Source organism: Streptomyces sp. C1-1, assembly GCF_050214755.1.
In the GTDB taxonomy this organism is placed as follows: domain Bacteria; phylum Actinomycetota; class Actinomycetes; order Streptomycetales; family Streptomycetaceae; genus Streptomyces.
Genome location: NZ_CP189826.1, coordinates 9,807,687 through 10,035,703 on the forward strand (window position 1 = coordinate 9,807,687; position 228,017 = coordinate 10,035,703).

The window sequence follows — 228,017 nt, forward strand, 5'->3', positions numbered from 1 at the left end:
GATCTGCTGGGTCGTGACCTCATCGACGCCGTGCTCGGCGAACAGCTCACTGGCGGCAGCGACAATGCGGTCGAGCTTTTCCTGCTTGTTCCGCTCGCGCCGTCCGATCGACTGGGAGGCGACAGACATGGGCGGTGTCCTCCAGGAGTAAATTCTGACTGCACTCGGTTGTGATGGCAGTCATTACCGCGTGGGCTCCAATGTGGCTCCGCTCATTCTTCCATGGCCGGGCGAGGAGTCATTGCTCCATCCGTGCATCGCCGCGCACTTCACCTCCCCTTGGAAAGAAGGAATCAATACCCTCTCTCGACGGATCTGTCGTCCTTGTCACCGGCGCCAATGGCGGCATCGGCACCCAACTTCGTCCACGACGCCCTGGCACGGGGCGCCGCCAAGGTGTACGCCACCGCCCGTTCCCCCCGCGCCTGGGACGATGAACGCATCGTCCCCCTGACCCTTGACGTCACCGACCGCGCGTCGATCGCCGCGGCCGTCGGCGCCGCGGCGGATGTCACCGTGCTCGTCAACAACGCGGGCGCCATCCCGCCGAGCGCGAGCCTGCTGGACGTCACCGAGGCGGACATCCGGGCGAACATGGAGACGAACTTCTTCGGGCCGGTCTTCCTCGCCCGCGCCTTCGCACCGGTCCTCGCCGCCAAGAAGGGGTCGATCCTCATCGACGTGCACTCCGTTGCCAGCTGGTATGCCTTCGGCGGCGCCTACAGCGCGTCCAAGGCCGCACTGTGGTCGGCCACCAACTCGCTGCGCATCGAGTTCGCACCCATGGGCGTCCACGTGACGGGTGTGCACATGGGCTACGTCGACACCGATATGGCCGCGCACGCCGACGGACCCAAGATGCTGCCGACGCAGCTGGTGACGACGGTCTACGACGCCGTCGAGGCCGGAGAATACGAGGTCCTGGCCGACGAGTTGACCCAGAGGGTCAAGGCGGCTCTGAGCGGCCCGGTCGAGGCGCTTTACCCGGACCTGCACAGCACGGACGCCTGAGCTTGTTCTTCGGTCCCGACGTGATCTCTTCACGTTGGGACCCCGTGATCCATGGCGTTCGAACAGTTGGCCGGCCGGTGTCGAGAAGGGATGCACCGTCGCGGCCGTCGAGCGGCGGATGACATCGGCGGTCGATCCGGCAGCAGCCTGATCAGCAGCGGGGCACCACCGTGGGGACAGACCATCGCGGCTGTCGGGCCACGGGCTCGGGCGGTGCCAGGCATCGCGAGGTCGGCTCGGTCGGTCTCGGTGAAGTCTTGGTCAGGCCATGCTCGGCGCGCACTCGTCCGCGCATCATCCGGTGTAGTTCGTCCACTGCCAGGGCACTTCCCCCGCCGCCACTCGCAGCGGTGTCGGCGGGTACAGGCTGCGCCACTGGGTGGTGAGTCCTGGCCAATCGGCCCGTGCCCGGAGAGGGCGCCGACGCGTTCGAATTCGCCCGCGATGCTGGTACGCCGGTCGACCACGGTGCCGAAGACGTCGGAAATCAGGTGGGCCCCGCGGCGAAAGAGGACGGGCGCGGTGTCCGCTGCGTTCGCTCCAGGGCAGGAACGTCTGCGTGCGCAGTTCCGTCAGCACTCCGGTGCCGGCGAGCGCGGGTGCGAGCTGCTCGTTGACGAACTTCCGGAAGGCGCCGGCGCCGACCCCGTCTCTGCGGCGCAGGTAGATCAGAGCGCGGGCACCGATCGTCTGTCCGGGGCCTGCGACGTCGTACCAGCGGGATGAGCGCGGTGGGCCGGCGTAGAGCAGGGTGCGGCGGAACACGTTGATCTCGTCGGCGTAGGCCAGCTTCGTCTGCTTGCGCCCTTTCAGAGGTGCAAGCGCCGTTTGGAAGGTGACTTCCGCGACGCCGTCGATCTTCCGGTCGGCGGGGATCGCGGTCTGGATCCCGTCGGTGGCCGGCCACCGGCCCGGGTTGTGCTCGGCGAGGTGGAGCTGCCGGTACTCCTCCAGGCCCGGGGTGGCGGCGATGATCCCTGAGTGCGGGCCCTTCCAGTGGTCCATGCCGGTCTGGCGGGGCTGGTCGGTGCGCACCCACAGCAGGATCGAGGAGGACAGAGGCTTCTTCACTTCCAGGGGTACGCCGGCCGGTGACGTGCTCATGGTGTTGCCCTTCTCTTCCTGGTCAGGCGTTGGTCATCGGGCCAGGAACTCGACCGCTACGGGGGCGAACTCCTGGTGGTACTGGAAGATGCCGCCGTGCCCGGAGTCGGGGTAGATGATCACCTCGCTGTCCTTGATGCGCCGGTGCAGATCCTCCGACAGGACCGACGGCACCATGCGGTCGTTGTCGCCGTTGGCGATCAGGGTGGGCTGCGTGATCGACGACAGGTCGTCGGGGGCGGAGCGCCCCCACTTCTTGATCGCCTTCAGCTGTGTCTGGAACGCCTTGACCTTGATCTCCGCGTCGCGGTCGACAGCGCGCTCCTTGAGCCGGTTGACGAACGCGCGCCCGGCGGCCTTGCCGGTGGCGTTGCGGTTGAAGAACAGGAACTCCTTGGGATCCGAGCGGGTCAAGGTGGCGCGCAGGATGTCCCAGTAGGTGGTTCGGGCGACCTTGTCGATGTCCTTGCCGCCCTTGGGCCCGGTGCCGGTGAGGACCAGCTTGCGGACGAGTTCGGGGTGCTTCACCACCAAGGCCTGGGCGACCATGCCGCCGAGGGAGAAGGAGAATACGTCGATCTTGTCGTACCCGAGCGCCTTGATGAAGGTGTAGGCGTCGTCGGCCATCGCCTCGACACTGTCCGGCACCTGGCCGGTGGACGCCCCGACACCGCGGTTGTCGAAGGCGATGACGTGACGGCCCTTCGCGACGGGGTCGATGATGCGGGGGTCCCAGTTGTCCAGGGTCGCGGCGAGGTGGACGAAGAAGACGACGGGGATACCGCCCTTCGGGCCCAGCTCGCGGTAGGCGTAGGTGACGCCACCGGTACTGACGGTGCGGGCCGGGGCCTTCGCGTAGGAGGTGATGACGGCTTCGTTCGGGGTGTTGGTGCTGCTCATGACGGATTCTCCTTGCGTGTTCTGTGTCGCTGTGTGTTTCGTGTCGCCCGTCGCGGTCGCGGCGGGTCAGCTGTTGCTGATGACGGCCTTGCCGCGAATGCCACCCTGAGACAGGGACTGCAGCGCCTGGGGGGTCTGGTCGAAGCCGACCACCTTTCCCACGACCGGGCGCACCACGCCCTGGTCGATCAGGGTGGTGATCTGGCGGAGCTGGTCGCCGCTGGCGCGCATGAGCAGGAACTCGTACGTCACGCCGAGCTTCTTGGCCTGCCTGCGGATCTTGCCGCTCAGGGCTGCGACCGCCAGGCGCAGCAGCGGGTTCAGGCCGGCCTCGCGGGCGAACGCGGGGTCCGGCGGACCGGCGATCCCGATGGCTCTGCCGCCGGGCTTGAGCACCCGCAGGGACTTCTCGAGAGTCTCCCCACCGAGGCTGTCCAACACCAGGTCGTAGCCGGTCAGGAGCTGCTCGAAGTCCTGGGTGCGGTAATCGATCACCGTGTCCGCGCCGAGCGCGCGAACGAAGTCCGCGTTGGAACCGCTGGCGGTCGTGGCGACGCTCGCACCGAGGTGCGAGGCGAGCTGGATCGCGATCGAACCGACCCCGCCGGCGCCGGCGTGGATGAGAACCTTCTGCCCGGGCCGCACCTTCCCGCGCTCCACCAGCGCCTGCCACGCCGTGAGCGCCGCCAGCGGCAGTGAGCCCGCCTCTTCCATGCTGATCGAGGCGGGCTTGAGCGCCAGGTCGCCCTCCGCGACGGCGATGCGCTCGGCGAAGGTGCCGATGCGGTCCTGGTCGGGCCGGGCGTAGACCTCGTCTCCTGGCTTGAAGCCGCGAACCGCTCTCCCGACGCCGATGACGGTGCCCGCGACGTCGTTGCCAAGGATCAGGGGCAGCTTGTAGGGCAGGATCTGCTTGAACTCACCGGCTCGGATCTTCTCATCCAGCGGGTTCAGCCCGGCGGCCTCCACCCGCACAAGCACGTCGTGCTCCCCCACGGTGGGCTCGGGGACGTCCGCCTCCTGCAGCGGCTCCTTGTACTTGGTGACGACGAACCCTCTCATGGGACGTCTCTCCTTGCCTTCATCCTTTTTGTCCAAGTTCGAGACCAGATCGGCCAATTCAGCGCGCTTCCGAGGTCTCGCCTCACTCGGCCAATCCGAGTAAACTCAATTATGAGTACACTCAGAATTATTGTCAAGGGAGACCCCATGGGACGCGGCCACATGCCGATCGGGCGCCGCGAGCGGGCCAAACAGGCCAAGCGCGAGCGCATCATGACCGCAGCCCGCGAACTGTTCGCCGAACACGGCGTCAGCGGGCTCACGACACAGCAGATCGCCCACCGGGCCGACGTCGCGATCGGCACTCTTTACCTGTACGCGTCCACGAAGGCCGAGTTGCTGATCATGGTGCAGAACGAGAAGTTCGCCGCCGCCATCGATTCCGGCCTCGCCGCCGCGAACGCCGCCGTCGGCCAGGGCGTACTGGAGCCGGTCATCGCTCTCATCCGTCCCGTGGTGGAGTGCGTGAGGGAGCACATCGAGAACGGCCGCACATACCTGCACGAACTCGTCTTCGGCGACCCGGCCGAGCCCTACCGGCAAGCGGGCCTGGCCCTTGCCGGCCGCCTCGAGGACGGCATCGCCGGCCTGCTCACCCGCGACGAGTACATCGATGCCGACGACGCGGCGACGCTGGCGCGGGTGATCACCGCGATCATCCACATCAGCACCACCGCCACCGCGTACCTGCACCGCAGCGACGAAGCCGTCCTCGCCGACATCCGCGACCAGATCCACGCCACGCTGGCACCCCACCACCGCGCGGCATGACCACTCGCTCCACGAGCCAACCATCGAACCCCCTGGAAAGGGGGCACGACATGAGCGCGCACTACGACGTCATCGTCCTCGGTGCCGGCTTGAGCGGGTACGTCGCCGCGATCCGCGTCGCGCAACTCAGTAAGAACATCCAGTCCGGCAGTCCGGCAGTCCGGCAGTGCGGACAACGGACAGCCGCAAACCCTGTCCATAACTTCCGCTCCACTCGTCAACCGGTCGATGCCGTTGGCCAAGAGGCGGTGTGATTACCATGCCGGTCATGTCTGTTGAACTCCCAAGCAGCGGCCGCCCGGCCCGTGAAGTTGCAGCGGTAGACGGCCGGTTGGCCGACCCTGAATGGCTGGTGCACGGGGACCCGGAGCTGGTTCTCGCAGGCCTGGACGACGCTGCCGGGCCAGAGGAGATACTCGCGGCTGCCGTGTACCGGACATCGGGACATGTGCATCGTGACGCCGATGCTGGGGTGCGGCGGCAGGTACTGGCGCTGGACGCCGCCCGGTACGGCAACCGGGAGCTGGCGAGGAACATCGCCCAGGTCGCAGTCGACCAAGAGATGGATGACCCCTGGGTCGTGCAATGGGCGACCGGCGGCAACTTGGACTCCCGGCTGCGGTACGCGTTGCCGGTGCCGGCCAAGGTCAGCGTGCTGGCGACCGTGGCTGTGGAGGGCCGTGGTCTCGCTGTCGCCGGTTGCGAGGACGGCACCCTGCATGTGTGGGACGTGGCCACGGGCAGCCGAGTCGGCAAAGCTGTGTCCGATCGGACCAGCGCCGTAGATGCACTGGCGACCGCGGTGTTGGACGGTCGTCCCGTCGCTGTGACCGCAGGCTTCGACCACGCTATTCGGGTATGGGACCTGGCGCGGGGAGAACTGGTCGGGGCCTGCTCCGCCGACGATGACTCCCGGGTGAAATTGCTGGCCGCGGGACTGATCGAGGGGCGGCCGGTCGTGGTCGGCGCCTGCGTCGACGACGTGGTGAGAGTGTGGGATCTGGCCACTCTCTCCCAGCACAGTGAGCCGTTGACCATACACACCGGCTTTGTGTCCGCTCTGGCGACGGCGGTGTTGGACGGCCGTCCCGTCGCAGTCACCAGCCACTCCAGAGAACTTGGGGCGACGGACCTGATCACGGGTGAGGAATCCGTCCGAGTGTGGGACCTGACCACGGGACGGGAGCTCGGCGCCCCGGGCGACCTTCCCGCGTTCGGGGACCCGGCGTACGACCGGACGGTGGACGGCGACGGGGAGGCAGGGCGCTGCGTCAGTCTGGACCTCAACGCCAGGGCGCACCTTCTGGTGACGGATCCGGCGTCCGAGTGCCCGCTGGCCGTCAGCGCCAACGCCTACGAGGTGCACGTCTGGAATCTGGTCACACGCGAGCAGGTCGGTGACCCCGTCGCGGCCACGTTCGTGCAGGCGGCGGCCCTGAGGGTGCTCCGCGACCGCCCCGCCGCCCTCGTCGCGTACGACCATGGGCCGGTCGCGGTGTGGGATCTGTCCACCCTCCAGACGTTGCAGCCCTCGCTGACGGGCCACGAGGCGGTTGTGCGGGGAGTGTCGACGGTGCTGGTGAACAGTCGCCAGCTCGCGGTCACCGGCGGCGACGACAGATCGGTCCGGGTCTGGGATCTCGACGGTGAGAGGAAGAAGGGTGGCTGGCTGACCTGTCATGCCGGCTCCGTGAGAGGCGTCACCACGGCCCTCGTGGACGGCACTTGCGTCATCGTCACGGGCGGCTCGGACACGAGAGTGCGGCTTTGGGACCTCGACGGCAAGGGACAGCTCGGTGAGCCCCTGGCCGGGCACACCACTGCCGTCGATCTCCTGACGGCGGCGACGGTGGACGGACGCCCCACCCTCCTCACGCGCGACGACTGGCACAAGACGGTGCGGATATGGGACCTGACCACCCGGGAAGAGCTGCATGGACAGTCGACCAGCGAGTACCTCAGTCCCTCCATCGAGTTCTTCGCGTCCGTCGAGGGCCACTTCGTCGGCGTGACCGAGGAAGGCCGCGTCTGGGACCTGATCGCGAGCCGATGGATCGGAGTGCAGCCACGGCAACGAGGCGCCCTGGCCCTGGAGCCCCTCGAAGGCCGCAACGTCATCCTCACCAGCTTCAGGGCAGAAGGAGTCCACCTCTGGGACCTGGCCACGGGCGAACTGCTGGCACCGCCGCTGACGGGAGACGCCGGTGAGGTGCGTACGGGTGCCATCGGCACGCTGGACGGTCGTCCTGTCGTCGTCGCCGGCGTCGACCGATCCGTGTGGATGTGGGACGCAGGCACGGGGCAGCAGATCGGTGCGTACGCCTTCCCGTCCCGCGTCAGGGGCCTGACGGTGGCACCCGACGGGCGGCTGGTGGTCTGTTTCGGCGCGGACATAGCGGTCCTGACCCCTCACCGCTGACGCCGCGACGGCTTTCCGCCGCCTTACCTGGCAGATCATGCGAGCGGAACGCGCAGGTCGGGGTCCTGGAAAGATCTGTCAACAGCCCCCACCGTCAACCATGTTCACCAGCGGGCCGCCGGCGCCCTCGAACGGGAAGACCGGCGGACGAGCCTGGCCAGGCACGCGGCCAGGCACTTGGTCGGTCGCGCGGCGGCCTGACCGCCAAGTGGGCTGTCCCGGATGGGGGAGTGGTTGACGTGCTCCCTGGCCTGAAGGCCAGGGACTCCGGCCGGGGCCGGCTGCCCCTTCCGTGGGCTTCCTGCTTCACCGCGCTGTGTCGGGACTTTCGGCCGGGTCTTACTGGCCCTAACAAAGCCTTTGGACGTGCCGGTGGGTGATCAGGCAGACAGCGAGTCCGAGGAAGGCCTCGTGGATGTCGTCGCGTCGTTCCCAGCGGATCCGCAGGCGGCGGAAGCCATGCAGCCAGGCGATGGTGCGCTCGACCACCCACCGGAAGGTGCCCAGGCCGGTGCCGTGCGGCTGGCCACGTTCGGCGATCGCGGGCCGGATGCCGCGTTGCCGCAGGAGCCGGCGGTACTTGTCGTGGTCGTAGCCGCGGTCGGCGAAGAGCATGTCGGGCCGCCGACGCGGCCGGCCGACGACTCCGGCCACGGCCGGGATCTTGTCCAACAGCGGCAGGAGTTGGGTGACATCGTTACGGTTGCCGCCGGTCAGCGACACCGCGAGCGGGATGCCCTGGCCGTCGGTGATGATGTGGTGTTTGCTGCCCGGGCGTGCGCGGTCGACCGGGCTGGGTCCGCTTTTGGGCCCCTGCGTGCGGCCCGGACGTGGGAGGAGTCGATCACCGCCCGGGACCAGTCCAGCTGGTTCTTCGAGCGCAGCTTGTTCAGCAGGAGATGGTGCAGCTGGTCCCAGACGCCGGCCTCGTTCCAGGCCGCAAGCCGGCGCCAGCAGGTCATGCCCGAGCCGAAGCCGAGCTCCTGGGGGAGGTACTCCCACTGGATGCCGGTGTGCAGGACGAACAGGATGCCGCACAGGGCCTGCCGGTCGGGCACCCGCGGTCGGCCTTCCACCTGCTTCGGCGGCGGCTCGGGCAGCAACGGCTCGATGAGCGACCACAGTTCGTCCGACACGATCCACGGCCGCGACTGACGCTTCCCCATGACCACATCAACGACCGATCAAGCCGACAGTCACATGATCAAACCGCTTTTGTTAGAGGCAGTTAGCGCCGCATTGAGGGGGCAACCCTTCGGCATCGTCATCGGTCCGTCGGGGCCGCTCCCTCGCTTCCGTTCAGCTCAACCGGGCTCCGGCGGCGGCCAGTCGGGCGTACCAGTCGCGCATCAGCGCCGCCGCGCCACCGTTGAGCAACTGGTCCACGGCGCCACCGGCCGTGACCGGTCCCGGTGCTCCGTGTCCGGTGTCCTCCAGGGCCCGCTGCTGTTCGGCGCTCGGCGCGGGAGACAAGGAGGCGCCCCGCCCGACGAAGGCGTAGTGCCGTGCGCCGACGGTCAGCACGAGGGTGCCGAAGCGGGTGAGGCGGCCGGTGACCGCGCGTGGGTCGGCCTGCAGAACGGTGCCGAGGGAGCGGTCCCGCACCTGCAGGCCATCGGGGCGCAGGGTAACCAGCACGGGCTCAGAGCGGGCGCCGTTCCACACGCTGCGCCGCCAGTGGACGATCCCCGAGTGTCCGGTGTCTGTGCTCATGCCACAGATCATGGCATTGGACACGGCGCTCGCTTCGGTGGGCCCGGCCGGGGCGAGTTCCGCGGCCGAATGGCCCGGAGGTTTCATGGGAGGCGGAGCGTACTTCGGCCCCTGGCCCCTGCCCTCGGGCGACCCTGCCCGTGCGCGGCGCGGGACGCGGGGTGACCTCGCCTCCGCCGCGGTGGACGTAGCCGACCGGGCCGGCCGGTCAGAGCCGGCCGTTGTGGAGCGGGAAGCGGGTCGGTTCGCGGACGCCGGCCCGCTTCAGGTCCTCGACCGTCGCATCCATGGCCCTCAGACGCGAGTGCAGCGCTTCGGCCTCGGCGCTGCCCGGCCGGGCTCGCAGCGCGAGATGGGCCACCGGGTGATGCCCGTGGTCGTGCCCGCCCCCAGGTCCGCTCCAGGGCGGATGGAAGCTCCAGGGCACCTGCCCTTGCACGTCGTTGGCGGCCATCCAGTCGTCGATCCTGGCGTCCACCCACCCGTGGATCTTCCAGAAGAGCGGGTTCACGTGGGACGAGTAGGTGTCGCCGAGCCAGTTGTAGGCGGAGTCGTCCCACTTGGGGTCGACGTTGAACTCGTCCCCGCCAGGCCGGTATTCGGGCATCTGTGCCGACCAGCGCATGTGCAGGGCGTTGTGGATGAAGAACTCGACGGCGGCGCCGAGGCGGCCCAGCGTGATCTGCCGCAGTACCGCCGGGTCGGTGACCTGCGTCTCCACTGCGTGGATCTGGTCGTACGCCTCCGGCGACTTGACGTCATGGAGACCCTGGGTGCCTTTGGGGTCGCCCGGCAGCTCGTACGCCGGCGGGACCGGGAAGTCGTGGTCGTCCGGCGTCGGTATCGTCACCCACCCCTGCACACGCGGGTACTGAGGATCGCCCACCTCGGCCAGGATGCCGTTGACCTCGGTGATCATCTGCCGGTGCATGTACAGGAAGTCCTCGCCCGACTTGTTGTCGAGTTCCACTGGCCTGTTCCCGGTGGCCGGATCTGTCGGTCCGAGGGACGGTCGGGGCGGCACCCAGCCGTGGTCGCTGAAGACTTTCTTTTCCCCCGCGGTCAGATCTGCCCACGAGTCTCGAGTCCTGTGCCACAGCATGTGGTGCAGGCGCATGGTGCGATCGGCCATCGCGTCCATGACGGGCTTGGGAAAGGCGTTCATGTGCGCTCGACCTTCCTGGACTCCTGAAGTCGGAGAGGATGCCTGCGCGGCGGCACGGCCACGGGAAGGCCGGGTACGGCAGCGCGGCACGGGAGGCGCGTAGAGCACGGCGGCACGCGGGATCCGCGTACCGCCACACAGTGCGCCGCAGGCTCGACGGCGGGGGCGCTCGATGCCGACAGAACTCATAGGTACGCCCGCGCTCGATAGGCCTTTGAGGAATGGCGGTACGAGCTTGTCTGAGCCTCTGTTTCTACTGTGCTGCACAGCACCTGTTCACGCATCTGGGCGGGGCACCGTGTCGTTGGTGCGCGCGGGTTCGGCGCCACAGTCGATGACGGGGCCGTTTTGACGGCCAGAGAGGCACTGAGCCGAGGTCGACGGCCCCTGCGCACTGCTGCGCGACGTCACCGTCGCACGGTGCGCCACGAGGAGGAGGCGCTCTATGAACCCGCCACGTTCACCGCGGTCGACCACGCCGCGCTCGCTGGGGACTGGTCCTGGTTCGAGAAGGTGGTGACGCTGGCCCTGGCCGACGGCCCCGGCGGACCGATCGACCACTACCTGGCCTACCTCCACCCCTGGGGCACCGATCCCGGGACCATCACCTGCCCGCTGCTCCTGCTCCACGGCGGCCAGGACCGCATCGCACCGAGCACCCACGCCCGCTGGCTCGCCGACCGTATTTTCCTCGTCGACACGACGCGGACACCGAACTGGGCACTCCCCACACTCACTTCGGGAGACTCACATGAACGACATCATCGCCAGGCGCCTGACGGGACTGGCCAACCACTTCGGTTGCTCAGACCTTCCTTCCTCCAACTGCGTGGCTGGCGACCTTGCGGACGCCTTACGGCGACTGTGTGCCGTCCTCGCCACAAGAGGCTTCGACCTCTGCCGGCGCCACCCCGCCGCCCGCAAACAGCGGAAGTGCGCCCCCACCGCCTGCCTTCCGCGATCGGTGACGACGAGGTGCACCTCACCGCCGGCCCTGTGTGGCGCGACCATGGCCGAGGGCCCGCGCGAGTTCGCCGACCGGTGCCAGGATGTGTCCGTCATCGCCCGCGCACCACCAAACGGCCGCACCATGCCGCTCCGAGGCGTGGACGCCGAGGTCATGGCCGGGGCACACCGGCCAGACCTGCCAGGTCCTTTCGAGCAGGCTCTCCTGGATCAGCCTCGCCAGGCTGGCCAGTGCCACGGTCGGGTCGTCGCACATGGTCGGCAGGATGGGGCCGCCCCAGTTGAGCCGTTCGCCGTCGGCAAGGCGGATGCCGGCTCCCACCGGGAACCAGTCATGCAGGATCTCGATCTCCGGCTCGCCCTCGATCCCGCGCAGGCGCAGGTCGCGGGCAACGATCCGCAGCGCAGCGCGCAACGTCTCCGATCGCTCCGGGGCGAGGTCGAAGCCGGGGTCGAAGCCCACGTCGTCCAGGATGCGCCGGGCCCGGTCAGCCATCTCCTCCGGCGACATCTCGGCCGGGTTGAGTTCGACGACGTCCAGGACGGCGTCGCTGCAAGGGAGCCAGTCGAGCAGGTCGCAGGCGAGGGCGACGAGGTCCTGGGGGTCGAGGTCGCCCGTACGGAGACCTAGGTAGACCCTTTGCTGCAACTGTTCAGTATCCGCTTCGCACTCACCCTTGCCACTGCTCACTGGCCAAGTATCCCGGCACGGCGCGGTTGGAATCGTTCCGGGTCCGGTCCGGAGTCCGTACCGGACCCGGAACGGCTCAGAAAGGGCGGTGGTTCATCGCCATCACGCTTGCTGCGACGGCCGACAGGGATGCTCCAACGCCGTGGTTTGCCGAGATCTGGCGACTGGCCGCAGGGAGCGAGGACTTGGCCGCCATGCAGGCTCTGGCAAGCCAGTTTCGGCAGGAGATGGAGGTCTGAGTTGCAGGAGACGTGACCGCCGTGGGTAGGTGTTGGGCCATCACCGACTGCTGCTGACCGGCCGGCGCACCGCCGGGCAGACGTCGGCTTTGTTGGCAGCAGTTCAGGCGATCGACAGCAACATGTTCGTCTCGGCGAACGCGAGCGCGATCCCGACGATGAGGAACAGTCCTTGCACCGTGGCGGTGATCGGCATCCGCAGACTTGCGTGGACGAACGTCGAGAGTGCCAGGGCGGCGGGAATCATCCAGGCGAGCGCGAGCCCCGAGAACGAGACTCCGTGATGAGGTCGTTGAGCTCCCGACAAGCCGTCGCCCATGTTTCCCATGCCGCCCAGGGCCATGATCAGGCCGATACCGGCCAGTGCGAGGGCATCGGCCACCGCCAGCAGTAGCGCGACCACGATGTCCGTCAGCCGGGAGGGCGGGGCCGACCTGGCGGAGGTTTTGTCCTCGCCGTATCTCCGGCGATTGCCGGTCTTCTTCCGAATTCCATCGAATCGGGCCACTGCTCGACTACACCACGGAGGGTGTCATTCCGTCATTGCCGGTACGTAACGAACCGGACCCTGAACGGGCGAGTATCGGTATCCGGCGGATATGACCTCATACCGCCGAGTCTGACGACCTCGCCTGTGAGGGTGGCGTGGAGACGGTATAGTTCAGCCGTCAACTGCCAGCGTGCGCGGGCCAGTTCTTTTCCCTGTCACCATTGTGAATTCCGCCGCCGCACAGTCGATAGCCGCATCTCACTTTCCCCGCGCGGGCAACTGCCGTCATTTCCGCCTCTCAGTACCTCTCTCAGTACCTCTCACCGAAAGCCTCTTGTCCGTGGCCATCAACGTGCACGAGGACCGGCCTGCCGGTCGGCACGCCGCCGTTCCACCCGGCAGTCACTTTCGGCGAATCTATGCTCCGCGTGCGAGTGATGCGCTGGCGTTCTCCATGTCGACGTACGCGATGCCGCTGCTGGTCCTGACCATCACCAGTTCCGCCTCGTTGACGGGGCTGGCGTTCGCGCTGGAATGGGCGCCGCGGATCGGGGCGTTCGTGCTGGCGGGCAACGTGGTGGACCGCCGCGGCGCGGCCATCGTGTGTTTCCTCGCATCCCTCGGTCGGGCCACGGTGGTGGCGGCGTCGGCGATCGCCCTGATGATGCTTCCACGGGGCACGACTGAGACGGCCGTCATTCTGGTGCTGGCGGCCGTGACCGGGACCCTCTCCCAGTTCGGGTTCGTCGCCAACGAGGCCGTGGGCGCGGTTGTCACCCGGCGCGGGGAAACACGGCCGCACGGGATACAGGCGGTCCTCGTCGGCATCGACCAGTCGGCCACGGTCATCGGTCCGCTGCTCGCCGGCTTCCTGCTCCTGGTCGGCCCCGGGTGGATGCTCGGCTGTCTGAGCGCGGTGTCCCTGTTCGCCGCCGTACTCGGACTGCAGACCCCGCCGACACCGCTGCGTGCCGCGTCCCCGGATGCGGCGGGGAGGGCCGGCGGGCTGCGGGCGGGCCTGCGCACGCTGCTGCGACTGCCAGCGCTGGGCTGGCTAGTGGGTGGTCTGGCCTGCTCGAACCTTGCCCTCGGGCTGTTGCAGTCCGCCAGCCCGGTCATCGTCGTGGAAACCTTCGGCCGTTCCTCCGCCAGCGTCGGCACCATGTGGTCCGCCGCCGCGGTGGCGACCCTGCTGGCGGTCACCTGCTGCCGTCTGGCGCTGAGCTGGCTCGACCTCTGGGCAGTGGGCGTCGTGTCCGCGACGCTCGCTTCCGCAGCCTGCCTTGGCCTACCGCTGGCGCCGTCCTACGTCTCCTACACGATCCTGGTCGCACTCTTCATGGCGGGCGACGGTGGCCTTACGGTCGTGCTGCGTACCGTGCGCTCGATGATCATCCCGTCGACGGGACTCGGCGCCACGCTCTCGCTGACCATGCTGATCCTGTTGCTGCCCTTCCCCCTGGCCGGTGTCCTCGTCGCCCTCACCCCGGCCGAGCATCTGGGCAGGGTGCTGCTGGTCTGCGCCGTCCTCCAGGCTGTCGCTCTGGCCGTCACCTTCATCAGACTCCGCCGTGCGCCGGCCCTGCGCCTGATCGCCGAACGACGATGAACACCGCCGGCGCCAGCGGCGCGCGCGTTGCCGAGGCCGGAAACGGTACGTGCGTTGTCCGTCGACAGAGGTTCGCCGCGTGCCCGACGCGGCCACTTCAGCAGCGGCGGGCACCCGAGTTTGATCGTGGGCTGGGCTGCTGATGGGCCGGCCGGGGGCCGGTGCTGGTTGGTGGGTGTGCTTGCGCGTTGACGCTTCCCACGGCGGACTACCGCATGTACTCGCCGGCGTCGGCTCCGAGGACGTTCAGCAGAGCCAGGGCCTCGGCGCCGGGGGATCCCGGTGGTGCGGTGTAGAGCACGAGGTACTGGTCGCGGTCGGGCAGGGTGAGAGTGTCGCAGTCGACGGTGACCTCACCGACGACCGGGTGGCGGAAGCTCTTGGTCAGCACCTGCGCGGCCTGTACGTCGTGCCGTTCCCAGAGCCGGGCGAAGTCGGGGCTGCCGGTGCGGAGTTCGTCGACGAGGCCGGTCACCTCGGGATCGTTCGGGTAGCGGGCGAGAGTGGCGCGGAGCTGCATGACCACGTGGTGCCGGAACTCGGCGGCGTCGGAGATCCCGTACAGCGGCGCATCCGCGCGCTGCGGCCCGAGGAAGGCACGGCGCGCGAGATTGCGGTCTCTGGGGGCGAGCGGTGCGAAGTCCTCCATGAGCGCGGCCGCGAGGTCGTTCCACGCGAGGACCTCGAAGGCGGTGGATATCACGAAGGCGGCAGTCTGCGGGAGCCGCTCAAGGAGCGCGAGGATGCTCGGGCGGACGTCGCGCCGATGCAGATGGACACGCGCCGGCACAGTGCCCGCGAGCACATGGAGGTGGTCTGACTCGGTGTCGGTGAGCCGCAGCGCGCCCGCGATTCCGGCAAGGACCTCGGCCGACGGTCGTGGCGCCCGGCCCTGCTCGAGCCGGACGTAGTACTCCGTGGAGATGTGCGCGAGGACCGCGACCTCCTCGCGGCGCAGACCGGGGGTGCGGCGTCGCGGTCCGGCCGGGAGGCCGACGTCCTGCGGGCGGAGCCGCTCACGTCGGCTGCGGAGAAACGCACCGAGTTCCTGCTTGTCCATACCCCGAGTCTGCCCGCTGCGCGGCGGCGGATCCTGGTACAGCCTGTTCCTGTATCCGGCCGGCGGCCGACCGGACGCTGGGTGTCATGACGAACACCACGCACACCACACCCAGCGCACCCATTGGCCTGCTCACCGGCAAGGTCGTGCTCATCACCGGCGCGAGCCGCGGCATCGGAGCGGCCGCGGGCCGGCTCTTCGCCGCCGAGGGCGCCGCCGTTGTGCTCGCCGCCCGCGGCACCGACGCCCTGGAGCGCATCGTGAAGGAGATCCGCGCCCAGGGCGGCGTCGCCGACGCTGTCACCCTGGACCTCGCCGACTCCGCGAGCATCCGCGCCGCGGTCGACCGCGTCGAGGAACTGCACGGACGGCTCGACGGCGCCTTCAACAACGGCGCGGTGATCCAGCAGCCAGGCCCGCTCGACACCACCAGCGACGAGGACATCGAGGCGCAGTTCGCCGTGAACTTCCGCTCGCACTGGACCGCCATGACCGCCGAGGCCGCGCTCATGCGCCGCACCGGCGGCGGCGCGATCGTCAACACGTCCAGCATCGGCAGCCGCCGCGCCAACCCCGCCCTGCCGGCCTACGGCGCCATGAAGCGCGCGCTCAACAGCATCACCGAGACCGCGGCCGTGACGTGGGGCCCGGAGGGCATCCGCGTCAACGGCATCACCCCCGGCGGCACGGCCACGGAGATGATCGACGCGTGGGAGGCGGTGTCCCCGGGCATCGTCGAGGCCAACAACGCGGCGACTCCGCTCGGTCGCATGGCCGAGCCCCGGGAGGTCGCCGAGGTCGCCGCGTGGCTGCTCAGTGACCGCGCCTCGATGGTGACCGGCGCGATCGTCCCGGTCGACGGCGGCGCCGGCGCCTGACCGGGACTGGCTCGGCCCGTTTCAGCGACGGCAGGCAGTCTGCTCGTCAGCCGGAGGTGGTGGCGGCCGAGCGGCCCGGTCCTCGCCCCCGGTGACCTGGCCTGGCCGCCTCGCCGGTCACCCAGCGGCAGCCCGCCGCGCGCCCGCGGGGCAGCTCGTGCCAGGACAGCGCCCTCCACGACGACGTGAAGCCGTCTTCCAGGACGTAGCGGCCCAGTACACCGACCAGATGCCCGATGAGCGCGCCGTCGAGCCGGACGGTGTGCATCGCCCAGCGGCTCCAGTCGAGCGGTATCCGCCACCGCGCTGCTCAGAGACGGCGCCCGGGCTTTCCGAGGCCTTGTTCGACCCGGTCTCAGCCGGCTGTCAGCGTTCTTCCCCGGGCCCCATGAGCCGGCTGACGGCACCGAGAACGAGGCACGATTCCCGCACCGCTCGCGGACGCGGTCGTGGACGGTCGAGGCATGCGTCAGCCGGCCCGAAGCCCGACCGCCAGCGTCAGTTCAAGGACCCGCTGCGGCGATGCGAGGTCCGGAAACAGCTCCCGCAGCTGTGACATCCGGTACCGGACTGTCTGGGGATGGACGAACAACTCCGCCGCCACCTCGTCCCGCCTGCCCTGGTGCAGCAGCCACGCCCGCAATGTCTCCTCCAGCCGCCGTGCGGTCGCGACGGGCAGGGTCCGCAGCGGTGCGAGGGCTCGGGTACGCAGGTCTTTGAACGCGTCCGCGTCGGCGCTCAGCACCAGTTCGGGCAGGTGGTCCTCGGTGTCGCGAATATCAGAGGAGAGGGAGCGCGCGCGTACGGCTCGTGCGTACGAGGCGGACGCACGAGTCCACGGCCGGGCCGGGCCGACCACGGCGGTGCGTTCCGTCAGCTGCCGCATGAGATGGGACCGGTCGGCATCAGGGACGAGCAGCACACCGGTGGCGTCCGGCAGATCGTCGAGGACGAGGGTGCTCGGGTCGAGTGCGCGGTAGGCGGGCCTGGCCTGGGCGGCGGGCAGCAGGACCGCGGTCAGCGAGACCGGGGGCTGCCACCCGGCCCGTTGAGCAGAGACAAGCAGCACGTCCGGGGTCGCGCCGGCGAGGACGTCGCGGGCCAGCTGTTCCAGGTGGCGCTCGTGGGCCCGGCCCCGGGCGGCCAGTTCGTCGGCGTGGCCCGCGGCGCTCGCGGCGGAGAGCTCGTCGATGTAGGCGAAGGTCAGCTCGGCGAACTTGGCGACCTCGGCGGCCGGCAGACCTGCGGGTACGGCACCCGCTGCCAGGCATCGCCAGGCCACGCGGGCGCCGACGCGGTAGGCGCTGAGCAGGGCGTCCATCGAACGGCCGTCGCGGACCTCGCCGCGGCCCAGCTCGTAGGCCGCGTCGCCGCCGTCGCCGCCTGTGGCGTTCCCGCTCGCGAGGTCCAGGTAGTGTCCCAGGGCGGTGCGGACGGCTCGGCGGATGGTGGCGCCCATGTGGCCCGTAAGGGCGTTGGCGTAGGGAGGGACCTCGTCGATGATCGCCTGGACCACCTCGTCGGCGGTGGTCTTCAGCGCGGCCCGAAGTGCGGTGACCGTCGTCTCATCCAGGGTCAGTTCGCTGGCCCTCTGGATTGCATGGCTCACGTTTTTATTCCCTGCGAACAATTCGGCCGACCAGGTTTACGTCCTTCGGTCAGGACTTTACCCCGTGAGGCACAGCAAGCTGGAGTCATGACGAGTACAGCCCTCCGCAGCAGGGCGTGGAAACTGCTGGAGATGGTCACGACGCCGCTGCTGCCGTCGGACTACCTCGACCTGGTCAGCCCGCTGCGTGCGGGTGCTGACCTGCGGGGGCGCATCGAGGCCGTGCACCCCGAGACGGGTGACGCCGCGACCATCGTGATCAGGCCGGGACGCGGCTGGCGCGGCCACACGGCCGGTCAGTACGTGCGGATCGGGGTCGACGTCGACGGGGTGCGCCTGTGGCGTGCCTACTCCGTCACCTCGCCGACAGACCGCCAGGACGGCCGCGTCACGATCACCGTGAAGGCGATCCCGGACGGCAAGGTCAGCAATCACTTGGTCCGCAGGGTGAAACCGGGCACGCTGATCCAGCTCGACCAGGCGACCGGCGACTTCGTGCTGCCGCAGGCCAAGCCCGCCAAGGTGCTCTATCTGACGGCCGGCAGCGGCATCACGCCCGTGATGGGCATGCTGCGCGACACCGAGTTCGACGACGTCGTCATGGTCCACTCCGCGCCACAGCCGCACGACGTGATCTTCCGCAACGAACTGCACGGCCTGGTCGCGGACAAGAAGCTGCGCCTGACCGAGCTGCACACCGACACGGACGGCATGCTCGACATCGCCCGCCTCGACGAGCTCGTGCCCGACTGGGCCGAGCGCGAGACCTGGGCCTGCGGGCCCGCGGGCCTGCTCGACGCCGCAGAGAAGCACTGGAGCGAGCACGGCGTCCCAGAGCGCCTGCACACCGAACGTTTCCGCCCCAGCGTCGTCGCCACCGGCGACGGCGGCGAGGTCACCTTCAGCGCCACCGGCAAGACCGTCGACGCCGACGGCGCCACGCCGTTGCTGGACGTCGGCGAGGAGGCCGGCGTGCTCATGCCCTCCGGGTGCCGTATGGGCATCTGCTTCGGCTGCGTCACGCCGCTCAAGGCGGGTGCCGTCCGCGACCTGCGCACCGGCGAGGTCACCGAGGCCGAGCCGGGCGTCCTCATCCAGACCTGCGTGTCCGCCGCGGCGGGCCCCTGCGACATCGAACGGTAGGAGCATCTTGACCGCCATCGACCCCACCGCCCACCTGACCGCAGAGCAGATCGAGGAGCTCGGCCGCGAGCTGGACGCGATCCGCGACGAGGTGATCGCCAGCCGGGGCGAGAAAGACGCCGCCTACATCCGCAAGGTCATCTCGGCGCAGCGCAAGCTCGAGCTGGTCAGCAGGGGCGTGCTGCTGTTCTCGATCTTCCCGCCCGCGTGGCTGATCGGCACCGCCGGTCTGTCCGTGGCGAAGATCATGGACAACATGGAGATCGGCCACAACATCCTGCACGGCCAGTGGGACTGGATGCGAGACCCGAAGATCCACTCCACCACCTGGGAATGGGATCACGTCTCGCCGGCCGACCAGTGGAAGCACTCCCACAACGAGCTGCACCACACGTACACCAACGTGATCGGCAAGGACAACGACCTCGGCTACGGCATCATGCGCGTCGACGAGGACCAGAAGTGGCACCCCTTCCACCTCGGCCAGCCGCTGTGGAACTTCATCAACGCCTGCTTCTTCGAGTACGGCATCGCCGCCTACGACCTGGAGCTCGGCAAGAACCTGCACAAGCGCCGCCGCAAGAACCCGGAGTTCCGCGCGCGGGCCAAGGCCGTGGGCCGCAAGATCCGTAAGCAGGTGCTCAAGGACTACGTGATCCACCCGCTGCTGTCGGGCCCGTCGTTCCTCTCCACACTCGCCGCCACGTTCACCGCGAACCTGGTCCGCAACATCTGGTCCCACTCGGTGATCATGTGCGGGCACTTCCCCGAGGGCGTGCAGGTCTTCGAGCGCCGGTCCATCAACGGCGAGACCCGTGGCCAGTGGTACCTGCGCCAGATGATGGGCTCGGCGAACATCAGCGGCAGCAAGGCCATGCACTTCATGACCGGCAACCTCTCGCACCAGATCGAGCACCACCTGTTCCCGGACCTGCCGAGCAACCGGTACGCCGAGGTCGCGGTGAAGGTGCGCGCACTGTTCGAGAAGTACGAGCTGGAGTACGTCACCGGGCCGCTGCCCAAGCAGGTGTTCTCCGCGTGGCACAAGGTCTTCCGGCTCTCGCTGCCGAACAAGAAGCCCGTGGTCCAGACGCCGGACCGCGAGCAGGAGCTCATCGCGGCCTGATTCCCGGCGTCGGTTCAGATCTCTCGGCCGCACCCTTTTGAGGACGGCCGTGGTGGTGGGGGCGCGGGCCAAGCAGTCAGCAGGTATCGCTCGACGGGTTCGGAGTCGGTGCCGTCGGGGTTGGTGCCGCGGCCGTGTGCGTGGACGCGCAGGCGGTACCAGCCCGGGCCCCCGGTGGCCAGGTTGGGCAGTTCCTCGGCGGGGCCGAGGTCGAGGGACTCCACCAGCAGCTGGCCGGACGGGCAGTGAACGCTGGTCTCGACGATCTCTTCCCAGATGGTGGTGTCGCCGACTGGGGGAGGCGTGTCGAGTGGTTCGGCCGTTACCTGGACGTCGCCGGTGTGGATGCCGGTGAGGATGATGGCGCCGTGCGACATGGGCGCGGCCAGCCCGTTGGACCAGTCGGCGGTGTCGACGGGGATGTCTCCGCCGTCCAGGACGCCGAAGGTGCCCTCCGCGACGAACAGTTGCGCGGCGTTCATGCGCAGTGCCCCTCTCCCGGGAAGTCCCGTGGCAGTCGGGGCTGTGATGGTGCGTGAGAGGCGGATCTGGAAGGGGTCGCCGTCCAGCATGCGCTGGCTCAAGAAGAGCTGAGCTGGCCGTCCGCCCCGCTCAACACCCCTTAGACGAAAACCTCTCCCGGGCCTTTCGGCTACGAGCGGTTTGTGACTCCTGCCAGCGGTGGGTGCGCGGCGAGGCCGGCACGCCGTAGGCCCGCCCCCGCATCGCCCCCAACTCTGACGTGCACTCGCGGCGCGCTGCACAGCCGACGGGGACATCATCTGGCAGCAGAAGATTGTGGGAAGTCCCCAAGAAAGAACGGGCAGTTGAGTCGTGTCCGACCGGAGGCCACTTGTGCGTCCCGCTTTAGTCTGAGCAGTCAGTTTCCATTTGTTCACTGAATGGAGGGTCTCGATGAGGGAACCTGAACGCGCTTCTGGGCGGGTACGCCGTACCGCGGGCAAGGCGGGGAAGGTCGCGCTGGCCGCGGCACTCGGCACGTTCGTCCGCTGGGCTGTCACGTGGCTCCTCGGCCGCCTCGGCTGAGTCGACGGCCCCCGAGCCCGACGGCTCCGAAAGCCGGCACCGCATTCTCCGGCGTCGAACACCTTGAGCGACCCCCGAATGGCTCAGTGATGCTGCGCCATAGAAGGCGAGGGCGCGTGGCTGGTGTGACCGTGGTGGAAGACATGGGCGTGCACACGGAGGCGAGGAGGCGCGATGCCGGAGGGACTGGTCGCGGGCGGCACGGCGGACGCTGCCACGAGCGACGGGGCTGACCTGCCACCGGACCGTTCCCGGAGCGACTTCGAGCGGCTGAGCGCTGTGGCCGACGCGGTCCTCTACGAGGGCTACCTCCTCTACCCCTACCGCCGGTCGTCGGCCAAGAACCGTGTCCGGTGGCAGTTCGGAGTGCTCTTCCCCCGTGACTGGGTGGAGGCGGACGGTCCCGTCGTCCCGGGTGTCTCCGGATCCACGGACTCCTGGTTCCAGCAGACCGACTGCCTGCTGCGCGTCCGACGGCCCGGAGCAGTCGTGCGGGTCAGGGTGCGGTATCTGCAGACGCAGCACAAGCAGGTGGAGGAGGCCGTGCGGGACGGCGGCCACCGTGCGGTCGCGTCGCTGCGGACGGACGACGGCGTGGCCCATCTGACCTTCGAGGAGGCGGTGCCGCGCGAGGTCGACCTCGTCGTCCCTTTGGATGACCTCCTGGCGGGTGAACGCACCGTCCTGGCGGGAGCGCCTGGCGGGACGGACGTCGAGCCTCTGCCCCGAGGCGTCGGACGGGTGGTCCGGCGTCGCCAGGAGGTACAGGCGCAGACCACGCTCGGCGCCGAACGGCTCTCGGACGACGTCTGCCGGCTCCGGGTACGCACCGTGAACACCGGGCCCGCGCCCGATCCGCGGATCCCTCGTGACGAGGCGCTGCGCCGCGCGCTCATCGCCACGCACACCCTTGTCGCCGGCGACGAGGGTGTGGAGTTCGTCTCGCTGATCGATCCGCCCGCATCGCTGCGCGAACACGCCCGCGCCTGCCGGAACGAGTTCACCTTCCCCGTCCTGGGAGGTGAACCGACCGCAGAGGGCACCGGCACCGGCGCGACCGGCGGCCTCCTTCTCTCCGCGCCGATCATCCTTCCCGACCATCCGCAGGTGGCACCCGAGAGCCCGGGGGACCTGCACGACGCCGCGGAGATCGACGAGATCCTCACGCTGCGCACGATGCTGCTGACGGACGAGGAGAAGCGCGAGGCGCGCGCCACCGACCCGCGGGCCGCCGCGATCCTCGACCGGGTCGACACCATGCCCCCGGAGGTCTTCGCGCGGCTGCACGGCGCCGTCCGCTCGTTGAAGCCGGTCACCCCCGCTGCGGAACCGGCCGTCCTTGCCGCCGGGGCGACCACCCCTGCCACCGGACCGTTCACCGTCGCCGCCGAACCACGCACACCAGCCGACGGACCACGCACACCAGACGCCGAGCGACCCGCCTGGTGGCAGGAGGGGGCGGACGCAGGTCTGTCCCCGACCACCGACACCGTGCTGGTCGACGGCGTACCCCTCGGGGGAGGCAGCCGCGTACGGCTGCGCCCGCGGGGCCGGGGGGCCGACGCCCAGGACATGTTCCTGGTCGGACGGACCGCCCGGGTGGCCGCCGTCTTCCATGACGTGGACGGCAGCACGCATCTCGCCGTCACCCTCGACGACGACCCCGCGTCCGAACTGCACACCTGGTACGGCCGCTTCCACTACTTCCGGCCCGACGAACTCGAACCTCTGGAGCCGACCGACTCCGACACCCCCCACAGCGGAGGCCGATGACATGGCGACGCACAGCGACACCACCGACGTCAGCGACGAACCCAGCCGCGGCGAGGACCGACAGGGCTTCGACGAGATCCACATCCTCTGGATCTCCGAGGGCATGAGCTGCGACGGCGACACCGTCTCCCTGACGGCCGCCGACCAGCCCTCCATCGAGGACCTGGTACTCGGCCTGATCCCGGGCCTGCCGAAGGTGAACCTGGTCAACAAGGTGCTCTCCCCGAGCCTGGGCGGCGAGGACTTCCTCGCCCCCTACCGGGCGGCGGCACGCGGCGACCTGGGCCCCTTCATCCTCGTCATCGAGGGCTCGATCCCCAACCAGAACATCATCGAAGGCGACGGCTACTGGACGTCCTTCGGCAACGACCCGGAGACCGGCGAGCCGCAGACCCTGAACTGGTGGATCGACCAACTCGCCCCCAGGGCCTGGGCGGTGGTGGCCGCCGGCACCTGCGCCACCTTCGGCGGCATCCATGCGATGGCCGGCAACCCGACCGGCTGCATGGGCCTCGCGGACTACCTCGGCTGGGACTACAGGTCGCAGGGCGGACTGCCCGTGGTGAACGTGCCCGGCTGCCCGATCCAGCCCGAGAACTTCATGGAGACCCTGATCTGGGTCCTCTACCACGCGGCCGGCTCCGCTCCGCCACCCCCGCTGGACCACATGCTGCGCCCGCAGTGGCTGTTCGGGAAGACGGTCCACGAGGGCTGTGACCGCGGCTCGTACTACGAGCAGGCCACCTTCGCCGAGGACTACAACTCACCCAAGTGCCTGGTCAAGACGGGCTGTTGGGGCCCGGTGGTCAACTGCAACGTGCCCAAGCGCGGCTGGATGGCCGGCATCGGCGGCTGCCCGAACGTCGGCGGCATCTGCATCGGCTGCACGATGCCCGGCTTCCCCGACGCCTTCATGCCGTTCATGGACGAGCCGCCCGGCGGCACGCTGTCGTCGCTCGCCATCAAGCCGTACGGCGCCGTCATCCGCCGCCTGCGCGGCTTCACCAACGAACTCGTCAACCACGAGCCCAGATGGCGCCACAACAAGCAGAAGCTCACCAGCGGTTACGACCCCCGCTGGCGGCCCTGACCCCCCGAAGCGCACCCCCCCCACCACAGACCTACGGAACACCGACAGCGAGGGCAGCAACAACGATGACCACAACCGAGGCCCGGCCCAAGGGGCGCAAGGCGCCTGAGATCGTGGACATGTCCTGGGATCCGATCACCCGGATCATCGGCAACCTGGGCATCTACACGAAGATCGACTTCGCCAACCGGGAAGTCGTGGAATGCCACAGCACCTCATCACTCTTCCGCGGTTACTCGGTGTTCATGAAGGGCAAGGACCCGAGGGACGCGGGCTTCATCACCTCACGCATCTGCGGCATCTGCGGCGACAACCACACGACCTGCTCCGACTACGCCCAGCAGATGGCCTACGGCGTCAAGCCCCCGCGGCTGGCCGAGCACATCGTCAACCTCGGTGAAGCGGCCGAGTACATGTTCGACCACACGATCTTCCAGGACAACCTGGTGTTCGTGGACTTCTGCGAGGCGATGGTCAAGGCCACCAACCCCGGCGTGCTGGCCCGCGCCGAACGCACCGACGCCCCCCGCGGGGACATCCACGGCTACCGCAGCATCGCCGACATCATGAAGGCCTTCAACCCCTTCGAGGGCGAGGTCTACAAGGAAGCGCTGAAGGTCAGCCGGGTCACCCGCGAGATGTTCTGCCTGATGGAGGGGCGGCACGTCCACCCCTCCACGCTGTACCCCGGCGGCGTCGGCACGCTGCCGCAGCCGACCGTCTTCACCGACTACCTCAGCCGGCTGATGCGGGTCATCGACTTCGTCAAGAAGGCCGTCGCCATGAACGACGACGTCTTCGACTTCTTCTACGAGGCACTGCCCGGCTACGAGCAGGTCGGCAACCGCCGCATCCTGCTCGGCTGTTGGGGTGCCTGGCAGAACCCGGACGTCGTCGACTACCGCTACGAGAACATGAACACCTGGGGCAAGGCGATGTACGTCACCCCGGGCATCGTCGTCGACGGCGAACTGGTCACCAACAACCTCGTCGACATCAACCTCGGCCTGCGCATCATGCTGGGCAGCTCCTACTACGAGGACTGGGTCAACGAGCAGCCGTTCGTCACCCACGACCCGCTCGGCAACCCTGTCGACATGCGCCACCCGTGGAACCAGACGACCGTCCCGGTGCCGCAGAAGCGCGACTTCGACGAGAAGTACAGCTGGGTGATGAGCCCGCGCTGGCTCGACAAGCGCACCGGGGACCACCTCGCCCTGGACACCGGCGGCGGCCCGCTGGCCCGGCTGTGGTCCACCGCGCTGAGCGGCCTGGTCGACACCCCGTACATCAAGGCCACCGGCCACAGCGTGCGCATCTCGCTGCCCAAGGGCGAGTCGCTGCCGGAGACGACCCTGGAGTGGCGCATCCCCAAGTGGAGCAACACCATCGAGCGGGACCGCGCCCGGCCGTACTTCGTCGCCTACGCGGCCGCCATGGCCCTGCAGTTCCTCGAAGAGGCGATGGGCCTGGTGCGGGCCGGCGACACCAAGGTGTTCGAGAACTTCGAGGTGCCGGACGAGGCGATCGGCTGCGGCTTCCACGAGGCCGTACGCGGAGTCCTCTCCCACCACCTGGTGATCAAGGACAAGAAGATCGCCAACTACCACCCGTACCCGCCCACCCCGTGGAACGCCAGCCCCCGCGACAAGTTCGGCACCCCCGGCCCGTACGAGGACGCCGTCCAGGGGCAGCCCATCTTCGAGGAGAACGGGCCGGACGACTTCAAGGGCGTCGACATCATGCGCACCGTGCGCAGCTTCGACCCCTGTCTGCCGTGCGGTGTCCACATGTACGTCGGCAAGGGCAAGACGCTGACGACCCTGCACTCGCCGACGTACGGGGCGAACCATGGCTGAGGCGCAGGCCGCTGCCGAGCGACTCGCGGACCCCGACGTCGAGGCCCGGCTTGCCCGGCTCGACCAGCTGCTGGAAGGGATCGAGTCCGCGCCCGGCCCCACCACCCGCTCCGCGGTCGACGCCGTACGCCTGCTGACCGAGGTCTACGGTGAGGCGCTGGCCCGCGTCATGGACCACGCGGACGGGCAGCTGGCCGAACGCCTCGCCGACGACGAGCTGCTCGGGCATCTGCTGGTGCTGCACGCCATCCATCCCGAGCCCGTCGACCGCCGGGCGGCCCGAGCGGTCGAACGGCTGCGGCCCGCTGTACGCGAACGCGGCGGCGACGTGGAGTGGGCGGGCGTGGAGGGAGAGGTGGGCCGGGTCCGGCTGACCGCCGCCGGCGGCGGTTGCGGTTCCGGGTGCGGCGGCGGGGGCGGCACGACCGACGTCACCGCCGCGGTCCGGGAGGCGGTGCTCGCCGTGGCGCCGGAGCTGTCCGCGGTGGAACCAGAGCAGGTCACGCCCTCGGCGTTCGTCCCCCTGACCACGCTCACGCACCGGGGCGCGCGGTGACCACGGACGGAGCCCTGGCCCGCCTCATTCGCACCTCGGCCGACGCCGGCGCGACGGCCGAGGGTGAGAAGTGCGATCTGTGCGCCGCGCCGGTGCCCGACGAGCACGCCCACCTGTACGCCACGGCAGAGCGGGAGGTGCGCTGCGCCTGCGGCCCCTGCTCGGTGCTGTTCGCCGACGGCGGTGGGGGCGAGGGGCGCTACCGGCTCGTTCCTCGCAGGCGGATCCGGCTCCCCAAGGTGGACACTGAGGTTCTGGGCGTGCCCGTCGGCCTGGTCTTCTTCGTGCCCCGGGCAGACGGCACGGTGACCGCCGAGGGCCCGAGCCCGGCCGGGGCCATGCGATGGGAGGTCGACGCGGGGGCCTGGCAACGGATGGTCGCGGCGTGTCCGCAGCTCGCCTCCGTGGAACCCGATGTGGAGGCCCTGCTCGTGAACACCGTTCACGGCCTCGACCACCACTGGATCGTGCCGGTGGACGACTGCTACCGGATGGTCGCCGTCGTACGCCGGGAATGGCGTGGCCTGTCCGGTGGCGGCCGGGTCTGGCCGGCCGTCGAGCGGTTCTTCGAGGACCTCACCGAGCAGTCATGAGCCGCGCACTCCGCGCGGGACGCGGAGGCGAGGAAGGAGAGCACCCATGGGGAACATCAGGGTCGGCCGACCCCAGGCCAAGCCCGACTCGACCGGGCACGTACCCGGCGTCCGTCAGGGCAACACAGGGCCGTACGAGCACCAGACCGGCCACCACCGGGACGGCACCGCCGACGCGCGCCGCTCCACCGGTATCCATTGGAAGCGGCACGACGCTCTCCTCGACGTCATGCCGAACATCCCTCCGGCATGACGAAGAGCAGGGAGCCGTTGCGATGAAGGTCCAACGAACAAGGAAATCCGCTGCCGCCGGGAAGACCGGGCAACGGATGCTGATGGCCGAGTGCGCACTGGCGGGCGCCGTCGCACTGGCGCTGGTCGTCCACGAGTTCCCGAGCCTGCGGCGTGAGCTGCGGATCTGGCGGATGGCCGGTGGCCTGCGCGCCGGCCACCGCTACCCGTGAGCCGGCCGTGCACGAGTTGTCGATCGCGACCGCGATCATCGAGCGGGCCGACGAGCTCGCCCGGGCGGACGGGACGCGGACCGTCTCGGCGGTGACCGTGCGCGTGGGCGAGCTGGCGGGAGTCGTGCCCGACGCGCTCGACTTCGCCTTCGAGGTGGCCCGCGACGGCACCCCCCTCGCCGCGGCCCGCCTCGTCGTCGAGCAGGTCCCCGCGCAGGCCTACTGCGGTCCGTGCGCCGAGGAGTTCGCGGTGGGCATGCCCCCGTTCTTCTGGTGCCCGCGCTGCGACCAGCCCTCCAGCGAGCTGCGCAGCGGCCGGGAACTGGAGATCATCGGCGTCGACTGACACGCATCGGGCCCCGCTGGGGCGACGGGCTCCGGCGGGGCCTGATGCGTGCGGATCAGCAGATGCGCGGCAGCTGCTCACCCAGTGGCAGGTCCACCACCCGGGTGCCGCCCAGGCCCGTCGAGACGACGACCATGCCCGGATGCTCGGCGACGCATTCCCCGATCAGCGTGGAGCCGGCGCCCTGCGGGTGGGCGCGCATCGCTGCGAGGACCTCGTCCGCCGCCGTGGGCGGCACGAAGGCGACGAGCCGGCCCTCGTTGGCGACGTAGAGGGGGTCGAGGCCCAGGAAGCCGCAGGCGTTGGCGACGGCGTCCGGCACCGGGATCGCCCGCTCCCGCAGCCGGACGCCGGTGCCCGAGGCGCGGGCGATCTCGTTGAGGGACGCGGCCAGACCACCGCGAGTGGGGTCGCGCAGGACGTGGACGTCCGGCGTGACGTTCAGCATCGCCGCGACCAGGTCCGCGAGCGGCGCGGTGTCGCTGGCGATCTCCACGCCGAACTCCAGTCCCTCCCGCACGCTCATGATCGCCACGCCGTGCAGGCCGATCGGGCCACTGACGATGACGGCGTCACCGGGCCGCGCCCGCTGGGGCCGGATGTCCACCCCGTCGGGGACGAGACCCACCCCTGCGGTGGTGACGTACACGCCGTCGCCGTGCCCGGACTCCACCACCTTGGTGTCGCCCGTGGCCACGACGACCCCCGCCGCTTCGGCCGCCGCGCCCACGGCGCGCGCGATCCGTTCGACGACACTCAGTTCCACGCCCTCTTCCAGTACGAAGGCGGCGGACAGGTAGGCGGGCCTGGCGCCGCTCATCGCGAGGTCGTTGACGGTCCCGTTGACCGCGAGGTCGCCCAGGCAGCCGCCCGGGAAGAACAACGGGCGGACCACATAGCCGTCGGTGGAGAACGCCAGCCGGGCACCGCCCAGTTCGAGAACGGCGGAGTCGGCGAGCCCGGCGAGGGTGGGGTTGCCGTAGGCCGGGATGAAGACCTGCTCCATCAGCTCGGCGGACAGGGCGCCGCCTCCGCCGTGCCCCATCACCACGACGGACTGGTCGCGAAGGGGCGCGGGGCAGGTCCAGTTCGCGGGGTCGACGGTCGTCTCGGCGAGTTCAGGCAACGGGGTTCATCTCCTCGCGCGCGGCGCCGGTACCCGGCGCCGCCGGGTCGTTCATCCTGCGGTACAGGTAGTAGGCCGCGCAGGCACCCTCGCTGGAGACCATGGTCGCGCCGAGCGGGGTGCGCGGGGTGCAGGTGGTGCCGAACGCGGCGCACTCGGTCGGCTTGATCAGCCCCTGGAGCACCTCGCCGGCGCGGCACTCGGCGGGCTCCTCGGTGCGGATGCCGCTCACGTCGAAGCGGTGCTCGGCGTCGTACCCGCGAAACGCCTCGGTCAGCCGCCAGCCACTCCGGGGGATGGGCCCGATGCCGCGCCAGTTGCGGTCGGTGACCTCGAACACCTCCTCGATCATGCCCACGGCGGCCGGGTTGCCGTCCTCGCGTACGGCCCGCGGGTACGCGTTCTCCACCCGGTGCTCACCGCGCTCCAGTTGGCGCACGGCCCGGCGGATGCCCTCCAGGATGTCCAGCGGCTCGAAGCCGGTCACCACCAGCGGTACACGGAAACGCTCGGCGAGCGCGGGGTACTCGGCCGTACCCATCACGCTGCACACGTGCCCGGCGGCGAGGAAGCCCTGCACACGGCAGGACGGGGCCGTCATGATGGCCTCGATCGCGGGAGGGACCCGCACATGGGACACGAGCAGGCTGAAGTTGGTCAGGCCCAGACGGCGGGCCTGGTGCACGGCCATCGCGTTGGCGGGGGCGGTGGTCTCGAAGCCGATGGCGAAGAACACCACTTCACGGTCCGGATTGCGGCGGGCCAGCTCCAGCGCGTCGAGCGGCGAGTACACCACCCGTACGTCGCCGCCCTCGCCCTTGACCCGGAACAGGTCACGGTCGGTGCCCGGGACGCGGAGCATGTCACCGAAGGAGCAGAAGATCACCCCGGGACGGGAGGCGATCTCCAGTGCCTTGTCGATGACGTCCAGCGGGGTGACGCAGACCGGGCAGCCGGGACCGTGGATCAACTCGACCTGCTCGGGCAGCAGTTGGTCGATGCCGTGCCGGATGATGGAGTGTGTCTGTCCGCCGCACACCTCCATCAGGGCCCACGGCCGGGTGGCGGTGGCGTGGATCTCGCTCAGCAGCCGCCGCGCCAGTTCGGGATCGTTGAACTCGTCGATGTACTTCACCGGGCCTCGCTCTCTCGGGGGTCCTCGGTCACGGCGGCGACTCCCGCGTCCCGCGCCGCCTGCTCCCAGGCGTCGCCGAACTCCTCCTCCAGCAGACCCAGTTCCTCGAAGAGCTGCAAAGAGGCCAGCGCGGACTCCTCGTCCAGGCGCTGGAGTGCGAAGCCGACGTGCACGATGACGTACTCACCGACCCGCACCTCGGGGACGTACGACAGGCACGCCTGTTTCTGCACTCCGCCGAAGTCGATCAATCCGGTGAGTGGATCGGCGCTGTTGTTGATCGATACGACCTTGCCGGGCACTGCCAGACACATTGGGTCACTCCTTCTGTCGTTCGTGTGCCGCGACCACCAGCTGGCCCAGGGCCAACCCGCCGTCGTTCGGCGGGACTTCGCCGTGCCGGAGGACCGTGAAGCCGTCACTGGCCAGCAGTTGCGTGCACTCCTGCTCCAGCAGCGCGTTGGCGAAGACCCCGCCGCTGAGGGCGACGGTGGTCAGGCCGGTTGCCTGCCGTGCGTGGCGGCAGGTCTCCATGACGGCGCGTGCGACGCCGCGGTGGAAGCGCGCGGCGATCACCTCGGCCGGGGTGCCGCGCCGGAGGTCGGCCACCAGTGCCGCCAGTACGGGCGCCGGATCGCATCCCAGAGGGCTGGTGCCGAAGGCGTACGCCGCGCCGTCGGCGCCCCAGGCCTCACCGGCCGCCGCCTCCAACTCCAGGGCGGCCTGGGCCTCGTAGCCCGCGCGCTGGCACACGCCCGCGAGGGACGACACGGCGTCGAAGAGCCGTCCCATGCTGGAGGTCGCCACGCAGGCCAGCCCGCGCGTCAACTGCCTTTCCAGGAACGACAGTTCCTCGCGTGTGCAGGCCGCGACGCTGGGCAGGTCCGCGTCCCACGGCAGACCGGCGGCCCACAGCCGGGCCAGCGCCAGACGGCACGGGTTGGCGACGCCCGCGTCACCGCCGGGCAGCGGGGCGGGGGCCAGTTGCGCGAAGCGCCGGTAGCCGGTGTAGTCGGCGATCAGGACTTCGCCGCCCCAGACGGTACCGTCGTCGCCGTATCCGGTGCCGTCGAACGCGACGCCGATCACGGGCGTGGCTCCGTCGAGGCCGTGCCCGGCCATCGCCGAGGCGATGTGCGCGTGGTGGTGCTGGACGAACAGGGGAGTGGTCCGGGGCAGTTGGAGAGCCCGCTGCCGTGCCCACCGGCTCGAGTGGTACCCCGGGTGTCGATCGGCGGCGACGAGTTCTGGGGTGACGCCGGTCAGCCGCCGCAGGTGCCCCTCCGCCTGGCGCGCCGCCTCCAGAGTGCTCAGGTCGCCCATGTCGCCGATGTGCGGGCCGAACCAGGCCAGGTCGCCCTCGCCGACACAGAGAGCGTTCTTGAGGTCGCCGCCCACCGCGAGCGCGGGCCGCAGCGCGATCTGCAGGCGCACCGGACGGGGCACGTACCCCCGGGAACGGCGCAGCACCTGCTCGGTGCCGTCCGGGCGCACGCGCAGCAGGGAGTCGTCGCACGGAGAGGCGATGGCACGGTCGTGGGCCAGCCATGCGTCGGCCAGTCCGGCCAGCCGGGCCAGCGCCTCGGCGTCGTCCGTCACGATCGGTTCCCCCGAGCGGTTGCCGCTCGTCATGACCAGCACCCGCGGGCTCGGCGGATCGCCGGGCAGCCCCAACAGCAGGGTGTGCACAGGGGTGTACGGCAGCATCACACCGAGGTGCGGGCTGCCCGGGCACACACCCGCAGCGAGGTCCGACGGGCGGCGGCGCAGCAGCACGATGGGGCGCCGTGGGCCGGTGAGCACGGTGCGCTCGGCGTCGGAGACGTCGGCGATCCGCCGCACGGCGACGAGGTCCGCGCACATCACCGCGAACGGCTTGCCGCCCCGCGCCTTGCGGACGCGCAGTTCGTCGACGGCCCGGGCGTCGGTGGCGTCGCACGCCAGGTGGTAGCCGCCGAGACCTTTCACGGCGACGATCCGTCCGGCGGCCAGCAGCGCCCGCGCCGCCGCCAGGGCGTCGGCGTCCCGGGCAGGGCGGATGCCGCTGCCGGGCGCGGGCACCAGGCGCAGCCGGGGACCGCAGTCGGGACACGCGACGGGCTGGGCGTGGAAGCGGCGGTCGCCGGGATCGCCGTACTCCCGCGCGCAGGCGGTACACATGGGAAAGTCGGTCATGGTCGTGACCGCGCGGTCGTACGGCATCCCGGTGGCGATGGTGAAGCGCGGCCCGCAGTGGGTGCACGTGACAAAGGGGTGCCGGTGGCGGCGGTCGGCCGGGTCGGCCAGCTCGCGCAGGCAGTCGGCGCAGGTCGCGGTGTCGGGCGGGAGCTGGGTGCGTCCGGGGGACTGCTCGGTGGAACGGATCATGAAGGCGTCGCGACTGCCCGTGGCGGGCACGTCCTCGACGCCGATGCCGGTGACGGCGGCCAGCGGCGGCGGCTCGGCGGCCAGCCGGTCGCAGAACCGCGCGACGCCCTCCGGCGCGCCTTCCACCTCGATGAGCACGCCGAACGCCGTGTTGCTCACGAACCCGCCGAGCGTGAGGTCGGTGGCCAGGCGATGCACATAAGGGCGGAAACCGACGCCCTGCACCGTGCCGCTCACGGTGACCCGGCGGCGCACCGCCTGTGCGGCGGGCGCCGTCACGAGCTGCGGCCGGCCGCGAGGCCGGAGTCCTGCCGCACGTGTCCGTGGACGTGGCCATGGGGGTGCGGCGCGAGCGGCGGCCGGTGCACAGGGGCCCCGTCCCGCACGGCGAGGATGCGCTCCAGGACGGTGTCGACACCGTCGCCGGTGCGGGCACACGACCGTACGATCTCCACTCCTGGATTGACCCGTCGCACATGAGCGTCGAAGGCCGCAGCGTCGAAGCCGGCGGGCTCGGCCAGATCGGTCTTGGTGAGCACCACAAGATGGGCGGAGCCGAAGGCGGTGGGGTATTTCAAGGGCTTGTCCTCGCCTTCCGTCACCGCCATGAGCACGATCCGCAGGTTCTCGCCGAGGTCGTAGGAGGCGGGGCAGACGAGGTTGCCGACGTTCTCGACGAAGAGCAGCGCGGTGTCCTCGGGCAGCCAGTTTTCCACGTGGCCGCGCAGCTGCCGGGCCTCCAGATGGCACAGTCCGTCGGTCAGCAGCTGTTTCACCGGTGCTCCCGAACGGGCGAGCCGGTGGGCGTCGTTCTCCGTCGCCAGGTCGGCGGTGAGCGCGGCCACCGGGATCTCGCGCTCCACCGCGCGGGCCAGCACCCTGCCGAGCAGCTCCGTCTTGCCGCTGCCCGGGCTGGACAGCAGGTTGACGACACTCACTCCGCGCCGGGCCAGGTCGGCGCGGAGGCTCGCGGCGAGGCCGTCGTTCTTGGCCAGAACGGCCTGGGTGACGTCCACGGAATCGCACATGGCGCAGCTCCTCGCGGTGGGCTCGACTCTGGGTCCGGGTACATCGGACAAAGCGGTCTGTGGCTACTGATCCTCGACGCCGCCGGCCACTGTGCGGGCGAGCCCGGCCGCGGACGGGGCCGCGGATTCCTCCGGGCGGCTCAACGGGGGCGTCGCCCCGGGGTCGGCGAGCAGCTCGGGGACCATCACGTGCAGGGCCTCGACGGCCCGGCCGACCGCGGCCCGCATCGAAGTGCTGAGACCGGGGACGATGTCCTCGTCGTCGCGTGGCCGCAGGTGGGGTTCGCAGGCGAGGACGAGGACCCGCGGCAGCGGTCCGTCGCCCAGGTGGGCGGCCAGGGCCAGGACCTTCGCCGGGTCCATGCCGTGGGCCTCGGGCGGGGCCGCGCCCGAGCCGCCGTCGGGGAGGTCGGGCTCGATCAGCGACAGGGTGCCGGGTCGGTGGCCCCGCTCGGCGGCGTCCACCAGCACCGCGACGTCGTAGCCGTCGAGCAGTTCGTATGCGAGGTCCAGGCCGCGGATGCCGAAGTCGCGCACCCGGACCTCGGCAGGCAGCGGGCGCTGCTCCAGGGCGCGGATGACCTCGGGGCCGAAGGCGTCGTCCGCGAGGAAGATGTTGCCGACGCCCGCCACCAGCAGCCGCGCACCGGAGCGGATCACCGGGCACCCCCGCTCAGCGGCCGGACGCAAGTGCCCGGCTGCTTGCGGACGAAGGCCGACCGCAGGGCGTGGTACGGAGCCTGCGGGTCGAAGAAGATGGCGCGCATGCGGGCGAGTTCCGCCCGGCGGTAGTCCGCGAGCGGTCGTTCCCGTTCGTCCGCCTGCCGCGCCGAAGCCTTCGCGGCGATCCGCCGCGTGAGGTCCGGGGCGGCGGCGAGAAGGGCGGCCCTGCGCTCGGTCTCGGCGGCGAATGCCTGCGCCGCGACCGGTACGAGGTGGTCCACCAGACCGATGCGCGCGGCGGTGGCGGCGCTCATCGGCAGCGCCTCGGTTGTCAGCCGCTGGGCCGAGTCCGCTCCGACGCGGCGCGGCAACGTGTACGTCCAGAACTCGGAGCCGTACAGACCCATCCGCCGGTAGTGCGGGTTGAGGACGGCGCCCGCGCGGCACCACACCTCGTCGGCGGCCAGGGCGAGCATGAGGCCGCCTGCCGCCGCGTTGCCGCCGAGCGCCGCGACCACCAGCCGGTCGGTGGTGCGCAACACCGCTTCGACCAGGTCGTCCATGGCGTTGAGATTCGCCCAGGACTCGCCGGCCGGGTCGGCGGCCGCCTCGATGACGTTCAGGTGGATGCCGTTGGAGAAGAAGTCGCGCGCTCCGCCGAGGACCAGCACCGAGGTGGGGCGGGCGAGCGCGTGCCGGTAGGCGGCGAGCAGCCTGCGGCACTGGTCGGTGCTCATCGCCCCGCCCGGGAAGGAGAACGTCAGGAAGCCGATGTCTCCGTGCTGCCGGTACCGGATGTCGGTCCAGGTGTTCCGGCCGGGGGGCAACTCCAGCGGAGCCGTGACCTCAGGCAGCCACGCCTTCTTCCGCGCCTGCGCTGTGAAGCCGGACGGAGCGGGGAAGGAGGCGAGCACCGAGGCCGCCGGGCGGCGGAACGGAGCCGGGTCGCCCGAGGACTTGCGGGGCCGCAGCTCCGGAATCCACACGGCGCCGTCGCGGGTGGCCCGGCACACCGCCCCGGCGCGCGTCGCGAGCAACTCCCCGGCGCGTCCACGTAGTTCGTCCTCGGGATGCCCACCGTGCAGGAACACCTCCCGGCCGAGGAGTTCGTCCAGGACACCCGGCTGCGAGTCGGCCCCGCGGAGCTTGCGCAGTACCGTCCCGGTGTCGTCGTTCTCCCAGTCGATCCTTCGCCGCTCCTGGCGGAAGAAGTCGCGCCACACCACGCGGATGGCGGGATCGCTCTGGGGCTGTGGCTTGAACGATCCGTCGGCGTACCGGCGTACCGCCAGCCGAACGGCGGCCGATGCCGCGTCGGAGGTCTCGTTGCGGTACAGGTCGCTCTTGCCCACCGGCGGCACCGGGAAGGACTCGGTCGCCCACACGTCCCCTGCGTCCATCGCCGCCTCGGCCTGGAGCACAGTCACTCCCCACTGGAGCGCGTCCTGGGCGACGGCCCAGTCCAGGGAGGAAGGGCCGCGGTCGCCGGGTGGCCCCGGGTGCACGATGAGGCAGGTGTATGTCTGCCAGACGTCCTCAGGCAGCGCCGACTTCAGCATCGGGGCGATGATCAGATCCGGGGGTGCCTCGTGTACGGCGGCCCGGATCGCTTCGGCGCCGTGCGAGGCGAGAACGACGTCCACCCGGTGCCCTTCGTCCGACAGTTCCGCGTACACACGCTGGGACAGGCTGTTGAACGCACTGGCGACGAGCAAGATGTCCATGACATGGCATATTTGCCGCTTGTCGCGGAAGCGAGAAGCATCACGGCGGCGTTTCGTCGCACTCCGTCAGATCCCTTCCTCCATCCGGAGGCGCAGGTCGGCAACGAGCCGTGCTCGCCCTGGCCGAGCCCAGGAAGGTCACCATGACTGCGGAGTCCTTGCGAGGCGGCGAAGGCCGTGGCCGGGGCCGGTCATCACACGCTGGCCGAGGGATCGTCCGCACCATCGCCGACCCCTACCAGCAGGTCCGGGCGCTGACCCTCATGGCAGAGGTAGTGGGCCTGCCGCGGGCGGCTCATTTGTTGGGCGAGGCCTTCGTCCGGGGGCGTGGCTGACGCCTCTACAGGAGCTGGCGAAGACCTGTCCGCGTGAAATGGTCCGGCTCGCTCGGGACGTGTTTGACAGCCCTTCGCGGCATACGCAGTAGATACGGAGCCTTTCCAATCTCGGACCCATGTGATGCGAAGGGCGAGGACGGCCTGTACGAGGCCGGTGTACATCGATCAATCCTCGTGGGGACGCCACAGCCAGCGCAGAAGCGTCCGGGAAGCAGGACCCCGCCGTGGTTGGGGCCGCGTCCGCCGTCCCCCAGGACAAGGCGGAAGTCGTATCCCGCTTCAGCGAGAGCGGCTGCCACGCGCAGGTTCATCGACGATGCCGCGAAGACGGTGGTTGTAGGTCGTTACGCATACGCCGGCATGAGGCGGGTTCGGTCGATCTGGCGAACCCGCTCCATGGGTGGCCCTCAGTGTGTCTGGTGACGGTGCAACCGGCCGTGGTTGCGCCACCAGAGCACCTTCCCGTCGGGCCCGCGGACGAAGTCGGTGCGGGTGCCGACCGGCTGGCCGTCGGGGTCGAGGTCCAGCGCGAAGTCGGCTCGATAGAAGGCGGCCCCGACGTCGCCGGTCTGGACCTGGCTCGAGTCCTCTTCTTCGGAGGCGGCTTCGGCCTCGCTGGGCGTGGCCTGGGTCGTCTGGGTCCCGCGCAGCCGTCCGTTGTGCCGGCTCAGCTTGATGACGGTGTCCTCTATGTCACCCTTTTCGTTGATCCGCTGAGCTATGTAAGGGCCCTCGTAGGGTGCCAGTTCCTGGCCACGCAAGGACATGGCCGTGGCCGGGAGGTTGGTCACGCCTGCGAACAGGTTGAGGGCCCAGTCGTCGGTGAACAGCTCGTCCCGGAGCCGCGTCCCGCCCTGCGAGTTGGTCAGTAGGGTCAATGCGAAGCCGCGGCTCGGAACCATCAGGAAGCCCGATATCTGACCCGGCCAGGTCCCGCCGTGCTGCACGATCCGTGCTCCTTGCGCGGTCGGGCGCAGCATCCAGGTGACTCCCATGCCGTCGAGTTCCACGACCAGGGTGCCGCCGGGGCCGGGTTTGGAGCGCATCTGTTCCAGCGACTGCCTGCTCAGCAGCCGCGTGCCGTCCGGGGCCGTACCGTCTCCGAGGTGGAAGCGGGCCCAGTTCAGTTGGTCGCGCACGCTGGAGACCAGGCCGCCGGTGGGCGCGAGGCTTCGGGGCTGGGGCCAGAAGGCCGGCTCCAGCACGGCTTTGCCGTCAACCACGTCGTGTGACGCCGCGACGTTGAAGCCCACGATCTCATCGCTGGAGAAGCGGCTGTGGCCGAGTCCGAGCGGATCGATGACCAGTTTGCGAACCGCGGCCTCGTACGTCGTGCCCGTCACCACTTCGATGATCCGGCCGGCCACGCACAGCGCCGCGTTGTTGTAGGCGAACACCTCGCCGGGAGGGGTGAGCTGGGGAAGACGTGCCATCGACGCCACGAAGCGGGCCAGCGCGTCGTCGCCGGGACCGAAGTCCTGGTAGTCGTCGCCCAGCCACCCGGCACTGTGATTGAGCAGCTGCCGCACGGTGACCTGCGCCGAGGCGTACGGGTCGGCCACCGCGAAATCGGTGAGGTAGCGGCGCACCGGGGCGTCCAGTTCGACGTCGCCTCGCTCGACCAGCCGCATCATCGTCGTTCCGGTGAAGGTCTTGGTGGTCGAACCGACGCGGAAGACGGTGTCACCGTCGACGGGGACCGGGTGGTCGACGTTGGTGATCCCGTACCCCTTGACGTACTCCTGGCCGTCCCAGAGCACGCCCACCGCCGCTCCGGGAATCGCGTACGCCTCCATGCTCGCCTGGATCTTGGCGTCGAGGGCGTTGAACGGTGAGTTCCCGGTGGGGCCGATGCCACCGCCGTGGACGGTGGATTGCGGCGACGCGGCCGCGGCGGTGGCCGGCCCCGGCGAGACGGTCGTGCAGCCCACCGCTGCCGCGGCGCCCAGAAAGCCGCGGCGAGACCACCTCATGGCGCCGCTCGGTTCAGACGGAGCGCAGCGCAAGGTGTCGGATCCGGCCGACGGCACATCCTCATCCACGGGTTCCGGCTCCCTCGCTGCCGATGATGAACGTCGGCGGTTTCACGGAGCTCACGCACCGCGTGTCGGGGTTGTCGGGGTTGTCGAAGAAGGATGTGATCACCTTTGCCCCGCACGGATTGTCGAAGGTTCCGTGGGCGACACCGGCCAGAGTGACGACCGTGGAGCGGGAGAGCGTGCGGGCCACGAAGCGCCCCCACTGTGCCCCGGTCTGGGCGTCGAAACTTCCGGAGATGGCAAGGGTGGGGATGCTGCTCCGAGTGACCGCACGAATGGAGTCGGGTGCCTTCGGGACGTTCCATTGCTGGCATGCCTGCCTCAGGAACGGCAGCTGCGGCGCCTGGGCCAGGACCGTGCGGGGGAGCTCGGGAAAGGCACGCTGCCCCTTGGCGAGCTGCTCGGCGGGGGTCTCGAACGGCACCCATTCGCTGCACCACACGCTCAGCGAAAACCCGTGAGCGAACATCCCTTGCGAGCCGGGAATCCAGGCGGACGCCCACTGCTCAGCGATGCGCCCAGGGTGGCCGTGGGCCAGCTCGTCCACGGCCAGCGGGAAGTCGTCGGGGGCGTGGCTGGCACGCACCAGCCAGTTCAGCAGCGCCCCGCCGTCCAGGACCACCTTCACCCTGCCGACCTGCGGCACTGTGACGTAGCTGGTGACCGGCTTGGCCTCCAGCTGGCGCACCATGCGCAAGAAGGTGGCACCGATGTCCGGGTAGCGCTGTCGGCACGAGGGCTGGGCCGCGCAGGCGCTGACGATGTTGTCGAACGACTCCCGCATGCTGCTCCACGTCCAGCCGGGCGTCGCCTCCGACGGCGGCACGACGCCGTCGACGGTCACAGAGCGGATCCCCTGGGGAAACATGCGCATGTAGGTAAGCGCCAGCTGCGTCCCGTAGGAGTGCGACAGGACGTTCCATTCCCGGATGCCCAGAACCTTGCGCAGATCCGCCAGGTCGGCGGCGTTCTCGCTGGTGTTGTACGCGGCTGGGTCGACTCCCTGGGCTGTCAGGCGCTCGTGGCACCGGGCCGCCGCCTGGGCGTACCGGTCTCCGGTGGAGGGTGCGTCGTAGAGGAGGTGGACGCGGTCCGCGTAGAACTGGTCGATCTCAGGGCACGTCAAGGGCCGCTGGGAGGAGTACGTCCCGCGCTGGGACAGGACGACCAGATCGCGGTCATGGTTCAGACCGGCGTCGGTGAGTTCCGATATGTTCCCGAGGGCGTCCGCGCCGGGCCCGCCGGTGAGGAACACGATGGGATCGCGGTGCGGTCGCGGTGATGCTGAGGACACGAGCGCGACGGCCAGGCGGAGGGTTCGCATGGACGGGTGGGCCCGGTTTTCCGGTACGACGAGGAAGCCGCAGCGGGTGTCCTTCAGTGGTCCGTAAGTGGTGGGGCATGGAGCGGGTTCGAACCGCGATGACGGCTGCGTCAGCGCGCGCTCGGGCTGGGGCAGGGCAAGCGGGGTTCCCGGGAAGATCCAGTGGCCCTGGTCACTGGAGATGTAGCCGTGCCGACGGGCTGCATCCTCGATGGTGTGCTGGTTGGTGGTGTAGACGCTGTCCCACTGCATTCCGCTGCCGAGGGTGCGCTGGGCGATGTCCCACAGCGTGTTTCCGGTGGCGATGGTGTGCGTGCCGCTCTGCGTGCGTGGGGGCATCCGCTCGGCGGGCATTCGTTCTGGGAACAGACCGGGCTGTGAGCGCTTGAGGAGCGAGGGACCGTCCTGGCCCGCCGAAGGTTTGTGACGGGGGGCGGCCACGCCGGGCGTGCTGTGGGCCGGCGCCGCGCACAGCATCGTCAAGCCGGCCAGGAACATGGCGGCGGCGGCAGCTGTGCCGCGGTTGCGTATGGGCATGTCGTCCTTCCGAGCAGGTATGGGTGGCAATCCCAAAGGCACCGGTCGTGCGCGTCGGCAACGGTGGGGGCGCCAGACCTCATGCTGTGAGGACCGCATGTGCCCCGCACTCCAGCGGGCCCGAAAGGGGCACGTTCTGACGGCGAAAGGGCGAAGCCGCGCGCATCCGCCCGATCGTCTCTCCGCTCTCGGATGCGGGATCTCCCACTGACGGACGTGTGATCCTTCCCGTGTCCTGTTCACCCGGCCTGTGGTCTTGGCCGGGGGAAGGCCAAAGAGGAGATCACGGCAAGTGGGGAGGGCATGGCCTCACGGGCCGTTACCGTGCGGCGGCCGACCCGTCCGGACTCGATCACTGCACGGTGACGGTATGTCGAGCTTAACGACAACGCGAAGCCCCGACCTATGAGCAGCAACGGCCCATGGTGACAGGCGAGTTGATGCCGGAGGTCGAGGCACGCGTGGACCGCTGCGGCACAAGGTCGGCACCGCCAACTTGCGTGAGGGGTTCACCGGGATGGGCGTCACCGGAACGCACCGCAGCACTCGCCGGGTGGTCGCCGCGGCGAAGGCGTCCTGTCCGGCCGGCCACCGCAGGTCGAACACTTGGCCGGGCTGGTCGAGGTTCCGCAGCCCGCCTCGTGCCCGGCCACAGAAGGTTGCTCGGACGACCACTGCGGCTGAAGTCGGTTGCTGCATGCGGGTGTTGGCGGAAGGGCAAGGGTGGGTGCCTGATGGAGGATCTTGACGTCAGTTGATCTGGTGTTCGTTCGATGCGCCTGGGCGGTACCCCTGTCTGCCGGCAGCGTTGCAAGAGAGTGCCGAAAGACGATCACGGCGTTGCAGGTGGGTCCGTTGACGATGTCGACCGTGCGCCGGAGGCGGCTCCAGCCGTCCGGCGCACGGGCTTGAGGGCTCATCAGGGTCAGGGCCAGATGGACTTCAGTTGCCACGCCTGCATGCGGTCGAGAGTGGCGGTGCCGCCTTCGGCGAAAGCGGCGACACCCGTGCCGGCGGGGTCGGGGAAGATCTGGTCGGTGAGGGTGACCTGTTCGCCACGGTTGTTCTGGGCGTAGACCTCGACGGAGGAGGCGTCGACGAGGACGTGCAGGCTCAGCCGGCCGCCGTTCAGGTCGAGCGGGGCGCGCTGGACGCCGGTGAAGGTGGGGTCGAAGTCGGTCGCGCCGGAGGCGGAGCGGTCGATGTAGACCTCGCCGGTCGTGGTGTCGTAGCCGATGCGGGTGCGCTGTCCGGCGCCTGTGCGGACGTCGAGGCCGGAGCGGTCGGCGGTGCCCGGGGTGAGGTCGGCCTGGAGGGCCAGGCTGCTGCCGTGGACCGCGAGCGGGGTGGTGGTGTTCGCGACCCGCGTGCCGGGCACTCGGGTTCGGGCGCCGCGCAGGGCGGTCAGTTCGCCGACCGGCTGCTGGATCAGCTGGACCTTGCCGTTCACGGTCTTCAGGGAGAGCTGGCGGGGGAAGGTGTCGGCGCTGCGCCACGGGGTGGTGGGGATGGCCTGTCCGTAGTTCCAGTTGTTCATCCAGGCGATCATGACGCGGCGGCCGCCGGGGGCGTCGGTCCATGTGTTGGCGGCGTAGAAGTCGGCGCCGTAGTCGAGCCAGTGGGCGCGCTGGGTGGTGTTGAGGGCGGGTTTGTCGGCGGTGGTGAACTGGTCGGCGAGGATGTGGCCCCAGCCGCCGGAGTTGGCGTCGACGATCTGGATCCGGGCCTTCTTGCCCTTGTAGGCCATGGTGTTGAAGGAGGACCAGTCGAGGTTCTCGGAGTCGGCGCCGGTGGCACTCTGGACGACCTTGCCGTCGACCAGCAGGTTCACGCCGGTCTCGACGGAAGGGGGCTTCGCCTGGGTGTCGGAGAGGACGACCTGGTCGAGGTTGAGGTGGCCCCAGCCGCCCGTGTTGTCGTCCACGACCTTGATCTGCGCCTGCTTGCCCTGCAGGTCGGACAGGTCCCAGGAGGCCCAGTTCAGGGCTTCGCCGTTGGGGCCTGTGCTGGTGCGCACCACCTTGCCGTCCACGATGAGTTCGACGGCGGTGGGAGCGTCGGAGCTCGCGGGGTGGTAGCCGCCGCCGATGAGGAAGTCCAGGTACTTCTTGTCGATGGTGAAGGTCGGGGATGTCAGCGTGCCGGTGCTCGCGTCGCCGTTGAGGAACGTGTTGACGAGCCCCTTGCCGAGGTAGCCGGTGACCTGCTGCTGGCCGGTCAGCGTGCCCTGGGCCGGTCCGGTTCCGAAGGCGTCGCCGGTGGTGGTCCAGTCGCCGATGGGGCTGGTGTAGGTGCCGCCCTCGAAGTCGGCGAGCGTTTCACCGGTGGGTGCCGGCTCGTCGCCCAGGACGGCGTCGGGGTCGTACGGGTGGTTGCCACCGCCGACCTTGAAGTTGATGTAGTTGCTGTTCACGGTGAACTCGGGCGAGGTCAGCGTGCCGGTGGAGCCGTCGCCGCCGTGGAAGCTGTTGGCGAAGGCCTTGCCCTCGATGCCGGTGACCTCCGACTGCCAGTCCACCGCCCCGGTCGCCGGCGCGCTGCCGAAAGCGGTCCCGGTGGCCTTCCAGTCGCCGAACGACCCGGACTCGAAGTCCTGTACGACGGTGCCGCTCGGCGGGGTGTAGGTGGTGCCGGCGTCGTCGGAGGTGAACTTCTTGCCGTTGAAGTCGCCGACGAAGTACTGGGCGCCGGAGCCGCCCGCGATGCCGCCGGGGTTGAGGTTGACGGCCAGCACCCACTTGGTCTTCTTCGGATCGCCGTCGACCGGCAGCGGGAACAGGTCCGGACACTCCCACACCCCGCCGGTGGCGCCGGCCGGGCCGAAGTCGCTCTGGTGGGTCCAGTGCTTGAGGTCGGCCGAGCTGTAGAAGGAGATCTTGTGCTGGTCGGCGAGGGAGACCGCCATCAGCCAGCGTTTGGTGGGGGCGTACCAGAAGACCTTGGGGTCGCGGAAGTTGCTCGAGCCGATGTCGAGCACCGGGTTGTCGTCGTACTTGGTCCAGGTGGTGCCGCCGTCGGTGCTGTAGGCGAGGGCCTGCTGCTGCTTGCCGGACGCCTTCTGCGCGCTGGTGTAGACAGCGACGAGTGGCGGGTTCTTCTTGGTGCCGAAGCCGGTGGTGTTGTTCCTGTCCAGCACCACGCTGCCGGAGAAGATCATCTCCTGGTCGTCCTGGGGGATGGCCACTGGGAGCTGCTTCCAGTGCACGAGGTCGGAGCTGACCGCGTGGCCCCAGGACATGTTGCCCCAGGTGTTGCCTTGCGGGTTGTACTGGAAGAACAGGTGGTACTTGCCCTTGTAGTAGATGAGGCCGTTGGGGTCGTTCATCCAGTTCTGGGCCGGGGTGAAGTGGAACTGGGGGCGGTACCGCTCGTGGTAGAGCGTGTCGGCAGAGGCCGGTGAGGCCGCGACCAGGCCGAGCCCGGACAGGACGGCCAGTGCGGCCAGAAGTCTGCGGCGCGGACGAGTGGTTCTGGACATGGCGCTCCTTGCGGGCGTGCGGGCTTCGGCTCAGCCGTAGGGGACTGACGCGTGGCGGGTGGCGCTTGACGCGTGTCGGGTGCGGGCGGCGGCTTGTCCGTGACCTCGTCCAAGCTCGCGGACGGGCCCGGCTGCGGGGACAGCACGGCACCGGCAGCTCCAGTCAGTGCTGGAAACGTTTCGCCGAAGGTAGAGGCACTGCGCCGCCGAAGTCCAGACCCTGTGCAGGAAAACATCTGAATGCGAGGATCGGGACGGCTGCGCGGTGCCGTCTGCCCCAGCCCTCGACAACCGGGAGAAAACGTTGCCCAGCCAGCACAACGACACGGGTCGGCGACCGGCGACCATGCGCGATGTCGCGACCATGGCCGGGGTGGGGATCGCCACCGTCTCGCGGGTCGTCAATGGCAAGCCCGTCACCCCTGACCTGGCCGAACGGGTGACGCGCGCCGCCGAGTCGCTCGGCTACCGCCAGGATCTGACGGCCAGCAGCCTGCGCCGGGCCGACCGCCGCACCAGCACCCTCGGCCTGGTCCTCGAGGACGCGGCCAACCCCTTTTCCGCCGCGCTGCACCGCGCGGTCGAGGACGCCGCCGCCGAGCGCGGCATGCTGCTCCTCGCCGGGTCCACCGACGAGGATCCGGCCCGCGAACGCGACCTGCTGAGGACTTTCACCGCCCGCAGGGTCGACGGCCTCATCGTGGTGCCCACGGGCCGGAACGACGCCGACCTCGACGCGGCCCACCGGGCCGGCACACCCGTCGTCTGCGTGGATCGCCGCACCTCGGCGTCGGAGGTGGACACCGTGACGGTGGACAACCGTGGGGGTGTGCGGGCGGCGGTGCGGACGCTGTTCGAGGCAGGTCACCGGCGCATCGCCTTCCTCGGGGATCTCCGCTCGATCTGGACCGCCGAAGAGCGCCATATGGGATTCGTGGAAGGGCTCGCCGGGGTGGGATGCGTCCTGCACCCCTCTCTCGTGCGGCGTGGCCTGCACGGCGCGGAGGCCGCCCAGGAGGCCGCCCGCGAACTCCTGGCGCTCGCGCACGCGCCCACGGCCTTCGTCTCCGGCCAGAATCTCCTGACCGTCGGGGCCCGCAGGGCCCTGCAGGAGCTCGGGCTGCAGCGCCGCGTGGCGCTGATCGGTTTCGATGACCTGCCCCTCGCCGACCTGCTCGAACCCGGTCTGTCGGTGATCGCGCAGGATCACGACGTCATCGGCAGGGAGGCCGCGGGCCTGCTGTTCGAGCGGCTCGGGGGCGAGGTCGGTCCCGCCCGCCACCGCGTGCTGCCCACTCGCTACCTGGCCCGCGGGTCCGGTGAACTCTCCGCCCCCGAGGGCTGACGGCCTCCCGTGAACCAGTTGTTTCCGGTGTGTTGACGGGATGAGCCTCCCGGTGCTTCACTGCCGGAACCGGTACCGAAACCGGTTCCGGCACCGCTCCCGGTACCGCTTCCAGCGGTCTCTGTACGATCGGTCCTTTCGGTGCGGGAGGACATCTTCCGCCTCTGCGTGGAGTGAGAGGAGGTGGCATGGGAGTCACCATCGCCGACGTGGCCTCACGGGCCGGCGTCAGCAAGACGACGGTCTCGCGAGTGCTGAACGGCAAAGGCGAGATCAACGAGAACACCGTCCTGAAGGTCCGCAAGGCGATATCGGAGCTCGGCTATGTGCCGAGCGCCGGAGCGGTAGGACTCGCACGCGGCACCACACAGATGATCGGCATGCTGGTCCCTGACATGGCCTGGGCCTGGGCCGGCATCGTGCAGGCAGTCGTCGAAACACTGGAGACCGAGGGCTTCGGGCTGCGCATGCTGACCTGGAACCGTGGTGAGGAGTCACTGCGCAGGCTGGGTCTGCAGGTCGCCGCCAAGTCCTTCGACGGTCTGCTGGTGATAGAGCCCGAAGGGGCCATGGGGTACATCGCCGAGCTGCACGAAGCAGGGCTGCCGGTCGTGCTGATCGACGATCGTTTCCAGCGGCCGGGATTCCCCTACGTGGCCACCACCAACCGCGAGGGGGGTCAGCAGGCCGCGCGGCACCTGCTGGACATCGGGCGCCGCCGTCCCCTGGTGGTGACCGGCCCCGAGACGTTCGGCTGTACCCAGGAACGGCTGGACGGCTTCGTCGAGGTCTACGCCGAAGCCGGGATCGAGATCGACCAACGCGGCGTCGTCTGCGGCGACTTCGATTTCGAACGCTGCCGGAGTCTGGTCGCGCGCGCTCTCGCGGACGGCCTGGAGTTCGACTCCGTCTTCGCGCACAACGACCCCTCTGCGGCAGGCGTGCTCGCCGCACTGCACGAGGCAGGTCTGTGGGTCCCGCAGGATGTCGCCGTGGTGGGCTTCGACGACGTCGAGATGGCGTCGTACACCTACCCGGCACTGACCACCATCCGGCAGCCCATGCGGGAGATGGGTGAAGCGGCGGCGCGTCTGCTGCTGGACCACGTGCGCGGATCACCGAAGGCCGCCCCCTCGTGCATCGTCCCCACCAGCCTCGTGATCCGGGGCTCGACGTCAGGCCCGAGCTCGAACTGACGCTGCGTCATCGAGAGGCGCACGGCGTCAGCCTCTCACCGAACCGTCCGTCTCCGCCGTCCGGCCAGCCCCGCAGGCGGAGACGGACCCCATCCGCCGAGTGAACCGACTCAATCGGCGCTCGGGCCGGCCGGCAGGTCGCCCCCTCTTCCCGAAGCCGCTTTGCGCAGCGGCCCAGACCGGCCTGCTCGCCTGCCGGCCCGCTGCACGGCATCCCCGCGGAACCCGGTTTCACGCGTCACCGTCGAGGCCGTTTCCGTAGCCGCCTCCGGCGCATCGATCGGTACGCCGGGCACACCCCGCCCGGCCGTTGGCCACTCCCGGTCGGACGTTCCAGCCGCGACCGGCGGCTGACGGCCGAAGCCGCCGCACACGGACCGCCTCACGGGTCGAGGCATCCGAGCGTGAATCCGCTTCCACCTCTCGCCGCCCTCCTCGGCGCCCCTTTTCTACTCAACGGCAAGGAGCCGTCCCATGCGTACCTCTACTCGGCACACCGTCAGAACCGTCCAGGCCCTGTGCATCACCGTCACGGCAGCCCTGGTGGCCACCGGCTGCGGCCGCAGCGCCGACTCCGGACCCGGCAAGGACGCACCCGCGAAGATCGGCAGCGGCAAGGCCACGGGCAAGGTCGTCATGTGGTCCATGGGCGACACCGACCCGGCCCTGCTGAGCCTGGCCAAGAAGTTCGAGAAGCAGAACCCCGGCGTCAAGGTCCAGATCACTCCGGTGCCCTGGGCCTCGGCCCACGACAAGCTGACCACCGCGATCGCCGGCGGCAACACACCGGACATGTCCGTGGTCGGCTCCACCTGGATGGCCGAGATGGCCGCGATGAACGCCTTCCAGGCCACCCCCACGTCGTTCAGGGCGGCGGACTTCTACCCCGGCCAGTGGGACACCACCAAGTACAAGAACACTTCCTACGGCGTCCCGTTCATAGCCGACACCACGGCGGTCTACTACCGGACCGACCTCACCACGAAGGCCGGCATCAAGGGCCCCCTGGCGAGCGACCGGGAGGGGTACCTGAAGGACCTCAAGGCCATCCAGGCCACCGCCGGCAAGCAGAACCCCAAGCTGCGCTACGCGAGCGGGTGGTTGATCGGCTTCAACTCCTGGGTCTTCTGGGTGCCGATGGTCTGGCAGCAGGGCGGTGACATCTACGACGCGAAGACCAAGAAGTTCACCTTCGGCACGCCGGAGGTCGCCAAGGCGCTGGAGTACTACGCGAGCGTCCCCAGGCAGCACCTGGCGCCGACCGACAAGGAGGACAACGTCCAGGGCTTCCAGGACGGGCTGATCGCCACCTACCAGGAGGCCGCCTGGGCCGGTGGCGCCTTCCACAAGGACTCCCCGAAGCTGGACGGCAAGTGGAAGACCATGCCGGTGCCCTACAGCAAGCAGCCCTCCGGGTTCGCCGGCGGCAGCGACCTCGCGGTCTTCAAGGAGGCCGAGAACCCCAAGGCGGCATGGAAGTTCGCCCAGTTCCTCACCGCGCCCGCCAACCTCGCCGCCTACAGCAAGGCCACCGGCGTCCTGCCCCCCGCGCCCGCCGCCTGGGCGGAGGGGAAGCTGACCGAGGACGAGACGAAGAAGGCGTTCGAGGAGCAGCTGAAGGTCAGCAAGGCGCCGCCCGCCATCACGACCTGGCAGCAGATCGCCGACGCCATCGACTCCGAGCTGGAGAAGCTGTCCCTCGGCAAGGCCACCGTCGCCCAGGTGCAGAAGGACCTGCAGTCCAAGGCCACCGGCATCGGCACCGGCCGCTGAGCGCCGGCGCGTGAGCAGCCCTCCAGCAGCCCTCTTATGGGACGGATGACATCCATGTCCACGAAAACGCTCCCCGGTCGGGGCGATGTCCACGAGGTGAGCACCGGGCGGCCGGACGGGAGCGCCGACCGGCGGCGCTTCACGGTCCGCCGCACGGCGCGCGCGCAGACTCGGGCCGCCTGGATCCTCGGCGCGCCCTTCCTCGCCCTGTTCGCGGCCTTCATGGTGCTGCCGGTGGTCTGGTCGCTGCTGATGAGCATGACCGACACCGAGAGCGCCGACCTGCGTACACCGCTGAACGTGTCGTTCATCGGCTTCGACAACTACGTACGGCTCTTCGAGGACGAGCAGTTCGTTCACGCCCTGCGCAACACCGGCGTGTTCGTCCTGGTCGGTCTGCCCCTGACCCTGGCCGCGGGGCTCGCCGCGGCGGTCGCCCTCGACCGCGGCATCCGCCGCTTCCGTGCCGTCTTCCGGGTCGGCTTCTACCTGCCGGTGATCACCAGCGTCGTCGCCGTCGCCGTGATCTGGAAGACGCTCCTGGACCCGCGCGCAGGGCTGGTCAACACCGTCCTGACCTGGTTCGGGATCAACGGCCCGGCCTGGCTGGCGGACACCCGGTTCGCGCTCCCCGTCATGATCCTGATGGCCGTGTGGCGCAACCTCGGCACCGTCATGATCATCATGCTGGCCGGGCTGCAGTCCGTGCCCCAGTCGCTGATGGAAGCGGCCGCACTCGACGGGGCCGGGGCCTGGCAGCGGTTCTGGCGGGTCACCTTTCCGCTCCTGCGCCCGGCCCTGCTGCTGACCGCCGTCACCACCGGCATCAACTATCTGCAGTTCTTCGACGAGCCGTTCGTGATGACCGGCGGCGGGCCGCTGGACTCGACCCTGTCGGCCACCTTGTACAGCTACAACCAGTTCGGCAACGGCAACTACGACATGGCGTCGGCCGCCGGCTACGTCGTCTTCGTCCTCATCGTCGCGCTGACCGTTCTGCAGTTCCGCGTGCTGCGAGACAAGGACTGATCCCATGAGCACCCTCACCCACCCCGGCACCGGACGCCATCACACGGACCGGACCATGCGCCGCCGCCGTATCCGGCAGAACTGGGGCAACCCCTGGCTGTATCTGCCGCTCACCGGCTGCCTCCTGCTGATGATCGCGCCGTTCCTGTGGATGCTGTCCGGCTCCTTCAAACCCGAGGCCGACATCCGCAGACTGCCGCCCGTTCTGGTCCCCACCACGCCCACGGTCGCCAACTACAGCCAGTTGTTCCGCAGTCTCGACTTCACGAGCATGTTCGCGAACTCCGTGATCGTGTCCCTGGCCATCACCGCGGGCAACCTGCTCTTCTGCTCGATGCTCGGATACGCCCTGGCCAAGCTGGACTTCCGGGGCCGGCGCCTCGTATTCAGCCTGGTCATCGGCACCCTCATGGTCCCCGCCCTGGTCACGTTCGTACCGCTGTATGTGCTGGTGGCCAACATGAAGCTGACCGGCTCGCTGCTCGGGCTGATCCTGCCGTTCCTGGCCGGCCCGTTCGGGGTGTTCCTGATGCGGCAGTTCATCTCCACCCTGCCCGACGAGCTCATCGACGCCGCCCGCGTCGACGGCTGCCGGGAACTGGCCATCTTCTGGCGGGTCATCCTGCCGCTGACCAGGCCGGCCCTCGCCACCTTGGGGATCATCACCTTCCTCGGCTCGTGGAACAGCTTCCTGTGGCCCCTGGTCGTGGCCCAGAACCAGGACCAGTACACGCTCCCCGTCGGCCTCGCCCTGGCCAGCAGCGGTCAGTCCTTCACGCGCTACGGCATCCTCCTCGCCGGCGCCGTGGTCGTCCTGCTGCCGGTGATGCTCGTCTTCCTCCGCTTCCAGCGCCAGTTCGTGGCCGGCATCGCCACCACCGGCCTGAAGTGACCACCGGCCCTCGACCGCGGCGGCCACCCGCCGCCGGTCCCCAACTCCCGTACCTGTGACGCCTGATGACTTGGAGTCGAAAGTGGGACAGCCCGTCCGCACCGCGGTGTACCTGGACCCGGAAGCTTCCGTGGAAGCGAGGATCGAGGACCTGCTGTCACGGATGACCCTGCCGGAGAAGGTCGGGCAGCTGCTGACGCTCGACGCGCAACACGGGGACCTCGACGACATCGTGTCGGCCAAGCGGGCCGGATCGGCCTTCCACGTCACCCCGTCGCTGATCGGGGAGGCCATCGAACTGGCCCGGCGGACACGGCTCGGCATCCCCCTGCTGATCGGTGACGACGGCATCCACGGCCACTCGTTCTGGCCGGGCGCGACCATCTTCCCCACCCAGCTGGCCATGGCCTGCGCCTGGGATCCCTCCCTGCTCCATCGGGTCGCCCGTACGGCGGCGACCGAGATCGCGGCGACCGGTATCCACTGGACGTTCTCGCCGGTCCTGTGCATCACCCGGGACCTGCGCTGGGGTCGCATCGACGAAACGTTCGGCGAAGACCCTTACCTGATCGGCGAGTTGGGTGCGGCGATGGTGCGCGGCTACCAGGGGGAGGGCCTGGGCGACCCTACGGCCGTGCTGGCGTGCGCCAAGCACTTCGCGGGCTACTCCGAGACCCTCGGCGGACGCGACGCGAGCGAGGCCGACCTCAGTCCGCGCAAGCTGCGCTCGTGGTTCCTGCCCCCGTTCGAACAGGCGGCCCGGGCGGGGTGCCGCACCTTCATGATCGGCTACCAGTCCATCGACGGCGTGCCCATCACCGCGCACCAGTGGCTGCTCAACGAGGTGCTCAAGGACGAGTGGGGCTTCACCGGCACGCTGGTGACCGACTGGGACAACGTCGGCCGGATGGTCTACGACCAGCGGGTCTGCGCCGACCAGGTCGAGGCTGCGGCGCTCGCCGTCAACTCCGGCAACGATCTCATCATGGCCACCCCGGCGTTCTTCCAGGGCGCACAGGAGGCGGTCGCCCGGGGCCTGGTCGCCGAGAAGCAGATCGACGACGCGGTACGGCGCGTTCTGCGGCTGAAGTTCGAACTCGGGCTCTTCGAGGACCCCCGTGCGCCCGACGCCGAGTTGCAGGCGCAGGTGATCGGCTGCCGCGCCCACGCGGACCTCAACCTCGAGACCGCTCGCCGTTCCCTGGTGCTGCTGCGCAACGACGGGACCCTGCCCCTCGAAGGCGGGCTCACCTCGGACGGAACCGGCCGCGCCCAAGGGGGGAGCGCGCCGCGGACGATCGCGGTCATCGGCCCCAACGCCGACAGCCCGCAGGCGATGCTCGGCGACTGGGCCGGCGCCACGGGGCAGGTCCCGTGGATGCCCGAAGGCCATCCGCGGGAGTCGGTGGAGACGGTGCTGGACGGCCTGCGCGCCGTCGCGCCGTCCGGCTGGAGGGTCACCCACGCCCGCGGGGCCGACATCGAAGGCCTCGCCTTCGACCCCACCGCGTGGTCCATGGGGCCCGACGGCCAACCGCAGCCACCCGTCTTCACTCCGGCCCCGGTCGACCAGGCACAGCTTCGGGAGGCCGTCGCCGCTGCCGAGGCCGCCGACTACGCCGTCGTCGTCGTGGGGGACACCATCGCGCTCACCGGCGAGGTGCGCTCCACGGCCACGCTCGACCTCCAAGGAGGCCAGCTCGCCCTGCTGGACGCGGTGGCCGCCACCGGCACACCCATGATCGTCGTACTCGTGCAGTCCAAGCCGAGCACCCTGCCGGACTCGGCCCTCGACGCGGCAGCGCTCATCGAGGCGTTCAACCCGGGCATGCGCGGCGGCCGTGCCGTCGCCGAACTCCTCTTCGGCCTCATCGAGCCCAGCGGCCGGCTCCCGGTCTCCTTCGCCCGCCACGTCGGACAGCAACCGGTCTTCTACAACCAGGTGCGCGGCCAGCACGGGGACCGCTACGCCGATCTCACCCAGGACCCCCTGTTCGCGTTCGGCGAGGGTCTCAGCTACACCACTGTCACCTACTCCGACCTCGTCGTACACGACACCGACGTGTCCGTGGAAGGCACTGTCCACGCCACGGTGCGGCTCACCAACAGCGGCAGCCGGGCCGCCCTGGAAACGGTCCAGGCCTACGTCAGCGACGTGACCACCAGCGTCACCTGGGCCGAGCAGGAGCTGAAGGCCTTCACCCAGGCCGAGGTCCCGCCCGGCGAAAGTCTGGAGGTCGGCATCAGCGTTCCCGCCGCGCGCTGCTCGCTGGTCACCGCCGACAACCGCCGCGTGGTCGAGCCAGGCGAGTTCGTGCTGCGCGTCGGTCCCAGCTCTCGGCGGGAGCGCCAGCTCAGCTCGGGATTCCGCATCCGGGCCTGAACTCCGGTCGCCGGCCCCGCGAAGGCCGCTCGAAGCCCCCGCCCAGCCGATCCCTGACCCCGGCTGGGCGGGCCCCTCTGAACCACCGAAAGGCCCGCGTGTGTCCACCACACCCCGTGACGTTCACTTCCCCGTGGCGCACCTGCGCCCGCCCCGCAACTGGGTCAACGACCCCAACGGGCTGGTCTTCCACGACGGCTACTACCACGTCTCCTACCAGTACAACCCCTACGGCGCGACGCACGCGAACATGCACTGGGGCCACTTCCGCAGCCGCGACCTGCTGACCTGGGAGCCCTTGCCGATCGCCCTGTCCCCGACGCCCGCCGGCGTGGACGCCGACGGCTGCTTCTCCGGCAACGCCGTCTCGGACGGCGACCGTATCGTCGCCTTCTACTCCGCCCACCGCGAGGACCGCTCGCCCCAGCACCAGCCGGTCACCTGCGCTGTCTCCCACGACGGCGGCCGGACCTTCAGCCCGCGTGGAGAAACGGTTATCCCGGCCTGGCCCGACGGCTGCACCATGTACCGCGATCCGTACGTATGGCGGGAGGGCGACGGCTGGCGGATGCTGGTCGGTGCCGCCCTGTCGGACGGCCGCGCCGCCGCGGTCCTGTACGACTCACCCGACCTGGAGAGCTGGATCTGTCGAGGGCCCTTCGTCGCCCGCCACCCGGGGCCCGTCGAGGGCACCGGGCAGTCCAGCGGCGATGGCTGGGAATGCCCCCAATACCTCCCGGCGGCCGGCGGACTCGGCGCTCTCATCTTCGGTACCTGGACCCAACCCACCGGCCCGATGCGTGTCGCGGCCCTGATCGGCGAAGAGCACGACGGCCACTTCAAGGCCGGCCCGCCGATGTGGGCGGACCACGGCCCCGACTTCTACGCACCCGCCCTGCTGCGCGCTCCTGGCGGTAAATGGCTGCTGTGGGGCTGGTCATGGGAGGCCCGCGACCAAGCCTGGGCGGTCGCCGGCGGATGGGCCGGCGTCCTCACGCTACCCCGTGAGATCCACGTCGACGGGGACGGCACCCTGCGCCAACGGCCCGCCACCGAACTGCTCGCCCTGCGCGGTGCGCACACCGTGCACGCCGAGGGTGCCACCCGTGGCCCGGAGCCGGTGGACCTCGGAGTGCTGGGTCGCGCCTTCGACCTGACGGCCCGTCTGGAGCTCACCGGAGACGCCGGCTTGCGGGTGCTGACCACCCCGGACGGCTCCGAGTACCTCGACCTCCGCCTCGACGCGGACGCGGGCGAACTGGTCGTCGACCGCGACCGCGCCTCCCTGGACAGCCGGGCCCACGGCGGCTCCTACCGGATGCCCTGCCCCACCGGCCGGCCGGTCGACCTGCGCGTGGTCGTCGACCACTCCATCGCCGAGGTCTTCCTCACCAGCACCGGTCAGGTCCTCACGCTGCGCTTCTACCCGACCGGACAGGGCCCGTGGCGGCTTCAGGCCCGCACCGCACCGGGCACACGCCTCGGATTCACGGCCGACGCCTGGGACCTGCACCCACTCGTGATCAAGACGCCGACCAGCGGCGCCGCAGAACAGTCCTGAACAAACAGATCCGAAGGAGGATCCTCTATGAGCTCGTACGGTCTTGGACGACGTCACTTCCTCACCACCGCCATCGGCGTCGCCGCCGCCTGGACCCAGGTTTCCGGCAATGCCGGCGCCGCCACCTCGTCGCGCGGCTCGTCCGTGCAGGTCTGGCTGACCGACATATCGGCCAAGAAGTGGGTCGTCGGCCAGAGCGATGTGCTGTTCCGGACGAAGAACGCGGACAACCCGCTCACGATCAAGGTCGACGACAGCGTCAAGTACCAGAAGATCCAGGGCTTCGGGGCGGCGATGACCGACTCTTCCGCCTGGCTCATCAACAAGCTGTCCACCGCGGACCGAGCGAAGCTGATCCAGAAGCTGTACGACCCCTCGAAGGGCATCGGCCTCAGCCTGATTCGTACGCCGATGGGCGCCACGGACTTCAACGCCTCCGGAAACTACTCCTACGACGACATGCCGGGGGGACAGACGGACACATCGCTGTCCAACTTCTCGATCCAGCACGACGAGAGGTACATCATTCCGGTCCTGCGGCAGGCGCTCGCACAGAACCCGTCCGCCAAAATCATGGCCAACCCATGGAGTCCGCCAGGCTGGATGAAGACCTCGGACTCCATGATCGGAGGCACCCTCAAGGGCGAGAACGCCTCCACGCTGGCCGACTACTTCGTGAAGTTCATCAAGGCCTACGGCAGGGCCGGTGTGCCGGTCTCCTACATCTCGCCGCAGAACGAGCCCATGGGCACACCCAGTTGGCCCGGCATGTTCCTGTCCGCCTACCAGGAATCGGCGGTGATCCAGGAGATCGGCCAGGCGTTCGCGGCCAACCGCATCTCCACGAAGATCCTGGCCTGGGACCACAACTGGGATGTGCCCTCGTACCCCGAGACGATCTTCAGCGACCCCGCCGCCTCCCAGCACACGGCGGGCACCGGATGGCACATCTACAGCGGCAACCCGACGTACCAGACCCTGGTCCACAACGACTTTCCGGGCAAGGAAACCTACATCACGGAGGCCAGCGGAGGCGTCTGGCAGGGGGACGACGAGACGGCGTTCAGTGACGCACTCGGCACGTGGATCATCAGGGGCATGCGCAACTGGGCGAACGGCGTGTTGCTCTGGAACACTGCGCTCGACCCCAAGTTGGGGCCGCTCAACAGCGACACCAATGGCATCCCCATGTGCCGGGGACTGGTCACGGTGGATCCGGACAGCGGCCAGGTGTCCTACAACGTGGACTACTACGCACTCGCTCACGCCAGCCGGTTCGTCAAACCCGGAGCGCATCGCATCTACTCGAACACCTTCGGGGAAGGAAGCATCGAGAGCGTCGCGTTCCAGAACCCGGACGGCTCGAAGGTCCTGATCGCGTACAACTCGGGGAGCGCCACGAAGGCCTTCAGTGTGGCGGACGGAACACAGTCCTTCGACTACACCCTGAACGCCGGCGACGCCGTCACGTTCACCTACACGGGCCGGCGCAGCGGCGGGACCCCCGCGGCGACCAATGTCTCCGACCCGAGCCATGACTTCGCGTTCAAGTCGTCGCTGGGGCCGATGACGGTCACGTACGACCCGGCACTCCTGCAGTACCAGAACGCCGTGCGCACCGGAAGCAAGCTGCTCACGTACTCCCTGCCGATCGGAGCGTCCATCAAGACGCCCGGAACATCAATGAGCCGTGGCAAGTGGACCGCCACGGCTTCGTCGAGCCCGGACTGGGGTGCGGCCTCGAACGCGATCGACGGCGACATCAACAGCCGGTGGAATCTCGGCCAGGGGACGACGAGCGGCGCCTGGTTCCAGATCGATCTGGGGAGCCCGACGAGCTTCAACAAGATCGTATTCGCCACCGGAGAAAGCAACTCCTTCGACTACGTCACCAAGTACCAGATATACGTCTCGGACGACGGGGCCGACTGGGGGAGCGCGGTCGCGAACGGCAGCGGGAACATAGGGAAGATAGCCGTCACGTTGCCGGCCCAGACGGCGCGGTACATTCGCATCGTCTGTGTCGCGGCATCCGGTTTCTGGTGGAGCATCGCCGAAATCAACGTTTACGGATCCTCGAGCGGCACCGGTTCCATCGCGGCCCCGACAGCGGTGCCCAAGGGCCTCCAGCTGAAGACGTGGACCAGTCAGGAAGGGGCGCAGGTGACCGCGGTGTTCAACGGCACCGCCGGCAGCCACAGCTTCTCGGTGTCCGCCGACGGTTCGTACACCTACACCCTGCCGAGCGGGACGTCGGCGATGTTCACCACGCAGAAGCTGTCCAGCTTCCCGGCACCGGTCATCAGCAGCCTGAAGCCGAAGCAAGGCATACCGCGCGCCAAGTTCACGATCAGCGGCTCTCATTTCGGCGACGCGCAGGGGCTGGGCACGGTGCGGTTCGGAGAGCTCTTCGCAGAAATCGACAGCTGGTCGGACACGAGCATCGGCGCATACGTCCCGGCCGGACTCCCGGTGGGCACGTACAAGGTCTCGGTGAACGGCGCCGGCGGAGCGGACGCGGGTTCGGCTTCGTTCGACGTCATAGACCTGGGCCCCGCGCTGTCGCGCACGGGCTGGACCGCCACGACCTCCGACACGAGCCCGTACAACGACGGTCCCGCGAACATGCTCGACGGCGATTCCGGCACCCGGTACAGCTCCGGAAGGGGCCAGTACGACGGCCTGTGGATCCAGGTGGACATGGGGCAGACGCAGACGTTCGGCAAGATTCTGCTGGATTCCGGCAGCAATATCGGTGACTATGCGCGAAGCGCTGACGTGTACGTCTCCACGAACGGAACCGGCTGGACCAAGGTCTCTTCCATAGAGGACGGTCAGCGAGTCGAGTTGATTTCCTTCTCGACCCAGACGGCTCGCTACATCAAGGTCGTCAACACCGGCAACGTCGCGAGTAATTGGTGGTCAATCGCGGAACTGACCGTCTACAGCTGACCTCGGGCCTTCATACGAGGTGATCGATACCTTTCCTCGAGGCCGAGAAGGTGCCTCCGGCAGCGGACGCAGGACTTCCTGCCCCCTATGTCCGCTGGCCGGAGGTACGCAGTTGGAGGGCTTCAGCACCGTGGTCACAGGAGGGCGCAGTCGAGAGAGCGCGGCCTCAGTGCGCGGCCTTGAGCCCGACCGCGCTGCCGACGATCAGCACGAGGAAGACGATCTTCCGTGTGCTTGCCGATTCGCCGCCGGTGAGCATGGAGTACAGGACGGTGAGCACCGCGCCGATACCCACCCACACCGCGTACGCGGTGCCGACGGGCAGGTCCCGCAGCGCGTAGGCCAGGCCCGCCATGCTGCCGGCCAGAGCCACGGCGAAGGTGAGTGTGGGGACGAGCCGGCTGAAGCCCTCGGACTTGTCCAGGGCCGTAGCCCACACCGCTTCCAGAACACCTGAGAACATAAGAATGAGCCATGACATGACGGCCTCCGTACGGGCCGTCTTGTCGCACACCGGGTACGGCACCCCTCGTCCGGAAGCCCTGTCCGGGCTCCACTCCAACATCGCACACCTGGTCATCGCAGGCAACGACGACTCCCTGGAACCCCACCTCACCAGCGCTGGCCGCGTCGGAACCCGGCACGCAAGGGTGATGATCGCATTCCGCAGCTCGCCGACGTCTTCACCACCCAGAACCCTCGCCTCGGCCGACACCGGCACCACCACCTGGCCCGACCCTGCACCCATACGACGAAAGGTGCCCACCCTCCGCCGCACGCGGGCCTTGGGTTTCACGGATCAAGGCTGCTGGTCCGGCTGCTCAGCCGCGGTCCTCATCAAGGGCAGATTCAGGGTTGCGGAGACGGGCCGCCGCCCGGCGAGCCAGTTCGGCAAGCCGCCGGTACTCAGCGGCCAGCCCGGGCTGCTCGCCGGCAGCCCGCTCATACTCACCGGCCAGCGCCTCCTGGGTCGCGCACAGAGCGGACGCCACGTCCGCGAGCTGTCGCTGCAAATGGATCGCCCTGGCTTCCAGAACTTCCCGCGACGTAGGCGCTTCGCCGGCGTGGCGAGCCCGGGAATCAGCCACCTCCCGGTCGACGGCACCCTGCTCCCTGTTGTCGCGTGCATCGGCGCGGAGCAGTGCCGTTTCACTGCGATCCAGTCGGGCCTGACTGCCGTCCATCAGCTGCCGAGACCGCTCGATCGCCTCATATGAGCGCTCCCGGAGGCTGGGAGTCGTCTGCCCCAGCCTCCGGGAGCGCTCATCCAACCGTCCCTCCCACCCGACGAGCCGGCCTTCTCGTTCGTCGGCCGTCCGTTCCCGCTGGTCAGCCACCCGTTCCCGTTCATCGGCCACGCGATCGCGTTCGTCGGCCGTCCGTTCCCGTTCGTCGGCCACGCGATCGCGCTCGTCGGCAGCAGCGCCGGTTGAAGGGCGCTCGCCGTCCGACTGGTCCGTCCCCATGCTGTCAGTATGCCCAGACAAAGGCTGGATCGTCACACGTTATCTCGCACCGGACATTCGACGCAGTCGCGCGCGTAGGCCACGCTGAGGCCGCGAGGGTACGGCGGTGGTTCGGGCAGCAACAGCTCGATCAGCGATCACAGTTCGTCCGACACGACCCACGGCCGCGACTGACGCTTCCCCATGCCCCCATCGACGAGCGATCAAGCTGACAGTTACATGATCAACTCACTTTTGTGAGAGCCAGTAAGCCGATGACTCGGCGATCAGCAGCCGTCACCAACTCGAGACCGCCTCCCAATAAGCCATGACCGCGCAAGCTTGTCGAAAGGATCCCGGCGGCGATCAGGGCCTCGGATCTGATGAGCCCCAGAGGGGCGCGGCGTCGCGTCTGGGCCGTCGCGGCTCACCGACGGCAGTGTCGGTTCACATCGAAACCATCGCCCGCGACACATACGGCGTGCACAACTCCGACGACAAGCGCCCACGCACCCGCTGCGCGGCCACTTGTCGAGCCCGTGGACGCCTCGGTGCCCGCTAATCTCGTTGAGCCCGCATCATGCGATCGTGTTGGCTTGTGGCACCGGACTGTTGTTCTCGCAGGTGTCGCGTAGCTTTGGCAGGGAGTTGAACGTGCCCGACAGTGTTGTCGACCCGGCCGCCCACAATCGGGCAGCCTGGGACAAGTATGTCCAAGAGGGCAACGAGTGGTCGAGGCCGGTGAGTTCTGAGGAGGTCGAGCGCGCCCGCATGGGCGACTGGTCGGTTGTTCTCATCGGGCATGAGCCGGTCGACCGCTCCTGGCTGCCGGCGGACCTGACCGGCAAGGAGGTGTTGTGCCTGGCCTCCGGCGGTGGCCAGCAGGGTCCGATCCTCGCCGCCGCAGGGGCGCGGATCACCGTATTCGACAACTCACCCCGCCAACTCGGCCAGGACCAGAGGGTGGCGGCGCGCGACGGACTCGAACTGCGCACCGTCCTGGGCGACATGCGCGACCTCAGCGCCTTCGGTGACGCAACGTTCGACGTCGTCTTCCATCCGGTCTCCAACCTGTTCGTACCGGACGTGGCAGCGGTGTGGCGTGAGTGCTTCCGCGTCCTGCGACCGGGCGGAAGGCTGCTCGCGGGCTTCCTCAACCCCGATGTGTACCTGTTCGACCACGAGGCGCTCGACGAGCGCGGCGAGCTGATCGTCGTGCACAAGCTGCCCTACAGCGATGTCACGCGCTACTCCGCCGAGGAACGCGCCACGAAGTTCGGCGCGGATGCCGCTCTTGAATACAGCCACACCCTCACCGATCAGATCGGCGGGCAACTCGCCGCGGGGTTCATCCTCACCGGCTTCGCGGAAGCGCCGCACCAATCCAACGCATCCGCTCCCTACCTGTCGCACTATTTTGCGACGCTGGCTTTCAAGCCGGGCTGACCCAGCCGTGGTTGGCCGACCGAGGCGGCCGTGTCTCCGAGCCCAGTGGAGCGCTCGGCCAGCACGCTCCCCCCACCAACTTCGCTGAACCGCGATGTTGACGCCGTGGGTGCGAGCTAGGGCGTCGAGGCGGCGACGACCATCGTTTTCACGTGGGGGTCGGCATGCGGGCTGAAGATCCATTGCCGACGTCCATGTTGATGGCGAGGGTGATGCGCGGGCTGCGGCCGGGGCAGGCGATGACCGCCCCGGCCGGTCACGACTTCGCCGCCGCTGATGACCGCGACCGTTCCGCGTAGAGGTGGCGTGCCAGCAGACGTGAGCGATTTTGGCCGCTGGGCCGCTTCGACGACTTCCGCCGCCGTGTGGGTCTGTCCGAGGCGGTCATCGCCGACCTGCCGCGCAAGCTGGTCGCGTCCTGCGGACCGTCCCCAGGGGCACGGCAGCCGGCCCCGGCACGAGTCCGCTCACCGCCAAGGGCCGCGACCTGTGGCCGGGCCGCGTGGCGCTGCGTCAGTGAGGCGAGACGTATGTCGCCGGCCTCGAGTGGCCCGTCATCGAGAGATCCCGGCACCGCGACCGCGGTGCCCAGGTTCGTGTGCTGGTCGAATGCCCGACCAGCACACCGCCCTCGCCCCCACCGAGGTGACGGTCCTGCAAGGGCCGGCGGCACGTCCTAGCCGTCGACGCTGGTGAAGGTGTAGGAGGTGCACGCGTAGGGCGCGGGGTCGCCGTCGCCGTGCGCGAGGCACACCTTCATGCCGATGCTGCCGCGCGGAGCGACGTTGCCGTTGAAGAACGGGTCCCAGACGACAGCGGCACCGGCCAGGCCGTTGCCGTTGTACCGGCTGCCCAGGTAGTGGCCGTTCTGCCAGGCGTACGCCTTGACGCCGGCGCCGTCAGCGCACATGTCGTGGATCACGAAGTAGTCGTCGTTGTCCCCGCCGCCGGGAGCTCCCGGACCGTAGTCGTCGAAGTCCAGACGGCCGCAGCCTTCCGGCGTGGTGATGCCCGTACTGTCGTTGGCGGCCAGGGCGGGTCCCGCCGCCAGCACCGCCGTGCTCGCCGCGGCTGCCGTCACGATCAGCAGCTTGGTCAGTGTCTTCTTACGAGTGTTCACGATTCCCCCTTCACTTTCCGGCGGCGCCGGTCCGCGCCGCCATGGCTGGGCGGCCGGAGAGCGTTGGTCCCCCCGACGCTTCCGGCCCGCGCACTCCGCTGTCCTCGGACACGGGGGTGCGAGCTTCTCGATTCCCGTCGGCTATGGCGATCCCCTGCCGTCAGGGGTAGGTGGTGTACACGTGGCAGTCGGCGCAGCCCTTGTGCTGTGCGGCCTGAAGGCCGGAGCCCACGTTGATCCGTGCCTCAGAGGCGTTGTGCACCCAGCCGCTCCACGAACCACGCCACTTGACCCGCACCCAGGCGTCCCCCTTGCAGGAACCGTCGGATCCCTTGTTGGTCAGGGCGTAGGCGCTCGTGCTGAGCCCTCCGTAGGTGGTTCCGCAGCTTCGGGTCCACGTCACCACGCCGAGCGGGCGCACGTCGTGGCGTGTGCTGTGGACGGTCATGGACTTGGCAGCCGGCAGTGGCGCGGCCTGGGCCGGGGCGCTCACCGCCACGCCGGCGGTGATCACGGTCAGGGCACTCGCCACCCCGACGGCGAGTGACTTCGTTCGGGTCCTCATGTCGGTCCTTCCGCGATGTCCGGGGATTCCGGGTCCGGTTGACGCCCCGGAGTGCTGGTTTCCGGCGCGCAGGTCCAGGTTGTCCCGCGGGCGCACAGATGGCGCACAGATGCCGTACACGGCCGCCGGGTGCGGTGTTTTAGTGGACTGGGTCTGTTTCCGGTGTGACGTGCGTCCAGGGGGATCGGTGGAGTTCCGGCTACTGGGACCGGTGGAGGTGCGCCACGATGGCGAGGTGCTCGCGTTGGGTGGGCCGCGTCAGCGAGCCGTGCTGGCGGTACTGGCGCTGCGAGCCAACGAGGTCGTCACGGTCCGGACCCTGGTCGAGGCGGTCTGGGAGACGGCCCCGGCCTCGGCGGACACCAACATCCGGACATATGTCGCCGCACTGCGGCGGTTGTTGCGCGAGGGCGGCGAGCGGCTGGTCACCCGGCCGGCGGGCTATCTGTTCGCCGCGGCACCCGACGAGGTGGATGTGCTCGCGTTCGAGGAGTCGGCGGGCCGCGGCGACCGGGCACTGGCGGAACGTGACTTCGTGGGCGCGGCCGGGTTCTTCGAGCGGGCGCTGGCGTTGTGGCGGGGAGAGCCGCTGGAGGATCTCGAACCGGGGCCGTGGCTCCTGATGGACATCGTGCGATTACGGGAGCGTCGGCTGGTGGTGGCCGAGCGTCATGCCCGGGCCCTGGTGGGCGCCGGTCGCCACGCCGACGCGGTCGCGGAAGTACGGCCGCTGCTCACCAGGCATCCGCTCCGGGACGGGCTGTGGGAGGCACTGATATCGGCCCTGTTCCAGGCAGGGCACCACGCCGAGGCGCTGGACACCTACGAGCGTATGCGCACGATGCTGGCCGAAGAACTGGGCAGCGACCCCTCCCCGGCACTACGGCGGTTGCACCAGCGGATTCTCTCGGCCGACCCGGCGGTGTCGAGTCCGGGAACCACGGGCGTGCCGGAGTCGATACCGCGCCAACTGCCCGCGCCACCCCCGTCGTTCACCGGCCGTACTGCCGAACTGGCCACGCTGACCGCCGTCCTCGACAAGGCGACGGCAGCGGGCGGCACGGTGGTCATCTCGGCGTTGTCCGGCGCCGGCGGGATCGGCAAGACATGGCTCGCCTTGCACTGGGCCCAACAACACCTCGACCGGTTTCCCGACGGGCAGTTGTTCATCGATCTACGCGGCTTCGCGCCCGACGCGGAACCGCTCGCGCCGTCTGCGGCCCTCAAGGCCTTCCTGCAGGGCCTGGGCGTGGCGCCGGGCCTTCTTCCGGCGGACGACGACGCCTTGGTCGGGGTCTTCCGCAGTCGTGTGGCCGGCAGGCGCATGTTGATCGTGCTGGACAACGCCTACGATCTGGAGCAGGTCGCCCCATTGCTGCCGGGCAGCCCGACCTGCGCGGTCCTGGTGACGAGCCGGGACCGTCTGACAGGGCTGGTCACCGCGCACGGCGCCCATCTGCTTCCGGTGGACGTGCTGCCGGAGTCCGAGGCACGGGAACTGCTGGCGCGCCGGCTCGGCGCCGAGCGGTTGGCCGCCGAACCCGAAGCGGTGGACGACCTGTTGGCCCGCTGCGGTGGATACCCCCTCGCCCTGGCCATCATCGCCGGACGCGCGGCCGCGCACCCCGGTTTCCCGCTGCGGGCGCTGGCCGACGAGCTGTGCGACGGCACCGCCAGGCTGGCCGCGCTGGACGAAGGCGACCCGACCGCCGACCTCTCCTCCGTGCTGTCCTGGTCCTACACCGATCTGCCCGCCGCCGAGGCGGAGATGTTCGCGCTCCTTGGGAGCGCGCCCGGCACGGAACTGGGTGTTCCGGCCGTAGCCGCCCTGGCCGCCGTACCCGCTGCGAAGGCGCGCACCGTCCTGCGGGCTCTGGAGCGAGCTTCGCTGGTACAACAGAGCGTCCCCGGCCGCTGGCGGATGCATGACCTCGTCCACCTCTACGCCGGTGAACGGGCCGAACAGGACCTCTCTCCACACACCCGTGACGCGGCCCTGAACCGGCTGCTCGGCTTCTATCTGCACACCGCCGAAAACGCCGAGTTGCTGATCAACCCGGACACCCAGGCGTTGGGGCTCGGTCAGCCCGAACTCGGCGTCGAGCCACTCGCCTTCGACGACGAGGGTTCCGCGCTGGCGTGGTTCGACACCGAGCACACCAACCTGCTCACCGCACTCCGGCTTGCCGTGGCCCGGGGCCGCCATCGCGCGGTCTGGCAGTTCGCTTTGGCGCTGGACGCCTACCACGTCCGACGGGGTCATCTCCGCGAAGACCTCGCCGCCTGGGAGGCCGCACTCAACGCCGCCGACCACCTCGACGACCCCAAGAGCCGCGCCCTCGCTCACCGGCACCTCGGCGTGGCCCACGCCGACCTCGCCCGACACGATGAGGCACTGGAACACTTCAGGGAAGCGCTCGCGCTGGCCGAACAGGCCGACGACCTCGCCGGACAGGCTCGCACCCACCACACTCTGGCATGGGCGTGGGGACGGCGGGGCGAGTACCGGCCGGCCCGCGAACACGCCACCCGCGCTCTCCACATGTTCCAGGCCCTCGGCAACCACGTCCGTGCGGCCCGGACCCTCAACCAGGTCGGCTGGTACTCCACCCGACTCGGCGACCACACCGAGGCGCGCGGCGCCTGCGAGACCGCGCTGGAGGCGCACCGCAGGCACCACGACCGCGAAGGCGAGGCACACACCCTCGACAGCCTCGGCCACATCGCCCACCACACCGGCCGGCTCCCCGAAGCGCTGGAGTACTACCGACAGGCCCTGGCCCTGTACCGCGACCTCGGCCATACCTACTCCGAAGCCGACACCCTCGACCGCCTCGGCCACACACACCTCACCGCCGGCCGGGCCGCCGCCGCCCGCGTCACATGGCAGCAGGCCCTCGACCTGTATGACACTCAGCACCGCACAGAGCAGGCTGACCAGGTACGGCAACAGCTCAGCGCCCTCGACGAGCACAATGAGCCGAACGTGAAGCAAGGCTGAGCCGACGTCACCCGCCGTCGGCGCGCGCCACCAGTCGCCGGCCCCTGCGGGAAATGGGAGGCGACGGCGGACAGGCCCCGAGCGGTCCCGGGGTCGAGAGCGGCGCCGTCCGATGTCAGCCAGGCCGGGGCCGACAGAGTTGGCGCCGTGCGTGAGGCGGAGGCGCTGTCCCAGCCGAGCACTACTGCCGCCCGCCGAGCACCACGCCCGCCCGCCGAGCACCCAGCCCGTCCACTCCGGTCTCCGCCGCGGCGGTCCGCCAGATAGTCGACCGACAAGTCCTCGAGCCCGGTCGCATTCTCCCGATACAGCTCAGCCCGGCGCGATCCCACCGGCTTCCTCCGCGATACCGCGCCGGACGCTACTGCGGGTGCCAAGTCCGTCCGCAGGCACTGCAGTTCCGCCCCCATCGACGGCATCCGACACCCCAACGGCGACTCCATCAGCAACCAGTCGAGGCTTCCGTGACAGCCGCGATCCCACATCTGACCGGCGGAACCCACACGAGATTCGACCCGTTCCGCCTTTCATCCGTGGAGGAAGCGTGAGCTGCGGCTCCCCCAGGTGACGATCCGGCAGGGAGACCAACTCAGTTCGTGCAGGGTCTTGTTCACGACGAACTCGGGCTAGCCGATCTCGAACCGGCGGTGCTGGCGTCGGTGTAGCGGTGACTGTCGCGGTCGCGGTCACGGACTTCGTCTCGGCGTGCCACTTCCGCAAGCGACGAGCTGAGCAGTCGCGACGACCAGGCGGTAACGACGATGCACTCGCGCATGGAAGCCACCAGTTGGCCCCGGTGCCTTTGGACCCCGTTCCAGGATGAGTTCCGCTTTGCCGGATGTCCACGAAGAGACGGAGACGTTCTGTACTGACCGCCCACGTCTCCCACCTGCGTCACCACCTCACCGGACCACGCCCAGCCGCGGACCGCAGCCACCTCAAGGGCATCCAGCGAAGGCTCCGCGACGCGAACGGTTGAGTCGCCGACCTTCGTCCGTGACACGGAGACTGCTGCCGTGCGTTTCATCGCATGAGACGCAGGTCGAGGAACCCAAAAGGGCCGGGGGCGTGGGGCCCGCCCCATGCCGTCATGGCACCATGCCCCTCAGACCACAACGCCCACGGGGGGACACATGCGCACCCGCGCCACCATCACGCTCGCCGCCACCCTGCTCGCCACGCTCACCGCCTGCTCCTCGTCGAGCGACGACAAAGCTGACGCCCCGAGCAGCAAGCCGACTCCGGCTGCCGAGCAGCCGAGCAACACCTCGACACCGGCCGACGCCGTCGATCTGGAGCGCGTCGCGGAAACCTACACCGACCTCTACTTCGCAGGGGAGGGGAAGGGCGCGTACGCCTTCCTGTCGAAGCGTTGCCGAGCCAAGGCCGACCCGGCCAGGTACGCGGCCACTGTGGAGCAGGCCGCGAAGGGCTACGGCCCCGACCACCCGGCGACGGACGTGCACGCCACCGTCTCAGGAGACATGGGCCGAGTCTCGTACAAGGTGAAGGGCCTGCCCAAGTTCGACCAGCAGCGTCAGCCATGGACGCTCGAGGAAGGCGATTGGAAGTACGACGCCTGCTGACGGACCTGCGCGCTACTCACACACCGACGCGTCCCCTGCGCGAGTTCCGCTCTGCGATCTGACCGCCCGTCATGCCCCGCCGCAACGAACCCGCTGGAAGAGACCCCTGGTCCAAGTCATGGAGACGTGCCACGAAAAGCGGTGAACATCATCACGGGTGCAGCACCAGCAGGAAGCCCCGGAACACCAGCCGGTCCGCATGCCGCTTGCGTTCCGGATGCCAGGGCTCGACGCTCAGTCCTCGGCAAGAGCGGTTCGATCACCGCCCACAGCTCGTCGTCGACTGCCCACGGCTTGGGCCGCGCCACTGCCCATCCTCGGATCATCACCCCCTGAGTGATCAAAGTGCCCAGCGTTTCGACGAGTGTCGAAACGCTGGGCTCTCTCTGCGGGCCGGTCTTACCTTGAGCCGACCGGATCGACCACCCGGGGTGGACTTCCGCCCGGCACAACTGGGCGGCATGCATAGGGGGAGAAGGAATCATGAGCCCACGTTCCCGCGTTTCTGCCACGCTTGTGGCCCTGGCAACGGTGGGGCTGCTCGGCACCGCCTCACCGGCGATGGCGGCACCTCAGGTGCCCAAAGCGCCCGCCTCGGCCTCCGCCTTCAACTTCACCACCGTCATCGACCAGTGGACGCACTGGAGCCCCGATCCGTACAACTCGACGCACGCGGGCACGTTGTACAAGGGGACCAGCTACTTCTACTGCTGGGACTACGGTGTCCAGTACTCCAACAACGGTCACACGAGCATCATCTGGTTCAAGACCGACGACGACACCGGGAACCGGAACGTTTGGGTGAGCAAGGTGAACTTCGACGACTGGGGCTGGTACAACAGCGAGGACAAGCTGAGGAAGTGCTAGCCAGGCCTGCTCCCGAAATCGGCACGTCTCGCTGGCTCGCCGCGCCAATCTAGGACTCTACGGCTCTCCATCTCCGAAGGCTCGGCCAGGAACTCCTCGCCGAGCCTTCGGTGTTGCTCCTCTGCTCGGTCGGGCCTGGTTATGCCATCCAGGAGCAGAAGGCGGTGAAGACGCTGCTGCGCCGAGGCGGACATACGCCGTGCGCACGACGGCGTTGAGGAGCCGGGCCTCGCCTTCCGCTTCGGTGAGGCGCCATTGAGACCGGCGTCGACCAGTTCGGGCGCAGCGTCCGGACCCGCGGGTCGCAATTTCCACCACAGCCCCCGCGGGCTGGACCCTGAGTCCCGGCACCGCCCAGATGTCACCGACCGAGCTGCCGGTAGAGGCCCTCTACACCATTGGTCCGCGCCATGCCGAGGCGCTGCGGGAGTACGGCATCCCCAGCGTGGGCCAGCTGACCGCCGTCACACCGGCCACGGTGCAGCCTCTGCCGGGCGGCAGGTCCGGTAGGACGGCGGCCGGCCGGGCTTGCGGCGTCGAACCCCGGCAACGGCCGTGCCCCGGTACAAGTTGAGGGAAAGAGGGGCCGACCTGGAAGGCAGCCAGCCCCCTTCCATAAAAACTGAAGGGGGCTGCTTCTGTCGTCGGCGCTTAGCAATGCACTTGCACTCGCTCGACGTAGTTGCCGCCGTCCAAAGTCCGCTGACCCCACGCCGAGACGAAATCCCACGTGCCGTTCACGTAATACACCGTGAAACTGTTTCCCTGGGCCCTGGCATAGTTGAAACGGCCGTAGATCCAGTTGTCTCCACAGCCGTCCATATTCCAGACACCTCCGGAAGTATCGTATACGCAGGCTCGCCCGGCATCGCACTTGTAAGTCACGTACTGGGGGTGGACGTCGGCAGCTGAAGCAGTGCTGGAGCCGCCGATGAGCGCGCCAATCCCAAGAGCGAGAGCCACAGCTGTACGGGTCACCTGCTTTTTGAGCAACTGCATCCAGAAGTCTCCCTGCCTGGGGCCCCACTTCAACGCCAGTTCGAGCAGACGCCCGTGAGGACCTGCCACTTGGCCAACCGATACAACTCGCCAAGGTTGACCTCTTGGCGCCACACGGTAGGCGTCGCCCGTGAATACCGGCCATCCTTTCGAACACCATCGAAACGTCCTCCACGGCGGACCACTTGATCCACGCCCCCAGCTTGGTCTCTTGACCGTCCGCGATCTCGAGATGCTTGCGGGCGGGCCGGAGGTGTCCTTCACGCGCGTGGAACTGCCGGGCCGCGGCGAGGTTCGACTCCCACCGATTAGCCTGCGAGCGCACCACCGGGCGCGTCGGCACGTCCTCGTCCGGGGCGACACCCACACTCTCCAGCAGGAGCCTCTGCACGGGCGTCAGCTGCTGGCGGGTGTGCTCCTGCTAGGCCCAAGGGGCACGCGGAGCGGAGTGCCACGAGGCTGATGCACCGGCTCGGCTTCAGCCCGCAGGTGCCTGCACGGCGGGTCGCCGAGCGCGACGAGCAGGCCGTCACCGCCTGGAAGGAGGCGACCTGGGCCGAGGTAAAAGAGCCCGGGCGGCCTGCGGAGGCTACATCTGCTTCGAGGACGAGGCAGGCTTCACCCGCCGGCCGCCCAAAGCACGCACCTGGGGCCGGCGCGGCCGAACCCCGGTCGTGGCGGTGAGCGGCAGACGCTCGGGACGCCTGTCCGTGGCCGGACTGATCGCCATGCGGCCAGGTTCCCGGACCCGGCTGTGCCATCGCCTGCGCACCCACCGACCGGGCAAAGACAGACGCCGCAGCATGGGCGAGCGGGACTTCATCGCGCTGATCGACGGCGTCCACCAACTCGTCAAGGCGTCGATCGTGCTGGTCTGGGACCGGCTCAACACCCACGTCTCCCACGCGCCATACGTGAGCTGATCGCCGAACGGGCCTGGCTGATGGTGTTCCTGCTGCCCGCTTACTCGCCAGACCTCAACGCCGTCGAGTGGGTATGGGCGCACGTCAAGCGCAGCCTGGCCAACATCGCTGTGGTCGCCCTCGACCGGCTTGAGGCCCTGGTCCGCAACCGGCTCAAACGACTTCAGTACCGGTCCGCCACCCTCGACGGCTTCATAGCGGGCACCGGCCTGACTCTCGACTACCCAGCGTCACCCTGACGAGCCCGGTGGAGGGCATGTGGCGCATATCAAGTGGAGTCTGGCCAACCTGGCCGACCGTGCCCTCAGCGAACTGGAGACTCGCTGCGCAGGCGGCTCAAGGCGCTGCAGTACCGGCGTAGCACCCCGGGCGGATTCCTTGCCGGGACGGGCCTGGCTCTCGACGGGCCGAACTGACCCCTCATGCGCCGAAGTCAGTATGCCCAGACGGCTCCGACGGTGGGGGCGAGGGTGCGGCCCTGTTGCCGGCCGGCATCGGCGGCCAGTTTGGCCCGGGCCGGGTCGTAGGGGTTTGGCCCGATGGCGGTGCGGCTGGTGGCATCGGGTGTGGCAAGCACGGTCTGCGCACTCTGGCTCAGGCGGGCGACGTCGTCCTGGGCGCTGGGGATGCCTGCGTGCCCCTCGGGCATGGGGGCCAGGACGACAATGCGGTCGTGGCCGGCCGCAAGGATGGCGTTTGCGGCAGAGACCATGCCGGCGTCAATCCATTCGCGCCCGCCGAAGTGCACGCTGGGCCAGATACCGGGAACGGCACCGCTGGCTGCCGTGGCGGTTTCGATCGCGATCCCCGCTGCGGGTCCGAGCAGTTCAAGACGACCGGTGTCTGCGTCAGTGACGGCGACCCGCATGGTGGCCGGCCACTGCTCAGTGCGCAGGCGCGCGCGGACCACAGCCTGGCGCATCCGGGGGGAGACGTTCGCCCCGAACTTGCGGGCCACCCGGCCGAAGCCGGCGCCCACCGCCTCGGGTGCGCCCGCGCCGGAGCGGAAGGCTTCTGCCCAGCCCTCGTAGACGGCCGGGTCGGTCCGCACTACCGGTTCGTGGTCGGCGGCGCGCGCCTGGTCGGCGAAGAGTGCTTCCCAGTCCGTGCCGGAGGTGAAGTTCGTTCCGACGAAGGAGCCGGCGGAGGTTCCGATCACCGTGTCCGCGGTGCGAAGGTCGATGCCCTCGTCGAGCAGACCCGCGAGCAGGCCGACTTCCCAGCCTATGCCGGTGACGCCGCCACCACCGAGGACGAGTGCGCGGGTTGGGTTCGGGGGAGTCAAAGGAACAACCTTTCCGGTAATCGTGATTTCCGATAATCTACGTTACCGTAAGCGGATGCAGCCTGTACACCGTGGCCGCCCCCGCCGAGCCGACATCGACCGTGTCGCCCTCGAACACGCCCTTGTTCTCCTTCAAGAGCGCGGCTACGACGGACTGCGGATGAAGGACGTCGCCGAGTCGGCCGGCATCGGCCTCGGTGCGCTCTATCGGCGCTGGGCAGGAAAGAAGGAGCTGGTCATGGCGGCCCTCCGGGCCGACGTGACCCAGCACGAGACGGATGACACTGGTGATCCCTTTGCGGATCTGGTCACCGCCCTTGAACGCATCGGCGACGCCGTGCCCCATGGCCTGGGCAGGCTGATCGCCGCCTGCCTTGCGGATCCGGACTCGGAACTGGCACGCGTGGCCATCGAGGCCAAGCTCACCCCCATGATCGACGGCCTCACCGCCCGGCTGGAAAGAGTGGCCGGCGCCGCGCCCGACGTGCGCCTGCGCGCCGAAAGCGGCCTGTTGTACCTCCTGTGGCGCACAGCCGTCGGCGGGCAGACAGCCGACGCGACCGCCCTTCACCGGCGAGTCCTCCAAGTCATGGGAGTCCCCCCACAGCCGGGCCCGGAACAAAGCAGCACGGCTACGGGACTCTGATCGTCAGCCAGGTGTGCCGTTTACTGACTTCGGCGCATTCACACTCGGGGTGATACCGCGGTGACCCAGGTGCAGCCAATAACTCTTCGTGGTGCTTGCGCTGCTCAGCGTTCAGCCGCCCCATTCTGGATACCGCACGCCTCCGGAAACCAGTCACGACGCACCCCGTCCCCGGCTCCGACGACGCCCAGACCCTAAAACACCAAGTCGGTAACTGTCTTTCAGGCCTCGAAGACCACTTGCAGTGTGACGCCGATGAGTCCCAGCCCGAGGAGCGTGGCGACTGCCAGGCACCACCAGGATGCCGCCTTCGCAAGCCGTGTTCCGTGCTCCCGCAGAGCTGCAAATGCTGTCAACGCGACGCCTACGACGATAAAGGAATAGAACAGCGCGGCCATCGTGCACCTCCACAGTCCGCGAGACTCTACTCCGCCCGCAGCCCGTCCGCGGGGAGGGCACGGTGGGTGCGTGTGACGGCGGGCATGTGGGGGGCCTTCGGGGACGTTGCCGTGGTCGAGGCGACGGGGTGGGACGGCCGTTCCCGCAGGATGGGCAGGTCCTGGGGCAGCCGCGCGCCTTCCTGCGTGGGGCACCAGGCGTGGGTGCGGGTCCGGTTGGCGTCGGGCGGCAGCGTGCAGCGTGCAGTCGACGAAGTCGTCGCAACGCAATCTGTTCAGAACTGGGACATCAGCTGCCCTGTGCCGTCCGGGCGCACATCCGGGGCAATTGGCTGGTGGTGGCGATGCGGCGGTTGGCGATGACGTACTTGATGCGTGGATGGCGGCTGTCGGGCAGCTGGTCGGCGGCCTGCCGGATGTCGAGGGCGCCCGCCGGACGGTGGGTGGAGTCACGCGCGGTGACGCTTCCGGCCCGTGCCACGGGTTGTGATCACTGTTGCTGCCAGGCGCATGGTGGGCCGTGTCGCCGTTGTCGCCGTCGGTTGTGAGGCTGCGTCCGGGGAAGCGCGCGTCAAGCTGATCGGGCAGGGCTTCCCGGCTGTTTGGCGTCCCGCCGGGACCCTACGGACTCCTAGTCGATGGGTACGGGGGCGTGGGGGTCCGCGACGTGGGGGAGGACGAAGTTGTAGCCGATGGCGGCATGCCCGCCGCCGTTGGGACAGACGCCCTTCTCGGCGTAGCCGTCGTAGAACATGGCCTGGCAGTTGGCGCAGTAGCGCCAGTCCGTCTGGGCGGTCGGCGTGCCCGCGATGTCGTGTGGCGGCACGTAGTGCTTGCCGTCGGCGACATGGCCCCCGCCGTCCGGGCAGCGGCCCTTTTGGGGGTAGCCGTCGTAGAACATGAGCTGGCAGCGTCCGCAGCGGCGCCAGTCGGTCTGCGCGGTGGGTGTGCCGGGCACGTCGTTGGGGATGACGAAGGTGTAGCCGCTGGCTTCGTGCCCACCGCCGGTGGGGCAGGTGCCCTTTTGCGGGTTGCCGTCGTAGAACATTGCATGGCATTTGCCGCAGTAGCGCCAGTTGGTGACCGACATGGAGGGTCTCCTTCGTGTGTTCGTCCTCGGGGTGGACCCAGCCGCCGTGACCGACGCTAGGCAAGCGCCGTCAGCCCGGCGTCACCCGGCCGTCATCGCGCCGCCGGCACGGGGCGCTGCGCCTGGTGGAGACCATCCCGGTGACCGGCGGTATCTCGATCCCGGCGCTGTTGAGCGGGCTGCACCTGGCAGCAACTGCCGTCGCCTCGTTCGGGGCGTCGGAAGCGACAGCCCATGGGCGCTTTACCGAGTGGTCGAAGGCCGGAGTATGGGCCAAGCTCCATCGCCTGGTCCTCGATGAGCTCGGTGCTCGCGGTGAGCTGGACTGGTCCCGCTGCGATGGATTGCGTGTCGGTGCGAGCTGTGAAAGGGGGGACCTGACAGGCCCGAAGTCTGTGGACCGGGGCAAGTACGGCTCGAGGGTCCACTTGATCACTGAGCGGACCGGTCTGCCCCTGTCCGTCGGCATCTCCGCTTATGAAGGAAGTCCACTGGCAGCCTTTTAAAGCGAGCCGGTACGGCCGGTGCTGGCGCTGGACGACGTGATCGGACCGAGGCGCGGGCTCCGGCCGACCGAGGCGCAGTCCGTGAGCTCATCGACGTCCACGCCGCCGCCCGGCACCGATCAGCAGCGGAGCTTGAGAACCTCGGACGGCGCCACGCCAGATGCGCCTTCAGCCTGGAAGAGCTCCGTGACCGCCTTGGCGGCGCGGAATGTCGGGACGACCAGGAATACGTGGACCACGGCCTCCAACCCGAACCAGATCGACGCCCTCAGGACATGGGCTGTGGAGTGGGCCACCGAGATCCAAACACGACTGCATGCCGAAGCGGATCCCGGCGATCTATGAAGAAGCGGCCCCGGAGCGTGACGGGACTCCGCGCCGGAGTCCGATGCTCGAGCACCAGTGATCGAATGGCGCAACCCCGGGTGGGGTAGAACAGACGCCGGACGCCTTCCTGGATCGGAAGGCGCAGCTACTCACCCCGACCGGTACTTCCGGCAAGATCGAAGGACGAGAGTATGGCCAGTGGCATCGTGAAGTGGTTCAACGCCGAGAAGGGTTTCGGATTCATCGCCCAGGACGGCGGCCCCGACGTCTTCGCGCACTACTCCAACATCACCGGCAACGGGTACAGGGAGCTGGTCGAGGGCGAGGCGGTCACATTCGACGTCACCCAGGGACAGAAGGGTCCCCAGGCCGAGAACATCGTCCGCGGCTGACGTACGTGTGCAGCGCAGGCTTCCGGGGCGTGCAGGTGGCTTGAGCGGCGCAGGTGGTGTGACACACCGGCGGCAGGTTCACATCTGACTCCGGCATGGCGAAGAGGGGCCCGGCCAAATCGGGCCCCTCTTCGTTGCGTTGGCGGCAGAAGCGGCGCCGACGAGCGTGAGACGAGGCTCTCCGAGGGGAGGCCGTGGAGTGGTTGGTTCAGACCTATGGTCATTGACATGGACACGATTTAGACTTCTGAATCGAGCACAGCAGGCACTCCGACCCCCCACAAGCGGAACAAGAGGAAGGCCTCCGCATGACCGGATTCAGCGCGCAAGCGGGTTTGCCTCGCACTGTCTTGAGACTTCTGACTCTGATCATCGTGGTCACCGGCCTCCTGGCCAATCCCGTGCACCGGGCGCACGCCGCCACCCCGTTCAAGGTGCTGGCCTTCTATGACGGTACGTACGACGCAGCGCACATCAGCTTCGACCACGAGGCCAACACGTGGTTTCCGCAGGCAGGTGCGCAGACGGGGTTCACGTACACCGCCACCACGGACTGGAGTCGGCTCAACGCGGCCGACCTTGCCTCGTATCAGGTCGTCATGTTCCTTGATGACTACCCCCACACCGCATCCCAACAGCAGGCCTTTCAGGCGTACATGGCCGGCGGTGGCGGTTTCGTCGGCTTCCACGTCTCAGCCTTCAACGACGACACCAGTGACTGGCCCTGGTATCACAACACGTTCCTCGGCACCGGCACCTTCAAGAGCAACACATGGGGCCCGACCTACGAGACACTGCGCATTGAGGACGGATCCCACGCGGCGACAGCGGGCCTGCCCGCCACGATCACCTCGTCGGTGAGTGAGTGGTACAGCTGGTCGAACGACCTACGCAGCAACCCTGCCATCGACGTTCTGGCGTCCATGGACCAGTCCACATTCCCCATTGGAACCGATGCCGACCAGACCTGGTACAGCGGCTACTATCCGATCGTCTGGACCAACCGCAACTACCACATGGTCTACAACAACTTCGGCCACAATGCGATGGATTACGCGACGAACACCACCCTGTCGTCGACCTTCGCCAGCGCTCAGCAGAATCAGCTTCTGCTCCAGGAGATCAAGTGGGCGGCCGGGCAGTCGGGCCCGGTCACCCCACCGCACAGCGCGACGGGAGCCATCCGCGGCATTGGCGGCAAGTGCGTGGACGTCGCCGGAGGGGCCACCGCCAACGGCACGGCGGTACAGCTCTATGACTGCAATGGCACCAGCGCCCAGACCTGGACCGTGACCGGCTCGGGCACGTTGACCGCGTTCGGCAAGTGTCTGGACGTCACGGCCGCCGGCACCGCGAACGGCACCAAGGTCCAGTTGTACGACTGCAACGGCACCGGCTCTCAAATGTGGCAGCCGGGAGCGAACGGGACTCTGGTCAACCCGCAGTCCGGCAAGTGCCTTGACGCCACCGGACAGAGTTCGGCCAACGGAACGCGGCTGCAAATCTGGTCCTGCACCGGGGCGGCCAACCAGTATTGGACCCTGCCTTCGTAAGCGCCCCCCGGGGGCGCTTCACCAGGCGCCCCGACGGCCACCGAGTCACTCTTCACGACGGCTCCCGTGACGCTGGGCCGTCCCGACGAGCACGGGAACTCGCACGCATGGCGGCACTCGAACGTGGCAGGGCAGCAGTTGCGTTCGTCGTAGGTGGCCGTGCGGGCGAGCCGTTGATCACCACGAATTGTGTGCGGCGACCGGCAGTAACGGCGAGGGCAACGACCGGCCCAGCGGCGCCGAGATCAGTGCACTCAGTGTGCTGGCGTGGATGACGGGACGACGTTGCGGCAGACCGCCCTGTGCTCAAAGTCGACGCCGCGGGCGGCTAACCGCAGGGCTGAACCCAGGACCCCTGGCAGCCGCCGCTCAAGTGCCGAAGCCGGGCAGATGATCGGCCGTCGAAGAAGTAGCCGTACACAGCAGGTTCGGCAGGGCTCGTGCAGCATTCCGCGCCATCGGTCTGCATGTACCGGAACCCTCGGTCTGGAGGCGTACTGACCGAGATGTGAGTTCCTCGGTCCAGCGGCTCAATCTGCGATGAGCCGGCCCGGGACGACAGACGTCAGATGCCATGAGCTGGCATACAGTCAGGCGTCATGACCTCGCTACAGCCCACGGATCCGCAAGCTGAGGCCGCCCAAGGCCGTATCGCCCTGTGGCTCGACCCGGCGGACCTGCGCTGGCTGGCGCGGCACTGCTGCTGCACCGACGACGCAACGGTCGAGGACAAGGACCGCTGCGGGCGCATCCGCTTCCGCGCAAGCACAGCGCTGCACAAACACCCCGAATGAGGACGGGCCGGCATCGACGCAGCTCGGACGACCTCGGCAGCAGAAGCTCATCCGTAGCCAGGCTCGCGCACCCTCCCGCCTTGTCGGAACGGGTTCCGGAGCCTACGGCTCGTCCTCGCGGAAGGACTGGCCACGATGCGGCTGGCGCATCCCGCGGCCAACGGCTGGAGGGGTGCGTGGCCGTAGGCGCTCGCCCTGGGGCCCGAACATGATCAGGTACTCAACAGGCCCGCTGGAGCCGGCGTTCACCACCCCGTGCGGGGTGCGGGTGTCGAACTCGGCGACGTCCCCGGCAGTCAGGACGAGATCTTGGTCGCCGAGGGCGAGACGTAGTCGCCCGTACAGGACGCACAGCCACTCGTAGCCCTCGTGGGAGACCTGCCGCGGTCGTGCGGGAGGACCCTCGTTGGGGGGCAGGATGTGCTTGTGGGCGTGCAGGCCGCCGACGTACGGGGTCAACGGCACCACCGCCTTGTCATCTCCGAAACTCAGTGGCGCCGTAGCGCGCGGCTCGGCCGCGGGGGCGGGCGCGGTGCCGGCGAGCTCGTCCAGGGAGACGCCGTACGCCTTCGACAGCTGCAGCAGCACCTCCAGGGTGGGCTTGCGCCGGCCGGTCTCGATCCGGGACAGCGTGCTGGTCGAGATGCCGGTCGCACAGCTGACACCGGCGAGTGTCGCGCCGTGGTGCTCGCGCGCGGTCCGCAACCGGGGCCCCATCGCGGCCACTGTGCCGGCCACGTCGTCGACTGCCACCTTTCCCGCTCCTTCTTGCCGTGCCCCACCGCCCTGTCCTGCAAGTTTGCCAGAATGGCAAGGGTGATCGCGCCGGGCGGGTGCGGGGCCGCATGATCGATGGGTAGCCGCCTCCGCCCGCGTTTTGAGGAGAAGCCCATGCAGCCCGAGCCGACCGCCGAGCTCCGCCACCGCACCGTCGAGGCCCCGGCCGGGCGCCTGCACGTGGTCGAGCAGGGCACCGGCCCGCTGGTCCTGCTCGTCCACGGCTTCCCCGAGTCCTGGTACTCCTGGCGCCGCCAGCTCCCGGCCCTCGCAGCGGCCGGCTACCGGGCGGTGGCGATCGACGTGCGAGGCTACGGTCGCTCCTCCAAGCCGGAGGCGATCGACGCCTACCGGATGCTCGACCTGGTGGAGGACAACGTCGCCGTCGTGCGCGCCCTCGGCGAGGAGAGCGCTGTGGTCGTCGGCCATGACTGGGGCGCCAACATCGCCGCCACTTCCGCCCTGCTGCGCCCCGAGGTCTTCCGCGCCGTCGGCCTGCTGAGTGTCCCCTACGCGCCGCCCGGCGGCCCGCGCCCGACCGACATCTTCGGCCAGATCGGCGGCGTGGAGCAGGAGTTCTACGTCTCCTACTTCCAGGAGCCCGGCCGCGCCGAGGCGGAGATCGAGCCCGACGTCCGGGGCTGGCTCGGGGGTTTCTATGCGGCCCTGTCCGCCGACACCATGCCAGACCAGAGCGAGTCCGACCCGCACTTCGTTTCCCGCGCCGGCGGTCGGATGCGTGACCGCTTCCCCACGGGGGTCCTACCGGGCTGGCTGAGCGAGGGCGACCTCGACGTCTACGCCGGGGAGTTTGAGCGCACCGGCCTGACCGGCGCCCTCAACCGCTACCGCAACATGGACCGGGACTGGGAAGACCTCGCCCCGCACCGCGGAGCGGCGATCAAGCAGCCGTCCCTGTTCATCGGCGGCGCCCTGGACGCCTCCACCACCTGGATGTCCGACGCCATCGACGCCTACCCCTCCACCCTCCCCGGCCTGTCGGGCGCACATCTCCTCGACGGCTGCGGCCACTGGGTCCAGCAGGAGCGCCCCGAGGAGGTCAACGGCCTGCTGACCGACTGGCTCGCCACCCTTGAGGGCTGAACCGGGCTGCTCGGTCGTCGACGCTGAACGCCACTCGAAGCCCGGCCAACTCAGCAGGGTCGGCGTGATCAATGTTCATGACGGTGGGGAGTCCGCTCTGGGCTGGGGGGCTGTCCCTGCCTTCGAGGCAGAGCACGGGATCGTGCTGCGTGCGTGCCTCGCTCTTCTTGGGGCCACCGGTCGATGCGGATCATCATTGACGTCGGGCCTGTCGGCGCGGTGCCCGCCGCCTTCAGCGCAGATGTGCACCTGCAGCCTTGCACGTCACCGACGCCTGTCGTGGCGCCGCAGGAGTGTTCGTTCAGCTTCCCGTGGCCGGCGAAGGCCTCCAGCAGTGGCTTGACGATCGGTCCCGTCATCGGCGGAGCCGACCAAGCGAGGGTCCTGATCTTGTCCTCGCTGAGACGAGCCTGGTCGTGTGTGGTCGTCGCACCCCTGGGCCGTGGACTGCTTCAAGTGGATGTGTCGGTCCGTCCGGTGCTGGGTGAGGTGGGCGTGTGTGGGGAGCGGAGGATGAGCAGGGTGATCTCGCTGGGAGCGAAGACGCGGAAGGGCGGCCCCCAGAAGCCGGTGCCGCGGCTGGTGTAGAGGAGGGTGCGGGTGCCGTGGCGGCTGAGGCCGGCGAGGGCGGGCTGGTCGAGTCGGACGAGGTGGTGGAAGGGCCAGATCTGGCCGCCGTGGGTGTGACCGGAGAGCTGGAGGTCGATGCCGTCGGCTGCTGCCCGGTCGACGAACTTGGGCTGGTGCGCCAGCAGCAGGACGGGCAGCTCGGGGTCGGCGCCGCTCAAGGCTCCGGCGAGGTGGGCCCGGTGGCCCGCCAGGCCGGAGGATTCGGCGGTGACGTCATCCACGCCGGCGACCACGAGGGTGTCGCCCCCGCGTTCGAGCAGCAGATGGCGGTTGCGCAGCGGTTCCCAGCCCAGCTCGTCCATCAGGTCGACCCAGCCCTGGGCTTCGCTGTAGTACTCGTGGTTGCCGGTGACGTACACACGGGCGCGGGTGGCCCGCACGGTCCCGAGTGGGGCGGCCTGGGCGCGGCGACGTTGAGCTGTGCCGTCGGCGATGTCGCCGGTGTGACACACCAGGTCGGCTTCCAGAGTGTTGACCCTCTCGCACACCCGTGCCGACCACCGGGCGCGATCGAGTGGGCCGTAGTGCGTGTCCGTGATGAGCACGACGCGGAGGCCGTCCAGACCGGCACCCAGCCGTGGGAGCTGCACGTCGAGTCGGCGCACGCGTGGGACACGGCGGGCCTCGGCGTAACCCCAGCCGATCATGATGGCGCTCACGCCTAGGACGGCCCAAGCGACGATGCGGGCCCGGTCCTGACTCCCGCCGACAGCGGCCACGGTCAGGGCGAGTCGCAACAGGACACCCAGCAGTACGGACCAGGTGAACAGAATCCAGCTGGTCCCCAGCAGGGTGTCACCGACGATCGCCGCCCGGTCCTGCTGGCGCCGGCCGTGACCGCGCGCCATCGCGAACGGCATACCCACGAGGCCGAAGGCGAACAGCGCGGTGCCCAGCAGCATGACGGGCAGCGACCAGCGCTGGCCCGTATACAGCAGCACCCAGCAGGGAACAGCCCACAGCAGGATGGGGGCGATCAGGGGGATGTAGCGGATCACTCGGTGCAGTCGGCTCCGCCGCGGTACTTGCGCTTCCCCCTCGGTGGTTCGGGTGCTGCTGGTGTCGGTCATGCTTCCCCTCTTCCACCAGGCTGGCGTCACGGGCACTGTATCCGGTTGCCCTTGGACGGACCGGATCATCGTCCATTGGGTGCCGGAACGGGTGCGCAGTGACCTGACGCCCGCCGGACCGCAACGACGCTCGCCGAAGTGGGGCGCTGTTCGAGCGCGGACTTTCGTTGACTGGCGAGGCCGGGACGATCACGGGTGTTCGTATGGCTGGAGCGGGCCGCTGGGAGGGGAGCACATTGCGCCGACGAGGTGCGGCGTCGTGATTCCGGATGCCGGATGGAAGCCGAATCCGACGCGGCGCCCAGACATGCAGGTCGCGCCTGTGCCTCGTTCGGTCGCGCTTGTGCCTCGGTCGGGTGGAAACGCCGACGCCTGGAAGGCCGAGCGGCCGTGTGGGGAACAGTCGGTCCGGCCGGCCGGTTGCATCGACCGAGGAACCGGTGCCGCACGGGCGGGGACCACGGGGTCGTCCGCCCCACCGTGGCCCGGACCTTCAGGACAGCGGCACGCCCCGCCGCGCACCTGGACCAAGACGTACTCCGCAGGAGGATTGATCGATGCCCAGTCGGCCTTTGACGCTCATGGCAGTACACGCCCACCCCGACGATGAGGCCACGGGAACCGGAGGGGTCCTGGCGCGGTACGCGGCGGAAGGGATCCGCACGGTTCTTGTGACGTGTACCGACGGCAGTTGCGGTGATGGACCTGGGGGTGTCAAGCCGGGCGCCCCCGGGCACGATCCGGCTGCGGTCGCCGAGATGCGCCGCAAAGAACTCGAAGCGAGCTGTGGGGTCCTGAAGGTCAGCGATCTGGAGATGTTGGACTACGCCGACTCCGGGATGGTGGGGTGGCCGAGCAACGACGCTCCGGGATCCTTCTGGCAGACCCCCGTGGCTGAGGGTGCGGTCCGACTTGCGGAACTTATGCGGCACTACCGACCTGATGTGGTCGTCACCTATGACGAGAACGGCTTTTATGGCCACCCCGACCACATTCAGGCCCACCGCATCACCATGGCGGCGCTGGAGATGTCCGGGCTGACGCCGAAGGTGTACTGGACCACCATGCCTCGCTCGATGATGCAGCGGTTCGGCGAGGTCATGCGCGAGTTCCAGGATGAGATGCCGGAGCCGGATCCGGCGGAGGCCGCCGCGCTGGCGGAGATCGGTCTCCCCGACGATGAGATCACCACGTGGGTGGACGCCACCGCGTTCAGCGGTCAGAAATTCGACGCGCTGGCTGCGCACGCCAGTCAGGGCGAGAACATCTTCTTCCTCAAGATGGGCAAGGAGAGGTTCGGTGAGTTGATGGGTATGGAGACCTTCGTTCGTGTCCAGGACGCCACCGGTGCGCCCACACCGGAGAACGATCTGTTCGCCGGACTGCGCTGATCCGCCCGTCTGATCGGCGGGCGGAGCATGCTGGCCAGTCGGCCGATGACGGGGAACTGGCCGTTCCGGCCCTGGTCGACCGGCCAGGGCCGGGATTGCCACCCCTGCACCGTCGCGTTCAAGGCGCGGCCGGTGAGCGCAAAGGTTGCTCCGGCGACTGGAGACCGGAGAAGCTGTGCCTACCAGTCGGCATCCTGCGAGGGGGACGCAATAGCGTGGTCCTGGTGCGGGGTTGAGGAGAAACCGTGGATCGGCTACGGATCGTGGGTCAGCGACCAAACTCCGGGGATGATTCCGCCGATTGGAACTGGGTGCACTTTGTGCAAGCCTGCTGACCTTAAGGTCAGCAGGCTTGCCTGCCCTAGTTGTGTGCCGTTCGACTGTTTGCTCGCGACGTGACAGCCCGGTACTGGGCGTTTTCGGCTCGGCCCCCAATCGGGTGAGGTTGGTTGTGTGGGCAACGCGCGAGGCTCCCGTGCCGTTGGGGGAGGCGTGTGAAGTCTCAACCCACTGGCGCAGGAGATGCGTTGGGTTTCTTGGACGCCGTTTCTCTTGGTGTAGTTGGGGCTGTTGGTGCTACTCGTCAGCCCATCCGGCGGTGTTCGAGTAGGACTCGTAGGAGTAGCGGGTGCTGCGATCCCACTCCTTACCCGTGATGCGCCTGAATGCCTGGTCTGGCACGTAGAGCAGGCTCTCTGCCCAGATGAGGTCTTCGGCGTACGGAGCAAACAGCTGCGGATCGCGGAGCACTGCTTCGTAGGTTTCGCGGCCGGCGGCCACAACGGCTGCGCGGGTGTAGAGGAAGCCGTCGCTCGACAGGTCGTGCCCGAACTCCTTGCGATCCAGTCGGTAGAGCGCCCATGACAGTTGCTCGGCGAAGCCGCTGACCGTCGCAAGTGTTCCAGCGGAGAGACGGTTTGTCAGTGCCGTGGCGAGTAGTTCGGCGTCCGGGTCGGACGTGGACGGTGTGCAGTCGTCGATAAGCTGCCAGAAGGTGTTCTCGTCCATGCGCAGAGCATGCCGGAGGGCTCTGACAGCGGCAGGACGGCGGTTGCCCACGGCCCCGCCGTCCGTGCCCTACCCCATCAGACGACGGTGGGAGATGAGAGCTGCGGAGTAGTCGCTTGTGCGCTTGAGGACCAGATGGTCCGGGTCCGGGTGGAGCTGTGGGACTCGATGCCGGACGCCCCCGGCGATGAGTTCCGCGGCATGGGTGAACCGACATCCGTGGGCTTCACCTCCGAACAGATCCAGTTGGTCAACCTGATGCGTGAGCCCGCCGGGGACGAGTACCAGTTGGCGGACATGGGCCGTATCAGGTGCGTGGGAGTGGGACCTCAGGAAGAGGATTGGGAAGAGGCTTCGAGGCATATCGGCTCTTCGAGCGCTTCGTGATCCAGTTGTGGCGTTAACATCGCCAACTTCCCCGCAAACATGCCTCGGCATCACTCCAATCGCCTGATTTCCTCCGGTTCGATCCAAATCGACAATCGTCCCGTGGCACCGGCACCTACTCCTCACATCAGGGGATCCCCGAACTGTTCGAGGAGAACGTCGACCGGCGTGTGGTCCGCGGGGCCGGACGCGCCGTCGTGCAGGATCTGCTCCGCCCAGATGACCTTGCCGTGGGACGTGTACCGCGTCCCCCACCGCTGTGCGAACTGCGCCACGAGGAACAGCCCTCGCCCGCCCTCGTCCGTGGTCGCCGCACGCCGCAGTCGCGGCGAGGTGCTGGAGCCGTCCGACACCTCACAGATCAGGGTGCGTCCATGCAGCAGGCGCACCTTCACGGGTGGCGATCCGTACCGGATCGCGTTCGTGACCAACTCGCTGAGGATCAACTCCGTGGTGAACGCGGTCTCCTCCAGCCCCCACCCGCTCAGAACTGTCCTGCACTCGGCCCGCACCGAGGGCACCACCGCCGTGTCCGAAGGCACATCCCACTCGGCCACCGACGAGGACGGGACCCGGCGGGTCCGCGCCGCCAGCAGTGCGATGTCGTCCGAGAGCCGGGCCGGCTTCAACGCCCCGATCACCGCCCGGCATGTCTCCTCCGGAGTGCGCTCCCCGGCCCCGGCCCCGCCCAGCGCCCGGCGCAGCGCGCCGAGACCGGCGTCGATGTCGCGGGCGGAGTTCTTGACCAGCCCGTCGGTGTACAGGATCAGCTGGGAACCCTCCGCCAGGTGCACGTCGGCGGCTTCGAAGGGGTAGCCCCCGAGGCCGAACGGGGGCGAGGCCGGCACCTCGGGGCAGAAGACCGTCCCGTCCGGGTTCACCACCACGGGGCCGGGATGCCCGGCACGGGCCATCGAGCAGATCCCCGTCACCGGGTCGTAGATCGCATACAGGCACGTCGCTCCGGTCACCCCCACCCCATCCTGGTCGTCGGGAGTACTGCCGGAGTCGTCCTCGTCGTCCAGGCGGATGACCAGATCGTCCAGCTTCCCGAGGACTTCGTCGACGGGGAGGTCCAGCGTGGCGAAGTTGTGTACAGCGGTGCGCAGTCGCCCCATCGTCGCCGAGGCGTGCAGACCCTGGCCGACGACGTCGCCCATCACCAGCGCCACACGTCCGCCCGGCAGCGGAATGACGTCGAACCAGTCCCCGCCCACTCCCGCCTCCGACGGCAGGTACCGCCAGGCCACTTCCAGGGCGTCCTGTTCCGGCTGGCCCCGCGGCAGCAGACTGCGCTGCAGCGTCACCGTCATCGCGTGTTCGCGGGTGAACCTCCGGGCGTTGTCGATGGCCACCGCCGCCCGCGCGCCCAGCTCTTCCGCGAACGCCACGTCCTCCGGCTCGAACGCGGGTGAGCCCTCCGTCCGGTAGAAGTGCGCGAGACCCAGGGGCACCCCCCGCGCCCGCAGCGGCATGGTCACCAGGGAGTGCAGCCCGAGCTCCAGCGCCTTTCGAGCACGCTCCGGATCCTGTTCCTGCCAGCTCTGGGCCTGCCGCAGGTCCGCTTCCAGGACACCCCGGCTCTGTTCCAGCGCGAGCATCTGCGGAGTCTCCGGCGAGAACGTGATCACTTCGCCCAGCCGGTACACCGGCAGCATCCGCTGATCTCCGCTGATCGCGGTCCGCCGCAGACGGCGCCAGCCCTCCGTCGTCGGCTCCGAGCCGCGCACCACCGACTCCAGCAGATCCACCGCGACGACGTCGGCGAACCGGGGCACCGCCACGTCGGCCAGTTCCTGGGCCGTGCGCTCCACATCCAGCGTGGTCCCGATGCGCATCCCCGCCTCGTACAGCAGCTTCAGCTGCCCCAGCGCCACCTCGGCCCGACCCGACACCACCGCCAGCTCCGTGGTGTCCCGCAACGTCACCACGCTGCCCGCATGGCCGGCCTCCGGGAACGTAGGCCGCTTGTTCACCGCCAGCAACCGGTCGTTCGCGAGGTACACCTCGTCGGTGACCTTCTCCGGGGATGCGAGAAGGCGCGCCATCTGCTCGGGAAGCCCCAGCTCCCGCACGTGCCGCCCCTGTGCGTCCGCCGGCAGACCCAGCAGCCGCTTCGCCTCGTCGTTGGCCAGCAGCAGCCGTCGGTCCTCGTCGGTGATCAGCACCCCCTCCCGCACCGCGTGCAGCACGGCCTGGTGATGCTCGTACAGCCGCCCCAGCTCCGCAGGGGCCAGCCCGTGGGTCTGGCGCAGCAGTCGCCGGGACACTGCGGTCGTCCCCGCCGCGGCCAACACCAGCATGATCGCGCCGACACCCAGGACGATCGGCAGCTGCGGCATCCACAGTCGCGCCACGTTCGTGACGGTGATCCCGGCGGAAACCAGGCCGACGATCCGGCCGCGCGCGTCGGTCACCGGGACGACCGCCTGGATGGCCGTCCCCTTGCCCGCCGGCAGAGGCGGACCGCCCGCCTGCTCGACGACGGTACGGCCGTGGAGCGCCGGCTCGATGGTGCCGACGAATTTCTTCCCGATCTCCGCGGGGTAGGGATACGTGTACCGGATTCCGTCCGTGCTCATGACGACGATGAAGTCCATGCCCGACCGCTTGCGCGCCTGCTCGGCTCGCGGTTGCAGCACGGCGGTGGGGTCCGGGCTGCGCAGCGCCAGGCTCACACCGGGGGCGCTGGCGAACGTCTGGGCGGCCACCACCGACTCCCGACGCCCCTGCCGCACTGCGTCGCGCGCCGCCTGCAGCATGATGCTCGCCACCGCGGCCACCACCAGCAGCACCACGATCACGCTCTGGACGAGGAACACCTGCCCCGCCGCGGTGCGCGGGCTCAGTACGGACAGGCGCCGAGTCCGTCGGCCACCGGCGGGCGGAGGACGTGAGGTCCGCAATCGGCTGAGATATCCCTCCATACACCCTTGATAACACCGCTGCGCAGACCTGGTATGACTCACGACGCCTGTCCGGAGAGGGCGACCCGCGGCGGGACAAGCAACCGGAGGGCTGTGACTGGGGACGGCCCGGGCGGCGCGCTGGGTGAGGGGTGCCGGCGACCGCGCGCCGGGTCCGGCGCGCGCCGTCCGTGGGCCGGATGGCGACGCATCCTGCCGCACGTGTCTGACCATCCAGCATCAGCCGCGTCTTCCATCCGAGGCTGATGCCTGCTTCCTATCGTTATGATGCACTTTGTGATCGGGACTGGGCGGCCCTGGCGTCGGCATCCTCTCCGCGGCGGCCGGTGGGAAGCGGCCACGCTGTCACCGGTGATCCTCACCGGCCTCATCGCCGTTCTGGCGTTCTCCACGCCACGGCAAATCGCCATCAGCCGCCTCCTTCCCACCGCTCCCGCCCTCGCCGCCGCCATGTGGCCCGTGCTTCCCACGCTCCTGCTCGGTCTGTTCTGCCTCCTGGTCATGATCGGCCTCAGCTTCGTCTACACCGACCTGGGTACGCCCTACACGTCGGCAGCCATCATCGCGGTCACCCTGGCGGCCGCCTACGCCAGCCATGTCCGGCTGCAGCGCGAGGAGACGCTGTTCCACGTCCGGCTTGTCGCCGAGGCCGCTCAGGAGGTGCTGCTGCGCCCTCTGCCGCGCTGCATGAACAACATCGAGATCGAGGCCCTGTACCTGGCGGCCCAGGAGGAGGCCCGGATCGGTGGCGACTTCTACGAGGCGGCCGACACGCCGTACGGGATCCGGCTGCTCATCGGCGACGTGCGCGGAAAGGGCCTGTCCGCGGTCGGAGCGGCCTCCGCGCTGATCAGCTGCTTCAGGGAGGCCGCGTACGACGAGCCCGATCTGAGCGGCATCATTCATCGCCTGGAGGTCACCATCACTCGTCACAGTGCCGCGTTCCCCGTTCCGGACCGGTCGGAGCACTTCGCCACCGCCCTCATCACCGAAATCCCCCAGGACGGCGGTCAGGTCAGACTCCTCAGCTGCGGGCACCCCCCACCCCTGCTCGTCCACCAGGGCAAGGCCCGGCTGCTGGAGGCCACCACCCCCTCGCCGCCACTCAACCTGACGACGCTCGTCGGCGAGCACCACCGCGTGGACACCTTCGACTTCACCCCCGGTGACCAGCTGCTCCTGTACACCGACGGGGTAACGGAGGCCCGGGACCGCACCGGCACGTTCTTCCCTCTGTCGGACTGGACGCAGCTGCAGGGCCGGACGCTGCCCCGCGAGCTGCTCGACCGGCTTCACGCGGCCCTGCTCCACTACTGCGGGGGAAAGCTCGACGACGACGTCGCCGCCGTTGTCGTGCGCTGCCCGGACGCCTGGGCCAGGGAGTACCGCCTGTAGCCATGGCCGGGGCCGCGAACCGGCCTGCGAGGGCGAGGGTGACGCATTGCTGCGAGAGACAACGGCTGCCGGGCTCTGTGAAGCGCAGGCCAGGCAGCGGGGTAGCTCCCCGGTCAATCGACGGTCGGGGAGTGAGAAGGGTGGTCCTGTCGCCGTGGGGGAGTTGCGTTACGGTCGTACGCCTGCGGCCGGTGAAAGACCATGCTCTCGTCGCGACGGGGGACGTGGCAGACGCTACGTCGATGGGGCCAGGCCGCTGCGGTGGGCGAAGACGACGAGCTGGGCGCGGTCGCGGGCGCCGACTTTGACCATGGCCCGGTTCACATGGGTCTTGACGGTGGCAGGGCTGAGCACGAGCTGCGCGGCGATTTCGTCGTTGGGCAGACCGGTGGCGACGAGTGTGGTGATCTGCCGTTCCCGGCCGGTCAGTGACTCCAGACCACGGCGCGCCGGTTCGTCCAGGGGCTGTGGCGCAGCGGGAGCGGCGAGGAAGCGGGCGATGAGGGATCGGGTCGCGGCAGGAGACAGCAACGCGTCACCCCGGCTGACCGTGCGGAGCGCGTGCAGCAGTTCCTCAGCGTCGGCGCTCTTGCCGAGGAAGCCGCTGGCGCCCGCGCGCAGCGCCTCGAAGACGTACTCGTCGATCTCGAACGTGGTGAGGATCAGTACCTTCACCCCGGCGAGATCCTCGTCTCCGGTGATCAGGCGGGTCGCGGCGAGGCCGTCGAGGACGGGCATGCGAATGTCCATCAGCACCAGATCTGCCCGTGCGGACCTGGCCAGACGGACTGCCTCACGCCCGTCGCCCGCCTCCCCGACCACCTCCAGATCCGGTGCCGGTTGGATCAAGGCCTTGAATCCGGTGCGTACCAGAGGCTGGTCGTCGGCGATGACTACGCGGATGGTCACCTTCGGTTCTCCGGTGCGAGGTCGAGGGGCTGGTACGGCAGGACTGCGATCACCTGGAAGGCGCCGTCCGCGCGGGGGCCGGCGGTGAAGTGCCCGCCCAGGGCCAGGACCCGTTCGCGCATGCCGACAATGCCGTGCCGACCGGCGGGGGCGGCGGCCGGGGCCAGATCGCGCCGGGGGCCTGATCCTCGGCTTCCCAGGTCGTCGACCGTGATGCGCAGGGCGTCGCGTCCGTAGTCGAGGGTCAGGCGTGCCCGCCGTCCGCCGGAATGCTTGTACACGTTGGTCAACGATTCCTGGACGACCCGGTACGCGGTGAGATCGGCCGCGGGTGCGAGAGTCAGCACGGCACCCTCGACGAGACGATCGACCTTCAGGCCCGAGGCACACAACGACGCGAGAAGGTCGTCGAGCCCGTCCAGCCCAGGCGCGGGGATCGCGAGGGGAGCGACGGCTTCTCCTGGCTGCCGCAGCAGAGTGACCGTGTCGCGCAGTTCTCCCAGGGCCTTGCGGCTGGCGGACTTCACATGGGCGAGTGCCTCGCGTGCCGCCGCGGTATCGCTGTCGAGTGCCTGCCCGGCCACATTGGACTGCACGCTGATGAGCGCGAGTTGATGCCCCACGGCATCGTGCAGGTCGCGGGCGATGCGCAGCCGCTCCTCGGCTATTCGGCGCCTGGCGTCCTGTTCGCGTTCGTGTTCGGCACGTTCGGCGCGCTGCTCGACTTCGGCGAGGTAGGCACGGCGGTTGCGGGACGAGTCGCCGGCCGCGAGCGCCAGCCCGCCGAGCGCGATGAAAGCCAGATTCTGAGGTCCCAGCAACGTCGGCTTGTGCACCGCGTGGACGGCGGCGAGCACGGCCACCGCGGCACACCCGAGGAACAGTGCGGACCTGCGTTCGACCAGTTCGGCGACGGTGTAGAGGGCGATCAGCGGAGCCAGCAGGATCAGCACTCCGCCGCCGCCGCTCCAGGCGAGGAACACCTCCGCGGCCGGCGCGCTGACGCCCAGGGCCCACAACGGGCGACGACGGCGCACGGCCAGCGCCCCGCAGCCGAGCACGGCGGCGACGATCGCGGGGGCCGGGTGGCCCTCGCCCGCGGGGCGGCCGCTGTACGCGGTCAGCAGGGTGGCAGTGAACACGGCCAGGGCGATCGTCGCGTCCGCTATGTGCGCGTGTCGGCGGACCACGCGACGCAGGTGGGCGATGGCCTTCATGTCCTCACGATAAGCGGGCTCGCCAGGGCTGCCGTCGGCCCCGCGTAGCAGGCGGGAGTACCGCGGACGCGGTAGACCACCGGGTCGGCACCGTGGTCGCGGTAGCCGCCTTTACCATGCGCGGCCGACGACATGCGGCGGCGAGGACGGAAGCGTGACGAGGGGGCGATCAGGAGCCCCGTGCCGGACGTTCCGGCCAAGTCGAGCAGCTCAATGGAAGGGGAGCATCCCCATGCACCTGACGTTTCCGCCTCCTGCGCACCGGAGGACGATCCTGCAGCGGAGGCCACGATGAGCGGCGGCATCACGGTGGACGGCCTGACCAAGCGCTACGGCCAGGTGACCGCGGTCGACCGGCTGACTTTCGAGGTCGAACCTGGTGTGGTGACCGGTTTCCTCGGTCCGAACGGCGCTGGTAAAACCACCACGCTGCGCATGCTGCTCGGCCTGGTGACGCCCACCGAGGGCCGGGCCTTGATCGACGGGCGCCGATACACCGAGCTGAGCGAGCCGAGGAAGACTGTCGGCGTCGTCTTGGAGGCAACCGGGTTCCACCCGGGCCGACGCGGACGCGACCATCTACGCATCCTCGCCAGGGCCGCGCACATCCCGCACGCGCGAGTCGAGGAGGTGCTGGAGCAGGTCGGCCTGACCGACGCCGCGGACCGGCGGGTGGGCGGCTACTCGCTCGGCATGCGCCAGCGGCTCGGTCTGGCGGCCGCCCTGCTCGGTGACCCGCGGGTGCTCATCCTCGACGAACCTGCCAACGGCCTGGATCCGTCGGGCATGGCTGAACTGCGTGACCTGCTACGGGGCCTGGCCACCGAGAACCGCACCGTTCTGATGTCGAGCCATGTACTCAGTGAGGTCGCGCAGACCGTGGACCGTGTGGTCATCGTTGCCCGCGGCACCCTGCGTTATGCCGGGACGCTCACCGATCTCACCAGCGCGAAGACGGAGACGCTCGAAGGCGCCTTTCTCAGGCTTACCTCGACCCCGGACACCGACCCCGCGACCGGCGCCCAGGCGGCGTCCACCCGCGGCTGAGCACGCGAGGAGCAAGCGAACATGCACACCCTCATCCGCGCCGAACTGCTGAAACTGCGCACCATCCGCAGCCCGTGGCTGCTGCTGGCCGCATGCCCCCTGCTGGTCGTGGCGGGTACCAGCGGGCTGGTGGTCTCCGGCAATAAGCCGCTCGACCCGACCGCGCAGAGTCAGGCAGTCGCGCACGTCGGCCTGGCCTCGATCTTCACCCTGGTGTTCGGGATCCTCGCGGTCGCCGGGGAGTACCGGCACCAGACCATCACGGACACCTACCTGAGCACGCCTGCGCGCGGGCCCGTCATCGGCGCGAAACTCCTGGTCTACGCGGTCTTCGGTGCACTTGCCGGAGTGGTCAGTACTCTCGTCGGTCTCGGCGTGGCGGCCGCCTGGTGGTCGGGCAAGGGCGCGTCCTTCGCCTGGACGGACTCGGCGATGTGGACCACGATCGGCGGCGGGATCGCCTGGAACGCGGCGTTCGCCGCCATCGGCGTCGGACTCGGAGCATTGATCCGCAGCCTCGTCGGCGCCATCGCCGTCGCCCTGGCATGGATCGCCCTGGTGGAAGGCATCGTCGGCCAGCTGATCGGCGATCTCGCCCGCTGGCTGCCCTTCAATGCCGGTCAGGCCCTGGGCGCCGCCGCCCAGCCCATGATGACGCCCGATCTGCTACCACGCTGGGGCGGTGGCGGCGTCCTGGTGGTCTACACGCTCCTGTTCGCCGTTCTGGCGGTCGGCACCACCATGCGGCGCGACGTGTCCTGATCAACGCCGGGCAGCAGAGGAGCTTCTCCAGGATCGGCAGAACGGTGCCGTCCAAGGGGCCTCCTCCCAGACAGGTGGCACCTGTGCAGCAGCGCCTGCCGGTGCGGTCCATGGGCTGACTCGCACTCAGTCAGTTCGGGAGAACAGCCTGCCCGCCCGTAAACATGTGGCGGCCGCTCGCCCCGGACGGGGCTGGGCGGCGCCAGTGATCGCTCGCGAGGAGTGTGACGAGTGACGGGGCGGGGCGGAGACTGGGCCCCGTCGTACTCGTGATCAACGCTGTCGAGGCCGCCCGCGCCAGTCCGCGTCGGTCATTTCCATAAACTATGAATATAAAAATGTTATGCTTCGAGCGTGAGTCGTCAAGACACCGCTTCTGGCGCGTCCGCCGCCATCGGGGCGGCCCTCTACGGCCTGGCCACCAGGGCCGCGAGACGCCTGCCCCGGGACATGAGCCTGACGTCCGCCGCCACCCTGGCCACCCTGGACCGGACCGGCCCGCGGCGCATCACCGATCTGGCCGCGGTCGAGGGCGTCACCCAGCCCGCGATGACCGCCCTGGTCCGGGTGATGGAGGAGTCCGGCCTGGTCGAGCGGCGGGGCGACGCGTCCGACAAGCGGGTCACGCTGGTGTGCCTGACCGAGGCCGGCGCCTCCTATGTCCGGACGCGGCGCAAGGCCGGCGTCCACGCGTTCGAGCGGTTGATCGGCGCGCTCACCGGCGACGAGGTCGAGTCGCTGGTGGCGGCCCTTCCGGCGCTGAAGCACCTGGCAGAGCTCGAAAACCAGGACCGCGAACGGCCGAAGCAGTGACCGGGCAGCCGGTCCGCGGGGTCGCGGTGAAGGCTTTCCCAGTCGCGCGTTCCGAGGCGCGACTGCTGGTCCCCGCCCTGATATTCATCGCTCTGGTCGTGGCGGCGGTCGCCAGCCTCGGGACGCCGCTCATCACCAGCGTGGCGACCTCGTTCCACGTCTCGCTCGGCAGCGCGCAGTGGACGCTGACCGTCGCGCTGCTCAGCGGCGCCGTCGCCACGCCCGTCCTGGGCCGACTCGGAGCCGGCCCGCACCGGCGGGCCACGATCCTCGCCACGCTGGCGGTCGTCGTAGCCGGCAGCGCGCTCACCGTGCTGCCGCTGCCGTTCGCGTGGCTGCTGGCCGGCAGGGCGGCCCAGGGCCTCGGGCTCGGGCTGACGGCGCTGATGATGGGAGTGGCCCGGGACCACCTCCCCGAGGAGCGCAGCGGGGCCGTGATCGCCCTGATCTCGGTGGTCTCGATCATCGGGGCCGGCGTCGGCTACCCGCTGGCCGCACTGCTCGCCGAGCTCGGCGGGGTACGGGCCGCCTACGGCCTCGGCCTGGTCGTCACCGCCGCCGCCCTCCTGACCGCGTGGCGCTCCATGCCCGAAGCCCCCGAAGGCCGCCCCGCCCACGTGGACCTGGCAGGCGCGGTCGTCCTGGCCGCTGCGCTGCTCCTCGTGCTGTTCCTCGCCGGCGAACGGAATCTGTGGAGCCGGCACCTCGCCGTGGCGGCGGGCCTCGCCGTCGTCGCGGTGGTGCTGCTCTGCGTCTGGGCCGTCATCGAGCTGCGCAGCACGACGCCCCTGGTCGATGTGCGGGCGGTGCGGCACCCGGCGGTCGCCGGGGCGAACCTCGCCATGTTCGTCGGCGGGATCGGCATGTACCTCCAGCTCACGCTCATCACCCGGTACGCGCAGACGCCGCACGGCGCCGGCTACGGCTTCGGGCTGACGACCTTCGTCGCCGGGCTGGTCCTCATCCCGTTCTCCGTGCTGGGGTTCGTCGCCGGCAAGCTCACGCCACGGGTCCGGACGCGGAGCGCCGACTCCCTGCTCCTGGCCGGCAGCGCCATCGTGGTCGGCGGCGGGTTCGCCCTGTTCGCGGCGGCCCGGTCGGACCTGGCCGAACTGTTCGCGGCGATGGGCGTGCTCGGCTTCGGCGTCGGCGGCTTCTCGGCCGCGATGCCCGGCGTCATCCTGGCCGTCACCCCCAAGAGCGAGACGTCGAGCGCCATGAGCTTCAACTACGTCGTGCGCAGCGTCGGGTACGCCCTGGGCAGCGCCCTCGGCGGCCTGATCCTGGCCGCGGGCACCGGCCCCGGCCACCTCTTCCCCGACGACAGCGCCTACACCACCGCGGCGCTGGTCGGCATCGGCGCCATGGCGATCACGACGCTGACAAGCCTCGCTCTCGCCCGCCGCCGCTCGTCCGAGACCACCCCGTAAGTCAGATGCACTCATCCCCACACTGGAGGTTCCATGCCCAAGGGCTACTGGGTCAGCGTCTACCGCACCATCTCAGACCCTGAGAAGCTGGCTGCTTACAACAAGCTGGCCGGTCCGGCCGTCAAGGCCGGGGGCGGTCGGACCTTCGTGCGTGGCGGTCGGGTCGTGGCGTATGACGCCGGAATCGCCGAGCGCATCGTCCTGGTCGAGTTCGACAGCTTCGAGCAGGCCGTCGCGGCACGCGAGAGTGCGGCCTACCAGGAGGCGCTGGCCGCCCTCTCCGACGGCGTCGAGCGCGACTTCCGCATCGTCGAAGGCATCGACTGACCGAGGTCCAGTCGGATCTTCACTGAAGACGCATGGGACGCGTCGCTCGCCATCGTTTGACGACAGGCGGCCGACGCGGCCGGGCGGGTCAGAAAGTGGGCTGGGCGGACTTCCCTGCGCGGACAAAGCCTACGATCGCCCGGACCTGCGAAAATGGTTACGCGGTAAGCGCCTTGCAGGGCCGGACGCCGCCCCGCGAGCCGCTCGACCGGCTTCACGCGGCCCTGCTCCACTACTGCGGCGGAAAGCTCGACGACGTCGCCGCCCTTGTCGTGCGCTGCCCGGACACCTGGGCCAGGGAGTGCCGCATCTGCATGCCTTCACTTGGCCTGGAGCGGGGTTCTAGGCCGTGCTCCTGTGGCTCTCCTTGCGTGGTGCCGGACTCAGGCCTCGCCCGGGGGCCCGAACACGACACCGGTGAGGGTCTGGTTCACGTGGCCGAGCCAGCTCTCGCCGTAGGTGTGGAACCCGGCCGACGGGACGCCGCCCAAGGCTGCGACGAAGTCCGCGGAGAGGTTCTTGGCGTCGATCTCCTTGCGGCGCAGGCAGCAGTTGAAGAGCACTGCGCCGCCGGGCCGCCCTCCGAGTTCGGCGCGGGTCCGGCGCAGGGCGGCGGTGGTCTCCGCGATGAGGTCACCCGCCTGCATGACCTCGACCTCCATCCCCGGCATGATCTCGGCGTAGAACCGGAGGCCACCGTCCGGCGTAACCGCCTGAGGGCTGCGGACCCACGGCTGGCCGTCGATGATCAGGCCCACCGGGTACTCCGTCCAGGCGGCGTCGAGCGCGTCGGCGCTCACGCCCAGGGCATCCGCGTACGCCTCCGCGGCCGGCCGCCCGTCGATCTCGAGGACGGTCCGGGACGCAGCGTCCGCACGGGTGATCCGCAGGAGCCTGCCGGTCGGGGTGAAGGAGCATGACTTGACCACCCGGAACGGGACGGCGGTCCGGCACACCATGAGCGCCGCCCCGTGATAGCTCACCTCGTGGCCCACGGCGGTCCAGGTGCCCTGGAAGGCGAAGTCGTCTCCGGCGGAACCGCCGACGAAGTCCAGCAGCGGTGCCGCGTTCCCCAGCATCTCGTTGACCTGCTCCTCGGATCCGTGCAGGCCGTCGATCAGCACGAAACCCAGGTGGTGGGCCGGGTCGAGGTGGCGGAGCTGAACCTGGAGGGCGTCCTCGAGCGACCGGACGGCGACCGCGGTGCCGTCGCCCGCGTCGCCGGCCAACTCGCCGAGAACCGCCACCGCTTGGGTGATCAGACCGTCCGGAAGCGCCACGGCCGAGATGCCGCCGGTCCCGTTGTGCAGGTCGGTGAACTCCCCGGCGGTGGAACAGCCGATGACCACCGCCTCGGGAAAGTGCGCGCTGATGACGGGTGCGACATCGGCGGGGTCGTACACGCTGGAGGCGAAGTACATCACCGCGACCGCCCGACGTCCCGACAGATCGCGGTCGAGTTGTGCCAGCAGCCGGTCGACCGCCTGCGGAGCCGGTCCGGTGACATGGGCGCGTACGACGCCCGCGCCGGGTACGATGGGAGGGAAGAACATCATTTGTCTGCCTTGTTCAGAAGTCGCCGAAGGCGTTGCCGAAGGCCCGCCGTGGCGACGGGCGCGCCGCCCGCCTGCTGCGAGCCGCTGTCGTCCGGATCCGGCGGGTGGATGAGCAGGTCGTGCGGCGAGGACGACAACGAGAAGCCCAGCACCAGCAGGACGCTCAGGACTCTGGAGACCACCGCCGCGTCGGTCTGCTGGTCCGGGCGGGGAGAGCGCAGGTCGACGCCGGTGCGCAGGGCGACCCGGGTGCAGATCGCCGCGAGCCCGCGGTCGTCGTCGGGGAAGTGGCGGGAGCGCAGTACGGCGAGGATTCCATTGAGTGTCTGCTCCCGCGGCCGGTCGCTCGCGGTGCCGACGTCAGCCAAAGTGGAGCCGTCGTCCCGCGGTGTACCGCGACGCGGCTGCCACGGACCGGGATCCGGCTGCGGCTGGGCGTGATCCGTTCCCGGCCGGGCGCCATCCGCGCCCAGCCGGAGGTTCCCGCTGAGCCAGGTGTAGAACGCTATCCAGTCGGAACTGAGCCGGGAGCCCCACTCGCTCTTGTGTATCTGGCGCACCGTGTCGAGCAGGGCCGCACCGAACGACCAGCACCAGCCGTCGAAGAACCCCTGCTGCTGGATTCGCCCGCCGACCTGGCGCAGGGTCGCCTCGACGGTCTCCGGTGCGTCCTGGGCCAGTGCGGCCCACAGCACCGACTGAGCCAGCCTGTTGCACAGCGACCGTCCTGCCCGTGGCGGCAACTCTCGCACCTGGGGCACAAGGACGACCATGCTCTCGTAGAAGCTGTCCATGAACCGCACCTGGTTGCGGGAGAGCAACTGACAGGAGAACTGAACGCTTCGCAGGCTCTCGACCGGAGGTCTGGCGCACGCGTACGCCAGAGGCTCCGTGCCGGTACCCGCGTGACCGAACACCATGGCGACTCTCCTCGGAGCATGGTGAGCACACGTCGTCCGGGCCGAGCAGACGCGGCGCGTGCTCGTGCCCCTTCCACGCCCGACGGCGTGGCGACGCGCTCCACTTCAATGGCCTGTCCGGGTCTCGGCCGAGCGGAGACCGCCCGCCGGTACCCTCACGGATTTCCTCGGCGGAAGCCTGGACCGCCTCGAACGGAGCATGTGACCGCAAGAAACCCGCCGGAGACGATGAGGACGGTGACGCCGCCCCGGCGGCGTGCCCTCCCGCGGCTCATCGCCCCACAATGGACGCCCGATGCCGGCGCGCCCGAGCGCCCGCCCCGCGAATGTCCCCCCACTGTCCGGCCCCGCGTCCCGCGAGGCCGGTTGCGTCCGCTGAAGGACGAGGTGATCACGGTGCACGCCGAGGGTGCCGGGCCGGCTCTCTCGACAGTCCCCTGAGCGCCCGGCCGGCGATGTCGTCGATCGGTCCGGCGGCATGAACGGTCAGCAGGATGTCCGCGTAGTGGTCGAGCAGAGGGGCGGTCTGGCGTTCGTAGACTCGCTGCCGATGGCGGATGACATCCTCGGTGTCATCCGGCCGGCCGCGGTTCAGCAGCCGCTTCACCACGATGTCCTCGGGAGCGGTGAACTCCACCACGGCGTCCAGTCCGGCTCCGGTGGAATCCAGTATCGCGGCGAGTTCCCGCGCCTGTGTCAGGGTGCGCGGGAAGCCGTCCAGAAGGAAGCCGCGCCGGGTGTCGGACTGTTCCAGCCGCTGGCGGACCATGCCGCCGGTGACGTGATCGGGTACGAGTTCGCCGGTGTCGAGATACCGCTTGGCTTCCTGCCCGAGTGTCGTCCGGCGGGTGACGTGGTCGCGGAACAGGTCCCCGGTGGAGATGTGCGGGATGCCGAGTCTGTCGCTGAGTATGGCTGCTTGGGTGCCCTTGCCCGCTCCGGGAGGGCCGATGAGGACGATTCGCATCAGCGCGCGCGTGCCTTCCAGTGGTCGTTCCTGGTCTTCGTTCCTGGTCTTCGCCGTTGTCGGCGTGCTCCGGTCGGGTGGCCCGTGACGGGCGCGGAGGTCCCTCGGCCGGGACCGGTACCGGCCCGGGTGCCCGGTGCGGGCGGCGGGCCGGGGAGGCCGCACAGCGCGTCGGCGTTCACCCTGCGGCAGGCGTCCGCGTCGACCGACGGACCGGTTACGACGGTGTGGACGCCGGTGCCTGGCGTCGGTTCGGCCGTCGGCCACCGGGCGAGCCCGGGCAGCCCTGCCGGGGCGGTGTCTTTCGACCGCTCCCGGACCGCATCCGTGATCACGTCGAAGACCGGTCCGCCGTGCGCGGCCATCCGGCGCCGGCCGGCTCTCCGCACGCAGGCCGGCGGCATCCCCGGGGCCCCGGGCCGAACCTCGCACCGGGCGAGGTGATCTAGGCGCCCGATCCGGTCGACGACCGTGTCGACGGCCCGGTCGGGGCCGCCGGGGGCGCTCGCTCCGGTCAGGCGCACGGCCCGGCCGGGCGACAGGCCGCCGCTGCTCATGCCGGGCTCGCCTTGTCCCGCTGCCCGCCGCTGAGACCGGCGTTGATCAGGTCCATCACGGAGGCGTCGGCGAGCGTCGTGACGTCTCCGACCTCCCGGTCCTCGGCGATGTCGCGCAGCAGTCTGCGCATGATCTTCCCGGAGCGGGTCTTGGGCAGTTCGGGGACCACCATGATCTGGCGGGGCTTGGCGATCGGGCCGATCTCCTGTGCGACATGCTCGCGCAGCGCCGCCGTGAGGTCCGGGTCGGCGCCGGCGCGCAGGATGACGAAGGCGACGATGGCCTGCCCGGTCGTCGCGTCCGACGCGCCCACCACCGCGGCCTCGGCCACCGCGGGGTGTGAGACGAGCGCCGACTCGACCTCCGCGGTGGAGATCCGGTGCCCGGAGACGTTCATGACGTCGTCCACGCGGCCCAGCAGCCAGATGTCGCCGTCCTCGTCGTAGCGCGCGCCGTCCCCGGCGAAGTAGTAGCCCTTCTCGGCGAAACGGGACCAGTACGTCGCCCGGTACCGCTCCTCGTCGCCCCAGATCCCGCGCAGCATGGACGGCCAGGGCTGGTCGAGGACCAGATAGCCGCTCTCGCCGGTGCCGACCTGACGGCCCTGGTCGTCGACCACCTTGGCGGACAGGCCCGGCAGCGGCGCCTGGGCCGAGCCGGGCTTCGCGTCGGTCCCTGCCCCAGCCCTGGGGGGCTCGGAGGTGCCACCGGGCAGCGGTGAGATCATGACGGCGCCGGTCTCGGTCTGCCACCAGGTGTCCACGATCGGCGCCCTGCCGGCCCCGATGTGCGTGCGGTACCAGCGCCATGCCTCGGGGTTGATGGGCTCGCCGACGCTGCCGAGCACGCGGATCGAGGAGAGGTCGTAGCGGTCGGGGATCTGCTCGCCCCACTTCATGAAGGTGCGGATGAGGGTGGGGGCGGTGTAGTAGACCGTGACGCCGTACTTCTCGATGATCTCGAAGTGCCGCCCTTCGTGCGGGGTGTTGGGCGTGCCCTCGTACATGACCGAGGTCGCCCGGTTGGCGAGCGGCCCGTACACGATGTAGGAGTGCCCGGTGATCCAGCCGATGTCGGCGGTGCACCAGTAGACGTCGGTCTCGGGGTCGAGGTCGAAGACGGTGCGGTGGGTGTAGGCGGCCTGGGTGAGGTAGCCGCCGGAGGTGTGCAGGATGCCCTTCGGGCTGCCCGTCGTCCCGGAGGTGTAGAGGATGAACAGGGGGTGCTCGGCGTCGAAGGGTTCGGGGGTGTGCTCGTCGGACTGGACGTCGACCAGGTCGTGCCACCACAGGTCGCGGCCCTCGGTCCACGGCACGTCCGTGCCGGTGCGCCGGACCACCAGGACGTGCTCGATGCTCGGGGTGTCCCTGGTCGCCTCGTCGGTGTTCGCCTTCATGGGCTCGGCCTTGCCCCGGCGGTACTGGCCGTCCGCGGTGATCAGCAGCCTGGCTTGGGCGTCGTCGATGCGTGCCTGCAGGGCGGCCGGGGAGAACCCGCCGAACACGACGCTGTGCGGCAGGCCGAGACGGGCGCAGGCCAGCATGGCGAAGACCGCCTCGGGGATCATCGGCAGCTGGATGGCGACCCGGTCGCCCGGCGTCAGCCCGAGGCAGAGCAGGGCGTTCGCCGTGCGGCAGACCTCGCGCCTCAGCTCCGCGTAGGTGATCGTGCGGGTGTCACCCGGCTCGCCCTCCCAGTGGAAGGCGACTTTGTCGCCGTGCCCTGCCTCGACGTGTCGGTCGACGCAGTTGTACGCCACGTTCAGCTTCCCGCCGGTGAACCAGCGGGCGAAGGGAGCGTCCGTCCAGTCCAGCACCTGGTCCCAGCCGGTGTCCCAGTGGAGCTGCCCGGCCTGCCCGGCCCAGAAGGCGAGGCGGTCGTCCACGGCCCGCTCCGGCGGTCCGGACACGGCGGCGCCCCGGGGCGTGAGCGGGTGCTCTGGAAGGGCGGGGTGGGCAGAGCGCGGAGACATACCAGATCCTCCAGTGGGGTGCGGGTGCTGACGGCACGGGTGCCGGTCCGAGGGCGCGGCCGGCTGTCGCCAGGTGGACACGGTGGCGGGTGAGGGTTGGCGGGAGGTTGGCGGCGGATCGGGGGCCGCGGCTACGGCCGCCCTCCGGCGGTCCATCGGCTCACCAGGCGCAGGGCGAGGCGCGGCCGCAGCGGTGCGGTGGTCCTGCGCCGTAGGGCGCCCTGCCATACGCCCCAGCCGTAGGCGAGGTCGTCCAGGCGACGGATCGCCACGTACGGGAGGGGCCCGAGCGAGGTGCCGGAGCGGCGGTGGTCCACCAGCCCCTCGACGACGGCCGCGGCGATCAGCACGTGCCGTGCGCGCCGGCTCGCCACGGCGGCGGCGGTCGCGAGGGGCCAGTGGTGCCGGGTGGCGCAGCGCAGCAACTGCTCGGCGGTGCCGCGCAGCGCGGCGAGCGACAGCAGCGCCCCCGCGCGGGAGGGGTGGTCGGCGTCGGGCATACGCCGTGCCACCCGGACGGCGGTCACCGCGGTCAGGGCCGACGCCCCGGCCGCCGGCCCCGGCCTGCCGCGCAGCAGCAGGGCGCAGGCGGCCAGCGACCAGGGGGCGGCATACAGCGGCGGCACCTGACCGGGGTGGCGCAGCGCCAGGTCGGCGGCGCCGGTACCGTACGCGGCTCGCTGGGCGAGCCAGCCGCGCAGGTCGGTGCGGTGCCGGTGGCCCACGCGCGCGGTGGGCACGTACCGCAGCCGCCAGCCCGCCTCGTGCAGCCGCATGCACAGGTCGACGTCCTCCCCGACGCGCATGCTGTCGTCGAAGCCGGCGCCGACGGCGTCGCGGCGGACCACGATGGTGGCGCTGGGGACGTAGGACAGCGCGGACACCGGCACGACCGGCCCTTCCCCGGCTCCCATGTCCAGCGGCGAGCGCGTCTCCTCGTACCGGTCCAGGAGCCCGGGTTCGGCGACGGGCAGCGCGACCACGCGGGGAGCGGTGAGCGCCACCGCGGGGTCGGCGAACTGCGCCAGCAGGGCGGCGAGCCACCCGGGTTCGGGCACCACGTCGGAGTCGCAGAACGCCACGTACGGGGTACGGGCGTGCCGCAGGCCGGTGTTGCGGGCCGCCGCCGGGCCGAGGTTGCGCGGGTGGGTCAGCAGTTCGGCGCCGTGCGCGCGGGCCACCCGGGCCAGGGCCGCGGGGTCGGCGGAGCCGTCGTCCACGACCAGGACCGACAGGGAGGAGGTCGGCGGGTCGGCGCGCAGGGCTGCGAGCAGCCGGTCCAGCTGGTCGGCGCGGTCCTTGACGGGGATGATCACGGTGGTGTCGCTCACCGGCACCGGTGCGGGGCGGGGATGGGCGATCCCGGCGTCGAGCAGCCGTCGTGCGAGCGCGCCGCTCGCCGGGCCCGTGACCGTGAGCCGGCCCCGGTCCAGGAGGCGTGCCGCAGGAGCGGTCAGCCGGAGCAGGCGAAGCGGCGATCCGCCGAGCAGCAGCCGCCCGTCCTGGGACCGGTGCGTGCCCGCGGCGAGTTCGACGGTGAGGCCGGCCGGCAGGGCGGTGTCCGCCGGAGAGGACAGCGGCGTCGTCGTCGGGGGAGCCGGGGTGCGGGGTGCGAGTGCCGTCATGCCGTGAACCCTCCGTCCGCGTGCAGTACGGAGCCGGTGAGAGCGAAGGACTCGGGGGAACAGGCCCAGGCCACCGCCGCCGCCACCTCCTCGGGTTCCAGTGGGCGCCCGGTGAGCTGCTGCGCGGCGAGCTGGTCGACGTCGGGCAGGTGGTACAGGTCCGCCGTGGCCCGCAGCATGTCCGTGCGGGTCGAGCCCGGCGAGACGGCGACGGCGTGCACGCCGGTGTCACGCAGGTCGCAGGCGAGGCCACGGACCAGGCCGACGACGGCGTGCTTGGCCGCGCAGTAGGCGCCCAGGCGCCACAGGCCGCGGTGCGCGGCGGCCGAGGCGAGGGCGACGAAGCGGCCGTGCCGGGGGTGCGGCCTGCGCAGCAGGGCGGGTACGGCGGCGCGCGCGAGGTTGGCCACGCCCATGACGTCCACGTCGAGCAGGGTCCGCCACTGGGTGTCGGTCTGTTCCCACACCGGGTCCCCGCCCAGCATCACCGCGGCGGCGGCCACAGCGGCGTCGAGGCCGCCGAACTCGGTCTCGGCCAGCTCCACCGCGCGGTGCAGCGCGGCGGCGTCGCGTACGTCGGCGCGGACCGTACGGATCAGGGGGAATTCCTGTGCCAGCAGGTCCAGTCGGCCGGGCTCGGCCAGCGGATAGGGCACGTCGGGGTCGTCCGCGCAGCGGTCCACCGCCACCACCGCCCAGCCGTCCCGGGCCAGTCGCCGTACCGTGGCGGCCCCGATGCCCCGCGCGGCACCGGTGACGACGGCCACCCGCCGGCCGGTCATCGCCCGTCCCCGGCGGGGGTGGTGACCGGCTGCCTCTCGGGCCGGCCGAGCCGGCCCCGCGCGCTCACCCGCCAGCCCCGGACATCCTCGGCGAGGCGGTCCGCCATCCGCTCCAGGAGCCGCTCGCCGTCGCCCGCGCAGGCCCCGGCGGGATCGCCGAGGACACCGGACGGGCTCACCCCGCGCACCGATTCGGCGACCAGCCGGTCCATCAGCAGGTGAACGGGTTCGGTGGGTCCGGCGACGGCCCGCTCGGCACGGACGGCCGCGTGCCGCAGCCGCAGCATCATCGACGTCTCGGCGCGTCCGGCGTGGGCGTCGGAACCCGGCGGCAGGCAGGGCCACCAGGCGACATCGCGGCCCTCGCCGCGCAGACCGGCGACCGCCTCGGCCAGGCTGGTGAGGTGGCCGCCGTGCCCGTTGACCACCAGCAGGCGGGACGCCCAGCGCAGCATCGAGCGCCCGGTCTCCGTGACCAGCAGGCGCAGCGCGTCGTGGCCGATGGACACCGTGCCGGGGAACCCCTCGTGCTCGCCGCTGGCCCCGTACGGCTGAGCGGGCGCGACCAGTACGTCCGCCTCGCCGCGCAACCGGGCGGCGGCACGTTCGGCGACCGCGGAGGCCACCGCCGTGTCGGTGTCCAGGGGCAGGTGCGGGCCGTGCTGTTCGCAGGAGCCGAGCGGCAGCAGGACCAGGGGGTGGCGGTCCGCCACGTCGGGCCAGCTCAGGTTGGCGAGCGAACTCCGGGCGTCGGGCATGTCAGACCGCTCCCGGTGCCCGGGTGAAGCCCGGCGGGACGAGCACGTCGTCGGGCGTGAGCTCGTGGACCGACGAACGCCCGAGCCCCAGCAGGGCGGAATCGATGCCGCGGCGCAGGATGTCGAGCACGTTCTCCACGCCGGTCTGGCCGCCCGCCGCCAGGCCCCACAGATAGGCGCGGCCGATCATCACGGCCCTGGCGCCGAGTGCGAGCGCCTTGACCACGTCGCTGCCGCGGCGGACTCCGCCGTCGAGGAGCACCTCGACCTGGTCACCCACCGCGTCCGCGATGACGGGCAGAACGCGGATCGGGGCGGGGGTCGCGTCGAGGTTGTTGCCGCCGTGGTTGGACACCGAGATCGCGGTGACGCCCGCGTCGACCGCGCGGAGCGCGTCGTCCACCCGGCAGATGCCCTTGAGCATGAACGGTCCGTCCCACTGCTCGCGCAGCCAGCGCACGTCGTCCCAGGAGGGCGGAGGGGTCGTCATCCACTCGCCGTAGGCGCCGAAGAACGTGGGCGCCTCCTGCCCCGGCTCGGCGATGTTGGGTGCCTTGAGGTCCGGAAGGCTGCGGGATTTCACGAAGTCCCAGAGCCAGCCGGGGCGGGCCAGCGCCTCGGGGGCGAACCGCGTCATGGCCCTGAGGTCCAGTCGCTCGGGAATCTCGGGGCTGCCCCAGTCCCGGCCGTACGAGAAGGACCAGTCGAGGGTGACGATGATGCCCTTGGCACCCGCCGCATGGGCGTCCTGGAGGCGCCGGGCCATCGCGTCCCGGGAACCCATCCAGTACACCTGGAGGAATGTCTGCGGATTCGCCGCCAGGACGTCGCCGAGCGGCTTGCCGGCGAACGAGCTGAGCCCCATCGCGGTGCCCCGCGCGGCGGCGGCGCGGGCCACGGCCACCTCACCGTCCGGGTGCACCGCCTGCACACCCGTCGGCGAGATGAGCACCGGCAGGGAGATGTCCTGTCCCATGACGGTGGTGGCCTGGTCGCGCTTGGCCGACAGCCCGGCCACGTGCGGCGCGAAGCCCAGCTCGGCGAAGGCGGCGGTGTTGTCGTCGTAGGAGACGCCCTTCTCGGAGCCCGCGAGCAGCGCGCTGTACACGGATTTCGGCAGCCGTTTCCTCGCTCGCCGCTGGGCCTCGGCGACCGTCTCGATCCACTTGCTCATGACGTTCCTCTCTCGTCGGGTACACGGCCGCCCAGATCGGCACCGGCCAGCGGGCTCTCGTCGCAGAAGCGGTCGGAGCGGCGGGCGCGGACGGCGGGCATGCCCAGCGCCACCGTGCGGCGTGAGTGGTCCTTGCCCTGGCCCGGCAGCGCGGCCGGGTCGACGGCCGAGAGCGCGGTGGCCCCGTGGCCCTTGACGCACTCGGGGTCGGGGCCGTCCAGCGGCAGGCCCGTGAAGAACTTCGCGGCCATGCATCCGCCCTGGCAGGCGTCGAACGCGGAGCAGCCGGAGCAGGCCCCGCCGGAGGACGGCCGGCGCAGGTCGGCGAAGAGGTCCGACTCCCGCCACACCCGTTCGAAGCCGCCCGGTGAGCGGACGTTGCCCGCCTTGAACGCGTCGTGAAGGGCGAAGGGGCAGGCGTAGACGTCTCCGACCGGGTCGATCAGGCAGACGACCCGGCCGGCACCGCACAGGTTCAGCCCCGGGATCGGCTCGGAACCGAGGGCGTTGAGGTGGAAGAAGGAGTCCCCGGTGAGCACGTTCTCGCCGTGGCCGACGAGCCAGTCGTAGATCCGGCGCTGCTGCTCGGCGGTGGGGTGAAGGTCGTCCCAGACGTCCGCGCCCCGGCCGGAGGGCCGCAGCCGGGTGATCCGCAGCTGGGCTCCGTACCGGTCGGCGAGCACGGCGAAGTCGTCGAGCTGCGCGACATTGTGACGGGTCATCACCACGGAGATCTTGAAGTCCCGGAAGCCCGCGTCCGCGAGGTTCTCCATGGCTCGCACGGCCATGTCGTACGAACCGGGGCCCCGGACGGCGTCGTTGACCGCGCGCGTGGCTCCGTCGAGGGAGATCTGTACGTCCACGTAGTCGGTGGCGGCCAGCCGCCGTGCCCGCCGGGGACTGAGACGGACGCCGTTGGTGGAGAACTTCACCCCCACCTGGTGGGCGATCGCGTAGTCGAGGAGGTCCCAGAAGTCGGGGCGGACCGTGGGCTCGCCGCCGCCGACGTTGACGTAGAAGACCTGCATGCGCTGAAGCTCGTCGATCACGGACCTGATCTCGTCCGAGGACAGCTCCAGGGGATCGCGCCGCCCGGACGAGGACAGGCAATGCGCACAGGACAGGTTGCAGGCGTAGGTCCACTCCCAGGTCAGACAGATCGGGGCGGCGAGGCCTCCCTTGAACTGCTCGACGAGGGCGGGCACCTTCCCCCGTACCCCTTCGGCCACGGGGGTGCCCTCGTTCGCTCCGGCCGCGCTCCGCTCGGCGGCGTGCGGGGGCTCGTGCAGGGTGGTCATCTGGGATGTCTCTCCTTCGTGGATACCCCTGCCTTCAGGCAGGGGTATGGGTACCTGCCGCGTGTAGGGGAGAAACGAAGCTCCTGCGGAGCAGGGCAGGGAAAGCTGGTTCGCCGCCAGGGCGGACCGGGGCCCACTGACCACCGAACAACCACCGCCGCTCACAGGAAAGTTGATACGGTGTGAGGCATGGCGCAGCAGGTCAAGCGGGCGTTCAAGTACCGCTTCTACCCCACGGACGAGCAGGCAGCCGAGCTGTCGCGCACGTTCGGCTGCGTCCGGCTCGTCTACAACAAGGCGCTGGAGGAGCGCACGCGGGCCTGGTACGGCGAGCAGCGCCGTGTCTCCTACGTGCAGTCGTCCGCCGCGCTGACGGAGTGGAAGAAGACCGAGGAACTGGCGTTCCTGACGGAGGTGTCCTCCGTTCCGCTCCAACAGGCGCTGCGCCATCTTCAGACAGCGTTCGCCCACTTCTTCGCCAAGCGGGCGAAGTACCCCCGGTTCAAGAGCCGGAAGAAGTCCCGGGCGTCGGCCGAGTACACCCGCTCCGCCTTCACGTGGCGCGACGGGCGACTGACTCTGGCGAAGATGGCGGAGCCGTTGGACATCCGCTGGTCGCGTCCGCTCCCGCACGGCTCGGCGCCGACCACGGTGACGGTGTCCCGCGACGCTGCGGGACGCTGGTTCGTGTCCCTGCTGTGCGAGGACGCCGTCACCCCGGCCCCCGCGACCACGGCGGCGGTCGGCATCGACGCCGGGGTCACCTCCCTGGTGACCCTGTCCACCGGGGAGAAGATCGCCAACCCCCGGCACGAGCGCCGCGACCGCGCCCGCCTGGCCCGCGCGCAGCGGGAGGTGTCGCGCAAGGCGAAGGGCTCGGCGAATCGGGAGAAGGCCCGGCGCAAGGCGGCCAAGGTCCATGCGCGGATCGCCGACCGGCGCCGGGACTTCCTGCACAAGCTGTCGACTCGTCTCGTCCGTGAGAACCAAACGGTCGTGATCGAGGACCTCACCGTCCGCAACCTGCTGAAGAACGGCAGGCTGGCGCGTGCCATCTCGGATGCGGCCTGGACGGAACTGCGCTCCATGATGGAGTACAAGTGCGCCTGGTACGGGCGTGAACTCGTCGTGATCGACCGGTGGTTCCCCAGCTCGAAGCTGTGCGGGGCCTGCGGCACGGTCGCGGCGAAGATGCCGCTCAACGTCCGCGAGTGGACGTGCGTCGACTGCGGCGCCCTGCATGACCGCGACGTGAACGCGGCACGCAACATTCTGGCCGCCGGGCTGGCGGCGTCTGCCTGTGGAGACGGTGTAAGACCTCAACGGGAGTCCTCCCGGACGGGGCGGTCGTCGGTGAAGCAGGAACCCCAGCGGGCGACCGCTGGAATCTCCCGCCTTTAGGCGGGGGAGGAAGTCAACACTGCGCTCCGGTTCCACTGCGCTGGGGAACGATCATGTCGGCGGCGGCCAGCGAGGCCAGCGCCCGCAGGAAGGCGTCCCGCCGGTCGTCGGGAACGCCGGCGAGGGCGTCCCCGACGCTGGGGTGCCGGTCGAGCCCCCGGACCAGTTCGACGAGTTCCGGTGCCTTGAGGAACGACAGCCGGCGGTTGCCGAAGTGGTAGGCGAGCGCTCCGAACGGCTCGGGACGCAGCGCGACGGAAGGGTTCAGCCGGTAGGGGCGCGCCGCGTCGAACGCCGCGCCGGCCGGGGCCGCCGGGAGGGTGGTCATGGCGGCGGCCCTAGTAGACGCCGCACATGCCGTCGATCGACACCTCTTCGACGAGGACCTCCTCGATCACCTCGTCGACGGCGATGTCCGGCTCGGCGCTGATCTGGTTGTCGTTCATGGCCAACCTCCTGAATGGGTGGGGGAGTCGACGGAGATCCGGTGCCGCCGTGCGGCGACCGGCCGGCATCCGACGCTACGGAGGCCGCCGCCCCGTCTCGCCCTTCTTCCGGCCGCCGTCACCCTGTCCGGTCGGGCAGGTGTGAGCAGCCGATGCCGGTGTCCGCCGCTCGCCCCCTCCGACCGGGCAGGGTGCGTCCCGTCCGTTCGCGCCCCGCTGCCGTCCGGGCGGCCGGTATCGCCCCGCCACGCCTTCGTCGGAAGGTGAGTCACGCCACGCACAGGGCATGTCCGTGCTCCCACCGGACCATCCGTGCTCCACCACGGACCTCTGCGCCGCCGGCAACGGAGCAGTCGACGCACCACGCGCGGCCCACCGCGCGGAGAGGACAGTCGCGATCATGCAGGTCGAAGAACTTCTCAAGCCGTTTCCGATCAAGGAGTTCCACCCCTTCCCCCGGGCGCTGATGGGCCCCGGCGCCCATGAGCTGATCGGCCCGGAGGCCAAGAAGCTGGGGTTCAAGCGGACACTCGTGATGACCACGGGGCTGCGCGGCAGCGACACCGTGCACAAGATCGTCGAGTCGATGAAGTACCACGGCCTGGAGGTCGTGGTGTACGACAAGGTCGAGTCGAACCCCAAGGACTACAACGTCATGGACGCCGTGGCGCTGTACCAGGAGAACAAGTGCGACTCGTTCGTGTCGATCGGCGGCGGCTCGTCGCACGACGCCTGCAAGGGCGCCCGCGTCTCGGTGGCGCACGACGGCCGCAACGTCAACGACTTCGAAGGCTTCAACAAGTCCGAGAACCCCAGGAACCCGCCGCACATCGCGGTCTCCACCACGGCCGGCACCGGCTCGGAGACCTCGTGGGCGTACGTCATCACCGACACCACGACCGACCCCGACAACCCGCACAAGTACGTGGCGTTCGACGACGCCTCGGTGGCCTCGCTCGCCATCGACGACCCGACGCTGTACTACGACTGCCCGCTGGACTACACGGCGCAGTGCGGCTTCGACGTCCTCGCGCACGCCTCTGAGCCGTACGTCTCCCGGCTCAACTTCCAGCCGTCGCTGGGCAACGCGCTGCACGCCATCCGCCTCACGGCCCGGCACCTCAGGCAAGCGGTGTGGAACGGCCAGGACCTGGCCGGGCGTGAGGGGATGATGTACGCGCAGTACATCGCGGCACAGGCATTCAACTCCGGCGGCCTGGGCATCATCCACTCCATCTCGCACGCCGTCAGCGCCTTCTACGACACCCACCACGGCCTCAACAACGCCATCGCGCTGCCACGCGTGTGGGCGTTCAACATGCCCGCCCACTACGAGCGGTTCGCGGACATCGCCGAGGCGATGGGCGTGGACACGCACGGTATGACCAAGGTCAGGGCCGCCGAGGCGGCGCTCGCGGCGGGCATCCGGCTGCTGCGCGACGTCGGCATCCCGGAGAAGTTCACGGACGTCCATCAGGACACGTACTCCAAGAACCGGCTCGGCCAGGGCCCGACCAAGTTCTACGAACAGGCCAAGGTGATCACCGGCGACGCCGCCGACGTGGACCGCATCACGCACCACGTCCTCGGTGACGCCTGCACCCCGGGCAACGCCAAGGAGTGCACGTTCGACACCGTCCGGCCCGTCGTGGAGCACTGCATGACCGGCGACCTGGACGACCTGCTCGGCTGACCCGAACCCGCTGAGCCTTCCCACAGGGGGCAGGGGACCGACGACACCGCCGTCCCCCGCCCCCGCTCCACCGGACGGAGGAACCGTGCCCGCCACACCCCAGCCCCCCGACACTCCCGCGTTCGCCTCGGTCGACGACGTGGTCCGGCGGTTCGCCGATCACGGCTACATCGCCGACCAGCGGCTCGCCACGACCGTTTTCCTGCTGACCCGGCTGGACAAACCGGTGCTGCTGGAGGGGCCGGCCGGTGTCGGCAAGACCGAGCTCGCCAAGACGCTCGCCGCCGTCACCGGGCGCCGCCTGCTGCGCCTGCAGTGCTACGAGGGACAGGACGAGAGCAGGGCGCTGTACGAGTGGGACTACGGCAAGCAGCTGCTGTACACCCAGATGCTGCGCGACAAGATCGGCGATCTGACGGCCGACGCCCCCGACCTCGCCGCGGCCGTCCAGCGGATCGAGGAGCAGGACAGCGTGTTCTTCTCCGACCGCTTCCTCGCCCCGCGCCCCCTGTTGGACGCGGTACGCGGCGAGCAGCCGGCCGTCCTGCTGATCGACGAGGTCGACCGGGCCGACGAGGCGCTGGAGGCCGTACTGCTGGAGTGCCTGGCCGAGTACCAGGTGTCGGTGCCGGAGATCGGCACGTACACCGCGAAGGTCGCCCCGTACGTCGTGCTGACCTCCAACAACACCCGCGACCTGTCCGCCGCGCTCAAGCGGCGCTGCCTGCACCTCTTCCTCGGCTATCCGGACGCGGAGCGGGAGTTGGAGATCGTCCGGTCCAAGGACACCGGGCTTGCGGAGGCCACCGCCCGCCATCTGGTGCAGGTGGTACGGGGCCTGCGTGACCTGAAGCTGCGAAAGAGTCCCAGCATCTCCGAGACCGTCGACTGGGCCCGCACCCTCGCCGTGCTGGGCGTCGACGAACTCGACCCGGCGGTGCTCGCCGACACGGCCAACGTCGTGCTCAAGTACGAGCGCGACCTGCACCGCGCCCTGGACGTGCTGCCGCGCCTGATCGACCCGAACCGGGTCCTGCCCGAGCCGGGGCACCGGCACGACGGCGACGATCACCACCACGGGCACCACCACCACGGGCACCACCACCAGGAGCCGGGACACGAGGAGCCCGACGAGGCGGACGGCCGCGCGGTCCGAGCCGGCATGGACCGGCAGGGCCGACACGACGAGGGCTACTACGGCGCCCCCGGAGCCGGACCGACCCATCGTCCCGCGGCCGGTGGCGGCCAGGGCGCCCGCGCCTTCGCCGCCGTTGCGCGGCGCCGCGCCGACTGACGGGGGAGGCGCACATGGAAGCGGGTGTGCACCGGTTCGTGCGCGTGTTGCGGCTGTTCGGGCTGCGGGTCTCCGTGTCGGAGGCCGTGGACGCCATGCGCGGGGCGGCCCAGCCCGGCCTCCTCGGCGAGCGGGCGGGACTACGGGAGGCACTGCGCATGACGCTGGTGAAGGACCGGCGCGACCACGCCCTGTTCGACGACCTGTTCACCGCGTACTTCTCACTCCTCCCGGTGGCCGGGGAACCCGACGGGCACAGCCACGGCCACGAGCACGACGACCTGACCGACACCGGCGAACTCGAGTCGTTCACCGTCTCCGACGAGCCCTCGAAGACCCCGGAGCAGGGGCACAGCCACGGCAAACCGTCCGACATCCGGGACTTCTTCGACCAGCAGGACCTCGCCCAGCGATACAACCTCCACCAGGAGGCCAACAAGATCGACCTGGCCTCACTGACCGACGAGATCGTCCTCTCCCAGGACGGCGGCACCGGCGGACGGGACCCGGGGGCCGCCGTCCAGCTGGAGACCCTGCGGCTGCACGGCGCCGGCGTTCCCGGCCGGCTCGCGGCGGCGACCGGTCAGCCGGTCGACACGGCACTGACCGTCGCCCATCAGGACGCCCTGCTCGGCCGGCTCGCGGACGATCCCGAAGACGAAGCCCAAGAGCGACCCGGCTTCCGGCACGCCGAACTGGCCGGCGTGATCGAGAACCTGCCCGAACTGCTGAAGCGCCATCTGGACCGGCTAGCCGAACTCCGCTCGGTGGCCGTGGAGTCCGCCCGAATCGCCGAACGCGCCCGGATCGAGACGGTCGACGAGGACGAGCGCGCCCAGCTGGAGGAGGCGCTGCGCCGGGTCGGCCGCTCCCTGCACGGCGCCCTGACCAGCCGCAAGCGCGCCACCCCGCGCGGTCGTGTGCACCCGGGTCGCACCATGCGCCGCAACATGCGCTACGACGGCGTACCCTTCCGGCCCGTCACCGTCACCCGCGCCGAGGACAGACCCCGCCTGGTGATCCTCGCGGACGTCTCACTGTCGGTCCGGGCCACCGCGCGCTTCACCCTGCACCTGGTGCACGGTCTGCAGTCGCTGTTCGGACAGGTCCGCAGTTACGCCTTCGTCGACGAGCCCACCGAGATCACCGAGCTGTTCGCCGAGCACCCGCTGGAGCGGGCGCTCGGCCTGGTCTTCGACGGACTGCCGGCCGGCGGACTCCTCGACGTGGACGCCCGCTCCGACTACGGCAGGACGTTCGAGCTGCTGCTGGGCGAGCACTCCGCCGCGCTGGGGCGTCGTACGACCCTCCTGGTGCTGGGCGACGGCCGCGGCAACGGCAACGATCCGCGGACCGAGACGTTCGCCGAGATCACTCGCCGGGTGCGGCACACCATCTGGCTGACCCCGGAACCCCGCTACTCCTGGGGCCTCGGCGCCTGCGACCTGCCCGGCTACCTGGAGTACTGCGACCGCGTCCGGGTGGTCGCCGACCTCACGGGACTGCAGCGCACGAGCCACCGGATGGCGGCGGAGGCGACCGGGCGATGAGAGCATCCACCCGCCGCCAGGAGTCGCCGTCATGAGCGTCCCCAGCCTCCCCATCGCCGTCGCGGCGCGCCGTATCGATCCTCTGGCGCCGAACCGACCGGGCGTGTACGCCGATCACCTGGTCCGGGTGGTGCGCGGCAGCCCGCGCGGCGACGGCGCGGCGCCCCGGCCGGTCGTCCGCACCGAGCACTTCGCCCTGCGCCGCCGCGGCCGACGCGTCGAGCTGAGCCACTCGCTGCGCCCCGAGCACCTGGACAACGATCTGGCGGGGCTGCTGGCCGAGGAGTTGTTCGCCCCCGGCTGGCTGTCCGGCAGTGACATCTTCGAGCGCGTCTTCACGGGGGTGGTGCGCTCGTGTGTGGACGAGCCGCTGCCCGCCTGGACCACGTTCTACGGCAACACGCTGGCCCGCATCCGGGAGGCCCGGCAGGCCCCGCTACCGGCCGACCACTCGTCGATCGCCGGCTTCGCCCCCGTGTATGACCACGCCATGGACCTGGTCAGCGCGGGCACGGTGCTGGACCTGGGGTCCTGCTTCGGCTTCCTGCCCCTGCTGTTCGCCGAGAAGCCGGGGTACACGGTGATCGCCTCGGATCTCGCGGGGGGCACCATGAGGCTGCTGGACGCCGTGGCCCGGGTGCGCGGTCTGCGGCTGGACACGCTGGTCTGCGATGCCGCGCGGGTGCCACTGCCGGACCGCTCGGTGGACACCGTCACGGTCATCCACGTGCTGGAGCACCTGGACCCCGGTCACGGCGAGGCCGTCGTACGGGAGGCGCTGCGGCTGGCCCGGAAACGGGTGGTGGCGGCGGTGCCGTACGAGGACGAGCCGACCGCCGCCTACGGACACGTGCGGTGCTTCGACGAGGACCAGCTCGCCGAAATGGGCCGCCGCACCGGCCACCGCTTCTCCGTCGGCTCCCGTCACGGCGGCTGGCTGATCATCGATCCCGGCTGACACCGGACACGGGCGGCTGCCGTCGCCCGCCACCGCCGGGAAGCGGCCTGCCGCTCGGCCGACGGGCTCATGGACGGCCGGCCTGAGGCAGCGCCAGGAGGGCCTGGACCACTCGCACCGGTTCCGGCCCTCCTCGCCCTTCCCGATGTCAGATCACGCCCATCTTGCTCGCCTCGTACACGACTTCCGCGCGGCTGCTCGCGTCCATCTTGCGCATGACGTTGCGGACGTGGAACTTCACCGTCGTCTCCGAGATGTACAGCTCGGCCCCGATGTCCCGGTTGCTCAGCCCTCGGGCGAGCAGCTTCAGCACCATCACCTCGCGTTCGGTGAATCTGGGTTGCTCGGGCTGCACGCGCATGGCGCGCACCATCGCCGCGGCGGCGTGCGAGTCGAAGGCGCTCTCGTTGCGGGCCACGGCACGGATGGAGCGCAGCAGTTCGGTGGTGTCGACGTCCTTGACGACGTAGCCGCGGGCGCCGTGCTGGATGGCCTCCACCACCAGGGAGTCGTCGAGGAAGGTGGTGAGGACCAGCACCGCCAGCCCCGGATGCCGCTCGGTCAGCCGGGCACACAGGTCCAGTCCCTCGGTGTCGGTCCCGGTCGACAGCTTCAGGTCCAGCAGCACGATGGACGGTTTCGTCCGTTCGACGACGGCGGTCGCCTCGGCTGCCGTACTCGCCTCTCCGACCACTTCCAGGTCGCTCTCCCGCTCCAGGATGGAGCGCACCCCGTGACGGACGATCGCGTGGTCGTCCACCAGAACGATCCGCTGGGCCGCCGCGGGAGCCGTCGTCTGCTGCTCGGTGGTCATCGGCTGCCTCCTGGTTGTTGTGGCACCGGCAGCGGGATGTCGACCCGCAGCAGAACGCCTCCCATGCGCGAGCGGCGGATGGACAGTCTGCCGCCCAGCTCCTCAGTCCTGGCGACCATGTTGGCCAGCCCCCGGTGACGCCCCGACAGGTCGGTGGCCCGGGCGAGCCGCAGGGCGCGGCGCAGTTGGGCCGGGTCTCCGCCGCCGTCGTCGGACACGGTCAGCACGACGGAGCCGGGCAGATACCGCAGCCGGACCAGCGCCCGGCCGGCCCTGCCGTGCGTGGCGGAGTTGAACAGGGCCTCGCCGGTCAGCCGGAGCAGCGACTGCTCGGCCTCGCCCGGCAGCGGCAGCGGGCTGCCGTCGACGCGCACCCGCACGTCGAGGTCCGTGGTCAGGTGCACCGTGGACAGCCGTTCGAGCATCACGGGGAGCGGGCCCGCCGGCTCCTGCGAGGTGCGGTGCAGCGCGTAGATGGCGGCCCGCAGGCGTTCCACCGCCTGCCGGTTGAGATCCTTGGCGCCGGCCAGCCGCTCGGCGATCTCCCCGGCCCGCCCGCCGAGCGCCTCCAGTTCGGCCCGGCACACCTCGACGGTCATGCCCGCGCCGAGCACGTACTGCGTGACACTGTCGTGCAGTTCACGTGCGATGCGGCGCCGCTCGTCGTCCAGGGCCTGACGTTGCATCGCGTCGAGCAGCCGGGCCTGGGTCTCGGCCAGCTCGGCCTTGCGTGCCGCCAGGTCACGGGCCTGCCGCTCGGCCGCCTCGGACAGTTCCTCCGTCCGCCCGCGCAGGGTGGCCGCCGCGTGGAAGAGAAACGTGTTGTGCACGGCGACGGCGGCCTGGTTGGCCAGGACCCTGAGGATCGCCAGGTCGGTGTCCGCCACCTCGACGCCGACGCCGGGCTGCGCCGCGATCCCGCCGACCGGTTCGCCGTCCAGGGTCATCGGCGCCCGCACCCACCCGGGTCCGCTGTGCGGCGCTGCGGCCTCCCACGGCCGGGTGCGCAGCACGCGCAGATGTTCCCGTACCTCCGCGGGCACATGGGTCTCGTCGTCGATCAGTACGTCGTCGGCGTACAGCAGGAAACGCGGCCGGGCCGCGCGCAGCGCGCCGTCCGCCACCGCCAGCAGCAGCCAGCGCGCCTGCAGGTGCTCGGCCGCGGCCCGTACGACCGCCTCGACCAGGGCACGCGGCCCCTCCGCGGTCCGCACCAGGGCCCGGGAGATGCCGTCGAGCGCCTCCACGGTCCGCTCCAGCCGCTCGGTGGAGCGCACGTAGGCCGGGTAGTACGAGCGCTTGCCCGACCGCAGGCCGGTGAGCACCCCCAGGTCGGGGGCGCGCCCGGGCTGTTCGGGGACGCTCACCGGTACCTCCTCACAGGGCCTGGCGGAACAGTGCCTCGACGTCCCGCACGTCGACCTCCCTGGGGTTGGTCGCCATACAGGCGTCCTTCAGCGTGGTGCGGGCCAGCACGGGCACGTCGGACTCCGCGACGCCGAGGCCGGCCAGGCCCTTGGGGACACCGACGTCGTCCGCCAGCGCACGCACCAGGTCCGCGAGCCGCGCGGCCACCTCGCGGGGCGGTACGCCCTCGGTCGCGATGCCCGCCGCCGCCCCGAGCGCGACGAACCGCTGCGGCCGCGTCTCGGCGTTGAACCGGATGACGTGCGGCAGCAGCACGCCGTTGACCACGCCGTGAGGGGCGTCCAGCAGGCCGCCGACCTGGTGGCTCATCGCGTGCGTCGCCCCGAGGATCGCGTTCGTGAAGGCCATTCCCGCCTCCAGCGCGGCCTGTGCCATGGCCAGCCGGGCGGCGAAGTCCTTCGGCCGCACGTGGGTGTGCACCAGATTCCGGGTGATCAGTTCCACCGCGTGGAGTGCGTGGATGTCCGTCAGCGGGTTGTGCGCCCGGGACACGAACGCCTCGATGGCGTGCGTCAGGGCGTCCAGGCCGGTCGCCGCGTTGAGCCAGCCCGGCATGGTGGTCAGCAGGCGCGGGTCGATGACCGAGATCTCCGGCACCAGAGTGCGGCTCACGATGGTGATCTTGATGTGTTCGGCGGTGTCGGTGATGACGGCGAACTGCGACACGTCCGCACCGGTACCCGAGGTGGAGGGCACCATCACGGTGGGCGGAATCGGCCGGCCGACCCGGTCCACGCCTTCGTAGTCGAGGATGCGCCCGCCGTTGCTGGACAGGATCGCCACGCCCTTGGCCGCGTCGATGACGGAGCCGCCGCCGACCCCCACGATCACGTCGCAGCCGCTGGCCGCGTACCGTTGGAAGCCGGCCTCGACCTCGTGGTCCTTGGGATTGGGTGTCACGTCGTGCCAGACGACGGGCCGCAGGCCGACCCGGCGCAGATGGCCCACCGCCTCGTCCACCCAGCCCGCCTCGATCAGCCCGGGGTCGGTGACGAGGAACGGCCGACGGCCGCCGAGCCTGAGCGCGCAGTGACCGAGCTCGGTCAGCGAGCCGGGCCCGAAGAGGACTTCGGGCACATGGAACTTGGCCATCCTGGCGGACTGCCGGAGAGCCTCGTTGCCCGTCTCCTGCGGCCCCAGGAGTTCGCCGTGGCGCTCGTCACGGCTCCAGTCGGCACTCGGGTCGATACCGCTGGTCACCATGGCACCGGAGGTGAGCGACATGTGACCTCCACAAGGGCGTGCAGTCCGCAACCTGTGCGAAACCTTGATTTCATTGCTTCATTCGCCGATAACACTGTCGTCAAACGCAGAACAAGCTAGGGGCCTGCAACCGGACGCGGCACCTGCCCGTCCGGACAGGGGAACCTGCCTGTCCGGGCAGGTGTGCTCTGTATGGTTGAGGCGAATAATTGTGATTCGCCCCTTTTTTACGACAGGGAAGCACATGTCACAGCGGAGTGACCTTCGGCAGCGCAGGGCCGCACTCGAGGGGGAGTGGTCCCGGACGGTGTCGCTGGTGAAATCCACGGGCTCGGCGCCGAGCGGCCACGAGGCGCTGCGGCATGAGGTGGCCGACTCCTGGGTGCGCTCCCTGGGCAGCGTGGACCCGGCCCGGGACAGCGCGCCGGTCGCCGACGACGGCACGGTCCGGCACCGCTGGACCGACTCGCTGCTGCGCCGGCCGGTCGACGCCCTCTCCGACGAACTGCGCAGCATCGCCGACGACGCCGGGTTCATCGCCGCGGTCACCGACGAGTCGGGAACGATCATGTGGACCTGCGCCGGTCAGGACATGCGCCGGCGAGCCGAGCGGGTCAACTTCGCCCCGGGGGGCCGCTGGAACGAGCAGGCCATGGGCACCAACGCACTGTCTCTGGCGTTGCGCACCGGCCGCCCCAGCACCGTCTTCTCGGCCGAACACCTGGTGGCCGCGCTGCACGGCTGGGTCTGTTACGGCGCGCCGATCCACGGACCCGACGGGAGCGTCCTCGGCGTCCTGGATCTGTCCACGACCTGGGATCGCTCACACCCGCTGGCCATGTCCACGGTGCGCGGTCTGGCGTCCGTCATCGAGGCCGAGCTGCGCGCCGAACTGCCCACCGGGCCCCGGGACGACGTGCCCGAGGTACGGCTGACCTGCATGGGCGAGGAGAAAGCCGTACGCGAGGGCGCTCTGCTCGCCCTGCGCCCCCGGCAGCTGGAGATCCTCACCCTCCTCGCGCTGGAACCGGACGGCTTCTCCTCGGAGCGGCTGCGCGACGCCCTGTACGGCGACCGGCCCGTGACGGCCTCGACGTTCAAGGCGGAGATCTCGCACTTGCGCCGGGCCCTCGGCGGCGGCATCGCCGCCCGCCGCTACGCACTCACCGCACCCGTGTCCTGCGACGCCGTCGACGTGCTGCGCGCGCTGGAGCGCGGTGACACGGACACGGCCCTGCGCCTCTACCGCGGTCCGCTGCTCCCTCGCTCCGAGGCTCCCGGCATCGAGGAGTGGCGCACCCGTCTGGAGGTGGCCGTACGGGAGGCGGTCCTGGCGAGCGTCCGCCCGGAGCACGCCCTGCGCTACGGCGAGCGGGCGCCGTACGACGCGGAGGTGCACGAGCACGCGCTGCGCCTGATCGGTCCGGGCGACGCGCGCCGGGCGATCGCGGCCGGCCGGCTCACGACCGCCCTGCGCTGACCGGCCGCCACCGGCGTACCGGCGGCGCCAACCTTGCGCCAACCTCACGGGCCCACAGTGATGCGCACCACGACGGCGAGGGCCGTCGTACCACAGCACTCACCATCGCCCACCGAGGAGAGCCGCCATGGTGTACGCGCAGCCGGGAACGGACGGCAGCATCGTCAACTTCGCCCCGCGATACGACAACTTCATCGGCGGCGACTGGGTCGCCCCCGCGGAGGGTCGCTACTTCGAGAACGTGTCGCCGGTGAACGGCAAGGTCTTCTGCGAGGTCGCCCGCTCCTCCGCCGCCGACGTCGACTTGGCCCTGGACGCAGCTCACGCCGCGGCCGACCGCTGGGGCCGCACCTCCACCACCGAGCGGGCCAACCTTCTCAACCGGATCGCGGACCGGCTCGAGGAGAACCTCGAGAAGATCGCCGTGGCCGAGACCTGGGAGAACGGCAAGCCCGTCCGGGAGACCCTGAACGTCGACATCCCGCTCGCCGTCGACCACTTCCGGTACTTCGCGGGCGTGGTGCGCAGCCAGGAAGGCACGGTCGGCGAGATCGACGAGGACACCGTCGCCTACCACTTCCACGAGCCGCTGGGCGTGGTCGGCCAGATCATCCCGTGGAACTTCCCGATCCTGATGGCCGCGTGGAAGCTCGCCCCGGCCCTGGCGGCGGGCAACTGCGTGGTCATCAAGCCCGCCGAGCAGACCCCGGTCAGCCTGCTGTACGTGATCGACCTGATCGCCGACCTGCTCCCGCCCGGCGTGCTCAACGTCGTCAACGGCTTCGGCGTCGAGGCCGGCAAGCCCCTCGCCTCCAGCCCGCGCATCGCCAAGATCGCCTTCACCGGCGAGACCACGACGGGCCGGCTGATCATGCAGTACGCCAGCGAGAACATCATCCCGGTCACCCTGGAGCTGGGAGGCAAGAGCCCGAACATCTTCCTGGCCGACGTCATGGACGCCGACGACGCCTACTTGGACAAGGCCGTCGAGGGCTTCGTGATGTTCGCGGTCAACCAGGGCGAGGTGTGCACCTGTCCGTCCCGGGCCCTGATCGCCTCCTCGATCTACGACGAGTTCATGGCCCGCGCCCTGGAGCGCACCAAGGCCATCAAGGGCGGCAGCCCGCTCGACCCGCAGACCATGATCGGCGCCCAGGCGAGCAACGACCAGTTCGAGAAGATCCTGTCCTACATCGACATCGGCAAGCAGGAAGGTGCCGAGCTGCTCACCGGCGGCGGGCCCCGCACGGTCCCCGGCCTGGAAGGCGGCTACTACATCGAGCCGACCGTCTTCAAGGGCACCAACGACATGCGGATCTTCCAGGAGGAGATCTTCGGCCCGGTCGTCTCGGTCACCACCTTCGACTCTCCCGAAGAGGCCCTGAAGATCGCCAATGACACCCTCTACGGCCTGGGCGCCGGCGTGTGGTCCCGCAACGGCAACCACGCCTACCGGCTCGGCCGCGAGATCAAGGCCGGCCGGGTGTGGACCAACTGCTACCACGCCTACCCTGCTCACGCGGCCTTCGGCGGCTACAAGGGGTCCGGCATCGGCCGCGAGAACCACAAGATGATGCTCGACCACTACCAGCAGACGAAGAACCTCCTGGTCAGCTACTCGGAGCAGAAGGTCGGCCTCTTCTGATGGGAACCCGGGTGCGGCGGGTCGAACTGACCGACGCGGCCAACGAGTTGATGGAGGCGCTGACGGCCGGTCACGGCCCGGTGATGTTCCACCAGTCCGGCGGCTGCTGCGACGGCAGCGCTCCGATGTGCTACCCGCGCGGCGAGTTCCGCGTCGGCGGCACGGACGTCCTGCTCGGCCACGTCGCCGGAGATACACCGTTCTGGATGAGCGCCGGCCAGTACGCGTACTGGCGCCACACCCATCTCACCGTCGACGTGGTCCCGGGCAGGGGCAGCGGCTTCTCCCTGGAGGCCCCCGAGGGCGTGCGGTTCCTGCTCCGCTCCCGGTTGCTCACCGACGAGGAGTGGGAGCGCGTGGAGGCGGAACCGCCCCTGCCGACCGGGGCGGAGACGACTGGATGACCTGACGCGTCGACGCGCCAGGCCATCCGGCAGCCACCGCATCCACGCAGGCGGTGGCGAGGGTGGGGCCGGACAGCATGGCGTCCGGCCCCCCTTCCGTCACGGGGTGCCGCGCACCTGGCAGCGGCGGTGAACACCGCTGCCCGTACGGTCGTTGGCGCGCGGCAGCCCAGCGCCGGGGAGGGCGCTTCGCGTGCTGATCGTGCCGCTGACGGTGCTCGCCGGAGGGCTCCTCGCAGCCCTGTCCGAGGTCAACGAACCCTCCGGCGCGGGGCCCTGCGCCGGAGGGTTCGCCAATCGGGCCAAGGCGTTCTTCGCCGCCCACGGGTTCCCCGGGATCGTGCGGATCGCGACCGACAACGGCGCCTGCTACCGCGCCCACGACTTCGCCCGCGTCCTCCATGACGCCGGCGCCAGCGGATCACCCCCTGCACGCCCCGCCACAATGGCAAGGTCGCCTGTCGCTCGAGGAGCAGGCACGGCTGGTGGTTTCGCCGCGGGCTCAGCTCTTGTGCTTCGCTCCGGCGCGAATGATCACTTCGGGCATGGCCACGGGGTGTCCGTCACTGCAGGTGAGTTCTGACTGCACCGGCGCGCCGCACTCCTGGTGAGTGAGGACGAGCGGTGCCTGGCCCCCGGGAGAGAAGTACCGGGCTCCCCAGTCGTACAGCCCGATCACCGCAGGCGCGAGGTCGTGGCCCATCGGGGTGAGCTGATACTCGTGCCGGGTGCGCTGCCCCGGCTCCTGGTACGGCACCCGCATGAGGATGCCCGCGGCGGTGAGCTCGCGCAGGCGTGCCGAAGCGACGGCCTCGGTGATCTCGACGCGCTGAGCGAAGTCGTCGAAGCGGGTGGTGCCGTAGAAGGCCTCGCGAAGGATGAGCATGGCCGAGCGCGTGCCGACGACGTCGAGCGCCTTGGCGATCGGGCAGTTGTCACCGATGCGCCAGGTCGACCGATCCGCCAGCCGGTCCTCGAAGGTCGCAGAGTTCTGAGTCACATCCCTCAGCCTAACTTGTATTGCCCATAGCCAGCCCTCTAAGGTCGCTGGCTATGGCAAACAGAAGTCAGCGGCCGGGTTTGATCCTCTTCGTGCTCACGCTCGCCGCGTTCATGGCAAGCCTCGACGTCTTCATCGTCAATGTGGCCTTCGACGCGATCGGGGCAGACTTCCGCGGAGTCGGCATCACCGACCTCTCCTGGGTCCTGAACGCGTATGCGATCATCTTCGCGGCATTGCTGGTGCCCGCCGGCCGCCTCGCCGACCGGTACGGCCGCAAGCGCGGCTTCCTCATCGGCCTCGTCCTCTTCACCGGCGCGAGCGCGGCGTGCGCGGCGGCCGGCAGCATCTGGACCCTGGTCGGCTTCCGGGCGCTCCAGGCCGTCGGCGCCGCGATCCTGACGCCCGCGAGCCTCGGCCTCGTGGTCGCCTCGGCACCACCGGAGCGTCGCGCCGCGTGGGTGCGCATCTGGGCCGCCGTCGGTGCACTGGCCGCCGCGCTCGGCCCGGCCGTCGGCGGGATGCTGGTGGAGGCCTCCTGGCAGTGGGTGTTCCTCGTCAACATCCCCGTCGGCGTCGCGGCCGTGGTCGCGGCGATCCTGTGGGTGCCGGACTCGCGCGACACCTCGATCACCCGCAACCCCGATCTTGTCGGCGCAATCCTGCTGGCCCTCTCGGTGGGCGCCCTCTCCCTCGCGATCGTGGAAGGGCCGTCGTGGGGCTGGACCAGCGGTCGTACGAACGCGGCCTGGGCCACCACGGTCGTCGCCCTGCTCGGATTCCTGCTGTCCTCGACGCGTCACCCCGCCCCCGTCATCTCCTCCGCTCTGATGCGGGTGAAGGCCTTCGCCTGGTCGAACGTCACGGCGCTGCTGTTCACCGTCCCCTTTGCCGCAGCGCTGCTGACGAACATCCTCTGGATGCAGAAGGTCTGGCACTACTCGGCCGTCAAGACCGGCCTCGCGGTCGCTCCCGGCCCGCTGATGGTCCCGCTGTTCGCCATCGTGTCCACGCGCCTGTCACGCCGCCTCCCCGTCGGCGTCATCGTGTCCGCCGGATGCCTCTTGTGCGGCCTCGGCGGCGTTGTCGTAGCAGCCCAGGTCGGCGCGAGCCCGGACTACGCCGGCGAGCTCCTGCCCGGCTGGCTCATCGGCGGCGCCGGCGTCGGCCTCGCCCTGCCGAACATCCTGTCCGCCGCCACCGCAGACCTGCCCCCCTCCCAGGGGGCCACCGGCAGCGCCATCGTCAACATGAGCCGCCAGATCGGCACGGCCATCGGCGTCAGCCTCGTCGTCGCCGTCCTCGGCACTCCCACCACATACGATGCCGCGCACACCGCCTTCCAACACGCGTGGTGGCTGCTCGCTGCGGTCGCGGCGGCCGCAGCCCTCAGCGCCCCGCTCATGACGCCGACGCCGGTCGCCGCCCCGGCACACGCTGCCGCCGAGGCGGCGTCGTGAGCCCGCACACGTTCGTGGAGGCAACCGCGATCACACGGACGGGGCCCGGGGCGTTCACCGCCGATCTCGACCCACTGTGGACGGTCGTCGGCAAGCCGAACGGCGGCTACCTCCAGGCCGTCGCGGGCCGCGCGGCAGGCGTCGTGGCACCGCATACGCAGCTTCTGAGCGCGACGAGCAGCTTCATCCGAACGCCCCGCCCCGACAAGGTGAACGTCACCACCGAAGTGCTCCGCATCGGGCGGACAACCACCCATGTCCGCGCCCGGATCAGCCAAGCAGACGAGCCGTGCGTGGAGACCCTCGTGATGCTCGGCACGCTCGCGGCCGAGCCGCCGTCCGGGACCTGGCTGTCCGGTGATCGCCCGCCGCTCAGACATCCGTACGCCGAATGTGCGCGCTTCCAGCCGCCCAAGGACATCTTCCCAGTCGATCTGCTCGATCAGATCGAGGTCCGTGTCGAACCCGAGTCGCTGGGATTCGCCGCCGGTGAACCCAGCGGACTCGGCGAGATCCGCGGCTGGCTCAACCTCCCGGGCACGCCGTCGTTCGACCCGCTCGCGCTGCTGCTCGCCGCCGACGTACTCCCGCCCGCGACGTTCGACATCCAGCTCACAGGCTGGGTCCCGACGCTCTCGCTGTCGACCTACATACGCGCGATCCCCGCGCCCGGCCCTGTGCACATCACGCTGCGGGCCAACGTCATAGCGCATGGCCGCGTGGACGAGACCTGCACCATCCGCGACAGCGCCGGAGACCTCATCGCCCAATCGCACCAGCTCGCGGGCATCAGATTCACGTGAACCGTTACTGGACGGGACCGGGGGCCGCTATCGCCAGTTCGCACGGCGTGTGTCATCGCCGAGCAGCGCGCGAGCCAGTTCCCTGCCCCGTCCCGTCACTGCTCGAGCCGTACTGGGCGGTCTTCCTCCGGTGCCGGTCTTGGGCATCCGGGAAGCTCATCAGTGCCGAGGTGGGCCAGCCGAGATGGGACCTGAGCGCGCCATTCGCCGGGCCGTCGAGGTGGGGGAAGCACGCGCTAAGACAGCCCGAGGTGCCCCTCAGGGCCGCATGCGAGCTCTCGCAGCCAGTGCCCTCTGCAACACCTTCTCCCGGTAGGGGTTCGCCGGGCTGAGGGCCTTCGCCACCTCCACGGCCTCCTCGAGCAGGGCCAGCCTGCGTTCAGGCAACTCCCGCACCAGGGGTGAGCTGCTCTCCTCCACCAGGACGTACGCCAGCTTCGATCCGTACACCTCCGGCTCGATCTGCCTCAGCAGGCGGTAGATCCACAGTCCCTCGACGCCTCGCACCACCCGACGGTTGGCACTGAGCAACTTGACCTTCGCCAGCACGACCATGTCCCGATCCATCGATCCCCTTCGTCCCCGCCCCTCTCCGACCGGCGCATGTCCCACGGCGAGACAGCACGGCGAACGCGCCGGCACCCGATGACGGATGCCGGCACGTTGGCCGGAGAGTGGATGACGACGAGTCTGCGGGCAGGGCGCCATCCGCAACAAGGCCGCACAGGCGTGCGCTTCGTCCTACTGAAAACGTCTCCGACCAGGGGTGAAAGGCCCCAACTCATGGGGGAGTTGAGTACGCGCGCCAGCACCGGCGGCTGCAGCACGGTCCGCTGTACCGCGGCCGTCGGGGATCGCGACGGCTCGCTGGCCTTCACCGCGGACGTCACGGCGTCCTCGGGTGTCGAGAGTGTGAGGGTGCTGGCCTGGCCGGCGACGTCGTCGTTGGCGAAGAAGGGGCCTACGGCCAAGGAGATGGCCGGCGAGGAGTCGGCCGTCTGCAAGCCCTCGGGCGCGGACACCGCGCGGTGCGCCTACAAGGTCATCGTCTCCCGCGCCGATGCCGTCGGATCGGGGGCTGTGGCACGTGGCCGTCCTGGCCACCGCGAAGGACGGCGAGACGACGTGCAAGACCGGGGCCGCGGACTTCACCGTGTGAAGGTGATGGAGCTGCCGTCGTTGGACCTGGGCACGCTGGTCCGCCGCGTCGCCCACTCGGCCGCAACGCTTCGGGAGATTCGGGGAGGGGCCCCTCCCGGAATCCAACGCATCGGCCTCTTCGCCCCGGCGGTGCCACCGCTTGGACTGCACTGCGCCACGGACGGGTTGGTGGCCCTCTTCGCGCGGCAACGGGCGACGACCGGAGACGAATCGACACGAGCTGCCCGCAGGCGCCCCTTGGCCGACGGTGATCGTCACTTTGTACCCACAATGAACCATGTAGGTCATTTGCTGCATATGTACTTGTTGTTGCTCTATGTAGTGTCTAGCGTTCGTTGGGTAGAGAACGGTGCGGGATCCGACTCCCGTGACCACCGGCCCGGAAGCGAGGTGTGGAGCGCGTGGACGCGAAGACCGGCTTTCGGCCGCTTTCGGTCAGGAGGCGCCCCAAGGGGAGGATGCGACGGCTACGGGCGTTCGCCGTCCTGCCCCTGCTGGCGTCGACGCTCGCAGCCTGCGGCAGCGGGCAGGCGTCCGGTCGGCCCACCTTGAACTGGTACAACTTCCCCGACGACTCAGGCGCGCTCCAGAAGGCGGCCGACCGGTGCAGCCAGGCATCCCACGGCCGCTACAAGATCAACTACAACAAGCTCCCGCGTGCCGCCGACGGCCAGCGCCAGCAGCTTGTCCGCAGGCTTGCGGCCCACGACAACTCAATCGACATCATGGGCCTGGACGTCACCTGGGGGGCGGAGTTCGCCCAGGCGGGCTGGATCCGCGAGTGGACCGGCGCGGCGAAGCAGAGGGCCACCGAGGGCACCCTGCGCGTGCCGCTGCAGACCTCGACCTGGAAGAACAAGCTGTACGCCGTCCCGTACAACACCAACACCCAGCTTCTGTGGTACCGGAAGGACCTGGTGCCCACCCCGCCCAAGACGTGGGCCGAGATGCTGGACATGGCCCGTAACCTCTCCCGACAGGGCAAGCCGCACTATGTGGAGATCCAGGGTGCTCAGTACGAGGGCCTGACCGTCTGGTTCAACACGCTGATCAACAGCGCGGGCGGCTCCATCCTCAACCCGTCGGCGACCAAGCCCTCCCTCGGTCCGCCCGCCGTGCGGGCCGCCGGGATCATGCGCGACCTGGCGCGCTCTGTGGCCGCGGACCCCTCCCTGTCCAACCAGATGGAGGACCAGAACCGTCTCGCCATGGAGGCCGGGGATGCCGCCTTCGAGCTCAACTATCCGTTCGTCTATCCGTCGATGAAGGCGAACAATCCGGCACTGTTCAAGAACTTCCGCTGGGCGCCGTACCCCAGGGTCGACGCGAACCGCCCGGCACGGCCGACCATCGGCGGCATCGACCTGGCCGTGAGCGCCTACTCGCACCACCCCCAACTGGCCTTCGAGGCGGCCCTGTGTCTGCGCAACCGGCAGAACCAGCGCACCGCCGCGCTCGTGGGCGGCCTGCCTCCCACCCTGCGTGCCTTGTACGACGAGCGGCCGTTCATCAAGGCGTATCCGTTCGCCAAGGAGGTGCTCGCATCCCTGGAGTCGGCGAGCGTGCGGCCGCTGACCCCCGCCTACCAGAACGTGTCGATCGCCGTCTCCCACACGCTGTCCCCGCCCTCCGCGATCAAGCCGGAAAGCTCGGTCAACACCATCAGCGGCGAGATCGACGATGCTCTGCAATCCAAGGGAGTGATCCCGTGAACCACGACCTCCTTGGCCGGCGCCCCCGAGCGCTGGTCTCATCCTGCGGCGGTCCCCGATGAGTACGCAGACGGAACCGGCCGGAGCCCCGCCACCCCCTGAGGCGAAGCAGACGAAGCAAGACCAGGCGGCGCTCTCGGCCGGCGCCAGGCAGGAGCGGCGGCTGGGCTGGCTGCTCTGCTCGCCGGCCGTGATCGTCATGGTCGCCGTAACGGCGTACCCGATCGGATATGCCATCTACCTGTCCCTCCAGCGCTACGACTTGCGCTTCCCAGGGCAGGCGAAGTTCGTGGGCCTGAGCAACTACGGTGCGGTCCTGTCCTCCCCGTTCTGGTGGCAGGCCTTCTGGGTGACACTGTTCATCACCGGCGTGTCCGTGGCCATCGAACTGGTCCTCGGCATGGCGCTCGCCCTGGTGATGCACCGCACCATCTTCGGCCGCGGCTCCGTACGCACCGCGGTCCTCATCCCCTACGGCATCGTCACCGTCGTCGCCGCCTTCTCCTGGCAGTACGCCTGGACCCCACAGCTCGGTTACCTCGCGGCGCTGTTGCCCAACGGATCGGCCCCGCTGACCCATCAGTGGTCCGCCCTGTGGCTGATCGTGCTCGCCGAGGTGTGGAAGACGACCCCGTTCATGGCCCTCCTCCTGCTCGCGGGCCTCGCGCTGGTCCCCGAGGAAACCCTGAAGGCGGCCATGGTGGACGGCGCCACCTCCCGGCAGCGGTTCTTCAAGATCGTGCTGCCGCTGATGAAACCGGCCATCCTGGTGGCGCTGCTCTTCCGCACGCTGGACGCGTTCCGGATCTTCGACAACATCTACATCCTGACCTCGGGCGCCCACGACACGGGCTCCGTGTCCATCCTCGGTTACGACAATCTGTTCACCGCGCTCAACCTGGGCATCGGTTCGACGATCTCGGTCCTGATCTTCATCTCCGTCGGGATCATCGCCTTCGCCTTCGTCAAGCTCTTCGGCGCGGCCGCACCTGGAGCGGAGGTGAAGCGCTGATGGCCACCGTGGGAAAGACGCACGCCACCCGCTGGGGCGTCATCAACGCGGTGGTGGTGCTGTACGCCCTGTTCCCGGTGTGGTGGATCGCCGCGCTGTCGTTCAAGAAGCCCAGCACCCTCACCGACGGCAACTACATTCCCAGTGAATGGACCTGGGACAACTACCGGGGCATCTTCAAGACCTCCGAATTCACCCGAGCACTGATCAACTCGATCGGTATCGCCCTGATCTCCACGGTGATCGCGGTGGTGTTGGGCACCATGGCCGCCTACGCGGTGGCCAGGCTGAGGTTCCCCGGCAAGCGCGTCCTCATCGGCATGTCGCTGCTGATCGCCATGTTCCCCCCGATCTCCCTGGTGTCCCCGCTGTTCAACATCGAACGCATCGTGGGGATCTTCGACACCTGGGTGGGACTGATCATCCCGTACATGACCTTCTCCCTGCCGCTGGCGATCTACACCCTGTCGGCGTTCTTCCGGGAGATCCCGTGGGACCTGGAGAAGGCCGCCAAGGTGGACGGGGCCACACCCGCGCAGGCATTCCGGCTGGTGATCGCGCCGCTGGCCGCGCCGGGCGTATTCACCACGGCCATCCTCGTCTTCATCTTCTGCTGGAACGACTTCCTGTTCGCGATCTCGCTGACCTCCACCACGGCCGCGCGCACGGTGCCCGCCGCCATCGCGTTCTTCACCGGAAGTTCGCAGTTCCAGCAGCCCACCGGGTCGATCGCCGCCGCCGCCGTGGTGATCACCATTCCGATCATCATTTTCGTTCTGCTCTTCCAGCGGCGGATCGTCGCCGGACTGACCTCCGGGGCGGTCAAGGGATGACCGGGCCGACCGCGGCAGGCAGGCCGCCGGCACGGGTCACCGACCGCGACACCCGGACCCGGAAGGCATGAAGGCAAGGAGTCAGCACCATGGCCGAGATCATCCTCGAGGGAGTCACCAAGCGTTTCCCCGACGGATCCCTTGCCGTGAAGGAGGTGGACCTCGACATCGCCGACGGCGAGTTCGTGATCCTGGTCGGTCCTTCCGGTTGCGGCAAGTCCACCACCCTGAACATGATCGCCGGGCTCGAGGACATCACCGAGGGCACCCTGCGCATCGGTGACCAGGTCGTCAACCAGCTCGCTCCCAAAGAGCGCGACGTGGCCATGGTGTTCCAGAGCTACGCCCTGTACCCGCACATGAGCGTGCGCGAGAACATGGGATTCCCCCTGCGGCTGGCGAAGGTGGACAAGGCCACCATCAACTCAAAGGTCGAGGAGGCCGCCCGAATTCTCGACCTCACCGAACACCTGGACCGCAAGCCCGCGAATCTCTCCGGTGGGCAGCGTCAGCGGGTGGCCATGGGCCGGGCGATCGTTCGCGATCCCAAGGTGTTCCTGATGGACGAGCCGCTGTCCAACCTGGACGCGAAACTCCGGGTGCAGATGCGCACTCAGATCTCCCGCCTGCAACGGCGCCTCGGCACCACCACTGTGTACGTCACCCACGACCAGACCGAGGCGATGACCCTCGGCGACCGGGTGGTCGTGATGCGGCAGGGCCTGGTCCAGCAGATCGGCACGCCCGCACAGCTCTACGACCTGCCGCGCAACCTCTTCGTCGCGGGCTTCATCGGCTCGCCGGCGATGAACTTCGTGAACGCCACCCTGGAGGGCGGTGTGCTGCACTCGCCCCTCGGGGATCTGCCCCTCGAGGACCGTACGAGGCAATCACTGGAACGGCAGAACGCTCCCCGCGACGTCATCGTCGGCCTGCGGCCCGAGGCCTTCGAGGACGCGGCCCTGTCCACTGAACGAGGCCGGGGCGGACCGGTCTTCACCGCTACCGTGGACGTACTGGAGTCGCTGGGCTCCGATGTGTACGTGTACTTCACCGCGGAGGGCGGGTCCGTGACGACCACGGAACTGGAGGAACTGGCGGCTGACTCGGGTATGCGGGACACCGGCTCGGAGGTCCAGCAGATCGTGGCCCGCCTCGACGCCGCCACGCGCGCCCGTGAGGGCGCACCGGTGGAGTTGCTGGTCGACATGGCCAAGGCGCACGTTTTCGACCCGGCGACCGGAGCGAACCTCACCCACCCGGAGAGCGCAGCCTGACGATGCCGCGCCGCCGGACGGCGACATCACCGGCCAGGAAATGCCTCCGCCCGGAACCGCCCGGAACCGACGGGGCTCCGGGACTTCCGGGCCTGGTCGGACCAAACGGTCCTGGACCTCGCCGACCCGGCCCACGAGCACGATCGTCGTCGGCCGGATCTGGCAGGCGCCGGTCTGGGAGCCGTAACCGCGCAGGACCCGGGCGGGAGTCCTCCACAGGGCTTCCGCCCCTGCCATGCTGACGTCTTCCTCACACGTGATGCCTAGGGTCCCTTCGGTCATGGTCACACCACGAAGGGGCAGGTCATGTTCCAGGTATTACGGGTGCGGCTCGGCGTCGCCGGGCTCGCGCTCGCGGCCCTCGTCGCCGTCCTGCTGACGGGTGTTCCCGGCGCGCAGGCGCAGGTGGCCGACGCGGTCGGGGTGGTCGAGTACAACCTGGGCGACGAAGCGTTCACCGACCCGCAGGACTGGGACGGCGTCGCCGAGATCCGGGCGGTGGTCCACTATCCGCTCAAGTCGGCCGGCCGGATGCCGGTGGTCGTCCTGCTGCACGGGCAGCAGCTCTCCTGCTACTCCGCCGACGACGCGGACTGGGGGAGCTGGCCGTGCCCGGCAGGGGTGGCTCCCTATCCCAGCAACCGGGGCTACGACTATCTGGCCGAAACGCTGGCCCGGGAGGGTTACGTGGTGGTGTCACCGAGCGCGAACGGCGTCAACTACTACATGGGTGTCGCACCGCAGCGCGCCCATCTCATCGACCGGCACCTTCGGCTGCTCCAGCAGCTGAATTCGACCGGAGGCGGCCCGCTCGCCGGCCACTTCACCGATCCGCGTACCGGCCGGGCCGTGCGGGTCGACTTCAAAAACCGGCTCGACCTGAGTCGCGTGGGCACGATGGGCCACTCGGTCGGCGGCGAGGGCGTCATGTATCAGGCCGCCGACGCCCACCGCGGCGAGTTGCCGGCCGGCGTCCGCATCCGCGGCGTGGCCGCCGTCGCCTCGCCCGGGCCCAGCGGCTTCTACGACACGCTGGTGACGAGGATGCCCCTCGCCGTCATCTCGGCCGGGTGCTGGTCCCTGGGCGGCGAGGCCTACTTCGATGACGCACGCGGCCGGGCCGGCGCACGCGGCTTCCGGCTGCGGGTGACGAAGGGCAACCACAACTTCTACAACACCGAGTGGACGACGGGTCCAGGGCCGACCGACGGCGACGACACCACGTGCCCGGACACGCCGGGGCGGCCGACCGCCGCGCAGCAGCAGAGCCTCGCGGTCACCTACCTACGCGCGTTCTACGCCTACACCCTGAAGAACGACAGGTCGGCGCTGCCGGTCCTGACCGGCGCGAGGACGTTCCCGGGCATCGACACCCAGGCCGAGAGCTATGACGGCACCCGCTTTGGCCACCGCAAGCGCTGACCGAACGTGAGGCGGGCGCCCATGGCGCCGACGCCCGCCTCACCGGTCAGCCGGGAAAGCGGCCGGGGGAGCGGAGCAGCCAGCGGCGTGACGCGTAGGCCTGGCCGACGTGTTGAGGGCTCCCGATACTGTGGCCCGCGGATTCCCCACAGCCGCTTGAACCGATCGCTGGAACGGAACCATGAACGACATTGCTGGGAATGGCACCTACTTCACCGCATCCATCAATGGTCAGGAATGCCGCGTTGCGTGGTATCCACCTTCTGACCTGCCGCCGGGTACGCCACACGGCGCGGAGGCGGTGTGCGTCGCCGACGATCGAATCGTCGTGGTCAGCCCAGATGGACAGCGGTGGGGCCTGCCCGGCGGTCGCCCCGAGCGGCATGAGCAGTGGGTCGACACGATGCGCCGCGAGGTCAGTGAGGAAGCCTGCGCCGAGGTGATGGACTGCCGACTCCTCGGGTTCAGCCGGGGCATCTGCGTGCGAGGCCCGGAGGAAGGGCTGGTGCTGGTCCGGTCGATGTGGCGAGCAGAGGTGCGTCTGGCTCCGTGGGACCCACGATTCGAGATGGCCCACCGCCGTCTTCTGCCGGCGCAGGAGGCGTTCCAGTCCCTGGCCATCCCAGACGGCCTCGGCCCCTTCTACCGCCGACTGTTCGCCGAAGCTGACATCTCCCGCCCTAACAGCCACGACCTCTGACCACCAGATTCGCTCATGCGACAAACGCACCGAAAGATCTTGATCCACAGATCTTGACTATTCCTCGTGGAAGTTCATAGCGGTGGCGTGGGTTGGTGTTGCAGTCGTGCCTTGGCCAGACCGCGGTAGCGGCATGGCCGCAGGCCGAAGGCTCGAACGCCTTGGGAGATCGTGCCTTCGACACCGGCCCGGTGTGCGTACTGTTCCTTCCACTCCTGGGTGTTTCCTGCGTCCGTCGGCAGACGGCTTTCCTGATACGGCCCGGACGGCGCAGGGAGGAAGGGGGGTGGGGTTACGGCAAGCTACCTCCAGTCCCGAGCTGGATGCCGGGGCCTGTACGACCCACCCCCCATGGCCGCGAGTCCCTAACGATCTCCGTCCGGCCCATCGAGGTCGTGATCGTATCTCGGGCCACTGACAACACAGCCGGAGCGAGGATCAGCGGCTACGAACTACCTGCACGGCACGCAGCCCAGGTAATGAGACTCGATCACCCACCAGTGGTTACGGGACAGCCCTTGAAGGTGCCCGGAGACGCCATCCGCTCATCGATGACGGGGCTGGTGTCTCAGGGCGATGCTTCCAGGCCGATGGAGTCCTGCACGCCGACGCGCCCGGCTGGCCAGATCGTGCACGGCTACACGGTGGGCCGCCGTGCGTACACCTCGATCTCGATCTTCATCCGTGGGTCGGCCAGACCGCACACCAGCATCGGGGCGGTCGGCCGGACATCGCCGAAGCAGTGGCGCAGGACCGGCCAGCAGGGCTCGTGTCCGCGTTTCCACGCCAGGCGGCCGCGACGTTCATCGAGGTGTCGGTACAACCGCTGCCGTGTCCGGCCCTGGTGGTGGGCAGCACCAATGACCCGTACTGCACCCCCGAGGCGGCCGCCGGGTTCGCGGCGATGTGGGGAGCACGATGGCATCTGGCGGGCGCGTGCGGACACATCAACTCCGCCAGCGGCCTGGGCACATGGCAGCACGGCCGTGAACTCCTGAACTCAAGCGTGGGCACCAACCGCACGGCACTGAAAGCCGCAGGGCGGGCCGACTGACGGACATCTCCCGCCACACGACCGTCGCCCCCCGGTTCGGCTTCGAGTTCCTCTACCCGCACCGCCGCGGCCTTCCGCCGCGCTTCCAACACCGCTCGCAACGACGGCATCCGCCACCCCCACGAAATCTCGGCCAGCAACGAACCGAGACTCCCGCGACTGCGGCCACCTCATGTCTGACCAGCGAGAACCACACACAAGATTCGGAAAGAGAACGACCTCCAGGAGGTTGGGATAGGGCGCCTGAGCTGCGGCTTCTGCTTGCTCGTCCCAACCTCTCGGCCAGTCAAGCCCACCGGTCTTCCGGGGCCGGTCGGTCGTCTCCCGGTCGAGATTGGGGCGAGTGTCCCATCCGGGCACGGACCGCCCGCCGCCGTCAGGGCCCGGGTGTGGGCGTGCTCATCAGCGCCCGTCGGCGGAAGTCCCGTGGTGTTTCGCCGTATTCCGCCTTGAACATGCGGCTGAAGTGGCGGCAGTCGAGCAGGCCCCAGCGGGCGGCGACCATGCTGATCGGCTCCTTTGCTCGGGCCGGACTCGCCAGGTCGCGGGCGCAGCGTTCCAGGCGGCGGGTGCGGATCCAGCCGGCGACGGTGAGGTCCTGGGCGGCGAACAGCTTGAACAGGTAGCGGCGGGAGATGCCGTGTGCCTCGGCGATCGAGTCGGGTGTGAGATCGGGATCGGACAGCCGGTTCTCGACATGGGTGCGGATACGGAACAAGGTCGCGTCCTGCGGAGTGGTCAGCGCGGACCGCGCCAGCTTCTCCGTGACCAGGGCCGTGACCAGAGCCACGGCGCCGTCCATCAGACTGCCGGCGGCCGGTCCCGTGAAGTCGTGGTGCTGCTCGCTCAGCGACCGCAGGAACGGGCCCACGACCGCTGCGACGCCGTCGTCGGCGGTCATCCGGCGGGCGGTCAGGGCGCCCAGGTCCTCGGGGCGCACGGGCAGCAGCGGCCGCGGGAGCAGCATGAGCAGGGTGCTGAAGTCCGTGCCGTATGTGAAGGAGTACGGCCGCGTGGTGTCGCACAGCGCGATGTCGCCCGGTTCCAGCGCGCCGTATGCGCCGTCCTGCTCGATCACGCAGGTGCCCGCGATCTGGAGGGCGACTTTGTAGAAGTCCTCCTCGTGCTGGGCCACCGTGCCCGCCGTGTGACTGACCCGCTGGGGTACCGAACTGATGGATGTCAGGTGCAGCAGTCCGAGGCAGTCGATGGTGGCGTGCCCACGGAAGGGACTCCGTGCGACCGGCCGGGTGTCGAGCCCGGCGAAGACCTGGGACATCTCGTGCTCCCAGTGATCGAACCGGTCTGCCCGGGCGACGGATTCGGTGGTCACGATCGTTCGCATGGCGTGCTCCACCTGGTAGTGGCCTCTCGGCACGATATCTTGCGCCGGCTCATCGCGGATTGCCTGAATGTTTCCTCGCGTAACGCCTGACGGGAAGGTGTCCGTCCGGGACGTGGCGTGAGAGCGACGCTCGTGCGGCTGTGCGAGGTGCATGCAATGGCGACAGCAGATGCACGCCACCGCACTTCGGGGGCCGGTGCGGGGCCACGGTACTCCACACCGTCCGTACGACTGCGGCTGCCGCCGTACCGTCCAGGGGATGGACACCGGCGTCCCTACGGACCGGACAAGGTACAGGGCTTGACGTCGCGGGCGTTGCGGAGCGGCGACGCCACCGCGGTGGTCTTCGACCCGATCAGGCACACGCTGGCATCCTGGGCCACCGACACCATGCAGGTGCTGCTCGTCACCTCGCCTCTGACGGGTGTGCTCGCCTTCCACAACGGCATCAACCGCTAATCCACTCCCTGGGCACCACGGGCGTCCTGCCTCGGTGACTGTCCCGTACGAACCGCCAGGGTGCCCCAGCGCTGGACAACTTCACGACCCTGATCTCCCCGTCCGGCACCACCGCGGTGGTCCTCGAACTGACCGTGGTCGCCGCGTTCGTCGGCTGTGTCGTCCTGGGACACGGCAGGCGGGGCTCGGCCGGGACGGGCTCCCGGGCCCGTCCCGTGGACGATGCGGTCACCAGCGTGTCCGCCCTCGCCTGACCGGCGGCGCGACGTCGAGGGCTTGCGGGCAGGGCCGCGAGCAGCGACGCGCCGCCGCTCGCGGGCTCGCCGCTGCGTGCACATGTTTCCGCCTTTCCGTGCACGGACTCCGATGCGCCGACAGGAACTTCCCGCCGATGTCTGGACCAGACCTCGCTCGTCCTTTTTCCTCTACCTACGTAGAAAGAACGGCGAGTGCACTCTTGGAGGACCAGCATGAGCGCCACACGACACCCACTCGACCAGCTGACCGCCGATGAGATCGAGGAGGTCCGGTCGGTGCTGGGCCGAGCCGGAGTCCTCGCGGACACCTCGCGCTTCGCCTATGCGGGCCTCGAAGAGCCCCCCAAGAGCGATCTGCTCGCTCTCTCCGACGACCGGCAGGTGGACCGCCGGGTCCGTGTGCTGCTCCATGACGTCGCGGGCGCGCCGGCGCGGGACGTCATCGTCTCCCTCACCAGGCGGGAGGTGGTCGCCGACCGGACGCCGGACCCCGTCGTCGACGGGCAACTGCCCGTGCTGGAAGAGGAGTTCGGCATCGTCGAAGAGGTGCTGGCCCAGGACGACCGATGGCTGGCCGCGCTCAAGGACCGTGGCCTGGACGTGGCCCAGGTGCGCGTGGCCCCGCTCTCGGCCGGCGTCTACGGTGACGACTATCCGGACGAGTCCGGCCGACGCATTCTGCGCGGCCTGGCGTTCGTACAGGAACACGCACGGGATCACGCCTGGGCCCGCCCCGTCGACGGCCTGGTCGGCTACGTGGACGTGCTCGCCCGAACCGTCGACCGCGTGGTCGACCTCGGCCCGGTGCCCATCCCCGCCGGCGGATCCGGGAACTTCGACGACCCGGCCGTCACCGGCCCCGCCCGCACCACCCAGAAGCCCATCGAGATCACGCAGCCCGAAGGCCCCAGCTTCACCCTCGAAGGCAATCTGCTGACGTGGGAGAACTGGAGCCTGCGGATCGGCTTCGACGCGCGCGAGGGCCTGGTTCTGCGCCAACTGGCTTTCCACGACCGGGACAAGGGCCGCGAACGCCCGATCATCCACCGAGCCTCCATCGCCGAGATGGTCGTGCCCTATGCCGACCCCTCGCCGGTCCGCTCCTGGCAGAACTACTTCGACACCGGCGAGTATCTGCTCGGCCGCTCCGCCAACGCCCTCCAGCTCGGCTGCGACTGTCTGGGGGACATCACCTACCTCGACGCGGTCATCGCCGACGAGGCGGGCCACGCGCGGACCCTGCCCAACGCGGTCTGCCTGCACGAGGAGGACTACGGCATCCTCTGGAAGCACAACGACCTGTGGGCGAACTCGAACGAGACCCGCCGCCAGCGCCGTATGGTCCTGTCCTTCTTCACCACGATCGGCAACTACGACTACGGCTTCTACTGGTACCTCTACCTCGACGGCACCATCGAGTTCGAGGCCAAGGCCACCGGAGTCGTCTTCACCTCCGCCTATCCCGGTGGCGACTACCCGTACGCCACCGAGATCGCGCCCGGCCTGGGTGCCCCCTATCACCAGCACCTGTTCTGCGCCCGCCTGGACATGGCGCTCGACGGTACGGCGAACCGGGTCGAGGAGGTCGACGTCGTCCGGGTCCCGATGGGGCGCCCCGACAATCCGCGCGGGAACGCCTTCACGTATCGCCGCACACCGCTGACGAAGGAGAGCGAAGCGCGGCGCACCGCCGACATGAGCGTCGACCGGGTCTGGCACATCACCAACCCCACGTCGTTCAACTTCCTCGGAAATCCGGTCGGTTACGCACTGCACCCCGAGGGCAGGCCGACCCTCCTCGCCGACCCGGAATCCTCCATCGCGGCCCGCGCCGCGTTCGCCACCAAGCACCTGTGGGTGACGGCCTACGATCCTGCCGAGCGCTATCCGGCCGGTGACTTCGTCAACCAGCACCCAGGTGGCGCCGGACTCCCCGCCTACAGCGCGGCCGACCGGGACATCGACGGGCGGTCCCTGGTGGTCTGGCACACCTTCGGTCTCACCCACGCGCCCCGCCCCGAGGACTGGCCGATCATGCCCGTCGACTGCACCGGTTTCAAGCTGAAGCCGGTCGGCTTCTTCGACCGCAACCCGACGCTCGACGTTCCCCCGAGCGTCTCCGGCTCGCACGGCTGCTGCGCCCACGACGGCGATGAGTGAGATCGCGCCGGCGGCCGGCCTGGCGGGGGCTCTCCTCTGCCTTGCCGGTCACCTGCCCGGGCCGGTGCATCACTGGTGGCCGCAACTGCTCGCGCTGGGCGGGATGGCACTGATGGCCGGCCACCAGGTCTCCGCGGGTGCCTGGACTGTCGTGGCCGCCTGCTCGTGGAGCGTCGTCCGGGCGTGTGTCGAGCGGCGGGTCCGGGCCGAGGTGATCGACCTGGCCGCGATGGCAGTGCTCATGGCGCTGATGGCGGGCCACGCCGACGGATCGACCGCGCACATGGCCGCCGGGATGGCGGGCGGTACGGCGGGTGGTATGGCCGCCGGACCGGCCGTCCTGACCGCAGTCGTCTGGGTGACCGCACGAGCGGCCCGGATCATGTTCCGGCAGCTGTCGGACGGTTCCCGCGTTCCGAAGGCGGTGCGGTCCACCCCTCTGGTATGGGTGTACCGGGAGTCCGGCGCAGCGCTCATGGTCATCGGCATGGTGGCCATGCTCGTATGACCCGGAAGCGAGGCGGGCCCAGGACGTCGGAAGGGAGACCCTCATGCCGAAGATCGTCGATCACGACGCCCGGAGGCGTCTGATCATCCGTTCGGTCTGGTCGCTGATCGGCCGCCGTGGCCTGGCCGCGGTCACCATGAGGGAACTCGCGGCCGAGGCGGGCTTCGCCAACGGAGGACTCGCCCCCTATTTCCGCGACAAGGACGAGATCCTGCTCGCCGCCTTCCAGTACGCCTGTGAAGCGACCGAAGGCCGCCTGGAACCCGCCGTCGCCGAGACCGGAGGGCTGGCCGCGCTGCGCAGCCTCTGTCGCGAGCTGATGCCCCTGGACGACACAAGGCTGCTGGAGGCGCGGGTCGTGGTCGCGTTCTGGGACCGCGCACTGTGCGACCCGCGCATGTCGTCCGCCCACGAGGCCACGACGGACCGGTGGCGGACGCTGATGCACGACTGCCTCGCCCAGGCCAGGGAAAACGGCGAGATCACGACCAGCACGTCGGACGAGGACATCGTCGAGACACTCTTCGCCGTCGCCGCGGGCTTCCAGGTTCACGCCGTCCTCACCCCCACGACCACCACCGCCGAACGCCAGATCCAGGTGTTGGAAGCACTCCTGGCGTCCTACGCCTGAACGGCGCGCCCGTGGGCGGAAGCCAATGCGGTCGGTGTCGCCGCCCCCGTGTCCTGGCAAACGCCGCCCGCCCTCCCACGCGGTGGGAGGGCGGTTCTCGCAACGGCTCCGGCGACCGCGCGTGCCGGCCGGTGGCCGCGCCCTTCATTCAGGCGCCGCCGAGGGAACGCTGGGGTCCTTGAACGTCACGAGGCCTGTTCGATGCCTGGCTCATGGCCGGGGGCGCAGTGCGCGGTGCCGTGGCCGGCGGGCGGGGGGACGTCCAGCGAGGGGTTCCGGTCGAAGAACCCTGCCGGCTTCAGAGAGAAGCCGACGTAGTCACACGGCATGATCGGCCAGTCCTCGGGCCGTGGCAGGTGCGAGGTGCCGAAGGTGTGCCACAGCACGACGTCGGTGTTCAGCAGATCGCGTTCCTGCTTGACCCATTCGCCGATGCCGTCGCCGGGATGCTGGTTGGGGTAGTCACCGGCCGCGTGCAGTTCGGTGGGTGAGTAGCGGGTGACCCACAGATGCGTGCGGGCGAACTCCGCTCGCCGGGCGAGATCGCTGTCCGGGGCCGCCAGCAAGGTCGGGCCGACGAAGGGCACGAGCTTGTAGGCGACCGGTTCGCCGTGGCGGTTGAGCACGCCGGGGTTGATGACTTTCCAGGTGCGTGCGGTGAGCGGGTCGCACATCCGGCGGCTGTCCCGTTCGTTGCCGATCGGGGTCTTGCGCGCCACGATGGCGTTGCCATAAGGGTTGTCCGGTCCGATCGGCATGCCCACCGCGTCGACTTCCACGACGGTGTTGTCGGGGCCGTCGACTTCCAGGTCCAGCCGCATGTTGAACAGGTGCTGGTGGTTGGGGGCGTCCAGCTGCGGGGCCACAAGGGCTCCGTACTGCGGGGTGGCGCCCGGTGCGATCGCCCGGGTCTGCACGATGCCGGTGAGTTTCGCCTCGAACTGGATTGTTCCGTCGAGATAGAAGTACCAGAAGAAGCCGTATTCGTAGTTGCCGATGGTGTGGATCGCCGACACGACGAAGCGGCGTGAGCGGCGGACCTCGGCCTGGTCCGTATAGCGGAAGTTCCAGTGCTTCCAGAGGATTCCGTAGTCCTCCTCGTGTAGACAGATCGCGTTCGTCACGGTGTGCGGAACACCCGATTCGTCGGCCAGCACCGCGTCCAGATAGCGGATCTCACCAAGGCAGTCGCAGCCCAGCGACAGGGATCCGACGGTCTTGCCGAGGTTGTACTCGCCGGCGTCGAAGACGTTGCGGAAGTAGAAGTCGTCGCTGGTGTCGCCGTAGGGCACGACCATCTCGCTGATGCTCGCCCGGTGCAGGACCGACCGCCGACGGTCCCCGTCGAGGTAGGAGACATCGCTGATGACGAGTCCTTCGACGGTGTCGATATGCGCGTGCAGTCGCCACCGCTGCCACTCGATGACGTGTCCGTCCAGTGTGAACGACGGGCCGTCGGGCTGGGCGATCTCCAGCGGGCGCAGATCCGTTCGGAGCGGGCCGACGCTGTCGACGTCGTAGTTCCCGCTCTCCGGGGGGACGGGAATCGGGTCGCCCTCGATGATCGCGGCCACGGACTGCTCGTTGCAGTCGATGACGAACACCAGGTTGCCGACCGGCCGGGCGTAGCCGTTGTCCTCCGGGAAGGTCCGCACATATGCGCTGGCCCGGATGATGCGCCGGCGCGCGTCGATGCCGTCGATGGGGAGCGTTCCCGTGGACCAGGGATCGATCTGCAACAGGTCCAGGTCGTGGACTCCGTGTCGTTCGAGAGCGGCCACGGCGTGGGGATCCTTCTTCACGATGTCGTCCAGGGCCATGATCTCCTCGATCATGATGGCCGGCTGGATGCCCGGAAGATGGGTCCAGGACGTGAGGGTCCCGTGGGTGAGGTCGACACGCGCCTCGTAGGTGGCCGTGTCGGCGCGGTCGTAGACGACGAGGAACGCCGACCGGGCGAGCGGGGCGTGCGGATCGTGGTCGCGCACCGACTGCTTTTCGGGATAGTCGAGGCGCACGAGGGGGAAGCGCGGGGCCGTCAGCTGCGGCTTGCCGGCCCGAACGGCTGCGACGGCCGCCTCGATCTCCGGGGCGGACAACGGGTCGTACGGGTGGGCCGGGGTGGACTGCTGCGTCATGCTGGTCGTCTTCCAATCGACGGTTCTTCGGACTGCCGGGCCGAGTGTGGGGCCTTGGCCCTTCGGCTATCCCTTCTTGCTGGTGAGCAGAGAGGGATCGGCGACCGGGAACTCGATGCCCGGGCGCCCTTGGCGGCGGAGGGCGAAAATGGCCCAGAGGACGCCGAGAAGGAGCCAGATGCCCAGCGCCGGCGCGACGGTGTTGAGCGGGCTGGTCGCCTTGTAGATCGATCCGAACACGGCTCCGGTAGCGACGAGGATCCCGGCGGCGGCGGCGATCACCAGCTTCACGCGGTTGACCTCGTGCCACAGCCCCCTGGCGCCGGCGGCGCTGACGACCAGATACATCAGCGCCAGGCCGGTGCCCCCGAAGCCTGCCATCCAGCCGAACATCGGTGACCACTCGGGCTGCAGAACACCCGGTTCCCCGGTGGCGAGGGAAAAGATTCCGTGGTTGACCCGGACCAGGACGATGGTGATGACCGACACCACGCCGAGCAGCACGGCGCCGCCCACGGGGGTGAAGAACCGGGGATGCACCGTGGCCAGTGGAGCGGGCAGCCGGCCGGCGCGCGCCATGGCGAGCATGCCGCGGGTGGCGGCGACCCCGACTCCGATCGCGACGGCCAGGACGTCGAGGATGATCAGTACGGCAACCACGTTGCCGAACGTGGACGAGCCGAAGGCGCTGCCCGAGGCGAGTGTCTGAAGCGGGAAGACGCTGTTCTTCCACGCCGTTCCGTCGAGGCCGAAGCCGATGTCCTGGGCGTAGGCGGTGATGACGAAGTACACCCCGACGATGGTGAGTGACATGAGCACGGCCCTCGGGACATGCCGTTTCGGGTCGTCGGTCTCCTCGGCGAGGTTGGCGGCCGACTCGAATCCGATGAACATGTTGATGCCGTAGAGCACGCCGTAGAGGAGGTCCAGGCCGCTGATGGAGAGCGGGTTGAACGGCTTGGCCGACAGGCTGTGCCCGCCGAGGCCTCCCCGGAAGATGATGTAGAGCGAGAAGCCCAGCACGACCGCGGAGGAGATCAGTACCAGCGCCAGCTGGGCGTTGACCGAGACCTGGACGCCGATGACGACGATGACCAGCACCACGGCGAGGAAGGCCAGCGCGAGCGGCCACCAGGGCACGTCGAGCGAGAAGGCGCTCTGCAGGAACGACTGGGTGAGACCGCCCAGCACCAGGAAGGTCGCGGCACCGAGTATCAGCATGGCGCCGTAGTACACCCAGCCGGCCACGATGCCCACACGTGGTCCGGCTCCGTCGCAGACGTATTCGTACAGCGAGCCGCACAGGTGGATCCGCTTGGCGTACTGCGCGATGATCCAGCCGGCGCCGAATATCCCCATGCCCGCAACGATGATCGCCAGCGGTGTGGCGACGCCCGCACCGCGGCCGGTGGCCGACAGCCCGACGATCAGCGGCAGCAACGCCGCGACCGAGAAGACCGGCCCCATGAAACCCACCGATTGAGCCAGGACGCCGGTCATGGAGAGTTTGGCGCGTCCGAGCGACTGATTGTCCGGAGAAGTCATCTGTTCGCTCCCTATGAAGGGGCCATGGAACGCTGTACGATTTTCGTACACGCTGTTCGCTATTGGGCAGATGGTGGAGTCATAGAGCTCGCATGTCAACCATTCGGCTTGTTAACTCCGGATGCAGAGCCATGGGGCGGACGCGCCGTTCGGCGCTGCCGACCGCACCGGGAGGCGGCCTCGACGGCGATGCGGACGCCCGCAGGGTACGCCGAATCCGGGCATGCCGATGAGCCGCTCGGCGCGGCTGAGGTCATCGGTTGAGGGGTCTAGTGACCGTTGGACATGTCGAATCCGGGCGTGCCGGTGAGCCGCTGAGCCGCTTGGGCGGCCGCGCTCGTCACCAGGTCAGCGACGGCGGGGTCGGGTGCGTTGGCCCCGATCCGGACGATACCGAGGCTGGCGGTCGGCCAGTCCGAGACGCGTATCGCGGCCGCCACGCCGACGGCGCCCTCCTGTAGGGCGCCGACGCTGATGGCGTATCCCTGTCGGCGTGCACGCAGGACTTCTTCTGTGTCGGAGGAGCTCGGTGGCCGGCCGGCGAGAATCGCCACGCCGTCCGCGCCCACGGTGAGCGGGTGCCGCGCGCCCTCCCGCATCGCCAGATGCATGGTGCTGTCGGGTGGCTCCGCGGTGAGCAGGACCAGGGCCTGGTCGCCGTCGGCGACGCTGAGCAGCGCGGTGCTGTTGGTGCGTTGGCTCAGCTGTTGCAGGATCGGCAGTGCGACGCTCTGGAGCCTGGGTCGTAGCCGACTGGCCAGCTCGGCGAGGCCGAATCCCAGGACGTAGCGCGTGTCGAGGCGAGTGACGAGGTTGTGGGCCTCGAGGGTGCGCAGCAGGCGGTAGACGATCGCGCGCGCGGCCCCGATGTGTCCGGCGAGTTCGGCGGCGGTGAGGCCGTCGCTGTGCTTGGCCAGCAGTGCCAGCACGGTCAGTCCGCGGTCAAGCGTCTGTGATGTCTCGCCGCCTGAACTCACTCGTGCCGCCTTCCCCTTGGGTCGATCCAGGTGTGCCGGCTCATGCTGTCACGTTTTTTGATGCTCATGACCGGGTCGAATTCGGCGCGATCCCGGCGATTCGGCGCCTCCCCGGCGTCGCTGCCCAGTATCACGACCCTTGACTGCTCGCACCAACCCACGTACCGTCCGACTATCGTCCAGTAGAACGGTAATCGTACATGTCGAAGCGTGCAGAGGCGGAAGAGCTGGCCGCCACGGTGCCCTCGGTGCCATATGTGGCGGGAACATGGGAGACGGCCGGGAAGGCCGGGGCTTTTGAAGTGATCGACCCGGTCACCGAACGGGTCGTGGCGTCGATCACCGAGGCGGATGCCGCGACCGTCGACCTCGCGGTGTCCGCCGGGCACTCCGCGCTGGACGACGGTGAGTGGGGCCGCCTGGACGGCGCCGCGCGCGGTGTGCTGCTGGGCCGGCTGGCGGACCTGCTCGATTCGCGCAAGGAGGACTTCGCGAATCTGGAGTCGCTCGAAGTCGGTAAGCCCGGTATCGAGCCTCGGGTGATCGACCTGCCGCAGGCCGTGCAGACTTTCCGGCACTACGCCGGGTGGGCGGACAAGATCGAGGGGCGCACGATCCCGACTCCGGGATACATGGGCCGCCAGACCCTGAGCTACACGATCCGCCAGCCGATCGGCGTCGTCGCGGCCATCACGCCGTGGAACTCACCCACGATGATCGGGTCCTGGAAGATCGCACCCGCCCTTGCCGCTGGATGCGCCGTCGTTCTGAAGCCGCCGGAGGACGCGCCCCTGACGTCGTTGCTGCTCGCGCAGCTCATCGACGAGGCCGGGTTCCCGCCGGGCGCGTTCAGCGTCCTTCCCGGCCGCGGCGCGACAACGGGCAACCTGCTCATCGAACACCCCGGCGTGAACAAGATCTCCTTCACCGGCAGCCCGGAAACCGGGCACATCGTCGCGATCGCGGCGGCCAAGGGCTTTCGGCCCACGACGTTGGAACTCGGCGGGAAGAGCCCGCAGATCGTCTTCGCCGATGCCGACCTCGACGCGGCCGCCGACGGGGTGGCTGTCGGTATCTTCGCCAACCAAGGTCAGGTCTGTGCGGCCGGCAGTCGCATCCTGGTCGCACGCTCGGTGTACGGCGAGTTCGTCGACCGGCTCGTCGCCCGAGCGGACGCTGCCGTGCTGGGCGATCCGTTCGATCAGGGCACCACGATGGGCGCGCTGATCAACGCCAAGCAACTCGAGCGGGTCGCCCGTTACATCCAGATCGGCCGGGACGAGGGCGCCCGACTCGTCGCCGGCGGCGGGCGACCGGAGCGCAGCGGGTACTTCATCGAGCCGACCCTGTTCGCGGACGCGTCCAACGACATGACCATCGCCCGGGAAGAGATCTTCGGACCCGTCGGCACCATCATGTCCTTCGACACGGACGACGAAGCCGTAGCCCTCGCCAACGACAGCAACTTCGCTCTCGCCGCGACGCTGTGGACCTCCGATCTCAGTCGCGCGCACGCAGTGGCACGGCGCGTCCAGGCCGGCGCCGTCGCGATCAACGGCTGGTCACCCCTGGACCCCCGGCTTCCGTGGGGCGGATCGAAACTCAGCGGCCACGGTCGCGAACTCGGCCGCGCGGGGATCGAGGCCAACACCGAAGAGAAGACCGTGACGGTCGTTCTGTGAAACCCATCGCCCGGGCTGCGTCGCAGTCGCACCGCAACATCCTGAAAGGCATGTCGTCATGACCGCTCGCATACTCGTCGCCTACTACAGCGCGACCGGCTCGGTCCACCGCCTCGCCGAGGCAGTCCGGGACGGCGCCACCGCGACGGGTGCCGAAGTCCGCCTGCGCCGCGTCGCCGAACTCGCCCCGGAGCAGGCCATCGCGGCCAACCCCGCCTGGGCCCAGCATCGACGCGACACTCACGATGCCGTCGAGGTGGCCACGCTGGAGGACCTGGAGTGGGCGGACGGATACGCCTTCGGCACCCCGACCCGCTACGGTGCCCCGGCCGCCCAGCTCAAGCAGTTCCTCGACACGGCCGGCAGTCTGTGGCAGGACGGCAAGCTCGCCGACAAGCCCGTCACGGCGTTCGTGTCCTCGGCCGAGCGCAACGGCGGCCAGGAGTCGACCATTCTGTCGCTGAACAACGTCTTCTATCACTGGGGCAGCATCATCGTCCCGCTGGGGTACACCGACGACGTCGTGTTCGCGGCCGGCGGCAACCCGTACGGCACCTCATGGCCGGCGGGCTTCCCGTCCACGATGCCCGACGACGTGACGCTGGAATGCGCCCGGTTCCAAGGCACGCGGCTCGCCCGGTTCGCGGTCGCCCTCGCAGCAACTCGCCATGTCGTCGCGTAACAGCCCCTCCGATGCCGCCCCACAGGTGGAGATCTGGTCGGATCTGCACTGCCCTTGGGCGCTGGTCGCGCTCCACCGCCTGCGGACGGCCCGTCAGGAACACGGCCTCGACGTCGTTTTCGTGCCCCGGGCCTGGCCCCTTGAATGGGTGAACAGCCGCGGCACGCCGCGCGAGATCGTCACCACCGAGACCGCCGCGCTCGCGAGTCACGAACCCGACCTGTTCACCGCCTATCGCGGCGAATCCTGGCCGTCGACCTTTCTCCCCGCGTTCGAACTCGTGTCCGCCGCCCGCCGTCTCCACGGTGTCGTGGCCGCGGAGGAGGTCGACTACGCGCTGCGCCTGGCGTTCTTCCGGGACAGCGTGGACGTCAGCATCGCCGCCGGGCTGTACCGGGCGTTGGAGCTGGCAGCGGGCACCACAGAACTGGATCCCGAAGCGGTCATGGATCTGTGGCGGGAATCCGACGTGCGGTCGGACGTTGCCGCCGACTACCGCGAGAGCGAGCGGGTCGCGATCCAGGGAAGCCCCCAGATCATGTGGCCGGACGGGTCGAGCGATCACAACCCGGGGATGACCGATCATCAGTGGCACGGTGGGCTCGTCAGGATCATGAGCACCGATCGTCGTGCGCCCGAGCGGCGCCTGCTCGAGGTCTTCCGCGCCGTCCGGTAGGCCGACTCGCCGCGGGACGCGAGCGAGACGGGGGCCACCAGAGAGCCGGACGCCGGCGTCTGACATCCGCTCGTCCGCCTGTCCGGCCCCGCCCACCCCGTTCCGGCTCCGGATCGACCGCGCCCCAAGCCCGCTGGGCCCGAGCCGGAGGACTCGGCCGAATCACGAGAGGCACTGCCGTCCAATGACTGATCCGATCACCGACACCACCACGAACCGGGGCGGGGACAAGACCGGCGCACACGTACTGGTCGAGACCGCCGCCGCCGAGGGCGTCGAGGTCTGTTTCGCCAACCCCGGCACCACCGAGATGCCGTTGGTGACGGCGCTCGACGCGGTACCCGCCGTACGTCCTGTGCTCGGTCTGTTCGAGGGCGTGTGCACCGGCGCGGCCGACGGGTACGCGCGTATCGCCGGAAAGCCGGCCATGACCCTGCTGCACCTGGGCCCCGGTTTCGCCAACGGCGCGGCCAACCTGCACAACGCCCGCCGGGCCCACTCCCCGATCCTCAACGTCGTGGGCGATCACGCCAGTTGGCACCTTGCCTACGACGCGCCCCTCACCAGTGACATCATCTCCCTGGCCCGACCGGTGTCCGGATGGGTCGGCACGGTCGGCTCGGTGGACGACATGGCCCGCACAACCGCTGAGGCCCTCGCAGCGGCCCGGACCCCTCCCGGTTGCGGCGCCACGCTGATCGTTCCGGTGGACTTCCAGCAGCAGACCGTCACCGAAAGGCTCGCCGAGACCTCGCTGCGACCGGCACCGGCACCGGCCCATGTCGACGCCGACGTGGTGGAGCGGCTGGCCAAGCGCCTGCGCGGGGGTTCACGAGCCGTGCTCCTCCTCGGTGCGGGAGCCCTCACGGAACAGGGACAGCGCGCCGCGGAGCGGATCGCCGCCGTGACCGGGGCCAGGCTCTACAGCGAGACGTTCCCCGCGACCGCCGAACGCGGCGGCGGCCTGCCCGACCTGGACCGACTGCCGTACTTCCCCGAAGCGGCGATCAAGGCTCTGGCCGCTGCGGGGACCGTCGTCCTGGCCGGCGCCGTGGAACCCATCTCCTACTTCGGCTACGAAGGGATTCCCAGCCTGCTGGCCCCGCCCGGATCGGTGGAGGTGCTCGCGGCCCCGGGCGACAACGCCGTACAGGCGCTGGAGGACTTGGCGGACGCGCTCGGAGCGCCCGTGGTCACCCACGGCCGGGCGGCCACGCCGGACGGCGCGCATCTGCCGGAGGGCCCGCTGACCCCCGGGACGATCGGCCGGATCGTCTCCGCTCTGCTGCCCGAGGAGGCCATCGTCTCCGTCGAGGGCGGCACCTGCGGCTACCCCTTCTTCACGGCTTCGGTGAAGGCTCTGCGCCACACCACACTGACCAACACCGGAGGGGCGATCGGCCAGGGACTGCCCGCCGCACTCGGAGCGGCGATCGCCGCGCCCGAGCGTCAGGTCGTCGCCCTGCAGTCCGACGGAAGCGCCCAGTACACCATCCAGGCGCTGTGGACCATGGCCCGAGAGCAGACGTCCGTCGTCACGCTGATCGCTTCCAACCGTAAGTACAACATCCTGCGGACCGAGCTGACCCGCCACGGCGCGAGCGGCGCCGGCCCCGCATCCACCGCTCTGACCAGCCTCGACGACCCGGCACTGGACTGGATGGGGCTTGCCCGTGGCTACGGCGTCCCGGCCGGACGGGCTGAAACAGGTGACGAACTGGCCCGCGCGCTGCGGCGGGCACTGGCCGCCGGTGGCCCCCGGCTCATCGAGATGGTCCTGTGAGAGGAATCCCCGTGCACGACACCGTTTCGCCCTCAGCACCCGGAACCGATCTGGCCGAAGCCCAAGGGAAGGTACAGCGGTACCTGTCCGCTCCACGCACGATGCTCGTCGGAGGAGCATGGGTGCCTGCGGTCTCCGGCCGGACCTTCGACACCCTCGATCCGGCGACCGGCGCGGTACTCACCCAGGTCTGCGACGGTGATGGCGCCGACATCGACCGCGCCGTCGCCGCCGCGCGACGTGCCCTGCAGGACTCTCGCTGGCGGCGCATGAGCCCGATGGACCGGGGCCTGCTGCTGCACCGGATCGCCGACCTCATCGAGGCCAACGCCGACGAACTGGCCCTGCTCGAATCCCGTGACAACGGCAAACCCGTCTCCGTGGCCCGGGCCGTCGACGTCGGAACCAGCGTCAAACTGTTCCGCTACTTCGCGGGCTGGCCGAGCAAGCTGGAGGGCAGCACGATCCCGGTCTCCCCCCGCGGCGGAATGCGGGTGCTGAACTACACCACCCACCAGCCGGTCGGTGTGGTCGGCCTCATCGTTCCGTGGAACTTCCCCATGTCGATGGCCTGCTGGAAGCTGGCCCCCGCACTGGCCATGGGCTGCACCGTCGTTCTGAAGCCGGCCGGGGAGACTCCGCTGTCCACGCTCCGGCTGGCCGAGATCCTGACCGAGTCGGGCCTGCCCGACGGTGTGGTCAACGTGGTCACCGGAGGCGCCACGGCGGGCGCCGCCCTGGCCGCACACGACGACGTCGACAAGATCGCTTTCACCGGCTCGACCGAGACCGGCAGGGCCATCGTCCGGGCCGCCGCCGGAAACCTGAAGAAGGTCTCGCTCGAACTCGGCGGCAAGGCGCCCAACATCGTGCTGCCCGACGCGGACCCGCAGAGCGTCGCGGAGGCCGCCGCCCAGGCCATCTTCTTCAACCAGGGTCAGGTGTGCACCGCCGGCTCCCGGCTGTACGTCCACGACGCGATCTACGACGACGTGGTGGACGCCGTCGCCGAGCAGGCCCGCAAGATCGTGATCGGGCCGGGCAGCGATCCGGCCACCGAGATGGGCCCCCTGGTCTCCGCCCGGCACCACAACACGGTCTCCTCCTACATCGAATCCGGCCGGCAGCAAGGCGCCCGCCTGGCCACGGGAGGCCGGCGACCCGAACTGGCGGCGCCCTACGACGGAGGCTATTTCCTCGAACCGACAGTCTTCGCCGAGGCCGGCCAGGGCATGCGGATCGTGCAGGAGGAGATCTTCGGGCCGGTGCTGGCCGCGTTGCGCTGGAGCGACGTGGACGACCTCGTCGCCAAGGCCAACGACACGCCCTTCGGCCTGTCGGCCGGAATCTGGACCTCCGAGCTCGGACACGCCCACCGGATCGCCGACGACCTGCAGGCAGGCACCGTCTGGATCAACTGCTTCAACGTGACCGATCCGGCTTCCCCCTTCGGCGGCTTCAAACAGTCGGGCTGGGGCCGCGAAATGGGCCGCAAGGTGCTCGACCTCTACACCGAGGTCAAGAGCGTCTGGGTCAACCTCGACTGACACCTCATCACTTCGGAGCAATCGATGGATCTTGAACTGACCGGCAGAGTCGCCATTGTCACCGGCGGGAGCCTCGGCATCGGCAAAGCCGTCACCCGCGAGCTGGCCAGGGAAGGCGCCGACGTGGTGATCACCGCTCGCCGGCTGCCCGCCTTGGAGACGACCGCCAAGGAGATAGCAGCCGAGACCGGCCGCCGGGTGGTCCCGATCAGTTCGGACACCACCGACACCCGGTCCGTACGCGACATGGTGCGCGCGGCCGCCGACGAACTCGGCCGCGTCGACATCCTCGTCAACGGTGCGGCCGCCCCGTCCGGTCTGGTGCGCAACGGCGTCGAGGACGCGGACCCCGAGCTGCTGCTGGCGGACATCAATACGAAGGTCGTCGGCTACTTCCGCTGTGCCCAGGCCGTCACCCCGTACATGAAGGAGAACGGCTTCGGCCGGATCATCAACATCGGCGGGCTGACCGGACGTTCCAGCCACGCGCTGTCGGGCATGCGCAACCTTGCCGTCGTCCACATGACCAAGGCCCTGTCCGACCAGCTCGGACCGTACGGCATCACCGTGAACACCGTGCACCCCGGCGTGGTGGAGACCGAACACATTCACGAGCTGTACGAGAAAGAGGCGGCCAAGCGCGGCATCACGGCGGCCGAGGTCGAGGCCGACTTCGCCGCCCGCACCCCCATCCGTCGCGTGCTGGAGGCCCAGGAAGTGGCCCAGAGCATCTGCTTCCTCGCCTCGCCGCGAGCGGCGGCGATCACCGGTGAGTCGCTGGGCATCGACGGCGGTCTCACCCGCGGCATCTTCCTCTGACCAAACAGGAGTCAGCTCATGCAAGGAACCATTCTCGTCGCCACCGCAGGCCAGGGAGTGCTGCGCAGCTCGGACGACGGCGCTGCCTGGCACCGGCTCGGCCTGGGGCAGGCTCTCGAATTCGACGCCGTCGTGCGCTGCCTCGCCGTGCACCCAGAGCAGCCGAACGTGGTCTACGCCGGAGCCGATGTGGGCCTCGTCCGCAGCGAAGACGCCGGCGTCACCTGGCACCGCGTCGACTCGCCCATGAACGACCAGACCATCTGGTCACTGGCGATCGACCCGAACGACGCGGACTTCATCATCGCCGGCACCGGCGCGCCCTCGCGAGCCGCGGTCTTCCGTACGGCCGACGGAGGCGCCCACTGGGACCGGTTGCCCCCGCAGATCCCCGAGTTCTGCGCGGGAGTCAGCAAGCCACGCGTTCTCACCGCGACCGTCGACCGGTACGACCCCAAGAACCTGTGGTTCGGCATCGAGGAGGGCGGCCTCTGGCGCAGCCGCGACCGGGGCGACACCTGGGACCGCGTCGACGGCACACCCTCGACCCTGCCCGACGGGGTCACCAACTCCGACATCCACTGTGTCCTGGTTCTGGAAGGCCCGCCGAAGACCGTCGTGTGCGTCGTCGTCAACGCCCTGTTCGTGAGCCAGGACGACGGCAGGACCTGGACCCGCACGGACACCCGCAAGGAATGGGGCATCTACTACACCCGCCTGGTCAAGCAGATACCGGGAACCAACGAACTGCTGCTGGGCATCGGGGACGCCACGCCGGGGACCCTGACGAGGATCTTCCGCTCCACCGACCTCGCGCAGACCTGGCAGGAAGCCTCGCTCGACGTGCCGGCCAACTCCACCGTCTGGGCCTTCGGCGCGCACCCCGCCGACGCGCGGGTCGCGTTCGCCGGTACCAAGTACGGCCATCTGTTCCGCTCCACCGACGCCGGACGTACGTGGGTCAAGGAGTGGCGCGAGTTCAGCGAGATCACCGACGTGGCCTGGACCCCGGCCATCGCCGCAACCCCGGAGGGACACTGATGAACCGCAGCATCGACGGATCCACGCAGACCGGTATCGACCCCGACGAACGCACGCTGGAAGAACACCAGCACCCGACACCGATCCGTGACGAGAGCGTGCGCGACCTCAAGCCGAGGGTGGTGCGCACGCACCTGTCGCTGTTCGTCCGCGACCCCGAGGCATCCGCCCCCTGGTACGAGGACGTGCTCGGCATGGAGGTCACGGCGCGGGGCCCGCAATGGGTGTTCCTTTCCTTCGGCAAGAAGCACCACGACATCGCTCTCATCCGTGCCGAGCAAGGCGCGGCGATGAGCGGCATCGGCCTGCAGCACTACGGCCTGGAGGTCGACGGCAGTCTGGACGAATGGCGGCGGCTGTACGGAATGCTGCTGGCCAAGGGCGTGCCCGTGGTGAAGACCACGGACCACAAGGTGGGCTTCGGGCTGTACTTCACCGACCCGGACGGCAACCGCTTCGAGTTCTTCCACGAGACCGTCACCGACGACGAGGAGGGCAAGCGCATCCTCGGCCTCTACGGCGCCCCCAGCGATCCGATCGAGGTCGAGCCCCTCCACAGCTGAACACCCCCGCCCCACTTCCCACCTCATGGAGAACGCCGTGCCCCAGCCGAACTTCGCCGGCTACCACATCCGTAAGTGGTTCACTCAGGTCGAGGAGACCCTCGCCAACGAGACCGGAGCCCACGCCGACGGCGAACCGGTGCGCAAGATCGTCATCGCAGCCGCCGTCCACAACCCCTACGCCGGCCGGTTCAGCGAGAACCTGGACGACATCGTCGCCGATTCCCCCAAGCTGGGCGAGGAGTTCGGCCGCCGCATCACCGAGGCCGCGGGCGGCCTGGCCCTCGAGAGCTACGGCAAGGCGTGCCTGGTCGGCGTCAACGGCGAGTACGAACACGGCAACGCCTTTCTGACCGCCGTCTTCGCCGACCCGGTTCGCGAGTCCGTGGGCGGTGGGAAGTCGTGGGTGCCCTCGACCGGCAAGCGCGGCGCGCCCGGGACTGTGATCGACGTGCCGCTGGCCCACAAGGACGCCCTGTACGTCCGCTCCCACTACGACACCGTCACGGTCAGCTTCACCGACACACCCGGTCCGGACGAGGTCGTCGTCATCTTCGCCGTCGCCACCCGGGGGCGGTTGCACGCGCGACTCGGGGGCATCAAGGCCGACGAGATCCAGGGACAGGACGGGCTGCACTGAGATGGACAGCGGCACCCACGGCAGGGGCGAGGCGACGGGCAACGGCCCGTCGGCCGCCGACGCAACCGGCAAGGACCGCTTCATCACGCTGAACGGCCTGCGTGCCCACTACGTCGAGTGGGGCGAGCCCGGCCGGCCCGTCATCGTCATGCTGCACGGCCTGCGCAGCTACGCCCGCACCTTCGCCCCGCTGGCCGCCCGCCTCGCCGGCAGCCACCGCATCCTCGCCGTGGACGCCCGCGGCCGGGGCGACAGCGACTGGGACCCGCAGGGCGAGTACTACACCTCCGCGTACGTCAGCGATCTGGAGCAGTTCGCCGACCGACTGGGCCTGGAGCGCTTCATCCTGCTCGGCCATTCCATGGGCGGTACCACTTCCTACGTCTACGCGGCCCGTCACCCCGAGCGGGTCACCGCGCTGATCGTCGAGGACATCGGCCCCGGTTCGTCGATCTCCGGAGAGGGAGCCGAGCGCATCAAGCGCGAAATGGGCGCCACCCCTGCGGAGTTCCCCCACTTCGAAGCCGCTCGTACCTACTGGCGCACGCTCCGTCCCGGCATCTCCGAGGCGGCTCTGGAGTCCCGGCTCAACAACACGCTGCGACCGGGCACCTGCGGTCGATGGCTATGGAAGTTCGACATGCCGGGTATCGCGAAGGCCCGCCTGAATTCCGATCCTGCCCGCCAGGTGGACCTGTGGCCCCACGTCGACGGGCTGCGCTGCCCGACCCTGGTCATCCGCGGCGGAGCGTCCGACTTCCTGCCCGCGGCCACCGCCGAGGCCATGGCCGGGCGCAACCCACGGGTGCGGGCGGTGGAGATTCCCGGCGCGGGCCACTACGTCCACGACGACGCCCCGGATCCGTTCCACCACCAGATCGCACAGTTCCTGACCGATCCGGAGGTCAACCCATGAGCGAACCCACCGAGATCCGTACCGAGGTGGCCGTCGTCGGTGCCGGACCCTGCGGCACCACAGTCGCCAACTACCTTGGTCTGTACGGGGTACAGGCCCTGCTCATCGACCGCAGCACCGAGATCATCGACTACCCGCGCGCCGTCGGCATGGACGACGAATGCGTACGCAGCTTCCAGGGCATCGGGCTCGCGGAGGAGATGCTCGCCGACGCGGTCCGCAACGTCCCGCTCAAGATGTTCGGAGCGGACGGCCGGTGCTTCGCCGACATCCGGCCCACCACCAACGAATACGGCTGGCCCCGCCGGAACATCTTCATGCAGCAGCTGGCCGAGGCCACGCTGCGCACGGGCCTGGAACGCTACCCGCGGATCAGGCCGATGCTGGGCCACGAACTCGTCCGGCTGGAGCAGGACGGCACCGAGGTGCGCCTCGATGTGAGAGGTCCCGCGGGTGAGAAGGTGCTGGTGCGTGCCCAGTACGTGGTCGCCGCGGACGGCGGCCGCAGCACGATCCGCACCCACCTGGGGATCCCCCTGGTCGGGGACACCCATCCACGCAAGTGGGTGGTGGTCGAGTGCGACAACGATCCGCTCGACGCCCCCTACACCGGCCTGCACTGTGATCCGAAACGGCCGTACGTCTGTGTGGACCTGCCCTACAACTACCGGCGCTGGGAGTTCATGCTCTTCCCCGGCGAGGACGCCGAGGCGATGCTCCAGCCCGAGAAGGTACATGAGCTGCTCACCGGCCATGTGCCCGACCCGACGGCGCTCAACATCGTCCGGGCCCGCGTCTACACCCACCACTCGCGCGTCGCCGCCCGCTTCCTCGACGGCCGGATCTGCCTGGTGGGCGACGCCGCCCATCTGATGCCCCCGTGGGCCGGTCAGGGCATGAACACCGGAATCAGGGATGCCACCAACGTCGCCTGGAAGCTCGCCGCCGTGGTGACGGGCCGGGCACACCCGCGGATCCTGTCCACTTACGACACCGAGCGACGCGAGCACGCCAAGGCGATGGTCGGACTGTCGGACACCCTTGGCCGCGTGCTCTCGTCGACCAGCACCTGGGCGGCACGCACCCGCGACGTTCTGCTCCGCGGTCTCACGGTGGCGCCACAGGTGCGCGACTGGCTTCTGGAGATGCGATTCAAGCCGATGCCCCGCTACACGGAGGGCGTTGTGCTGCACAGCCGGCGGCCCGTGGCCAAGGACTCGGCTGTCGGCCGGATGATCGTCCAGCCGCACGTGGAGACAGCGGACGGGCGGACGGTGTTGCTCGACGACATGCTCGGTGAGTGGTTCACCCTCGTCGGTTACGGAACCGACCCTCTCGTGCACCTGGACCCCGAGTCCCGTGCCTTCTGGGACAGGATCGGCACTTGCTACGTCACCATCGTCGAGTCCCGTTCAGGGCGTTCGCGCGCCGAGCGCCTCCGCTCAGGCACTGATTCGGTCGTCCTGGAGGACCTCGACGGCGCCTTGCGGAAATGGTTCGCCGCTCAGTCCGGCACCGTGGCCGTGATCCGTCCCGACCGCTATGTGGCGGCAATGGCCGACACCGCGGAACTCGCGGGCATGAGCGGCGAGTTCGAGCGGCTGCTGTCCCCCCGGCGGCAGCCGGACGCGTACGACGGAAAGCCGACCCGGCCGGCGGCCGTCCTGGTCGACGGGGGTGCGTCGTGATCATCGAGGAACGCGACTATCTGGTCAGGCCCGGGGCGGCTGCGAAGTACGCCCAGCTGTGGGACGAGTACGGCCGCGAACCCCAGGTGCGCATCCTCGGGAACCTGCTCGGCTTCTACGTCACCGAGGTGGGGGAGCTGAACACGCTGGTCTACCTGTGGGGCTACAAAGGGCTGGACGACCGGGTCAAGAGGCGGGCCGAGCTCGCCGCCGACCCCGACTTCGCGGCATTCCGCGCCCAGGTGAGAGACCTGCTGGTGCGTCAGTCCAACAGGATCCTCACGCCCGCCCTGCCGTCCTGAACACCTGCGCCGCGGAGCGGAAGCGGCGGCCGAACAGCACTCGCGCCCAGGAGAACAATGTCCACCGACGCCCAGACCCCGAACAACGCGCAGCAATACATCGACGCGATGGCCCGAGAACGCGGGTACGTTCTCGACTACCACAAGGTCATGGCCCAGCACGACTTCGAGGTGCTGCAGGCGACCAACGCCCTGGTGCGGGCCGCCTATCTCGCTCCTCGCGCCCTGGACCCTCGTACCAAGGAACTGCTCTTCATCCTGAGCCTGACCGTGATGAGAGCGGGCAAAGGACACATCCAGAGCCACATCCGGGTAGCCCTGGACCTCGGTGTCACCTCACAGGAGATCCTCGAAGCGATCGAGATCGCCCTCCCGGAGGCCGGAATCGTCGCCTTCCAAGCGGGCTTGGACGCCTGGCGCGAGGTTGTCGACGCCCGCGGTCTCGAACCCACCGTGCAGGTGCACCAGGGCGGCTCAGGAACGGGCTGACAGAGCCCCGGCCGTGAGTTCCCCGACGTTCCTCGCCCTTACGATGCAGGTCACCGCATTGGTGGCGGCCCATCCTGGGCCATGGCCCAGGAGGCGAACAACCCTCATCGGTGGAACAAGGCCCTGACCTCGGCTTGGCCGCAGCCACGCACGACAACCGCTTCGGCGCGGCCGTCGAAGCTGGATCCGTTCACGCTGCTGATCGACGAAATCCTGCTCATTGATCTGGACGCGACCAGGAGACAGCGCCACACCGTCATCCCGGATCTACCGCCGTCTGATCGACGAGCACTCCTCGTCCGAGGCGTTGCGTTGACCACTTGAACCCGCACCGATGAGAGGGCGCAAGCGTCCTGCGAGCAACCGCGCGGTCCGGCCAGGGACTGAGAGTCCGGTGTCTATGCCTTGCTCGCGACCACCATGTAGTTCTCGGCCTCAAGATCGAACGTGCTCAGTTCCGTTTGGAGTCCGACCCGGTGCAGCTCGACTTCGAGTTCCTCGTACCGGTAGGGCCAGCAGGACAGCAGTTCCGAGCGGACAAGAACCAACCCGGTCGCATCAACTTGCGCGATCGCAATCTCGATGTGGTGCTCCTCCTCCCAATGCGGCGCAATCTCCCAGCGGTAGACCACGACGGCATCGCGACCGTTCCGGCGGACGAGTCGGTCACTGATCTCCAGCCGGGAACCTCTGGCCCTCACGAGTTCCCAAGTGCGGGATGTGAGTACCAAGCGCCCGCCGGGGCGCAGAAGCCGTGACATCGACTCCAGAGCAGCACCCCTGCCTGTCGCGCCCGCGGCATGGTGAAGCGAGTTGCCAACGCAGAACACCATGTCGAACGTGTTGTCCTGGAAATGGTCGGGCAACTCTTCCCAGTTCGCCCGTACGGCCCGGACGGATGCCCCGAATTCCTCAGACAACTCTGCAGTCCGACGAACCATCGCCTCGCTGGCGTCAGTCGCGACCACCTGGATGCCACGACCGGCGAGGCCAACCGCCAACTGTCCGGTTCCGCACGAACAGTCGAGGACGTGAGCGTTCGACGGCAGGCGATTGAGGACGTCGTCGAACGACGCAGCGAACTCGGCTGGAGGCAACTTTGCATCCGAGATGAGCCATTCGTACACCTCGGCAAGCACGTCATAGCCCGTCACAACCACTACCTCCGTCACGCGGCAGACTCACGGTAGGACGTCAGTCCATCAGCGGAGCAAGCCGGGGCACCAATGGTTTTCGCAAGGATGGCTCTGACGGTGTTTGTGGGTTGTCAGTTGTCCGTCTGAGTGGATGTCACCGGCTGGTCAGCTGGGAAGTTGTTCGTGAGAAGTAGTGTCACTCGCGGGGTTGCGGTGGCAAGGTGAATGTGCTCAGTGAAGGAGCACCGCCGATGCCGCCTGGTCAGTCGAAGGTCGAGTTGTATGCCGCGCTGCGGCGTGACGCTCGCGAGGGCATGTCGAACCGGGCGCTGGAGCGCAAGTACAGGGTGGGCTCGCGGACTGTTCAGAAGGCGCTGAGTTCGGCGTGGCCGCAACCTCGGGAACCGTACGCGCCTCGCCGTTCCAAGCTGGATCCGTTCAAGCCGGTGATCGACCAGATGCTGCTGGCTGATCTGGATGCGCCGAGGAAGCAGCGTCACTCGGTGGTCCGGATCTATCGCCGGTTGATCAACGAGCACGCGATGGACGACGTGTCCTACCAGCCTTCAACCACCAGCCGAAACGCCGATTTCACCTGAAGTGCTCATCGGCCCTCTTCCGGCGCCGACCGCCGGTCGGCGAGGCGTTCCTGGTCGGCGGCGTTACCGGCACGAGCCTCGGTGCGGTGACCCCGTGCCAGGTAGTCCCGGACGATCAACTCGACAGCGTCCTGCGGGCTCCTGGTGCCGGCCAACAGCATGACCTCGATGGCCAAATCGCTGTCCAGGCTGATGGTGACCTTCACCATGACACCTCCTGAGGGTTCCCGCGGAGCCTATCCGAGCGGCCAACGGTCGGCGATGGGTAGGTTGCCGCACCGGGAAAAGTGACGGAGCCGGAAACCCCGCCGGTCGCGAACGGCTCATTCTGTAACGAGCTCCAACAACGGCTGACACAACGAGCCAGGCGAAGGTGCGCTCGACCACCCACCGGTAGGCACCCAGTCCGGTGCCATGCCGTGTGCCTCGACGTGGTCCGTGCCCACGGCATCGAGCCGGCCATCGCGAAGAGTGAGGCCGGTCTGCGGCGGGGACGGCCGACACGGCCGCGAACCGGTGGGATCGCGTCGAGCAGGGGCAGCAACTGGGTGACGTCGTTGCGTTTTCCGCCGGTCAGTAACACTGCGAGCGGGGTGCCGTGCCCGTCGCTGATCAAGTGGTGCTTCGAGCCGGCCGGCCCCGGTCGACCGGCGAGGGGCCCGTGTGCTGCCCCCTTTTAGCGCCCTGACGTGGGAAGAGTCGACCACGCAGCGGGACCGGTCCAGCCGGGAGGCTATTGAGCTCGGCAAGCAGGACCTCGTGCAGCTGTTGCCGGACACCGGCCTCGTTCCAGTCCCGCAGCCGCCGCCAGCGCGTCATGCCCGAGCCGAAGCCCAGGTACTGAGGCAGACACTCGCACTGGATCCCGGTGTGCAGCACGTACAGGATCCCGCACAACACCTCCCGGTCCGACAACGGCTTGCGACGCGGATACCGAAACCGCCGCTCACGCTGCGGCAGCAGCGCCTCGAGGTGCTCCCACAGCTCATCCGACACGATCCACGGCGATGTCCCCACACCGGACCGAACGCTCAACTCCGGCTCCGGACACAGCCATCAGCGACGATCAACCTCTCTGTTGTTAGTGGCTGTAAGGCGAGGGTCTGGGTGACGTCGTTGATATTGGCCGTGTTGGTGATGATCGTGAGTGCCGTCGGCGTTGCAGTCGGTTGTTCGTGGGAGGTGGGTGCGGGCTGTTCGCGGGTTCTTCCGGCGGGCTCGGTGGTCTGCAACTCCATTGCGGTGTGGGGCATTTGGCGTGTTTTCCGTGGTCGTTGGATGGGTGTGGGGTCTGGGGGAGGTGGGTGTGGTTTTTGGGTGGGGGGTGGTGGGTTTCGGGTGGTGCGGGTCCGTTGCTAGAAAACCGCTCACCCGGTATCTTTTCTGGTGTTCGCTCGTACGGACGAGCGGCTGGGCGGCTCGACTTCCTCGGGGAAGGCGGTTGGTTTCCCGGGGGTTGGGGTTGTTCGGGGTGGGGTGGCTGCCGGGGTTGGGTGTGCTGCGCCTCCTTCGTCCTCGTCGCTCGTGTGCTGGTCCACGACTGGGGGAGGTCCGGGATGGTGCGCGGCGTTGAGGGGCGTGTGGTGATCGTCGGTGGGGGGCCTGTGGGGATGTTGCTGGCCTGTGAGCTGGCGGGGCGGGGGGTGCGCACGGTGGTGATCGAGTCGCGTTCGGCGGTCTCCGGGTGTCCGAGGGCGACGACGTTGCATGCGCGGGCGGTGCAGTGTCTGGTGCGGCGGGGGTATCTGGGCGGGCTGGTGGCCGGTGGTGGGGTCGGGGCGGCCGGGGTGGGTGGCGGCGGGGTGCCGGTGAGCAGTGTGTTTCATTTTGCGGGTATGGCGGGGTTGGTGATTTCGGTGCCGTCGGGGGAGCCGGAGCCGGTGTTGAAGTGTGCGCAGGAGGTGTTGGAGCGGCATTTCGAGCGGCGGGCGCGGGCGGCGGGGGTGCGGATCCTGCGCGGGCACCGGGTGACGGGGGTGCGGCAGGGGCCGGGCGGGGTGAGCGTCACCGCGCAGGCGCCGGGCGGCGTGGCGGTGGTGTGCAGGGGCCGTTATCTGGTGGGGGCGGACGGGGCGCGCAGTGTGGTGCGCCGTGAGGCGGGTTTCGCTTCCTGTGCTTATCCGGCCACGGTGTCGGCGATGGCGGGGGATGTCCGCCTCGAGGGGGCCGAGGGTCTGGAGGCGGGCTGGCGGCGCACGGAGCGGGGCTGGATCGTCGCCAAACCCCTGGAGGGCGGGTGGGTCCGCCTGCGCACGCTGAACTGCCAGGGTGCGCATCCCGAGCGTGAGCGGCCGCTGGTGCTGGAGGAGTTGCGGCGTGAGGTGGGCTGGATCACCGGCCGGGACATCGTGATGGGGGAGGGCCGGTGGTTGAGCCGGTTCAGTGATTTCTCCCGGCTGGCCGCCTGCTACCGGATGGGGCGCATCTTCTTGGCGGGGGATGCGGCGCATGTGCATTTCCCCGTCGGCGGCCAGGGGCTGAGCACCGGGGTGCTGGATGCCGTCAACCTCGGCTGGAAGCTGGCGCTGGCGGTGCGTGGTGAGGCGGGGGAGGGGCTGCTGGACACCTATGACCTGGAACGCCGGCCCGCAGCCCAGCGGGTGATCGACCACACCCGTGCCCAGCTCACTTTGATGCGGCCCGGCCCGGAACTCGAGCCGTTGCGGGCGCTGTTCGGGGAGCTGGTGGCGAAGGGTGGGGAGAGTGGTGTGCTGGCGTCGATGGTCAGTGCCCAGGACACCGTGCTGCCCGGTCGCGATGCAGGCTGCTCTGCCTGGGAAGGAACGTTCCTCCACAACACGGTCCTGCACACCCGTCAGGGCCAGGCCGATGTGATCGGTCTGCTGCGCCAGGGACGCCCGCTGCTGCTGCTCTTCGGCGATAACCGCTGCACCGACGGCTGTGCTGAGCAGGCCGAGGGGTGGGCGGGGCGGGTGCGGGTGGTGCACGCCGAGCCGGCGCCCGGTCTTCCCAGCGCCCTGCTGGTGCGGCCCGATGGCTACATCGCCTGGGCGTCGGAGGCTGAGGGGCCGGGCGCTTGGGCGTCGGGGGCCGGCGGGCCGGCCGCTGCGCTGAGAGCACTCTTCGGCCCGCGCGCTGAAGTGGAGGCCGCCGGTGTGCTCGCCGGGGCGGTCAGCTGACCGGTGCGGGTTCCCGCACTGGCTGCGGGCTGGGCGGTTCGGGGTGCAGGGCTACCAGTTCGGCGTAGGCCGTTGCCCTCGCGGTTCGGTGAGGCCGGCCGTGGCGAGGTTCGGGAAGGAGCGGCTGGGGGTGCGCCGGAGTTGACTGATGCTGGCTGCAACGAGGGGTATGGGGCCTGCAGTTCGGGGTGGGCGGTGGCCCTGCCGGTGTCGGTGGGGTCGGCGGTGGCGAGGGCGGAAGGGGGCGGCCCTGCTGGGCAGCTCGCGGCTGCGCCAGGGTGCTGGCTCTCATGTGGTGGGGGCGGGTGTGCCGGTGGGGGTGGTCAGTTGACGCAGTCCTTCGGCGGCCGTACGAGGGCCGGGGCGTGGGGGCGCGGGATCCGGCTGGTGTGTTGGTGGGGGTGGTCAGCTGACGGGTGCGGGTTCCTGGATGGGGTGGAGGGTGGGGAGGTCGGGGTGGAGAGTCTGCAGTTCGGCGTAGACGGCTGCGCCGCGGGTGGGGGTGAGGTCGACGGCGGCGAGGACGGAGGGGACGACGACGCTGGGCAGGATGTGGCGCAGCAGGGCGCTGACACGGGCGGGCAGGTCCTGGTAGTTGCACAGGGCCTGGGACATGGCCTGGATGCCTGCGAAGGCGCCGACGAGGACGTCGGCGGTCTCGGTGGAGGTGACGTGGGGCAGCAGTTCGCCCTGGGCGCGGGCCTTTTCCAGCAGTTCGGCGCCTACGTCGCTCCAGCGCAGGAAGGGCCCGCTGCGGTCCAGTCCCTGGGCCTGCTGGTCGAGGGAGAGGCGGACGCCGGCGCGGACCATGGGGTCGGTCTGCAGGCGGTAGGCGTGCAGGACGACGGTGTCGACCATCTGCTGCACCTTGCAGGCCCGCTCGGGGATGGGCACGTCGAGGTCCTGGGCGTGCAGGACGCCCTCGGCGAGGTGTTCCTTGGAGGGGAAGTGGAAGTACAGGGCTCCCTTGGTCACGCCGGCGCTGGCGAGGATCTCGTTCACGGTGGCCGCCTGATAGCCGCGTTCCTCGAAGACCCGGGCCGCTGCCGACAGGATCGCGCGCCGGGTGCGGACCGCCCGCTCTTGTTTCGCCATGTCGGCCTCCTCCTTGTCGGTGGACCCCAAGACCCAATAAAAAACCGTCCAGTTTGTATATTACAGGTGTTTCGTGGGAGCGCACCCCCTTCCGGCCGTGAAACGTTCAAGGAGGTGCGCCCCCAACCTGCCGTATCAGACCTGGCCCGGGCGTAGACGGCGTAGCAGGAGATGTTCACGTTGGCGACGAACCTCGCCTCGGGCGGGGCGAAGGCGTGGCCCTTGGTCGTGGCGCCGTCGTCGTTGACCCGTATGGAAAGGTCAGCGCAGGCGCCATTCCCTTCGATCTGGACGGTTTCCCGCGAGCAACTAGCGCGGGGGCTTTTGCAGGTGGTCCGGACCCCAAGCTGCACACCGTCGTACGCGGCGGCCCGAATGGCCATGTATTCATCGCCACCGAAGCTCAACTGAAGCGGGCCGGGACGCTCGCCGTCACGCCGGTGGCGATCACACTCAGGGCCCTCGCCACTCCCACGGCGACTGACTTCGTTGGGGTCCGCATGTCAGTCCTCCCTCCATGTGCGAGGCCCGCTCCCGTACCGGGGTGATCGCCTCAGGCTCCGGCCCGGCGTTACTGGCCGCGTCGTCGATGCCGACCTGCGTGGCCCCCAGTGCCGTGGCGGCCGTGGATGATCCGGTGGGTGCCGAGCGCGATGACCACGCCGTGGGCCCGGGGCCGCCGGTGGTCCAACTGCGTGACGTGTGCAGTCGAATGCCGCTCCGCTGGCGCGCCGGTCGGTCCCGTCCGTGACACAGGGTGCTTTCGTCTGGGGGTCGGGCGTACGACGGCTCCTGGATTTGTTCTGGCGGGCCGGACTATTCCCGGCTCTTGTCATGCGCGTCGCGCGTTCTCGGCGTGCGTGTCGTCCGGAACGCCGAAGGAGAGATCGTGGTGGCAGCGAAGGTCGAGAGCCGCGGGACGATGCCCGCCCAACTCCTCAGGGGTCAGAAGGCGCTGGTGACCGGTGCCAACTCGGGGATCGGCCTGGCGACCGCCGTCGCCCTGGGCCGGGCCGGAGCGGACGTCGTGGTGAACTACGTCGTCGGTGCGCGCGAGGCAGAGGACGTCGTGAAGGAGATCGAGGGCCTTGGGGTCCGCGCCTACGCCCACGAGGCCGACGTGTCCGACGAGGACCAGGTGAAGGCCATGGTCGCGCGAATGGTCGAGGAGTTCGGCACCATCGACATCATGGTGGCCAACGCGGGCCTTCAGCGGGACTCGGCCGTGACGGAGATGACGCTCGCCCAGTGGCAGAAGGTCCTCGACGTCAATCTGACCGGCCAGTTCCTGTGCGCGCGGGAGGCCGCCAAGGAGTTCGTGCGGCGCGGCGTGGTGGAGGAGGTCTCCCGTTCAGCCGGGAAGATCATCTGCATGAGCTCGGTCCACCAGATCGTTCCGTGGTCGGGCCACGTCAACTACGCCTCCTCCAAGGGCGGGGTGGGCATGTTGATGCAGACCCTTGCCCAGGAGCTGGCCCCCAAGCGGATCCGGGTCAACGCGGTTGCGCCGGGTGCCATCCGCACGCCGATCAACCGCGACGCCTGGTCCACCCCCGAGGCCGAGGCCGATCTGCTGCGCCTCATCCCGTACCACCGCGTGGGCGACCCGGAGGACATCGCCAACGCGGTCGTCGCCATGGCGTCCGACCTGCTCGACTACGTTGTCGGCACCACCCTTTACGTCGACGGCGGGATGACGCTCTTCCCCGGCTTCGCCACCGGGGGCTGATCGGCGATGCAAGACCATGTCACGCCCCGCCGTGTGGTGATCCTCGGAGGGGGGTTCGCCGGCCTGTTCGCCGCTCGTGCCCTACGGAAGTCACCGGTGGCCGTGACCCTGGTCGACCGCCGTGCCCACCACCTCTTCCAGCCGCTGCTGTATCAATGCGCCTCCGGGATCCTGTCCGAGGGGCAGATCGCGCAACCGCTGCGCGGAGTTCTGCGCCGCCACCACAACGTCAGGTGCGTGCTCGCCGAGGCAACAGACGTCGATGCTGGCGCCCGGCTGGTGCACGCCCGTCGCCCCGGGGGCGGCATCGTCCAGCTGCCCTACGACGATCTGATCGTGGCCGTGGGCATGCGCCAGTCCTACTTCGGGCACGACGAGTTCGCCGCCCACGCCCCCGGCATGAAGACCTTGGACGACGCGCTGGAGATCCGCCGACGGATCTACCGGGCGTTCGAGATGGCCGAGACAGCGGCGAACGACCGGGAACGGCAGCAGTGGCTCACCTTCGCGCTAGTCGGCGGCGGCCCCACGGGTGTCGAACTCGCCGGCCAGATCCGGGAAATCGCCCTACACACGCTCGACCGGGAGTTCCAGAGGATCGAGTCCGCCGACGCCCGGGTGCTGCTCTTCGAGGGGTCCGACGCGGTACTGGGCGCGTTCGGCTCTCCGCTGGCTCACCGTGCGGCCCGGACCCTGGAGAGCTTCGGCGTCGAGGTCCACACGGGCACGAGGGTCACTGAGGTCGACGCTCACGGTCTGACCGTACAAGACCACGACGGCAGGACCACCCGGTTCGGCGCCCGCACCGTGCTGTGGACGGCAGGCGTCGAGGCCCCGCCGATCGCCGCCGCGCTGGCCCGGGCGACCGGCGCCAAGCAGGACCGGGCCGGACGCATCCTCGTAGAACCCGACCTCACCGTCCCCGGCCATCCGGAGATCCGCGTCACCGGCGACGTGATGAGCCTGAACGGGCTGCCCGGCCTGGCCGAGGTCGCCATGCAGACGGGCGCCTACGCCGGCCGGAGCCTGCGTCACGCCGTCGAGGGCAGGACCGAACAGCCGAAGCCCTTCAAGTACGTGGATCTCGGCAGCGCCGCCTACATCGCTCGCGGCCGGGCCGTCGTCAAGGCCGGTCCGTTGCATCTGTCGGGCTTCACCGGCTGGCTGGCCTGGCTCTTCATCCACCTCGCCTTCCTCACCGGCTTCCGCAGCAGGCTGGGAGCGGTGCTCAGCTGGTTTGTCGTCTTCGCCATCGGCTCGCGCCGCGAACGCGCCTTCAACATGCCCGACACAGACGCTTCGGCCGCCCGGGCGCCCCGGCCGAAGGCACCCCCACCGCCTCCCTGAGGACGGGCACCCTGCCGACCCTCTGCGGGCGCACCTCTGCAACCTGTCCCTCCTCAGCCCAGCCCTGCAGGGCAGACCATCGAGGCGCACATGCTCAGTACCGCCGTCGTCCTGGCGAACAGCACCCCGGCCCAGCTCCTGCCGGCTCGCGAGCTGATGGCCTTCACCCTGGCCTCGCACATCCTGCTGGTCCCCTTCGGGGTGGCACTGCCGTTCATCACGCTGCTGATGCACCACCGGGGACTGCGCCGCAACGACGCCGTCGCCCTCCAGCTCGCGCGGCGCTGGTCGGCGGTGATGGCGGTGCAGTTCGCCATCGGTATCATCACCGGCACCGTGCTCTCCTTCGAGTTCGGTCTGCTGTGGCCCGGCATGATGGGCCGCTGGGGCGACGTCTTCGGGCTCGGGTTCGGTGTCGAGGCGTGGGCGTTCTTCCTCGAGGCCGTCCTCATCGCGATCTACCTCTACGGATGGCGCCGACTCAAGCCCTGGACCCACTTCTGGCTCGCCGTACCGCTGCCGCTCGCCGCCCTGATGGGAGCGTTCGGCATCATCGCGGCCAACTCCTGGATGAACACCCCACAGGGGTTCAGCCTCGACGCCCAGGGCAAGCCGACCGACGTCAACGTGCAACAGGCGATCTTCTCCCCGATGTTCGGCCCGGAGTACTGGCACTTCGTGGTCGCGATGCTCCTGACCGCCGGCTATGTGGTCGCCGGTGTGTACGCGGTCGGCTGGCTGCGGGGCCGCCGTGACCGTTACCACCGGCTCGGATTCACCGTCCCGTTCACGGTCGCCGCGATCCTCACGCCGGTCCAGTTCATGCTCGGTGACTCCGCCGCCCGCGCCGTCTTCCACAAGCAGCCGATCAAGTTCGCCGCCACCGAAATCGTCTGGAAGACCGACACCCACGTACCGGAGTACATGTTCGGACGGCTGAACAGCGACGGGACGATCTCCGGCGGGCTGAAGATCCCCCAACTCGACTCGATCCTCGCCGGCTTCAAGCCCAGCACCCAGGTGAAGGGGCTGACGTCGGTGCCGGCCGCCGACCGCCCCACCGTCGTCCAGGCCACCATCGCGCACTGGGCCTTCGACATCATGGTCACCATCGGCAGCGTGCTGATCCTGCTCGCCCTCTGGTACGCCTGGTCCTGGTTGAGACGTCGGGACAATCCACGCAACCGCTGGTTCTACCGCTGCGCCGCCCTTGCCGGAGCCGCCTGCCTGGTCACCGTGGAGTGCGGGTGGATCACCACGGAGGTCGGCCGGCAGCCCTGGATCGTCTACAACCACATGAGGGTCTCGGAGGCGGTGACCGGCACGGGCGCAGGATCGCTGTGGGCGATGCTCGGCATCGTCATGGCCGTGTACGTGGCCGTATTCGGCGCGTTCCTCGCGGTCGTCCTGAAGATGCGCATCCGCTGGCGCATCGCCGACGAGGGCACGGCCGTCGCGCGCGCTCAACTGCCGCCGGAGACCGACACCCCTTATGGGCCCAGAAGCGAGCCCGAGGCCACAACCGCCGGGGCCGCGCACAAGGGCGGGTCCGGCCACACCTCGGGCGGTGCGTCGTGATGGCCGAGTTCATCGCCTGGGTACTGGTGGCCGTGATCGCCGCCTACGCCTGCGCCGGGGGCACCGACTACGGCGCCGGCTTCTGGGACCTGCTGTCCGGCGGCGCCGAGCGCGGCAAACGGCCCCGCTGGCTGATCGACCACGCCATGGCGCCGGTCTGGGAGGTGAACAACGTCTGGTTGATCTTCGTTCTGGTCATCATGTGGACCGGCTTCCCCACGATGTTCCAGGCCGTCTTCTCCGCGATGTGGCTGCCGCTCGCGCTCGCCGCCGTGGGCCTGGTGCTCCGCGGCGCCGGGTTCGCCCTGCGCAAGCCGACCCGGCGCCTGGCCCAACAACGCGTCTACGGCGCGATGTTCGCCTTCTCGTCGCTGGTGACGCCGTTCTTCCTCGGGGCGGTGCTCGGCGGTATCGCCTCCGGGCGGGTCCAGGTCGGCACGACCGCCTCCGCGGACGCCTGGGCCAATGGAACCTCCGTTCTCGCGGGGCTGCTGGCCGTCGCCGCCACCGCCTTCCTCGGGGCGGTCTTCCTGTGCTCCGACGCCCTGCGGTTCGGCGCCGTCGACCTCGTCGACTACTTCCGGCGGCGGGCGCTGATCGCCTTCGCTGCGGTCGTCGTGCTCGCCCTCATCGGCCTGCCCGTCACCCACGACGACGCGCGGTACGTCTGGAACGGCCTGACGCGGGGTCTGGGCCTGCTGTTGATCATTCTGGCCGCGGTGGCCGGTCTGGTCACGGTGCTGCTTCTGTGGCGCCGGTCCTTCGGCTGGTCCCGACACGCCGCCGTGGCGAGCGTCGCCCTGACCGTCGGCGCCTGGGGCTTCGCTCAGCGGCCCTATGTGCTGCCCACCTCGTTGACGGTTGCGGAGGCGGCCGGCGCGTCTCACACCCTGCGCTGGCTGGCGATCGTCACGGGTATCGCGATCGTGCTGGTCGGTCCGGCGCTGGTGCTGGTCTACCGGCTCGACACGATGGGTGAGCTGGAGGAGCTCAGCGACGCGGACACCGGGGCCGCCAGAACGCCCGGGGACATCCAGTAGCGGCGCGGCGCCGACCTCAGTGGCGCGGGTGGTCCTGTCAGTTCAGCCGGGCGGTGATGTGGTCGCCGACGCGCAGGGCGTTGGCGATGGCGGTCAGGGACGGGTTCACCGCGCCGATGCTGGGGAAGAAGCTGGTGTCCACGACGTAGAGGTTGTCGAGGTCGTGGGCCTTGCAGTTGACGTCCAGGGCCGAACTGCGCGGGTCGTCGCCGAACCGCACCGTGCCGGCCTGGTGCGCGGTCGCGCCGATCGGCATGCCCTTGTGCAGGTAGATGCTGTGATCCAGCAGGTGGTGCTCGTGCATGCCCAGGTGCCCGAGCATGCCGCGCAGTTTGTGCTGGAGGCGCTTGAGCCCGGCGATGTTGTTCTTCTCGTCGAGCGCGAGGTGGATGCCGTCGTCCTTGTCGAGGGTGACCCGGCTCTCGGGCAGGGGGAGGTCCTCACCGCACAGCCAGAAGTCGACCGCGTGATGCGCCAGTACCTCGAAGGGCATGTCGGGCATGACGGTCCCGGTCCAGCGTGGCGCCTCGCCGTGGATCTGGTCGGCGTCCGACTTGCCGAGCATCTGAATGCCCCCGAGTGGGAACTCCCAGTCGTCGGCGCCGAGATACCAGTCGTTCAGCGCCAGGGTCTTCTGGAATCTGGTGGGGTTCGGTTCCTTCGACACCGCCATCAGCGCCAGGTTGTTGTGGCGCATGTAGTGACGTCCCACCACGTCCGAGCTGTTGGCCAGGCCGCGGGGGTGCTTGTCATTGGCCGAACGCAGCAGCAGCACGGCGGAGTTGACCGCGCCGGCGGCGACCACCACGATGTCGGCGCCGAACGTCTCGGTCACTCCGTTCCTGAGCTCGGCGACAACCCTGGTGACGGTGCGTCCGGTCGGGTCGGTCTCCAGGCGCCGCACGTTCGCGTCGGTCACCATCGTGACGTTGTCGTACCTGAGCGCCGGGTCGACGCAGATCACCTGTGCGTCGGACTTGGCGCCCATCAGACAGGGGAAGCCGTCGACCCGGTCACAGCGGATGCAGACGCTGTCGTGGGTGGCCCGGCCGTGTTCGTCCTGGGTCAGGTTCACGCCGATGGGCAGGTGGAAGGGATGCAGGCCCACCTTCCCCAGATCGTCACTGAGTTGCTGGATGCGCGCCTCGTGCTCGACCGGCGGGTAGGCGTACTGTGCGCTGGTCGGCCCTGCTGTGGGGTCCTCGCCGTGCCGGCCGTGCACCAGGTAGAGGTGCTCGGCCTGGGTGTAGTACGGCTCCAGGTCCTCGTAGCGGATCGGCCAGGCCGGGGAGATGCCGTCGTGGTGGCGCAGTTCGCCGAAGTCCTCGGGCCGCAGCCGGAACAGCGCGGCGCCGTAAAACTTGGTGTTGCCCCCGACGTAGTAGTTCACCTCCGGGGGGAACTCGTTGCCGTGCTTGTCGTACCAGAACTCGGGCGCGCGGTATTGGCCCTTGACGAAGACGGCGGTGGAGTCCCAGTTGTCCCGCTCACGTGGCAGGTAGCCGCCGCGCTCCAGGATCAGGACCCGTTTGCCGGTGGGGGCCAGTCGGTGGGCGAGCGTGCCGCCGCCCGCTCCCGTACCGATGATGATGACGTCGTAGTGCTGATCGTCGGCCATGAGGCGGTGCCCGTTCTAGGAGTCGTCGGCTGTCCTGGCCGTGGCGCCCGTCCGGGGTCTCCGGGGCTGTGATGTTCTGCACGGACACTCGGGCAATCGGAACATTCTGGGCCAATTCCCAAACTATCGGGTAGGCCAGGTGGTGGCGACCCGGCGAAATCGATCAGGTGTTCATTCAGTGGTGCTGCCGCAGCGCGCGTGCCGCCTCTTCGACGATCGACTGTGGGTCACCCGTCGCGTCGACGGTCAGGCCCGACTCCTCCGACCGCAGCGGTTCGAGGATGGCGTACTGTGAGCCCACCAGGCGGGCGGGCATGAAATGGCCGACGCGGCCTGCGACCCGTTGGTCGGCGGTCGCCCGGTCGAGCGCCAGATACAGGAACCACACACCGGCGTCAGCCCTGCGGAACTCATCCCGGTAACCGTGCTTGAGGGCCGAGCACGCCATCACCCCGCCCCGGCCGTCGTCGCGTGCCTGGCGGATCCAGTCGGCCAGGGACAGCAACCACAGCCGGCGGTCCTCGTCGTCCAGTGGATGCCCTGCTGCCATCTTGGCGCGATTCGCGGCGGGGTGGACGTCGTCCCCCTCCAGGAAAGGCACCTTGAGCCGCTGCGCGAGCAGTCGCCCCACGGTGGACTTCCCCGAACCCGAGACACCCATGACCACTACGACTCCGGGCGTCCTGTGACTTGTTCGCACAACATTCCTCCGAAGCGGCACCTGTCCGAGGCAGGCCGTCAGTAAGGGGTGAGGGTGTCCGATGCCCATGTGACGGCAGATGTCGCACCCTCTCGTTCGCACATTACGTGCGGTGAGAGCACAAGACCGAACAAACCCACTGGTCAAACGTGTTGTTCGGGGACATGGGCGCCTCCCGGCCAGGGGGCCGGGAGCTGTCTCGCCACAAGTCCGGCAGGCGCTCTCGCGACCGATTCGTTTAGATTCGGCTTGTGAGCCCTGTGAGCTTTGAAGGCCGTGCCGCCGATCAGAGCACCGCCAGGTTCCTGTTCCCCTACCCGGCCTCGCGGATCGGTGGCCTGCCCGAGGGGCTGCCCGTCGCGGTGTGGGACGGTACGAGCGCTCCGCCCGCCGTCGAGAGCCTGCGGGAGGTGGAGTTCTTCGTCATCCCCTACACCTTCACGGAGGCCGCCGCAGCGGTGCTCCCGTGCCTGCCGCGGCTGCGTGTCGTCCAGTCCCTTTCCGCCGGCGTCGAGACCCTGGTGACACACGTTCCCGGCGGAGCCGTTCTCTGCAACGCCAGGGGTGTGCACGACGCCAGCACCGCCGAACTGGCCGTGTCGCTCATCCTCGCGTCGCTCCGCGGCATCCCCGACTTCGTCCGTGCCCAGGACGCCCGGGAATGGCGGACCGGCTTCCGCCCGGCGCTGGCCGACCGCACCGTCCTGCTCCTGGGCTACGGTGCCATCGCCGCCGCCGTCGAGGCCCGGATCGCCTCCTTCGAGTGCGAGGTCCTGCGCGTCGCCCGGAGCGCCCGTACCACCGCGCGCGGGGCCGTTCACGCGCTCGTCGACCTACCCGAGCTCCTGCCCCGCGCGGACGTCGTGGTGGTCACCGTCCCGCTCACCCAGGGGACCCGTGGTTTGATCGACGCCGGTTTCCTCGCGCAGCTGCGGGACGGCGCCCTGCTGGTGAACGTGTCCAGGGGCGCGGTGGTGGACACCGACGCCCTGCTCGCCGAGCTCGGGACGGGCCGGTTGAGCGCGGCCCTCGACGTCACCGACCCCGAACCGCTCCCGGCCGGTCATCCGCTCTGGCGCGCGCCCAACACGCTGATCAGCCCTCATGTCGGAGGCCAGAGCTCGGCGTTTCTGCCCCGGGCGCTGCGGCTGATTCGCGCGCAGGTGCTGCGCCATCTGGCCGGGGAGCCGCTGGAGAACATCGTGCGGGACCGCGAGCCGTGACCTCGATCCGATATCCCAGGACCTCACAATACGGCGATCGGGTTGACCGGTGAGCCGGTGGCGTCCGGCAGCCTCAGCGGGGCGATCACGCACAGGAACGACCAGCGTCGCTCAGCCTCGCAGATCGGTGCCAGGTCCTCGAACCGCAGGTAGTCCAGCAAGTGCAGGCCCATGGCGTGGACCGCCAGCACGTGCACGGGGAAGTCGACGCCCTCGGTGGAGCTCGGGGCGGTGTCGTTGTTGCCGTCGCCGCCGAGCACGGCGACCCGCCGGTCGCCCAGGAACTCCAGCGCGGAGGGATGCAGCCCCGCGCGCGCGTCCGCCGCGTGCCACGCGCCCAGCTCCCCGCGGCGTCGCCGGTGGCCGACCCTGACGAACAGGAGGTCGCCCTCGCCCACGTGGACGTGCTGGGCGGTCTCGGCCGCGGTGAGGTCGTCGACGGTGACGTGATCACCCGGTTCGAGCCATGGCACACCGCGCAGTCGCGGGATGTCCAACAGCACGCCGCGTCCCACGATCCCGTCGCGCGCCGCCTCCACGGAGAGCGCCGTGGCCCCGTCCGCCGTGACGCTGCTCGCGGTCACACCGCCGTGCAGTGTGCCGTCGTAGATCACATGGCACAGGGCGTCGATGTGGCTGTCGGCGTCGCCGTGCACGTTCATCGCGAAGCTGTCCATCGCGAAGCCGAGCCCGCTGGAGGAGTGTTCCTCCGGCCGCCCCTTCATCCGGTGCCTCGCGGGCTCCGGGTTGTCCGGACCGGACCGGGTCTCCACCGGCGCGGCGAGCGTGACCGTTCGGCCGGTCCGCACCTCCCGGGTGGCGGCCAGCACCCGCGCGGGAGTGAGCGCGGCCAGGGCACCCCGGTCGCCCTTGGCCCAGGCGGAGCGCGCGACCATGCGCCGGTGGAGCGTGTCGAACTCGAGCTGCGTCAGCCGTGGTGGTTCTGCCGGACGGGCATGCGTGACCATGGGTCAGCGTCCATGCTCCGCGTCGAGAGCCTCATCGAGCGTGATGGCGGCCATGATCAGGGAAAGGTGGGTGAACGCCTGGGGGAAGTTGCCCAGTTGCTCCCCGCTCGGACCGACCTCCTCGGCGAACAGGCCGACGTGGTTGGCGTAGGTCTGCATTTTCTCGAAGGTGTAGCGGGCCTGGGACAGCCGCCCCGCCCGGGCCAGCGCGTCGACGTAGAGGAACGTGCACAGACTGAACGTGCCCTCCGAGCCGCGCAGCCCGTCCGGTGATGCCGCCGGGTCGTAGCGGTAGACAAGGCTGTCGGAGACGAGCTTGCGGTCCATCGCGTCCAGCGTGGAGAGCCAGGCCGCGGCCCGGGGAGCGGTGAATCCGACCATGGGCATCACCAGCAGCGATGCGTCCAGGACGTCGCCGTCGTAGTGCTGGACGAAGGCGCGCTCCTTCTCGCTCCAGCCGCGTTCCATCACCTGGTCGAACACGGCGTCCCTCGCCTTGCGCCACCGCTCCACGTCGGCGGGACGGCGGAAGTGGTCGGCCAGGCGCAGCCCGTGGTCGAAGGCGACCCACGACATCACCCGGCTGTAGGTGAAGTCCTTGCGGCCGCCACGGGTCTCCCAGATGCCCTCGTCCGGCCGGTCCCAGTTGTCGGCCAGCCAGTCCAGCGTCCTGGCCAGCGTCTGCCACCCCTCGAAGCTGGCCTGCTGGGCGATCTCGCGCCCCTGGGACACCGCGTAGAGAGCCTCGCCATAGATATCCAGCTGCAGCTGGTCGGCGGCGCCGTTACCGACGCGGACCGGGGAGGAACCGCGGTAGCCCTCGAAGTGCTCGAGTGTCTCCTCCGGGAGGTCGGCGTTGCCGTCGACCCGGTACATCGTCTGGAGGGCCTCCTCCTCCTTGCCCTCGCGCTCACGCAGCCTCTCCATCAGCCAGTGGACGAAGGCGGTGGCCTCCTCGACGAAGCCGAGGTCCAGCATGGCCCGCACCGACAGGGCGCCGTCACGTACCCAGGTGAACCGATAGTCCCAGTTGCGCTCTCCTCCCACCTGTTCGGGCAGTCCCATGGTGGCCGCCGCGACGAGGGCACCGGTGGGGGCGTAGGTGAGGAGCTTGAGCGTGATGACCGAACGGTGCACGAGCTCGGGCCACCTTCCCCGGTAGCGGGACTGGCGCAACCAGTGCTGCCAGAACAGGCTGACCTCCTCGAACTGCCCGGTGAGCCCCTCGACCGTGGGGGGCGCCGGCGCTTCGCCGCCGGACGCGCAGACGGTGAACACGACACCGCCGGACTGACCGGCGCGCAGTGTCACCCTGCCGCGCACATCCTCGCCGTCCCGTTCCAGGGGGAAGGTGGACTGCAGGTACCCGTCGATCCCGGGCGCCCGGAACACGGCGCCGTCCTCGCCGAGTTGAAGCTCGTGTTCGGCCCGGCCGTAGTCGAAGCGCGGTCGGCACTCGAGCGTGAAGTCGACCGTCCCGCGCACGGCACGCACCACGCGGATCAGGGTGTGGCGGTCGGTGGCGGTGCGGGTCCGGCCCGGGGGCATGAAGTCGACCACCTCGCCCACGCCGTCCGGCGACATGAACCGGGTCACCAGAATGGCCGTGTCGGGATAGTAGAGCTGTTTGCAGGTCGCCTCGGGATGCTCGGGGGCCAGGAGCAGGTAACCGCCGCCGTCGTGGTCGAGCAGCGAGGCGAAGATGCTGGGCGAATCGAAACGGGGAGCCGCGAACCAGTCGACGACGCCCTGCGACGAGATGAGCGCTGCGGTCTGCAGGTCACCCACCAGGCCGTGCTCGGCGATGGGAGGGTAGCGGTCCATTGCTGCTCCCCGGTCTCGGGAACCCCCTACGTCCCTCCACTATCCGGCACCCCTGTTGTCCCCGCCATGTCGACGCGGTCGTGGGCCGACTGCCCCTGGGGTCATCGCCCGGGACAGGCCGAACGCGACCGCGGCAGGTGTTGCCTTCGTCTTGCCGGTCACCCTCCGTCAGGTATTACTGAATGCGGTCAGCCGGGCACATTCGGTCCCCGGTCCTGCGTGCGGACACTCGGTACCCGTGCGGCCGGAGCCGAGTCACGGAGGCTGTGGATGGAGATGATTCATGTCCGACTGGTGAGTCCGGTCGATCTCACCCCTCAGGCAGTCGGGCTGCTCACCGATGACCGCTATGTCTTCAACCTGGTCGTCCACCCCGGACTGGCCCACAACCCCGACGGCGACGCGGTCGAGTGCGACATTCTGGCCGGCGCGGCCAACACCGTGCTGCGAGGTCTGCGCGAGCTGGAGGTCGACCGCCGCGGATCCATCGTCATCGAGCCGGTCGACATGGCCTTCTCCGGCACGGCGGCCGAGGCGGAGCAGCAGCAACTCGGTGCGCTCGCTCACGCGCCGGTCTGGGAGGAGGTGGAAGCGCGCATTCGCGCCGAGGGCACCTACCTGCCGAGCTTCTACGTCTACCTGGTCATCGCGGGCGTCATCGGGGCGGTGGGCATCATCACCAACTCCCAGATCCTCATCGTGGCGGCGATGGTCGTCGGACCGGAGTACGGCGCCATCACCAGCGTCGCGCTTGGCCTCGACCGCGGCAACGGCACCCGGATCCGGCAGGGCCTGTTCGCCCTGACCGCCGGATTTCTGATGGCCGTCCTGGTGACCTTCCTGTTCTCGGCGGCCATTCGCGGCCTCGGCCTTGAATCCAAGGCGTTCGACCTGGGCTTCAGGCCGGTCTCCACGCTGATCGACGCCCCCAACGTCTTCTCCGTCGTCGTCGCGGTGCTGGCCGGCATCGTCGGGATCGTGTCCCAGACCCAGGCCAGGACGAGCGCGCTGCTCGGCGTCTTCATCTCGGTCACCACCATCCCCGCCGCCGCGGACATCGGCGTCTCCTGCGCGTTCTCCAGCTGGAGCGAGGCGCGTGGATCCCTGGTCCAGCTTCTGCTCAACATCGTGCTGCTGATCCTCGTGGGGGTGCTGACGCTCAGATTCCAACGGGCGGTCTGGCGGTACATCACCCGGCGCAGCGAGCGCTCCGGCGGCAGGTGAAGCCGTCGTCCCGTGCGGTGGCCCCACCGGGCGAACGTGCCCGGCGATTCCGCCGGCGGGCACGTGTCGCGCTTGACCGGGCCGGAGGGGGGCCGCACGCTCCCGACGAGGAGGCCAGAACGAGAGGGCACCATCACGCCACGTCCGAGGACGGCGGCCGGACGGACCGAGGAGGCCAGGCGTGCAGGAGGGCAGCACCGGACGGCAACTGACCCTGCGCCACGGCGCGCACACGGCGGTCGTCGTCGAGCTGGGCGCGGCGCTCCGGTCGTACTCCGTCGGTGACCGTGCCGTCGTCGACGGATTCGCCGCACAGGACCGGATCACCGGCGGGCGCGGCCAGATCTTGGTGCCGTGGCCCAACCGGATCCGCGACGGCCGGTACCGCTGGAACGGACAGGATCACCAGCTGCCGCTCACCGAGCCGGCCGGCGGCAACGCGATCCACGGGCTGCTGCGGTGGACCTCGTGGCAGGTCGTGGAGGCGAGCGACAGCCGCACCGTCCTGGAGGTGTCGCTGTGGCCGCAGCCGGGCTATCCGTTCCACCTGCGCGTCCGCGCCGCGTACGCACTGGGTGACGGCGGGCTGGAAATCGCCGTCACCGCACGCAACCTCGGAACGAGTGCTGCCCCCTACGGCTTCGGACAGCATCCCTACCTCACCGCGGGCACCGCAGTGGTCGACCAGGCGGTGCTGACCGTCCCCGCACGGACATGGCTGCGCACCGATGAGCACGGCCTGCCGGTGGCCACCGAGCCGGTCGCCGGCACGCCGTACGACCTGCGTACGCCACAGCCGGTCGGAGCGCGCCGACTCGACACACCGTTCGGCGACCTCGACCGGGACACGGAGGGGCGGGCCGTGATCCGCCTGGCTCATCCCTCGGGTGCCTTCGGCACGGACCTGTGGCTCGGCGAGGGCGCCCACTACGTGCAGGTGTACACCGGCGACACCCTCCCGCCGGGGGAGCGCCGTCGCGCGCTCGCCGTCGAACCGATGACCTGCCCGCCGGACGCCTTCCGCAGCGGTACGGCTCGCGTCGGCCTCGGGCCGGGCGAGCGGCACACGGTCCGCTGGGGGATCACGCCATGGGGGACATGACGGCACCGACCCTGCGCCGTGATCATGCGGCCGAGATCGCCACCGCCGTCTCCTGGACCACACCGATACGACTCACCACCGCGCACCGTAAGGCCACCCGTGACGACGAATCAGGTGCTCACCGGAGTGGGCCTGATCCTGGTCCTCGCCGTCGGATCGCAGATCCTGGCGAGCCGCCTGCGCATCCCGGCCCTCATCGTCCTGCTGCCGGTGGGCTTCGCCGCCGGCGCCTGGATCGACGACGTCGACCCCCAGCGGCTGCTGGGGCCGGCGTTCTCACCGCTGGTGTCGCTGGCCGTCGCCGTGATCCTCTACGACGCGGGCCTCGGCCTGGACCTCGCGAGGCTGAAGGGGCACACCCGGCGCGTCGTCGTCAGACTGCTCTGGATCGGTGTCCTGATCACCTGGCTGCTCGCCGCGCTCCTCGCCATGCCGCTGCTGGGCATGTCCCGGCCCGCGGCCGTCATGATCGGCGCGATCCTCGTGGTCTCGGGACCGACGGTCGTGGGACCCCTTCTCAGCTTCGTACGGCCCAAGGACAGGCTCCGGCACCTGCTGGTCTGGGAGGGCTCCCTCATCGACCCGGTCGGAGGCATTCTGGGGGCACTGGTCTTCCACGCGGTCTCGGCGAGCACGAAGCACCGTTTCGCCAGCGGAACCGCCGGCTTCCTGGTCAGCATCGGTGTCGGAGTAGCCGGAGGAGTCATCGGGGCGGCTTTGCTGTGGGTGCTGTTCCGGGTGCTGCGGCTGGGTGAAGTCCTCGGCACCACCGCCCAGCTCGCCGCGGTGATCGGAGTGGCGGCGCTGTGCGACGTTCTACGCGACGACACGGGGCTCATCGCCGCGGTGATGATGGGCCTGGCCGTCGCCAACCTCCGCGGCATTGACGTCCCCGCGCGCCGGCCGTTCTTCGAGACCCTGGTCAGCCTGATCCTCGGCCTGCTCTTCATCTCCATCTCCGCCACCGTCACCCCGCAGTCGCTGCGCCATGTGGGGCTACCCGCGCTCGGGCTCGCCGCGTTTCTGGTGCTGGCGGTCCGGCCGTTGGTCGCGGCCCTGTCCACCCTCGGCACCGACCTGACGCGCGGCGAGCGGGGCTTCATCGGCTGGATGGCACCGCGGGGCATCGTCGCAGCCGCCACGGCGTCGACGTTCTCGGCCAGCCTCGTGGCCGAGGGGATCGGTGGCGCGCAGAAGATCCTTCCCGCCACGTTCGTGGTCATCGTCGCGACCGTGACGTTGTACGGTCTGACCGCCTCGCCCGTGGCCCGGCGGCTGGGCGTGGTGCGTCCCTCCCGCTCACGTCCGCTCCTGGTCGGCGGTGACCCGTGGGTGGTGGACCTGGCGGTGGCTCTGAAGTCGGCGGGGCTGGAGGTGCTGATGTGGGCCGGCCAGGAGCAACAGCGCGAACGGATCAGGCAGGCCGGGGTGGAGCTCGCACCCGGTGAACTGCTGGCCGCCATCACGGGCCAGGATCCCGAGCTGCAAGGCATCACGGGGGTGTTCTTCCTCACCGCCGAGGACGACTTCAACGCACTGGCGGCCTCGATTCTGCGGGGCAGCGTCGAGGGGGTGGTCCATCACCTCGGCGCGCCGCCCGACAGTCGCGGCGTGGTGGCGCCATTCATCGGTGGTGAGGTGCTGTTCGGCACGGACCTGACCTGGCCGACCTTGTCCAGGGCATACGAGGAGGGGGCCGCCGTCCTGGCGCAGCCCGCCGACGGTGTGCTGCCGCCTGGCTGCGAGCTTCTGTTCCTGGTGCGGCCGGACGGTCGCCTCGATCCGGTCACCCAGACCGGCAGACCGCTGCCGAGGCCGGGGGACACGGTCGTCCTGCTGGCCCCCGGCGGACGGGGTGCCGCGCGTCACCCGGAGTAGGAGCCCGCTGATCATCCGGTTTCGTGCCGGCCGGACGTACTCCGTGGCACCCGCATGGACGGCCTCGGAATGCCCATGGCAGTCCACGTCCCACAGCCGCCGCGTTTCCCCAGGTGTCAGGGGTCAGGCGGCTTTGATTGTCGGAGTCATGATTCGCGGCGGGTGCGCCAGTCGCGTGGGCTGCAGCCGGTTCGTAGCGGTCGGGTCGTTGGGCACCTGCACGACCACGTTGACCTGCTCGGTCTGGACGACACTGTCGCCGTCCTGGTCTCCGTCGGCGATCTGGCGGGCCAGCCAGCGAACGGCCTCGTCGTCCGGGTCTGGGGCGAGGGCCAACGGGGGCCAGGGTCATCCACACGTATGCGTAAGACAACCGCAACGACGTCACTCAGCTCCTGCCCCTGCTCGACAAGATCCCGGCTGTTGCCGGCGTCGTCGGCCGGCCACGTAGACGGCCCGAGACGCTGTTCGCCGACCGCGGCTACGACCACGACAAGTGCAGTCGGCCCGTACGGCAACGCGGCATCCGGCCGGTGATCGCCGAACGAGGACAAGCGCACGGCACCGGCCTGGGCACCTTCCGCTGGTCGTTGAACGGGTTATCTCCTGGCTGCACGGCTTCCGCCGCCTGCGCATCCGCTGGGAACGACGCGACGCCATCCACGAGACCTTTCTCGGACTCGCCATCTGCCTGATCACCCACCGCAACGTCCACAGGCTTTGTTAGGGCCACTTGGTCGCGGACCAGACTGATTGTCTTTCCCTTCACCATGGATGCCCCGGGCCGCTGTGTCTGATGCCGGCATGGCAGGTTGGGTGTATGGCTTCAGTGTTGTTGTCGCCTGCGGCTATCCGGCATCACGGACCGAGTGTGTCAGTAGGGCCTGTCAGGATGCGGCCATGGAGTCTTCGAAGATCGTTGAAGCGTTGTGGGACCGCATGCAGGCCCGGGACTGGGAGGGACTGGGTGAGTTGCTGGCCGATGACCTGGTGGTGGAGTGGCCCGTGAGTGGAGAGCGGATCGTGGGTCGCGACAACTTCGTGAGTATCAACGCGGAGTACCCGGAGGGGTGGTCGATCCGGGTGCTGCGGATCGTGGCGGATGGCGAGGCGGTGGTCTCTGAGGTGGAGGTCCCGCACGCTGCCATGGGGGTCCACCGCGTGGCGTCGTTCTGGACCGTTCGGGACGGAAAGATCGTTGGTGGGCGGGAGTACTGGACTGAGTTGGGTACGGACCCGTCGCCGGAATGGCGGGCTGCGTACGTGCAGCGGGTGTAGACCGCTTGCGTTGGCCGTCCGTACGCCTGTCGTATGCCGGTTACCGGTCCTACAGTGCCCGCATGGGCAGGGATTGTGGCCCCCCGGCTGTGGCTGGTTGTGGTCGCCGGAGCAGGATGTTGGGCGCCGTCATGCCGGGGATGCGGTGCGGCCAGGTCATCCACTACAACCTGTCCACCGCTGGCCCTGGTCTGTGCGAAGACGCCCTCAAAGACACCGGCGATGGCCTGCCCGTCCCGCCTTCGCTACCTACTGGGAAGACCTGGTCACCTCCTGAGCAAAGCTCCCGCACGGTCACGTCAGGCCCGCCTACTATCCTGCTTCCGTCACGGGGTGAGGTGACCAGGGGGAGGCGTGGGTGCAGTCGTTGGAGAGCACGGATCCGGCCACGATCGGCGGCTATCAGTTGCTGGCGCGGCTCGGTGCGGGCGGTATGGGGCAGGTCTATTTGTCGCGCACGCCGACCGGCCGTCCCCTGGCGCTGAAGACGGTCCGCCCCGACCTCACCGCCGCTCCGGACTTCGAGCGGCGCTTCGCCCGGGAGATCCGTACCAGCGACCGTGTCCGGTCCCCGTGGACCGTCTCGGTGGTGGATTTCAGCCCGCCCGGCCATCGCCCGCTGTGGCTGGCCACCGAGTACGTCGCCGCGCCTGCTCTCTCCGACTGGGTCGCCGGGCACGGGCCGCTGCCGCCCGCCGCCCTGCGTGCCCTGGCCGCCGAACTCGCCGCGGCGCTGACCGCCGTGCACGCCTGCGGGCTCACCCACCGGGACGTAAAACCGTCCAACGTCCTACTCGGCCGCGACCGGCCTATGCTCATCGACTTCGGCATCGCCCGGGCCGCCGACGACTCCCGCCATACCAGCACCGGCGGTGTCATCGGCTCGCCCGGCTATCTCGCTCCCGAACAGGCGGCTGGGGGAGCGGTCACCGAGGCGGGCGACATCTTCTCCCTGGGCGCTGTCCTGGTGTTCGCCGCGACCGGCACCGGTCCCTTCGAGTATCCCGGTGAGCAGCCCTCGGCCGCGTCCCTGCTGTACCGCATCGTCCATGAGCCGCCCCGCCTGGACGGTGTACCGGCCGAACTGGCCCCGCTGATCCGCGACTGCCTGGCGAAGCGGCCCGAAGGCCGGCCGGACAGCGCCGAGTTGGCGGCCCGGCTGCGCCGGGGGCGGGCCGCGGACGACCCGCGGACGGCCGCTCGTGAGGGCGGGCCCGCTTCGGTGGCCGACGCGTGGAAGGGCGCGCTCCCGCCCGGACTCGGCGCCGACCTCGCGGCCCGCGAGGAGGAGGTCGCACACCTGTGTGCGGTACCGCCGCACGGTGAGGGGCAGGCGCCGTCGGACGCGGTGGCGTCCGCCGGCGGGAGACCGCCCGTGCCGGCGACCGCCGGGGCGGGGCCCCTGACCCCATCCCTCGGCCACCCGACCCCCGCCACGCCGTACGCACCGCACCCCAACATCCCGGAACCGTACGGCCAGTCGGCCCCGGACACCCCCACGTCGTACGGCCCGTTCACCCCTGACACCGCCCAGCCCCGCTTCGCCCCCGGCACCGCCGGGCCAGGCGGGTTCGGGCCGCACGGAGCCCCCGCCCCCCACAGGGACGGGGGTGCACGCCGCCGCGTCCGCTGGACCGTCGCCGGCACCGTCCTCGCGGTGGCCGCCCTAGTGACCGGCGTCCTGCTATGGAACCCGTTCGACAAGGAGGCGGCCGGTGAAGGCTCCACGGCCTCCCCGACCCCCTCGTCATCCGCGCCCGCCCTCTCCGCAGCATGGGCGGGCGTCTGGACCGGCACGGGGCCGGGCAACCCTGACGCGGACGGCCAACAGCACCCGCGCACCGAGTCGTTCACCGTGACCCTCACCCTGCACACCGCCGAGGTGGGCGAACTGGCCGGCAAACAGGTCAGCAACATCAAGGAGGCCGGCACCGGCCGCGAGGTCGGCTGCACAGAAGCCCTGGAACTACGGTCGGTACGCGGCACGACGGCCACGTTCGTCGCGGCCACCAGCCACCCGACCAACCGCTCGGACACCTCGCTGCAATGCGAGAGCGGCCACCTGTACGTGGTCCAGCTGACCGCTGCCGACACCATCAGCCTTGGTGATGAGGGCAGCCAGTCCGCCGGTGCGCCCTCGGCCCTGCACCACAGCCGCGGCACGTCCTGAGCAGCGCCCGCCGGGGCTGCGCGGCGCAGGCTTGAGGACGATGACCCGGCCGCGTGGCTCATGACCTGCACGATCATCACTACCGAACCCACCGACGCCGCCGGCCGAGTCCACCCCGTATGCCGCTCGCCCTCACCCCCGATCACTACGACGCCTGGCTCGACCCCGCCCATTCCGACCCCGGCGAGTTGCGGGCCCTGCTCGGCCAGCTGACCGGCGGCCACCTGCAGGGCCGCCCGGTCTCCACCGCGGTCAACAACGTCCGCAACAACGGCCCGCAGCTCCTGGACGACGTCGACGTGGCCCGCGACGTCGCCGGCCGGTGGCGGCACCCCGTACGCCTGCACCGCCTTCGGCCTGACCTCTCCACAGGCGATGCAGCCGGCTTCGGCGACAACGGCTGAACAGCCGTCGATCGGCTCCTCGAGGCCCGCACCATCGGTACCGCGTCCTCGCGCACGTGACGAAGGCGCCCAACGACCCCAGTCCGTGGGCGCCCCGGTGTCGCGGCCGCTATCGGCGCATCCTCAGCTGCCCGACGTAGCGGACGCAGCGCAGCACGACCAGCGCCGAGGCGTAGGCCACGTACTTCGGGACGTCCGGCTGGGCGAGCAGCACGGCGTACACGCGGTGGCCGACACCCAGGAGCCTGGTGCCCTGTGGTTGGGGTCGGAGCCGACACGGTCGGCGCCGCGCTGGGGTCAGCGCTTGACGCGGTTGCGGACGGCGAGGACGGCCAGGCCCAGCAGGATGGGCTCGGTCAGGCGGGAGGCCAGCACGGCTCCGGCAGCGCGGACACGCCGATCAGTCCGAGAGCGCGAACAGCAGCTCGGCGTTCTTGCCGGCAACCGGTTTGAGGGCCTCGGCGGCCTGGGCGGCAGAGTTCAACGGACCGGTGCCGCCTATGGCTGCGGCCGTGGCGATGATGATCGTCAGGCTGATGACACAGGCGAACACGGCGCCGAGGATCGCGTAGCACGGCCAGCGTGCCGATCGCGTAATGGGCGCCGTGCTCCAGGTAGACGCAGTCGTCGAGTGTGCCCTGGCGCACCAGGTGCACGGTCAGCGAACGGACGTACATCGCGCCGACGCCTCACGTATCTGGTCGTGGGGGGCCTGTTCGGCCAATTCGAGAACCGGCTGGAGAAGGACGAGCAGCAGGAACAGGAGGCGGCCCGCAGCGGCAAGAAGTCGGCGGTGCTACTGGCCGACCAGGCCGCGTTCCTCACGCGCCTTGCGGGACTCGATCCTGCTGCCGAGAACCTTCGTTCGGGAGCCCGGCGGCAGCTGACGCAGCCAAGGAAACGGAGCAGCGCGGCTGCCCTGGCTATCACCAGATGACAAGCCTGGGTGCGTTACAGGCCGGTGCGCCGCTGACCTGCGGCTGCTGTGCAAACGGGTGGTCAATGCTCTATGTGGAGATCGGCCCATCGTGTGGTCCTCTCGGGGTGGCAAGAAATTCCGTGTCGTGCGGAGAGGCCCGCGACGATGCCGGTCCCGCGACCGTTTTCCTTGTGTTCGACGGGGTGGGGGCCGTCGGGCCATGGACGTCGTTGGGGCACCGGCCCCGCGTCGGTAACTTCGATGCGGAGGGCGCGGCTGCCGGCCTCGGGCAGAGACAACCGCAGTACTGCTGGCGGCATTGCGTGGACGATCGCATTGGTGGTCAGCTCCGAGATCACCAGGAGGGCGTCGTCGACTGTCAGGGTGGGCACGCGCCACTGGGCGAGGACGGTGCGTGCCCGGCGGCGTACGGCGGAGACGGCCTCGGGAACATGCGGCATCGCGCAGACGTGCTCGACCCGCGAGGGCAGGGTGTCATGGGCGTCAGGAGTGCTCGTAGCTGGGACGCTCACCCTCGGCCACCTCCACTGGTCTTTGCTTCTCATGTCGGAAGAGCGGCTGGTTCCCTGCCGCTGGTGGCCATCGGGTTACTGGGCGCTGGCGAGGATCTGGGCCAACACCGTGAGGGCCTCTTCGGCGTCGTCGCCTTCAGCGCGAACGGTCACGGTGCTTCCGGCCGTGGCGCCCAGAGCCATGACGGCGAGGACACCGGTCGGATTGACCGTCCGGTCGGCGTGCTCCAGTTGTATGGCGCTGGTGAATCCTGCGGCCGCCCGGGCGAGTTGGCCGGCGGGTCGGGCGTGGAGGTTGGCAGGCAGGACTACGGCCATCTCATGGCTGGACGCGGTCGTGGTGCTCGTGGTGGTGGGGTCAGAGCTTGTGGACATGGCGGGCCTCCTTGGCGGCCTCGGTGACGGTCTTCAGGTCGGCACCCGATGCGGCGGTGACGACGGCTGCGACGGCTCCTTCGACGAAGGGCGCGTCGACGATCAGCACGTCGGGGCGGGGGTGGTCTTCCAGGACGGTGCGGGCGGTCAGCACAGAGCTGCCGAGGTCGGGCAGAACAACGACGCCGGCTCCGCGGTCGACGCTGCGGATGGCGGCGAAGACCAGGTCGTAGCTGGTGCCGATCCGGCCGTCGTCGGTGCCTCCGGCGGTGGCGAGGGGGACCGTGTCGGAGCCGATCTGCTCCACCAGCAGGCGAAGGCCCGCGGCGAGCTCGGCGCTGTGGGACACGAGTACGATGCCGACAGATGCGCTCATGAACAGTTACGTTAATTCTCGGAACGCTGTTCAGCAATAGTGAACGAGGGAGAATTTTTCGATGGTGCAGGCGGTACACCGGGCGGTGCAGATCCTGAGGGAGCTCGCGTCCACCGGGCCGCGGCTGGGCGTGACCGAGCTGGCGGACCGCCTGGGCGTGGCCAAGCCGACCGTGCATGCGCTGCTGCGCACGCTGGAGGTCGAGGGGCTGGTAGTGCAGGACCGGGACAGCTCGAAGTACCAGCTCGGCCCGGACCTGGTGCAGCTGGGCAACGCCTACCTGGACACCCAGGAGCTGCGGACCCGCTCGCTGACCTGGGCGGACCAACTTGCGAACCGGGCGAACGAGGCGGTCTGGGTGGCCGTGCTCAACGGGGACCACGTCCTGGTGGTGCACCATGCCTTCCGGCCGGAGGGTGCGGTGCAGATCCTCGAGGTGGGCGCCAGCATCCCGTGGAGCACCTGTGCCCTGGGCAAGGCCATCGTGGCCTTCCTTCCGGCCGGCGAACGTGACCGCCTGCTCACAGGCGAGCCGGCAGTGCTCACCGGCGCCAGCATCACCGACCCGGAGGAGCTGGCGAGTCAGTTGAAGGAGGTCCTCAGGACCGGGTATGCGATCGAGGACCAGGAGTCGGCCATCGGGGACGCAGGTATCGCCTCCCCCGTCTTCGACCGCTCAGGCGAGGTGGTCGGCGCTCTCGGTATCGTCGGCCCCGTCGAGCGACTGCTGGCCGAACCCGCACGTCAGGAGCTTGCCGTTGCCGTCCGGGAGACCGCCCGCAACCTCTCCCGCGACCTGGGCGCCCCCCGCGGGGCGGCCGCACGCACCACGATGACCTGACCTGCCCCGTAAAGCCGGTGGCGGTCGTCCGGTTTCCCGCCCGCCCCCCGATCCAGGCCCCTCGGCACGCTGCCGGGGGGCTTTCTTCGTGCCGATGGAACGCGATGGCTGCCGAAGCTCTTGACAGGCCGGAAACGCGGGCTTAATTTCCGGAACAACGTTCATCCATAGTGAACGAAGCAGCCGGATGCTCAATGCTGCCCGGCTTCCCCCGAGCGGCCGCCAGGTTGACCCGACCCTGATGAACCTGGCGGCCACCTCCCTTCACAGCCCGCTCCCCGCGGAGGAGGTGAGACGCCCAAGCCGCCGCTTCGGCGCTGGGCGCCTTTCATGGAAGAAAACACTTACCCACAGAAGCTTCTGGCCGAGATGCTGGGCACCGCGATGCTGGTGTTCATCGGCGTCGGTTCAGTCCCCGCAACGCTCATCGTCAACGGCAAGGCCCCGTTCACCTTCGCCGACCTGGGCATGATCTCGCTGGCGTTCGCCACCGTGGTCATCGCGATGGTCTACGCGATCGGCCACATATCCGGCTGCCAGATCAACCCGGCCATCACCCTGGCACTGGCCGCGACAAGGAAGATGCCCTGGCGGGACGTACCCGGCTACGTCGCGGCCCAGGTGGCCGGCGCGGTGCTGGGCGCGCTGGCCATCGTCGGGGTGCTGGGGAAGAAGGCGGTCGACGTCGGCCTCGGCATCGCCTCCTACGGCCCCCAGGTCAGTGTTGGCCAGGCCTTCTTCGCCGAAGCCGTAGGTACCTTCATGCTCGCCTTCATCGTTTTCGGGGTCATCGACCGCCGCGCGGCGGGTGGCTTCGCCGGTCTGGCCATCGGCCTCGGCGTGTTCGCGATCATCATCCCGGTGGCACCGGCCACCTCGGCGTCCATCAACCCTGCCAGGACGCTCGGTCCGATGATCACCGGCCAGATTTTCGACGGCACGGTCCACTGGAACCAGCTGCCGGTCTACCTGGCCGCCGAAGTGCTCGGCGCGGTTGCCGCCGGTTTCCTGTACGTCGCCCTGAACGCCCGCCGTGGCACCGCCACCGAAGCGACGGCCGAGCCGGTCGCTGCTGCTGAAGGAGTCCTGTCATGAAGAAGCTCATCAACGCCCCTGAGGCGGTGCTGGCCGAGGCGCTGTCCGGGATCGCCGCCGCCCACCCCGGCCTGAAGGTCGACGCGGAGAACAAGGTGATCGCCCGCGCCTTGGGTACCAAGCCGGGCAAGGTCGCCCTCGTTTCCGGCGGTGGTTCCGGGCACGAGCCCCTGCACGGCGGCTTCGTGGGCCGGGGCATGCTCGATGCCGCCTGCCCCGGCGAGGTCTTCACCTCGCCCGTGCCCGGCCAGATGCTGGCCGCGGCCCAGGCCGTCGACGGCGGCGCGGGCGTGCTGTTCGTCGTGAAGAACTACACCGGCGACGTCCTCAACTTCCAGATGGCCGCCGAACTGGCCACCGAGGAAGGCATCACGGTGGAGACCGTCCTGGTCGACGACGACGTCGCCGTCCAGGACTCCACCTGGACCGCCGGGCGCCGGGGCACCGGAGCCACCGTCTTCGTCGAGAAGATCGCCGGCGCGCTCGCCGAACAGGGCGCCGACCTCACCGCCGTGGCCGAGATGGCCAAGCGGGTCAACGCCGCCTCCCGGTCGTTCGCCGTGGCGCTGACCGCCTGCACCACCCCGGCCTCCGGCAGGCCCGGTTTCGACCTGCCCGAGGACGAGATGGAGGTCGGTGTCGGCATCCACGGTGAGCCCGGACGGAGCCGTGAGAAGCTCAGCCCGGCGAAGGAGATCGTGGCGACCGCGCTGGGTGCGATCCTCGCCGACCAGCCCCTCGACGCCGGTGACGAGACCATCGTCATGGTCAACGGTCTGGGCGGCACCCCGCTCATCGAGTTGTACGTGGTCTTCAACGAGGTTGCCGCCGTACTCGCGGACAAGGGCGTGGTCGTCGCCCGCAATCTCGTCGGCAACTACGTGACAAGCCTGGACATGGCGGGTGTTTCCCTTACCGTGTGCAAGGCCGATGCCGACATGCTGTCCCTGTGGGACGCGCCTGTGAACACCCCGGCGCTGCGCTGGGGCGTCTGAACCGAGCCGGGGGTGGGGCCACGCGCGACGCGCGGGCCGGTGCCGGTGCCTTCCCGCTGCCAGCCGACCCGAATCACACCCCTCGCGTCTTCCCCCCCCCGCCCCCGGCTCAGCGAACCGCCGACCAGCCCCGTATCGACCATGAGACGACCAGCCCCCTACCGACCATGAACGGAGACTCCGTGGACACCGACCTCGCCCGCACGTGGGTGCAGGCCATCGCAGCAGCCGTGGACAAGCACAAGGACCACCTCACCCAGCTCGACTCGGCCATCGGCGACGCCGACCACGGCACCAACATGCAGCGCGGCTTCTCCGCCGCCGTCACGGCCTTGGCCGACTACGAGCCGGACACCGTCGGGGCCGTATTGGCCAAGGCGGGTACCACCCTCATCTCCACCGTCGGTGGCGCCTCCGGGCCGCTCTACGGCGGTGCCTTCCGTGCCATCGGCAAGGCCCTGGACATCCCTGCCGCCGACCCACAGCAGTTGGCCGCCGCACTGGCTGCCGGCCTTGCGAGCATCCAGAAGCTCGGTGCGGCTGCACCCGGCGACAAGACCATGATCGATGCCTACGCCCCCGCACTGACCGCCTTCCAGCAACAGGCCGACGGAGGAGCCGACTTGGCCGCCGCGGCCGTGGCCGCCGCCGACGCCGCCGAGGAGGGCATGCGCGCCACCACGCCGATGCAGGCGCGCAAGGGCCGGGCCTCCTATCTCGGTGCCCGCAGCATCGGCCACCAGGATCCGGGCGCCACCTCCACCGCCCTGGTCTTCCGTGCCCTCGCCGAGACGCTGGGGTCCCGCGCCGAGTCGCTGGGGGCCCGGTGACCGGCCGCCGCACCTACGCCGGGCATGTCGCCGCGCCCGGCACAGCCCTGGGCTTCGTCCACCGCACCGATCGGCCGCTCACCAAAACGGCGCTGCCCCAGCGCGCCGGCGGCGACCCCACGGAGCAGATCACGGACGCCTTCGACGCCGTGGCCGCCCGACTGCTCGACCTGTCCGCCTCGCTGCGCGAACAGGGCAAGGACGAACAGGCCGACATCATGGAGGTCAACAGCTACATCGCGCAGGACCAGGACCTTCGCGACCAGGCCGTCAAACGAGCGGACGACAGCCAGCCCGTATCCGTTGCCGTCCGCCAGGCCATCGACGCCTACGCCGGAACCATCGCCGCCCTGGACGATCCCACCCTTGCCGAACGCGCCGCGGACGTCCGGCAGGTCGGCCGCCGCGTCCTGGCTCACCTCCACGGCGAGAGCGGCCCCACCCCTGACCAGCCCCTCGTCCTGGTCGCCCACGAGATCGGCGCCGCCGACCTGCTGGAACCCGGCCAGACGGTGACAGCAGCCATCTCCGTGACCGGCGGCCCGAACTCCCACGCCGCGATCATCGCCCGCTCGCTCGGCATCCCGTTCCTCCTCGGCGTCGACCCCGAGCTGCTGGAGCTGTTGGACGGGCAGGAGGTCCTGCTCGACGCCGATCGAGCCGGCGCGGTCGTTCACCCCGACGACGAGGAACGCACCAGGGCTCTGCGAGCCATGGAGGCCGCCCGAGCGCGCAGGCTCGCCCTCGCCGAAGAGCGTCACCTGCCCGCCGAGACACTCGACCAGCACCGCATCGTTCTGCGGGCCAACGTGGCCACCCCGGCCGAGGCTCGCGCGGCCGTGACCACAGGCGCCGAAGGTGTCGGCCTGCTCCGCACCGAGCTGCCCTTCCTCAACCATCCCGCCTGGCCCACCCGCGATCAGCACGCAGCCACCCTCGTCCCCCTCCTGCGCGCTCTCGCCGGGCAGGTCGTCACGGCTCGCACGCTGGACTTCGCCGACGACAAACTGCCGCCGTTCCTCGCCCGCCTCCAGGGAACGCGGCTCGGCCGCGGCCTCCCCCTCATGCTCGCCCAACCCGACGCCTTCGCCGACCAGTTCCGCAGCCTGCTCAGCGCCGGAGCCGACACCGACCTGCGCATCATGATCCCCATGGTCGCGAGCGTCGACGAACTACGCGACTGCCGACGCCTCCTTGAGGCAGCAGCCGCCGAAGCCGGCGTACCGGTGCCACCTCTGGGCATCATGGTGGAACTCCCGGAAGCGGTCGCCGGGGTCGACGACCTCGCCCGCGAAGCTGCCTTCCTCTCCATCGGCAGCAACGATCTCACCTGCCAGATCCTGGGCCTGGACCGGCGCGACCCCACCGCCACCCCCGCCATGGCGGCACACCCCGCCGTCCTCGACGCCATCGCCCGCGTCGTCACCGCCGCGCACCGCCACGATCGCCCTGTCTCCGTCTGCGGCGACGCCGCCGCGCACCCCCTCGTGACACCCCTGCTCATCGGCATCGGCTGCGACAGCCTCTCGGTCGCCCCCGCAGCCCTCGACGAGGTCCGGGCCCGCATCCGCCGCCTCCGTCACGACACCTGTGCCTCCCTGGCCGCCCTCGCCCTCACCCGAAAAACCCCCGAAGAGGTCTGGCGAATCGTCGAGCAATGCGGCCGGCCGTCGCTGCTCGAAGAAGAAGGGGCCCGAACGTGAAGAAGCTCATCAACTCGCCCGATGAGGTGCTTGCCGATGCTCTCGTCGGTGTGGCAGCCGCGCACCCCTCGCTGGCGGTCAACATGGCCGACCGCTACATCGCGCGCGCAGGCGGGCCGACTCCTGGGAAGGTCGGCCTGCTGTCAGGTGGCGGAGCCGGGCACGAGCCGCTGCACGGGGGGTTCGTCGGGTACGGGATGCTCGACGTGGCCTGTCCCGGTGAGGTGTTCACCTCTCCCGTGCCGGACCAGATCCTCGCCGCCACGCGGGCCGTGGACGGCGGGGCCGGCGTCCTGCACATCGTGAAGAACTACACCGGAGACGTGCTGAACTTCCAGATGGCCGCCGACCTGGCCGCCGACGACGGCGTACGGGTGGAAGGCGTCGTGGTCAATGACGACGTCGCCGTGGAGAACAGCACGTGGACGGCGGGCCGACGGGGCACCGGGGCGACCGTGTTCGTGGAGAAGATCGTCGGTGCGGCCGCCGAGCTCGGCGCCGACCTCGGCACGAGCGCGGCCCTGGGCAGGGAGGTCAACGACCGCTCTCGGTCCTTCGGGGTGGCGCTCACGTCGTGCACGGTACCCGCGTCCGGCAAACCCGGTTTCGAGCTGGGCGAGGACGAGGTCGAGCTGGGCGTCGGCATCCACGGCGAGCCCGGTCGCGCCCGCGGCAGGCTGACCTCCGCCAGGGAGATCGCCGGTGTCGCCCTGGACGCCGTCCACGCCGATATGCCGCTCTCGGGCGACGTGCTCGTGATGGTCAACGGCCTGGGCGGCACCCCGCTCATCGAGCTGTACGTGGTGTACGCGGCGGTTGCCGAGTGGCTTGCCGGCCACGGCGTGAGGATCACCCGCAACCTGGTCGGCAATTACGTCACCAGCCTGGAAATGGCCGGCTGCACGATCACGGTGTGCCGGCTCACGCCACAGCTCACCCATCTGTGGGATGCCCCGGTCGTGACCCCCGCGCTGCGCTGGGGACACTGAGCGGCCAGGGCCATCGACGCCAGACCGTACGAGATCGTGCGAGGGAGAGGGACGACGATGGACGCGAGCATGTTCCGGGCCTGGATCCATGAGGCCGCCCGATCGGTGACTGAGAACGCCGATCATCTGACCCGCCTCGACTCCGCTGTCGGCGATGCCGATCACGGCATCAACATGCGCCGTGGCCTGCAGGCGGCGGTGGCGATGCTGGACGAAACCGACCCGTCCACCCCCGGCGCGGTGCTCGTCACCGTCGGCCGGGCACTGATCAGCAAGACCGGCGGCGCCTCAGGACCGCTGTACGGCACCGGGTTCCGGCAAGCCGCGCGGACCCTGGGCCAAGAACCAGACGTCTCGGCGGCACAACTCGGGACGGCCTTGGCCGCCGCCCTCACCGGCATCCAGCGGATCGGCGCGGCGCTGGAGGGAGACAAGACAATGATCGACGCCATCAGCCCCGCCGTGACCGCCTACCAGGCCGTCATCGACACTGGCGGCGACCTGGCGGGCGCAACCCGCGCGGCGTACGACGCCGCTGTGCGGGGCCTGAAGCAGACCGCCGATATGCAGGCCCGGAAAGGCCGCGCGAGCTATCTCGGCGCCCGCACCATCGGCCACGAGGACCCCGGCGCGGCGTCGACGGTACTCATTCTGTCCGCCCTTGCGACCGTCAGCTCGGCGGGCGAGCGGCGTACGGAGGATCATCAGTAAGCCCCTGCACATGGTTGGCCCCAGCGGCAAGGCGGCCTCGCCGCCAGCGCAGACACGGGCAACCACGCCGTCCATGCCAGGCCCCACCCCGCCGGGCACAGACGACGGACGGCCGAGCCCCGGTACTGAGCGGATCGCCACAGCGACCGCCGCCGAGTAAGTGGTCGAGGTCTCGAACAACTTCCGAGGCCGACGCGTAGTTCGCGTCCGCAGGCACCTGCCAGTAGACGTACGAGGCCATGGCCTCATTCATCGACGTCACGTTCATCACGACACGACACGACACGACAAGCGCACTCGCGCGATGAGCGGAGCGTCCGCGACGTGTGGACGCTCCGCTGAATCACGCATGTCCAAGGGCGGGGAGTAAGTGGAAGGGCAAGTGCAAAGACAACGGGCCGGCAACCAGAGGCGGTTCGCCCCGGGCAACTGGAGCGTACGCACCCAACTGCTGGCCGTGGTGATCATCCCGATCGTCACCGCGCTTGTACTGGGCGGTCTGCGGGTTGCAACCGCCGTGCAGAACGCACAGGACATCGACAACGCCAGTCAGCTCGTCCGCGTCGTCGACAAGGGAACAACACTGTTGCAGGAGATCGAGGACGAACGCGATCTCATCGCCCTCTACGTTGCCGCAGGGCGTACGGGTGGCACCAGCCGACTCGACGCGCAGCGCGCCAAGGTGGACGCGGCGCTGGCCCGGGTCCGTGCCGAGGACGCTCATGTCCGCCGCAAGACGAACTCCGCCCTGGCCGCCCAGCTGGCGCTGCTCGACGCCTTCGACCGAAAGGTGACGTCACTGCGCTACACGGTGGCCCGGTCGACGATGCGCTGGCCGACCGTGGTCAACGCTTACACGGCATTGATCACCGAACTCGCCGACGCACTTGACCTTCTCACGCCCGACATCGGCGGCCAGGCCCTTGTCATGACGGCCGGCACACTCAAGACTTTCGCCCAGGCCACCGAGAAAGCGTCTCAGCAACGCGTACTGCTCGGCGGCGTACTGGCCCAGGGACACTTCGGTGCGAACGACGCCCAGAGCGTGACCCTAGCCAGTCGGCAGCAACAGGCATCGATCGACCAGTTCCTGTCCAGCGCGCCGGCCGCCCAACGTCAGTTCTACGAGCGCACCGTCACCGGAAGGGACATCAACAAGGCCGACACGCTCCAGAAGCAGGCACTCGCCCTGCAGGGCACCGGCCGCCTCCGCCTCGATGCCGGCACGTGGTTCGACAGCATGACGAGCAAGCTCGACCTGATGCGACTGGTCGAGAAGCGGCTCGTCGGATCAGTTGAAGAGGAAAGCCTGCGTGAGCAGCACGAGGCCGAACGCTCAGTGTTCATCGCCGCGCTCGTCGAGCTGATGCTCCTCCTGTCCACGTTCGGCGTGACGTACGTCCTCGTGCAGTCGATTGTCCGCCCGCTGCACACCCTGCGCGCCTCCACTCTCACTATCGCGCAACGCCGCCTGCCCGAGGTGGTCCGGTTGCTGCGGGGCTCCAGCAACGCGAAAGTGAAGGCCATCGAGGTCGAGCCCACGGCCATCGACTCGACCGACGAGATCGGCGGCGTCGCCCGCGCGTTCGACGACGTCTATCGCGACTCCGTACGGCTGGCGTTCGAACAAGCACAACTGCGAGGCCGCATCAACTCGATGTTCGTCAACCTCTCGCAGCGCAGCCAGGGCCTCGTGGAACGGCAGCTGGAGCTGATCGACCGTCTGGAGAAGGGCGAGCAGGATCCTGACCTGCTCGCCAGCCTCTTCAAGCTCGACCACCTGGCCACTCGCATGCGCCGCAACGGGGAGAACCTACTCGTCCTCGCGGGCGAGAAGGCGGGCCGCCGCTGGAGCGCCCCGGTCCGCCTCGTGGATGTCCTCCGTGCCGCCATCAGTGAGATCGAGCAGTACCAGCGCGTGCAGCTGCGCGGACTGGTCACCGCGGACGTCGACGGCCGGGCAGTGAACGACATCGTTCACCTCATCGCGGAGCTACTGGAGAACGCGACCGCGTTCTCCTCGCCCGACACGCAGGTGCTCGTCACGTGCCAGCTGCTGTCCGGCGGCGGCGCGAAGGTCGAAGTCCAGGACAACGGCATTGGCATGTCCATCCAGGACATTGAGGAGGCCAACGCGAAGCTCCTCAACCCCCCAGTGGTCGACGTGGCGGTGGCGCGGCGCATGGGCATGTTCGTCGTCGGTCGGCTCTCTGACCGACACGGCATCCACGTCCAGCTCCGCGGGTCGTCTCCCCACGGCGTCACAGCAGCAGTCATGCTGCCCCAGCAACTGGTCCGGGACCACGAAGATCACATGGATCCGCCCGGGCTGTCAGCCAGGTACAACCCGGAAGGACGCCTCACCGGCTGGCGCAACTACGACACGACCGAGCAACTCGACGAGAGCGCGTCGGCCAGGCGAGCGCACCGGACACGCCGTCACGGCGCCAGCTCGAGCGGCACTGTGTCCTGAACGCGCCGTCTCCATCCAGGCCAGCGATCATCGGATGTGACGGCGTTCCCTGCCAGCGCCAGAGCGACTTCCCAGGCCCTTTTCGTGTGCAAGAACACCGGCTGCGGCTGGTCCGGCAACGCCGACCACAACGCCGCCTGCAACATCCTCCACCTGTACCGGATGGGCCACACGCTCATCCCGGCTGCCGGGAGGGCAGTCGTCAGGCGTCCCCGAGGCGTCAAGCCCGCCACCGCAAGGTAGGCAGGAATCTCCTGGCTTCAGCCGTGAGAGCACTTCAAGTGTGGCACGACGAACAAGCCGGGCAGCTCCGGTGCTCAACTGGCTCGGTGCCCCCGGACGAACTGCCATTTGGCGGGACCTACGTGCCTTCCGGCGATCTCCGTGCTGTCGTTGAGAGCTTCCTGAGTGACCGGGAGCCGGGCGTAGTTGCCTGGTCGGACCTTGAGGACGATCACGATCAATCAGAGCAGGCCGTGCCCGAGCCGGAGGCCGCACCCTTTCCTGTGTGGGTTCGCAGCGTCGGACCAATCTCAGCCTGACCAGTCCCGCGCGCCGACGCGGCCCAGGCGGCGGTAGCAGATTAGGGCCGTCTCCGCGGACATCGCGTGGTCGGGCTAACCGGGGCTCGTCCTGTCCGAGGCCGTGGGAGACGGGCACGGACGACGCCTTCGCGGCGGGCGCGCTGAGTGGCGCCGGTGTCGGCGTCTGTCGGCTAGTTGGTGTCGACGTAGTCGCCGGCGGCGTTGGCGGACGCTGTCGTGGTGGTGCCCGCGTAGGCGTAGCGCCAGTAGCCGTCGGCAGTCGCGGTAGCGGTGGTCCTCAGGGTGCCGGTGCTGCTGGTCGTGACGGTCTTGACCGTGGTGTAGGTGCTGGTCCCGGCCTTGCGTACCTGCAGCTTCACCGACTGGGGGGAGTAGCCGTGATACTGGTTGTCGTCCCAGTTGGCGCGGCTGAGCTTGCCCGTCACGGTCAGGGCCGCTCCCTTGCTCACGGGTTCGGGCGAGGCGTCGGTCGTGAGCTTGGCGGCGTACCGCTTGACGAAGAACTGGTCCTGGTTGTTCCGCGTGACGCCGTCGTGGGCTGTCGATGGTCCATGGTGTGTATCGGGAATCGTCGGCGGGAGAGGGACGGATGAAGCGGGTGCTGCGGAAGATGGAGATGTTGCTGCTGACAGCGACCCTGAAGGCCGATCGGCATCTCGGCCTGGGCGGGAGGTACCGGCCCCCGCTCCCCATCGCGGTGCGCGTCGCCAGCCGCCCGCTGCGCTCCGCCGCAGTCCTGGCAGTACCGATTGCGGCGCTGGCCGGCTCGACCTTCGGGGCATTCACCGACTGGACGCGTTTCCTGCAGGCCGTCTTGTTCGGCACTGGGCTGATGCTGTTCTTCGCACTGTGTCTGCGGTTGGAGCGCCTGACTCAATTGCACTACGAACGCGTCGGCTACGATCCCGCCGCCCGTCTGCTCGTGCACGAGCCTGGTCAGGACGGCCGGGAAAAGGTCCTCATACAGGTGTGCAAGGGCTGGGTCGTGCTGACAGTGCTCTTCTGGTGTGTGGAGAGAGCCAAAGGCGCTCCGGTCAGTTGGCTCTTCAGCGCGGTGTCCATGGGGTTGGTGTTCCTGTGCGTCTTTGCGATCGGCTACATGGTGGAGCGGAAAAGACAGCGGGCGCACTCGCCGACCACCGGGCAACTCCAAGAGCTCCGGCAGAGTCACGCTCAGTACAACGGGTCCATGAGACGTCGTGCCCGCGTCCCTTTCTGGATGGTGCTGCTCTGCCTCGCCGGCGCTGTCCTTGCGACCTCGTACGCGACCCGCGCCGTGCGGCCTCACTGTCCACTCGATATCAGCATCCCTATGGGCGACCCTCGCGGGACCGCGCTGGTGTCCCCCTCGGAGTGGAAGCGATATACCCCAGAGGAACGCGCCGAGGCGGCCTACGATTTCGCAATCGGTAGGGGCCGCTGCAAGGCCCCGGAACCTCGCTGGCGTCAGTGGCTCGACTGAGCCTGGCAGACGGCGCGAACGTACGCGGTCTACGCCAGGCCAGTGCCGCGCGAGCGAACACTATGGTCACACGCCACCACGATTTCCCAAGATTTGTGCCAGAGCGCAGCCGCTGGCGAGGCACGCCCTGTCATGCCTGTCATGGCGGGATCAGAGCAGGCACTGGACGTGCGGAGGTGGGCGCCTGGTACCGGACAGTCCTCATGGGCGGCGGCCCCCTAACCTGGGAGACCGACCGCGACCTCACCTCCACCTCCGCGGGCTTCAAGGCAGAGGTCAGGGCCGACTACGAGGAGGAGGACGCCGCACACGTAGGTGGCGACGGCTTCACGTATCCACTCCCACGCGGTGCCCAGCGCGGCTACCGTAAGGGGCATGGCGAAGGAGATCCGCATCAAGGTCGACGACGAGACGTATGAGGAACTGCAGCGTCGCGCCGCAGACGACCACGAGGACCCAGATCAGTACGCGAGCCGGCGGCTAACCGACGATCTTGCGCGCACCCGGTTCCTTGAGGGCGCGAGGGCCTTCGTCGAGGAGCACGGGCAGGCCTTCGCCGACCGTTTCGGGACCGACCCCGGCAGCCACGCCGCCTGATGCCGCCCGTTCTGCTCATCGACGAGCGATGGCTGCTTGATATCGCGCAGAACCTCGTGCCCGGCGACCCCGACGTCACCGACTACGGTGCTCTGGCTGCCGCCGTCGCCCGCCACCGACACGAGGTCATGGGCACCCTGGTCTACCCGGCCGCGCACCACCGGGCCGCCGCCCTCCTGCACGCCCTCGCACGGATTCCTGCCCTCGAGCACTCGAACGAGCTGTTCGCAGCCCAGGTCGCCTACGCCTACCTCCACGCCAGCGGCATCCAGGTCAAGGTCGGCAGCCAAGAGGCGATCGCGTTGGTCATCGACGCCGTCGAGGGACGCCGCGACGTGCGCCAGGTCGCCGATGCGCTGAAGAGCTGGGGCTGATCAGTCAAGACGGCCAAGCAAAGCGGCCCTCAGCCCCGTCTCAAGCACGCCGCAAACCAACGCCTACGCGAGTGGTCGAGAGGCCCAGCGCGACCGGCGCAGCCGGGCCGGCCGTCGGATCCTCACCAGGGGAGTCCGCTCTGCCTGACCTGTGCGTTGGTCGGTATCTTCGCCTTCCACTTGTCTTTGAGGTCGGCGCCCCTCATCACATCTCCGAGGTGGTAGAAGAGGCCCCCCTCGTCAATCATCGACCGGTCGGCGAAGACGCACATGCCGATGAATTGGTCCGGAGCGGGGTTCTTGAGTTCTGACGGCGCCCAACCGCCGTCGTCGCCGAACTGCACCGCGCCGCCCAGATCTGCGCAGTACTGGGTAGCGGGGTTCCCGCCGGTCCAGGGCCGCCTCTTCGGCTTGAAGGTGTACGCCAGTGCAGCCAGGGTCGGTTGGTCGGCGGCCAGGGTGTCGGCACCCACGGTGATGCTCGCGTCGCCCTTGGTGTTGGTGAACTCGCACATGAGGGTGTGGCCACCCCGCGGTGCCGGATTCGGGCTGTTGGTGTACGAGTGCGCGTACGAGTAGTCCACGGGTTTGCCGCCCTTCGCGGTGCACCAGGACTTCGGCGACGCCGGTGCCGCGGCATTGTTCGTGGCCGCCACAGGGCTGGAGGCTGCCATACCCACCGTCAGGAGCACCGCGAGAGAACTCAGACCTGTCGTCGCTTTCCAGAACACACTGACTCCACAGTTGTCGGAAGGAAACATCTCGGTTCGGCCGTCGTCGACGACGGCGACGATCAGATGACGGCCGAGGCGGGCCTTTAGTTCGCTTTGAGAGCCGCGAGGATGTTCAGCCGGGCCGCGCGGTGTGCGGGCCAGATCGCGGCGAGGATGCCCACGCACACGGCGCCTGCGAGGGCAACGGCGATCCGGCCCCAGGGCAGGGTCATCTCGTAGCCCTGGATGCTTTCGGCGGCGAGCCGACCCGCCGCCCAGCCAAGGAAGGCGCCCGCGCCGATGCCCAGAAGTGCTCCGAACAGGGAGATGAGGACGGATTCCAGACGGATCATTTGTCTGGTCTGGTGGGGCTCGAGTCCTACCGCTCGCAGCATGCCGATCTCACGGGTGCGTTCGAACACGGACATCGAGAGGGTGTTCACGACTCCCAGGACGGCGATCACGACCGCCATGGCCAGCAGTCCGTAGAGGACGTCGAGGAGCATCGCGATGGCCTCGCCTCCGGCCGCCGCGGCGAGATCGGCGGTGTTGCGCATGACGATCAGGGGGTTGTGGTCGAGTGCCTGCCGCAGGGCACGCCGTGCGCCGTCCCCGTCGCCGGAGGCGGTGCGCACCAGGACGGAGTCGTCCCTGGACTCCTTCAAGTGAGGCTGGAGTGCCGGGAGCGGGATCATCGTGGTGGGGAGGAACTCGTCGCTGCGGTAGATGCCGCCGATCAGCAGTGTGTTCCGCGTGCCGTCCGGGAACACCGCCGGTACCCGCTGTCCGGTGGACCACCGGTTCATCGCGGCCGTGTCGGTGTCGATCAGCAAGGTCCTGCCGCCGTTGTCCCCGAGGGCGGCGAAAGATCCGCTCGTAAAACGTGGGGTGAGGAGCCGGCCGATCGTCCGTGGGTCCACGCCGGTCACCGTCTGGTCCGTGGTACCGATCCGCATGTCGCCCGTGCGCAGCGGGCTGGAGGCGGTGACTGCCCGGGACGCGGACAGGGCGGCGTTGACAGAAGCGGCCAGATCGCCGCTCTTCGACCTGACCCAGAAGTCGGCCTTCACGATGTCCGTGGCCCTCTGGTGCAGGGTGTCCGTGGCGGACACCGCGACCACGGTCAGTCCGGTGACCAGGGACAGACCGATCATCAGGGCGGAGGCTGTGGCGGCCGTGCGGCGGGGGTTGCGCCGGGCGTTGCGAGGTGCCAGCGTGCCCGGGATGCCGAAGCGGCGAAGACAGGGTGTGGCCAGAGTGATGGCCGGCCCGGAGAGCGCCGGGGTGAGCACGATGAGGCCGACCAGCAGCAGCGCGGCCGGCAAGAGGACGGTCGTCCTGCCCTGATCACCGCCGGCGGACGTGTACAGGACGCCGAGTACGCCGACCAGCACCAGGGCCGCGCCGGCCGCGTTGCGCCTGCGCAGGCTACGGGCGGCCGGGGGAGCGTGGATTGCAGCCATGGCCGCCACGGGGGCCACGAGGGCCGCCCGGCGGGCCGGCAGGTAGGCGGCGAGCACAGTGACGGCGACACCCAGCAGGAGCGAGACCAGAACGGTGCGAGGGGCGACGATCAGCGGGCCGTCGGGGATGGTCGAACCGGTGGATGCGACCAGGTGCCGCAGGCCCACGGCCACGCCGATGCCGAGCAGGAAGCCTGCGCCCCCGGCGCACAGTCCCAGTAGGGAGGCCTCGGTGACGACGGAGCAGGTCACCTGGCGCCGGGTCGCTCCGACTGCCCGCGTCAGCGCCGTCTCCTGCGCGCGCTGGGCGACGAGCATGGTGAAGGTGTTGCCGATCACGAACGCGCCGACGAACACGGCGATGGCTGCGAAGGCGAGGAGCACCTGCCGGAGGCCCCGGGTTCCCTTGACGGCGTCGGCCCGCTGCTGCTCTCGCACCTGCGTGCCTGTGGTGATCTGAGATCCCTTGGGCAGCACTTGTCGTGCCAGGGCGGCGAGTTGGTTCTCAGAGGTGCCTGGCGCGGCCTCGAGGGTGACGGCATCGTACTGGCCGGGTGCGAGGAGCAGCTTTTGGGCGGTGGTGTCGTCGAAGAGGACGAGGGTGCCCCCGGTGTCGACGGCGCCGTCCCCGGAGCGGACCAAACCGACGAGTCTCTTGTGGAGCACCGGGCCGTCGACGGCCAGTCTGACGGTGTCGCCCAGCCGGTAGTGGCCCCGTTCGGCGGTCCGGACGTCCAGGAGCACTTCACCGGGCCCGGCGGGTGGGCGTCCGGCGGTCAACGGGTGGCGGACGTCTTTGCCGTCGTGCTGGGGGAAGTAGTTGCCCGCCTGCGTCGCATGTCCCTCGCCCAGTGGGGCGCCGTCTTTGGCGGCTACCGCCGCGAATCCGCTCACCGAGCCGGTGACGGCCCGCGCGGCGCGCAACTGTTGCAGACGTCGTACCTCGTCCTTCCCGAAGGGCCTCGGTTCGAAGGCGTTCTTGTCGAGGGGGCCCGTGGCCAGGACCGAGACGCCTTGCAGATCGCCGAGGAACTGCCGCTGATAGGCGTTGCCCACGGTGTCCGTGAAGACGAGGGTGCCGGCGACGAAGGCGACGCCGAGCAGGACGGCGAGCATGGTCATGAGCAGGCGGGCCTTGTGGGCAAGGACGTTGCGCAGGGCGGTACGGAACACGAACGGGCCTTTCGAGGGCTTGTCGGGTACGACGTGGCAGGGCGGGCGGCAACCGGCTCCGCCGGGCGGGATCAGGCCTGGCGGGCCGGTGTCAGACGGCCCATGCTGCTCAGGACCGCCTCGGCCGTGGGCGCGTGGAGTTCGTCCACGATCCGGCCGTCGGCGAGGAAGACGACACGGTCCGCGTAGGCAGCGGCGGCGGGGTCGTGGGTGACCATGACGACGGTCTGCCCCAGCGTCCGGACCGAACCGCGCAGGAACTCGAGTATCTCGGCCCCGGTACGGGAGTCGAGGTTGCCGGTGGGTTCGTCGGCGAACACGATGTCGGGCCGACCGGCGAGGGCTCGGGCTACGGCGACACGCTGCTGCTGTCCACCGGAGAGCTGGGCGGGACGGTGGGCGAGCCGGTCGCCCAGACCGACGGTGTGGATGATGTCGCGCAGCCATTCCCGGTCCGGCTTGCGGCCGGCGATGTCCATGGGGAGGGTGATGTTCTCGGCGACGGTCAGGGTGGGCAGCAGGTTGAACGCCTGGAACACGAAGCCGATGCGATCACGGCGCAGCCGGGTGAGCTGACGATCGCTCAGGGCTGCGATCTCCGTTTCGCCGATGCGTGCCGAGCCGAAGGTGGGGGCGTCAAGGCCCGCCATGCAGTGCATCAGCGTGGACTTCCCGGACCCGGAGGGTCCCATGATCGCGGTGAACTGTCCCTCGACGAAGCCGACCGTGACCGCGTCCAGGGCCACCACACGGGTGTCCCCGGTGCCGTACACCTTCGTCAGGTCGGTGGCATGGGCGGCGTAACCAGTCGCGGCGAAAGGCGACTTGAAGGCGGGCATGAAGATCCTTGGCGGAGGTACTGGAGCCCGTCATGAAGGGACGGGTGCCGCCGCTGAGGGGCGACGCACACGAGCCTTCCGGCAGGCCCCCCTCGGGTGGATCCCCCGAACAGTCGGGACACCATCCCCCGATCGGGGGAGATCCGGGGGCTGGCTTCTCCACCTTGGGACGCACCTGGTTCCCCGGGGCCCCGGAGCGCCGCGACGGGCGGACGCGGGGCCGCCCCGACGTCGCGCCGGTCCGGCCCCGCGGCGCAGGCCTCGCGTGGTAGCGCTACTCCGCACGCCCCGTGCGGAAGGCCCAGGCGGCGACCTCGACCCTGTTGCGCAGGCCAAGTTTCGCCTGGATCGACCCCAGATGCGTCTTGACGGTGCTGGGCGCGACGAACAACTCCGCGGCGATCTCCGGATTGGTCAGCCCCCGGGCGATGGCCAGGACGACTTCTTCCTCGCGGTCGGTCAGCGGATCGGCCGGATCCGGCACTGCGGGGCGCCGGGTTCTGGTGAAGTGCTGCAGCAGACGGAGGGTGATCTGCGGGGCGACCAGGGCGTCACCCCGCGCCGCCGCCCGCACGGCCTCCGTCAGCAGAGCCGGACCGGCGTCCTTGAGGAGGAAGCCCGACGCGCCGTTCTCCAGCGCCGCGTACACGTATTCGTCGAGGTCGAAGGTCGTGACCACGACGACCTTCGGTGCCACGGCGTGTCCCGTGCCGGCGAGCCGACGGGTGACCTCCAGACCGTCCGGCGGGGGCATGCGGATGTCGACGAGACACACGTCCGGTCGCGTCTCCCGGGCCAGCGTCAGGGCTGCCACCCCATCGGCGGCCTCGGCCACCACTTCCATGTCGGGCTCGGCCGTCAGCACCATGCGGAACCCCGCGCGCACCAGCGGCTGGTCGTCCGCGACCAGAATGCGGATGGTCATGCCGTTCTGTCCTCCTGCAGTCGCAGCGCGTGTCGCCAGCGTGAACGCGGGTTCTGCGCCGACTCGTCGATGCTGACCGGGACAGAGGCACGGACGCGCCAGCCACCCTCCGGACGGGGACCGGCCTCGAGGATGCCGCCGAGCAGTTCGATCCGCTCCCGCATACCGATCACGCCGAAGCCGCCGCCGAGCCGGGCCAGGCCGCCGCGCTGCCCGGAGGCGGAGCCGTGTCCGTCGTCCTCGACGATCAGCTCGGCACGCCGTGCCGCTGTACGGGCGGACACGATCACCGACCGGGCTCCGCGCGCATGGCGCCCGGCGTTCGTCAGCGCTTCCTGCAGCACGCGGCCCAGCCCCCCTCTGACCTCGGCCGGTACGTTCCCCAACTGTTCGCCGCCGAGGTCCAGCCGGGCGGGCAATCCCGTGGCCCGTGCCTCGGCGACGATGCGCGCCAGGACCTCGTCCAGCCTCTCGGGAGGTCGTGGGGCCTGTTCGCCGCGCATCGAGCCCACCAGGCGCCGCATCGACACCAGTGCCTCAGCCCCCGCGTGCTCGATGGCCCCAAGCACATCCGCCAGCGCCTGCGGATCGGGGGTACCGCGCCCGGCGACGTGGCGCATCGCCTGGGCCTGCACCACGATCGCGGTCACCTGGTGGGCCACGGTGTCGTGCAGGTCCCGGGCCAGGGCCAGCCGTTCCTCCTGCCGTACCAGTTGCGCGGTGCGCTCCTGCTGGGCGTCGTACAGGCGCAGCACCAGGCCCGCCGTGACGGCCAGCGCCAACGCGAGGGGGAAGGCGACGGAGACACCACCGGCGTCCGCGTCCCTGAGGACCGGGACGGAGAACACGCTGACGCCCAGGGCAATGGCCGCCACCAGGGCGCGCCGGGGCGGCAGGACGCGCACCGCCACCGCGACGAGGATCATTTCCGCGACGACTTCCGCGCCACTGGTCTCCCCGGTCAGCAGGTTCGAGGGCAGCAGGCGGTAGGCCGCCGTGGCTGTGAAAGTGCCCGCACAGGCGACCAGCGTGGCCCGCATGACCCACTGCGAACCGCGCACGGTCCCGAGCACGGCCATCGCCACGGCCACGACCCCGGCACCCACCGGCACCCAGTCCGCGGCCAAGGGCTGCGCGTCGACGGCCGGGTTGAGAACGAGGCGGTTGCGCACGTCGTCGTAGAGGGAGAACAGCAGCAACACGACCAGTGTGGGTGTCGCGACCCACAACGCAAGATGTCGAGCACCGGATCGCCGGCCGGAGGGGAGAGATTTCCACACGCGCGTCACAGTATGCGCAATGACCCGTGCACGAGCGCATGTTCGACGGAGTGGTGGCTGGGGCGACCAGGGCCGACGGGGGTTTGGCGCCGGCTTTCGTGGCGAGCGATGCGGGTGTATCGACAGCATCGATGGTGCGGGCGGTGAGTCGCTCGCGGTAGCTCGCGGCCATGGAGTCGCTGAGGACGGCGACAGCGAGCCCGCGGGCGGCGAGGTCGGCGCAGGAGTCGGCGTCCAGCGTCCCCGCCAGGCACACGGTCGTCACCCGATCGGTGACCGGCAGCACCGTCAAAGGGGAACGACTTGTCAAGCGGGGTGCAGATCGGATCTGCCACAGGGCGCCGGACAGCAGGCTGAGCGTGCTGACGATCTCCTGGGTCGCCGCCTCGTCGAGGTCCGGCTGGAAGCGGGTGCCGACCCTCACCATGTCGTTCAGGGCGGCGAGCACCTCAAGTCTGTGCGCCAGGACCGCTTCGGGGAGACGTGACGCTCGGGGAGCGGCGCATGCGTCAACAGAGCGAATCGCAGCGGCTGGTGCACTAGATGTATTGCCCTGTGAGGTTGGGGACGCCACTCCCGGACGGCCGAGGAGAACCGCTTCGGTGCTTCGGACGAAGACCTCGATGCTGCGTTCGAGCTGGTACACGTCGTAGGTGTCGACGCCTCGCTCGACGATGCGGGAGAGACGCCCGAACGCATCGGGGTCGCGCCCCGCGACCAGTTCGCGGGTGGGCCGCGGCCGGAGGCGTTCCCCGCTGCGGGACACGTGGACGGCGTCCCGGGCGTAGGCCCAGCAGAGGTTCAGTGACAGCCAGACACCGAGCGATCCGCCCTCCAGTCAGAGCGCGTCCGCCACGTCGGGCGGAGCCAACGGTGCCAACGGAGGCAGCAAGCTGACCGCTACGCTGGTCGCGCCGGATACCGAGAACGCGGGAAGCCCCGCCCACTGTGGCTAGCTGTGGTGTCTCAGGAGGTTGCTTCCGCGAATTCGTCGAACGCCAGTTGCTGCCGAACAGCCGGCCCCACTCCCGCATGGGGCTGGCCCCGGCACCCCGCTGAGCCTGTACGCCGACGACGCCGGCCGACTGCCCGCCGTGCAGCGACGAGTGTCAGGACCACGACGACGAACCACCGCGTCGGGCGCGGCAGCACACCACCCCGGCGAACCCTGGCCCCGCGCGTCAGCGGCGGACCAGCACCGCGTGCGTGACGGTCGGCGAGCCGACCAGCTCGGACACCCGGTAGCCGTCGATCCCGTCACCCAGATTGTCGAGCAGCCGCTCCCCGCGTCCGATGAGCAGCGGCGCGATCACGAGGTGGAACTCGTCGATCAGCTGGGCGCGCAGATACTGCTGGATGACCGCCGGGCCGCCGCCGATCCGGACGTCTTTGCCGGCCGCGGCGTCGAACGCGCGCTGTAGCACCGTCTTGAGCGGCTCGTCGGTGAAGTGGAAGGTCGTTCCGCCGGCCATCTCCAGCGTCGGGCGCAGATGGTGGGTGTGCACGAAAACGTCGTGGTGGTACGGCGGGTTGTCGCCCCACCAGCCCTTCCAGGACTCGTCCTCCCACGGCCCGCGCTGCGGGCCGAACATGTTCCGCCCCATGATCGTGGCGCCGATGTTCTGCTCGCCGCGGGCGAAGTAGTCGGCATCGATTCCGGTCTTCCCCGCGGCGGAATCTTCCGCCGCGGAGACGAACCAGCTGTGCAGGTCGTCACCCCAGCCGACACCGTCGCCGAACGGGGCGTCCAGTCGCTGGTTCGGGCCGGCCGCGAAGCCGTCGAGGGAGATTGTCACGTTGTGTACGCGGACCTTGGGCATGGCCTTCGCCTCTCGTGCGGATGTCGTTCTCTCACCCCTGCGTCGTACAGAGCCTGCCTGGATCGACATCCCCGCGCACTTTCTTTCGGCGGGCCATGCCGGTGCCCGGCACCGCGCCCCGGCGCCGAATGCGCCCGCGACGTCCGGGATCGACGGGAACAAGGGCCCCTTGAGCCGGAGTGCGACCTCTTCCACGGCCCCGAACTGTCAGCCCAACCACCGAGCCGACGGGCTATTTTTTCGGGCGATTGGGCGGTGAGCGCCCGCGGCCTCGACCGTAGGGGCGCCCGCACAGGGGCGGGAGAGGAAGGTTTATCCACGGATCGGCCGTCTCTGCATTGTGGAGGGGGCCCGCGCAGCGGATCCGGTGTCGCGGACGGTGGAGGAGACGGCGATGGTGTCGATGCCGAGGTGGCTGACATCGGATGAGATGACGTCGAGGGCGGTGACCGAGCAGCCCGGCCCCTCCATGGCGGCTGTCAACTGGGATACCGCGTTGCCTGCCGACGGACTTGGAGCCGGATGGTCACCGGGTAGGACAGGCCGGGCGTACTCCCGGAAATGCGTTTGCTGTGTTGGCTCACGTCGTGTTGCGGCTGGGGGAGCGAACTGGCCCACGAATGGCGGCAGTGCGCAGTAGAGCTACTCGTCCGGTGGAGTGCGGTCTTTTCGCCAACTCGATTGTTTTGAAGGGCGGTTGAGGGTGGGATGTGATTGACGGGCCGGCGGTGGGGGGCGAAGAATCCGGTGGTGCGCGCCAGGTGGTGTGTCCTGATCGAGCAGCCGGGGGTAGCAGCGTGGGCAGGCGGGAATCGCCGGTTCCGGACGGTCCCTTGCACGATTTCGCCCAGGGGCTGCGCGAGCTGCGTGCCGCAGCCGGTTCACCGCCGTACCGGGAACTGGCGCGGCGGGCACGCTACTCGCATTCGGCGCTGTCGGACGCGGCGGCCGGGCACAGGCTGCCCACGCTCGAGGTGACGCTGGCCCTGGTGGCCGCCTGCGGAGGGGACGTCGACGCGTGGCGGGCTCGCTGGACGGAGCTGGACGCGCGGCTTCGGTCCACCCACCCCGAATTGCTCGCCGTCCAGCCCGACTCCGGAAACGACGGCGTCACCGCGGACGCGGACGCGGCTTACGGGTCCGTGATGCGCCGGGAGGACGACAAGCCCTTTGACCCGGCGGGAGGCTCGGACAGGCCGCAAGGGCCATCGCCTGACACGCCCCCGGCAAGCGACGCACGCCCCGCCCCCACACCCGCCGCAACCGCCCCTGCTTTGCCGGGCGCCCCGGCAGCGGCGGCCGACCCCGCCCCGTCGGCCACACCCCACCCGCCCGGCCCCCCGGCGACACCTGCGTCCCGGCCCCCCACAGTCGTGGATTCGCCCGCCGTCAAACCGTTGCGCAGGGGCGATCCGGCGCGCGTGGGGGGTTTCCGGCTGCTGGGCCGGCTGGGGTCGGGGGCGATGGGCGAGGTCTTCCTCGGCCAGTCGGCGGCCGGGCGGCCGGTGGCGCTCAAGGTCATACGGGCCGAGTTCGCGCAGGACACGGTTTTCCGGCGCCGCTTCGCCGCCGAGGTGGCCACCGCGCGCCGGGTACAGGGCCCGTACACCCCGGCGGTAGTCGGCGCGGACGCTGAGGCGGAACGGCCCTGGCTGGCCACCACCTACATCGCCGGGCCCTCCCTCGCCGACGTGGTCCGCACGGCCGGACCGCTCCCCGCGCCGGTCGTGCGCGCCCTCGCCGCGGGCATCTCGGAGGCGCTCGTCGCGATCCACGGCGCCGATGTTCTGCACCGTGACCTCAAGCCGTCGAACGTGCTGCTCGACCGCGACGGCCCAAAGGTGATCGACTTCGGTATCGCCCGCGCCGCGGACCGCACCCAACTGACGGACACCGGCGTCGCGGTGGGCACCGTCCCCTACATGTCCCCTGAACAGGCCGAGGGCCACCCGGTGGGCCCGCCGAGCGACGTCTTCTCCCTCGGCGCGCTGCTGACATACGCGGCCACCGGGCTGACACCGTTCGGCGAGGGCAGCATCGGAGAGGTGGTCTACCGCATCACCCACGAGGCACCCGACCCGCATGCCCTGGACGTCGGCGAAGACAAGCTGCGCGAGCTGATCACCCGCTGCTTGGAGAAGGACCCCGAGCGGCGGCCAACCCCGCGGCAGATCATCGCGACCTGCGCGCACGGCCCAGCACACGCGGACTGGCTCCCGGCCGCCGTCGCCGCCCGGATCGCACGCCGCGAGGACGACCTGGCCGACGTCCTGACCCGGGCCGCGCGCAGACATACCGCCACCTGGCTCAAGGTGAGCGCCCTACCGCTGATCGTGGTCCTGGCCCTCGCCATCGTGCTCGCCGTGACCACCCGCCGCAACGATCCCACACTCGGCACACCCGCGCCCGGCGCCGGCCGGGGATACCAGGAGGTCCTGCACAACCAACCGGTCTCCCTGCCGGACGCCGACCACGAGATCGACCTGATGACCGGTCACACCGTGACGGGCGACCGGTACTGGACGCTGTCCACCGATTCGGGCGGCACCAGCAAGGGCGGCTTCTCCCTCCAGGACGCAACCGACGCCTACGTCGCCGGCTCGGGCCCGATCACCCCCGCGCAGTGCGCCGCCGACGTCGCCCGTGATCCCGTCGAGGACGAGGTCCCGTGGCCGCAGGTGCCCACGGGCAGCTGGCTCTGCCTGCGCTGGCGATTGACCGGGGACATTGCGATGCTGCACATCTCCAGCCTCGACACTGGCAGTTGGGGCGTCGACGCCACCCTTGCCTACTACCGGCACATCCCCTCGCTGTCCACGCCCGGCTTGGTGCCGGGCTCTGTCGGCCCCGGCTACCGGCGGCTCTACGCCGCCCGGCCCCTGACCCTGCCCGGCGCCGACCGTCCGCTCGACCTGGCCCGTGGACGCCTCACGGCGAACGGCTTCTGGCTGCTGTCCACCGACGCGGACTCGAAAGGCGACGGCAAGGGCGCCTACGAACTTCAGGACTCCAGCGACGCCTACATCGCCGGGCAGTCGCCCGTCACCCCCGCCCGCTGCGCGCTCGGCATCGCCGAGCACCCGGTGGCGGACAAGGTCCGCTTCCCACAGGTCCCCGCCGGCACCTGGTTCTGCGTCCGTGACACCATCACTCACGACATCGCCGTCATCCAGGTCCTGGACAAGGACGACGGCGACTGGAGCACCACGATCGCGGTCACCGCCTACCGGCCCATCGGCGCGGGCGGGTCCTGAACAAGCGGGGATGCCAGATTCCGTCCCAGGGGCGTGTCCGGTCCTTGAAGGGGTGCATCCTGCCCGTCGGCTGCGGTCCGGGCGGAACCCGTCCTCCCGAGCCCGGTTCCCGCTCTGAGCCCACCGACCTGGGCGAACACTGCCGGATCGCACGGAATTGTTGACCAGTTGTCCATGAATCACCCGTGGGCCTGGATGGACAAGGTCCAGGGCCGTAGCACTGAGAGGCAGGGCTCATCGCGCGGCAGCTCGAGCCGCGTTCGATCCCGTCCACCGTCTCAGGAGGCCTTCCATGAACATGTCCGCCTGTCGAAATCGTCCGCCGTGGAACCTGCGGAGTCCACGGCCGCGATCCGTTGCGGCGAGCGCGATGACCGCGGTGCTGCTGGCCGCTGGCTTCACGGTGGCCGCGGCACCCGCTCATGCCGACGACGCCCAGGCCGACGCCGGGGCGGGGACCGCCTGCGTGTTCAGCTCGCCCACGGCCAGCGGCCTGGGGCTGGGGCATGTGGCCTGGGCGGTGAGTGACCCCGCCGGTGACGGATGGATCTTCGGGGCCGCCGACGGCGGCGGAAGCACCGCAGTCACCAGTGAGTCCGGCGCGAACAGCAGTGTGTCGGGGGCCGGCAGCGTGGCCTCGGCCGTTGTGGGAGGCGTCGGGTCCTCGGTCCCGGTAGGGCTCTCGGTCTCCGCCAGCGGCACCTCGTCGATCTCGTCCGGATCGACTTCCGCCTCGCCGAGCATGAACAGCGACCGGCCGGCCACACAGGGCGTCCCGGACTACGCCCACACCCGGGAAGCGCCCCGTGTGTGGGTGGCTCGCGCAGACTCGTTCGAAACCGTGCGGCACGACTTCGGCAGCTTCGGCTGGTACGAGTCCTACCGGTGCAAGCAGAACGTCGTCGGCGCCGACGCCAGCAACGCCTACGCGACCGCGGCGAGTGACACCGGCTTCAACATCGTCACCAACAACTGCCTCGAGCACGTCCGTACGATCCTGCTGGCGTACCAGCCGCAGATCATCGCCCAGACCAACTTCCGCACGATCCCCAACGACTGGTACGACCACCTCCGCGACGAGGGGTTCGCCGATTCGGCCCCGGTCCAGGCCCAGTGAACAACGCCTCACGTTTCCCATGTGTCGAGCCGTCGGATCGTCGCCACCGCCGCCGTCCAGTCGACGTGAGAGCCGTTGGCCTCGCACCCATGTATCCACCAAGGAGTTCTGTCTCATGAAGAAATTCCGTACGGCGCCCCTCGTGGCGGCAGTCGCCTCTGGGCTCATCCTGTTGACCACGACCGGAGCGGGAGCCGCCCCGAGGGCCGCTGACAGCGACGCCAGTGCCCGCCCCAACGCAACCCTGCCGTGTTGGTCGACGGTCAAGTACGACGGCGTCAACGTCCGCAGTGCGCCCAAGCTGGGTTCGCAGTACGTCCTGGGCGCGACGAACAGGGGCGACGTCTGGAACGCGTACTGCGGAGGCCCCGGTGGTGACACCTACACCGCCTGCGGCGGAACCAGCCCCTTGTGGAACGAGATCCTATGGAACGGCAGGCACGCGTACGTCGCCTCGTTGTGCGTAGAGACGCACCAGTGAAGATCCACCAAGCTGAAGTCGACGGTCACGACGCTGGTGTGAGTCGTTGATCGCCCACTCGTATTGGTCGGGGCGATTGCCGGAGCCGGAGATCATCTGCCGTTGACTGGGATCACTGATCTGGGATCGCCCGACCTGCACGGGACGCCCGTCCGTACGATCCGGGCGGGCGGCTCGCACATCTCTGGGCGTCCTGCGGGCGCCGGATGTGCGGGAGCATCTTGCCGCTCCGGTGACGCCACGACGATGACGAGCCGCGGGGACCCGCGGCTCCATGGCGGCGTCAAGCGATCTGTGGTGCTCATCGCAGCCGCCTCCACTCTCTGTCTCGCCTCCTGATCAACCGGACTGTCAGGCACCCGAGGTCGTCCACCGCCCGGACCCTTGGCCGCGAACGCGACGGGCGGCGCACCCGCAACTCCGATCCAGATGAGGTGGGAGGCGGCGATGTCGTCTTTCTCGCCCACGTCCAGTCCGGCCCGGTGAAGGAAGACGATCAGGTCCCGCAGGCCGTAGGCGCGGCCCATGGGTGCGTCCTCGTCCGCGAGGTGGCGGGCCGGCATCGGCCTCCTCCGTTGCGCTCGCCCACGAGCCCTGGTGGGAGCCCCATGAAGGTGCGGGCTGAACCACTTGCCGTCGAAACTCGCGAAGAAAGCCGCGCGGCCGGAGGTCTGACGCACACCCGGTGATGCCTGGCGAGAGCGTTGCCTACGCCATGCCTCGTTGCATCCGCACCAGCAGGGTGACGGGGTACTCGCCGTGCCGTCCGACCTGTATGCCCGCTGCGGTGAGCGCTTTTCGGTAGCGCTGCAGCTCGCGCTGTGCTGACGCTGCGTGGTCGATCGTGCACGCCACAAGCAGAGGCGCCGAGTCGTCGTCGCCGCCGTCGACGACGAAGCCGTCTTCGGTGACGCTGAATTCGGTGCATCCGGTCCGTCGCAGGATGTCGCGGATTTTCTCTGCGTTCCGGTCTGCCCTTTGCGGGGTCGGACTTGGTCTGCGCCTGCGTGGGGGCTGTGGCCGGCTGTCCGCAGACTGCGGCGGCAGCCTCAGCGGAGGGGTGGCCGGAGTCGCCGTCGATGCCCCGTCGGCCGTGACGGCTGGTATCACCGAGAGCGGCAGGAACCCCTCCCAGCCCAGCACACGCATTCCACCGACGCCATGGGTACGGATCTGTAAGCCGGCGATGGAGGTCTCGAGCCACTGCTGGCTTTCTTGGCGAGCCATGCCGTCATCATCCAGGCCGGCCCGCCGCGTGGGGTCCGGACACTCCCGCAAGTGCCCACGACTCGGTTGTCAGGCTGGGTGCTGCATGCACAGCGCGAAGAGCGCGACCAGGCGAACACCTCTGCTGTGAGTGCCCATCCTTCAGAAGGCCGGACCCGGCGAGCGGTGTCTGCCGAAGGCCTCTTCACGGTGTCCCTGCAGGCGCCAGCGGGGTCGGCCAGGTCCGGCGGGCGCCGGGTGAGAAGACGATCACTCTTCAGGGAGGACACGCCGACGGACGGAAGGCGCCTCGACGCCGAAGACTGACGGGCCGACCCCGCCGCAGATCATGCTGATGCATCTTTATCGTTGTTGCAAGATATTCGCAATAAGTGCATGGGCTGTCCCTGGACGCGGTTTCGACGCGTCCCAGTCGCCCATCTGACCGCGATCCCTGCCGGGAAAGGCGGCGATTCCCGCCGCGTCGGCCCAGATCGGCTTGACGTCGACGATGATGTTCCGCAGCTACTGACGAAACACGCCGAGCACCAAAGCGTTCCCAGATCTGGCCGGTCAGGATTCCTGGCCTCCGCCTCGGCTATGGCCAGGCGGCCTGGACGCCCGCGGCTGGCTCATCCCCAGCGCTCCTGGGCCGGCTCGGTCACCGGCCGCTCACCCGCTCGCTGCAGCACCAGGATCTCCGGCGCTGCGGCTCGGTGATCGCGTTGGACGCGTCCGACGTCGTCCCCCCGGCCGCTCAGCTCCTCGGGGTGAGGTCGAAGGCGGGGTAGGACGGCGTGGACAGCCCGAAGCCGGACGACGGGTAGCCGGACGGTGCGGGGGATGCCGTGGGGATGCCGTTGTCGTCGCAGAGCTGGGGCGCGGACGGCGCGAACACGTGGTAATCGACCACGCGCTTGGTCGGGAAGGTGACGTCGTCGCCGACGATCGTGTTGCCCGTGCTGATCTTGGTCGGCAGTTCGCGGTTCTTGAGCGGTGCGCCGACGTAGATCGCCTCCAGGAAGCCGTCGCAGGGGCTGGCCTTGGCCGAGGCGAAGCCCTTCGGCGGCTTCACGTCGTGGACCTTGCGGCCGTCGATGTGCAGTTCGGTGCGCTTGAGGGACTGCAGGGCGTAGTCGTAGTTCACCTCCCTCGAAAGCGGGTCGGCGGCCGAAGTGGCGCTGGACGGCCGGTAGTTGACGCGCCAGTACTGGACCTGGACGGTCACCCGGTCGCACAGGGGCCCGTCGAAGCCGGACATGGACTTGGGGAACCGGACCTCACCCGGGCCCAGGGCGCGCGTGCCGACCTGCCCCCAGTCGACCCAGTCCACCGCCTTCGCCGTACTCCACGTCGCGTTCGGATGGCAGCCGGCCGCGTTCGTGGGGTAGATGTCCGACGGTTTGACCGCAGGGGTGGGCGAGGCCGTCGAAGGGGCGGTGGCCGGGGCCGCCGCGGTCGTCGTTGCGGAGGGGCTGGAAGCGGCGTCGTCACCGCCCCCGCCAGAACAGCCGGCGGCCGCCAGCACCGCCGCAACGATCATGACCGCACGAACCCGTCTGTGCGCAGTAGTCATCCCGCTTTCCCCCCGTCCACCCGATGGACAATCATGCTCCCAGGTGGAGTTGCCCGTCGGCCATGACGGAAAACTCACGTTTCGCGGGGTTCGAAGCGGGCGGCGGGTCCTCAAAGGGCGTTTTCTCTCGATGTTCTTTCCCGAGATGCGGCTTTGACGAGGCATTAGATCCCTCGCCAGATGGGGGTGGATTCTCTGGTGAGTCGGCGGGCCATCAGGGCGATCATCGCAAGGTAGATCATGGCGGCAGAGCGGACCGGGAGGGCTTCGTGGTCGTGGGCCAGCCGGCGGTGGCACACACCACCGCCGGCTCTCCGTAGAAGACGGGCAATGCACCCTGCACTGGTTCTGGCACCCGGACGACGTGTCAGTTCCCACCGCGGGACCGTCGGGAGAGCGCTACGGCCACACCACCGGCCAGCAGCAGCGCGCCGGCCGCCCAGGCGATCCAGCTGCCGCCGAATCCGGTGCCGGCCAGCGGTCCGGATCCTGCGGAAGGGCCGCCCGAAACGGAGCCGGACGCTCCGGCCGCGCCGCCGGGGCCGGACCCGCCGGGCGTACCGCCGCCCGCGGAGCCGCCCTGCGCCAGCCGCAGGGTCAGCGCCGCACTGTCGTTGGAGGCGTCGGGGTCGAGCCCCTTCATGACCTCCAGACTGCGGACCTGGCCCGTGGAGACGGCCGGGGTGCGGGGGCCGATGGCGACGGTGAACGACAGGACGTGTCTGTCCCCCGGGGCGGGGTCGCCGAAGTAGCACTGGTAGGAGGACCGGCCCATCCGGGGGCCGGGGTCCGACCCGTCGTCCGTGGGCGGCGGCTGGCAGTTGTCCGGGATCTTCGTGGCCTTCGTGCCCGGCGGCAGCTTGACCAGGACCGGGAGGAAGGCGTCGTCGTCGAGGAGGTCCTCCACCACCGCCGGCCCCCGGTCGATGACCGTGGCGTGCAGCGTGGCGTGGCCGCCGCGCCGCCCGGTGACGGTGTCCCCGGTGACGGCGAAGTCGGCATGGTTGACGCTGTTGACGTAGGTGGTGAAGTACGGGTCGATGTTCCCGTCGGACGGCATCGCGCCCCTCGGGACCAGGGTCAACGGGGTCCCGGGGCCGTTCGCCGGGGCGGCGCTGGTCAGCGGGGTGAACTTGTAGAAGATCTTGTCGCGCAGGGCCTCGTCGCCGACCTTGACGCGCAGCGGCGACGACAACGCGTACTGCCGGCCGGGCTCCACCGGGGTGGGGAAGTCGCACAGGGTCTCGCGCACGATGTGCCCCCCGCGGCCGCTCGCGGACACGTCGCGGCAGTTGGACCAGGAGCCCTGGAGGTGCAGCCCGGCGGTGGTGTCGATCAGCAGCTCCACCCCCTTGGCAGCCGGGAGTTGGCCGTTGTTCCACACGTCGAGCGGAAAGTTCAGCGTGTCGCCCGGCACCTGGTTCAGCTGCTCGGCGGACGCGCTCACCTTCAGCTGCGTCTTGCCGTTGGTCAGGGTGAGGTGGTCGCCGGTGACGGTGGCGTCCGACGCCGTGCCGGAGACGGTCACGGTGCCGCTGCTGCCGACGGCCGCACCGGGCTTCGGCACCAGCGTGATGGCGTGGAAGTCCGAGGTGGCGGACGCCAGGTCCAGCGTGCAGAGGTTGCCCTTGCAGTGCTCCGACGGTGCCGGCTCGGCGAAGTCGGCCACTCCGGACAGGTCGACGGTCAGGTGGACGTGGTGTGCCGTGCCCCCGCCGGCCACCTTCCACCGGTAGGACAGGTCCACGCTCGCCGGCTCCGTCCCGATGAAGAGCTCGTGCTCGGCGAACTGGACCGTCATCTTTCGTGCGGCGTCCGCGGTGTCGGCGCGGGCCGGACCCGTGCCGAACACCCCCGCCACCAGCGCCACCGCGCCCGCCGCCGCCGTCGCGACCGCGCGTACCCGTGATCGTCGTGCCATCCGACCGAAACCTTCCCGTGCGCCGGGAGGGTCCCGACCCGCCGTGCTTCACAGGTGTGACCCGCGAGGTCCGGAAATGGTTGCGGCCAGCCGGGCTCAGGTGTCCGCGCTGCCGGGCACGATGTGACGTGGTCTAGGAGGCCGGACACAGATGATCACAGTCGTCGACCTGTCGCGCTCAGGCTCAACCGCCCACAACACCGTCGGTGACAACCAGCGTGCCTATGTGACAACCATCGTGCTTCGGCTCACAAACTGGGCCGCAGTTGGGCGTCCCCGGTGTCCGACTGTACGGCCTAATACTCCAGTTCATGCCAGGCCGTTGACCAGCCCGGCGAACAAGGAGGGCAGGCGCGCGGCGGTGGGGACGATCAGGCGGGTGAGTTGGGGGTGGGCGCGGAGGCGTACCAGGGTGTTGGTGAGCAGACGGTGGCGACGTGAAGTCCGGCGCCAGGCGTGTTCGTAGTCCTGGGGTTGGTCTCCTTGGATGCAGCGGACGAGGTGGGCGGCGCCGGCCAGGGCGAGGGAGATGCCTTCGCCGGTGAGTGCGTCGATGTAGCCGCCGGCATCGCCCACCAGGAGGACTCGGCCGGCCACCCGGCCGCGGACCCGTTGCCGCAGCGGTCCTGCGCCGCTGACGGCTGACGAGGTGTGGGTGGCCAGGCGGGCGGCCAGGTCAGGAGAGCCGGCGAGTTGTACGTCGAAGGGTGCCCGCTCACTGGTGAGGAGGGTCACGCCGAGCAGCTCGGGCCCCCGCGGGGTGACGTAGGCCTCGGCTCCCGTGGACCAGTGGACCTCGACGTGGTCGGTCCAGGGAACGACCGTGAAGTGTCTGCGGAGCCCGTAGCGGGGTGGGCGCGGATCGGGCAGGTCCAGGCCGAGGTGACGGCGGACGGGCGAATGCAGGCCGTCGGCGGCTGCGAGGTATCGGGCCGTCAGCCCGGCTGCGCTGACGCTGCCGGTGTCCTGCCGGACCGTGACTGCGTCGACCTTGACCGGGTGCACGGGGAACGCCCCGCCCACGCCGCGAACGTTCTGGCGGACATCGAGGACGACCTGGCGGTGAACATTCGCGGCCTGCCTCAACGCGCCGGCCTCCGGGGCGCGCGGACGCTGGCAGCATCGGCACTCGCTGTCGGCTCGGCCGTGCTGGTTCTGGGCCCGGCGGGACCCGTCGGCATGCCCGAACGAGCCGGGCTGGCCGCGACCTGCGCGCTCTCGCTCACCATCGCTCTCTGGCCGGCCGGGCGGAACCGCACCCCCTTCCTCCTATGTCTGGGCCTGGCCGCCTCCGACGTCGCCCTCCTGCTCCTGAGCGGCGCGCACCTCGCGTGACGAGGCATCATTTCGATCGCGTACCGATGAGCGCCAGGACCGCCCCGCTTTCACGGGAGTTCGTGCGCAGTCGGCGGGCCAGGAGTACCCCCGCGGCGGCGGTGACCATCGCTGCCGCCTCGGCGACAGCGGACGCGGTTTTCTCCGGATACCAGCCGGGTTCGTACATGTTGGGCAGGGGGCCGACCGAGCCGACGTCGACGTACCGGTAGAGCAGCACGGCTGCGACGCCGGCCGCGGCCACAAGGAGCGCGTAGCCCCACACGAGGGGCCTCGTGCCGAAGAGGATCACCAACAGGGCCGCCAGTGCCGCGGCGCCGGCCTCGATGCGGAACAGATCGCCCTGGCTGATCGTCTTGGTGACCGGGTCGTAGTTCGCGGCCAGGTCGGCGTGCACGTAGGCGTCCACCGCCAGACCGGCAGCGGTGAGCAGGCGAAGCACCCACAGGCAGGTACTCAAGGCGAGTATCCGCCGCGGCTGGGACGGTACGCGTGGTGCAGGTACCTTGGCTTTCACGGGGGGCCTCCTTGAGTCCCTCGCCCTCCTTCAAGAGGTACGTGTCGGGACACTTCACCGTTCATCCCCAATGCTGGGTCTTTGGGTAGATCTTGCTCACCGGGGCTGGAGGTCGACGAGGAGTCGGCCAGAGCTGGTGACGACGTCCATGCGGGCGATGTCGCGCACACCGAACGATGACGATCCCGGGACGCTGACCGCGGTGGCGTAGCCGGACGTCCAGCTGGCCGCCGTCTCGGTGTGGCCGTCACGGGCGTGTACCACCAGTCGACAGACGGCCGGGGGCAGTCCTGACAGGCGAAGCCGGATCGACGCACCCGTCGCGCCCGAGGCGAGTGCGGCGGAGGCGGTCACGTGTGTGGCCGGATCGGTGGCGGAGACGGTGACCGCCGACGGGACTGCAGCCGGTCGACTGCTCTGCATGCTCAGAGATACGCCGACACCCGTGAGGGCGGCTGCGAGCGCGCCCGCGATCAGGACCCGGCGGCCCCTTGCCCGCAGTACGACGCGGGACACGGCCTGAGCCGTGCCGACCGACTCGGGCGCCGCGCCCGGAGCTGTCGGTGTCGGACCGGCCTGAGCGCTCTGTAGCGGCTCCTCGAAGGGCACATGCTGCAGCAGCCCGACCAGCGGCGCCAGCTCCATCAGTTCGGCGCGGCACTCCGCGCAGCGGACCATGTGTCGCTCCAAGCCTGAGCACTCCGCCGGCTCGAGCACCCCCAGCAGGTAGGCACCGAGAGCGAGGCTCTCGCGACACGTCATCGCATCGTCACCCCACCTCCGTCCCCCTGCCGACTGAACAGGCACGTGCGGGCGGAAGGTCGCTTTACCCCATATACGCGTACTGAGTACCGAACGTTCATCCGCCGCACCGCTCGGCAGCGGAATGTCGTAGATGCGGCAAGCGAGACAGGGACATGAGTGAATAAAAAGGGAGTAACGGACGTATCGAACTACAGACCCGCCGCGCCGCGGGCCCGTGGACCAGCCCTACCGCACACGTCGCGGCAGGAGGTCCCAGCGGAAAGAAGAACCGTCATGAACCGCACCGCCACCATCGCTGCGGCCGCGACCGCTGTCGCGGCCTTCGCCGCCGGATGCGGAAGCTCCGGCACGACAGGCTCGTCGTCTCCAGCCACCAGCTCATCGCCTCCGCCCAACAGCTCCGCGCCCGCCACCGGCGGATCCGGCACGCTGCAGGCACACAGCTCCCCCCTCGGCCAGATCCTCGTGGACGGATTTGGCCGGACCCTGTATCTGTTCAAGGCCGACAGCGGAACCACCTCGCATTGCTACGGCAGTTGCGCCCAGGCTTGGCCACCCGACATCACCACCGGACACCCCAGCGCCCACGGCCTGAACGCCACCATGGTCGGCACCACCCCCCGGCACGACCACACCACCCAGGTCACCTACAACGGCCACCCCCTCTACCGCTTCTCCCAGGACGCCAAGCCCGGCGACACCACGGGCCAGGGCAGCACGGCCTTCGGAGGCGCCTGGTACGTGGTCAGTCTCAGCGGCACCCCGATCACCAGCCCCGTGCCCAGCCCCTCCTCAAGCGGGTCGGGAGGCGGCGGCAGCTACTGACCGTCGCAGACTGGACGTGACTGGACGTCTTGCTCGTGGCGCTGGCCGGTGAGCGCGACGTGCGGTGCGTATTCCTGACCGCGCTCCGCCCACCCGACGCAGTTGCCTCTAACCAAAGAGAGCCTCATCCACCAGCCCAGCAGCGAGGTGGCGGAGCAATTGCGGTTTGACGTGCTCCCTGGTCTGAAGTCCAGGGATTCCGGCCTGGGGCGTCTGCCCCTTCCGGGGGCTTCCTGCTTCACCGCGCTGTGCGGGCACGTGTGCCCGTCTTACCGGCGCTCCACAGGTGTTGAGCGTCTCCGCCCGTCCGGCGGCGACGATGCGGCGTCCTTCGAAGAGGACGTTGCAGGCTGCGTTGTGGTCGCGGTCGAGCGCGGTGTTGCACTCGCTGCAGGTCCACGCACGGACGTGCAGGGGCTTGGGGCCGTCCCGGACTCCGCAGGCGGAGCAGAACTGCGAGGACGGGAAGGCGCGGTCCACCTTGGCGAAGGTGCGGCCGTGCTTGGCTGCCTTGTACTCCAGCATGCCCACGAACGCGGACCATCCCGCGTCGTGCACGGACTTGGCGAGCCGGGTACGGGCCGAGGCCGGACACTGCGAGGTCTTCCACGTACACCGCTTGGTTGTCGCGAATGATCTGTGTGGAGGCCTTGTGGTGCCAGTCCCGGCGCCGGTCGGCGACCTTGGCGTGCCGGCGTGCGACCTTGATCCGGGCCTTGGCCCGGTTCTTCGATCCCTTGGCCTTGCGGGACAGCTCCCGCTGAAGACGCTTGAGCTTCTTTCAAGGAGAAGGCATTGGTGTTGAGGCGGATCGACTGCCGGGTGTCCTTCTTCGACTTGTAGCGGGGAGGGCCGACCTTGCGGCCTCGCCGCTTGCCCTTGACCGAATCGAAGAAGCTCTTGTAGGCGGCGTCGAGATCCCGAAGGGACTGTTGCAAGACGACCGCCGACACGTCGGCGAGCCAGGCGCGTTCCTCGGTGGGTTTGGCCTGGGTGATGCGAAGCCGGGACAGCTCGGCCGACGTCATGTACGGCAGTCCTGCCGCGTGTGCTTCCTTGCGGTCGCGCAGGCAGTCGTTCCACACCACGCGGGCGCAGCCGAACGCACTGGCCAGCGCACGGCGCTGCGCGGCGTCCGGGTAGACCCGGTAGTTGTAGCGGAGCTGCACGACCATGATCCTATGACGATTGGTGTCATGGATGGACGGAACGACTACAGGCGGGGCAGGCACGTAGTTTCGGCGATGCACGTGCACTTGGTCTTCGTGACGAAGTACCGGCGCGGGGAGTTCAACGACGAGATGCTGACACGGTGCGAAGAGATCATGTGCAAGGTCTGCGCGGACTTCGAGGCGGAACTGAAGGAGTTCAACGGCGAACGCGATCACGTCCACCTGCTGATCAACTACCCGCCGAAGGTCGCCGTCTCCAAGCTGGTCAACAGCATCAAGGGCGTCTCCGCCCGCCGGATACGGCAGGAGTTCACCGGCCGGATCAACCGCGCCATCAGGCACCGCACCTGTGGTCGCCCTCATACTTCTCCGCATCGTGCGGCGGAGCACCGTTGGCGATCGTCCGCCCATACATCGAGCAGCAAAAAATGGCTGTTCTCGACGCGTCCGCGGTGCCGGTGTACTGGCGTTGGACACCGACAGTGTCGGTGGCTTTCTTCACGTCGCCGGTCTCGTCGACCACCAGCACCGCCTCGTCGTCGTGCAGATGCTCCACCACGTAGTCACCCACGTCGTCGCGGACCTGGTCGGCATCCCACTTGGCCCGCCCGAGCAGGTGCTGCATGCCGTCCGGGGTCCTGTCCCCGGCCCACTCGGCGATGGTCCAGCAGTTCTTGCGCGGCAGGTCCGACAGCAGGCCGAGTACCAACTTCCGGGCTCGGCGCCGGGATTCGACCCGCGTGAACCGTCCTGCTCTCCGGCTCATCAGGCCCCCCTCCAACGCCTCCTGCCAGTGGGCAGGGTTTACGCTGTAGCCTGCGGCCACCGCGTGATCTTCAGACTTCACACACCGATGATCAACGGTGGCCACACCCGTCTCCACAGCGCGTCAGGCTCGCGCAGCGTCAGTCTGCCGTCCTGTGTCTGGAGGACTTGTGCAACGTGGCGAAGTCTGGTGGGTCCAGTTCGACGAGCGGAGGTTGGTCGTACTGCTGTCGGGAGACGACGCGTCCGGGATCCGGGTGATGCAGGTCGTCGCTCCGGCGGGCGTCGACATGAGCGGTCTGGGCATCGAAGTGATGGTGGGCGCCGGTGAAGGAGTGCCGTTCGAAGGCGTGCTGCGGCTCGCGTTCCCGCGTCCAGGCTTCACCCCTTGCACGTGGCTGACCACTGTGTCACGGGACGACCTGATAGAGCGGGCGGCCGTCCTGTCCTCGGCGAAGCTCAGCGAGATTGACGATGCCCTCCGACTCGCTGAACAAGCGCAGGAGCAGACCCCGGCGACGACCGCGAAGCTCAGCGAGATAAGGGACGCCCTCCGTCTCGGTGAACTCGGGTAGAGGGAGAAGGAGCCGACGGCGTGGGCGGTCTCGGCCAGATGGTCGACGCTGTCCGACTGTCGCCTCGGCGCCTCTCGCCATCGAGATCACGATCTACGGCTGGAGTACTAAGCGATGTATTCGGTGTCGGAGAGATGTACGAGGGGCTGACCGTTTAGACCCAATGCCGACGCCGTTGCGTTACGGGGTTGCGGGTGGGGGTCGTGGAATGGTGACTGCTCGGGCGCCGGTGCAGGTGAGTTGGGGCCAGGTGTGGTGTTCGGCCCGTTTTAGCGGGTAGTTGGACATCTTGCGTTTGACGACGCGGGGCTGACCGCGCAGGCCTCTGCATGGCAGTCGGCGTTCATGCTGAAGCAGGACAAGGACTCTGACCAGCAACTCGGTGGGAAGAGCTGCCGGGTGTGACGGTCACGCTGCGCGATTGACAGACAAGATCTCCACTCAACCTGACGACGCCGCCTGCCCCGTTGCTCAACTACCGTGCCCCCAGTGCTCACTACCGCCCGAGAAATCGCTCGGCCCACGGAGACGACGGACGTGATGCGCGAGCCGGCTGGGAGCCCGATGTCTCCTGAACGTGTGACGTATGCCACGGGAACCTGCCCTGCCGTGCGGACAAGACTGGACGTGGACTACTCATTGCACACCCGGATACGGGCAGGCGACCCCGAGGCGTTCCGCGAGCTCTTCCGTGATCACGCCCGACTGGTCTACCGGCACGCGGTGCGTGTGACCGGGGACTGGACGGTCGCCGAGGACATCGTCTCGCTGACCTTCTTGGAGGCGTGGCGGTTGCGCGCCAAGCTGCGGGACGAGGGCGACAGTCCGCGCCCCTGGCTGATGGGCATCGCGGTGAACGTACTGCGCAACACCACCCGCACCGCGCGGCGCCACCGGCTGGCTCTGGAGCGCCTGCCGGCCAGGGAAACGCTCCCGGACTTCGCCGACGAACTCGTCGGCCGGATAGCCGATGCCGACCAACTGGCTGCCGCCCAGCGGGCGCTGAAGAAGCTGAACCGGAGCGAGCGTGAGGTCTTCACACTGTGTGTGTGGTCCGGGCTCGGTTATGCGGAGGCGGCGGCCGTGCTCGGCGTCCCGGTCGGCACCGTGCGCTCGCGCCTGTCCCGTGCCCGCAGACGGCTGAGCAAGCTGGCCGACGAGGAACTGAGGAAACGCACGGAACCGCGACCGAGCAACGGACAAGTACAGGGCGGCTGCACTTCTGCGGCCCGGTCACACGAGTCGAACGAGGAGAGGTCCGAATGATCCGCAAGAAGTCGCGGCGTGAGGAGTCGCTGGACCCTGCGGAGCTGGCCCGTTTGCTGCCGGCGCCGGGAGACCCGCACCTGTCGCTCGACCGTCACCTGCTTCTCGAGGAACACCTGATGAACGAGATCCGGCCCACCGCCATCGCGCCCACGCCGTCCCGCCGCCCGGCACGTCGTGTCCTGCTGATCGGTGTCCCGGCCACCGCCGCCGCCGTGGCCGGCGTGTTCGCCTTCAGTGCGCTGACCGATTCCGGGGGCAGCCGCTCGACCGCGGCCACCCCGCCTCCGGTCGAGGCACCAGTCGTCCGCATCGAGCCCGGGAGCACCGCCCAGCTCGCCTCCACCGTCGAGCACATCGCCGCCGCCGCCTCGGCCCGCAAGACGCCCGAGCCCGGCCCGGGCCAGTACATCTACATCAAGAGCAAGGTCTCCTTCCTCGTCGTCTCGCACACCGACACGGACGAGTCCAAGCCCCTGGTCCAGCCCCTGCATATCCGTGAGGTCTGGCATTCCCCCGATGGCAAGAAGGGCTGGCTGGACGAGCCCGGGTACAAGCCCAAGGGCGGTATCACCCTCGACAGCGACGTCGAGAGCGGCTTGAACGCCCCTTCCTACGACTTCCTCAAGACGCTGCCCACCGACCCGGACGTCCTCTTGAGGAAGGTCTACAAGGAGACCAAGGGGCAGGGGAACTCCCCGGACCAGGAGGCATTCGACACAATCGGTAACCTGCTCAGGGAGCAGCTCGCACCGGCAAAGCTGAATGCGGCGCTGTACCGGGCCGCGGCCAAGATCCCCGGGGTTGTGGTGGTGGACCGGGCCATGGACGCCGCGGGACGCGAGGGCATCGCCCTGGCCCACGTTGACCAGAAGAGCGGCGATCGCACCGAGTGGATCTTCGACCGCAAGACGTACGCCTATCTCGGCAGCCGCGGTGTCCAGGTCAAGCAGGTCTACGGCGTCAAGCCCGGTACGGTCACCGAATCCACCGCCGTGCTGGAGCGGGCCGTGGTCGACGCCCAGAAGCAGCGCCCCGGCGCACAAGGTACCGGTGCGTGAGCTAACCTCTTCGGCCTTGCGGGAACCACAGCCTCGGAGGAGCACATCACCCACGGCCGTTCATGATCGCGCTTGTGGAGAACCTTCCGTAGCTCCGGCACTGAAAGTGATCCAGAACCACTTTTCAGCCGTCGCCCACAGCCGGTTTCCGCGGCGGTGTCCACCACCACCGTGAGCACCAGGCTGAAGAGCGAAGGCGCACCATCTGACGGCCAGACCTCTTCTTGACTGCCCGCCCGAACGAGCAGCTGTCAGTTTGACTTTGAGAGGTGCGGCTGGACCCACGACCAGTGTGTCTGCACGATGCGCCACCCCGCGGAGCCGTGTCGGTAGACCTCGGTGCAGTTCCAGCGGTATCGGTCGTTTCCCCCTTCGGAGTGGAAGTTGAAGCTGAGTACAGCCAGGTTCTCACCCACCACTACCTTGGGCTCCACGAGTTCGAACCGGTCGATATGGACCAGCCCCCTGATCCGGTCGTAGTACCTGGCCAGCTCGTCCAGCCCATTGAGCCGCCGCTCGATCAACGGGTCGAAGTAGGTGACCTCCGCATCGCAGATCTCCAGGTAACCGTCGGGGTCGCCGGCTCCCCAGCGTCGCAGAGCGGCCGTCTCCATCTCCACCAGCAAGGAGGCCACCTCCGGCCCGTCCCGCCGTGCGCCTATGACCTGCTGTACCGCCATGCGCCTGACTCCATTCCTTGTCCCATGCCCAGGTCGCCGACCAGGACGGTGCGGTGCCCAGTCTTCGGTGGCACAGCAGGACACAGAAGTGGCGAGAAAGCCAACCGCCGCTACGATCTCGCCATGACTGCCGGCCGCCTCGGACCACTGCGGGACCGATCCACCGTTGCCGTTGCCATGGCCGACGGGCTGCCACTGCTGGAGATGGCCATCCCCGGCCGGATCTTCGGGCTCCATCTCGACCAACCGGAGCTTCCACGCCATACCGTTCTGGCCGTCGCGGTGGACAACACCCCGATCACCACAGCCGAGGGCATCAGTCTTGGGCCGCCCCACGGACTCGACGCTATCGACCGGGCCGGCCTGGTCGTCGTGCCGACCTGGCACCCGCCCGGCAGTGTCCCGCCCCCCGAACGGTTGCTGGACGCCCTGCGCCAGGCACACCGTGATGGAGCGGTCATCGTCGGGCTGTGTCTGGGAGCATTCGTCGTCGCAGCAGCCGGACTGCTGGAAGGACGGCGGGCGACGACCCACTGGGCGTACGCCGACGCCCTCGCTGCCATGCACCCGGGGACCGAGGTGGACGAAGCAGCGCTGTACGTCGACGAGGGGACGGTGCTCACCAGTGCAGGCAGCGCAGCCGGGATCGACGCATGCCTACACCTGTTGCGGCGCAGTCACGGTGCAACGGCCGCCACGACCGTCGCACGGGCACTGGTCGTCGCCCCGCACCGTACCGGCGATCAAGCGCAGTTCATCCCCGCACCGATCCCTCCTGCGGCCCATGGCGACGAACTCGACGACGTCATCGCTCACGCACTGGCCAATCTTGACCAGCCCACCGACATCGACGCCCTCGCCCGGCGCGCCAATATGAGTCGGCGCACTTTTGACCGACGGTTCAGCGCCCGCATCGGCAGCCCGCCACTGAGGTGGCTGCTGACCCAACGAGTACTGTTCGCACAGCACCTGCTGGAATCCACCTCCCTGCCCGTCGACGTCGTCGCCCGCCGCGTCGGCTTCAGCGACGCCGTCGCCCTGCGCCCCCACTTCCGCCGCCTCACGGGCGTTCCCCCTCAGACATACCGCGCGGCCTTCGCCAGCCCCAGGGAGCTGCTGGACGGCCGCCACCGGCGAAGAAGCGCCGGAAGGCCAGCTGGGCAGCACTGACCGCCGGATCGGCACACAGCCAGGGCGCGCTCGTCAAGGGTGAGCGGACCCGCGAGGGACCGGTGCCGACAGACGCATGAAACGTTTCCGGTTAGCTCCGTGACGGAAGAGGGGACAGGGTGATCCGCTCACGGGGCTCAAGGGACGGGTTGCGCAGGTCGGCGAGCACGGAGTGCGCGTTGCGGGCGCGGCGCAGGCAGTCCGGGTCCAGGTCGGCAACGAGCAGTTCCCTCCCTTCGGGTCCGGCCTCGGTGACGAGGCGGCCGGTGGGGTCCCAGACGGCACTGCTGCCGCATGTGGCCCAGCCGCCCGTGGAGCCGACGTGGTTGGCCAGCACCGTGTACATGGTGTTGTCGAAGGCCCGGGATGGGAACCACATCCGGGACTCGTAGTAGCCGTTGCCGACGCTGAACAGCGCACCCACCACGTACGCGTGGCAGCCGTCGAGTGCCGCGGCGCGGGCGTGCTCGGGGAAGCCGGAGTCGTAGCAGACGCCGAGGCCGAGCCGCCAGCCGTCGACGTCCAGCGAGAACCCGCGGTTCCCGGGACGGTAGACGTCCCGCTCGGTGCGGAAGAGCATCTGCTTGTCGTAGCGGGCCGCCCAGGTGCCGTCCGAGTCGAGAACGAGAGCGGAGACGGTCAGCTCGCCGGCGTCGTGCACGGCCGTGCCGACGATGGCAACTGTTCCGGTGTCACGGCATACCGTCAGCAGGGGATCGAGTCGTTCGTCTCCCTCTGCCTGCACGGCTCGGTGTTCCGGATCGGCGCGGATGAGGTCCGGCTCGTAGCCGGTGAGGAACTTCTCCGGGAAGACGACCACCTGGGCGCCCGAGTGCTCTGCGGCCTCGCGGAGCATGGCGGCGGCGGTGGCGGTATTGGCGACGATGTCACCCGGCTCAGGACATGCCTGAGCTGTGGCGATGCGCAGGGGACGGGAGGGGAAGGGAACCCTTTCGATCACGACCCCACCCTATCCGGGGTGCCTGGGAGCGCTGCCGAGAGGTGAGGCGAATACGCAGTCGGAGCGGGGCCCACTGCCCTGGGCTTCCTCGCGGAGTTTCAAGAGCACCTGCTCACGCTCCCCAGCGTGAGGCGTTCGCCGTGAGTTCCAGAGCCGTCGGGGCGCCGAGTTCCCTTCGTTCTCGGGTGTGTTCACCGGCGATGGTGAAGCGGGCAGCGGCCCAGGGGGCACGTGCGGCGTGCCGGACGATGTCGTCGACCAGTGCGGTGACCATGGTGAGCTCGGGTAGCGCAGGTGGACGGCCTCGCCCTGCGCGTCGCTGTCATTGAGCGGACCGCGGGTCATGCCTCACGGACCCGGCCCGAAGACGACGTGAGTACGGCCGTCAGGGCATGCGAGCCATCAGCAAGCAGCGCCGGACGTGGTAACGTAACGAACGTTACGCAACGGGTGTTATGCAAAGAGGTGACGGGATGCCCCGGCAGGTGGACCACGAAGAGCGGCGGGAGACGATCTCGCAAGCTGTGTGGCAGGTCGTCTCGGACAGTGGCCTGGAGGGCCTGACGCTACGCGCGGTCGCGACCGCTGCGGGATGCACCACGGGGATGGTCACGCACTACTTCGCCGGCAAGAAGGAGCTGCTGGCCCACGCCCGCACCGAGATGCACCGTCGGATGGCTGCTCGGATCGATACCCTGCCCGCCGGCGAGAGTGCCCGCGACGTCCTCTACACCGTGGCCGAGCAGGCACTGCCCCTGGACGACGAGCGGCACCTGGAAGCCGTCGTCTGGTCCCAGTTCCTCCTCAGCACCCGCAACGACCCCGCCCTGCTCGCCGAGCACACCCGCAGTCACGCCTCCTGGATCGACCGCCTCAGGGCCCTGATGCAGGCCGCCTGCCCGGACCATGCGGAACGCGCGGAGCTCGACACCCGCGTGCGCAGCCTCGTGGCGTGTCTTGACGGTCTCGCGCTGAACGCCGTGACCGATCCGGACGCCTATCCCCCCGACCTCCAGCGGCGCGTCCTGGAAACCCAGCTCGACCTGATCCTCGAAGGGAGCCGCAACCTGTGACCTCACACGACCCGATCATCGCCGCCGTCGCGGCGGACGATCCGAGGATCCTGCGACTGGTGCGCGACCTTGACGCCGACCTCGCGGCCCGTTACCCGGAGGAGCCCTGCACCGGCGGCGCCCACATTCACCCCGCTATCCGCTTCCTGCTCGCCGAAGTCGACCACCGGCCGGTCGGCTGCTGTGCCGTACAGCCCTTTCCCTCCCCGGACACGGCCGCCGAACTGAAGCGCATGTACGTCGCGCCACAGGCTCGCGGCCGGGGCATCGCCGCTCGCCTCCTGGCCCAGGCGGAACACACTGCCACCGCCCTCGGCCACGGCGAGATGCGCCTGGAGACGGCCGTCCACCAGCCCGAGGCCATCGCGCTGTACACCCGCGCCGGCTACACGCCGATCCCCAACTACCCGCCCTACCAGGACAAGACGCTCAGCCGCTGCTACGCCAAGCCCCTATCGCTGCCCGAGGCGCGACCGGAGGACGGGGAGGAGCTCACGGCCTTCCTCGCGGGCCAGGACCTCTCGCCCTAGGACGTCCTCGCATCCGGCACCCGGAACGGCCTCAGGCTCTGCTTAGCCAATGGCCGCGATCTCTTCGCTGTGGCCGCGCGGTACTGGTTGGCGGGCACCTTCCCGGGCTGCCCGCTCGATCCGCCCGTGGGACGCGTATGTGCAGGGGCGGTGCGCCATCCGCCACGGACGACTCCGGTCGGCACGTGCTCGTGATGCTCAAGGGCCGTCGGCTCCCACCGGGTCCGTGGGGCTGAGTGGGGGTGGCTGGGGTCCGGTGGTTGGAGGTGCAGGTTCCACTGCTTCACCGGGCCCCAGCCGTCAGATGTGGTGCCCGGGAAGATGGTCGGCACACCCTTTGCTGGGGGCAGCGTCTGGATCCGGACGTGCCGGTGGGCCCCGGATGTGTATCCGGGGCCCACCGGCATGCTGTTGCTGGGTGGGTTACCAGCGATACCAGCGGCCCCTGCGGCCGCCGGTGTCCGCGGAGCGCACGACGAAGCCCAGCAGCCACACGACCAGCACGATGACGGCGACCCACCACAGTGCCTTCAGCGCGAAACCCGCGCCGAAGAGGATCAGGGCCAGCAGAAGAACGAGAAGCAGGGGAACCATGGTTATCAACCTCCGTCGCTTCTGGTGCCCGGCGAATGCAGGAACACGCGCTCGAATTTTCCTGGTTTCTTCACTGCTCTTGCGGGCAGTGGATGCAGTTTCTCCACAGAGCTCACCTCAGTGCCGGGCGGGGGCTGGGTTCGGCAAGGGCGCGCTGCCATTCCCGGTCGGCGGGGGCGGGATGAGGGCCGAAGCTGCAGTAGCCCTGCCGGAGGCGGCTCCGGCTCGCCCGTTGACGATGGGCGTGACCCCGCGGGGGTGGTGGACGTTGACCAGGGCGACAAGCGCAGGCATCGCAATGCCGTTCCTCTTCCTGTCTCTCTCCGGCGTGGGGCATGGGATCCGTGTGGATCGTGTTTTACGGTGGTCGCCTGTCACGGCCGGTGGCCCTTGGTCTTCCCCTCGAAGCCGGGGCCATCGACGTCTTCGGCACCGGCTCGGCGCTTCACGCAGGGGTGGGCCCCCAGTCGTGGGAGCCCGCGCGGTTCCACTCGATCAGATCCGAGGCGGCGATGTCGTCTTCCTCTCCCAAGTCCGGTCCGGCACGGCCGCGGAAGGCGATCATGTGTGCACGACGGGGTGGGAGACCTGCTTGAGCCGCACTCGCACCCGGACTAACCGTCGCAGTGGCGTTGCTGCCGTCTGGAGACATGGGGACAGCAGCGCGATGAACAGCATGAGGTCGTCACCGAGGTGGTGCCGCCGCTGCTTCTTCGCCAGCAGCGGCGGCACGTGGGAGGTTGCCGGCCAAGGCAGCGACGCGGCACCGACCGAATGGGCCTCCCTGCACTGCGAGTCTGGGAGGCGGCACGGACCAAAGCCAGCGGTGCGCCGCTGAACGGAGGAGCACACGCCGGGGAGGCTGGAGCGATGTCGCGCCGGCAGATGAGTGGGTGTGAACAGGGGTGGGCGGGGTAGATGGGTGCGGCTGGCCGGGAAAGGGGTCGTGACCTGGGGAGGTCGGAGGTGCCCTTTCCCGGCCCTTTGGTGTTCACTGCGTTCGCAGCGGTCGTTGCAGTGATGTCGCGGTGACCTTGATCCGCCCCCTGCCCACCGTCATTGCGCCGGCCGGACCGTGGGCGAGCGTTGGGGCGGAGGGTCAGGTGAGGGCGTCTTCCACGGTGGGCCGTACGTCGAGCAGGCTGTCGGCGGCGGTGATCTCCAGAATCCGCCGCAGTTGGGGGGTGGGGGCAGCTAGGCGCAGGTCGGTCAGTTGGTGGGTGGCCAGCAGCAGGTTGAGGAAGGTGGAGTCGGCGAAGCTGACGCCGGAAGCGTCCACGACCACCCGAGGGTGTTTCGCGGCCGCGGTCTCCAGGGCCTGGGCGAGCGGGCCGATGGAGTCCAGGTCGTAGGGGCCGTGGGCGACGATGACCCAGGCTCCGCCGCGTTCGTACTGGACCACCCCGATTCGCGCCGGGATGGCCCCGTTGAACTGCTGAAACGGGGCCTGGTCGTCGTCGCGGGTTGCCATGGTGCAAGTATGCCCAGCGGGCCGTCACGCATGGATTACGCCTCCCCCAAGAGGGGATTACCCGCTGGGGGTGAGGTGGGGAGCACAGCTTCAGCCGCCGGGCCTGCAGGGGCAGGGACGCAAGCGGCCTGGCTGCGCACCTTGTGATTCCGGAAGTCTCTGGAGCCGCTCGGGAGCAGTGCCGCCAGCGCCCCCGACCGCAGACGGGGGAGTGGACGGCATCCGGCGCAATGGTCTGTGCGATGGAAGGTCGGGCGGCTGGTTCGCCCGTTCGGCGGAGAGTGGCCGGGGGTGGGCGGGGTAGTCGGTGCTCACCTCCGGGCCGCGGTCCTTCGGGCGCGTTCCGGGGTGAGTGAGGTGCGGGTGCCGCGGTCATCCCCGAGTCGGCCGCGGCATACCGCGCACGCCGTGGATCTTCTGCCGTCCTTCGTCCCTCGTCCGCTGCCCGGGATGGCCGGCCCGGCCGGGTGCTGGTGGCTTCTTCGAGGGCCTTCGCGGTAGCTGAGGATGTTCTCAGGCCCCGGACCTGCAGGGAACGTGGGACGGAGCAGGTAGGGCGGCTCAGCGGAGCCGCCGCCGGCTTGAGGCAGAGCGTTACTCCCGCGTGCGGGGGTACGCGGGGCCGGAGTGAGAGCGGGGAGTGAAGGCGGCGGTCATGGACGCAGGAGCTGCAGGCGGTGGTGACACCACGCTGCCCTG

General features: G+C 69.5%; 199 protein-coding genes, 18 pseudogenes and 1 riboswitch (2 of these 218 cut by a window edge). Of the genes and pseudogenes, 121 read left to right on the forward strand and 96 right to left on the reverse strand.

Features of this window, described 5'->3' with window-relative positions:
* Window positions 1-129: the beginning of a TetR/AcrR family transcriptional regulator gene (locus ACQF4J_RS44770; RefSeq protein ID WP_351571679.1), read on the reverse strand. Its footprint begins 474 nt before the window's first position; the window shows 129 of its 603 coding nt (coding positions 1-129); its start codon is at window positions 127-129; its stop codon lies beyond the left edge, outside the window.
* A gap of 210 nt (window positions 130-339) precedes the next feature.
* On the opposite strand from ACQF4J_RS44770, the gene ACQF4J_RS44775 reads away from it, so the two are divergent.
* Window positions 340-1,011: an SDR family oxidoreductase gene (locus ACQF4J_RS44775; protein WP_351803281.1), complete on the forward strand. Its 672-nt coding sequence runs from the start codon at window positions 340-342 to the stop codon at window positions 1,009-1,011.
* Window positions 1,012-1,305: 294 nt separating this feature from the next.
* Here ACQF4J_RS44775 and ACQF4J_RS44780 read toward each other — a convergent pair whose 3' ends face one another.
* The 3 genes from ACQF4J_RS44780 to ACQF4J_RS44790 form a co-directional block, all read right to left on the reverse strand.
* Complete coding sequence (locus ACQF4J_RS44780; RefSeq protein ID WP_427168405.1) at window positions 1,306-2,115, reverse strand: hypothetical protein; 810 nt, start codon at window positions 2,113-2,115, stop codon at window positions 1,306-1,308.
* A 33-nt stretch (window positions 2,116-2,148) separates the two neighbouring features.
* Window positions 2,149-3,015: an alpha/beta fold hydrolase gene (locus ACQF4J_RS44785; RefSeq protein ID WP_351571670.1), complete on the reverse strand. Its 867-nt coding sequence runs from the start codon at window positions 3,013-3,015 to the stop codon at window positions 2,149-2,151.
* A gap of 66 nt (window positions 3,016-3,081) precedes the next feature.
* Window positions 3,082-4,077, reverse strand: a complete 996-nt coding sequence (locus tag ACQF4J_RS44790) for an NADP-dependent oxidoreductase (protein ID WP_351571667.1) — start codon at window positions 4,075-4,077, stop codon at window positions 3,082-3,084.
* A 147-nt stretch (window positions 4,078-4,224) separates the two neighbouring features.
* On the opposite strand from ACQF4J_RS44790, the gene ACQF4J_RS44795 reads away from it, so the two are divergent.
* From ACQF4J_RS44795 to ACQF4J_RS44805, 3 genes are all read left to right on the forward strand, one after another.
* Complete coding sequence (locus ACQF4J_RS44795) at window positions 4,225-4,848, forward strand: TetR/AcrR family transcriptional regulator (protein ID WP_427168406.1); 624 nt, start codon at window positions 4,225-4,227, stop codon at window positions 4,846-4,848.
* Window positions 4,849-4,898: 50 nt separating this feature from the next.
* Window positions 4,899-5,102 carry a hypothetical protein gene (locus ACQF4J_RS44800; protein ID WP_427168407.1) on the forward strand — a complete coding sequence of 68 codons (204 nt, stop codon included), beginning with the start codon at window positions 4,899-4,901 and terminating at the stop codon, window positions 5,100-5,102.
* A 218-nt stretch (window positions 5,103-5,320) separates the two neighbouring features.
* Window positions 5,321-7,267, forward strand: a complete 1,947-nt coding sequence (locus ACQF4J_RS44805) for a WD40 repeat domain-containing protein (RefSeq protein ID WP_427168408.1) — start codon at window positions 5,321-5,323, stop codon at window positions 7,265-7,267.
* A gap of 348 nt (window positions 7,268-7,615) precedes the next feature.
* Here the strand turns inward: ACQF4J_RS44805 and ACQF4J_RS44810 are convergent.
* The 5 genes and pseudogenes from ACQF4J_RS44810 to ACQF4J_RS44830 all read right to left on the reverse strand — a co-directional run bounded on the left by ACQF4J_RS44810 (window position 7,616) and on the right by ACQF4J_RS44830 (window position 12,549).
* Window positions 7,616-8,433: pseudogene (locus ACQF4J_RS44810) on the reverse strand (IS5 family transposase).
* A 133-nt stretch (window positions 8,434-8,566) separates the two neighbouring features.
* A complete protein-coding gene (locus ACQF4J_RS44815) occupies window positions 8,567-8,980 on the reverse strand; it encodes a hypothetical protein (protein ID WP_427168409.1) in 414 nt (137 codons plus the stop codon).
* A 208-nt stretch (window positions 8,981-9,188) separates the two neighbouring features.
* Complete coding sequence (locus ACQF4J_RS44820; RefSeq protein ID WP_351803293.1) at window positions 9,189-9,950, reverse strand: hypothetical protein; 762 nt, start codon at window positions 9,948-9,950, stop codon at window positions 9,189-9,191.
* Window positions 9,951-11,127: 1,177 nt separating this feature from the next.
* On the reverse strand, window positions 11,128-11,760 hold the full coding sequence (locus tag ACQF4J_RS44825) for a hypothetical protein (protein WP_427168410.1): 633 nt from the start codon (window positions 11,758-11,760) through the stop codon (window positions 11,128-11,130).
* Between the two features lie 384 nt (window positions 11,761-12,144).
* The gene (locus ACQF4J_RS44830; protein ID WP_427168411.1) at window positions 12,145-12,549 is read right to left on the reverse strand and encodes a hypothetical protein; all 405 of its coding nucleotides are present in this window, start codon (window positions 12,547-12,549) and stop codon (window positions 12,145-12,147) included.
* A 322-nt stretch (window positions 12,550-12,871) separates the two neighbouring features.
* On the opposite strand from ACQF4J_RS44830, the gene ACQF4J_RS44835 reads away from it, so the two are divergent.
* Window positions 12,872-14,140, forward strand: coding sequence for an MFS transporter (locus ACQF4J_RS44835; protein ID WP_427168412.1), 1,269 nt, complete (start codon window positions 12,872-12,874; stop codon window positions 14,138-14,140).
* Between the two features lie 208 nt (window positions 14,141-14,348).
* On the opposite strand, the gene ACQF4J_RS44840 is transcribed toward ACQF4J_RS44835, so the two are convergent.
* A complete protein-coding gene (locus ACQF4J_RS44840) occupies window positions 14,349-15,200 on the reverse strand; it encodes a helix-turn-helix transcriptional regulator (protein WP_427168413.1) in 852 nt (283 codons plus the stop codon).
* An 86-nt stretch (window positions 15,201-15,286) separates the two neighbouring features.
* On the opposite strand from ACQF4J_RS44840, the gene ACQF4J_RS44845 reads away from it, so the two are divergent.
* The gene (locus ACQF4J_RS44845; RefSeq protein WP_351571637.1) at window positions 15,287-16,078 is read left to right on the forward strand and encodes an SDR family NAD(P)-dependent oxidoreductase; all 792 of its coding nucleotides are present in this window, start codon (window positions 15,287-15,289) and stop codon (window positions 16,076-16,078) included.
* Between the two features lie 46 nt (window positions 16,079-16,124).
* Here the strand turns inward: ACQF4J_RS44845 and ACQF4J_RS44850 are convergent, their stop codons facing one another.
* On the reverse strand, window positions 16,125-16,346 hold the full coding sequence (locus tag ACQF4J_RS44850; RefSeq protein ID WP_351803297.1) for a hypothetical protein: 222 nt from the start codon (window positions 16,344-16,346) through the stop codon (window positions 16,125-16,127).
* 201 nt (window positions 16,347-16,547) lie between these two features.
* Window positions 16,548-17,687 (reverse strand): PucR family transcriptional regulator, encoded by a 1,140-nt coding sequence (locus ACQF4J_RS44855; RefSeq protein WP_351571631.1) that lies wholly within the window; start codon window positions 17,685-17,687, stop codon window positions 16,548-16,550.
* A gap of 87 nt (window positions 17,688-17,774) precedes the next feature.
* Between ACQF4J_RS44855 and ACQF4J_RS44860 the strand changes: the two genes are divergently transcribed.
* Both ACQF4J_RS44860 and ACQF4J_RS44865 read left to right on the forward strand, forming a co-directional pair.
* Complete coding sequence (locus ACQF4J_RS44860) at window positions 17,775-18,830, forward strand: ferredoxin reductase (protein ID WP_351571628.1); 1,056 nt, start codon at window positions 17,775-17,777, stop codon at window positions 18,828-18,830.
* 7 nt (window positions 18,831-18,837) lie between these two features.
* The gene (locus ACQF4J_RS44865) at window positions 18,838-19,956 is read left to right on the forward strand and encodes a fatty acid desaturase family protein (protein ID WP_351571625.1); all 1,119 of its coding nucleotides are present in this window, start codon (window positions 18,838-18,840) and stop codon (window positions 19,954-19,956) included.
* Between the two features lie 14 nt (window positions 19,957-19,970).
* Here the strand turns inward: ACQF4J_RS44865 and ACQF4J_RS44870 are convergent, their stop codons facing one another.
* The gene (locus ACQF4J_RS44870; protein ID WP_351803301.1) at window positions 19,971-20,438 is read right to left on the reverse strand and encodes a hypothetical protein; all 468 of its coding nucleotides are present in this window, start codon (window positions 20,436-20,438) and stop codon (window positions 19,971-19,973) included.
* Window positions 20,439-20,871: 433 nt separating this feature from the next.
* Between ACQF4J_RS44870 and ACQF4J_RS44875 the strand changes: the two genes are divergently transcribed.
* The 9 genes from ACQF4J_RS44875 to hypA all read left to right on the forward strand — a co-directional run bounded on the left by ACQF4J_RS44875 (window position 20,872) and on the right by hypA (window position 27,684).
* Window positions 20,872-21,003, forward strand: coding sequence for a hypothetical protein (locus ACQF4J_RS44875; RefSeq protein ID WP_351571620.1), 132 nt, complete (start codon window positions 20,872-20,874; stop codon window positions 21,001-21,003).
* Between the two features lie 174 nt (window positions 21,004-21,177).
* On the forward strand, window positions 21,178-22,776 hold the full coding sequence (locus ACQF4J_RS44880; protein WP_427168414.1) for a hypothetical protein: 1,599 nt from the start codon (window positions 21,178-21,180) through the stop codon (window positions 22,774-22,776).
* 1 nt (window position 22,777) lies between these two features.
* Window positions 22,778-23,866 carry a hydrogenase expression protein HypE gene (locus tag ACQF4J_RS44885; RefSeq protein ID WP_351803305.1) on the forward strand — a complete coding sequence of 363 codons (1,089 nt, stop codon included), beginning with the start codon at window positions 22,778-22,780 and terminating at the stop codon, window positions 23,864-23,866.
* A 65-nt stretch (window positions 23,867-23,931) separates the two neighbouring features.
* Entirely contained in the window at window positions 23,932-25,725 is a 1,794-nt protein-coding gene (locus tag ACQF4J_RS44890) for a nickel-dependent hydrogenase large subunit (RefSeq protein ID WP_351571615.1), read from the forward strand.
* A complete protein-coding gene (locus ACQF4J_RS44895; RefSeq protein ID WP_351803307.1) occupies window positions 25,718-26,281 on the forward strand; it encodes a NifU family protein in 564 nt (187 codons plus the stop codon). The genes ACQF4J_RS44890 and ACQF4J_RS44895 overlap by 8 nt, the downstream gene beginning before the upstream one ends.
* Entirely contained in the window at window positions 26,278-26,874 is a 597-nt protein-coding gene (locus tag ACQF4J_RS44900; protein ID WP_351571609.1) for a DUF5947 family protein, read from the forward strand. The genes ACQF4J_RS44895 and ACQF4J_RS44900 overlap by 4 nt, the downstream gene beginning before the upstream one ends.
* A 46-nt stretch (window positions 26,875-26,920) precedes the next feature.
* Window positions 26,921-27,127 carry a hypothetical protein gene (locus tag ACQF4J_RS44905; protein ID WP_351571606.1) on the forward strand — a complete coding sequence of 69 codons (207 nt, stop codon included), beginning with the start codon at window positions 26,921-26,923 and terminating at the stop codon, window positions 27,125-27,127.
* Window positions 27,128-27,149: 22 nt separating this feature from the next.
* Window positions 27,150-27,338 carry a hypothetical protein gene (locus ACQF4J_RS44910; RefSeq protein ID WP_351571603.1) on the forward strand — a complete coding sequence of 63 codons (189 nt, stop codon included), beginning with the start codon at window positions 27,150-27,152 and terminating at the stop codon, window positions 27,336-27,338.
* 7 nt (window positions 27,339-27,345) lie between these two features.
* Window positions 27,346-27,684 (forward strand): hydrogenase maturation nickel metallochaperone HypA, encoded by a 339-nt coding sequence (gene hypA, locus ACQF4J_RS44915; RefSeq protein ID WP_351571600.1) that lies wholly within the window; start codon window positions 27,346-27,348, stop codon window positions 27,682-27,684.
* A 55-nt stretch (window positions 27,685-27,739) separates the two neighbouring features.
* Here the strand turns inward: hypA and hypE are convergent, their stop codons facing one another.
* From hypE to ACQF4J_RS44965, 10 genes are all read right to left on the reverse strand, one after another.
* Complete coding sequence (gene hypE, locus ACQF4J_RS44920) at window positions 27,740-28,810, reverse strand: hydrogenase expression/formation protein HypE (RefSeq protein WP_427168415.1); 1,071 nt, start codon at window positions 28,808-28,810, stop codon at window positions 27,740-27,742.
* Window positions 28,803-29,945, reverse strand: coding sequence for a hydrogenase formation protein HypD (hypD, locus tag ACQF4J_RS44925; RefSeq protein WP_351571594.1), 1,143 nt, complete (start codon window positions 29,943-29,945; stop codon window positions 28,803-28,805). Before hypD ends, hypE begins: the two co-directional genes overlap by 8 nt.
* On the reverse strand, window positions 29,942-30,259 hold the full coding sequence (locus tag ACQF4J_RS44930) for a HypC/HybG/HupF family hydrogenase formation chaperone (RefSeq protein ID WP_427168416.1): 318 nt from the start codon (window positions 30,257-30,259) through the stop codon (window positions 29,942-29,944). The genes hypD and ACQF4J_RS44930 overlap by 4 nt, the downstream gene beginning before the upstream one ends.
* Before the next feature lie 4 nt (window positions 30,260-30,263).
* Window positions 30,264-32,591, reverse strand: coding sequence for a carbamoyltransferase HypF (hypF, locus tag ACQF4J_RS44935; protein WP_427168417.1), 2,328 nt, complete (start codon window positions 32,589-32,591; stop codon window positions 30,264-30,266).
* Complete coding sequence (hypB, locus tag ACQF4J_RS44940; protein WP_351571585.1) at window positions 32,588-33,340, reverse strand: hydrogenase nickel incorporation protein HypB; 753 nt, start codon at window positions 33,338-33,340, stop codon at window positions 32,588-32,590. Before hypB ends, hypF begins: the two co-directional genes overlap by 4 nt.
* A 63-nt stretch (window positions 33,341-33,403) precedes the next feature.
* Window positions 33,404-34,000: a hydrogenase maturation protease gene (locus ACQF4J_RS44945; RefSeq protein ID WP_427168418.1), complete on the reverse strand. Its 597-nt coding sequence runs from the start codon at window positions 33,998-34,000 to the stop codon at window positions 33,404-33,406.
* Window positions 33,997-35,727 (reverse strand): hydrogenase maturation protein, encoded by a 1,731-nt coding sequence (locus ACQF4J_RS44950; RefSeq protein ID WP_427168419.1) that lies wholly within the window; start codon window positions 35,725-35,727, stop codon window positions 33,997-33,999. Before ACQF4J_RS44950 ends, ACQF4J_RS44945 begins: the two co-directional genes overlap by 4 nt.
* Before the next feature lie 745 nt (window positions 35,728-36,472).
* A complete protein-coding gene (locus ACQF4J_RS44955) occupies window positions 36,473-38,038 on the reverse strand; it encodes a serine hydrolase domain-containing protein (RefSeq protein WP_351571577.1) in 1,566 nt (521 codons plus the stop codon).
* 61 nt (window positions 38,039-38,099) lie between these two features.
* A complete protein-coding gene (locus tag ACQF4J_RS44960) occupies window positions 38,100-39,965 on the reverse strand; it encodes an alpha/beta fold hydrolase (RefSeq protein WP_427168420.1) in 1,866 nt (621 codons plus the stop codon).
* A 925-nt stretch (window positions 39,966-40,890) separates the two neighbouring features.
* Window positions 40,891-43,443, reverse strand: coding sequence for a GH32 C-terminal domain-containing protein (locus tag ACQF4J_RS44965; RefSeq protein WP_427168421.1), 2,553 nt, complete (start codon window positions 43,441-43,443; stop codon window positions 40,891-40,893).
* Between the two features lie 304 nt (window positions 43,444-43,747).
* Between ACQF4J_RS44965 and ACQF4J_RS44970 the strand changes: the two genes are divergently transcribed.
* The 8 genes from ACQF4J_RS44970 to ACQF4J_RS45005 all read left to right on the forward strand — a co-directional run bounded on the left by ACQF4J_RS44970 (window position 43,748) and on the right by ACQF4J_RS45005 (window position 56,574).
* Window positions 43,748-44,788 carry a LacI family DNA-binding transcriptional regulator gene (locus tag ACQF4J_RS44970; protein WP_351803321.1) on the forward strand — a complete coding sequence of 347 codons (1,041 nt, stop codon included), beginning with the start codon at window positions 43,748-43,750 and terminating at the stop codon, window positions 44,786-44,788.
* 188 nt (window positions 44,789-44,976) lie between these two features.
* A complete protein-coding gene (locus ACQF4J_RS44975) occupies window positions 44,977-45,984 on the forward strand; it encodes a LacI family DNA-binding transcriptional regulator (RefSeq protein ID WP_351571567.1) in 1,008 nt (335 codons plus the stop codon).
* Window positions 45,985-46,458: 474 nt separating this feature from the next.
* A complete protein-coding gene (locus ACQF4J_RS44980) occupies window positions 46,459-47,757 on the forward strand; it encodes an extracellular solute-binding protein (protein WP_427168422.1) in 1,299 nt (432 codons plus the stop codon).
* Between the two features lie 54 nt (window positions 47,758-47,811).
* Window positions 47,812-48,786 carry a carbohydrate ABC transporter permease gene (locus tag ACQF4J_RS44985; RefSeq protein ID WP_351803325.1) on the forward strand — a complete coding sequence of 325 codons (975 nt, stop codon included), beginning with the start codon at window positions 47,812-47,814 and terminating at the stop codon, window positions 48,784-48,786.
* 4 nt (window positions 48,787-48,790) lie between these two features.
* Complete coding sequence (locus ACQF4J_RS44990) at window positions 48,791-49,678, forward strand: carbohydrate ABC transporter permease (protein ID WP_351571558.1); 888 nt, start codon at window positions 48,791-48,793, stop codon at window positions 49,676-49,678.
* A gap of 82 nt (window positions 49,679-49,760) precedes the next feature.
* On the forward strand, window positions 49,761-52,061 hold the full coding sequence (locus ACQF4J_RS44995) for a glycoside hydrolase family 3 N-terminal domain-containing protein (RefSeq protein ID WP_351571555.1): 2,301 nt from the start codon (window positions 49,761-49,763) through the stop codon (window positions 52,059-52,061).
* A gap of 100 nt (window positions 52,062-52,161) precedes the next feature.
* Window positions 52,162-53,622, forward strand: a complete 1,461-nt coding sequence (locus tag ACQF4J_RS45000) for a glycoside hydrolase family 32 protein (protein ID WP_427168423.1) — start codon at window positions 52,162-52,164, stop codon at window positions 53,620-53,622.
* A 27-nt stretch (window positions 53,623-53,649) separates the two neighbouring features.
* A complete protein-coding gene (locus tag ACQF4J_RS45005) occupies window positions 53,650-56,574 on the forward strand; it encodes a discoidin domain-containing protein (protein ID WP_427168424.1) in 2,925 nt (974 codons plus the stop codon).
* 166 nt (window positions 56,575-56,740) lie between these two features.
* Here the strand turns inward: ACQF4J_RS45005 and ACQF4J_RS45010 are convergent, their stop codons facing one another.
* Both ACQF4J_RS45010 and ACQF4J_RS45015 read right to left on the reverse strand, forming a co-directional pair.
* Entirely contained in the window at window positions 56,741-57,055 is a 315-nt protein-coding gene (locus ACQF4J_RS45010) for a DMT family transporter (protein ID WP_427168425.1), read from the reverse strand.
* Between the two features lie 11 nt (window positions 57,056-57,066).
* Window positions 57,067-57,131: riboswitch (guanidine-III (ykkC-III) riboswitch) on the reverse strand.
* Window positions 57,132-57,395: 264 nt separating this feature from the next.
* Window positions 57,396-58,040, reverse strand: a complete 645-nt coding sequence (locus tag ACQF4J_RS45015; protein WP_427168426.1) for a hypothetical protein — start codon at window positions 58,038-58,040, stop codon at window positions 57,396-57,398.
* A gap of 633 nt (window positions 58,041-58,673) precedes the next feature.
* Between ACQF4J_RS45015 and ACQF4J_RS45020 the strand changes: the two genes are divergently transcribed.
* Window positions 58,674-59,465: a class I SAM-dependent methyltransferase gene (locus ACQF4J_RS45020; protein ID WP_427168693.1), complete on the forward strand. Its 792-nt coding sequence runs from the start codon at window positions 58,674-58,676 to the stop codon at window positions 59,463-59,465.
* A 676-nt stretch (window positions 59,466-60,141) separates the two neighbouring features.
* On the opposite strand, the gene ACQF4J_RS45025 is transcribed toward ACQF4J_RS45020, so the two are convergent.
* Window positions 60,142-60,585 (reverse strand): hypothetical protein, encoded by a 444-nt coding sequence (locus tag ACQF4J_RS45025; RefSeq protein WP_427168427.1) that lies wholly within the window; start codon window positions 60,583-60,585, stop codon window positions 60,142-60,144.
* A gap of 160 nt (window positions 60,586-60,745) precedes the next feature.
* Window positions 60,746-61,150, reverse strand: a complete 405-nt coding sequence (locus ACQF4J_RS45030) for a hypothetical protein (protein WP_351571529.1) — start codon at window positions 61,148-61,150, stop codon at window positions 60,746-60,748.
* Window positions 61,151-61,385: 235 nt separating this feature from the next.
* On the opposite strand from ACQF4J_RS45030, the gene ACQF4J_RS45035 reads away from it, so the two are divergent.
* Window positions 61,386-64,151, forward strand: coding sequence for a BTAD domain-containing putative transcriptional regulator (locus tag ACQF4J_RS45035; RefSeq protein WP_427168428.1), 2,766 nt, complete (start codon window positions 61,386-61,388; stop codon window positions 64,149-64,151).
* 1,133 nt (window positions 64,152-65,284) lie between these two features.
* Window positions 65,285-65,737: a hypothetical protein gene (locus tag ACQF4J_RS45040; protein WP_351803338.1), complete on the forward strand. Its 453-nt coding sequence runs from the start codon at window positions 65,285-65,287 to the stop codon at window positions 65,735-65,737.
* A 157-nt stretch (window positions 65,738-65,894) separates the two neighbouring features.
* Here ACQF4J_RS45040 and ACQF4J_RS45045 read toward each other — a convergent pair.
* Window positions 65,895-66,045 (reverse strand): annotated as a pseudogene (locus ACQF4J_RS45045) (IS5/IS1182 family transposase); the annotation flags it as partial.
* Between the two features lie 175 nt (window positions 66,046-66,220).
* Here ACQF4J_RS45045 and ACQF4J_RS45050 point away from each other — a divergent pair.
* The gene (locus ACQF4J_RS45050) at window positions 66,221-66,604 is read left to right on the forward strand and encodes a hypothetical protein (protein ID WP_351571520.1); all 384 of its coding nucleotides are present in this window, start codon (window positions 66,221-66,223) and stop codon (window positions 66,602-66,604) included.
* 651 nt (window positions 66,605-67,255) lie between these two features.
* Here the strand turns inward: ACQF4J_RS45050 and ACQF4J_RS45055 are convergent.
* Window positions 67,256-67,603: a hypothetical protein gene (locus ACQF4J_RS45055; protein ID WP_427168429.1), complete on the reverse strand. Its 348-nt coding sequence runs from the start codon at window positions 67,601-67,603 to the stop codon at window positions 67,256-67,258.
* Between the two features lie 450 nt (window positions 67,604-68,053).
* On the opposite strand from ACQF4J_RS45055, the pseudogene ACQF4J_RS45060 reads away from it, so the two are divergent.
* Window positions 68,054-68,765: pseudogene (locus tag ACQF4J_RS45060) on the forward strand (transposase); the annotation flags it as partial.
* A 194-nt stretch (window positions 68,766-68,959) separates the two neighbouring features.
* Here ACQF4J_RS45060 and ACQF4J_RS45065 read toward each other — a convergent pair.
* A complete protein-coding gene (locus tag ACQF4J_RS45065; RefSeq protein ID WP_427168430.1) occupies window positions 68,960-69,811 on the reverse strand; it encodes a patatin-like phospholipase family protein in 852 nt (283 codons plus the stop codon).
* 55 nt (window positions 69,812-69,866) lie between these two features.
* On the opposite strand from ACQF4J_RS45065, the gene ACQF4J_RS45070 reads away from it, so the two are divergent.
* Window positions 69,867-70,457 carry a TetR/AcrR family transcriptional regulator gene (locus ACQF4J_RS45070; protein ID WP_427168695.1) on the forward strand — a complete coding sequence of 197 codons (591 nt, stop codon included), beginning with the start codon at window positions 69,867-69,869 and terminating at the stop codon, window positions 70,455-70,457.
* Between the two features lie 221 nt (window positions 70,458-70,678).
* Here ACQF4J_RS45070 and ACQF4J_RS45075 read toward each other — a convergent pair whose 3' ends face one another.
* From ACQF4J_RS45075 to ACQF4J_RS45085, 3 genes are all read right to left on the reverse strand, one after another.
* A complete protein-coding gene (locus ACQF4J_RS45075) occupies window positions 70,679-70,855 on the reverse strand; it encodes a hypothetical protein (protein ID WP_351571508.1) in 177 nt (58 codons plus the stop codon).
* Window positions 70,856-71,144: 289 nt separating this feature from the next.
* Entirely contained in the window at window positions 71,145-71,336 is a 192-nt protein-coding gene (locus tag ACQF4J_RS45080; protein WP_351571505.1) for a hypothetical protein, read from the reverse strand.
* Between the two features lie 150 nt (window positions 71,337-71,486).
* Window positions 71,487-71,945 carry a hypothetical protein gene (locus ACQF4J_RS45085; RefSeq protein ID WP_351571502.1) on the reverse strand — a complete coding sequence of 153 codons (459 nt, stop codon included), beginning with the start codon at window positions 71,943-71,945 and terminating at the stop codon, window positions 71,487-71,489.
* 174 nt (window positions 71,946-72,119) lie between these two features.
* On the opposite strand from ACQF4J_RS45085, the pseudogene ACQF4J_RS45090 reads away from it, so the two are divergent.
* The 4 genes and pseudogenes from ACQF4J_RS45090 to ACQF4J_RS45105 all read left to right on the forward strand — a co-directional run.
* Window positions 72,120-72,421, forward strand: a pseudogene (locus ACQF4J_RS45090) (transposase); the annotation flags it as partial.
* Window positions 72,422-72,969: 548 nt separating this feature from the next.
* Window positions 72,970-73,170 (forward strand): cold-shock protein, encoded by a 201-nt coding sequence (locus ACQF4J_RS45095; RefSeq protein WP_351571499.1) that lies wholly within the window; start codon window positions 72,970-72,972, stop codon window positions 73,168-73,170.
* Window positions 73,171-73,478: 308 nt separating this feature from the next.
* Complete coding sequence (locus ACQF4J_RS45100) at window positions 73,479-74,723, forward strand: RICIN domain-containing protein (RefSeq protein WP_351571496.1); 1,245 nt, start codon at window positions 73,479-73,481, stop codon at window positions 74,721-74,723.
* Between the two features lie 599 nt (window positions 74,724-75,322).
* On the forward strand, window positions 75,323-75,517 hold the full coding sequence (locus ACQF4J_RS45105; RefSeq protein WP_351803348.1) for a hypothetical protein: 195 nt from the start codon (window positions 75,323-75,325) through the stop codon (window positions 75,515-75,517).
* A gap of 102 nt (window positions 75,518-75,619) precedes the next feature.
* On the opposite strand, the gene ACQF4J_RS45110 is transcribed toward ACQF4J_RS45105, so the two are convergent.
* A complete protein-coding gene (locus tag ACQF4J_RS45110) occupies window positions 75,620-76,270 on the reverse strand; it encodes a helix-turn-helix domain-containing protein (RefSeq protein WP_427168431.1) in 651 nt (216 codons plus the stop codon).
* Between the two features lie 138 nt (window positions 76,271-76,408).
* Between ACQF4J_RS45110 and ACQF4J_RS45115 the strand changes: the two genes are divergently transcribed.
* Complete coding sequence (locus ACQF4J_RS45115; protein ID WP_427168432.1) at window positions 76,409-77,398, forward strand: alpha/beta fold hydrolase; 990 nt, start codon at window positions 76,409-76,411, stop codon at window positions 77,396-77,398.
* A gap of 452 nt (window positions 77,399-77,850) precedes the next feature.
* Here ACQF4J_RS45115 and ACQF4J_RS45120 read toward each other — a convergent pair whose 3' ends face one another.
* Window positions 77,851-79,098, reverse strand: coding sequence for a metallophosphoesterase (locus tag ACQF4J_RS45120; RefSeq protein WP_427168433.1), 1,248 nt, complete (start codon window positions 79,096-79,098; stop codon window positions 77,851-77,853).
* A 557-nt stretch (window positions 79,099-79,655) separates the two neighbouring features.
* Between ACQF4J_RS45120 and ACQF4J_RS45125 the strand changes: the two genes are divergently transcribed.
* Window positions 79,656-80,489 (forward strand): PIG-L family deacetylase, encoded by an 834-nt coding sequence (locus ACQF4J_RS45125; protein ID WP_427168434.1) that lies wholly within the window; start codon window positions 79,656-79,658, stop codon window positions 80,487-80,489.
* A gap of 576 nt (window positions 80,490-81,065) precedes the next feature.
* Here ACQF4J_RS45125 and ACQF4J_RS45130 read toward each other — a convergent pair.
* Both ACQF4J_RS45130 and ACQF4J_RS45135 read right to left on the reverse strand, forming a co-directional pair.
* Window positions 81,066-81,497: a DUF4240 domain-containing protein gene (locus ACQF4J_RS45130; protein WP_427168435.1), complete on the reverse strand. Its 432-nt coding sequence runs from the start codon at window positions 81,495-81,497 to the stop codon at window positions 81,066-81,068.
* Window positions 81,498-82,006: 509 nt separating this feature from the next.
* Complete coding sequence (locus ACQF4J_RS45135; protein WP_427168436.1) at window positions 82,007-84,811, reverse strand: SpoIIE family protein phosphatase; 2,805 nt, start codon at window positions 84,809-84,811, stop codon at window positions 82,007-82,009.
* Between the two features lie 351 nt (window positions 84,812-85,162).
* On the opposite strand from ACQF4J_RS45135, the gene ACQF4J_RS45140 reads away from it, so the two are divergent.
* Window positions 85,163-86,206 carry a PP2C family protein-serine/threonine phosphatase gene (locus tag ACQF4J_RS45140; RefSeq protein WP_351571472.1) on the forward strand — a complete coding sequence of 348 codons (1,044 nt, stop codon included), beginning with the start codon at window positions 85,163-85,165 and terminating at the stop codon, window positions 86,204-86,206.
* Window positions 86,207-86,440: 234 nt separating this feature from the next.
* On the opposite strand, the gene ACQF4J_RS45145 is transcribed toward ACQF4J_RS45140, so the two are convergent.
* Together ACQF4J_RS45145 and ACQF4J_RS45150 are read right to left on the reverse strand one after the other, a co-directional pair.
* On the reverse strand, window positions 86,441-87,115 hold the full coding sequence (locus ACQF4J_RS45145) for a response regulator transcription factor (RefSeq protein ID WP_427168437.1): 675 nt from the start codon (window positions 87,113-87,115) through the stop codon (window positions 86,441-86,443).
* Window positions 87,112-88,332, reverse strand: coding sequence for a sensor histidine kinase (locus ACQF4J_RS45150; RefSeq protein WP_351571461.1), 1,221 nt, complete (start codon window positions 88,330-88,332; stop codon window positions 87,112-87,114). The genes ACQF4J_RS45145 and ACQF4J_RS45150 overlap by 4 nt, the downstream gene beginning before the upstream one ends.
* 180 nt (window positions 88,333-88,512) lie before the next feature.
* Between ACQF4J_RS45150 and ACQF4J_RS45155 the strand changes: the two genes are divergently transcribed.
* From ACQF4J_RS45155 to ACQF4J_RS45175, 5 genes are all read left to right on the forward strand, one after another.
* The gene (locus ACQF4J_RS45155) at window positions 88,513-89,379 is read left to right on the forward strand and encodes an ABC transporter ATP-binding protein (protein WP_427168438.1); all 867 of its coding nucleotides are present in this window, start codon (window positions 88,513-88,515) and stop codon (window positions 89,377-89,379) included.
* 21 nt (window positions 89,380-89,400) lie between these two features.
* Window positions 89,401-90,141, forward strand: coding sequence for an ABC transporter permease subunit (locus tag ACQF4J_RS45160; protein WP_351571456.1), 741 nt, complete (start codon window positions 89,401-89,403; stop codon window positions 90,139-90,141).
* 450 nt (window positions 90,142-90,591) lie between these two features.
* The gene (locus ACQF4J_RS45165; protein WP_427168696.1) at window positions 90,592-90,954 is read left to right on the forward strand and encodes a MarR family winged helix-turn-helix transcriptional regulator; all 363 of its coding nucleotides are present in this window, start codon (window positions 90,592-90,594) and stop codon (window positions 90,952-90,954) included.
* Entirely contained in the window at window positions 90,951-92,384 is a 1,434-nt protein-coding gene (locus ACQF4J_RS45170; RefSeq protein WP_427168439.1) for an MFS transporter, read from the forward strand. The genes ACQF4J_RS45165 and ACQF4J_RS45170 overlap by 4 nt, the downstream gene beginning before the upstream one ends.
* 33 nt (window positions 92,385-92,417) lie before the next feature.
* The gene (locus ACQF4J_RS45175) at window positions 92,418-92,711 is read left to right on the forward strand and encodes a DUF1330 domain-containing protein (protein ID WP_351803364.1); all 294 of its coding nucleotides are present in this window, start codon (window positions 92,418-92,420) and stop codon (window positions 92,709-92,711) included.
* A 383-nt stretch (window positions 92,712-93,094) separates the two neighbouring features.
* Here ACQF4J_RS45175 and ACQF4J_RS45180 read toward each other — a convergent pair whose 3' ends face one another.
* From ACQF4J_RS45180 to mftC, 10 genes are all read right to left on the reverse strand, one after another.
* Window positions 93,095-94,267, reverse strand: coding sequence for an FIST signal transduction protein (locus ACQF4J_RS45180; protein ID WP_427168440.1), 1,173 nt, complete (start codon window positions 94,265-94,267; stop codon window positions 93,095-93,097).
* Complete coding sequence (locus ACQF4J_RS45185; RefSeq protein WP_427168441.1) at window positions 94,264-95,061, reverse strand: hypothetical protein; 798 nt, start codon at window positions 95,059-95,061, stop codon at window positions 94,264-94,266. The genes ACQF4J_RS45180 and ACQF4J_RS45185 overlap by 4 nt, the downstream gene beginning before the upstream one ends.
* Window positions 95,062-95,578: 517 nt before the next feature.
* A complete protein-coding gene (locus ACQF4J_RS45190) occupies window positions 95,579-96,154 on the reverse strand; it encodes an adenylate kinase (RefSeq protein WP_427168442.1) in 576 nt (191 codons plus the stop codon).
* Complete coding sequence (locus ACQF4J_RS45195; RefSeq protein ID WP_427168443.1) at window positions 96,154-96,711, reverse strand: hypothetical protein; 558 nt, start codon at window positions 96,709-96,711, stop codon at window positions 96,154-96,156. The genes ACQF4J_RS45190 and ACQF4J_RS45195 overlap by 1 nt, the downstream gene beginning before the upstream one ends.
* Window positions 96,708-98,684, reverse strand: a complete 1,977-nt coding sequence (gene acs, locus ACQF4J_RS45200) for an acetate--CoA ligase (RefSeq protein ID WP_427168444.1) — start codon at window positions 98,682-98,684, stop codon at window positions 96,708-96,710. Before acs ends, ACQF4J_RS45195 begins: the two co-directional genes overlap by 4 nt.
* Before the next feature lie 131 nt (window positions 98,685-98,815).
* Window positions 98,816-100,309 (reverse strand): mycofactocin biosynthesis glycosyltransferase MftF, encoded by a 1,494-nt coding sequence (mftF, locus tag ACQF4J_RS45205; protein ID WP_427168445.1) that lies wholly within the window; start codon window positions 100,307-100,309, stop codon window positions 98,816-98,818.
* The gene (locus tag ACQF4J_RS45210; RefSeq protein WP_351803376.1) at window positions 100,306-101,091 is read right to left on the reverse strand and encodes a mycofactocin-coupled SDR family oxidoreductase; all 786 of its coding nucleotides are present in this window, start codon (window positions 101,089-101,091) and stop codon (window positions 100,306-100,308) included. The genes mftF and ACQF4J_RS45210 overlap by 4 nt, the downstream gene beginning before the upstream one ends.
* Complete coding sequence (gene mftE / locus ACQF4J_RS45215; RefSeq protein ID WP_351803378.1) at window positions 101,088-101,849, reverse strand: mycofactocin biosynthesis peptidyl-dipeptidase MftE; 762 nt, start codon at window positions 101,847-101,849, stop codon at window positions 101,088-101,090. Before mftE ends, ACQF4J_RS45210 begins: the two co-directional genes overlap by 4 nt.
* Window position 101,850: 1 nt before the next feature.
* On the reverse strand, window positions 101,851-103,023 hold the full coding sequence (gene mftD / locus ACQF4J_RS45220) for a pre-mycofactocin synthase MftD (protein WP_351571426.1): 1,173 nt from the start codon (window positions 103,021-103,023) through the stop codon (window positions 101,851-101,853).
* Window positions 103,020-104,321, reverse strand: a complete 1,302-nt coding sequence (gene mftC, locus ACQF4J_RS45225) for a mycofactocin radical SAM maturase (RefSeq protein WP_427168446.1) — start codon at window positions 104,319-104,321, stop codon at window positions 103,020-103,022. The genes mftD and mftC overlap by 4 nt, the downstream gene beginning before the upstream one ends.
* A gap of 189 nt (window positions 104,322-104,510) precedes the next feature.
* On the opposite strand from mftC, the gene ACQF4J_RS45230 reads away from it, so the two are divergent.
* The gene (locus ACQF4J_RS45230; protein ID WP_351579466.1) at window positions 104,511-105,722 is read left to right on the forward strand and encodes an RNA-guided endonuclease InsQ/TnpB family protein; all 1,212 of its coding nucleotides are present in this window, start codon (window positions 104,511-104,513) and stop codon (window positions 105,720-105,722) included.
* A gap of 13 nt (window positions 105,723-105,735) precedes the next feature.
* Here the strand turns inward: ACQF4J_RS45230 and mftB are convergent, their stop codons facing one another.
* Window positions 105,736-106,050: a mycofactocin biosynthesis chaperone MftB gene (mftB, locus tag ACQF4J_RS45235; RefSeq protein ID WP_351579464.1), complete on the reverse strand. Its 315-nt coding sequence runs from the start codon at window positions 106,048-106,050 to the stop codon at window positions 105,736-105,738.
* 10 nt (window positions 106,051-106,060) lie between these two features.
* Window positions 106,061-106,168, reverse strand: coding sequence for a mycofactocin precursor MftA (mftA, locus tag ACQF4J_RS45240; RefSeq protein ID WP_351579461.1), 108 nt, complete (start codon window positions 106,166-106,168; stop codon window positions 106,061-106,063).
* Between the two features lie 400 nt (window positions 106,169-106,568).
* On the opposite strand from mftA, the gene mdo reads away from it, so the two are divergent.
* From mdo to mftM, 4 genes are all read left to right on the forward strand, one after another.
* Entirely contained in the window at window positions 106,569-107,861 is a 1,293-nt protein-coding gene (mdo, locus tag ACQF4J_RS45245; RefSeq protein ID WP_351579458.1) for an NDMA-dependent methanol dehydrogenase, read from the forward strand.
* A gap of 85 nt (window positions 107,862-107,946) precedes the next feature.
* Window positions 107,947-109,155: an AAA family ATPase gene (locus ACQF4J_RS45250; RefSeq protein ID WP_427168447.1), complete on the forward strand. Its 1,209-nt coding sequence runs from the start codon at window positions 107,947-107,949 to the stop codon at window positions 109,153-109,155.
* 14 nt (window positions 109,156-109,169) lie between these two features.
* On the forward strand, window positions 109,170-110,705 hold the full coding sequence (locus tag ACQF4J_RS45255; protein WP_351579452.1) for a VWA domain-containing protein: 1,536 nt from the start codon (window positions 109,170-109,172) through the stop codon (window positions 110,703-110,705).
* Window positions 110,706-110,736: 31 nt separating this feature from the next.
* Window positions 110,737-111,663, forward strand: coding sequence for a mycofactocin oligosaccharide methyltransferase MftM (gene mftM / locus ACQF4J_RS45260; protein ID WP_427168448.1), 927 nt, complete (start codon window positions 110,737-110,739; stop codon window positions 111,661-111,663).
* Window positions 111,664-111,811: 148 nt separating this feature from the next.
* Here the strand turns inward: mftM and ACQF4J_RS45265 are convergent, their stop codons facing one another.
* From ACQF4J_RS45265 to ACQF4J_RS45275, 3 genes are read right to left on the reverse strand one after another with little or no spacing between them, the layout of a single operon-like run.
* Window positions 111,812-112,477 (reverse strand): MadR family response regulator transcription factor, encoded by a 666-nt coding sequence (locus ACQF4J_RS45265; protein WP_351579446.1) that lies wholly within the window; start codon window positions 112,475-112,477, stop codon window positions 111,812-111,814.
* On the reverse strand, window positions 112,474-113,844 hold the full coding sequence (locus tag ACQF4J_RS45270; protein ID WP_427168449.1) for a MadS family sensor histidine kinase: 1,371 nt from the start codon (window positions 113,842-113,844) through the stop codon (window positions 112,474-112,476). The genes ACQF4J_RS45265 and ACQF4J_RS45270 overlap by 4 nt, the downstream gene beginning before the upstream one ends.
* Window positions 113,845-113,854: 10 nt before the next feature.
* Window positions 113,855-115,129 carry an iron-containing alcohol dehydrogenase gene (locus ACQF4J_RS45275; protein WP_427168450.1) on the reverse strand — a complete coding sequence of 425 codons (1,275 nt, stop codon included), beginning with the start codon at window positions 115,127-115,129 and terminating at the stop codon, window positions 113,855-113,857.
* 223 nt (window positions 115,130-115,352) lie between these two features.
* Between ACQF4J_RS45275 and ACQF4J_RS45280 the strand changes: the two genes are divergently transcribed.
* From ACQF4J_RS45280 to ACQF4J_RS45295, 4 genes and pseudogenes are all read left to right on the forward strand, one after another.
* The gene (locus ACQF4J_RS45280) at window positions 115,353-116,588 is read left to right on the forward strand and encodes a transcriptional regulator (protein ID WP_427168451.1); all 1,236 of its coding nucleotides are present in this window, start codon (window positions 115,353-115,355) and stop codon (window positions 116,586-116,588) included.
* Window positions 116,589-116,715: 127 nt separating this feature from the next.
* The gene (exaC, locus tag ACQF4J_RS45285; RefSeq protein WP_351579435.1) at window positions 116,716-118,233 is read left to right on the forward strand and encodes an acetaldehyde dehydrogenase ExaC; all 1,518 of its coding nucleotides are present in this window, start codon (window positions 116,716-116,718) and stop codon (window positions 118,231-118,233) included.
* Window positions 118,233-118,637 carry a DUF779 domain-containing protein gene (locus ACQF4J_RS45290; protein WP_351579432.1) on the forward strand — a complete coding sequence of 135 codons (405 nt, stop codon included), beginning with the start codon at window positions 118,233-118,235 and terminating at the stop codon, window positions 118,635-118,637. The genes exaC and ACQF4J_RS45290 overlap by 1 nt, the downstream gene beginning before the upstream one ends.
* Window positions 118,638-118,923: 286 nt before the next feature.
* Window positions 118,924-119,093: pseudogene (locus tag ACQF4J_RS45295) on the forward strand (IS481 family transposase); the annotation flags it as partial.
* A gap of 46 nt (window positions 119,094-119,139) precedes the next feature.
* On the opposite strand, the gene ACQF4J_RS45300 reads toward ACQF4J_RS45295, so the two are convergent.
* Complete coding sequence (locus ACQF4J_RS45300) at window positions 119,140-119,637, reverse strand: winged helix-turn-helix transcriptional regulator (protein WP_351803398.1); 498 nt, start codon at window positions 119,635-119,637, stop codon at window positions 119,140-119,142.
* Window positions 119,638-119,690: 53 nt separating this feature from the next.
* Between ACQF4J_RS45300 and ACQF4J_RS45305 the strand changes: the two genes are divergently transcribed.
* Both ACQF4J_RS45305 and ACQF4J_RS45310 read left to right on the forward strand, forming a co-directional pair.
* On the forward strand, window positions 119,691-121,097 hold the full coding sequence (locus ACQF4J_RS45305; protein WP_351579426.1) for an MFS transporter: 1,407 nt from the start codon (window positions 119,691-119,693) through the stop codon (window positions 121,095-121,097).
* A 14-nt stretch (window positions 121,098-121,111) separates the two neighbouring features.
* A complete protein-coding gene (locus ACQF4J_RS45310; protein ID WP_427168452.1) occupies window positions 121,112-121,900 on the forward strand; it encodes a thioesterase family protein in 789 nt (262 codons plus the stop codon).
* Window positions 121,901-122,158: 258 nt separating this feature from the next.
* Here the strand turns inward: ACQF4J_RS45310 and ACQF4J_RS45315 are convergent, their stop codons facing one another.
* Entirely contained in the window at window positions 122,159-122,467 is a 309-nt protein-coding gene (locus ACQF4J_RS45315; RefSeq protein WP_351803404.1) for a hypothetical protein, read from the reverse strand.
* A 255-nt stretch (window positions 122,468-122,722) separates the two neighbouring features.
* Between ACQF4J_RS45315 and ACQF4J_RS45320 the strand changes: the two are divergent.
* From ACQF4J_RS45320 to ACQF4J_RS45350, 7 genes and pseudogenes are all read left to right on the forward strand, one after another.
* Window positions 122,723-123,059 (forward strand): annotated as a pseudogene (locus ACQF4J_RS45320) (DUF5707 domain-containing protein); the annotation flags it as partial.
* 460 nt (window positions 123,060-123,519) lie between these two features.
* Window positions 123,520-124,773, forward strand: a complete 1,254-nt coding sequence (locus ACQF4J_RS45325) for an ABC transporter substrate-binding protein (protein WP_351579420.1) — start codon at window positions 123,520-123,522, stop codon at window positions 124,771-124,773.
* Between the two features lie 58 nt (window positions 124,774-124,831).
* Window positions 124,832-125,785 (forward strand): carbohydrate ABC transporter permease, encoded by a 954-nt coding sequence (locus ACQF4J_RS45330; protein ID WP_351579418.1) that lies wholly within the window; start codon window positions 124,832-124,834, stop codon window positions 125,783-125,785.
* Entirely contained in the window at window positions 125,785-126,618 is an 834-nt protein-coding gene (locus ACQF4J_RS45335) for a carbohydrate ABC transporter permease (RefSeq protein ID WP_234490295.1), read from the forward strand. Before ACQF4J_RS45330 ends, ACQF4J_RS45335 begins: the two co-directional genes overlap by 1 nt.
* Window positions 126,619-126,707: 89 nt before the next feature.
* The gene (locus ACQF4J_RS45340) at window positions 126,708-127,895 is read left to right on the forward strand and encodes an ABC transporter ATP-binding protein (RefSeq protein ID WP_351579414.1); all 1,188 of its coding nucleotides are present in this window, start codon (window positions 126,708-126,710) and stop codon (window positions 127,893-127,895) included.
* A gap of 306 nt (window positions 127,896-128,201) precedes the next feature.
* Complete coding sequence (locus ACQF4J_RS45345; RefSeq protein WP_427168453.1) at window positions 128,202-129,317, forward strand: hypothetical protein; 1,116 nt, start codon at window positions 128,202-128,204, stop codon at window positions 129,315-129,317.
* Window positions 129,318-129,498: 181 nt separating this feature from the next.
* Window positions 129,499-130,017 carry an NUDIX domain-containing protein gene (locus tag ACQF4J_RS45350; protein WP_351803410.1) on the forward strand — a complete coding sequence of 173 codons (519 nt, stop codon included), beginning with the start codon at window positions 129,499-129,501 and terminating at the stop codon, window positions 130,015-130,017.
* A 98-nt stretch (window positions 130,018-130,115) separates the two neighbouring features.
* On the opposite strand, the pseudogene ACQF4J_RS45355 reads toward ACQF4J_RS45350, so the two are convergent.
* Window positions 130,116-130,238, reverse strand: a pseudogene (locus tag ACQF4J_RS45355) (transposase); the annotation flags it as partial.
* Window positions 130,239-130,654: 416 nt separating this feature from the next.
* Window positions 130,655-130,786 (reverse strand): annotated as a pseudogene (locus tag ACQF4J_RS45360) (Rid family hydrolase); the annotation flags it as partial.
* Here ACQF4J_RS45360 and ACQF4J_RS45365 point away from each other — a divergent pair.
* Window positions 130,787-131,071: an RBBP9/YdeN family alpha/beta hydrolase gene (locus ACQF4J_RS45365; RefSeq protein ID WP_351803412.1), complete on the forward strand. Its 285-nt coding sequence runs from the start codon at window positions 130,787-130,789 to the stop codon at window positions 131,069-131,071. It abuts the pseudogene before it with no gap.
* 376 nt (window positions 131,072-131,447) lie between these two features.
* Here ACQF4J_RS45365 and ACQF4J_RS45370 read toward each other — a convergent pair whose 3' ends face one another.
* Window positions 131,448-132,416: a helix-turn-helix domain-containing protein gene (locus ACQF4J_RS45370; RefSeq protein ID WP_427168454.1), complete on the reverse strand. Its 969-nt coding sequence runs from the start codon at window positions 132,414-132,416 to the stop codon at window positions 131,448-131,450.
* Window positions 132,417-132,716: 300 nt separating this feature from the next.
* Here ACQF4J_RS45370 and ACQF4J_RS45375 point away from each other — a divergent pair, with 300 nt between their 5' ends.
* From ACQF4J_RS45375 to ACQF4J_RS45395, 5 genes are all read left to right on the forward strand, one after another.
* A complete protein-coding gene (locus tag ACQF4J_RS45375; RefSeq protein ID WP_427168455.1) occupies window positions 132,717-132,875 on the forward strand; it encodes a hypothetical protein in 159 nt (52 codons plus the stop codon).
* A gap of 116 nt (window positions 132,876-132,991) precedes the next feature.
* Window positions 132,992-133,129 carry a hypothetical protein gene (locus ACQF4J_RS45380; protein WP_351803418.1) on the forward strand — a complete coding sequence of 46 codons (138 nt, stop codon included), beginning with the start codon at window positions 132,992-132,994 and terminating at the stop codon, window positions 133,127-133,129.
* 216 nt (window positions 133,130-133,345) lie between these two features.
* Window positions 133,346-135,292, forward strand: a complete 1,947-nt coding sequence (locus ACQF4J_RS45385; RefSeq protein ID WP_427168456.1) for a primary-amine oxidase — start codon at window positions 133,346-133,348, stop codon at window positions 135,290-135,292.
* Window positions 135,285-135,800 carry a hypothetical protein gene (locus tag ACQF4J_RS45390; protein ID WP_351803422.1) on the forward strand — a complete coding sequence of 172 codons (516 nt, stop codon included), beginning with the start codon at window positions 135,285-135,287 and terminating at the stop codon, window positions 135,798-135,800. Before ACQF4J_RS45385 ends, ACQF4J_RS45390 begins: the two co-directional genes overlap by 8 nt.
* 43 nt (window positions 135,801-135,843) lie before the next feature.
* Window positions 135,844-136,431 (forward strand): TetR/AcrR family transcriptional regulator, encoded by a 588-nt coding sequence (locus tag ACQF4J_RS45395; protein ID WP_351579388.1) that lies wholly within the window; start codon window positions 135,844-135,846, stop codon window positions 136,429-136,431.
* 185 nt (window positions 136,432-136,616) lie between these two features.
* Here ACQF4J_RS45395 and ACQF4J_RS45400 read toward each other — a convergent pair whose 3' ends face one another.
* From ACQF4J_RS45400 to ACQF4J_RS45410, 3 genes are all read right to left on the reverse strand, one after another.
* Window positions 136,617-138,569 carry a primary-amine oxidase gene (locus ACQF4J_RS45400; RefSeq protein WP_351803424.1) on the reverse strand — a complete coding sequence of 651 codons (1,953 nt, stop codon included), beginning with the start codon at window positions 138,567-138,569 and terminating at the stop codon, window positions 136,617-136,619.
* 66 nt (window positions 138,570-138,635) lie between these two features.
* Complete coding sequence (locus tag ACQF4J_RS45405) at window positions 138,636-140,114, reverse strand: APC family permease (RefSeq protein WP_351803426.1); 1,479 nt, start codon at window positions 140,112-140,114, stop codon at window positions 138,636-138,638.
* A gap of 269 nt (window positions 140,115-140,383) precedes the next feature.
* Window positions 140,384-141,091: an IclR family transcriptional regulator gene (locus tag ACQF4J_RS45410; protein WP_351579374.1), complete on the reverse strand. Its 708-nt coding sequence runs from the start codon at window positions 141,089-141,091 to the stop codon at window positions 140,384-140,386.
* A gap of 200 nt (window positions 141,092-141,291) precedes the next feature.
* Between ACQF4J_RS45410 and ACQF4J_RS45415 the strand changes: the two genes are divergently transcribed.
* The 14 genes from ACQF4J_RS45415 to ACQF4J_RS45480 all read left to right on the forward strand — a co-directional run bounded on the left by ACQF4J_RS45415 (window position 141,292) and on the right by ACQF4J_RS45480 (window position 154,243).
* Window positions 141,292-142,773 (forward strand): aldehyde dehydrogenase family protein, encoded by a 1,482-nt coding sequence (locus ACQF4J_RS45415; protein WP_427168457.1) that lies wholly within the window; start codon window positions 141,292-141,294, stop codon window positions 142,771-142,773.
* 58 nt (window positions 142,774-142,831) lie between these two features.
* A complete protein-coding gene (gene wrbA, locus ACQF4J_RS45420) occupies window positions 142,832-143,455 on the forward strand; it encodes an NAD(P)H:quinone oxidoreductase (protein WP_351579368.1) in 624 nt (207 codons plus the stop codon).
* Window positions 143,442-144,131 (forward strand): DsbA family oxidoreductase, encoded by a 690-nt coding sequence (locus ACQF4J_RS45425; RefSeq protein ID WP_427168458.1) that lies wholly within the window; start codon window positions 143,442-143,444, stop codon window positions 144,129-144,131. The genes wrbA and ACQF4J_RS45425 overlap by 14 nt, the downstream gene beginning before the upstream one ends.
* Before the next feature lie 184 nt (window positions 144,132-144,315).
* The gene (locus ACQF4J_RS45430; RefSeq protein WP_427168459.1) at window positions 144,316-145,914 is read left to right on the forward strand and encodes an acetolactate synthase large subunit; all 1,599 of its coding nucleotides are present in this window, start codon (window positions 144,316-144,318) and stop codon (window positions 145,912-145,914) included.
* A gap of 122 nt (window positions 145,915-146,036) precedes the next feature.
* Window positions 146,037-147,461, forward strand: a complete 1,425-nt coding sequence (locus tag ACQF4J_RS45435) for an aldehyde dehydrogenase family protein (protein WP_427168460.1) — start codon at window positions 146,037-146,039, stop codon at window positions 147,459-147,461.
* Window positions 147,462-147,485: 24 nt separating this feature from the next.
* A complete protein-coding gene (locus ACQF4J_RS45440; RefSeq protein ID WP_427168461.1) occupies window positions 147,486-148,280 on the forward strand; it encodes an SDR family NAD(P)-dependent oxidoreductase in 795 nt (264 codons plus the stop codon).
* Window positions 148,281-148,298: 18 nt separating this feature from the next.
* Window positions 148,299-149,321, forward strand: coding sequence for a WD40/YVTN/BNR-like repeat-containing protein (locus ACQF4J_RS45445; protein ID WP_427168462.1), 1,023 nt, complete (start codon window positions 148,299-148,301; stop codon window positions 149,319-149,321).
* Window positions 149,321-149,884: a VOC family protein gene (locus ACQF4J_RS45450; RefSeq protein WP_351803436.1), complete on the forward strand. Its 564-nt coding sequence runs from the start codon at window positions 149,321-149,323 to the stop codon at window positions 149,882-149,884. Before ACQF4J_RS45445 ends, ACQF4J_RS45450 begins: the two co-directional genes overlap by 1 nt.
* Window positions 149,885-149,921: 37 nt before the next feature.
* Window positions 149,922-150,524, forward strand: coding sequence for an amino acid synthesis family protein (locus ACQF4J_RS45455; RefSeq protein ID WP_351579348.1), 603 nt, complete (start codon window positions 149,922-149,924; stop codon window positions 150,522-150,524).
* Window position 150,525: 1 nt separating this feature from the next.
* Entirely contained in the window at window positions 150,526-151,440 is a 915-nt protein-coding gene (locus ACQF4J_RS45460; RefSeq protein ID WP_351579345.1) for an alpha/beta fold hydrolase, read from the forward strand.
* The gene (locus ACQF4J_RS45465) at window positions 151,437-153,128 is read left to right on the forward strand and encodes a bifunctional 3-(3-hydroxy-phenyl)propionate/3-hydroxycinnamic acid hydroxylase (RefSeq protein WP_427168463.1); all 1,692 of its coding nucleotides are present in this window, start codon (window positions 151,437-151,439) and stop codon (window positions 153,126-153,128) included. The genes ACQF4J_RS45460 and ACQF4J_RS45465 overlap by 4 nt, the downstream gene beginning before the upstream one ends.
* Entirely contained in the window at window positions 153,125-153,430 is a 306-nt protein-coding gene (locus ACQF4J_RS45470) for an NIPSNAP family protein (protein ID WP_427168464.1), read from the forward strand. The genes ACQF4J_RS45465 and ACQF4J_RS45470 overlap by 4 nt, the downstream gene beginning before the upstream one ends.
* 57 nt (window positions 153,431-153,487) lie before the next feature.
* On the forward strand, window positions 153,488-153,919 hold the full coding sequence (locus tag ACQF4J_RS45475; RefSeq protein ID WP_427168465.1) for a carboxymuconolactone decarboxylase family protein: 432 nt from the start codon (window positions 153,488-153,490) through the stop codon (window positions 153,917-153,919).
* 81 nt (window positions 153,920-154,000) lie between these two features.
* Window positions 154,001-154,243, forward strand: a complete 243-nt coding sequence (locus tag ACQF4J_RS45480) for a hypothetical protein (protein WP_427168466.1) — start codon at window positions 154,001-154,003, stop codon at window positions 154,241-154,243.
* A gap of 74 nt (window positions 154,244-154,317) precedes the next feature.
* Here ACQF4J_RS45480 and ACQF4J_RS45485 read toward each other — a convergent pair whose 3' ends face one another.
* Window positions 154,318-155,073 (reverse strand): class I SAM-dependent methyltransferase, encoded by a 756-nt coding sequence (locus ACQF4J_RS45485; RefSeq protein WP_427168467.1) that lies wholly within the window; start codon window positions 155,071-155,073, stop codon window positions 154,318-154,320.
* Between the two features lie 233 nt (window positions 155,074-155,306).
* On the opposite strand from ACQF4J_RS45485, the gene ACQF4J_RS45490 reads away from it, so the two are divergent.
* The gene (locus tag ACQF4J_RS45490; RefSeq protein ID WP_427168468.1) at window positions 155,307-155,654 is read left to right on the forward strand and encodes a hypothetical protein; all 348 of its coding nucleotides are present in this window, start codon (window positions 155,307-155,309) and stop codon (window positions 155,652-155,654) included.
* A gap of 5 nt (window positions 155,655-155,659) precedes the next feature.
* Here ACQF4J_RS45490 and ACQF4J_RS45495 read toward each other — a convergent pair whose 3' ends face one another.
* Both ACQF4J_RS45495 and ACQF4J_RS45500 read right to left on the reverse strand, forming a co-directional pair.
* Window positions 155,660-155,863, reverse strand: coding sequence for a hypothetical protein (locus tag ACQF4J_RS45495; RefSeq protein ID WP_427168469.1), 204 nt, complete (start codon window positions 155,861-155,863; stop codon window positions 155,660-155,662).
* 151 nt (window positions 155,864-156,014) lie between these two features.
* Window positions 156,015-156,671, reverse strand: a pseudogene (locus ACQF4J_RS45500) (IS5 family transposase); the annotation flags it as partial.
* Window positions 156,672-157,210: 539 nt separating this feature from the next.
* On the opposite strand from ACQF4J_RS45500, the gene ACQF4J_RS45505 reads away from it, so the two are divergent.
* Window positions 157,211-158,794: an FAD-dependent monooxygenase gene (locus tag ACQF4J_RS45505; protein ID WP_427168470.1), complete on the forward strand. Its 1,584-nt coding sequence runs from the start codon at window positions 157,211-157,213 to the stop codon at window positions 158,792-158,794.
* A 405-nt stretch (window positions 158,795-159,199) separates the two neighbouring features.
* Here the strand turns inward: ACQF4J_RS45505 and ACQF4J_RS45510 are convergent, their stop codons facing one another.
* Window positions 159,200-159,889: a ScbR family autoregulator-binding transcription factor gene (locus ACQF4J_RS45510; RefSeq protein WP_351578913.1), complete on the reverse strand. Its 690-nt coding sequence runs from the start codon at window positions 159,887-159,889 to the stop codon at window positions 159,200-159,202.
* A gap of 922 nt (window positions 159,890-160,811) precedes the next feature.
* On the opposite strand from ACQF4J_RS45510, the gene ACQF4J_RS45515 reads away from it, so the two are divergent.
* From ACQF4J_RS45515 to ACQF4J_RS45530, 4 genes are all read left to right on the forward strand, one after another.
* Window positions 160,812-161,618 (forward strand): SDR family oxidoreductase, encoded by an 807-nt coding sequence (locus tag ACQF4J_RS45515; RefSeq protein ID WP_351579049.1) that lies wholly within the window; start codon window positions 160,812-160,814, stop codon window positions 161,616-161,618.
* 6 nt (window positions 161,619-161,624) lie between these two features.
* A complete protein-coding gene (locus ACQF4J_RS45520; protein ID WP_351578916.1) occupies window positions 161,625-162,965 on the forward strand; it encodes an NAD(P)/FAD-dependent oxidoreductase in 1,341 nt (446 codons plus the stop codon).
* Between the two features lie 90 nt (window positions 162,966-163,055).
* Entirely contained in the window at window positions 163,056-164,543 is a 1,488-nt protein-coding gene (locus ACQF4J_RS45525; protein ID WP_351578919.1) for a cytochrome ubiquinol oxidase subunit I, read from the forward strand.
* The gene (locus ACQF4J_RS45530; protein ID WP_427168471.1) at window positions 164,543-165,583 is read left to right on the forward strand and encodes a cytochrome d ubiquinol oxidase subunit II; all 1,041 of its coding nucleotides are present in this window, start codon (window positions 164,543-164,545) and stop codon (window positions 165,581-165,583) included. The genes ACQF4J_RS45525 and ACQF4J_RS45530 overlap by 1 nt, the downstream gene beginning before the upstream one ends.
* Window positions 165,584-165,620: 37 nt before the next feature.
* Here ACQF4J_RS45530 and ACQF4J_RS45535 read toward each other — a convergent pair whose 3' ends face one another.
* Window positions 165,621-167,201 (reverse strand): GMC family oxidoreductase, encoded by a 1,581-nt coding sequence (locus ACQF4J_RS45535; protein ID WP_351578925.1) that lies wholly within the window; start codon window positions 167,199-167,201, stop codon window positions 165,621-165,623.
* Between the two features lie 175 nt (window positions 167,202-167,376).
* A complete protein-coding gene (locus tag ACQF4J_RS45540) occupies window positions 167,377-167,862 on the reverse strand; it encodes a gluconokinase (RefSeq protein ID WP_351578928.1) in 486 nt (161 codons plus the stop codon).
* Between the two features lie 290 nt (window positions 167,863-168,152).
* Between ACQF4J_RS45540 and ACQF4J_RS45545 the strand changes: the two genes are divergently transcribed.
* A complete protein-coding gene (locus tag ACQF4J_RS45545) occupies window positions 168,153-169,124 on the forward strand; it encodes a 2-hydroxyacid dehydrogenase (protein WP_427168472.1) in 972 nt (323 codons plus the stop codon).
* Window positions 169,125-169,147: 23 nt separating this feature from the next.
* Here the strand turns inward: ACQF4J_RS45545 and ACQF4J_RS45550 are convergent, their stop codons facing one another.
* Both ACQF4J_RS45550 and ACQF4J_RS45555 read right to left on the reverse strand, forming a co-directional pair.
* The gene (locus tag ACQF4J_RS45550) at window positions 169,148-170,092 is read right to left on the reverse strand and encodes a cyclase family protein (RefSeq protein ID WP_427168473.1); all 945 of its coding nucleotides are present in this window, start codon (window positions 170,090-170,092) and stop codon (window positions 169,148-169,150) included.
* Window positions 170,093-170,095: 3 nt separating this feature from the next.
* Entirely contained in the window at window positions 170,096-171,916 is a 1,821-nt protein-coding gene (locus ACQF4J_RS45555) for a glycoside hydrolase family 15 protein (RefSeq protein ID WP_351806320.1), read from the reverse strand.
* Window positions 171,917-172,186: 270 nt separating this feature from the next.
* Between ACQF4J_RS45555 and ACQF4J_RS45560 the strand changes: the two genes are divergently transcribed.
* The 3 genes from ACQF4J_RS45560 (at window position 172,187) to ACQF4J_RS45570 (ending at window position 176,120) form a co-directional block, all read left to right on the forward strand.
* Window positions 172,187-173,140 carry a DUF389 domain-containing protein gene (locus ACQF4J_RS45560; RefSeq protein ID WP_351578937.1) on the forward strand — a complete coding sequence of 318 codons (954 nt, stop codon included), beginning with the start codon at window positions 172,187-172,189 and terminating at the stop codon, window positions 173,138-173,140.
* A gap of 181 nt (window positions 173,141-173,321) precedes the next feature.
* The gene (locus tag ACQF4J_RS45565; RefSeq protein ID WP_351578940.1) at window positions 173,322-174,242 is read left to right on the forward strand and encodes an aldose 1-epimerase family protein; all 921 of its coding nucleotides are present in this window, start codon (window positions 173,322-173,324) and stop codon (window positions 174,240-174,242) included.
* Window positions 174,243-174,341: 99 nt separating this feature from the next.
* Window positions 174,342-176,120: a cation:proton antiporter gene (locus tag ACQF4J_RS45570; RefSeq protein WP_351578943.1), complete on the forward strand. Its 1,779-nt coding sequence runs from the start codon at window positions 174,342-174,344 to the stop codon at window positions 176,118-176,120.
* Between the two features lie 123 nt (window positions 176,121-176,243).
* Here the strand turns inward: ACQF4J_RS45570 and ACQF4J_RS45575 are convergent, their stop codons facing one another.
* Complete coding sequence (locus tag ACQF4J_RS45575) at window positions 176,244-176,456, reverse strand: hypothetical protein (RefSeq protein WP_427168474.1); 213 nt, start codon at window positions 176,454-176,456, stop codon at window positions 176,244-176,246.
* 35 nt (window positions 176,457-176,491) lie between these two features.
* Between ACQF4J_RS45575 and ACQF4J_RS45580 the strand changes: the two are divergent.
* The 4 genes and pseudogenes from ACQF4J_RS45580 to ACQF4J_RS45595 all read left to right on the forward strand — a co-directional run.
* Window positions 176,492-176,847, forward strand: a pseudogene (locus tag ACQF4J_RS45580) (transposase); the annotation flags it as partial.
* A gap of 173 nt (window positions 176,848-177,020) precedes the next feature.
* Window positions 177,021-177,398: a nuclear transport factor 2 family protein gene (locus ACQF4J_RS45585; RefSeq protein ID WP_351578949.1), complete on the forward strand. Its 378-nt coding sequence runs from the start codon at window positions 177,021-177,023 to the stop codon at window positions 177,396-177,398.
* 358 nt (window positions 177,399-177,756) lie between these two features.
* Window positions 177,757-179,568, forward strand: coding sequence for a protein kinase domain-containing protein (locus tag ACQF4J_RS45590; RefSeq protein WP_427168475.1), 1,812 nt, complete (start codon window positions 177,757-177,759; stop codon window positions 179,566-179,568).
* 36 nt (window positions 179,569-179,604) lie between these two features.
* Window positions 179,605-179,861, forward strand: a pseudogene (locus tag ACQF4J_RS45595) (SOS response-associated peptidase family protein); the annotation flags it as partial.
* Between the two features lie 511 nt (window positions 179,862-180,372).
* Here ACQF4J_RS45595 and ACQF4J_RS45600 read toward each other — a convergent pair.
* Together ACQF4J_RS45600 and ACQF4J_RS45605 are read right to left on the reverse strand one after the other, a co-directional pair.
* Window positions 180,373-180,570: a divalent metal cation transporter gene (locus ACQF4J_RS45600; RefSeq protein ID WP_351579053.1), complete on the reverse strand. Its 198-nt coding sequence runs from the start codon at window positions 180,568-180,570 to the stop codon at window positions 180,373-180,375.
* Window positions 180,542-180,661, reverse strand: a pseudogene (locus tag ACQF4J_RS45605) (DUF475 domain-containing protein); the annotation flags it as partial. The gene ACQF4J_RS45600 and the pseudogene ACQF4J_RS45605, both read right to left, overlap by 29 nt.
* Between ACQF4J_RS45605 and ACQF4J_RS45610 the strand changes: the two are divergent.
* Window positions 180,661-180,792 (forward strand): annotated as a pseudogene (locus tag ACQF4J_RS45610) (DUF475 domain-containing protein); the annotation flags it as partial. The pseudogenes ACQF4J_RS45605 and ACQF4J_RS45610 sit on opposite strands and share 1 nt — an antisense overlap.
* Before the next feature lie 179 nt (window positions 180,793-180,971).
* Here the strand turns inward: ACQF4J_RS45610 and ACQF4J_RS45615 are convergent.
* From ACQF4J_RS45615 to dhaM, 3 genes are read right to left on the reverse strand one after another with little or no spacing between them, the layout of a single operon-like run.
* The gene (locus tag ACQF4J_RS45615) at window positions 180,972-181,457 is read right to left on the reverse strand and encodes an ATP-binding protein (protein ID WP_351806330.1); all 486 of its coding nucleotides are present in this window, start codon (window positions 181,455-181,457) and stop codon (window positions 180,972-180,974) included.
* 42 nt (window positions 181,458-181,499) lie between these two features.
* A complete protein-coding gene (locus ACQF4J_RS45620) occupies window positions 181,500-181,799 on the reverse strand; it encodes an HPr family phosphocarrier protein (RefSeq protein WP_351578958.1) in 300 nt (99 codons plus the stop codon).
* Window positions 181,783-182,175 (reverse strand): dihydroxyacetone kinase phosphoryl donor subunit DhaM, encoded by a 393-nt coding sequence (dhaM, locus tag ACQF4J_RS45625; RefSeq protein ID WP_351578961.1) that lies wholly within the window; start codon window positions 182,173-182,175, stop codon window positions 181,783-181,785. Before dhaM ends, ACQF4J_RS45620 begins: the two co-directional genes overlap by 17 nt.
* 61 nt (window positions 182,176-182,236) lie before the next feature.
* Here dhaM and ACQF4J_RS45630 point away from each other — a divergent pair, with 61 nt between their 5' ends.
* The 9 genes and pseudogenes from ACQF4J_RS45630 to ACQF4J_RS45670 form a co-directional block, all read left to right on the forward strand.
* The gene (locus ACQF4J_RS45630) at window positions 182,237-183,016 is read left to right on the forward strand and encodes an IclR family transcriptional regulator (protein ID WP_351578964.1); all 780 of its coding nucleotides are present in this window, start codon (window positions 182,237-182,239) and stop codon (window positions 183,014-183,016) included.
* 330 nt (window positions 183,017-183,346) lie between these two features.
* Window positions 183,347-184,111: an MIP/aquaporin family protein gene (locus ACQF4J_RS45635; protein ID WP_351578967.1), complete on the forward strand. Its 765-nt coding sequence runs from the start codon at window positions 183,347-183,349 to the stop codon at window positions 184,109-184,111.
* The gene (gene dhaK / locus ACQF4J_RS45640) at window positions 184,108-185,106 is read left to right on the forward strand and encodes a dihydroxyacetone kinase subunit DhaK (RefSeq protein WP_351578970.1); all 999 of its coding nucleotides are present in this window, start codon (window positions 184,108-184,110) and stop codon (window positions 185,104-185,106) included. Before ACQF4J_RS45635 ends, dhaK (ACQF4J_RS45640) begins: the two co-directional genes overlap by 4 nt.
* Window positions 185,107-185,273: 167 nt before the next feature.
* Entirely contained in the window at window positions 185,274-185,936 is a 663-nt protein-coding gene (gene dhaL / locus ACQF4J_RS45645) for a dihydroxyacetone kinase subunit DhaL (RefSeq protein WP_351578973.1), read from the forward strand.
* The gene (locus tag ACQF4J_RS45650; protein WP_351806334.1) at window positions 185,933-187,639 is read left to right on the forward strand and encodes a putative PEP-binding protein; all 1,707 of its coding nucleotides are present in this window, start codon (window positions 185,933-185,935) and stop codon (window positions 187,637-187,639) included. Before dhaL (ACQF4J_RS45645) ends, ACQF4J_RS45650 begins: the two co-directional genes overlap by 4 nt.
* Window positions 187,636-188,628, forward strand: coding sequence for a dihydroxyacetone kinase subunit DhaK (gene dhaK / locus ACQF4J_RS45655; protein WP_351806336.1), 993 nt, complete (start codon window positions 187,636-187,638; stop codon window positions 188,626-188,628). The genes ACQF4J_RS45650 and dhaK (ACQF4J_RS45655) overlap by 4 nt, the downstream gene beginning before the upstream one ends.
* A gap of 57 nt (window positions 188,629-188,685) precedes the next feature.
* A complete protein-coding gene (gene dhaL, locus ACQF4J_RS45660) occupies window positions 188,686-189,339 on the forward strand; it encodes a dihydroxyacetone kinase subunit DhaL (RefSeq protein ID WP_427168476.1) in 654 nt (217 codons plus the stop codon).
* A 457-nt stretch (window positions 189,340-189,796) separates the two neighbouring features.
* Window positions 189,797-191,812 (forward strand): sensor histidine kinase, encoded by a 2,016-nt coding sequence (locus ACQF4J_RS45665; protein ID WP_427168477.1) that lies wholly within the window; start codon window positions 189,797-189,799, stop codon window positions 191,810-191,812.
* A gap of 69 nt (window positions 191,813-191,881) precedes the next feature.
* A pseudogene (locus ACQF4J_RS45670) lies at window positions 191,882-192,055 on the forward strand (RNA-guided endonuclease TnpB family protein); the annotation flags it as partial.
* A 472-nt stretch (window positions 192,056-192,527) separates the two neighbouring features.
* Here ACQF4J_RS45670 and ACQF4J_RS45675 read toward each other — a convergent pair.
* Window positions 192,528-192,854, reverse strand: a pseudogene (locus ACQF4J_RS45675) (hypothetical protein); the annotation flags it as partial.
* Window positions 192,855-192,946: 92 nt separating this feature from the next.
* On the opposite strand from ACQF4J_RS45675, the gene ACQF4J_RS45680 reads away from it, so the two are divergent.
* From ACQF4J_RS45680 to ACQF4J_RS45690, 3 genes are all read left to right on the forward strand, one after another.
* A complete protein-coding gene (locus ACQF4J_RS45680; RefSeq protein ID WP_351579056.1) occupies window positions 192,947-193,819 on the forward strand; it encodes a hypothetical protein in 873 nt (290 codons plus the stop codon).
* A gap of 375 nt (window positions 193,820-194,194) precedes the next feature.
* Window positions 194,195-194,416 carry a hypothetical protein gene (locus ACQF4J_RS45685; RefSeq protein WP_351578988.1) on the forward strand — a complete coding sequence of 74 codons (222 nt, stop codon included), beginning with the start codon at window positions 194,195-194,197 and terminating at the stop codon, window positions 194,414-194,416.
* The gene (locus ACQF4J_RS45690) at window positions 194,416-194,790 is read left to right on the forward strand and encodes a fic family toxin-antitoxin system, toxin component (RefSeq protein ID WP_351806343.1); all 375 of its coding nucleotides are present in this window, start codon (window positions 194,416-194,418) and stop codon (window positions 194,788-194,790) included. The genes ACQF4J_RS45685 and ACQF4J_RS45690 overlap by 1 nt, the downstream gene beginning before the upstream one ends.
* 122 nt (window positions 194,791-194,912) lie before the next feature.
* Here the strand turns inward: ACQF4J_RS45690 and ACQF4J_RS45695 are convergent, their stop codons facing one another.
* The 6 genes from ACQF4J_RS45695 to ACQF4J_RS45720 form a co-directional block, all read right to left on the reverse strand.
* Window positions 194,913-195,446, reverse strand: coding sequence for a hypothetical protein (locus ACQF4J_RS45695; RefSeq protein WP_427168478.1), 534 nt, complete (start codon window positions 195,444-195,446; stop codon window positions 194,913-194,915).
* Window positions 195,447-195,607: 161 nt separating this feature from the next.
* Window positions 195,608-198,139: an ABC transporter permease gene (locus ACQF4J_RS45700; protein ID WP_427168479.1), complete on the reverse strand. Its 2,532-nt coding sequence runs from the start codon at window positions 198,137-198,139 to the stop codon at window positions 195,608-195,610.
* 71 nt (window positions 198,140-198,210) lie between these two features.
* Window positions 198,211-198,978, reverse strand: a complete 768-nt coding sequence (locus ACQF4J_RS45705; RefSeq protein ID WP_351579000.1) for an ABC transporter ATP-binding protein — start codon at window positions 198,976-198,978, stop codon at window positions 198,211-198,213.
* Between the two features lie 274 nt (window positions 198,979-199,252).
* Window positions 199,253-199,903: a response regulator transcription factor gene (locus ACQF4J_RS45710; RefSeq protein ID WP_351579003.1), complete on the reverse strand. Its 651-nt coding sequence runs from the start codon at window positions 199,901-199,903 to the stop codon at window positions 199,253-199,255.
* Window positions 199,900-201,102 carry a sensor histidine kinase gene (locus ACQF4J_RS45715; protein WP_351579006.1) on the reverse strand — a complete coding sequence of 401 codons (1,203 nt, stop codon included), beginning with the start codon at window positions 201,100-201,102 and terminating at the stop codon, window positions 199,900-199,902. Before ACQF4J_RS45715 ends, ACQF4J_RS45710 begins: the two co-directional genes overlap by 4 nt.
* A gap of 1,262 nt (window positions 201,103-202,364) precedes the next feature.
* Window positions 202,365-203,003 (reverse strand): dihydrofolate reductase family protein, encoded by a 639-nt coding sequence (locus ACQF4J_RS45720; protein WP_351806353.1) that lies wholly within the window; start codon window positions 203,001-203,003, stop codon window positions 202,365-202,367.
* An 833-nt stretch (window positions 203,004-203,836) separates the two neighbouring features.
* On the opposite strand from ACQF4J_RS45720, the gene ACQF4J_RS45725 reads away from it, so the two are divergent.
* The 3 genes from ACQF4J_RS45725 to ACQF4J_RS45735 all read left to right on the forward strand — a co-directional run bounded on the left by ACQF4J_RS45725 (window position 203,837) and on the right by ACQF4J_RS45735 (window position 207,855).
* Complete coding sequence (locus ACQF4J_RS45725; RefSeq protein WP_427168480.1) at window positions 203,837-206,257, forward strand: protein kinase domain-containing protein; 2,421 nt, start codon at window positions 203,837-203,839, stop codon at window positions 206,255-206,257.
* 370 nt (window positions 206,258-206,627) lie between these two features.
* Window positions 206,628-207,374, forward strand: a complete 747-nt coding sequence (locus ACQF4J_RS45730; RefSeq protein WP_351806357.1) for a hypothetical protein — start codon at window positions 206,628-206,630, stop codon at window positions 207,372-207,374.
* 115 nt (window positions 207,375-207,489) lie between these two features.
* Window positions 207,490-207,855, forward strand: coding sequence for a hypothetical protein (locus ACQF4J_RS45735; protein WP_427168481.1), 366 nt, complete (start codon window positions 207,490-207,492; stop codon window positions 207,853-207,855).
* A 708-nt stretch (window positions 207,856-208,563) separates the two neighbouring features.
* Here ACQF4J_RS45735 and ACQF4J_RS45740 read toward each other — a convergent pair.
* The 4 genes from ACQF4J_RS45740 to ACQF4J_RS45755 all read right to left on the reverse strand — a co-directional run bounded on the left by ACQF4J_RS45740 (window position 208,564) and on the right by ACQF4J_RS45755 (window position 213,581).
* Complete coding sequence (locus tag ACQF4J_RS45740; RefSeq protein WP_427168482.1) at window positions 208,564-209,082, reverse strand: hypothetical protein; 519 nt, start codon at window positions 209,080-209,082, stop codon at window positions 208,564-208,566.
* Between the two features lie 736 nt (window positions 209,083-209,818).
* Complete coding sequence (locus tag ACQF4J_RS45745) at window positions 209,819-210,604, reverse strand: hypothetical protein (protein ID WP_351579024.1); 786 nt, start codon at window positions 210,602-210,604, stop codon at window positions 209,819-209,821.
* Between the two features lie 400 nt (window positions 210,605-211,004).
* Entirely contained in the window at window positions 211,005-212,558 is a 1,554-nt protein-coding gene (locus ACQF4J_RS45750; protein WP_427168483.1) for a hypothetical protein, read from the reverse strand.
* A gap of 309 nt (window positions 212,559-212,867) precedes the next feature.
* Window positions 212,868-213,581, reverse strand: coding sequence for an NAD(P)/FAD-dependent oxidoreductase (locus ACQF4J_RS45755; protein WP_427168484.1), 714 nt, complete (start codon window positions 213,579-213,581; stop codon window positions 212,868-212,870).
* Between ACQF4J_RS45755 and ACQF4J_RS45760 the strand changes: the two genes are divergently transcribed.
* The gene (locus tag ACQF4J_RS45760; RefSeq protein ID WP_427168485.1) at window positions 213,558-213,893 is read left to right on the forward strand and encodes a hypothetical protein; all 336 of its coding nucleotides are present in this window, start codon (window positions 213,558-213,560) and stop codon (window positions 213,891-213,893) included. The two genes, ACQF4J_RS45755 and ACQF4J_RS45760, sit on opposite strands and share 24 nt — an antisense overlap.
* 7 nt (window positions 213,894-213,900) lie before the next feature.
* Here ACQF4J_RS45760 and ACQF4J_RS45765 read toward each other — a convergent pair whose 3' ends face one another.
* Window positions 213,901-214,353: a hypothetical protein gene (locus ACQF4J_RS45765; RefSeq protein WP_351579036.1), complete on the reverse strand. Its 453-nt coding sequence runs from the start codon at window positions 214,351-214,353 to the stop codon at window positions 213,901-213,903.
* A 153-nt stretch (window positions 214,354-214,506) separates the two neighbouring features.
* Window positions 214,507-215,088 (reverse strand): hypothetical protein, encoded by a 582-nt coding sequence (locus ACQF4J_RS45770; RefSeq protein ID WP_427168486.1) that lies wholly within the window; start codon window positions 215,086-215,088, stop codon window positions 214,507-214,509.
* 360 nt (window positions 215,089-215,448) lie between these two features.
* Between ACQF4J_RS45770 and ACQF4J_RS45775 the strand changes: the two genes are divergently transcribed.
* Entirely contained in the window at window positions 215,449-216,000 is a 552-nt protein-coding gene (locus ACQF4J_RS45775) for a COG4315 family predicted lipoprotein (RefSeq protein WP_427168487.1), read from the forward strand.
* 108 nt (window positions 216,001-216,108) lie between these two features.
* Here ACQF4J_RS45775 and ACQF4J_RS45780 read toward each other — a convergent pair.
* Window positions 216,109-217,169, reverse strand: a pseudogene (locus tag ACQF4J_RS45780) (RNA-guided endonuclease InsQ/TnpB family protein).
* A 27-nt stretch (window positions 217,170-217,196) separates the two neighbouring features.
* Between ACQF4J_RS45780 and tnpA the strand changes: the two are divergent.
* Window positions 217,197-217,600 (forward strand): annotated as a pseudogene (gene tnpA / locus ACQF4J_RS45785) (IS200/IS605 family transposase); the annotation flags it as partial.
* A 6-nt stretch (window positions 217,601-217,606) separates the two neighbouring features.
* Here tnpA and ACQF4J_RS45790 read toward each other — a convergent pair.
* Window positions 217,607-217,938 (reverse strand): annotated as a pseudogene (locus ACQF4J_RS45790) (transposase); the annotation flags it as partial.
* A gap of 169 nt (window positions 217,939-218,107) precedes the next feature.
* Between ACQF4J_RS45790 and ACQF4J_RS45795 the strand changes: the two are divergent.
* From ACQF4J_RS45795 to ACQF4J_RS45805, 3 genes are all read left to right on the forward strand, one after another.
* The gene (locus ACQF4J_RS45795) at window positions 218,108-218,512 is read left to right on the forward strand and encodes a type II toxin-antitoxin system PemK/MazF family toxin (protein WP_351583383.1); all 405 of its coding nucleotides are present in this window, start codon (window positions 218,108-218,110) and stop codon (window positions 218,510-218,512) included.
* A 639-nt stretch (window positions 218,513-219,151) separates the two neighbouring features.
* Window positions 219,152-219,778: an RNA polymerase sigma factor gene (locus tag ACQF4J_RS45800; protein WP_427168698.1), complete on the forward strand. Its 627-nt coding sequence runs from the start codon at window positions 219,152-219,154 to the stop codon at window positions 219,776-219,778.
* Window positions 219,775-220,839 (forward strand): CU044_5270 family protein, encoded by a 1,065-nt coding sequence (locus tag ACQF4J_RS45805; RefSeq protein WP_427168488.1) that lies wholly within the window; start codon window positions 219,775-219,777, stop codon window positions 220,837-220,839. Before ACQF4J_RS45800 ends, ACQF4J_RS45805 begins: the two co-directional genes overlap by 4 nt.
* Before the next feature lie 251 nt (window positions 220,840-221,090).
* Here the strand turns inward: ACQF4J_RS45805 and ACQF4J_RS45810 are convergent, their stop codons facing one another.
* Window positions 221,091-221,519: a YybH family protein gene (locus ACQF4J_RS45810; RefSeq protein WP_351583377.1), complete on the reverse strand. Its 429-nt coding sequence runs from the start codon at window positions 221,517-221,519 to the stop codon at window positions 221,091-221,093.
* A gap of 123 nt (window positions 221,520-221,642) precedes the next feature.
* On the opposite strand from ACQF4J_RS45810, the gene ACQF4J_RS45815 reads away from it, so the two are divergent.
* Window positions 221,643-222,689, forward strand: a complete 1,047-nt coding sequence (locus tag ACQF4J_RS45815; protein ID WP_351583374.1) for a helix-turn-helix domain-containing protein — start codon at window positions 221,643-221,645, stop codon at window positions 222,687-222,689.
* Between the two features lie 91 nt (window positions 222,690-222,780).
* Here ACQF4J_RS45815 and ACQF4J_RS45820 read toward each other — a convergent pair whose 3' ends face one another.
* On the reverse strand, window positions 222,781-223,650 hold the full coding sequence (locus ACQF4J_RS45820; protein WP_351583371.1) for a carbon-nitrogen hydrolase family protein: 870 nt from the start codon (window positions 223,648-223,650) through the stop codon (window positions 222,781-222,783).
* A gap of 112 nt (window positions 223,651-223,762) precedes the next feature.
* Window positions 223,763-223,924: a hypothetical protein gene (locus ACQF4J_RS45825; protein ID WP_351806820.1), complete on the reverse strand. Its 162-nt coding sequence runs from the start codon at window positions 223,922-223,924 to the stop codon at window positions 223,763-223,765.
* A 199-nt stretch (window positions 223,925-224,123) separates the two neighbouring features.
* Here ACQF4J_RS45825 and ACQF4J_RS45830 point away from each other — a divergent pair, with 199 nt between their 5' ends.
* Both ACQF4J_RS45830 and ACQF4J_RS45835 read left to right on the forward strand, forming a co-directional pair.
* Window positions 224,124-224,723, forward strand: a complete 600-nt coding sequence (locus tag ACQF4J_RS45830; RefSeq protein ID WP_427168489.1) for a TetR/AcrR family transcriptional regulator — start codon at window positions 224,124-224,126, stop codon at window positions 224,721-224,723.
* Window positions 224,720-225,253, forward strand: coding sequence for a GNAT family N-acetyltransferase (locus tag ACQF4J_RS45835; RefSeq protein ID WP_351806816.1), 534 nt, complete (start codon window positions 224,720-224,722; stop codon window positions 225,251-225,253). The genes ACQF4J_RS45830 and ACQF4J_RS45835 overlap by 4 nt, the downstream gene beginning before the upstream one ends.
* 423 nt (window positions 225,254-225,676) lie before the next feature.
* On the opposite strand, the gene ACQF4J_RS45840 is transcribed toward ACQF4J_RS45835, so the two are convergent.
* Both ACQF4J_RS45840 and ACQF4J_RS45845 read right to left on the reverse strand, forming a co-directional pair.
* Window positions 225,677-225,847 (reverse strand): hydrophobic protein, encoded by a 171-nt coding sequence (locus ACQF4J_RS45840; protein WP_351583362.1) that lies wholly within the window; start codon window positions 225,845-225,847, stop codon window positions 225,677-225,679.
* Window positions 225,848-226,946: 1,099 nt separating this feature from the next.
* Window positions 226,947-227,318 (reverse strand): STAS domain-containing protein, encoded by a 372-nt coding sequence (locus ACQF4J_RS45845; protein WP_427168490.1) that lies wholly within the window; start codon window positions 227,316-227,318, stop codon window positions 226,947-226,949.
* A 655-nt stretch (window positions 227,319-227,973) separates the two neighbouring features.
* Between ACQF4J_RS45845 and ACQF4J_RS45850 the strand changes: the two genes are divergently transcribed.
* A protein-coding gene (locus ACQF4J_RS45850) for an ATP-binding protein (RefSeq protein WP_351583356.1) crosses the window boundary here: on the forward strand, window positions 227,974-228,017 show its 5' end (the start). Its footprint extends 409 nt past the window's final position; only the first 44 of its 453 coding nucleotides appear in the window; its start codon is at window positions 227,974-227,976; the stop codon falls past the right edge of the window.

Bases quoted from the DNA above. Each gene is read 5' to 3' on its own strand.
- ACQF4J_RS44775 (WP_351803281.1), top strand. From the start codon at position 340: ATGGCGGCATCGGCACCCAACTTCGTCCACGACGCCCTGGCACGGGGC.
- ACQF4J_RS44780 (WP_427168405.1), bottom strand. From the start codon at position 2,115: ATGAGCACGTCACCGGCCGGCGTACCCCTGGAAGTGAAGAAGCCTCTG.
- ACQF4J_RS44785 (WP_351571670.1), bottom strand. From the start codon at position 3,015: ATGAGCAGCACCAACACCCCGAACGAAGCCGTCATCACCTCCTACGCG.
- ACQF4J_RS44790 (WP_351571667.1), bottom strand. From the start codon at position 4,077: ATGAGAGGGTTCGTCGTCACCAAGTACAAGGAGCCGCTGCAGGAGGCG.
- ACQF4J_RS44795 (WP_427168406.1), top strand. From the start codon at position 4,225: ATGGGACGCGGCCACATGCCGATCGGGCGCCGCGAGCGGGCCAAACAG.
- ACQF4J_RS44800 (WP_427168407.1), top strand. From the start codon at position 4,899: ATGAGCGCGCACTACGACGTCATCGTCCTCGGTGCCGGCTTGAGCGGG.
- ACQF4J_RS44815 (WP_427168409.1), bottom strand. From the start codon at position 8,980: ATGAGCACAGACACCGGACACTCGGGGATCGTCCACTGGCGGCGCAGC.
- ACQF4J_RS44840 (WP_427168413.1), bottom strand. From the start codon at position 15,200: ATGGACAAGCAGGAACTCGGTGCGTTTCTCCGCAGCCGACGTGAGCGG.
- ACQF4J_RS44845 (WP_351571637.1), top strand. From the start codon at position 15,287: ATGACGAACACCACGCACACCACACCCAGCGCACCCATTGGCCTGCTC.
- ACQF4J_RS44850 (WP_351803297.1), bottom strand. From the start codon at position 16,346: ATGCACACCGTCCGGCTCGACGGCGCGCTCATCGGGCATCTGGTCGGT.
- ACQF4J_RS44860 (WP_351571628.1), top strand. From the start codon at position 17,775: ATGACGAGTACAGCCCTCCGCAGCAGGGCGTGGAAACTGCTGGAGATG.
- ACQF4J_RS44870 (WP_351803301.1), bottom strand. From the start codon at position 20,438: ATGAACGCCGCGCAACTGTTCGTCGCGGAGGGCACCTTCGGCGTCCTG.
- ACQF4J_RS44875 (WP_351571620.1), top strand. From the start codon at position 20,872: ATGAGGGAACCTGAACGCGCTTCTGGGCGGGTACGCCGTACCGCGGGC.
- ACQF4J_RS44880 (WP_427168414.1), top strand. From the start codon at position 21,178: ATGCCGGAGGGACTGGTCGCGGGCGGCACGGCGGACGCTGCCACGAGC.
- ACQF4J_RS44885 (WP_351803305.1), top strand. From the start codon at position 22,778: ATGGCGACGCACAGCGACACCACCGACGTCAGCGACGAACCCAGCCGC.
- ACQF4J_RS44890 (WP_351571615.1), top strand. From the start codon at position 23,932: ATGACCACAACCGAGGCCCGGCCCAAGGGGCGCAAGGCGCCTGAGATC.
- ACQF4J_RS44895 (WP_351803307.1), top strand. From the start codon at position 25,718: ATGGCTGAGGCGCAGGCCGCTGCCGAGCGACTCGCGGACCCCGACGTC.
- ACQF4J_RS44905 (WP_351571606.1), top strand. From the start codon at position 26,921: ATGGGGAACATCAGGGTCGGCCGACCCCAGGCCAAGCCCGACTCGACC.
- ACQF4J_RS44910 (WP_351571603.1), top strand. From the start codon at position 27,150: ATGAAGGTCCAACGAACAAGGAAATCCGCTGCCGCCGGGAAGACCGGG.
- ACQF4J_RS44930 (WP_427168416.1), bottom strand. From the start codon at position 30,259: ATGTGTCTGGCAGTGCCCGGCAAGGTCGTATCGATCAACAACAGCGCC.
- hypB (WP_351571585.1), bottom strand. From the start codon at position 33,340: ATGTGCGATTCCGTGGACGTCACCCAGGCCGTTCTGGCCAAGAACGAC.
- ACQF4J_RS44950 (WP_427168419.1), bottom strand. From the start codon at position 35,727: ATGGACATCTTGCTCGTCGCCAGTGCGTTCAACAGCCTGTCCCAGCGT.
- ACQF4J_RS44955 (WP_351571577.1), bottom strand. From the start codon at position 38,038: ATGAGGTGGTCTCGCCGCGGCTTTCTGGGCGCCGCGGCAGCGGTGGGC.
- ACQF4J_RS44960 (WP_427168420.1), bottom strand. From the start codon at position 39,965: ATGCCCATACGCAACCGCGGCACAGCTGCCGCCGCCGCCATGTTCCTG.
- ACQF4J_RS44965 (WP_427168421.1), bottom strand. From the start codon at position 43,443: ATGTCCAGAACCACTCGTCCGCGCCGCAGACTTCTGGCCGCACTGGCC.
- ACQF4J_RS44975 (WP_351571567.1), top strand. From the start codon at position 44,977: ATGGGAGTCACCATCGCCGACGTGGCCTCACGGGCCGGCGTCAGCAAG.
- ACQF4J_RS44980 (WP_427168422.1), top strand. From the start codon at position 46,459: ATGCGTACCTCTACTCGGCACACCGTCAGAACCGTCCAGGCCCTGTGC.
- ACQF4J_RS44985 (WP_351803325.1), top strand. From the start codon at position 47,812: ATGTCCACGAAAACGCTCCCCGGTCGGGGCGATGTCCACGAGGTGAGC.
- ACQF4J_RS44990 (WP_351571558.1), top strand. From the start codon at position 48,791: ATGAGCACCCTCACCCACCCCGGCACCGGACGCCATCACACGGACCGG.
- ACQF4J_RS45005 (WP_427168424.1), top strand. From the start codon at position 53,650: ATGAGCTCGTACGGTCTTGGACGACGTCACTTCCTCACCACCGCCATC.
- ACQF4J_RS45010 (WP_427168425.1), bottom strand. From the start codon at position 57,055: ATGTCATGGCTCATTCTTATGTTCTCAGGTGTTCTGGAAGCGGTGTGG.
- ACQF4J_RS45015 (WP_427168426.1), bottom strand. From the start codon at position 58,040: ATGGGGACGGACCAGTCGGACGGCGAGCGCCCTTCAACCGGCGCTGCT.
- ACQF4J_RS45030 (WP_351571529.1), bottom strand. From the start codon at position 61,150: ATGAGGACCCGAACGAAGTCACTCGCCGTCGGGGTGGCGAGTGCCCTG.
- ACQF4J_RS45040 (WP_351803338.1), top strand. From the start codon at position 65,285: ATGCGCACCCGCGCCACCATCACGCTCGCCGCCACCCTGCTCGCCACG.
- ACQF4J_RS45050 (WP_351571520.1), top strand. From the start codon at position 66,221: ATGAGCCCACGTTCCCGCGTTTCTGCCACGCTTGTGGCCCTGGCAACG.
- ACQF4J_RS45055 (WP_427168429.1), bottom strand. From the start codon at position 67,603: ATGCAGTTGCTCAAAAAGCAGGTGACCCGTACAGCTGTGGCTCTCGCT.
- ACQF4J_RS45070 (WP_427168695.1), top strand. From the start codon at position 69,867: ATGCAGCCTGTACACCGTGGCCGCCCCCGCCGAGCCGACATCGACCGT.
- ACQF4J_RS45075 (WP_351571508.1), bottom strand. From the start codon at position 70,855: ATGGCCGCGCTGTTCTATTCCTTTATCGTCGTAGGCGTCGCGTTGACA.
- ACQF4J_RS45085 (WP_351571502.1), bottom strand. From the start codon at position 71,945: ATGTCGGTCACCAACTGGCGCTACTGCGGCAAATGCCATGCAATGTTC.
- ACQF4J_RS45095 (WP_351571499.1), top strand. From the start codon at position 72,970: ATGGCCAGTGGCATCGTGAAGTGGTTCAACGCCGAGAAGGGTTTCGGA.
- ACQF4J_RS45100 (WP_351571496.1), top strand. From the start codon at position 73,479: ATGACCGGATTCAGCGCGCAAGCGGGTTTGCCTCGCACTGTCTTGAGA.
- ACQF4J_RS45105 (WP_351803348.1), top strand. From the start codon at position 75,323: ATGACCTCGCTACAGCCCACGGATCCGCAAGCTGAGGCCGCCCAAGGC.
- ACQF4J_RS45115 (WP_427168432.1), top strand. From the start codon at position 76,409: ATGCAGCCCGAGCCGACCGCCGAGCTCCGCCACCGCACCGTCGAGGCC.
- ACQF4J_RS45120 (WP_427168433.1), bottom strand. From the start codon at position 79,098: ATGACCGACACCAGCAGCACCCGAACCACCGAGGGGGAAGCGCAAGTA.
- ACQF4J_RS45125 (WP_427168434.1), top strand. From the start codon at position 79,656: ATGCCCAGTCGGCCTTTGACGCTCATGGCAGTACACGCCCACCCCGAC.
- ACQF4J_RS45130 (WP_427168435.1), bottom strand. From the start codon at position 81,497: ATGGACGAGAACACCTTCTGGCAGCTTATCGACGACTGCACACCGTCC.
- ACQF4J_RS45135 (WP_427168436.1), bottom strand. From the start codon at position 84,811: ATGGAGGGATATCTCAGCCGATTGCGGACCTCACGTCCTCCGCCCGCC.
- ACQF4J_RS45150 (WP_351571461.1), bottom strand. From the start codon at position 88,332: ATGAAGGCCATCGCCCACCTGCGTCGCGTGGTCCGCCGACACGCGCAC.
- ACQF4J_RS45160 (WP_351571456.1), top strand. From the start codon at position 89,401: ATGCACACCCTCATCCGCGCCGAACTGCTGAAACTGCGCACCATCCGC.
- ACQF4J_RS45165 (WP_427168696.1), top strand. From the start codon at position 90,592: ATGAGCCTGACGTCCGCCGCCACCCTGGCCACCCTGGACCGGACCGGC.
- ACQF4J_RS45175 (WP_351803364.1), top strand. From the start codon at position 92,418: ATGCCCAAGGGCTACTGGGTCAGCGTCTACCGCACCATCTCAGACCCT.
- ACQF4J_RS45180 (WP_427168440.1), bottom strand. From the start codon at position 94,267: ATGATGTTCTTCCCTCCCATCGTACCCGGCGCGGGCGTCGTACGCGCC.
- ACQF4J_RS45185 (WP_427168441.1), bottom strand. From the start codon at position 95,061: ATGGACAGCTTCTACGAGAGCATGGTCGTCCTTGTGCCCCAGGTGCGA.
- ACQF4J_RS45190 (WP_427168442.1), bottom strand. From the start codon at position 96,154: ATGCGAATCGTCCTCATCGGCCCTCCCGGAGCGGGCAAGGGCACCCAA.
- ACQF4J_RS45195 (WP_427168443.1), bottom strand. From the start codon at position 96,711: ATGAGCAGCGGCGGCCTGTCGCCCGGCCGGGCCGTGCGCCTGACCGGA.
- acs (WP_427168444.1), bottom strand. From the start codon at position 98,684: ATGTCTCCGCGCTCTGCCCACCCCGCCCTTCCAGAGCACCCGCTCACG.
- mftF (WP_427168445.1), bottom strand. From the start codon at position 100,309: ATGACGGCACTCGCACCCCGCACCCCGGCTCCCCCGACGACGACGCCG.
- ACQF4J_RS45210 (WP_351803376.1), bottom strand. From the start codon at position 101,091: ATGACCGGCCGGCGGGTGGCCGTCGTCACCGGTGCCGCGCGGGGCATC.
- mftE (WP_351803378.1), bottom strand. From the start codon at position 101,849: ATGCCCGACGCCCGGAGTTCGCTCGCCAACCTGAGCTGGCCCGACGTG.
- mftD (WP_351571426.1), bottom strand. From the start codon at position 103,023: ATGAGCAAGTGGATCGAGACGGTCGCCGAGGCCCAGCGGCGAGCGAGG.
- mftC (WP_427168446.1), bottom strand. From the start codon at position 104,321: ATGACCACCCTGCACGAGCCCCCGCACGCCGCCGAGCGGAGCGCGGCC.
- ACQF4J_RS45230 (WP_351579466.1), top strand. From the start codon at position 104,511: ATGGCGCAGCAGGTCAAGCGGGCGTTCAAGTACCGCTTCTACCCCACG.
- mftB (WP_351579464.1), bottom strand. From the start codon at position 106,050: ATGACCACCCTCCCGGCGGCCCCGGCCGGCGCGGCGTTCGACGCGGCG.
- mftA (WP_351579461.1), bottom strand. From the start codon at position 106,168: ATGAACGACAACCAGATCAGCGCCGAGCCGGACATCGCCGTCGACGAG.
- mdo (WP_351579458.1), top strand. From the start codon at position 106,569: ATGCAGGTCGAAGAACTTCTCAAGCCGTTTCCGATCAAGGAGTTCCAC.
- ACQF4J_RS45255 (WP_351579452.1), top strand. From the start codon at position 109,170: ATGGAAGCGGGTGTGCACCGGTTCGTGCGCGTGTTGCGGCTGTTCGGG.
- mftM (WP_427168448.1), top strand. From the start codon at position 110,737: ATGAGCGTCCCCAGCCTCCCCATCGCCGTCGCGGCGCGCCGTATCGAT.
- ACQF4J_RS45265 (WP_351579446.1), bottom strand. From the start codon at position 112,477: ATGACCACCGAGCAGCAGACGACGGCTCCCGCGGCGGCCCAGCGGATC.
- ACQF4J_RS45275 (WP_427168450.1), bottom strand. From the start codon at position 115,129: ATGTCGCTCACCTCCGGTGCCATGGTGACCAGCGGTATCGACCCGAGT.
- ACQF4J_RS45280 (WP_427168451.1), top strand. From the start codon at position 115,353: ATGTCACAGCGGAGTGACCTTCGGCAGCGCAGGGCCGCACTCGAGGGG.
- exaC (WP_351579435.1), top strand. From the start codon at position 116,716: ATGGTGTACGCGCAGCCGGGAACGGACGGCAGCATCGTCAACTTCGCC.
- ACQF4J_RS45290 (WP_351579432.1), top strand. From the start codon at position 118,233: ATGGGAACCCGGGTGCGGCGGGTCGAACTGACCGACGCGGCCAACGAG.
- ACQF4J_RS45305 (WP_351579426.1), top strand. From the start codon at position 119,691: ATGGCAAACAGAAGTCAGCGGCCGGGTTTGATCCTCTTCGTGCTCACG.
- ACQF4J_RS45315 (WP_351803404.1), bottom strand. From the start codon at position 122,467: ATGGATCGGGACATGGTCGTGCTGGCGAAGGTCAAGTTGCTCAGTGCC.
- ACQF4J_RS45325 (WP_351579420.1), top strand. From the start codon at position 123,520: ATGCGACGGCTACGGGCGTTCGCCGTCCTGCCCCTGCTGGCGTCGACG.
- ACQF4J_RS45330 (WP_351579418.1), top strand. From the start codon at position 124,832: ATGAGTACGCAGACGGAACCGGCCGGAGCCCCGCCACCCCCTGAGGCG.
- ACQF4J_RS45335 (WP_234490295.1), top strand. From the start codon at position 125,785: ATGGCCACCGTGGGAAAGACGCACGCCACCCGCTGGGGCGTCATCAAC.
- ACQF4J_RS45340 (WP_351579414.1), top strand. From the start codon at position 126,708: ATGGCCGAGATCATCCTCGAGGGAGTCACCAAGCGTTTCCCCGACGGA.
- ACQF4J_RS45345 (WP_427168453.1), top strand. From the start codon at position 128,202: ATGTTCCAGGTATTACGGGTGCGGCTCGGCGTCGCCGGGCTCGCGCTC.
- ACQF4J_RS45350 (WP_351803410.1), top strand. From the start codon at position 129,499: ATGAACGACATTGCTGGGAATGGCACCTACTTCACCGCATCCATCAAT.
- ACQF4J_RS45370 (WP_427168454.1), bottom strand. From the start codon at position 132,416: ATGCGAACGATCGTGACCACCGAATCCGTCGCCCGGGCAGACCGGTTC.
- ACQF4J_RS45385 (WP_427168456.1), top strand. From the start codon at position 133,346: ATGAGCGCCACACGACACCCACTCGACCAGCTGACCGCCGATGAGATC.
- ACQF4J_RS45390 (WP_351803422.1), top strand. From the start codon at position 135,285: ATGAGTGAGATCGCGCCGGCGGCCGGCCTGGCGGGGGCTCTCCTCTGC.
- ACQF4J_RS45395 (WP_351579388.1), top strand. From the start codon at position 135,844: ATGCCGAAGATCGTCGATCACGACGCCCGGAGGCGTCTGATCATCCGT.
- ACQF4J_RS45400 (WP_351803424.1), bottom strand. From the start codon at position 138,569: ATGACGCAGCAGTCCACCCCGGCCCACCCGTACGACCCGTTGTCCGCC.
- ACQF4J_RS45405 (WP_351803426.1), bottom strand. From the start codon at position 140,114: ATGACTTCTCCGGACAATCAGTCGCTCGGACGCGCCAAACTCTCCATG.
- ACQF4J_RS45415 (WP_427168457.1), top strand. From the start codon at position 141,292: ATGTCGAAGCGTGCAGAGGCGGAAGAGCTGGCCGCCACGGTGCCCTCG.
- wrbA (WP_351579368.1), top strand. From the start codon at position 142,832: ATGACCGCTCGCATACTCGTCGCCTACTACAGCGCGACCGGCTCGGTC.
- ACQF4J_RS45425 (WP_427168458.1), top strand. From the start codon at position 143,442: ATGTCGTCGCGTAACAGCCCCTCCGATGCCGCCCCACAGGTGGAGATC.
- ACQF4J_RS45430 (WP_427168459.1), top strand. From the start codon at position 144,316: ATGACTGATCCGATCACCGACACCACCACGAACCGGGGCGGGGACAAG.
- ACQF4J_RS45440 (WP_427168461.1), top strand. From the start codon at position 147,486: ATGGATCTTGAACTGACCGGCAGAGTCGCCATTGTCACCGGCGGGAGC.
- ACQF4J_RS45445 (WP_427168462.1), top strand. From the start codon at position 148,299: ATGCAAGGAACCATTCTCGTCGCCACCGCAGGCCAGGGAGTGCTGCGC.
- ACQF4J_RS45450 (WP_351803436.1), top strand. From the start codon at position 149,321: ATGAACCGCAGCATCGACGGATCCACGCAGACCGGTATCGACCCCGAC.
- ACQF4J_RS45460 (WP_351579345.1), top strand. From the start codon at position 150,526: ATGGACAGCGGCACCCACGGCAGGGGCGAGGCGACGGGCAACGGCCCG.
- ACQF4J_RS45465 (WP_427168463.1), top strand. From the start codon at position 151,437: ATGAGCGAACCCACCGAGATCCGTACCGAGGTGGCCGTCGTCGGTGCC.
- ACQF4J_RS45475 (WP_427168465.1), top strand. From the start codon at position 153,488: ATGTCCACCGACGCCCAGACCCCGAACAACGCGCAGCAATACATCGAC.
- ACQF4J_RS45480 (WP_427168466.1), top strand. From the start codon at position 154,001: ATGGCCCAGGAGGCGAACAACCCTCATCGGTGGAACAAGGCCCTGACC.
- ACQF4J_RS45490 (WP_427168468.1), top strand. From the start codon at position 155,307: ATGCCGCCTGGTCAGTCGAAGGTCGAGTTGTATGCCGCGCTGCGGCGT.
- ACQF4J_RS45495 (WP_427168469.1), bottom strand. From the start codon at position 155,863: ATGGTGAAGGTCACCATCAGCCTGGACAGCGATTTGGCCATCGAGGTC.
- ACQF4J_RS45505 (WP_427168470.1), top strand. From the start codon at position 157,211: ATGGTGCGCGGCGTTGAGGGGCGTGTGGTGATCGTCGGTGGGGGGCCT.
- ACQF4J_RS45510 (WP_351578913.1), bottom strand. From the start codon at position 159,889: ATGGCGAAACAAGAGCGGGCGGTCCGCACCCGGCGCGCGATCCTGTCG.
- ACQF4J_RS45515 (WP_351579049.1), top strand. From the start codon at position 160,812: ATGCCCGCCCAACTCCTCAGGGGTCAGAAGGCGCTGGTGACCGGTGCC.
- ACQF4J_RS45520 (WP_351578916.1), top strand. From the start codon at position 161,625: ATGCAAGACCATGTCACGCCCCGCCGTGTGGTGATCCTCGGAGGGGGG.
- ACQF4J_RS45525 (WP_351578919.1), top strand. From the start codon at position 163,056: ATGCTCAGTACCGCCGTCGTCCTGGCGAACAGCACCCCGGCCCAGCTC.
- ACQF4J_RS45530 (WP_427168471.1), top strand. From the start codon at position 164,543: ATGGCCGAGTTCATCGCCTGGGTACTGGTGGCCGTGATCGCCGCCTAC.
- ACQF4J_RS45535 (WP_351578925.1), bottom strand. From the start codon at position 167,201: ATGGCCGACGATCAGCACTACGACGTCATCATCATCGGTACGGGAGCG.
- ACQF4J_RS45540 (WP_351578928.1), bottom strand. From the start codon at position 167,862: ATGGGTGTCTCGGGTTCGGGGAAGTCCACCGTGGGGCGACTGCTCGCG.
- ACQF4J_RS45550 (WP_427168473.1), bottom strand. From the start codon at position 170,092: ATGGTCACGCATGCCCGTCCGGCAGAACCACCACGGCTGACGCAGCTC.
- ACQF4J_RS45555 (WP_351806320.1), bottom strand. From the start codon at position 171,916: ATGGACCGCTACCCTCCCATCGCCGAGCACGGCCTGGTGGGTGACCTG.
- ACQF4J_RS45560 (WP_351578937.1), top strand. From the start codon at position 172,187: ATGGAGATGATTCATGTCCGACTGGTGAGTCCGGTCGATCTCACCCCT.
- ACQF4J_RS45585 (WP_351578949.1), top strand. From the start codon at position 177,021: ATGGAGTCTTCGAAGATCGTTGAAGCGTTGTGGGACCGCATGCAGGCC.
- ACQF4J_RS45615 (WP_351806330.1), bottom strand. From the start codon at position 181,457: ATGAGAAGCAAAGACCAGTGGAGGTGGCCGAGGGTGAGCGTCCCAGCT.
- ACQF4J_RS45620 (WP_351578958.1), bottom strand. From the start codon at position 181,799: ATGTCCACAAGCTCTGACCCCACCACCACGAGCACCACGACCGCGTCC.
- dhaM (WP_351578961.1), bottom strand. From the start codon at position 182,175: ATGAGCGCATCTGTCGGCATCGTACTCGTGTCCCACAGCGCCGAGCTC.
- ACQF4J_RS45630 (WP_351578964.1), top strand. From the start codon at position 182,237: ATGGTGCAGGCGGTACACCGGGCGGTGCAGATCCTGAGGGAGCTCGCG.
- ACQF4J_RS45635 (WP_351578967.1), top strand. From the start codon at position 183,347: ATGGAAGAAAACACTTACCCACAGAAGCTTCTGGCCGAGATGCTGGGC.
- dhaK (WP_351578970.1), top strand. From the start codon at position 184,108: ATGAAGAAGCTCATCAACGCCCCTGAGGCGGTGCTGGCCGAGGCGCTG.
- dhaL (WP_351578973.1), top strand. From the start codon at position 185,274: ATGAACGGAGACTCCGTGGACACCGACCTCGCCCGCACGTGGGTGCAG.
- dhaL (WP_427168476.1), top strand. From the start codon at position 188,686: ATGGACGCGAGCATGTTCCGGGCCTGGATCCATGAGGCCGCCCGATCG.
- ACQF4J_RS45680 (WP_351579056.1), top strand. From the start codon at position 192,947: ATGAAGCGGGTGCTGCGGAAGATGGAGATGTTGCTGCTGACAGCGACC.
- ACQF4J_RS45685 (WP_351578988.1), top strand. From the start codon at position 194,195: ATGGCGAAGGAGATCCGCATCAAGGTCGACGACGAGACGTATGAGGAA.
- ACQF4J_RS45690 (WP_351806343.1), top strand. From the start codon at position 194,416: ATGCCGCCCGTTCTGCTCATCGACGAGCGATGGCTGCTTGATATCGCG.
- ACQF4J_RS45705 (WP_351579000.1), bottom strand. From the start codon at position 198,978: ATGCCCGCCTTCAAGTCGCCTTTCGCCGCGACTGGTTACGCCGCCCAT.
- ACQF4J_RS45710 (WP_351579003.1), bottom strand. From the start codon at position 199,903: ATGACCATCCGCATTCTGGTCGCGGACGACCAGCCGCTGGTGCGCGCG.
- ACQF4J_RS45720 (WP_351806353.1), bottom strand. From the start codon at position 203,003: ATGCCCAAGGTCCGCGTACACAACGTGACAATCTCCCTCGACGGCTTC.
- ACQF4J_RS45730 (WP_351806357.1), top strand. From the start codon at position 206,628: ATGACCGCGGTGCTGCTGGCCGCTGGCTTCACGGTGGCCGCGGCACCC.
- ACQF4J_RS45735 (WP_427168481.1), top strand. From the start codon at position 207,490: ATGAAGAAATTCCGTACGGCGCCCCTCGTGGCGGCAGTCGCCTCTGGG.
- ACQF4J_RS45740 (WP_427168482.1), bottom strand. From the start codon at position 209,082: ATGGCTCGCCAAGAAAGCCAGCAGTGGCTCGAGACCTCCATCGCCGGC.
- ACQF4J_RS45745 (WP_351579024.1), bottom strand. From the start codon at position 210,604: ATGATCGTTGCGGCGGTGCTGGCGGCCGCCGGCTGTTCTGGCGGGGGC.
- ACQF4J_RS45750 (WP_427168483.1), bottom strand. From the start codon at position 212,558: ATGGCACGACGATCACGGGTACGCGCGGTCGCGACGGCGGCGGCGGGC.
- ACQF4J_RS45770 (WP_427168486.1), bottom strand. From the start codon at position 215,088: ATGGTCCGCTGCGCGGAGTGCCGCGCCGAACTGATGGAGCTGGCGCCG.
- ACQF4J_RS45775 (WP_427168487.1), top strand. From the start codon at position 215,449: ATGAACCGCACCGCCACCATCGCTGCGGCCGCGACCGCTGTCGCGGCC.
- ACQF4J_RS45805 (WP_427168488.1), top strand. From the start codon at position 219,775: ATGATCCGCAAGAAGTCGCGGCGTGAGGAGTCGCTGGACCCTGCGGAG.
- ACQF4J_RS45810 (WP_351583377.1), bottom strand. From the start codon at position 221,519: ATGGCGGTACAGCAGGTCATAGGCGCACGGCGGGACGGGCCGGAGGTG.
- ACQF4J_RS45815 (WP_351583374.1), top strand. From the start codon at position 221,643: ATGACTGCCGGCCGCCTCGGACCACTGCGGGACCGATCCACCGTTGCC.
- ACQF4J_RS45825 (WP_351806820.1), bottom strand. From the start codon at position 223,924: ATGGTCACCGCACTGGTCGACGACATCGTCCGGCACGCCGCACGTGCC.
- ACQF4J_RS45830 (WP_427168489.1), top strand. From the start codon at position 224,124: ATGCCCCGGCAGGTGGACCACGAAGAGCGGCGGGAGACGATCTCGCAA.
- ACQF4J_RS45840 (WP_351583362.1), bottom strand. From the start codon at position 225,847: ATGGTTCCCCTGCTTCTCGTTCTTCTGCTGGCCCTGATCCTCTTCGGC.
- ACQF4J_RS45845 (WP_427168490.1), bottom strand. From the start codon at position 227,318: ATGGCAACCCGCGACGACGACCAGGCCCCGTTTCAGCAGTTCAACGGG.